Origin of the sequence: Streptomyces caniscabiei, from assembly GCF_014930365.1 — a bacterium.
In the GTDB taxonomy this organism is placed as follows: domain Bacteria; phylum Actinomycetota; class Actinomycetes; order Streptomycetales; family Streptomycetaceae; genus Streptomyces; species Streptomyces caniscabiei.
In genome coordinates, this window is record NZ_JABXWI010000007.1 from 1 (window position 1) to 228234 (window position 228234).

General features: G+C 71.2%; 211 protein-coding genes, 4 tRNA genes, 1 rRNA gene and 4 pseudogenes (1 of these 220 only partly in view). 137 read left to right on the forward strand and 83 right to left on the reverse strand.

Annotated features, from left to right (window positions below; genetic code table 11):
* The 9 genes from rrf to HW837_RS19950 form a co-directional block, all read left to right on the forward strand.
* A 5S ribosomal RNA gene (rrf, locus tag HW837_RS19910) occupies positions 1–97 on the forward strand; the annotation flags it as partial.
* 83 nt (positions 98–180) lie between these two features.
* A complete protein-coding gene (locus HW837_RS19915; RefSeq protein WP_093789537.1) occupies positions 181–825 on the forward strand; it encodes an HAD family hydrolase in 645 nt (214 codons plus the stop codon).
* 77 nt (positions 826–902) lie between these two features.
* On the forward strand, positions 903–2135 hold the full coding sequence (locus HW837_RS19920; protein WP_093789536.1) for an MFS transporter: 1233 nt from the start codon (positions 903–905) through the stop codon (positions 2133–2135).
* Positions 2086–3261, forward strand: coding sequence for an acetoin utilization protein AcuC (locus tag HW837_RS19925; RefSeq protein WP_093789546.1), 1176 nt, complete (start codon positions 2086–2088; stop codon positions 3259–3261). Before HW837_RS19920 ends, HW837_RS19925 begins: the two co-directional genes overlap by 50 nt.
* 202 nt (positions 3262–3463) lie before the next feature.
* Positions 3464–4279, forward strand: a complete 816-nt coding sequence (locus HW837_RS19930; RefSeq protein WP_045559272.1) for a phosphatase — start codon at positions 3464–3466, stop codon at positions 4277–4279.
* Positions 4280–4408: 129 nt separating this feature from the next.
* Positions 4409–4621: a helix-turn-helix domain-containing protein gene (locus HW837_RS19935; RefSeq protein WP_007443703.1), complete on the forward strand. Its 213-nt coding sequence runs from the start codon at positions 4409–4411 to the stop codon at positions 4619–4621.
* A 167-nt stretch (positions 4622–4788) separates the two neighbouring features.
* Positions 4789–4887: a 30S ribosomal protein bS22 gene (locus tag HW837_RS19940; protein WP_003948845.1), complete on the forward strand. Its 99-nt coding sequence runs from the start codon at positions 4789–4791 to the stop codon at positions 4885–4887.
* 283 nt (positions 4888–5170) lie between these two features.
* Positions 5171–6238 carry an NAD-dependent epimerase/dehydratase family protein gene (locus HW837_RS19945; protein WP_045559575.1) on the forward strand — a complete coding sequence of 356 codons (1068 nt, stop codon included), beginning with the start codon at positions 5171–5173 and terminating at the stop codon, positions 6236–6238.
* A 14-nt stretch (positions 6239–6252) separates the two neighbouring features.
* On the forward strand, positions 6253–7332 hold the full coding sequence (locus tag HW837_RS19950) for a lysophospholipid acyltransferase family protein (protein WP_045559273.1): 1080 nt from the start codon (positions 6253–6255) through the stop codon (positions 7330–7332).
* 22 nt (positions 7333–7354) lie between these two features.
* Here the strand turns inward: HW837_RS19950 and HW837_RS19955 are convergent, their stop codons facing one another.
* The 3 genes from HW837_RS19955 to HW837_RS19965 form a co-directional block, all read right to left on the reverse strand.
* Entirely contained in the window at positions 7355–8593 is a 1239-nt protein-coding gene (locus tag HW837_RS19955) for a DUF5667 domain-containing protein (protein ID WP_193381972.1), read from the reverse strand.
* Between the two features lie 296 nt (positions 8594–8889).
* The gene (locus HW837_RS19960) at positions 8890–9666 is read right to left on the reverse strand and encodes an ECF subfamily RNA polymerase sigma factor, BldN family (RefSeq protein ID WP_013001616.1); all 777 of its coding nucleotides are present in this window, start codon (positions 9664–9666) and stop codon (positions 8890–8892) included.
* A gap of 392 nt (positions 9667–10058) precedes the next feature.
* Positions 10059–10994, reverse strand: a complete 936-nt coding sequence (locus tag HW837_RS19965) for an HAD family hydrolase (RefSeq protein WP_078853622.1) — start codon at positions 10992–10994, stop codon at positions 10059–10061.
* A 197-nt stretch (positions 10995–11191) separates the two neighbouring features.
* Here HW837_RS19965 and HW837_RS19970 point away from each other — a divergent pair, with 197 nt between their 5' ends.
* From HW837_RS19970 to hemB, 6 genes are all read left to right on the forward strand, one after another.
* Positions 11192–11479 carry a glutaredoxin family protein gene (locus tag HW837_RS19970; protein WP_045559276.1) on the forward strand — a complete coding sequence of 96 codons (288 nt, stop codon included), beginning with the start codon at positions 11192–11194 and terminating at the stop codon, positions 11477–11479.
* A 317-nt stretch (positions 11480–11796) separates the two neighbouring features.
* Positions 11797–12552, forward strand: coding sequence for a redox-sensing transcriptional repressor Rex (locus HW837_RS19975; protein WP_045559277.1), 756 nt, complete (start codon positions 11797–11799; stop codon positions 12550–12552).
* Complete coding sequence (locus HW837_RS19980) at positions 12549–14300, forward strand: glutamyl-tRNA reductase (protein ID WP_193381973.1); 1752 nt, start codon at positions 12549–12551, stop codon at positions 14298–14300. Before HW837_RS19975 ends, HW837_RS19980 begins: the two co-directional genes overlap by 4 nt.
* Positions 14297–15256: a hydroxymethylbilane synthase gene (hemC, locus tag HW837_RS19985; RefSeq protein WP_086786005.1), complete on the forward strand. Its 960-nt coding sequence runs from the start codon at positions 14297–14299 to the stop codon at positions 15254–15256. The genes HW837_RS19980 and hemC overlap by 4 nt, the downstream gene beginning before the upstream one ends.
* On the forward strand, positions 15253–17016 hold the full coding sequence (locus HW837_RS19990; protein WP_045559280.1) for a bifunctional uroporphyrinogen-III C-methyltransferase/uroporphyrinogen-III synthase: 1764 nt from the start codon (positions 15253–15255) through the stop codon (positions 17014–17016). Before hemC ends, HW837_RS19990 begins: the two co-directional genes overlap by 4 nt.
* 210 nt (positions 17017–17226) lie before the next feature.
* A complete protein-coding gene (hemB, locus tag HW837_RS19995; protein WP_045559281.1) occupies positions 17227–18219 on the forward strand; it encodes a porphobilinogen synthase in 993 nt (330 codons plus the stop codon).
* 24 nt (positions 18220–18243) lie between these two features.
* Here the strand turns inward: hemB and HW837_RS20000 are convergent, their stop codons facing one another.
* The gene (locus HW837_RS20000; protein WP_193381974.1) at positions 18244–18999 is read right to left on the reverse strand and encodes a DUF4232 domain-containing protein; all 756 of its coding nucleotides are present in this window, start codon (positions 18997–18999) and stop codon (positions 18244–18246) included.
* 247 nt (positions 19000–19246) lie between these two features.
* Between HW837_RS20000 and HW837_RS20005 the strand changes: the two genes are divergently transcribed.
* From HW837_RS20005 to HW837_RS20015, 3 genes are all read left to right on the forward strand, one after another.
* Positions 19247–20662 (forward strand): helix-turn-helix domain-containing protein, encoded by a 1416-nt coding sequence (locus tag HW837_RS20005; RefSeq protein WP_313895555.1) that lies wholly within the window; start codon positions 19247–19249, stop codon positions 20660–20662.
* Positions 20663–20746: 84 nt separating this feature from the next.
* Positions 20747–21103 carry a DUF805 domain-containing protein gene (locus HW837_RS20010; protein WP_045559283.1) on the forward strand — a complete coding sequence of 119 codons (357 nt, stop codon included), beginning with the start codon at positions 20747–20749 and terminating at the stop codon, positions 21101–21103.
* Between the two features lie 68 nt (positions 21104–21171).
* Positions 21172–22074 (forward strand): SAM-dependent methyltransferase, encoded by a 903-nt coding sequence (locus HW837_RS20015; RefSeq protein ID WP_045559284.1) that lies wholly within the window; start codon positions 21172–21174, stop codon positions 22072–22074.
* Positions 22075–22115: 41 nt separating this feature from the next.
* Here HW837_RS20015 and HW837_RS20020 read toward each other — a convergent pair whose 3' ends face one another.
* On the reverse strand, positions 22116–23048 hold the full coding sequence (locus tag HW837_RS20020) for a phosphotransferase family protein (protein ID WP_045559285.1): 933 nt from the start codon (positions 23046–23048) through the stop codon (positions 22116–22118).
* Positions 23049–23176: 128 nt separating this feature from the next.
* On the opposite strand from HW837_RS20020, the gene HW837_RS20025 reads away from it, so the two are divergent.
* Entirely contained in the window at positions 23177–24457 is a 1281-nt protein-coding gene (locus HW837_RS20025; RefSeq protein WP_045559286.1) for an aminotransferase-like domain-containing protein, read from the forward strand.
* A gap of 39 nt (positions 24458–24496) precedes the next feature.
* On the opposite strand, the gene HW837_RS20030 is transcribed toward HW837_RS20025, so the two are convergent.
* On the reverse strand, positions 24497–25306 hold the full coding sequence (locus HW837_RS20030; protein WP_045559287.1) for a DUF4253 domain-containing protein: 810 nt from the start codon (positions 25304–25306) through the stop codon (positions 24497–24499).
* Positions 25307–25630: 324 nt separating this feature from the next.
* Between HW837_RS20030 and HW837_RS20035 the strand changes: the two genes are divergently transcribed.
* Positions 25631–26335 (forward strand): hypothetical protein, encoded by a 705-nt coding sequence (locus HW837_RS20035; protein WP_045559288.1) that lies wholly within the window; start codon positions 25631–25633, stop codon positions 26333–26335.
* Positions 26336–26462: 127 nt separating this feature from the next.
* Here the strand turns inward: HW837_RS20035 and argS are convergent, their stop codons facing one another.
* Positions 26463–28244, reverse strand: a complete 1782-nt coding sequence (argS, locus tag HW837_RS20040; RefSeq protein ID WP_193381975.1) for an arginine--tRNA ligase — start codon at positions 28242–28244, stop codon at positions 26463–26465.
* 391 nt (positions 28245–28635) lie between these two features.
* On the opposite strand from argS, the gene lysS reads away from it, so the two are divergent.
* The gene (gene lysS / locus HW837_RS20045; RefSeq protein WP_193381976.1) at positions 28636–30381 is read left to right on the forward strand and encodes a lysine--tRNA ligase; all 1746 of its coding nucleotides are present in this window, start codon (positions 28636–28638) and stop codon (positions 30379–30381) included.
* Positions 30382–30455: 74 nt separating this feature from the next.
* Here lysS and HW837_RS20050 read toward each other — a convergent pair whose 3' ends face one another.
* From HW837_RS20050 to HW837_RS20060, 3 genes are all read right to left on the reverse strand, one after another.
* Positions 30456–31880 carry a DUF2637 domain-containing protein gene (locus tag HW837_RS20050; RefSeq protein WP_177261813.1) on the reverse strand — a complete coding sequence of 475 codons (1425 nt, stop codon included), beginning with the start codon at positions 31878–31880 and terminating at the stop codon, positions 30456–30458.
* Between the two features lie 133 nt (positions 31881–32013).
* Complete coding sequence (locus HW837_RS20055; protein WP_045559292.1) at positions 32014–32955, reverse strand: hypothetical protein; 942 nt, start codon at positions 32953–32955, stop codon at positions 32014–32016.
* Between the two features lie 173 nt (positions 32956–33128).
* Complete coding sequence (locus tag HW837_RS20060) at positions 33129–34046, reverse strand: hypothetical protein (RefSeq protein WP_045559293.1); 918 nt, start codon at positions 34044–34046, stop codon at positions 33129–33131.
* Between the two features lie 204 nt (positions 34047–34250).
* On the opposite strand from HW837_RS20060, the gene HW837_RS20065 reads away from it, so the two are divergent.
* Complete coding sequence (locus HW837_RS20065; RefSeq protein WP_045559294.1) at positions 34251–35444, forward strand: RtcB family protein; 1194 nt, start codon at positions 34251–34253, stop codon at positions 35442–35444.
* Between the two features lie 84 nt (positions 35445–35528).
* A complete protein-coding gene (locus tag HW837_RS20070) occupies positions 35529–35864 on the forward strand; it encodes a YnfA family protein (RefSeq protein ID WP_093789530.1) in 336 nt (111 codons plus the stop codon).
* A gap of 28 nt (positions 35865–35892) precedes the next feature.
* Here the strand turns inward: HW837_RS20070 and HW837_RS20075 are convergent, their stop codons facing one another.
* Positions 35893–36336, reverse strand: a complete 444-nt coding sequence (locus HW837_RS20075; protein ID WP_045559296.1) for an ester cyclase — start codon at positions 36334–36336, stop codon at positions 35893–35895.
* 105 nt (positions 36337–36441) lie between these two features.
* On the opposite strand from HW837_RS20075, the gene HW837_RS20080 reads away from it, so the two are divergent.
* Both HW837_RS20080 and HW837_RS20085 read left to right on the forward strand, forming a co-directional pair.
* Positions 36442–37218: an SDR family NAD(P)-dependent oxidoreductase gene (locus HW837_RS20080; RefSeq protein WP_045559297.1), complete on the forward strand. Its 777-nt coding sequence runs from the start codon at positions 36442–36444 to the stop codon at positions 37216–37218.
* Positions 37218–37388 (forward strand): hypothetical protein, encoded by a 171-nt coding sequence (locus HW837_RS20085; protein WP_177261811.1) that lies wholly within the window; start codon positions 37218–37220, stop codon positions 37386–37388. Before HW837_RS20080 ends, HW837_RS20085 begins: the two co-directional genes overlap by 1 nt.
* Here the strand turns inward: HW837_RS20085 and HW837_RS20090 are convergent.
* On the reverse strand, positions 37372–38205 hold the full coding sequence (locus tag HW837_RS20090) for a helix-turn-helix transcriptional regulator (RefSeq protein ID WP_193381977.1): 834 nt from the start codon (positions 38203–38205) through the stop codon (positions 37372–37374). The genes HW837_RS20085 and HW837_RS20090 overlap by 17 nt on opposite strands.
* A 140-nt stretch (positions 38206–38345) precedes the next feature.
* On the opposite strand from HW837_RS20090, the gene HW837_RS20095 reads away from it, so the two are divergent.
* Together HW837_RS20095 and HW837_RS20100 are read left to right on the forward strand one after the other, a co-directional pair.
* Complete coding sequence (locus HW837_RS20095) at positions 38346–39458, forward strand: LLM class flavin-dependent oxidoreductase (protein ID WP_193381994.1); 1113 nt, start codon at positions 38346–38348, stop codon at positions 39456–39458.
* Positions 39455–40063: an FMN reductase gene (locus HW837_RS20100; RefSeq protein ID WP_093789528.1), complete on the forward strand. Its 609-nt coding sequence runs from the start codon at positions 39455–39457 to the stop codon at positions 40061–40063. The genes HW837_RS20095 and HW837_RS20100 overlap by 4 nt, the downstream gene beginning before the upstream one ends.
* A gap of 27 nt (positions 40064–40090) precedes the next feature.
* Here the strand turns inward: HW837_RS20100 and HW837_RS20105 are convergent, their stop codons facing one another.
* Positions 40091–41395, reverse strand: coding sequence for a glycosyltransferase family 4 protein (locus HW837_RS20105; protein WP_193381995.1), 1305 nt, complete (start codon positions 41393–41395; stop codon positions 40091–40093).
* A gap of 292 nt (positions 41396–41687) precedes the next feature.
* Between HW837_RS20105 and HW837_RS20110 the strand changes: the two genes are divergently transcribed.
* Positions 41688–42443, forward strand: a complete 756-nt coding sequence (locus HW837_RS20110) for a response regulator transcription factor (protein WP_093789526.1) — start codon at positions 41688–41690, stop codon at positions 42441–42443.
* A gap of 12 nt (positions 42444–42455) precedes the next feature.
* Complete coding sequence (locus HW837_RS20115) at positions 42456–44000, forward strand: HAMP domain-containing sensor histidine kinase (protein ID WP_045559302.1); 1545 nt, start codon at positions 42456–42458, stop codon at positions 43998–44000.
* A 105-nt stretch (positions 44001–44105) separates the two neighbouring features.
* On the opposite strand, the gene HW837_RS20120 is transcribed toward HW837_RS20115, so the two are convergent.
* On the reverse strand, positions 44106–44870 hold the full coding sequence (locus HW837_RS20120) for a transglutaminase domain-containing protein (protein ID WP_193381978.1): 765 nt from the start codon (positions 44868–44870) through the stop codon (positions 44106–44108).
* A 375-nt stretch (positions 44871–45245) separates the two neighbouring features.
* On the opposite strand from HW837_RS20120, the gene HW837_RS20125 reads away from it, so the two are divergent.
* Together HW837_RS20125 and HW837_RS20130 are read left to right on the forward strand one after the other, a co-directional pair.
* Positions 45246–45869 carry an ATP-binding protein gene (locus tag HW837_RS20125; protein WP_234442625.1) on the forward strand — a complete coding sequence of 208 codons (624 nt, stop codon included), beginning with the start codon at positions 45246–45248 and terminating at the stop codon, positions 45867–45869.
* 15 nt (positions 45870–45884) lie between these two features.
* A complete protein-coding gene (locus tag HW837_RS20130; protein ID WP_045559304.1) occupies positions 45885–46868 on the forward strand; it encodes a phosphotransferase enzyme family protein in 984 nt (327 codons plus the stop codon).
* A gap of 116 nt (positions 46869–46984) precedes the next feature.
* Here the strand turns inward: HW837_RS20130 and HW837_RS20135 are convergent, their stop codons facing one another.
* The 5 genes from HW837_RS20135 to HW837_RS20155 form a co-directional block, all read right to left on the reverse strand.
* A complete protein-coding gene (locus HW837_RS20135) occupies positions 46985–47380 on the reverse strand; it encodes a TOBE domain-containing protein (protein WP_045559305.1) in 396 nt (131 codons plus the stop codon).
* Positions 47381–47626: 246 nt separating this feature from the next.
* Complete coding sequence (locus HW837_RS50370; protein ID WP_390623567.1) at positions 47627–47896, reverse strand: S8 family serine peptidase; 270 nt, start codon at positions 47894–47896, stop codon at positions 47627–47629.
* Positions 47897–47911: 15 nt separating this feature from the next.
* The gene (locus HW837_RS20145) at positions 47912–49126 is read right to left on the reverse strand and encodes a pyridoxal phosphate-dependent aminotransferase (protein ID WP_177261810.1); all 1215 of its coding nucleotides are present in this window, start codon (positions 49124–49126) and stop codon (positions 47912–47914) included.
* Between the two features lie 223 nt (positions 49127–49349).
* Positions 49350–50243: a class A beta-lactamase gene (bla, locus tag HW837_RS20150; RefSeq protein WP_045559307.1), complete on the reverse strand. Its 894-nt coding sequence runs from the start codon at positions 50241–50243 to the stop codon at positions 49350–49352.
* A gap of 187 nt (positions 50244–50430) precedes the next feature.
* Positions 50431–50634, reverse strand: a complete 204-nt coding sequence (locus HW837_RS20155; protein ID WP_045559308.1) for a hypothetical protein — start codon at positions 50632–50634, stop codon at positions 50431–50433.
* Positions 50635–50853: 219 nt separating this feature from the next.
* Here HW837_RS20155 and HW837_RS20160 point away from each other — a divergent pair, with 219 nt between their 5' ends.
* Positions 50854–51711 carry a helix-turn-helix domain-containing protein gene (locus HW837_RS20160; RefSeq protein ID WP_193381981.1) on the forward strand — a complete coding sequence of 286 codons (858 nt, stop codon included), beginning with the start codon at positions 50854–50856 and terminating at the stop codon, positions 51709–51711.
* A gap of 59 nt (positions 51712–51770) precedes the next feature.
* Here the strand turns inward: HW837_RS20160 and HW837_RS20165 are convergent, their stop codons facing one another.
* Positions 51771–52208, reverse strand: a complete 438-nt coding sequence (locus HW837_RS20165) for a hypothetical protein (protein ID WP_003974483.1) — start codon at positions 52206–52208, stop codon at positions 51771–51773.
* A gap of 213 nt (positions 52209–52421) precedes the next feature.
* On the opposite strand from HW837_RS20165, the gene HW837_RS20170 reads away from it, so the two are divergent.
* The 10 genes from HW837_RS20170 (at position 52422) to HW837_RS20215 (ending at position 63734) form a co-directional block, all read left to right on the forward strand.
* Positions 52422–52823 (forward strand): hypothetical protein, encoded by a 402-nt coding sequence (locus tag HW837_RS20170; protein ID WP_193381982.1) that lies wholly within the window; start codon positions 52422–52424, stop codon positions 52821–52823.
* Between the two features lie 505 nt (positions 52824–53328).
* Positions 53329–54648 (forward strand): glutamate-1-semialdehyde 2,1-aminomutase, encoded by a 1320-nt coding sequence (gene hemL / locus HW837_RS20175; RefSeq protein WP_193381983.1) that lies wholly within the window; start codon positions 53329–53331, stop codon positions 54646–54648.
* The gene (locus HW837_RS20180; protein ID WP_045559311.1) at positions 54645–55319 is read left to right on the forward strand and encodes a histidine phosphatase family protein; all 675 of its coding nucleotides are present in this window, start codon (positions 54645–54647) and stop codon (positions 55317–55319) included. The genes hemL and HW837_RS20180 overlap by 4 nt, the downstream gene beginning before the upstream one ends.
* A 699-nt stretch (positions 55320–56018) precedes the next feature.
* A complete protein-coding gene (locus HW837_RS20185; RefSeq protein ID WP_045559312.1) occupies positions 56019–57287 on the forward strand; it encodes a polysaccharide deacetylase family protein in 1269 nt (422 codons plus the stop codon).
* A 65-nt stretch (positions 57288–57352) separates the two neighbouring features.
* On the forward strand, positions 57353–57952 hold the full coding sequence (locus tag HW837_RS20190; RefSeq protein WP_045559313.1) for a TlpA family protein disulfide reductase: 600 nt from the start codon (positions 57353–57355) through the stop codon (positions 57950–57952).
* Between the two features lie 31 nt (positions 57953–57983).
* The gene (locus HW837_RS20195; protein WP_193381984.1) at positions 57984–58754 is read left to right on the forward strand and encodes a cytochrome c biogenesis CcdA family protein; all 771 of its coding nucleotides are present in this window, start codon (positions 57984–57986) and stop codon (positions 58752–58754) included.
* 4 nt (positions 58755–58758) lie between these two features.
* Positions 58759–60759, forward strand: coding sequence for a cytochrome c biogenesis protein ResB (gene resB, locus HW837_RS20200; protein WP_193381985.1), 2001 nt, complete (start codon positions 58759–58761; stop codon positions 60757–60759).
* Positions 60756–61853 carry a c-type cytochrome biogenesis protein CcsB gene (gene ccsB / locus HW837_RS20205; protein WP_193381986.1) on the forward strand — a complete coding sequence of 366 codons (1098 nt, stop codon included), beginning with the start codon at positions 60756–60758 and terminating at the stop codon, positions 61851–61853. Before resB ends, ccsB begins: the two co-directional genes overlap by 4 nt.
* An 85-nt stretch (positions 61854–61938) precedes the next feature.
* Positions 61939–62640, forward strand: coding sequence for an RNA polymerase sigma factor (locus tag HW837_RS20210; RefSeq protein WP_045559582.1), 702 nt, complete (start codon positions 61939–61941; stop codon positions 62638–62640).
* A complete protein-coding gene (locus tag HW837_RS20215) occupies positions 62637–63734 on the forward strand; it encodes a CU044_5270 family protein (protein WP_193381987.1) in 1098 nt (365 codons plus the stop codon). Before HW837_RS20210 ends, HW837_RS20215 begins: the two co-directional genes overlap by 4 nt.
* A 56-nt stretch (positions 63735–63790) precedes the next feature.
* Here HW837_RS20215 and HW837_RS20220 read toward each other — a convergent pair whose 3' ends face one another.
* The 3 genes from HW837_RS20220 to HW837_RS20225 form a co-directional block, all read right to left on the reverse strand.
* Positions 63791–65680 (reverse strand): hypothetical protein, encoded by a 1890-nt coding sequence (locus HW837_RS20220; RefSeq protein ID WP_193381988.1) that lies wholly within the window; start codon positions 65678–65680, stop codon positions 63791–63793.
* 73 nt (positions 65681–65753) lie between these two features.
* Entirely contained in the window at positions 65754–65876 is a 123-nt protein-coding gene (locus HW837_RS48740; RefSeq protein WP_234442626.1) for a DUF397 domain-containing protein, read from the reverse strand.
* Positions 65824–66780 (reverse strand): helix-turn-helix domain-containing protein, encoded by a 957-nt coding sequence (locus HW837_RS20225; protein ID WP_045559316.1) that lies wholly within the window; start codon positions 66778–66780, stop codon positions 65824–65826. The genes HW837_RS48740 and HW837_RS20225 overlap by 53 nt, the downstream gene beginning before the upstream one ends.
* 350 nt (positions 66781–67130) lie before the next feature.
* Here HW837_RS20225 and HW837_RS48745 point away from each other — a divergent pair, with 350 nt between their 5' ends.
* Complete coding sequence (locus HW837_RS48745) at positions 67131–67526, forward strand: DUF7848 domain-containing protein (RefSeq protein ID WP_234442627.1); 396 nt, start codon at positions 67131–67133, stop codon at positions 67524–67526.
* Positions 67527–67630: 104 nt separating this feature from the next.
* Positions 67631–68176 carry a DUF4232 domain-containing protein gene (locus HW837_RS20235; protein WP_045559318.1) on the forward strand — a complete coding sequence of 182 codons (546 nt, stop codon included), beginning with the start codon at positions 67631–67633 and terminating at the stop codon, positions 68174–68176.
* A 43-nt stretch (positions 68177–68219) separates the two neighbouring features.
* On the opposite strand, the gene HW837_RS20240 is transcribed toward HW837_RS20235, so the two are convergent.
* The 14 genes from HW837_RS20240 to HW837_RS20305 all read right to left on the reverse strand — a co-directional run bounded on the left by HW837_RS20240 (position 68220) and on the right by HW837_RS20305 (position 76994).
* On the reverse strand, positions 68220–68606 hold the full coding sequence (locus tag HW837_RS20240; RefSeq protein ID WP_045559319.1) for a GntR family transcriptional regulator: 387 nt from the start codon (positions 68604–68606) through the stop codon (positions 68220–68222).
* Complete coding sequence (locus tag HW837_RS20245; protein WP_234379461.1) at positions 68599–69408, reverse strand: hypothetical protein; 810 nt, start codon at positions 69406–69408, stop codon at positions 68599–68601. Before HW837_RS20245 ends, HW837_RS20240 begins: the two co-directional genes overlap by 8 nt.
* Positions 69409–69622: 214 nt before the next feature.
* The gene (locus tag HW837_RS20250; RefSeq protein ID WP_045559321.1) at positions 69623–70600 is read right to left on the reverse strand and encodes an isopenicillin N synthase family dioxygenase; all 978 of its coding nucleotides are present in this window, start codon (positions 70598–70600) and stop codon (positions 69623–69625) included.
* Positions 70584–71075, reverse strand: a complete 492-nt coding sequence (locus tag HW837_RS20255) for a nucleoside deaminase (protein WP_045559322.1) — start codon at positions 71073–71075, stop codon at positions 70584–70586. The genes HW837_RS20250 and HW837_RS20255 overlap by 17 nt, the downstream gene beginning before the upstream one ends.
* Positions 71076–71123: 48 nt before the next feature.
* The gene (locus tag HW837_RS20260; protein ID WP_045559323.1) at positions 71124–71546 is read right to left on the reverse strand and encodes a gas vesicle protein K; all 423 of its coding nucleotides are present in this window, start codon (positions 71544–71546) and stop codon (positions 71124–71126) included.
* Complete coding sequence (locus HW837_RS48750; protein ID WP_256254967.1) at positions 71521–71790, reverse strand: gas vesicle protein; 270 nt, start codon at positions 71788–71790, stop codon at positions 71521–71523. The genes HW837_RS20260 and HW837_RS48750 overlap by 26 nt, the downstream gene beginning before the upstream one ends.
* A gap of 102 nt (positions 71791–71892) precedes the next feature.
* Positions 71893–72396: a gas vesicle protein gene (locus HW837_RS20270; protein ID WP_045559324.1), complete on the reverse strand. Its 504-nt coding sequence runs from the start codon at positions 72394–72396 to the stop codon at positions 71893–71895.
* A gap of 3 nt (positions 72397–72399) precedes the next feature.
* Complete coding sequence (locus HW837_RS20275) at positions 72400–73593, reverse strand: SRPBCC family protein (RefSeq protein WP_193382496.1); 1194 nt, start codon at positions 73591–73593, stop codon at positions 72400–72402.
* Entirely contained in the window at positions 73586–74272 is a 687-nt protein-coding gene (locus HW837_RS20280) for an ABC transporter substrate-binding protein (RefSeq protein WP_193381990.1), read from the reverse strand. Before HW837_RS20280 ends, HW837_RS20275 begins: the two co-directional genes overlap by 8 nt.
* Positions 74269–74505, reverse strand: coding sequence for a gas vesicle protein GvpG (locus tag HW837_RS20285; RefSeq protein WP_237269022.1), 237 nt, complete (start codon positions 74503–74505; stop codon positions 74269–74271). Before HW837_RS20285 ends, HW837_RS20280 begins: the two co-directional genes overlap by 4 nt.
* Positions 74506–74559: 54 nt before the next feature.
* A complete protein-coding gene (locus HW837_RS20290; RefSeq protein WP_078853629.1) occupies positions 74560–75285 on the reverse strand; it encodes a GvpL/GvpF family gas vesicle protein in 726 nt (241 codons plus the stop codon).
* Positions 75282–75755 (reverse strand): gas vesicle structural protein GvpA, encoded by a 474-nt coding sequence (locus tag HW837_RS20295; protein WP_045559328.1) that lies wholly within the window; start codon positions 75753–75755, stop codon positions 75282–75284. The genes HW837_RS20290 and HW837_RS20295 overlap by 4 nt, the downstream gene beginning before the upstream one ends.
* A 109-nt stretch (positions 75756–75864) precedes the next feature.
* Positions 75865–76191 (reverse strand): gas vesicle protein GvpO, encoded by a 327-nt coding sequence (locus tag HW837_RS20300; protein ID WP_045559587.1) that lies wholly within the window; start codon positions 76189–76191, stop codon positions 75865–75867.
* Between the two features lie 2 nt (positions 76192–76193).
* Positions 76194–76994, reverse strand: coding sequence for a MerR family transcriptional regulator (locus tag HW837_RS20305; RefSeq protein ID WP_237270272.1), 801 nt, complete (start codon positions 76992–76994; stop codon positions 76194–76196).
* A 111-nt stretch (positions 76995–77105) separates the two neighbouring features.
* Between HW837_RS20305 and HW837_RS20310 the strand changes: the two genes are divergently transcribed.
* On the forward strand, positions 77106–77261 hold the full coding sequence (locus HW837_RS20310; RefSeq protein WP_193381991.1) for a hypothetical protein: 156 nt from the start codon (positions 77106–77108) through the stop codon (positions 77259–77261).
* Positions 77262–77336: 75 nt separating this feature from the next.
* On the opposite strand, the gene HW837_RS20315 is transcribed toward HW837_RS20310, so the two are convergent.
* Complete coding sequence (locus tag HW837_RS20315) at positions 77337–77765, reverse strand: PLD nuclease N-terminal domain-containing protein (RefSeq protein ID WP_045559329.1); 429 nt, start codon at positions 77763–77765, stop codon at positions 77337–77339.
* Positions 77766–77850: 85 nt separating this feature from the next.
* Here HW837_RS20315 and HW837_RS20320 point away from each other — a divergent pair, with 85 nt between their 5' ends.
* A complete protein-coding gene (locus HW837_RS20320; RefSeq protein WP_045559330.1) occupies positions 77851–79308 on the forward strand; it encodes a menaquinone biosynthesis decarboxylase in 1458 nt (485 codons plus the stop codon).
* The gene (gene mqnP, locus HW837_RS20325; RefSeq protein WP_193381992.1) at positions 79305–80210 is read left to right on the forward strand and encodes a menaquinone biosynthesis prenyltransferase MqnP; all 906 of its coding nucleotides are present in this window, start codon (positions 79305–79307) and stop codon (positions 80208–80210) included. The genes HW837_RS20320 and mqnP overlap by 4 nt, the downstream gene beginning before the upstream one ends.
* Positions 80211–80540: 330 nt before the next feature.
* On the opposite strand, the gene HW837_RS20330 is transcribed toward mqnP, so the two are convergent.
* Positions 80541–81173 carry a rhomboid family intramembrane serine protease gene (locus tag HW837_RS20330; protein ID WP_045559332.1) on the reverse strand — a complete coding sequence of 211 codons (633 nt, stop codon included), beginning with the start codon at positions 81171–81173 and terminating at the stop codon, positions 80541–80543.
* Positions 81174–81290: 117 nt separating this feature from the next.
* On the opposite strand from HW837_RS20330, the gene HW837_RS20335 reads away from it, so the two are divergent.
* From HW837_RS20335 to HW837_RS20360, 6 genes and pseudogenes are all read left to right on the forward strand, one after another.
* A complete protein-coding gene (locus HW837_RS20335; protein WP_078853630.1) occupies positions 81291–81998 on the forward strand; it encodes a UbiX family flavin prenyltransferase in 708 nt (235 codons plus the stop codon).
* Between the two features lie 127 nt (positions 81999–82125).
* On the forward strand, positions 82126–82584 hold the full coding sequence (locus HW837_RS20340; protein ID WP_045559334.1) for an Lrp/AsnC family transcriptional regulator: 459 nt from the start codon (positions 82126–82128) through the stop codon (positions 82582–82584).
* Positions 82585–82674: 90 nt separating this feature from the next.
* The gene (gene mqnE / locus HW837_RS20345; RefSeq protein ID WP_045559335.1) at positions 82675–83838 is read left to right on the forward strand and encodes an aminofutalosine synthase MqnE; all 1164 of its coding nucleotides are present in this window, start codon (positions 82675–82677) and stop codon (positions 83836–83838) included.
* Between the two features lie 260 nt (positions 83839–84098).
* On the forward strand, positions 84099–84623 hold the full coding sequence (locus tag HW837_RS20350; protein ID WP_045559336.1) for a GNAT family N-acetyltransferase: 525 nt from the start codon (positions 84099–84101) through the stop codon (positions 84621–84623).
* 105 nt (positions 84624–84728) lie between these two features.
* Positions 84729–85019: pseudogene (locus tag HW837_RS20355) on the forward strand (DUF4229 domain-containing protein); the annotation flags it as partial.
* A 234-nt stretch (positions 85020–85253) separates the two neighbouring features.
* Positions 85254–85901 carry a TetR/AcrR family transcriptional regulator gene (locus tag HW837_RS20360; protein ID WP_045559338.1) on the forward strand — a complete coding sequence of 216 codons (648 nt, stop codon included), beginning with the start codon at positions 85254–85256 and terminating at the stop codon, positions 85899–85901.
* A gap of 171 nt (positions 85902–86072) precedes the next feature.
* Here the strand turns inward: HW837_RS20360 and HW837_RS20365 are convergent, their stop codons facing one another.
* Positions 86073–87101, reverse strand: a complete 1029-nt coding sequence (locus HW837_RS20365; RefSeq protein ID WP_045559339.1) for a MaoC/PaaZ C-terminal domain-containing protein — start codon at positions 87099–87101, stop codon at positions 86073–86075.
* A gap of 293 nt (positions 87102–87394) precedes the next feature.
* On the opposite strand from HW837_RS20365, the gene HW837_RS20370 reads away from it, so the two are divergent.
* A complete protein-coding gene (locus tag HW837_RS20370) occupies positions 87395–89308 on the forward strand; it encodes an AMP-dependent synthetase/ligase (protein WP_045559340.1) in 1914 nt (637 codons plus the stop codon).
* A gap of 17 nt (positions 89309–89325) precedes the next feature.
* On the opposite strand, the gene HW837_RS20375 is transcribed toward HW837_RS20370, so the two are convergent.
* Positions 89326–89817: a hypothetical protein gene (locus HW837_RS20375; protein WP_045559341.1), complete on the reverse strand. Its 492-nt coding sequence runs from the start codon at positions 89815–89817 to the stop codon at positions 89326–89328.
* A 160-nt stretch (positions 89818–89977) separates the two neighbouring features.
* Here HW837_RS20375 and HW837_RS20380 point away from each other — a divergent pair, with 160 nt between their 5' ends.
* Both HW837_RS20380 and HW837_RS20385 read left to right on the forward strand, forming a co-directional pair.
* Positions 89978–90469, forward strand: a complete 492-nt coding sequence (locus tag HW837_RS20380) for a hypothetical protein (protein WP_045559342.1) — start codon at positions 89978–89980, stop codon at positions 90467–90469.
* 323 nt (positions 90470–90792) lie between these two features.
* Positions 90793–91302, forward strand: a complete 510-nt coding sequence (locus HW837_RS20385) for an inclusion body family protein (RefSeq protein WP_045559343.1) — start codon at positions 90793–90795, stop codon at positions 91300–91302.
* Positions 91303–91356: 54 nt separating this feature from the next.
* On the opposite strand, the gene HW837_RS20390 is transcribed toward HW837_RS20385, so the two are convergent.
* Entirely contained in the window at positions 91357–91935 is a 579-nt protein-coding gene (locus HW837_RS20390) for a hypothetical protein (protein WP_193380512.1), read from the reverse strand.
* Positions 91936–91983: 48 nt separating this feature from the next.
* Positions 91984–94734 carry a LuxR family transcriptional regulator gene (locus HW837_RS20395; protein ID WP_234442629.1) on the reverse strand — a complete coding sequence of 917 codons (2751 nt, stop codon included), beginning with the start codon at positions 94732–94734 and terminating at the stop codon, positions 91984–91986.
* Positions 94735–95042: 308 nt separating this feature from the next.
* Here HW837_RS20395 and HW837_RS20400 point away from each other — a divergent pair, with 308 nt between their 5' ends.
* The gene (locus tag HW837_RS20400) at positions 95043–95840 is read left to right on the forward strand and encodes a hypothetical protein (RefSeq protein WP_045559345.1); all 798 of its coding nucleotides are present in this window, start codon (positions 95043–95045) and stop codon (positions 95838–95840) included.
* Positions 95841–95998: 158 nt separating this feature from the next.
* On the opposite strand, the gene HW837_RS20405 is transcribed toward HW837_RS20400, so the two are convergent.
* A complete protein-coding gene (locus HW837_RS20405; protein WP_003992177.1) occupies positions 95999–96202 on the reverse strand; it encodes a cold-shock protein in 204 nt (67 codons plus the stop codon).
* A 379-nt stretch (positions 96203–96581) separates the two neighbouring features.
* Between HW837_RS20405 and HW837_RS20410 the strand changes: the two genes are divergently transcribed.
* The 5 genes from HW837_RS20410 (at position 96582) to HW837_RS20430 (ending at position 102119) form a co-directional block, all read left to right on the forward strand.
* The gene (locus tag HW837_RS20410; protein ID WP_045559346.1) at positions 96582–97427 is read left to right on the forward strand and encodes a menaquinone biosynthetic enzyme MqnA/MqnD family protein; all 846 of its coding nucleotides are present in this window, start codon (positions 96582–96584) and stop codon (positions 97425–97427) included.
* Positions 97428–97577: 150 nt separating this feature from the next.
* Positions 97578–99323, forward strand: coding sequence for a serine/threonine-protein kinase (locus HW837_RS20415; protein ID WP_045559347.1), 1746 nt, complete (start codon positions 97578–97580; stop codon positions 99321–99323).
* Between the two features lie 268 nt (positions 99324–99591).
* The gene (locus tag HW837_RS20420; protein ID WP_196789967.1) at positions 99592–100347 is read left to right on the forward strand and encodes a prepilin peptidase; all 756 of its coding nucleotides are present in this window, start codon (positions 99592–99594) and stop codon (positions 100345–100347) included.
* 112 nt (positions 100348–100459) lie between these two features.
* Positions 100460–101659 carry a cyclic dehypoxanthinyl futalosine synthase gene (gene mqnC / locus HW837_RS20425; protein WP_093789508.1) on the forward strand — a complete coding sequence of 400 codons (1200 nt, stop codon included), beginning with the start codon at positions 100460–100462 and terminating at the stop codon, positions 101657–101659.
* A 7-nt stretch (positions 101660–101666) separates the two neighbouring features.
* Entirely contained in the window at positions 101667–102119 is a 453-nt protein-coding gene (locus HW837_RS20430) for a hypothetical protein (protein ID WP_193380514.1), read from the forward strand.
* A gap of 94 nt (positions 102120–102213) precedes the next feature.
* On the opposite strand, the gene HW837_RS20435 is transcribed toward HW837_RS20430, so the two are convergent.
* Entirely contained in the window at positions 102214–103257 is a 1044-nt protein-coding gene (locus tag HW837_RS20435; RefSeq protein WP_196789953.1) for a chitinase, read from the reverse strand.
* A 126-nt stretch (positions 103258–103383) separates the two neighbouring features.
* Here HW837_RS20435 and HW837_RS20440 point away from each other — a divergent pair, with 126 nt between their 5' ends.
* Together HW837_RS20440 and HW837_RS20445 are read left to right on the forward strand one after the other, a co-directional pair.
* Positions 103384–104082: a demethylmenaquinone methyltransferase gene (locus HW837_RS20440; RefSeq protein WP_045559591.1), complete on the forward strand. Its 699-nt coding sequence runs from the start codon at positions 103384–103386 to the stop codon at positions 104080–104082.
* Positions 104083–104236: 154 nt separating this feature from the next.
* A complete protein-coding gene (locus tag HW837_RS20445) occupies positions 104237–106021 on the forward strand; it encodes a zinc ribbon domain-containing protein (RefSeq protein ID WP_193380515.1) in 1785 nt (594 codons plus the stop codon).
* 197 nt (positions 106022–106218) lie between these two features.
* Here HW837_RS20445 and HW837_RS20450 read toward each other — a convergent pair whose 3' ends face one another.
* Positions 106219–106542 carry a PASTA domain-containing protein gene (locus HW837_RS20450; protein WP_064744255.1) on the reverse strand — a complete coding sequence of 108 codons (324 nt, stop codon included), beginning with the start codon at positions 106540–106542 and terminating at the stop codon, positions 106219–106221.
* 420 nt (positions 106543–106962) lie between these two features.
* On the opposite strand from HW837_RS20450, the pseudogene HW837_RS20455 reads away from it, so the two are divergent.
* A pseudogene (locus HW837_RS20455) lies at positions 106963–108050 on the forward strand (RNA-guided endonuclease InsQ/TnpB family protein).
* Positions 108051–108107: 57 nt separating this feature from the next.
* Here HW837_RS20455 and HW837_RS20460 read toward each other — a convergent pair.
* A complete protein-coding gene (locus tag HW837_RS20460; protein ID WP_045559353.1) occupies positions 108108–108614 on the reverse strand; it encodes a GNAT family N-acetyltransferase in 507 nt (168 codons plus the stop codon).
* A gap of 159 nt (positions 108615–108773) precedes the next feature.
* Here HW837_RS20460 and HW837_RS20465 point away from each other — a divergent pair, with 159 nt between their 5' ends.
* Positions 108774–110066 carry a geranylgeranyl reductase family protein gene (locus HW837_RS20465; RefSeq protein ID WP_045559354.1) on the forward strand — a complete coding sequence of 431 codons (1293 nt, stop codon included), beginning with the start codon at positions 108774–108776 and terminating at the stop codon, positions 110064–110066.
* Positions 110067–110282: 216 nt separating this feature from the next.
* Here HW837_RS20465 and HW837_RS20470 read toward each other — a convergent pair whose 3' ends face one another.
* Positions 110283–111119 (reverse strand): C40 family peptidase, encoded by an 837-nt coding sequence (locus tag HW837_RS20470; RefSeq protein ID WP_045559355.1) that lies wholly within the window; start codon positions 111117–111119, stop codon positions 110283–110285.
* Positions 111120–111835: 716 nt separating this feature from the next.
* Here HW837_RS20470 and HW837_RS20475 point away from each other — a divergent pair.
* The 17 genes and pseudogenes from HW837_RS20475 to HW837_RS20550 form a co-directional block, all read left to right on the forward strand.
* Entirely contained in the window at positions 111836–112195 is a 360-nt protein-coding gene (locus HW837_RS20475) for an NADH-quinone oxidoreductase subunit A (RefSeq protein ID WP_009310323.1), read from the forward strand.
* 14 nt (positions 112196–112209) lie between these two features.
* Positions 112210–112764 carry a NuoB/complex I 20 kDa subunit family protein gene (locus HW837_RS20480; RefSeq protein WP_003998928.1) on the forward strand — a complete coding sequence of 185 codons (555 nt, stop codon included), beginning with the start codon at positions 112210–112212 and terminating at the stop codon, positions 112762–112764.
* Positions 112761–113522: an NADH-quinone oxidoreductase subunit C gene (locus HW837_RS20485; RefSeq protein ID WP_045559356.1), complete on the forward strand. Its 762-nt coding sequence runs from the start codon at positions 112761–112763 to the stop codon at positions 113520–113522. Before HW837_RS20480 ends, HW837_RS20485 begins: the two co-directional genes overlap by 4 nt.
* Positions 113519–114859 carry an NADH-quinone oxidoreductase subunit D gene (locus tag HW837_RS20490; RefSeq protein WP_045559357.1) on the forward strand — a complete coding sequence of 447 codons (1341 nt, stop codon included), beginning with the start codon at positions 113519–113521 and terminating at the stop codon, positions 114857–114859. Before HW837_RS20485 ends, HW837_RS20490 begins: the two co-directional genes overlap by 4 nt.
* 29 nt (positions 114860–114888) lie before the next feature.
* Positions 114889–115719 (forward strand): NADH-quinone oxidoreductase subunit NuoE, encoded by an 831-nt coding sequence (gene nuoE / locus HW837_RS20495; RefSeq protein ID WP_193380588.1) that lies wholly within the window; start codon positions 114889–114891, stop codon positions 115717–115719.
* Positions 115719–117074, forward strand: a complete 1356-nt coding sequence (nuoF, locus tag HW837_RS20500) for an NADH-quinone oxidoreductase subunit NuoF (RefSeq protein WP_045559358.1) — start codon at positions 115719–115721, stop codon at positions 117072–117074. The genes nuoE and nuoF overlap by 1 nt, the downstream gene beginning before the upstream one ends.
* Positions 117071–119575, forward strand: a complete 2505-nt coding sequence (locus tag HW837_RS20505) for an NADH-quinone oxidoreductase subunit G (RefSeq protein WP_045559359.1) — start codon at positions 117071–117073, stop codon at positions 119573–119575. Before nuoF ends, HW837_RS20505 begins: the two co-directional genes overlap by 4 nt.
* Positions 119572–120936 carry an NADH-quinone oxidoreductase subunit NuoH gene (gene nuoH, locus HW837_RS20510; RefSeq protein WP_045559360.1) on the forward strand — a complete coding sequence of 455 codons (1365 nt, stop codon included), beginning with the start codon at positions 119572–119574 and terminating at the stop codon, positions 120934–120936. The genes HW837_RS20505 and nuoH overlap by 4 nt, the downstream gene beginning before the upstream one ends.
* Positions 120929–121531, forward strand: coding sequence for an NADH-quinone oxidoreductase subunit NuoI (gene nuoI, locus HW837_RS20515; RefSeq protein ID WP_045559361.1), 603 nt, complete (start codon positions 120929–120931; stop codon positions 121529–121531). Before nuoH ends, nuoI begins: the two co-directional genes overlap by 8 nt.
* On the forward strand, positions 121528–122367 hold the full coding sequence (locus tag HW837_RS20520; RefSeq protein WP_045559362.1) for an NADH-quinone oxidoreductase subunit J: 840 nt from the start codon (positions 121528–121530) through the stop codon (positions 122365–122367). The genes nuoI and HW837_RS20520 overlap by 4 nt, the downstream gene beginning before the upstream one ends.
* Positions 122364–122663, forward strand: a complete 300-nt coding sequence (gene nuoK / locus HW837_RS20525) for an NADH-quinone oxidoreductase subunit NuoK (RefSeq protein ID WP_009310327.1) — start codon at positions 122364–122366, stop codon at positions 122661–122663. The genes HW837_RS20520 and nuoK (HW837_RS20525) overlap by 4 nt, the downstream gene beginning before the upstream one ends.
* Positions 122664–122678: 15 nt before the next feature.
* Positions 122679–124574 (forward strand): NADH-quinone oxidoreductase subunit L, encoded by a 1896-nt coding sequence (nuoL, locus tag HW837_RS20530; protein WP_045559363.1) that lies wholly within the window; start codon positions 122679–122681, stop codon positions 124572–124574.
* A gap of 5 nt (positions 124575–124579) precedes the next feature.
* Positions 124580–126151, forward strand: coding sequence for an NADH-quinone oxidoreductase subunit M (locus HW837_RS20535; protein WP_045559364.1), 1572 nt, complete (start codon positions 124580–124582; stop codon positions 126149–126151).
* The gene (gene nuoN, locus HW837_RS20540; RefSeq protein WP_045559365.1) at positions 126148–127797 is read left to right on the forward strand and encodes an NADH-quinone oxidoreductase subunit NuoN; all 1650 of its coding nucleotides are present in this window, start codon (positions 126148–126150) and stop codon (positions 127795–127797) included. Before HW837_RS20535 ends, nuoN begins: the two co-directional genes overlap by 4 nt.
* Positions 127798–128050: 253 nt before the next feature.
* The gene (recQ, locus tag HW837_RS20545; RefSeq protein ID WP_045559366.1) at positions 128051–130123 is read left to right on the forward strand and encodes a DNA helicase RecQ; all 2073 of its coding nucleotides are present in this window, start codon (positions 128051–128053) and stop codon (positions 130121–130123) included.
* A gap of 47 nt (positions 130124–130170) precedes the next feature.
* Positions 130171–130300 (forward strand): annotated as a pseudogene (locus HW837_RS48755) (AAA family ATPase); the annotation flags it as partial.
* Positions 130301–130323: 23 nt separating this feature from the next.
* Positions 130324–131016, forward strand: a pseudogene (locus HW837_RS20550) (VWA domain-containing protein); the annotation flags it as partial.
* Between the two features lie 27 nt (positions 131017–131043).
* On the opposite strand, the gene HW837_RS20555 reads toward HW837_RS20550, so the two are convergent.
* The 7 genes from HW837_RS20555 to fahA form a co-directional block, all read right to left on the reverse strand.
* On the reverse strand, positions 131044–133866 hold the full coding sequence (locus tag HW837_RS20555) for a fumarate reductase/succinate dehydrogenase flavoprotein subunit (protein ID WP_193380516.1): 2823 nt from the start codon (positions 133864–133866) through the stop codon (positions 131044–131046).
* Between the two features lie 51 nt (positions 133867–133917).
* Positions 133918–134736 (reverse strand): ABC transporter ATP-binding protein, encoded by an 819-nt coding sequence (locus HW837_RS20560; protein ID WP_107073754.1) that lies wholly within the window; start codon positions 134734–134736, stop codon positions 133918–133920.
* A complete protein-coding gene (locus HW837_RS20565) occupies positions 134720–135646 on the reverse strand; it encodes an ABC transporter permease (protein ID WP_045559368.1) in 927 nt (308 codons plus the stop codon). The genes HW837_RS20560 and HW837_RS20565 overlap by 17 nt, the downstream gene beginning before the upstream one ends.
* Positions 135643–136992, reverse strand: a complete 1350-nt coding sequence (locus HW837_RS20570; RefSeq protein ID WP_193380517.1) for an ABC transporter substrate-binding protein — start codon at positions 136990–136992, stop codon at positions 135643–135645. Before HW837_RS20570 ends, HW837_RS20565 begins: the two co-directional genes overlap by 4 nt.
* Before the next feature lie 24 nt (positions 136993–137016).
* A complete protein-coding gene (locus HW837_RS20575) occupies positions 137017–137244 on the reverse strand; it encodes a 4Fe-4S dicluster domain-containing protein (RefSeq protein ID WP_010986276.1) in 228 nt (75 codons plus the stop codon).
* Positions 137245–137283: 39 nt separating this feature from the next.
* On the reverse strand, positions 137284–138087 hold the full coding sequence (locus HW837_RS20580) for a GntR family transcriptional regulator (protein ID WP_045559370.1): 804 nt from the start codon (positions 138085–138087) through the stop codon (positions 137284–137286).
* Positions 138088–138258: 171 nt separating this feature from the next.
* On the reverse strand, positions 138259–139521 hold the full coding sequence (gene fahA / locus HW837_RS20585; RefSeq protein ID WP_045559371.1) for a fumarylacetoacetase: 1263 nt from the start codon (positions 139519–139521) through the stop codon (positions 138259–138261).
* Between the two features lie 210 nt (positions 139522–139731).
* Here fahA and HW837_RS20590 point away from each other — a divergent pair, with 210 nt between their 5' ends.
* From HW837_RS20590 to HW837_RS20600, 3 genes are all read left to right on the forward strand, one after another.
* Positions 139732–140991 carry a carboxylate--amine ligase gene (locus HW837_RS20590; protein WP_045559372.1) on the forward strand — a complete coding sequence of 420 codons (1260 nt, stop codon included), beginning with the start codon at positions 139732–139734 and terminating at the stop codon, positions 140989–140991.
* Positions 140992–141056: 65 nt separating this feature from the next.
* On the forward strand, positions 141057–142259 hold the full coding sequence (locus HW837_RS20595; RefSeq protein ID WP_193380518.1) for an NAD(P)-binding domain-containing protein: 1203 nt from the start codon (positions 141057–141059) through the stop codon (positions 142257–142259).
* 248 nt (positions 142260–142507) lie between these two features.
* Positions 142508–143314 (forward strand): Cof-type HAD-IIB family hydrolase, encoded by an 807-nt coding sequence (locus HW837_RS20600; RefSeq protein WP_045559374.1) that lies wholly within the window; start codon positions 142508–142510, stop codon positions 143312–143314.
* Between the two features lie 57 nt (positions 143315–143371).
* Here HW837_RS20600 and HW837_RS20605 read toward each other — a convergent pair whose 3' ends face one another.
* Positions 143372–144124, reverse strand: coding sequence for a transglycosylase SLT domain-containing protein (locus HW837_RS20605; RefSeq protein WP_045559375.1), 753 nt, complete (start codon positions 144122–144124; stop codon positions 143372–143374).
* Between the two features lie 732 nt (positions 144125–144856).
* Here HW837_RS20605 and HW837_RS20610 point away from each other — a divergent pair.
* The 4 genes from HW837_RS20610 (at position 144857) to HW837_RS20625 (ending at position 149610) form a co-directional block, all read left to right on the forward strand.
* Positions 144857–145867 carry a polyprenyl synthetase family protein gene (locus HW837_RS20610; protein ID WP_045559376.1) on the forward strand — a complete coding sequence of 337 codons (1011 nt, stop codon included), beginning with the start codon at positions 144857–144859 and terminating at the stop codon, positions 145865–145867.
* Between the two features lie 246 nt (positions 145868–146113).
* The gene (locus tag HW837_RS20615) at positions 146114–147469 is read left to right on the forward strand and encodes a LolA family protein (RefSeq protein WP_193380519.1); all 1356 of its coding nucleotides are present in this window, start codon (positions 146114–146116) and stop codon (positions 147467–147469) included.
* A gap of 241 nt (positions 147470–147710) precedes the next feature.
* Entirely contained in the window at positions 147711–148658 is a 948-nt protein-coding gene (locus tag HW837_RS20620) for an ABC transporter ATP-binding protein (RefSeq protein WP_193380520.1), read from the forward strand.
* Positions 148645–149610 carry an ABC transporter permease gene (locus HW837_RS20625; RefSeq protein WP_045559379.1) on the forward strand — a complete coding sequence of 322 codons (966 nt, stop codon included), beginning with the start codon at positions 148645–148647 and terminating at the stop codon, positions 149608–149610. The genes HW837_RS20620 and HW837_RS20625 overlap by 14 nt, the downstream gene beginning before the upstream one ends.
* A gap of 75 nt (positions 149611–149685) precedes the next feature.
* Here HW837_RS20625 and HW837_RS20630 read toward each other — a convergent pair whose 3' ends face one another.
* From HW837_RS20630 to HW837_RS20690, 13 genes are all read right to left on the reverse strand, one after another.
* Positions 149686–150255: an NUDIX domain-containing protein gene (locus HW837_RS20630; protein ID WP_045559380.1), complete on the reverse strand. Its 570-nt coding sequence runs from the start codon at positions 150253–150255 to the stop codon at positions 149686–149688.
* Positions 150252–151427, reverse strand: a complete 1176-nt coding sequence (locus HW837_RS20635) for an amidase (RefSeq protein ID WP_313895556.1) — start codon at positions 151425–151427, stop codon at positions 150252–150254. Before HW837_RS20635 ends, HW837_RS20630 begins: the two co-directional genes overlap by 4 nt.
* A gap of 182 nt (positions 151428–151609) precedes the next feature.
* On the reverse strand, positions 151610–152905 hold the full coding sequence (locus HW837_RS20640) for a tetrahydrofolate dehydrogenase/cyclohydrolase catalytic domain-containing protein (protein ID WP_052682948.1): 1296 nt from the start codon (positions 152903–152905) through the stop codon (positions 151610–151612).
* 7 nt (positions 152906–152912) lie between these two features.
* A complete protein-coding gene (locus HW837_RS20645; protein ID WP_045559382.1) occupies positions 152913–153371 on the reverse strand; it encodes a hypothetical protein in 459 nt (152 codons plus the stop codon).
* Positions 153372–153510: 139 nt separating this feature from the next.
* Positions 153511–153930, reverse strand: coding sequence for a DUF4913 domain-containing protein (locus tag HW837_RS20650; protein WP_078853632.1), 420 nt, complete (start codon positions 153928–153930; stop codon positions 153511–153513).
* A 52-nt stretch (positions 153931–153982) separates the two neighbouring features.
* On the reverse strand, positions 153983–155734 hold the full coding sequence (locus tag HW837_RS20655; RefSeq protein ID WP_193380522.1) for a type IV secretory system conjugative DNA transfer family protein: 1752 nt from the start codon (positions 155732–155734) through the stop codon (positions 153983–153985).
* 217 nt (positions 155735–155951) lie between these two features.
* The gene (locus HW837_RS20660; RefSeq protein ID WP_234442632.1) at positions 155952–157433 is read right to left on the reverse strand and encodes an ATP/GTP-binding protein; all 1482 of its coding nucleotides are present in this window, start codon (positions 157431–157433) and stop codon (positions 155952–155954) included.
* Positions 157430–158923, reverse strand: a complete 1494-nt coding sequence (locus tag HW837_RS20665) for an SCO6880 family protein (protein WP_045559384.1) — start codon at positions 158921–158923, stop codon at positions 157430–157432. The genes HW837_RS20660 and HW837_RS20665 overlap by 4 nt, the downstream gene beginning before the upstream one ends.
* A 169-nt stretch (positions 158924–159092) precedes the next feature.
* A complete protein-coding gene (locus HW837_RS20670) occupies positions 159093–160286 on the reverse strand; it encodes a TrbL/VirB6 family protein (protein ID WP_093789496.1) in 1194 nt (397 codons plus the stop codon).
* Position 160287: 1 nt separating this feature from the next.
* On the reverse strand, positions 160288–161088 hold the full coding sequence (locus HW837_RS20675; protein WP_093789495.1) for a DUF8175 domain-containg protein: 801 nt from the start codon (positions 161086–161088) through the stop codon (positions 160288–160290).
* A 31-nt stretch (positions 161089–161119) separates the two neighbouring features.
* Positions 161120–161416, reverse strand: a complete 297-nt coding sequence (locus HW837_RS20680; RefSeq protein WP_045559387.1) for a hypothetical protein — start codon at positions 161414–161416, stop codon at positions 161120–161122.
* A gap of 599 nt (positions 161417–162015) precedes the next feature.
* The gene (locus tag HW837_RS20685; RefSeq protein WP_045559388.1) at positions 162016–162276 is read right to left on the reverse strand and encodes a hypothetical protein; all 261 of its coding nucleotides are present in this window, start codon (positions 162274–162276) and stop codon (positions 162016–162018) included.
* Entirely contained in the window at positions 162273–162821 is a 549-nt protein-coding gene (locus HW837_RS20690) for a DUF6668 family protein (protein WP_045559389.1), read from the reverse strand. Before HW837_RS20690 ends, HW837_RS20685 begins: the two co-directional genes overlap by 4 nt.
* A 377-nt stretch (positions 162822–163198) precedes the next feature.
* On the opposite strand from HW837_RS20690, the gene HW837_RS20695 reads away from it, so the two are divergent.
* From HW837_RS20695 to HW837_RS20710, 4 genes are all read left to right on the forward strand, one after another.
* Entirely contained in the window at positions 163199–164233 is a 1035-nt protein-coding gene (locus HW837_RS20695; RefSeq protein ID WP_045559390.1) for a peptidoglycan DD-metalloendopeptidase family protein, read from the forward strand.
* 104 nt (positions 164234–164337) lie between these two features.
* Complete coding sequence (locus HW837_RS20700) at positions 164338–165174, forward strand: hypothetical protein (protein WP_196789496.1); 837 nt, start codon at positions 164338–164340, stop codon at positions 165172–165174.
* A gap of 7 nt (positions 165175–165181) precedes the next feature.
* Complete coding sequence (locus HW837_RS20705) at positions 165182–167674, forward strand: hypothetical protein (protein ID WP_193380523.1); 2493 nt, start codon at positions 165182–165184, stop codon at positions 167672–167674.
* Between the two features lie 268 nt (positions 167675–167942).
* On the forward strand, positions 167943–168308 hold the full coding sequence (locus HW837_RS20710; protein WP_193380524.1) for a hypothetical protein: 366 nt from the start codon (positions 167943–167945) through the stop codon (positions 168306–168308).
* Between the two features lie 156 nt (positions 168309–168464).
* Here the strand turns inward: HW837_RS20710 and HW837_RS20715 are convergent, their stop codons facing one another.
* The 3 genes from HW837_RS20715 to HW837_RS20725 form a co-directional block, all read right to left on the reverse strand.
* Positions 168465–169442 (reverse strand): M28 family metallopeptidase, encoded by a 978-nt coding sequence (locus HW837_RS20715; protein ID WP_045559394.1) that lies wholly within the window; start codon positions 169440–169442, stop codon positions 168465–168467.
* Between the two features lie 119 nt (positions 169443–169561).
* On the reverse strand, positions 169562–170473 hold the full coding sequence (gene rarD, locus HW837_RS20720) for an EamA family transporter RarD (RefSeq protein WP_234442641.1): 912 nt from the start codon (positions 170471–170473) through the stop codon (positions 169562–169564).
* A 274-nt stretch (positions 170474–170747) separates the two neighbouring features.
* Positions 170748–171602 (reverse strand): SDR family oxidoreductase, encoded by an 855-nt coding sequence (locus HW837_RS20725; protein ID WP_193380525.1) that lies wholly within the window; start codon positions 171600–171602, stop codon positions 170748–170750.
* 91 nt (positions 171603–171693) lie between these two features.
* Between HW837_RS20725 and HW837_RS20730 the strand changes: the two genes are divergently transcribed.
* Complete coding sequence (locus HW837_RS20730; RefSeq protein ID WP_086784861.1) at positions 171694–172089, forward strand: winged helix-turn-helix transcriptional regulator; 396 nt, start codon at positions 171694–171696, stop codon at positions 172087–172089.
* 49 nt (positions 172090–172138) lie between these two features.
* Here HW837_RS20730 and HW837_RS20735 read toward each other — a convergent pair whose 3' ends face one another.
* From HW837_RS20735 to HW837_RS20755, 5 genes are all read right to left on the reverse strand, one after another.
* A complete protein-coding gene (locus HW837_RS20735) occupies positions 172139–173200 on the reverse strand; it encodes a 2-oxoacid:ferredoxin oxidoreductase subunit beta (protein WP_045559397.1) in 1062 nt (353 codons plus the stop codon).
* Complete coding sequence (locus tag HW837_RS20740; protein ID WP_045559398.1) at positions 173193–175130, reverse strand: 2-oxoacid:acceptor oxidoreductase subunit alpha; 1938 nt, start codon at positions 175128–175130, stop codon at positions 173193–173195. Before HW837_RS20740 ends, HW837_RS20735 begins: the two co-directional genes overlap by 8 nt.
* 172 nt (positions 175131–175302) lie before the next feature.
* Complete coding sequence (locus tag HW837_RS20745; RefSeq protein ID WP_313895561.1) at positions 175303–175962, reverse strand: LuxR C-terminal-related transcriptional regulator; 660 nt, start codon at positions 175960–175962, stop codon at positions 175303–175305.
* A gap of 398 nt (positions 175963–176360) precedes the next feature.
* Positions 176361–177692 (reverse strand): sensor histidine kinase, encoded by a 1332-nt coding sequence (locus tag HW837_RS20750; protein WP_045559400.1) that lies wholly within the window; start codon positions 177690–177692, stop codon positions 176361–176363.
* Positions 177693–177984: 292 nt separating this feature from the next.
* Positions 177985–179211 carry a sensor histidine kinase gene (locus tag HW837_RS20755; protein WP_107073755.1) on the reverse strand — a complete coding sequence of 409 codons (1227 nt, stop codon included), beginning with the start codon at positions 179209–179211 and terminating at the stop codon, positions 177985–177987.
* Positions 179212–179476: 265 nt separating this feature from the next.
* On the opposite strand from HW837_RS20755, the gene HW837_RS20760 reads away from it, so the two are divergent.
* The 12 genes from HW837_RS20760 (at position 179477) to HW837_RS20815 (ending at position 191238) form a co-directional block, all read left to right on the forward strand.
* The gene (locus HW837_RS20760) at positions 179477–179896 is read left to right on the forward strand and encodes an NADH-quinone oxidoreductase subunit A (RefSeq protein ID WP_045559401.1); all 420 of its coding nucleotides are present in this window, start codon (positions 179477–179479) and stop codon (positions 179894–179896) included.
* The gene (locus HW837_RS20765; RefSeq protein WP_193380526.1) at positions 179887–180525 is read left to right on the forward strand and encodes an NADH-quinone oxidoreductase subunit B; all 639 of its coding nucleotides are present in this window, start codon (positions 179887–179889) and stop codon (positions 180523–180525) included. Before HW837_RS20760 ends, HW837_RS20765 begins: the two co-directional genes overlap by 10 nt.
* Positions 180522–181976 carry an NADH-quinone oxidoreductase subunit C gene (locus tag HW837_RS20770; protein ID WP_193380527.1) on the forward strand — a complete coding sequence of 485 codons (1455 nt, stop codon included), beginning with the start codon at positions 180522–180524 and terminating at the stop codon, positions 181974–181976. The genes HW837_RS20765 and HW837_RS20770 overlap by 4 nt, the downstream gene beginning before the upstream one ends.
* Positions 181973–182941: a complex I subunit 1/NuoH family protein gene (locus HW837_RS20775; protein WP_193380528.1), complete on the forward strand. Its 969-nt coding sequence runs from the start codon at positions 181973–181975 to the stop codon at positions 182939–182941. The genes HW837_RS20770 and HW837_RS20775 overlap by 4 nt, the downstream gene beginning before the upstream one ends.
* 2 nt (positions 182942–182943) lie before the next feature.
* Positions 182944–183513 carry a NuoI/complex I 23 kDa subunit family protein gene (locus HW837_RS20780; RefSeq protein ID WP_045559405.1) on the forward strand — a complete coding sequence of 190 codons (570 nt, stop codon included), beginning with the start codon at positions 182944–182946 and terminating at the stop codon, positions 183511–183513.
* Positions 183510–184157: an NADH-quinone oxidoreductase subunit J family protein gene (locus HW837_RS20785; RefSeq protein WP_193380529.1), complete on the forward strand. Its 648-nt coding sequence runs from the start codon at positions 183510–183512 to the stop codon at positions 184155–184157. The genes HW837_RS20780 and HW837_RS20785 overlap by 4 nt, the downstream gene beginning before the upstream one ends.
* Positions 184157–184561, forward strand: a complete 405-nt coding sequence (gene nuoK, locus HW837_RS20790; protein ID WP_045559407.1) for an NADH-quinone oxidoreductase subunit NuoK — start codon at positions 184157–184159, stop codon at positions 184559–184561. Before HW837_RS20785 ends, nuoK (HW837_RS20790) begins: the two co-directional genes overlap by 1 nt.
* Positions 184558–186564, forward strand: a complete 2007-nt coding sequence (locus HW837_RS20795; protein WP_045559408.1) for an NADH-quinone oxidoreductase subunit 5 family protein — start codon at positions 184558–184560, stop codon at positions 186562–186564. The genes nuoK (HW837_RS20790) and HW837_RS20795 overlap by 4 nt, the downstream gene beginning before the upstream one ends.
* 6 nt (positions 186565–186570) lie before the next feature.
* Entirely contained in the window at positions 186571–188178 is a 1608-nt protein-coding gene (locus HW837_RS20800; RefSeq protein WP_045559409.1) for a complex I subunit 4 family protein, read from the forward strand.
* Entirely contained in the window at positions 188175–189761 is a 1587-nt protein-coding gene (locus HW837_RS20805) for an NADH-quinone oxidoreductase subunit N (protein WP_371271415.1), read from the forward strand. The genes HW837_RS20800 and HW837_RS20805 overlap by 4 nt, the downstream gene beginning before the upstream one ends.
* 215 nt (positions 189762–189976) lie before the next feature.
* The gene (gene htpX / locus HW837_RS20810; RefSeq protein WP_045559411.1) at positions 189977–190840 is read left to right on the forward strand and encodes a zinc metalloprotease HtpX; all 864 of its coding nucleotides are present in this window, start codon (positions 189977–189979) and stop codon (positions 190838–190840) included.
* Entirely contained in the window at positions 190837–191238 is a 402-nt protein-coding gene (locus HW837_RS20815; protein WP_045559412.1) for a YccF domain-containing protein, read from the forward strand. The genes htpX and HW837_RS20815 overlap by 4 nt, the downstream gene beginning before the upstream one ends.
* 58 nt (positions 191239–191296) lie before the next feature.
* Here the strand turns inward: HW837_RS20815 and HW837_RS20820 are convergent, their stop codons facing one another.
* Positions 191297–192577 (reverse strand): APC family permease, encoded by a 1281-nt coding sequence (locus tag HW837_RS20820; RefSeq protein ID WP_193380530.1) that lies wholly within the window; start codon positions 192575–192577, stop codon positions 191297–191299.
* A gap of 175 nt (positions 192578–192752) precedes the next feature.
* Between HW837_RS20820 and HW837_RS20825 the strand changes: the two genes are divergently transcribed.
* The gene (locus tag HW837_RS20825) at positions 192753–193019 is read left to right on the forward strand and encodes a GlsB/YeaQ/YmgE family stress response membrane protein (RefSeq protein ID WP_045559601.1); all 267 of its coding nucleotides are present in this window, start codon (positions 192753–192755) and stop codon (positions 193017–193019) included.
* Between the two features lie 86 nt (positions 193020–193105).
* Here the strand turns inward: HW837_RS20825 and HW837_RS20830 are convergent, their stop codons facing one another.
* Positions 193106–193594 carry a YajQ family cyclic di-GMP-binding protein gene (locus tag HW837_RS20830; RefSeq protein WP_045559414.1) on the reverse strand — a complete coding sequence of 163 codons (489 nt, stop codon included), beginning with the start codon at positions 193592–193594 and terminating at the stop codon, positions 193106–193108.
* 166 nt (positions 193595–193760) lie between these two features.
* Between HW837_RS20830 and HW837_RS20835 the strand changes: the two genes are divergently transcribed.
* Positions 193761–193842: transfer RNA gene (locus tag HW837_RS20835), tRNA-Tyr, on the forward strand.
* A 99-nt stretch (positions 193843–193941) separates the two neighbouring features.
* Positions 193942–194148 carry a hypothetical protein gene (locus HW837_RS20840; protein ID WP_045559605.1) on the forward strand — a complete coding sequence of 69 codons (207 nt, stop codon included), beginning with the start codon at positions 193942–193944 and terminating at the stop codon, positions 194146–194148.
* Positions 194149–194164: 16 nt separating this feature from the next.
* Here HW837_RS20840 and HW837_RS20845 read toward each other — a convergent pair whose 3' ends face one another.
* On the reverse strand, positions 194165–194821 hold the full coding sequence (locus tag HW837_RS20845; protein ID WP_045559430.1) for an SDR family oxidoreductase: 657 nt from the start codon (positions 194819–194821) through the stop codon (positions 194165–194167).
* A gap of 132 nt (positions 194822–194953) precedes the next feature.
* On the opposite strand from HW837_RS20845, the gene HW837_RS20850 reads away from it, so the two are divergent.
* The gene (locus tag HW837_RS20850; protein WP_234442633.1) at positions 194954–196030 is read left to right on the forward strand and encodes a hypothetical protein; all 1077 of its coding nucleotides are present in this window, start codon (positions 194954–194956) and stop codon (positions 196028–196030) included.
* A gap of 237 nt (positions 196031–196267) precedes the next feature.
* On the opposite strand, the gene HW837_RS20855 is transcribed toward HW837_RS20850, so the two are convergent.
* Positions 196268–197536, reverse strand: a complete 1269-nt coding sequence (locus HW837_RS20855; RefSeq protein WP_045559432.1) for an amidohydrolase family protein — start codon at positions 197534–197536, stop codon at positions 196268–196270.
* 349 nt (positions 197537–197885) lie between these two features.
* Here HW837_RS20855 and HW837_RS20860 point away from each other — a divergent pair.
* The 6 genes from HW837_RS20860 to HW837_RS20885 all read left to right on the forward strand — a co-directional run bounded on the left by HW837_RS20860 (position 197886) and on the right by HW837_RS20885 (position 200485).
* Positions 197886–197958 (forward strand) — tRNA-Thr (locus tag HW837_RS20860).
* Positions 197959–198004: 46 nt separating this feature from the next.
* Positions 198005–198077, forward strand: a tRNA-Met gene (locus HW837_RS20865).
* Positions 198078–198168: 91 nt separating this feature from the next.
* A complete protein-coding gene (gene rpmG / locus HW837_RS20870) occupies positions 198169–198333 on the forward strand; it encodes a 50S ribosomal protein L33 (protein ID WP_003948671.1) in 165 nt (54 codons plus the stop codon).
* 133 nt (positions 198334–198466) lie between these two features.
* Complete coding sequence (locus HW837_RS20875) at positions 198467–198919, forward strand: MaoC family dehydratase N-terminal domain-containing protein (protein ID WP_045559433.1); 453 nt, start codon at positions 198467–198469, stop codon at positions 198917–198919.
* 7 nt (positions 198920–198926) lie between these two features.
* Positions 198927–199355 (forward strand): MaoC family dehydratase, encoded by a 429-nt coding sequence (locus tag HW837_RS20880; RefSeq protein WP_045559434.1) that lies wholly within the window; start codon positions 198927–198929, stop codon positions 199353–199355.
* 74 nt (positions 199356–199429) lie between these two features.
* A complete protein-coding gene (locus HW837_RS20885; protein ID WP_045559435.1) occupies positions 199430–200485 on the forward strand; it encodes a UDP-N-acetylmuramate dehydrogenase in 1056 nt (351 codons plus the stop codon).
* An 18-nt stretch (positions 200486–200503) separates the two neighbouring features.
* On the opposite strand, the gene HW837_RS20890 is transcribed toward HW837_RS20885, so the two are convergent.
* Together HW837_RS20890 and HW837_RS20895 are read right to left on the reverse strand one after the other, a co-directional pair.
* Complete coding sequence (locus tag HW837_RS20890; RefSeq protein WP_045559436.1) at positions 200504–201556, reverse strand: adenosine deaminase; 1053 nt, start codon at positions 201554–201556, stop codon at positions 200504–200506.
* 126 nt (positions 201557–201682) lie between these two features.
* Entirely contained in the window at positions 201683–202909 is a 1227-nt protein-coding gene (locus tag HW837_RS20895) for a pyridoxal phosphate-dependent aminotransferase (RefSeq protein ID WP_045559437.1), read from the reverse strand.
* Between the two features lie 251 nt (positions 202910–203160).
* Here HW837_RS20895 and HW837_RS20900 point away from each other — a divergent pair.
* From HW837_RS20900 to HW837_RS20995, 20 genes are all read left to right on the forward strand, one after another.
* Positions 203161–203233, forward strand: a tRNA-Trp gene (locus tag HW837_RS20900).
* 114 nt (positions 203234–203347) lie between these two features.
* Positions 203348–203635, forward strand: a complete 288-nt coding sequence (secE, locus tag HW837_RS20905) for a preprotein translocase subunit SecE (RefSeq protein ID WP_033528314.1) — start codon at positions 203348–203350, stop codon at positions 203633–203635.
* 76 nt (positions 203636–203711) lie between these two features.
* On the forward strand, positions 203712–204575 hold the full coding sequence (nusG, locus tag HW837_RS20910; protein WP_045559438.1) for a transcription termination/antitermination protein NusG: 864 nt from the start codon (positions 203712–203714) through the stop codon (positions 204573–204575).
* 177 nt (positions 204576–204752) lie between these two features.
* Positions 204753–205187: a 50S ribosomal protein L11 gene (gene rplK / locus HW837_RS20915; RefSeq protein ID WP_033528316.1), complete on the forward strand. Its 435-nt coding sequence runs from the start codon at positions 204753–204755 to the stop codon at positions 205185–205187.
* A gap of 99 nt (positions 205188–205286) precedes the next feature.
* The gene (rplA, locus tag HW837_RS20920; RefSeq protein ID WP_033528317.1) at positions 205287–206012 is read left to right on the forward strand and encodes a 50S ribosomal protein L1; all 726 of its coding nucleotides are present in this window, start codon (positions 205287–205289) and stop codon (positions 206010–206012) included.
* Positions 206013–206216: 204 nt separating this feature from the next.
* Positions 206217–207086: an SCO4651 family lipoprotein gene (locus HW837_RS20925; RefSeq protein WP_045559439.1), complete on the forward strand. Its 870-nt coding sequence runs from the start codon at positions 206217–206219 to the stop codon at positions 207084–207086.
* 80 nt (positions 207087–207166) lie between these two features.
* Positions 207167–208102, forward strand: coding sequence for an SCO4651 family lipoprotein (locus tag HW837_RS20930; RefSeq protein WP_052682949.1), 936 nt, complete (start codon positions 207167–207169; stop codon positions 208100–208102).
* Between the two features lie 295 nt (positions 208103–208397).
* Complete coding sequence (rplJ, locus tag HW837_RS20935; protein ID WP_033528319.1) at positions 208398–208928, forward strand: 50S ribosomal protein L10; 531 nt, start codon at positions 208398–208400, stop codon at positions 208926–208928.
* Between the two features lie 114 nt (positions 208929–209042).
* On the forward strand, positions 209043–209426 hold the full coding sequence (gene rplL / locus HW837_RS20940; protein ID WP_045559440.1) for a 50S ribosomal protein L7/L12: 384 nt from the start codon (positions 209043–209045) through the stop codon (positions 209424–209426).
* A gap of 606 nt (positions 209427–210032) precedes the next feature.
* Entirely contained in the window at positions 210033–213518 is a 3486-nt protein-coding gene (rpoB, locus tag HW837_RS20945; RefSeq protein ID WP_045559441.1) for a DNA-directed RNA polymerase subunit beta, read from the forward strand.
* A 103-nt stretch (positions 213519–213621) separates the two neighbouring features.
* Positions 213622–217521 (forward strand): DNA-directed RNA polymerase subunit beta', encoded by a 3900-nt coding sequence (locus tag HW837_RS20950; protein ID WP_045559442.1) that lies wholly within the window; start codon positions 213622–213624, stop codon positions 217519–217521.
* Between the two features lie 350 nt (positions 217522–217871).
* Positions 217872–218426: a DUF1707 and DUF4190 domain-containing protein gene (locus HW837_RS20955; RefSeq protein ID WP_313895557.1), complete on the forward strand. Its 555-nt coding sequence runs from the start codon at positions 217872–217874 to the stop codon at positions 218424–218426.
* A 289-nt stretch (positions 218427–218715) separates the two neighbouring features.
* On the forward strand, positions 218716–219087 hold the full coding sequence (gene rpsL, locus HW837_RS20960; RefSeq protein ID WP_003948652.1) for a 30S ribosomal protein S12: 372 nt from the start codon (positions 218716–218718) through the stop codon (positions 219085–219087).
* A 2-nt stretch (positions 219088–219089) separates the two neighbouring features.
* The gene (gene rpsG / locus HW837_RS20965) at positions 219090–219560 is read left to right on the forward strand and encodes a 30S ribosomal protein S7 (protein WP_005481264.1); all 471 of its coding nucleotides are present in this window, start codon (positions 219090–219092) and stop codon (positions 219558–219560) included.
* Positions 219561–219599: 39 nt separating this feature from the next.
* Positions 219600–221726, forward strand: a complete 2127-nt coding sequence (gene fusA / locus HW837_RS20970; RefSeq protein WP_045559443.1) for an elongation factor G — start codon at positions 219600–219602, stop codon at positions 221724–221726.
* A 169-nt stretch (positions 221727–221895) separates the two neighbouring features.
* Complete coding sequence (gene tuf, locus HW837_RS20975) at positions 221896–223089, forward strand: elongation factor Tu (RefSeq protein WP_045559444.1); 1194 nt, start codon at positions 221896–221898, stop codon at positions 223087–223089.
* Between the two features lie 226 nt (positions 223090–223315).
* The gene (locus HW837_RS20980) at positions 223316–223870 is read left to right on the forward strand and encodes an RNA polymerase sigma factor (protein WP_045559445.1); all 555 of its coding nucleotides are present in this window, start codon (positions 223316–223318) and stop codon (positions 223868–223870) included.
* On the forward strand, positions 223867–224457 hold the full coding sequence (locus tag HW837_RS20985) for a hypothetical protein (RefSeq protein WP_193380532.1): 591 nt from the start codon (positions 223867–223869) through the stop codon (positions 224455–224457). Before HW837_RS20980 ends, HW837_RS20985 begins: the two co-directional genes overlap by 4 nt.
* 166 nt (positions 224458–224623) lie before the next feature.
* A complete protein-coding gene (locus HW837_RS20990; protein ID WP_193380533.1) occupies positions 224624–227824 on the forward strand; it encodes a glycosyl hydrolase 115 family protein in 3201 nt (1066 codons plus the stop codon).
* A gap of 14 nt (positions 227825–227838) precedes the next feature.
* Positions 227839–228234, forward strand: partial view of an endo-1,4-beta-xylanase gene (locus HW837_RS20995; protein WP_193380534.1) — the 5' end (the start) only. The gene runs 690 nt beyond the window's last position; 396 of the gene's 1086 nt are visible here — the first part of the coding sequence; it begins with the start codon at positions 227839–227841; the stop codon falls past the right edge of the window.

Below are 228234 nucleotides of genomic sequence, written 5' to 3' on the forward strand. Positions count from 1 at the left end.
GGAAACGCCCGGTTACATTCCGAACCCGGAAGCTAAGCCTTACAGCGCCGATGGTACTGCAGGGGGGACCCTGTGGGAGAGTAGGACGCCGCCGAACAATATTTGAGAAAGCCCCTGCCGGGTTGCCGGCGGGGGCTTTCTGCATTTCCGGACCTATTTCCGGTCGTTTAGGGTCGAGTCATGCGCTACGACCTCGTGATCTTCGACAATGACGGTGTCCTCGTCGACAGCGAGCCGATCTCCAACCGGATTCTCGCCGAGTACCTGACCGAACTCGGGCACCCGACCTCGTACGAGGAGTCCATCCGGGACTACATGGGGTCCGCCATGCATCGGATTCACGAGCTCGTCCTGGAGCGGACCGGGCGGACGCTGCCGGATGACTTCGACGACGTCTTCCACCGGCGGGTGTTCACCGCGTTCGAGCGGGAGTTGGTGGCCGTGCCGGGGGTCGTCCCGGTGCTGGAGAAGCTGGTCGCGGACGAGGTGCCGTACTGCGTGGCGTCGTCCGGGAGTCATGAGCGGATCCGGGTGGGGCACCGGACGACCGGGCTGGACCGGTGGTTCGGGGACGGGCTCGTGTTCAGTGCGCAGGACGTGGGGCGGGGGAAGCCGGCACCGGATCTCTTCCTGCACGCGGCCGAGCGGATGGGGGTGGCCCCGGAGAGGTGCGCTGTCGTCGAGGACAGCCCCCTCGGCGTGCGGGCGGGGCTCGCGGCCGGGATGGATGTGTACGGCTTCACCGCGATGACGCCGGCCGAGAAGCTGACCGGGGCCAGGGGGTACTTTTCGGACATGGGGGCCCTGCTGGCCCTGCTGGCCTGAAGGCGCTCGTCACGGTTAGTTGAGCAGTATTCAACTTCCTCTACCCACGGGTAGGTCGCGGCCCCTACTGTGCCGCCATGACAGATGTACTGCGGCGCGGTAGGGCCGCGTTGGCGTTCAGCTTCTTCGCTCAGGGTGTCGCCTTCGCGCTGCTCGTGACGCGGATTCCGGCCATTCAGGACCGGTACGGGGTCTCCGACGCGCTGTTGCCCGCCTTCCTCGCCGCCGTGCCGATCCTCGCCGGGGTCGGCAGCGTCTGCACCGAGCAGCTCGTGAAGAAGGTGCCGCCGAGCCTGGTGCTGCGGTGGTCCCAGCCCGTCGTGCTCCTGGCCCTGCTCGGGGTGGGGGCCGGTGAGCAGATGGTCGTCCTCGGTGCCGCGCTGGCCGCCTTCGGGCTGGCGGTCGGGGCGCTCGACGCCTCGATGAACATGCTCGGGGTGAGCCTGCAGCGGTCGTACGGGCGGAGCATCATGCTCGGCTTCCATGCCGTGTACAGCCTGGGCGGGATAGCCGGGGCCTCGCTGGCGTGGGTCGGGGCGCACTGGGACCTGGCGCTGCTGGTGTCGTATCTGCCGGTGGTCGTCGTGCTGTTGCCGGCGGTGCTGGTCGGGAGCCGGTGGTACGTCGACGCCGGGCCGGAGACGGCTGAGAAGGAGGACGCCGTTCCGGCGGAGGCGGTTGGGGCCGGTGGGTCCGTCGCCTTCAAGATGCTGCTGCCGCTCTGTCTGGTGATGTGCTTCGCCTACATCGGGGACTCGACCGTCTCCAACTGGAGCGCCAAGTACTTGCAGGACGTACTGGGCAGCAGTGAGCAGCTCGCGACGGTGCCCTACAACGTCTATATGGTCACCACGCTGCTCGGGCGGTCGATCGGTGACTTCGGGGTGCGCAGGTTCGGGGCCGCGGCCGTGGTGCGGGCCGGGGCACTGATCGCGGCGGTCGGGTTCGCCGTGGTGGCGGGCGCGCCGGGGGCCTGGGTGGGCATGCTCGGGTTCACGCTGCTGGGGCTCGGGCTGTGTGTGCTGGTGCCGCAGACGTTCGCAGCGGCGGGGCGGTTGTTCCCCGGAGCTTCGGACGCGGCCGTCGCGCGGCTGAATATCTTCAACTATGTCGGGTTCTTGATTGGTTCTCCGCTGGTCGGGGCCGTGGGGGATCTCTGGAGCTATCGCGGGGCGATGCTCATTCCGATGGCGTTGGTGCTGGTGACCCTGGTGTACGCCCGCTCGTTCGAGACCGAACCGGACCGATACGGTGGCGGGCATGAGCGGCCGCGCACAGCTGATGTGGGACGAGGCAGTAACGGGCTATGACTTCGGTCCGGACCATCCGATGGATCCGGTCCGGCTGGCGTTGACCCGGAGCCTGGTGACTGCCTTCGGGCTCGACCGGGAGATGGACGTCGTCTCGGCGAGGCCCGCCGGGGAGTCGACGCTGCGGCTCGTGCACCGCGAGGACTACGTGGCGGCGGTCCGGGCCGCGTCCGCCGATCCCGCGGGCGCGGACGGATCGTACGGGCTGGGAACGGTCGACGATCCGGCCTTCGCCGGGATGCATGAGGTCTCCGCGCTCATCGCGGGGCAGTCGGTGGCGGCGGCGGAGGCCGTGTGGCGGGGGAACGCGCTGCACGCCGTGAACTTCGCGGGCGGGCTGCACCACGCGATGCCCGGGGGCGCCTCGGGGTTCTGCATCTACAACGACGCGTCGATCGCCATCGCCCGGCTGCTGGAGCTGGGGGCCGAGCGGGTCGCCTATGTGGATGTCGACGTGCATCACGGGGACGGGGTGCAGGCGGCGTTCTGGGAGGACCCGAGGGTTCTGACGATCTCGCTGCACGAGCACCCGAGGACCCTGTTCCCGCAGACCGGGTGGCCCGAGGAGACGGGGGCCCCGTCGAGTGCGGAGGGGTCGGCGGTGAACGTGGCGCTGCCGGCGGGGACCGGGGACGCGGGGTGGGTGCGGGCGTTCCACGCGGTCGTGCCGGAGCTGATCGCCGACTTCCGGCCGCAGGTGCTGGTGACCCAGCACGGCGCCGATACGCACTTCGAGGATCCGTTGGCGCATCTGGCGGTGTCGCTGGACGCGCAGCGGGCGGTCCAGGTGGCGCTGCACGAGCTGGCGCACGAGTACGCCGACGGGCGGTGGGTCGCGCTCGGTGGGGGCGGGTACGCGGTGGTGGATGTGGTGCCGAGGTCGTGGACGCATCTGGTGGCGATCGCGGCGGGGCGGGAGATCGCGCCGGAGACGGTGGTCCCCGAGGAGTGGCGGCAGCAGGTGTTCGCGCGGACGCGGCAGTTGGCGCCGGCGCGGATGACTGATGGGCGGTGGCCTGTGGAGTGGGCCGGGTGGGAGGCGGGGTACGACCCCGCGGATCGGTTGGATCAGGCGGTGTTGGCTGCGCGGAAGGCTGTGTTTCCGTTGCGGGGGTTGTTGCCGTAGGGGGTTTCTCGCCCCCGCCGCCCCTACCCGTCCCATCCACCAGGGGCTGCGCGCCGCCTTCGACCCCCGGTCAAAGACTCGGGGCTCCGCCCCGGACCCCGTTCGCGCAGTTCCCCGCGCCCCTAACGGGTCTTACGCCAACTGTGTGGTTCGGCAAGGGGTTTCCGTGCGCGGGGGGCGGGGTGTGCGTCAGCATCTGAGAGTGGTGAGCGGTGGGGCGTTGCGGCGGCATCTGGTGGGCTTCGGGTTGGCCGGGCGGGTCGCCACCGCGAGGGAAGCGAGTCTGCGGAGTTATCGGTTGTTCGCGGCTCGGGATCCTCGGTTTCTGATCGGTATCGATCCCGAGATGTCTTGGCGCCAGCGGGATGTGCTCGCTTTGATGGCGGAGAGGTGCGGGGTTTCGGCCGATCCAGGGTGTACATCCGGGCAGGATGTGATCGATCCGGAGCTGACCGTCGGGGCGCTGGACCGCTTCGCGGAACGGCTCGGGGCGGTCGCTCGGAGTGGTGGGGCGGTGCTCTTCGGGACCGGGCACCCGCACCGGCTGATCGGGTTCTACGGCGCGTTGGCGGACGCTTTGTCGGCGGCGGGATGTGAGGTTCTCACCCCTGCGACGGGTAGACGTGTCGACATAACGACCCGGTTCGGTCTACGCACGTACAACCTCGACTACGTACGAGGTGTCGCTCTCGTCCGTGAGGCGCCCGCCCTGCGCTCCGGTTGTGCGACCGGCGTGCACACGCATTCGCCGCTCCCGGTTCGGACGGTCCTGGCGGCCGCCGCGGAGGCCGGCGGGCCCCTCCCGGACCTCGTGGTGGGAGACCATGGATGGGTCTGCGGGGCAGGTCAGCTGGGGTTCGAGGCGATCGGGCTCGCCGATACGGACGATCCGGCGCTCTTCGTGGGGGAGGCGGAGGGGCGGGTGTCCGTCGCCGTTCCACTTGATGACGGTGTGCGGTCTGATTACTACCGACCGCTGACCCGCTACGTACTCAATCGGGCGTGTCTGTCACAGTAGGCCGCCGATGGCATCCCCTCTTCCCCACTCGCATCACGCGCCCCTACATTGGGGAGTGAGCACGCAGCGACGAAGAGTCACCGGAAGGGGAAGCCGGTGGCCGTCGAGTGCGGAAGGTTCAGGTGTGTCATGGCTGCAGCTGGCGAGAGGCCTCTGAACGAGGTTCAGTTCCTGACCGTGGCGGAAGTCGCCGCGGTGATGCGCGTGTCGAAGATGACCGTGTACCGCTTGGTGCACAGCGGTCATCTGCCGGCGATCCGGGTGGGCAGGTCCTTCCGGGTGCCGGAGCAAGCGGTACACGAGTACCTCCGCGAGAGCTATGTGGGGGTGGAGACGGCCTGACGGCCATCGGGGCCGAGGGGCTCCCGGAGGCCCTGCGGGACCTCCGGGATACCCCGGCTCCCCCTCGATTACGACCTCAGCGCTCGGACGGGTAGGCTGGCCCCTCGTAGGTCGTATGGGCCCATGGCGCCCAAACACCGAGTGATGAGAAGTGAGCGAGGGTAGTCGTGGGCTCTGTTATCAAGAAGCGGCGCAAGCGGATGGCTAAGAAGAAGCACCGCAAGCTGCTCAAGCGCACCCGCGTTCAGCGTCGCAACAAGAAGTAAGGCGGTCCGGCCCCGAGATCGGGGTCCTGGCCGGCCCCCCTCGCGTAAGGGGGCCGTACGCCTTGCTCTCTTGCGCGAACGCTGTCGAGAACGCGTTGCCGCGGCCCCCCACCGGAATCGGTGGGGGGCCGCGGTGTTCTCCCGTTCACGGGTTTGCACCGGTCGTGGTTTTTTGCCGGTCGTTGACGGGGTCGCGGTCACCACAGCGCAACATCGACCCGCTAACGTGGCCGCACACGGGGAACCCGGAGAACTCACGGAGAACACGAGGAAGGCGCTGATCTTGGGGAAGGTCGTGCTCGTCACCGGCGTGGCCCGTCAGCTGGGTGGCCGGTTCGTGCGGCGGATCCAGCGTGACCCGCAGGTCGACCGGGTCATCGCGGTGGACGCGGTGCCGCCGGGACACCACCTGGGCGGCGCGGACTTCGTCCAGGCCGACATCCGTCAGCCCGCCATAGCCCGCCTGCTGGCCGAGCACAACGTGGACACCGTGGTGCACATGGACGTCACGGGCACCCCGCTGGGCAGCGGCGGCCGCGCCACGCTCAAGGAGACCAACGTCATCGGCACCATGCAGTTGCTCGGTGCCTGTCAGAAGTCCCCGTTGGTCAAGCGGCTGGTCGTGAAGTCCAGTACGAACGTGTACGGTTCCGCGCCGCGCGATCCGGCCGTGTTCACCGAGACCACCCCGCCCAAGTCGCTGCCCAGCGGCGGCTTCGCCAAGGACACCGTCGAGGTCGAGGGGTACGTCCGCGGGTTCGCCCGGCGGCGGCCCGACGTGGCCGTGTGTGTGCTGCGGTTCGCGAACATCCTCGGGCCGAGCGCCGATTCGCCGCTCGCCTCGTACTTCTCGCTGCCGGTGCTGCCGACCGTGCTCGGCTACGACCCCCGGCTGCAGTTCGTGCACGAGGACGACGTCATCGAGGTGCTGCGGATCGCCTCGCACGAACCGGCGCGCGGCACCCTCAACAGCGGCACGTTCAACATCGCCGGCGACGGTGTGCTGCTGCTCTCGCAGTGCGCGCGGCGTCTCGGCCGGCCGACGGTGCCGCTGCTGATGCCGGCGGTCAGCTGGGTCGGCTCCATGGTCCGCACGCTGGGTGTCACCGACTTCTCGCCGGAGCAGCTGCGGCTGCTGACGCACGGGCGGGTCGTGTCGACCAACCAGATGCGCGAGACGCTCGGCTACCGGGCCCGGTACACGACCGCCGAGACGTTCGCGGACTTCGCGCGCAGCAGGGGGCCCGGCCTCGTGCCCCCCGAGGCCCTCGCAGGGGCCATCGACCGGATCGCCGCCCTGCCCGTGCCCACCGTGGGTGGCGGTCAACCCCCTACGCAGAGCGCCAACTGAGGAGCGCATCAACGATGGCGGATGCCAAGGTCATTCCGTTCGACGACGACCGGACGCGCGGGGGTGCCGCGCAGCGCCCGCCGCGTCGGCGGAGTACGGGAACCCGGCGCAAGGGCGAGAGCGCGGTCGTCCGGGACGTCCGGGAATCCGGCGAGGTCCAGGCCCTCCCCGGACGGGCGGCGGGGACGGATGATGTCCCTGTGACACGGGAGAAGCCGGAGCCGCCCCAGGAGGCCGCCGAGGCACAGGACGGCGGCGGGCTGGAGCGCCGGATCGCGGGCGGTCTCGCGTTCCTGCGCAAGCGGCTCACGGGTGACTACGAGGTCGACGACTTCGGCTACGACGCCGAACTCACCGACCAGGTGCTGATGTCCCTGCTGCGGCCGGTGTACGAGAAGTACTTCCGGGTCGAGGTGAAGGGCATCGAGAACATCCCGACGGACGGCGGCGCCCTGATCGTCTCCAACCACTCGGGGACGCTGCCGCTGGACGGCCTGATGATGCAGGTCGCCGTGCACGACAACCACCCCACGGGGCGGCATCTGCGGCTGCTCGCGGCGGACCTGGTCTTCATGCTGCCGGTGGTCAACGAGCTGGCCCGCAAGCTCGGGCACACCCTCGCGTGCGCGGAGGACGCCTCACGGCTGCTGGAGCAGGGCGAGCTGGTCGGCGTCATGCCGGAGGGCTTCAAGGGGCTCGGCAAGCCCTTCGGGGACCGCTACAAGCTCCAGCGGTTCGGCCGGGGCGGCTTCGTCTCCACGGCCCTGCGGACGGGGACGCCGATCATCCCGTGCTCGATCGTGGGCGCGGAGGAGATCTACCCGATGATCGGGAACTCGAAGACGATCGCCCGGCTGCTCGGTTTCCCGTACTTCCCGATCACGCCGACGTTCCCGTGGCTCGGCCCGCTGGGCGCCGTACCGCTCCCGACGAAGTGGACGATCCAGTTCGGCGAGCCGATCCCGACGGACGGGTATCCGCCGGAGGCCGCCGAGGACCCGATGCTGATGTTCAACCTGACCGACCAGGTGCGGGAGCAGATCCAGCACACGTTGTACAAGCTGCTGGTGCAGCGGCGGTCGGTGTTCTTCTAGCGTCGACCGTCGTACCGCGGAACTATTCGCCGGTGTCGCCGTCGATGCCCAGGCCGGGCAGGAGGCCCGGGAGGAGGGGCGGGAGGGTGACCTCGGGGTCGTCGGGCGGGGTGGACCTGCCGGTGGACGGGGAGGAGCTGGTGGTGTCGTCCTGGGGCGGATCCAGCAGGCCGCCGGTGGTGCCGCCGACGAGGCCCTCGCCGCCGCTGTCCGCGTCGGACGTGGACGGCTTGGGCTTGCCGCCGGTGTCCTCGGCGCTGCCGGCGGAACCGCCGGAGGCGCTCGGGGCCGGGCGGCCGGGGTCCGTGGTGCCGGGGGAACCGGTGCCGGGGGAGCGCTGCTTGCCGTCGCCGCCCCGGGTGGGGGGCTGCGGCAGGAGCGACGAGTGTGGGGCGACCTCGTCGTCTATGGCGTCGAAGACCGACGAGACCTGCTGACTCACGTCCCCGAGCTGCACGGGCAGCCGGTCACGGAGCGCGCCCCAGGCCTCGCGGTGGGACCGGGAGAAGGCCGACAGGGCCCGGATCGGTCCCAGGGAGCCCGGATCTCGCTCGAACGCCTCGTGGAGCAGCCGGTGGCCCTCGGCGGCGTCGTGGCGCATGCCGTTGAGGGCGCGGCGGATCTCGCCGAGCGACTCGTGGTCGAGGTGTCCGCTCCGGCCGCGCTCCATGAGGCGGCGGGCCTCACCGAGCCGGGTGGACGCCTGGTCCAGATAGAGCCGGCCCCGGTCGTCGCTGTCGTCGGCCAGGGTCAGTTTCACGTCCTCGATGCCGCGCTTGAGGCCGTAGAGCGAGTCACCGGGGAGAGCGTCCGAGCTGGCGGCGGCCACACCGCCGAAGGCGCTCGCGGCCACACCGACGCTGAGCCCGCCCGCGGCGAGCCCCTTCGTCAGGCGGGACCTTGGTCGCAACTTGCCCAGCGGGCTCGCCCGGTGAGCGCCTCGCCCCTTGCCGGATCGCTGCTCGGGCACCGAAGGGTCCGACGCCTCGCGCCCCGGCAGCGTGCCGTCCCGCAGCATGGCTTCCATCGCGGCCACCAACTGGGCGCGATGGACGACCTTGACCTCGGGGTCGAGCACTGGCTTGGGCAGCTCGTCGAGACCGGTGGTGAGGGCCAACATGCGGCCCTGCTCGGTCTGTTCCGCTGCCGGGGCCGGTGCCGATCCCTCGGGCTGCTCGGCCGCCGTGCCCCGGTCGGACAGCTCCTCCAGGGCCTGGGCGAAGGCGTTCGCCCGCCGGTGCGCCGATACGTTCGCGATCACTGGCGGCACCTCCTCTCGTCATGACGGTCGACTCCCCAGGGGGTCCTGAGGGTTGCACGACCCTGACCGAGCAACACGATCGAGTGATCGGTGTCGGCCAGGCGCGACCACAGGGAGCCTGTATCCCGCACAACGAGCGGCGCGGCACTTGGGTTACGGACGGCGGATGATCGGACGAGGAAGTCAACGGACTTCGACGCAGGGTGAGTTGGGTGTCGCGGAGCGTATGTGATCGATGCGCCCGGTCGACCCGATGGGCCGGCGGCTCGGCCGTGGTGGTCCCGGTGGGCGGGGCTTCAGCGGGCGTCGTCCGGGAGGAGGCGGGCGAGGGTGCGGACCGCGCGGTACTGGAGGGTCTTGATCGCGCCCTCGTTCTTGCCCATGACCCGGGCCGTCTCGGCGACGGAGAGGCCTTGGAGGAAGCGGAGGGTGACGCACTCCTGCTGCTGGGGGTTGAGCCGGCGTACGGCTTCCAGGAGGGCGGCGTTGGAGAGGGACTCCAGGACGGAGTCCTCGGGGGAGCGCTCGACCTCGTTGGCGTCGAGCATCTCGCCGGTGGTGACCTCCAGCCGGAAACGGCTGGACTTGAAGTGGTCGGCCACCAGGTTGCGGGCGATGGTGACCAGCCAGGCGCCGAAGTCGCGGCCCTGCCAGGTGAACGTGCCGATGCGGCGCAGGGCGCGCAGGAAGGTCTCGCTGGTGAGGTCCTCGGCGGTCGCCTTGCCGCCGACGCGGTAGTAGATGTAGCGGTAGACGGTGTCGCTGTACTGGTCGTACAGCCGGCCGAAGGCGTCGGCCTCGCCGGACTGGGCGCGTTCGACGAGGTCCATCATGCGGGCGCTGTCGCTGTCCGCGGCGGGACGGCGGGTGGTCGTGGCGGTGGATCCCGAACGGCCTCGTCTGCCCACCGTCGCGCTGCCGTCGGCCAGTGCGTAGCACGGGCCGACGGGCGCGGCGGAGGTGGCGAGGGCGGGGACGGCGTACGCGGTGGGGACGAAGCCGCGCAACAGTTGGTTGACCGTCGCGCGCAGCGTAGCCAGGCCCGAGGCGTCAACCCCGACGTGTGGGTACACGGGACTCCCAGAGGCAGAGCTTCCATCACGTGCAGTGCGGAACCTTTCACCCGTCGTAGCGACGGAGGGGTACCGGTTTGCGTTTGAGGAGAATAACGCTTCGTGCAGGCACTGCTACACCCAGTTGCTCAAATCATCGATTACGTCGCTTCTGTTACCGATTGACGGCTGCTCAAGTTCCGTTCCGTGATCGGTTGTTGATCGATTGGGTTCGTGTTCCGTCTGGGTGCGGGGCGTGTTGTGGTCGGGTGCGGACGGCGTGACTGAGGGGGGTGCGGTGGGGGTATGACCGCTGGAATGCCGAGGTGACGGGGGCCGGAGCCCCGGACGCGCGAACGCCGGAGGGGCTGGGAGAACCCAGCCCCTCCGGCGTTCGAGAAACGATCAGCCGTTCAGCGGCGGCGGCGGTGCAGCGCGATCGCGGCCGCCGTGCCGCCGGCCACCGCGCCGACGCCCGCCGCCGCGGGCAGACCGACCTTGGCGGCCTTGCGGGCGGTGCGGTAGTCGCGCAGCCGCCAGTCCATGTCGCGGGCGTGCTTGCGGAGTTTGCTGTCGGGGTTGATGGCGTACGGGTGACCCACGAGCGACAGCATCGGGATGTCGTTGTGGGAGTCGCTGTACGCGGCGCAGCGCGAGAGGTCGAGGCCCTCGGCGGCGGCCAGGGCGCGGACGGCCTCGGCCTTCGCCGGGCCGTGCAGCGGCTCGCCGACCAGCTTGCCGGTGTAGACGCCGTCGACGGACTCCGCGACCGTGCCCAACGCGCCGGTCAGGCCTAGGCGTCGGGCGATCACCTGGGCGATCTCGACGGGGGCGGCCGTGACGAGCCAGACCTTCTGGCCGGCGTCGAGGTGGGCCTGGGCCAGGGCGCGGGTGCCCGGCCAGATGCGCTCGGCCATGTACTCGTCGTAGATCTCCTCGCCGATGATCGTCAGTTCGGCGACGCGGTGGCCCTGGACGATGGAGAGCGCGGAGTTCTGGGCGTCCTGCATGTGTTCGGGGTCCTCGGAGCCCGCCAGCCGGAACCACGCCTGCTGCCAGGCGAATCGGGCGAGGTCGCGGGTCTCGAAGAACTTCCGCTTGTACAGGCCCCGGCCGAAGTGGAAGAGCGAGGCGCCCTGCATGACGGTGTTGTCGAGGTCGAAGAACGCGGCGGCCTTGTCGTCGCCGAGGACCGGGAACTCCGGTTCCTTGACTGCGTCGGGCGCGGGGGAGACGTCCTCCAACTCCTGGGAGGACTTGCGCGCTGCCTCCGCAGAGGCCTCGCCTGCCAAAACGCTCCGCGCCGTGGCGGAGCGCCTACGGGGAGTGAGCCATCCGAGAGCGGCCATGTCGTGAGCATAGCCAGTCTGTTCGGTACTTCCGGAGTCCGGAGGTTTGCGGGCTGTGAACTCTCCGGGGACGTGAGGTTGCGGGGGTCGTCACGGCGGCGTGTCCGCGTGTGGACGAGGGCGTGACGGGTGGGGAAAAGGGCAGGTCGTGTGCTTCGTGGTGAGGAGGAGGTGTGGAAGTCCGGTGCGGAGCGACAATGGCCGGCATGAGTGCGATGTTCCGGCGGGCGCCGAAGAATCCCGGTGAGCGACTCGTCACACTGATCGGCAAACCGGGGTGCCATCTGTGCGACGACGCGGAGGCGGTGATCGGGAAGGTCTGCGGTGAGCTGGGCGTTCCCTGGGAGAAGAAGGACATCACCGAGGACGAGGAACTGCACCGCGAGTACTGGGAGCAGATCCCGGTGGTGCTCGTGGACGGCGCGCAGCACACCTTCTGGCGTGTGAACGAGGAGCGCCTTCGCAAAGCCCTCTCCCAGAGGTGACCCGAGTGTGACCTGACCGACCAGTCCAAGTGGTCCCAAAAGTCGCTTAGGATCGATGGGCTGGTTGGTCTCGGGGGCGGGATTCGTGAGGAGAGTGTGCGGTTTTGCCCCCGTCGTGCAAGGCGTCAGGTGAGGAACGAGGGCACGCCTGTGTCGGTTCCACGCGCGTGCGTCGGGTGTGCGTGACCCCGGTCACGTTGGCCGGGCAAATCGGACACCATCTTTGTGCACGCGTTCACAAAGACATAGCCTGCTGTCGACGGGGCGGTCTGGGGACGCATGACCGCCCGCAGCCCCGCTCTACCCGCAGGAGCACCGTGGCAACTGGCCGAACTCACCGACCGGCGACCCGTAGCCGAGGGATTCCCGAGGCCACCGTCGCCAGGCTTCCGCTGTACCTCCGTGCCCTGACCGCGCTGTCGGAGCGCTCGGTACCCACCGTTTCATCCGAGGAACTGGCGGCCGCCGCCGGGGTCAACTCCGCGAAGCTGCGCAAGGACTTCTCGTACCTCGGCTCGTATGGGACGCGGGGCGTGGGCTACGACGTCGAGTATCTCGTCTACCAGATCTCGCGTGAGCTGGGGCTGACCCAGGACTGGCCGGTCGTGATCGTCGGTATCGGCAACCTCGGCGCCGCGCTCGCCAACTACGGCGGGTTCGCCTCGCGCGGGTTCCGGGTGGCGGCCTTGATAGACGCCGATCCGGCGATGGCGGGCAAGCCGGTCGCGGGGATCCCGGTCCAGCACACGGACGAGCTGGAAAAGATCATCGACGACAACGGGGTGTCCATCGGCGTCATCGCCACCCCCGCCGGTGCCGCCCAGCAGGTGTGCGACCGGCTGGTCGCCGCCGGGGTCACGTCGATCCTGAACTTCGCGCCCACCGTCCTGTCCGTGCCGGACGGTGTCGACGTGCGCAAGGTGGACCTCTCCATCGAGCTCCAGATCCTCGCCTTCCACGAGCAGCGCAAGGCCGGCGAGGAGGCCGCGGCCGAGGCCGACGCCGTACCGCCGGCTCCCAGGGAGTCCGGGAAAGGGCCCGACGGGGATGTCCCCGCCGTGATGCCGGCATGAGTCTCCTGGTCGTCGGGCTGAGTCACCGCAGCGCTCCGGTGAGCGTGCTGGAGCGGGCCGCGCTGTCCCTGGACGCGCAGATCAAGTTGCTTCAGGACACGGTCGCCGCCGAGCCGGCCACGGAGGCCGCCGTCCTCGCCACCTGCAACCGCATCGAGCTCTACGCCGACGTGGACAAGTTCCACGCGGGCGTCGCCGAGCTGTCCACGCTGCTGGCCCAGCACAGCGGGGTGGGGCTCGACGAGATCACCCCGTATCTCTACGTGCACTACGAGGACCGGGCCGTCCACCATCTGTTCTCCGTGGCCTGCGGGCTCGACTCCATGGTCGTCGGCGAGGGGCAGATCCTCGGGCAGATCAAGGACGCGCTGGCCCGCGCGCAGGAGCTGCACACCGCCGGGCGCCTGCTGAACGACCTGTTCCAGCAGAGCCTCAGGGTCGGCAAGCGAGCCCACTCCGAGACCGGGATCGACCGGGCCGGACAGTCGCTCGTGACCTTCGGCCTGGAGCAGTTCACCACCGGTACGGACGTCGCGGACTGGGCCCGGGGCAAGCGGGCCGTCGTGATCGGCGCCGGGTCGATGTCCTCGCTGGCCGCCGCGACCCTCGCGCGAGCCGGCGTCGGCGAGATCGTGATCGCCAACCGGACGCACGACCGGGCCGAGCGGCTCGCGCACCTGCTCGAAGAGCAGTACGGGCACGGCGTGACCGCACCGGGCGAGACGGAGGTGCTGGCCCGCGCGGTCCCGATGGAATCGGTGCCGGACGAGCTGACACGTGCGGACGTCGCCGTCTCCTGCACCGGCGCCACGGGCCTGGTGCTGACCGCCGAGATGGTCGCCGCGGCCGTCGAGGGACGGGTGCCCCAGGGCGCGCTTCCCGCGGAGGCCGGGACGCGCACCGACGTACGGCCGGTCCTGCCGCCGACCTCGCTCGGCAGCGACGACGACTGCCCCCTCGACCTGCCCGCCGTGCAGGGCGGTGGCTTCTCCGTGCACGGGGAGGCCGCGGTGGCCGGAATGGACGCGGCCACCCTGGAGCAGCACGCGGCCTGGGTCGACAACGCGACCGTCGACCGGCGCGCGAGCCGTCGCACGCCGGAGCGTGAGGCCGCGCGTACGCCCGAAGCCGACGCCGAGCTGATCGCCGCGCTCGTCGCGACCGTCGCCGTCACCGGGCGGATCACCGAGCTGCGCCGGCCCGAGCCCGTCGTCGAGGTGCCCCGGCCCGCGCCCGTGCTGGCGCTGCTGGACCTGGCGATGCCCCGGGACATCGACGCCGCGGCGCACCGGCTGGCCGGGGTGCGGCTGGTCGACATCGAGTCGCTCGCCGAGGTCTCCGCCGACGCGCCGATGGCCTCCGACGTCGACATGGTGCGGAGGATCGTTTCGGACGAGGTGGCCGCCTTCGGCGCCGCCCAGCGGGCCGCGCACATCACACCCACCGTCGTGGCGCTGCGTGCCATGGCCGCCGATGTCGTCGCCGGCGAGATCGCCCGCCTGGAGGGCCGGCTGCCGGACCTCGACGACAAGCACCGCGGCGAGATCACCCAGACCGTGCGGCGCGTCGTCGACAAGCTGCTGCACGCCCCGACCGTACGGGTCAAGCAACTCGCGGCCGAGCCGGGCGGCGCCGGGTACGCGGACGCGCTGCGCACCCTGTTCGACCTGGACCAGGAGACGGTCGCGGCCGTGTCCCGGGCCGAGAGCAGTTCCAAGAACGACGCCGAGAACCGAGGGCGATCATGAGTGACCAGGCACTGAGGCTGGGGACCAGGCGGAGCAAACTCGCCATGGCCCAGTCCGGGCAGGTGGCGGAGAGGGTCCGCCGGCTGACCGGGCGGCCCGTCGAACTCGTGGAGATCACGACGTACGGCGACGTCTCCCGGGAGCAGCTGGCGCAGATCGGCGGCACGGGCGTGTTCGTCACCGCGCTGCGCGAGGCGCTGCTGCGCGGCGAGGTCGACTTCGCCGTGCACTCCCTCAAGGACCTGCCGACCACGCACCCGGACGACCTGGCGCTGGCCGCCGTGCCGGTGCGCGAGGACGCGCGCGACGTCCTGGTCGCCCGGGACGGGCTCACCTTCGAGCAGCTGCCCGCCGGCGCCCGCGTCGGTACGGGTTCGCCCCGGCGCATGTCCCAGCTGAACGCGTACGCGCGCAGTCACGGGCTCACCATCGAGACGGTTCCGATCCGCGGGAACGTCGACACGCGGATCGGTTACGTACGGAAGGGCGAGCTGGACGCAGTGGTCCTGGCCGCCGCCGGACTGAACCGGATCGGACGGAGCGACGAAGTGACCGACTTCCTCTCGGTCGACACAGTTTTGCCCGCCCCCGGCCAGGGGGCACTGGCGATCGAATGCACCGCGGACAATGCGGAGCTGATCGCCGCGCTCGGTGGCCTCGACGACCCGCACACCCGGGCCGCCGTGACCGCCGAGCGGTCCCTGCTCGCCGCCCTGGAGGCCGGTTGCAGCGCACCTGTGGGTGCGTTCGCCGACCTTCTGGCCGACGGGCAGATTGTCAAGGAGATGCGCCTGCGCGGCGTCGTCGGCACGACCGACGGCTCGACGCTGGTGCAGCTGTCCACCACCGGTCCCGTGCCCGAGACGTACGACCAAGCAATGGCGCTCGGCCGTGAACTCGCCGCCGAGATGCTCGCTAAGGGCGCGGCCGGTCTGATGGGGGAGCGAGCACATTGAGCCCCACCACCCTTCCCGCCGGTCCGGACCACGGTCACGTCACCTTCCTCGGTGCCGGACCCGGGGATCCGGGACTGTTGACACTGCGCGCCGTCGAGGCGCTGGCGAACGCGGACGTTCTCATCGCCGAGCACGACGTGCTCGACGTGGTGCGTACGCATGCCCGCGCCGGCGTCGCCCTACTGGACACCGACTCGAGCCCGCCGTCGGCCCTGACCGCGGCGTCCTCAGCCACTGCCTCTGCCTCTTCCGCGGCTACTTCAGCGGATACGTTTTCGGGCACAGGCACGCCTCAGCTGACGGTCGTTGACGGCGCGTCAACAACCGTTGGTGCACCCGCTGTGCGGGATGCGGCACATCTTGTCATGGAGGCCGCGCGGGGCGGCAAGCGGGTCGTGCGTGCGGTGTCCGGGGACCCCGGGCTCGACACGTACGCCACCGAGGAGATGCTGGCGTGCGCTGCCGCGGGCGTGCCGTTCGAGGTGGTCCCGGGCGTGGCGGCGGCCGTGGGCGTGCCCGCGTACGCCGGTGTGCCGCTGCGGGACGCGCAGGGCGCGGACGTCCGGTTCGTCGACGCCCGCACGGCGTCCGACCGCTGCTGGGCGGAGGTCGGGGTGTCCGACGGGACGGTCGTGGTCTCGGCGGCGCTGGAGACCGTGGCCGCCGCCGCGGGCGAACTGGTCGCCGCCGGCCGCAAGCCGGACACCCCCATGACGGTGACCGTCGCGGGCACGACGACGCGGCAGCGCACCTGGACCGCGACGCTCGGCACGATCGCGCAGACGCTGAAGCAGGCGAAGGTGCTGCCCTCGCCGGAGGGCGGCCGGCCGGTGATAGCCGTGGTCGGTGAGCGTTCCGCCGCGGCCCAGCGCGACCAGCTGTCGTGGTTCGAGAGCAAGCCGCTCTTCGGGTGGCGTGTCCTCGTACCGCGTACGAAGGAGCAGGCCGCCTCGCTCTCCGACCAACTGCGCTCGTACGGGGCCGTACCGCACGAGGTGCCGACGATCGCGGTCGAACCGCCGCGCACGCCGCAGCAGATGGAGCGGGCCGTGAAGGGCCTCGTGACCGGCCGCTACGAGTGGATCGCGTTCACTTCGGTCAACGCCGTCAAGGCGGTGCGGGAGAAGTTCGAGGAGTACGGGCTCGACGCCCGCGCCTTCGCCGGGATCAAGGTCGCGGCGGTCGGCGAGCAGACCGCCAAGGCGCTCATCGCCTTCGGGGTGAAGCCTGATCTGGTGCCCAGCGGGGAGCAGTCGGCGGCCGGTCTGCTGGAGGACTGGCCCCCGTACGACCCGGTCTTCGACCCGATCGACCGGGTGTTCCTGCCGCGCGCGGACATCGCCACGGAGACGCTGGTCGCCGGGCTGATCGAGCTCGGGTGGGAGGTCGACGACGTCACGGCGTACCGGACCGTGCGCGCGTCGCCGCCGCCGGCGGAGACCCGTGAGGCCATCAAGGGCGGTGGTTTCGACGCCGTGCTGTTCACCTCGTCCTCCACCGTGCGGAACCTGGTGGGCATCGCCGGGAAGCCGCACAACGTGACGGTGATCGCCTGTATCGGGCCCGCGACGGCCAAGACGGCCGAGGAGCACGGGCTGAGGGTGGACGTGATGGCTCCGGAGCCGTCCGTGCACAAGCTGGCCGAGGCGCTGGCGGACTTCGGGCTGCGGCGGCGGGCTGCCGCGGTGGAGGCCGGTGACCCCGTCACCCGGCCCAGCGAGCGGCGGCCGGGGGCGCGGCGACGGCGGTCGACGACGTAAGCGGCGGGCCGACGTGAGGGGCTCTGCCCCTTGACCCCCCGAGTGCCTCTGCGCTCGGGGGGTTCTGTCGTGGGGTGGGTGCGGGTGGGGGGTGGTTGCTCGCGCAGTTCCCCGCGCCCCTGAAAAGAGGCCTGCGGCCCTTTCAGTAGCGCGGTTCGCTCCGACGGATCGTCGGCAAAGGCACGGTTGGGCCGGGCGTAGCGTAGGTGTATGTCGAAGTACGGATCGTTTCCCGGTACGCGGCCCCGCCGGCTTCGTACGACGCCTGTGATGCGCAGGATGGTGGCCGAGACCCGGCTGCATCCCGCCGACTTCATCCTGCCCGCGTTCGTGCGCGAGGGCGTCGGCGAGCCGGTGCCGATCACGGCGATGCCGGGGGTCGTGCAGCACACGCGGGACAGTCTGAAGAAGGCCGCCGTGGAGGCCGTGGAGGCCGGAGTCTCCGGGATCATGCTGTTCGGCGTGCCGGAGGACGGGAAGAAGGACGCGCTCGGGACTCCCGGGACCGATCCCGACGGGATTCTGCAGGTCGCCCTGCGGGACGTACGGGCCGAGGTCGGGGACGAGTTGCTCGTCATGTCCGATCTGTGTCTCGACGAGACCACCGACCACGGGCACTGCGGGGTCCTCGACGACCAGGGCCGCGTCGACAACGACGCGACCCTGGAGCGGTATGCCGAGATGGCCCAGGTGCAGGCCGACGCCGGCGCGCACGTGGTCGGGCCCAGCGGGATGATGGACGGGCAGATCGGGGTCATCAGGGACGCCCTCGACCAGATCGGGCGGGAGGACGTCGCGATCCTCGCCTACACCGCCAAGTACGCCTCCGCGTTCTACGGGCCCTTCCGCGAGGCCGTCGGCTCCTCGCTGCGCGGGGACCGGAAGACCTACCAGCAGGACCCCGCCAACGTCCGGGAGTCGCTGCGCGAACTCGCCCTCGATCTGGAGGAGGGCGCCGACCTGGTGATGGTCAAGCCGGCCGGCCCCTACCTCGACATCGTCGCCCGGGTCGCGGACACCGTGGACGTACCGGTCGTCGCATACCAGATCTCCGGGGAGTACTCGATGGTCGAGGCCGCCGCCGAGAAGGGCTGGATCGACCGGGAGCGGGCCATCCTGGAGACGCTCACGGGGATCAAGCGGGCGGGTGCGCAGAACATCCTCACGTACTGGGCCGTCGAGGCGGCTCGTCTGCTGCGCTGAGTCCCGTACGGCAGGCGTTGCCGTTCAGTACTGGAGGGCGTCCTCCATGGTCGACTGCCAGTAGGTGACGGCCACCGAGTTGTCGACGTGGACGCCCTCGGCCGGGAGGGCGGGGGAGGCGGGGGAGCCGGCGTCGCTTCCGGCCTCGGTGCCCTGGAAGTGGATGACGACCTTCTTCTCCGTCGTGCCCTCGCCGCCGCTGCCGTCGGCGGCGGAGAGAAGGACACCCGCATAGCCCGACTCGCCGGGGGCCAGGGTCACCACGGCCTGCGGCTGCGACTCCTCGAACACGCGCGGCGCCGACTGGGCCTCGCCGAACCGGACCGTGGGGTTGTAGTAGAGATCGCAGTACTTCGAACCGGTGTTCTTGACGGTGATCAGCAGATGGTTGAGCGGGCGGGACACCGGCTGCGCGGTGACGGTGGTGTGGGAGCCGTTGCACGTGACGCGGTTCTCGGGGTCGGAGGGGTCCGAGGTCCCGCCCTTCGAGGCGGCCTTGTCGGCCGAGGTGCCGCCGGTGGAGCCGCCGCCCGTGCTCGTGCCGCCGGTGGAGCCCTCGGTGGTCGAGCCGCCGCTCGTGCCGGTGCCGCCCTCGGACGAACCCGAGGAGCCCGTGCTCCGGGAGGTCGAGGTGGAACCGCCCGCGGCTCCCTCGTCCCTCGTACCCATGCCGTTGTCGCACGCGGTGAGGGCGAGGGCGGCGAGCGCCGCTCCCGTCACGGCGATCAGACGGGCGGGGCGGGCCGTACGAGCGGAGCGAGCGGTGCGGAGCGTACGCATGAGAGGTCCCTTTCGGACAAAGCAAGTGGAGCAGGCTGAGAACACGTGCTCGAAGCCGGGCCGCTCGACCGGTGGGCCGGGAGCGGCGTGCTTGGATGACCACAGCTTGTGGGGTGTTCCGTCCCGGCCGCCACAGTCGACGGACGATCAGGGACGCTGGAACGCTCGCGAGGGCTTTGACCTGCAAGAACGTCCCTGCCCTGGAACGCGGAACGGGACGCGCGGGACGTGAGGGACGGAGGAAGACGTGTCGGGGAGCGGTACCGCGGACGGCCTGGGGGCTGATTTCGCCGAGCTGCTGCGGGAGTTGAAGGAGCGCTCCGGGCTGAGTTACGGGGTGCTCGCCAAGCGGCTCCACATGAGTACGTCGACGCTGCACCGTTACTGCAACGGGGACGCCGTACCGACGGACTACGCCCCCGTCGAGCGGCTGGCACGTCTCTGCAAGGCATCCCCGGAGGAGCTGGTCGAGCTGCACCGGACGTGGGTGCTCGCGGACGCGATGCGCCGGCGCAAGGGGGGTGACTCCGTCGGGGTGGCGGAGGGGGCGCGCGGTTCGGGTTCGGGTTCGGGTGCGACTGCGGGTGCGGGTGCGGGTGTGGTGTCGGCGGCGGGGTCGGGCTCGACGGCCGCCGGGACCGAGGTTTCGGAGACCCTGATCGGCGATGTGGTGTCCGGTGGGGCCGGGGCGCGCGGGCCGGCCCGGCGGCGGACACGGGTCGTTCTGGTCGCCGGGGCCGCCGTGGCCGCCGTGCTCGGGGCGGTGACGCTCGCCATGAGTCTGCCCTCCGGCGGCAAGGAGGACGGGGCCGGGCGTACGGCCGGGGCCGCGTCCGCCGACAGCGGCCGCGCGGAGGCGGACGGCAAGGGCTCCGCGTCGCCGACCGGTGCCTCGCCCTCCGTGTCCGCGAGCGAGTCGGGCGGCACGAAGGGGAAGGGCGCCGGTCAGGGTGCGGGTGCCTCGGCCACCGCGACTCCGACCGGCCGGGGCGGCGCGGGCTCGGGCGGTGCGGACGCGTCCCTCCCGGTGCCGCTGAACGTGAAGGTGGAGCCGTACACATGGGAGGACCCCTGCTCCCAGCGGTACCTGGCCGACCGGACGCCGGCGCGGGTCGCGCCGCCGCCGCTGGAGCAGGACGCGCCGGCCTGGGTGTCGTCGGAGGGCGCCGTGGCGTCGGGTGAGCAGTTCCTGACGCTCACCGTGCAGGGCACCGGCGAGGAGACCGTCGTCGTACGGAGTCTCAAGGTCCGGATGACCGACAAGCGGTCCCCCCTGGCCTGGAACGACTACGCCATGGGCTACCCGGGCGTCGGCTGCGGGGCCGGTGTCCCCACCCGCTCCTTCACGATCGCCCTCGACGCCGCGCGCCCCGATGTGCAGCCCAAGGCGGGCAGCAGGAACTTCCCCTACTCGGTCAGTCGGTCCGATCCGGAGGTCTACTACATCACCGCCGACGCCTCCGCGTACTACGTCAGCTGGTACCTGGAGCTGGAGTGGACCGCCGGCTCCCGCAGCGGCACGCTGCGGCTCGACGACGACGGCCGGCCGTTCCGTACGAGCGGCAACAACGGACGGCCGGCGTACGAGTATCCGCTCGGCGGGCCGAAGTGGGTTCCGGAGGGGACCACGCTGGGGGAGGGGGAAGACGGGAGCGATACGTGATTGACGAGTCCTCGTCAATAGGCATAGGTTCTGCGCCTGCCCCGGCTTTCGGGGCGGTCGTCTGCCGATTCTCGGGGGGAACACATGAACTGGTTCATCGAGGTGCTCAGAAAGTACGCGGTCTTCAGCGGGAGGGCGCGTCGCCAGGAGTACTGGATGTTCACGCTGATCAGCTCGGTCCTCTATCTCGCTCTGTACCTCCTCGGTCTCGCCGTGGACTCGCAGGTGCCCCAGCTCCTCCTCAGCCTGGCCTTCTTCCTGCCGTCGCTGGCGGTCAGCGTGCGGCGGCTGCACGACACCGACCGGAGCGGCTGGTGGGTCCTCATCGGGATCGTCCCGTGTATCGGATTCATCGTCATGATCGTTTTCATGGCGACGGAGGGCCAGCAGGGCACCAACCGGTACGGCCCCGACCCGAAGGCCTATCCGGTGCAATCCTGACGCGCCAACTCCCCTGCGGGGGTTAGGTTGTTGGTCATTCAATGACCCGACCCCCCAGGGAGAGCCCCATGGCCGGCGACGCGCTCAGCCAGGACCCCGCCGAGCTGCGGCGGAGAATCGACACCACCAAGGCGCACCCGGCACGGGTCTACGACGTCTTCCTCGGTGGCAAGGACAACTACCCCGTGGACCGGGACGCGGCGGCCGCGGCGCTGGCCGCCAACCCGCGCGGCTACCTCGACGTCCGGCACAACCGTGACTTCATGCGCCGAGCGGTGACGACGCTGGCCACGGACGAAGGCATCCGCCAGTTCCTCGACATCGGCACCGGGCTGCCGACCGCGGAGAACGTCCACCAGATCGCCCAGGCGATCGTCCCCGACTCCCGGGTCGTGTACGTCGACAACGACCCCGTGGTGCTCGCCCACGCGCGCGCGTTGCTCACGAGCGGGCCCGAGGGGGCCACGGACTACATCGACGCCGACCTCACCTCACCGGCGGGGATCCTCGAACAGGCCGCGAAGACACTCGACTTCGACCAGCCCATCGCGCTGTGCCTGGTGGCGATCCTGCACTTCGTGGAGGACGACGAGGCCTACCCCGTGGTGCGCGAACTGGTGCGGGCGCTCCCCGCCGGCAGCCGGCTGGTCCTCAGCCATCTGACCGAGGACCTCAACCCCGCGAAGATCCGCGCGGTCCAGGAGACCTACACCAAGCGGGGGTTCACCTTCGTGCTGCGGTCCAAGGACCAGGTGGCGCGGTTCTTCGAGGAGAGCGGGCTCGTGATGGACGAGCCCGGGGTGGTGCCGGCGCACCACTGGCGGTTCTCGGCGGGCGCGCCGGTGCCCGAGGCGGTGGAGCCGCATGTGCTGGCCGGGATGGACGACATCGAGCGGGTCCGGTACCGCGACATCAACGACGTGACCGACGCGGACATCAACGTGTACGCGGCGGTGGGGCGCAAGGAGTAGGGCACCGCGGCCCCTCCCTCCGCCCCCCGATCACCCAGGGGTCAGCCCCCGGTCCCGAACCACGTCTCCGCCAACGAGTCCAGTGTCGGCGCGGGCGGGGCCGGGAGGCTGCGCAGATACCAGTTCAGGTCGCTGTAGACGTGCAGGAGGGTGTACGCCATCAGCTCGCGGGGGTCGAACGGGGGGTGACCGTAGGCCTCGTAGAAGAGCTTCAGGAGGGTGGGGTCGGCCCGGGTGAGGAAGAGGCCGACGCTGACGAAGTCGTAGGCGGGGTCGCCGACCATGGCCGGCTCGAAGTCGAAGAGGCCGGTCAGGCGCCAGCCGTCATGGGGGTCGACGGTGAGGTGCTCGCGCATGAACTCGGTGTGCAGCAGCACCGGGCGGCGCGCGGCGGGCAGGGGGACCGAGCGGAGGAAGTCCGGGATCTGTTCGAGCCAGGGGCCCGTGAGACCGCCGCTCTGCTGCTGTTCGACCGCCGCCGCGCGCTGGGCGGCGACGAACCTGCCCCAGTCCGGCGGCCCGGTGATCGGGACGACCGGCGAGGCGTCCAGAGCGTGCAGGGCGGCGAGGCCCTCGGCCGCCTCGACGATCACACGTTCCTGGTCGGCCCGGGGGATCCGGGGCCACACCTCGTTCAGGTCCTCGCCGGGCAGCCGGGACATCAGCACATAGCGCCAGCCGTTCTTGTACTGGTCCGCCGAGTGCAACCTGGGCGTCGGGATGGGGAGTTTGCCCCACAGGATCGACAACAGGCGGGCCTCGCGGACGGCTTCCACGGCTTCGAAACCCGGATACAGCTTGAGGACGAGGGCGTCGCCGACGGCGTACACCGGCAGCGAGCCCTCGGGGAAGCGCACGATCCGCGCGCCTGCGAGACCGAGCGAGCCGCAGAGATCCTGGGCGGCCGGTCGCAGCAGCGCCTCGTCACCGACGACTTCTTCCAATTCGTCGTTCGTGTCCACGCTGGGCAGCATGCGCGCAGCCTAGGGGGTGGCGGGGGCCGTCCGCATCGCGGAAATGGTGAATGTAGGGGGCACGTAGCTGTCTAGGGTGCGGGCAGGGACGGAGCCGTGCCGTTCCGGAGTCGCGAAGGAGCCGTGGGATGGGTGCCGTGGATGCCGAGCGTGCCGCGTATGACGTGGGGTTTGTCGCGAGAACGGGGGCCGGGGGCGGCCCGGGGGACGAGAGCGGGGCGGGCGCCGGGGCGCCCGTGCCCGGTTTGGCGGCGCGGGTCGCGGCCGTCGGGGGTTCCCCCGTTCGGGACATCCTCGCCGTCACCTCGCGTCCCGAAGTCGTCAACTTCGCGGGTGGACTGCCCGCGCCGGAGCTGTTCGACACGGAAGGGATAGCCGCCGCCTACCGCGATGTGCTCGCCGAGTCCGCGGGGCGCGCCCTGCAGTACGCGACGACCGAGGGCGAGCCGGTGCTCCGGACGGCGCTCGCCGCGCGCTACGGGGCGCGCGGGCTGGCGACCGGCGCGGACGACATTCTCGTCACCACCGGCTCGCAACAGGCGCTGTCGCTGCTCGCCACCGCGCTGCTGGAGCCGGGGGACGTCGTCCTGGTCGAGGATCCCTGCTATCTCGCGGCGCTCCAGGCGTTCCGGTTCGCGGGGGCGCGGGTGGTGGCCGTGCCGGGCGACGCGCACGGGGTGGACCCGGCGGCGCTGGAGGAGTCGGTGCTGCGGCACCGGCCCAAGCTCTTCTACACCGTCCCCACCTTCCAGAACCCGACCGGGCGCACGCTCCCCGCCGAGCGGCGGGCGGCCGTCGCCTCCGTGGCCGCCCGGCGCGGGCTGTGGATCGTCGAGGACGACCCGTACGGCGAACTCCGCTTCGAGGGCGACCGGGTGCCGTGGATCGCCTCGTACCCGGGAGCCGAGGACCGCACGGCGCTGCTGGGCTCCTTCTCCAAGGTCATGGCCCCCGGGATGCGGCTGGGCTGGCTGCGCGCGCCCGCGGCGCTGCGGCGGGCGTGCGCGGTCGCCAAGCAGGCGGCCGACCTGCACACGCCGACCGTCAACCAGCTCGCCGCCGCGCGGTATCTGGCCGACCGTGATCTGGACGCCCATGTCGGCCGGGTCGCCGACGCGTACCGGGAGCGGCGCGACACCATGCTCGCGGGCCTCGCCGGGGCGCTCCCGGAGGGCTCCACCTGGGACCGCCCCGAGGGCGGCATGTTCCTCTGGGCCCGCCTCCCGTCCACCCATGACACCGGCGCGCTGCTGCCGCGGGTCGTCGCGCGGGACGTGGCGTACGTGCCCGGGGCGCCCTTCTACGCCGGCGAGCCCGACCGGTCGACGCTGCGGCTGTGCTTCGTGACGCAGACACCGGAGGAGATCCGGGAGGGGCTGCGGCGGTTGGGGGCGGGGCTGCGGGGGTGAGGGCCGCGGGGGCGGGTGCCACGGGTGCGGGGTGCCGCCTCAGTCCCACCAGAAGGACCACAGGGGTGCGCCGAGGAGGGTGCGGGCGTAGGAACCGCGGGTGCCGTCGGTCGTGCCCTGCCAGATGTTGTCGGGGCAGAAGGCGAAGTGTTCGACCGCCAGGGCGTCGGCCTCGGCCTCGGTGGTGGGCGGGGCGGCCACCGACAGGACGAGCTGGTCGAATGTCAGGGCGACGACGCGTATGCCGAAGCGGTCCTCCCAGGAGCGCAGCACCGCGCAGAGCCTCGCCACGTCGTTCTCGTGGTTCAGCGGGCCGGTCCAGCCGATCGCCGCCGGGATGTCGGCGCTGCGGCGGGCGGGGACCAGGGCCAGGCGCGGGTCCGCCAGCCGTGACGGGTCCTTGGTGAGGGCGTCGGCGGTCTCGGCGGCATGGGCGTCCGGGTCGGCCGCCGCGCCCGGGGCGGACGCCGGCGCGTCGGTGAGGCCCGGCCAGTCGGGGTCCTCGGCGGTGGCGCAGGCGTCCCAGAACTCGGCCAGGACCTCGTCGGCGTCGTGGTCGCCGGGGTAGGACATCTCGCCGGGCAGCAGCTCCCACCCCTCCGGACCGCCCTGGCGGCCGCCGACGTCCAGCAGCACCGGGAGGAGCCCCGCCGTGCGGCGGGCGGGCTGGACGGCGGTCCAGGCGCCCGGCGTCGCCGCCTCGTCCGCGCACCACAGCAGGGGCTCGTGCCACGGGCCGTCGTCCGTGGTGTCGATCAACCTCCCCTGCGGAAGCGGGATCTCAAGCCCGAGCACGCGCCCGCTCGGGTCGGCCGCCAGCTGGGGCAGCGGGTTGGGAAGTGTCGCCATGCGGGTGACTGTAGGGGCCGCCACTGACAGCGGCCCGACCGGTGAGGTCGGACCGCCCCCGGCAGGTGCGGCGCCGCAGTGTCCCGAGGGGCACTGCCCGAAGAGACGATTCCGGCCAACTCGCGGGAAAAATAGGTTGGTTGCGCGGCACGGCACGGCGACGGGCACGGGCATCGGCATACGCCTCGTATCCGCCTCGTATCCGCCTCGGTATCTGTCTCGGCACCGGCATCCGCATCCGCTGTACGCATGCGCGTCGGCCGGCACCGGGCCCCGGTGTGCCGCGCACGTCACGATCCCCTCAGCGCCGGAAGGCTCCTCACCATGCGCACTCTCACCACCGCCGCCCGCACCTCGGTCCTCGCCACCGGCGTCGGCGCCCTGCTGTTCACCGGTGTCGCCGCCGGGGGCACCGCAGTGGCCGCCCCGCAGGCCCAGCCGGCCAAGCTCACGGTCAAGGAGTACCGGTCCTGGCTGATGAACAACGACGACCTCGCGGCCTCCCAGAAGGTCCTCAAGGCCTTCGACAAGCTGCCCGGGGCGAAGCAGCGCAAGTTCGTCGGCTATCTCCAGAACAGGGCCGTGACCAAGGCGTTCGTGCTGAGCTTCGCCGGAGGCGTGAAGAAGGGGAACACCAAGGAGGTCAGGTACAACGACGACGTCCGCTTCTCCGGCGTCGTCAAGGGCTCCAACCGGGTCGTCTCCGGCGGCCGGGACATCTCCCTGACCTTCACCGCCACCGAGCGCGTCTACGGCATCCCCGTCGTGACGCAGAAGGTCGACTTCAGCTACACGGTCAAGAACGGCGTCAAGGCGCGCAAGGTCAAGCGTTCCGTGGTCAACATGAACCGCGCCTTCGTCATCAAGCCGGTGAAGAACGCCGTCTCGGGCACTGGCACGATCACCGCCACCGTCACCTGGAACCTGGCCCCGCAGTACGGGTCGGTCGGCAAGGGCCCCCTCGTGAAGAAGCAGGCCATCACCAGCTTCGCCGGCCAGAAGTTCGGCGCACGCCTCTCGAACGCCTGAGCCGACCCGCAGCGACGGGCGTCCGCGACGGGCGCCGTGACGTGTGCCGTGACGTGTGCCGTGACGGAGAAGGGAGAGCGTGCGGCCGGTGTGCGGCCGCACGCTCTCCCTTTGTTCCGGCTACCGCTCAGAGCTTGTCGGGCGTCCTGATGCCCAGCAGGGACATGCCCCGGTGCAGGGTGCGGGCCGTCAGGTCGATCAGGAACAGACGGTTCTCCATCTGGGCCGGGGTGTCGGCCTTCAGGACCAGGCACTGGTCGTAGAACGTGGTCAGCAGGGTCGCCAGCTTGAAGAGGTACGCGGCCAGCTTGTGCGGCTCGTACGACTCCGCGACCTCGGCCAGGGTCTCGCCGAAGTGGTCCAGGTGGAGGCCCAACGCACGCTCCGCCGGGGCCAGTTCGAGCTCCGGGTGGGCGGTCGGACGGGCCTCGCCCGCCTTGCGGAGGATCGACTGGATACGGGCGTACGCGTACTGGAGGTAGACGGACGTGTCGCCGTTCAGCGAGACCATCTGGTCCAGGTCGAACTTGTAGTCCCGGACGGCCGAGGTCGACAGGTCGGCGTACTTGACCGCGCCGACGCCGACGTACCGGCCGTTCTCGACGATCTCCTGCTCCGTCAGGCCCACTTTCTCGGCCTTCTCCCGGACCACCGTCGTGGCACGGTCGATCGCCTCGTCGAGCAGGTCGACCAGGCGGACCGTCTCGCCCTCACGGGTCTTGAACGGCTTGCCGTCCTTGCCGAGGACCGTGCCGAAGGCCAGCTGGAACGCCTTGACGTCCTCGTCGTTCAGCCAGCCCGCCCGGCGCGCGGTCTCGAAGACCATCTTGAAGTGCAGGGACTGCCGGGCGTCGACGACGTACAGGAGGGAGTTCGCCTTGAGGTTGAAGACGCGGTCCCTGATGGCGGACAGGTCGGTGGCCGCGTAGCCGTAGCCGCCGTCCGACTTCTGCACGATCAGCGGGACCGGGTTGCCGTCGGGGCCCTTGACGTCCTCGAAGAAGACACACAGGGCGCCTTCCGAGCGGACGGCCACGCCCTGCTCCTCCAGGAGGCGGCAGGTCTCCGCGAGCATGTCGTTGTAGCCGGACTCGCCGACGATGTCGGCGTCCCGGATCTCCATGTCGAGTTTCTCGAAGACGGAGAAGAAGTAGATCTTCGACTCGTCGACGAACTTCTGCCACGTGGCGAGGGTGTGCGGGTCGCCTGCCTGGAGGTCGACCACCCTGCGGCGGGCCCGCGTCTTGAACTCCTCGTCGGAGTCGAAGAGCTTCCTGGCCGTCTTGTACAGCCGGTCCAGGTTCGACATGGCCTGCTCGCCGGACTTCTGGAGGTCCTCGCCCTCCCTGTGGTCCAGCTCGTGCGGGTGCTCGTCCAGATACTGGATCAGCATGCCGAACTGGGTGCCCCAGTCGCCGATGTGGTGCCTGCGGATCACGTTCTCGCCGGTGAACTCCAGGATCTGGACGACCGCGTCACCGATCACGGCGGACCGGAGGTGGCCGACGTGCATCTCCTTCGCCACGTTCGGCTGGGCGTAGTCGATGACCGTGGTGCCGGGGTGCTCCGCTGTGGGGACGCCGAGACGGCCGGTGTCGTCCGCGTACCGCGCGGCGAGGTTCTCGGTGATCGCGCCGTCGGTGAGCGTGATGTTGAGGAAGCCGGGGCCGGAGACCTCGATGTCGCCGATCAGCTCGCCGGACTCCACCCGGGCGACGACCTGGGTCGCCAGCTCCCTCGGGTTGGCCTTCGCCTTCTTGGCCAGCGCGAGGATCCCGTTCGCCTGGTAGTCCGCCCGGTCGCTGCGTCGCAGCAGCGGGTCGACTCCGTCGGCGTCCGGCAGGGCGGAGGCGAGGGCGGCGGCGAGGCGCGCGTTGACGGAGGCGGTGAGGGACGTGACCGAAGCCATCAGGGGGAGCCGTTTCTCCTTGGGGTACGGGTGGATGTCGTTCAGTATCCCATGGGGGGTAAAGGGGTTTTCTTGCGGCGAGTGGGGGGTGCCTTCCGGGGTGGGGGGGCGGTGCGTCGGTGGGTGCGCGTCCGGTGGGGCTTCTCGCGCAGTTCCCCGCGCCCCTGAAAAGCAGGGGCTGCGCCCTATGCTTTTCAGGCCCTCAGGGGCCTGGTCTTTTAGGGGCGCGGGGAACTGCGCGAGAAGCCCCACCGGGCCGGCAGCCGCCCACGCACCCGCACCCCCCGTTTATTGGGCGCCCGGTTCGACCCACGGAGTGAAAGGCTGGGAGAATGGCGCGGTCGCCCGGGACCGTAACCGGCGGCCATGGAAACTCCAGGAAAAAGAGGACGTGCCGATCGTGGCTCAGAGCACCGAGACCACCGACTGGGTCTCCCGTTTCGCGGATGAGGTCATCGAGGAGTCGGAGCGTCGGGCCCCGGGCAAACCCGTCGTCGTCGCCTCCGGGCTGTCGCCGTCCGGCCCGATCCACCTCGGCAACCTCCGCGAGGTCATGACCCCGCACCTCGTCGCCGACGAGATCCGCCGCCGCGGGCACCAGGTCCGTCACCTCATCTCCTGGGACGACTACGACCGCTACCGCAAGGTCCCGAACGGCGTCGACGGCGTCGACGGCTCCTGGGCCGAGCACATCGGCAAGCCGCTCACCTCCGTGCCCGCCCCCCGCGGCTCCGCCCACCCCAACTGGGCCGAGCACTTCAAGGCGGCCATGGTCGACGCGCTCGCCGAGATGGGCGTCGAGTTCGACGGGATCAGCCAGACCGCGCAGTACACCTCCGGCGTGTACCGCGAGCAGATCCTGCACGCCATGAAGCACCGCGGGGACATTGACGCGATCCTCGACCAGTACCGCACCAAGAAGGCCCCGGCCAAGAAGCAGCAGTCGCAGAAGCCGCTCGACGAGGCCGAGATCGAGGCCGCCGAGGGCTCCGGCGCCGCCGGCGAGGACGACGGCAGCTCCGGCGTGGCCGGGTACTTCCCGTACAAGCCCTACTGCGGCGGCTGCGGCAAGGACCTCACCACCGTCACCGCCTACGACGACGACACCACCGAGCTGACCTACACCTGCACCGCCTGCGGCTTCTCCGAGACCGTCGCGCTGAACGAGTTCGACCGCGGCAAGCTGGTCTGGAAGGTCGACTGGCCGATGCGGTGGGCGTACGAGGGCGTCGTCTTCGAGCCGAGCGGCGTCGACCACTCCTCGCCCGGGTCCAGCTTCCAGGTCGGCGGGCAGATCGTCGGGATCTTCGGCGGGAAGCAGCCCATCGGGCCGATGTACGCCTTCGTCGGCATCTCCGGCATGGCCAAGATGTCGTCGTCCAAGGGCGGTGTGCCCACGCCCGGCGACGCGCTGAAGATCATGGAGCCGCAGCTCCTGCGCTGGCTCTACGCCCGCCGTCGGCCCAACCAGTCGTTCAAGATCGCCTTCGACCAGGAGATCCAGCGGCTCTACGACGAGTGGGACAAGCTCGACGCCAAGGTCGAGGACGGGTCCGCACTGCCTGCCGACATCGCCGCGCACTCCCGCGCGGTGCGCACGGCCGCCGGTGAGCTGCCGCGCACGCCCCGCACGATGCCGTACCGGACCCTCGCGTCCGTCGCCGACATCACCGCGGGCGCCGAGGACCAGACCCTGCGCATCCTCAGCGAACTCGACCCCACCGACCCGCTCTCCGCCCTGGACGAGGTGCGGCCGCGGCTCGACAAGGCCGAGGCCTGGATCAACACCCAGGTCCCCGCCGACCAGCGGACCATCGTGCGCCAGGAGGCCGACGCCGAGCTGCTGAAGTCCCTCGACGAGGCGTCCCAGCAGTCGCTGCGGCTGCTGCTCGACGGGCTCGCCGAGCACTGGTCGCTCGACGGGCTCACGCACCTCGTCTACGGCGTGCCCAAGGTGCAGGCCGGCTTCTCGGCGGACGCCACGCCCAAGGAGCTGCCGGCGGAGATCAAGACGGCCCAGCGGTCGTTCTTCGCCCTGCTGTACCACCTGCTCGTCGGGCGGGACACGGGGCCGCGCCTGCCCACGCTGCTGCTGGCGGTGGGACAGGAGCGGGTGCGCGCCCTGCTCGGGGAGTAGGGCCGTAGGACTTCGTACGGAGAAGGGGGGCGCCTGGTGATCACCGGGCGCCCCCCTTCACGTGTGGGTGCCTGTCACGCGATGTGCTCGTCCGTCAGTTCCGCGTTGAGGCGGTTGGAGAAGCGATTCACCATGCGCTTGGCCTCGGCCTCCTCGAGTGTGACGCTGTACGTCGCCTCTATGTCGGCGATGAGGGCGCGCGGAGTCGGGGCCCCGTTCCCGCCCTTGGTGTTCTCACGGAAGACCTGGTAGTAGTCCTCCTCCGACGGCCCCGGGGTGCCGCCGCCCTCGCCCAGCTCACGCGTACGGTTCGGGCCGGCCGGGATGGGGAAGCTGCCGGTCTCCTCCGGAGAGGGTTCCGGGGACCGGAGGCCGGGCCCCTGCGGCTCGGGGCCCTGGAGCTCGGGGGCCTCGAACTGCTGCTGGAAGCGGGGGTCCCGGGGGTCCGGCTCGAAGCGACGGTACTGCTCGTACGCGCCGTTCTGTTCGTACTGCTCCGGGTCCTGGTCCTCGTACCACTCCCCGTACTGTTCCTCCGGCTCGTACGACGGGTCGTAGCCGCCCTGGTAGGGGACCTCCTGGGGGTGGCGAGCGTGGAGCCAGGGGCTTTCGTCGACCGGGGGCTCCTGCTCGGTGTGGCCCTGCCTCTGGTGCTCGGCGTGTTCCGGTCGCTGCTGGGTGGGGGTGCTCTCCAGCTCGGGGCGCTGCTCGCCGGGAGGTGCCGCCGCGCCCACCCGTGCCACCCCAGCGGCACGACTGCCCGCAGCGGGGGCGACCTCGACCTGCGGAACCGGCGGGAGCAGGGCCGGTTCTATGCCCGCCGCCGCCAGGCCCGCCGGGGCCGTCTCCGCCAGGGGGACGCCGTAGCGGGCCAGCCGCAGGGGCATCAGTGACTCCACCGGGGCCTTGCGGCGCCAGGCGCGGCCGTAGCGGGAGCGCAGGCGGGCCTGGTAGACGAGACGTTCCTGCTCCAGCTTGATCACCTGGTCGTAGGAGCGCAGCTCCCAGAGCTTCATCCGGCGCCAGAGCAGGAAGGTGGGGACGGGGGAGAGCAGCCAGCGGGTGAGGCGGACGCCCTCCATGTGCTTGTCGGCGGTGATGTCGGCGATCCGGCCGACCGCGTGCCGGGCCGCCTCGACCGAGACGACGAACAGGATCGGGATCACCGAGTGCATGCCCACGCCCAGCGGGTCCGGCCAGGCCGCCGCGCCGTTGAACGCGATCGTCGCCGCCGTCAGCAGCCACGCCGTCTGGCGGAGCAGCGGGAAGGGGATGCGGATCCAGGTCAGCAGGAGGTCCAGGGCGAGCAGGACACAGATGCCCGCGTCGATTCCGATCGGGAAGACGTATGAGAAGTTCCCGAAGCCCTTCTGGACCGCCAGTTCGCGTACCGCCGCGTACGAGCCCGCGAAGCCGATCCCGGCGATGATGACGGCGCCGAACACGACCACGCCGATGAGAACGCGGTGCATTCGAGTCAGCTGCATTGGCGCGGCCACCCGTACTCCCCTCCCCTTGCGTGTTGTTGCGCGCAACAGAGTGGCACATGTGTACGGCGAACGGGTTGCGGGATGGCATCGAGCCCGCCCCCCGCGGGGACCGGGCTCGCATGAACCACCAGGTGAGGCGCGGCTACGACTTGGTCTTCCGGCTGCCGGACGTGGACGAACCCGAGTCCGAATCGGAATCCGAGGCCTTGTCCGCGTCGGCGTCCCCGTCGGAACTCACGTCCGCGCCGGAACCGCCCGACGACGACTCCTTGGCCGCCTCCTTCGAGGGCTCCTTCGACGGAGCCTTGGAGGCGCTCTTCGACGGCGAGGGGGACGTCGACGCGTCCGTGCCGTCGTTCGCGTCCTCGATCGCCTCGATGGCGTCCTCGGCGGCGGACTTCGCGGACTTCAGCAGCGCGGCCGCGTCCGGGGTCTTCTCACCGGCCAGACCGGCACCGTTGTAGTCGACCGTGATGACCACGTTCTCCGTGCGCACCACGATCGTCTGCTGCTTGAAGGTGTCCCCGTCCTTCTTCAGGTCGTACTTGACCACCGTCGCCTGATCGCCCAGACCGGTCGCCGGCTCCGTCTTGACGTTCTTCGCGCCGTCCACGGCCTTCGCCGCGGTCACCTTCGACTCCAGCGCCTTGGCCGCGCGGTCCTCGCCCGGACCGTTCGCCGCGTCCGAGGCCAGCAGGTGCAGGGAGACGCTCAGCCAGCGGTACTGCGAGCCGTCCACACCGTTGTTGTCGAGGCTGATCCAGCGGCAGTCGCCGGTCACGTTCGCCTCGGACTTGTTGATCGCCTTGCCCGACTTCACGCCCTCGGGGACCAGCGACTTCAGCGTCTTGGCGGGGAACACCTCGCACGCGTCCGGCAGCGTCGCGTACTTCGCGGCGACGATCTCCGGCGTGGCGCTCTCCTTCACCGACTGCTCCGCGCCCGCCGGCGTCTCGTCACCGGAGGCGCTGTCGGAGCCGGAGTCCGAGGAGCAGCCGACCGCCAGCAGCAGCACCGGCACGACCGCCGCGCCCGCGAGAACCCGGGCCCGGCCCGGACGCCCGCGACGTCCGACACGCGTCACCGGCACCGAAGGCGCGATGCGCGGCGACTGATGCTGATCTGACTCTGCGGCTCGTTGCATGGTTCCTTCACAATCGGATCGGGTCTCCGAGAGGCCACCGTACGCGGTGAAGAAGAAGTGCGGTTCTGGTTCAGGCGGTTCACGTGTGGGCCCGAACCGCCCCCGGGCGGCCCTCAGTCGTCGAACGCCTCGGCCAGCCGCTCCGCCAGATTCCGGGCCCTGTCCTGCATTTCCTCGCTGTCCGGCACCGCCGTCGTGGTGGCCGGCTGCTCCTCGTACTCCACGGTCACGATCACGTTGGACGTGCGGAACACCACAGTCACGGTCCGCTGCCCGCTCGTTCCGAGGGCGTCGTCGAGGAACGCCTCGTCCCCGAGGCCGTCGAGCGTGCGCGGCTGGAGGGAGGCGGGGGTCCCGGAGGCGGAGGGGGCGGAGGAGCCGGCCGCACCAGAGGAACCGGACGAACCGGACGAACTGGCAGTGTTCGAGGTGTTCGAGGTGTTCGATGTCTTCGGGGAGCCGGGGGAAGGCGACGTGCCGGACGTGGTGGCCGAGGGCTTCGCCGACGTGTCGTCGGTGGTGTTCCCCGTCTCCGCCGGCTCGTCCGTCTCCTCGGCGTCCCCCTCCGTGGCGGTCGGTGTCGGCTCCGGCAGGTCGGCCGCCTCGACCTTCCCGCCGTAGACCTCCTGCGCCTTGCTGTCGTCGCTGACCCCGTTGCCCCACGACACGATGCGTTCGAAGTCGACGAAGAGATAGTGGGTGGAGTCCGGGGACTCCACCTTCCAGCGGCAGCCGGCCTTGTGGTCCGTGTCGTACGTCTGCGTCGCGTCGCCCTCGTACGCCTGCTCGCGCTGGGCCGCGCCGGGGAGTTGCCTGATACCGGGCAGGAGGGTGTCGAGGGTGCTCTGGTCGACCGATGCGCAGGGCTCCGGGAGCGTGGCGTAGCGGCCGGGCTGGGCGACGGTGGCCGAGGAGGTGGCCTCGCCCGGGCGGGGGTCGTCGGGGGAGGCGTCGTCGCTCGATCCCGTGCACGCGGCCAGCAGTGCCGCGAGGAGCACGGCGACGCCGGGTACGTACGCCTTCCGCTGCACGGTGGGGCTCCTCTCGACGGGGTCCCTCGGGACGCCTGCGCAGTCCTGCCTGTGGTTATTCACTTGCCGCCCGGGGGTGACCCCCGGGCACCATGTGTATCGCACGCACTGCTGTGAACGCCGGTCCGGTATCCCATTCGTAGACCTTGGCGACGGTTTTGCGTTCTGTGACTTTGATGGGTTTTACAGGGGGATGAGGGCGAAATGTCGTACGTCGAGATACCGGGTGCGAAGGTACCCATCCGTCTGTGGACCGACCCCGCGTCGGTGGAGGAGGGGGCGCTCCAGCAGCTCCGCAACGTCGCCACGCTCCCCTGGATCAAGGGCCTCGCCGTCATGCCGGACGTGCACTACGGCAAGGGCGCGACGGTCGGGTCCGTCATCGCCATGCGGGGGGCGGTGTGTCCGGCGGCGGTGGGCGTCGACATCGGCTGCGGGATGTCGGCGGTGAAGACGTCCCTGACGGCCAATGACCTTCCCGGCGACCTGTCCCGGCTGCGTTCCAAGGTCGAGCAGGCGATCCCGGTGGGCCGGGGGATGCACGCCGACCCGGTCGACCCCGGGCAGCTCCACGGATTCACGACCGGCGGGTGGGACGGGTTCTGGGGGCGGTTCGACGGGGTGGCGGAGGCGGTCAAATTCCGTCAGGACCGGGCGGGGAAGCAGATGGGAACGCTCGGAGGCGGCAACCACTTTGTCGAAATCTGCACGGATACGACTGGTGCCGTCTGGTTGATGCTGCACTCCGGCTCCCGGAACATCGGCAAGGAGCTGGCGGAGCATCACATCGGCATCGCCCAGAAGCTCCCGCACAACCAGGGGCTGGTCGACCGCGACCTCGCCGTCTTCATCGCGGACACCCCGCAGATGGCGGCGTACCGCAACGACCTGTTCTGGGCGCAGGAGTACGCGAAGTACAACCGATCGATCATGATGGCGCTCCTCAAGGACGTCGTCCGCAGGGAGTTCAAGAAGGCGAAGCCGACCTTCGAGCCCGAGATCAGCGCCCACCACAACTACGTGGCCGAGGAGCGCTACGACGGCATGGACCTCCTGGTGACCCGTAAGGGCGCGATCCGCGCGGGCTCCGGTGAGTACGGGATCATCCCGGGCTCGATGGGCACCGGTTCGTACATCGTGAAGGGTCTCGGCAACGAGAAGGCGTTCAACTCGGCCTCGCACGGCGCCGGTCGGCGGATGAGCCGGACGGCGGCGAAGCGCCGCTTCTCGACGAAGGACCTGGAGGAGCAGACGCGGGGCGTGGAGTGCCGCAAGGACTCCGGAGTCGTCGACGAGATTCCGGGCGCCTACAAGCCGATCGAGCAGGTCATCGACCAGCAGCGGGATCTGGTGCAGGTGGTGGCGAAGCTCAAGCAGGTCGTGTGTGTGAAGGGCTGAGCCCGGACCGCGGCGCGGCGCCGGTCGGCGGGCGGGACCGACCGGCGCACCGGCCTGCGCGGAAGGCCGTGGCAGGCTGAGGGCATGGTCGTCGCCCGTTCCGCCGCTCTGTTCCTGCTTGCCGCGTTGTTCGAGATCGGTGGCGCCTGGCTGGTGTGGCAGGGGGTGCGGGAGCACCGGGGGTGGGTGTGGATCGGGGCCGGGGTCGTGGCGCTGGGGGCGTACGGGTTCGTGGCGACGTTCCAGCCGGACGCGCACTTCGGGCGGATCCTCGCCGCGTACGGGGGGATCTTCGTCGTCGGGTCGATCGCCTGGGGGATGGTCGCGGACGGCTACCGGCCCGACCGCTGGGACGTGACGGGCGCGCTGATCTGCCTCGCGGGCATGGCCGTGATCATGTACGCGCCGAGGGGCGGCTGACCGCGCCCGACGGGGCGGGGGCCGTCCGCTATGAGGGCTGTGCCATCTCCTCGGGCAGCAGGCCGAGTTGGTTCAGGAAGTCCAGCTGGTCGAAGTAGAGCCGGTAGCTGACGATCTGGCCGTCACGGACGGTGGCGAAGTCCACGCCGCGCATGCTGATGTCCTTGTGCGTGGCGGGCATGGACGTGCCGTCGGGGAACGCCAGCGGGCCGGTGTTCGTGCCGCTGAAGACGCCCTCGTCGATGGCGGTGTCGCCGACCTCGAAGGACGCCAGCGACTCGTACCGCGCCTCGGGCATGGCGTCCGTCATCTGCTGCCAGTACTCGGCGATGGCGTCCCGGCCGTGGAGTTCTCCGCCGTCGGGGGTGTGGGCGACCGCGTCCTCCGCGAACAGGTTCGCGACGGTCTTGGGGTCCTGGTGTGTGGTGAGCGCCTCGGTGAGCTGGTCCATCAGCTCGCGGGCCTGTCCCATGATCCACCTCCTGTACCGGGGATCACCTCTCTCATTGTCGCACCGCCCGCCTATCCTGGCCGGGCAGAGACCGACGTTCGATCCGTACCGCCCCAGGAGCAGCTCATGGCCACCGCCGTACCGTCCGCCGCGTCCCGCATCGCCGTCGTCACCGGTGCGAGCAGCGGGATCGGCGCCGCCACGGCCCGGCAGCTCGCCGCGGCCGGGTACCGGGTGGTGCTCACCGCGCGGCGCAAGGACCGGATCGAGGCGCTGGCCGAGGAGATCAACAAGGGCGGCGGGCAGGCCACGGCGTACCCGCTGGACGTCACGGACCGCGCGGCGGTGGACGAGTTCGCGTCCGCGTTCAAGACGATCGGCGTGCTGGTCAACAACGCGGGCGGCGCGCTCGGCGCCGACCCGGTGGCCACGGGCGACCCGGCCGACTGGCGCACGATGTACGAGACGAACGTCATCGGCACGCTCCATGTCACCCAGGCCCTGCTGCCCGCGCTGACCGCGAGCGGTGACGGCACGGTGGTCGTGGTCTCGTCGACGGCCGGGCACGGGACGTACGAGGGCGGCGCGGGCTATGTCGCCGCCAAGCACGGCGCGCACGTCCTCGCGGAGACGCTGCGGCTGGAGATCGTCGGGACGCCGGTGCGGGTGATCGAGGTCGCGCCCGGCATGGTGAAGACGGACGAGTTCGCGCTGACCCGCTTCGGCGGCGACACGGCGAAGGCGGCGAGTGTCTACGAGGGCGTCGCGGAGCCGCTGACCGCCGACGACGTCGCCGACACCATCACCTGGGCGGTCACCCGGCCCAGCCATGTGAACGTCGACCTTCTCGTCCTGCGCCCCCGCGCCCAGGCCTCCAACACCAAGGTCCACCGGGAGTCGTGATGGCGGCCGAGGAGGCCCCGGCTCCCGACGGCGAGCTGACGCCCGAGAAGCGCCGGCTCGCCGAGGAGAAGAAGAACGAGCGGTATGTGTGGTGGTACCTCGCGTACTTCCTCTTCGGCATCCACCTCGTGGCGTTCGTGATGATCTACGCGGTCATGCACGCGAAGTAGGTCCGCCGGGGGAGACCGCCTGCGCGTACGCCGTCGGCGGCACCCCCACCGTCGCCGTGAAGTCGCGGACGAGGTGGGCCTGGTCGGCGTAGCCGAGGTCGGCGGCGAGGGCGGCCCAGTCGATCGCCCGGTCGGTCTCGGCGCGTTCCAGGGCCTCGTGGATGCGGTAGCGCAGGATGACCCACTTCGGGCCCACGCCCACGTACGCGGAGAACAGCCGCTGCAGGACGCGTACGGAGACGCCCTCGGCGCGCGCGAAGTCGGTGACGCGGCGGACGGCGCGGTCGGTGCGGATGCGGTCGACGAGGGCCATGGCGAGGTCGGCCTGTGGGTCGGGGCGCGGGCGGAGCCCGGTCAGGAACGTGTCGAGGGCGGTGACGCGGGTGTCCTCGTCGTCGGGGGTGAGGATCGCGGCCGGAGTGACGGCGGTGTCGGGGTACGCCTCGGGCAGGCGTACCCGGCGGCCGGTCCAGTGGGTCGCGGGAAGGGCCGGGGCGAAGGGGCGGAAGCCGCCGGGGCGGAACTGGATGCCGCAGACCCGGCCCCTGCCCTCCAGTTTCCGGGTGAAGAGGGTGTGGCCGATGCCGGAGATCTCCGCGAAGGGTTCCTGTCCCTCGTACCGCTGGAAGACGATGTTCACCGAGGGGTGCGGGACGACCCGGGAGACGTACGGCTCGGGCAGGTCCCAGTCGATCAGCCAGTAGTGCTCCAGGTACGGGCGCAGTGGCTCGGCGGGTTCGCGGCGGCGGAAGCGGACCCGGGCGAAGAGCTCGGGGGCGTCGACGATGCCTCGGGTGTCACGGCGTGGGGCGGCCATGGGGCGATCGTAGGGACCACCACTGACAGCGGGCGCCCGCCGAGTGGGGCCGCCTCCGCGACAGCCGGAATAGAGGGAGCGGTGTCGTCGTTCAGGGGTATAGTTGAATCGTAAACAACCTGGAGAGGGTGGCAGCGATGATGCAGTTCGGGATCTTCAGCGTCGGTGATGTGACGCCGGACCCCACCACGGGCCGGGCGCCGACCGAGCGCGAGCGCATCAAGGCCATGGTCGCGATCGCGCTGAAGGCGGAGGAGGTCGGCCTCGACGTCTTCGCCACCGGTGAGCACCACAACCCGCCGTTCGTGCCGTCCTCGCCGACCACGATGCTCGGCTATGTCGCCGCGCGCACCGAGAAGCTGATCCTCTCCACCTCCACGACGCTCATCACCACCAACGACCCGGTGAAGATCGCCGAGGACTTCGCGATGCTCCAGCACCTGGCCGACGGCCGGGTGGACCTGATGATGGGGCGCGGCAACACCGGCCCGGTCTACCCGTGGTTCGGGCAGGACATCCGGCAGGGCATCAACCTCGCCGTCGAGAACTACGCGCTGCTGCGCCGGCTCTGGCGCGAGGACGTCGTCACCTGGGAGGGCAAGTTCCGCACGCCGCTCCAGGGCTTCACCTCCACGCCGCGCCCGCTGGACGGCGTACCGCCGTTCGTGTGGCACGGCTCCATCCGCTCGCCCGAGATCGCCGAGCAGGCCGCGTACTACGGCGACGGCTTCTTCCACAACAACATCTTCTGGCCGGCCGAGCACACCCAGCGCATGATCGAGCTGTACCGGCAGCGGTACGCCCACTACGGGCACGGCACGCCCGAACAGGCGATCGTGGGCCTCGGCGGCCACATCTTCATGCGGAAGAACTCGCAGGACGCGGTACGGGAGTTCCGGCCGTACTTCGACGTCGCGCCGGTCTACGGCAACGGGCCCTCCCTGGAGGACTTCGCCGACCAGACGCCGCTCACGGTCGGTTCGCCGCAGCAGGTGATCGAGAAGACGCTGGCGTTCCGCGAGTACGCCGGTGACTACCAGCGGCAGCTGTTCCTGGTCGACCACGCGGGGCTGCCGCTGAAGACCGTCCTGGAGCAGCTCGACATGCTCGGCGAGGAGGTCGTTCCGGTGCTGCGGGAGGAGTTCGCGAAGGGGCGGCCGGCGGACGTGCCGGACGCGCCGACCCACGACTCGCTGCTGGACGCGGCGGGGAACAAGGACGCGGACGCGGAGAAGAAGGAGAGCGTGTCGTGAAGCTTGTCGTCGTCTCGGCGGGGTTGAGTGTGCCCTCGTCCACACGGCTGCTGGGCGACCGGCTCGCCGCCGCCGTGGTCGGGCAGGACGCGTCCGTCGAGGTCCAGGTCGTCGAACTGCGGGACCTCGCGGTGGAGATCGCGCACCACTTCACGAACGGGTTCCCGGGTCGGCGGCTCGCCACCGCGCTGGACGCGGTGGCGGGGGCGGACGGGCTCGTGGTGGTGACGCCGGTGTTCTCGGCGTCCTACAGCGGGCTGTTCAAGTCCTTCTTCGACGTGCTGGACCGGGACGCGCTGGCCGGGAAGCCGGTGCTGATCGCCGCGACCGGGGGGTCGGCCCGGCATTCGCTGGTGCTGGAGCACGCGCTGCGGCCGTTGTTCGCGTATCTGCGGGCTGTTGTCGTGCCTACGGGGGTGTACGCCGCGTCGGAGGACTGGGGCGCGGAGGGGCTGGCCGGGCGGATCGAGCGGGCGGGGTCGGAGTTGGCCGGGTTGATGACCGGGCTGTCCCGGCGGGTGACTGTCGAGCCGGTCGAGCCGGTCGAGCCCGATGGGTTCGTCGTCGTTCCCTTCGAGGAGCGGCTGGCGGCGCTTCAGGGCTGAGATTCGCCGTCAGGGGTGCGGATGTGGTCAGGCTGCCGGTTGTTTGTGGTTGCTCGCGCCCGCGCGGCGGAGTCGCATATGTGACAGCCCCGCGCCCCTGAAAAGCGCCGGGGCGGCCCTCTTGTATGAACGCACCCTCCGCCGCAGCCACCCCTTCGCCCTCATCGCCCCCCGTTCCCAGGCGCGCTGGAGCCTGGTCTCCCGTAGCTCCGCGAACAGGTGCTCGTACTTGCTGACGATGGGGGCCGGGTCGTAGCGGTGGGCGCTCGCGAGGGCGGCCCGGCCCATGGCGCGGCGCAGGGAGGGGTCCGCGGTGAGGTCCAGGATGGCGTCGGCCAGGGCGTGCGGGTCGTCGACCGGGACGAGGCGGCCGTCGACGCCGTCGGTGATGATCTCGGCCGGGCCCAGCGGGCAGTCGGTGCTGACGACGGGGACCCCGCAGCGCATGGCCTCGACGAGGGTCATGCCGAAGGACTCGGCGTCGGAGGCGCTGACCACGAGGGAGGCCCGCGCGAACTCCTCCTCGATGGGGGTGTGCGGACCCATCAGATGGGCCCGGTCGGTGAGGCCGAGGTCCTGGACGAGGGTCTCCAGGCGGCCCTGCTGTTTGCCGCCGCCGTAGATCCGCAGCTGCCAGTCGGGTTCCTTCGCGGCGACCTTCGCGAACGCCTCCAGGAGCAGGTCGAAGCGCTTGCCGCGGGCGAGGCGGCCGGCGGCCGCGATGACGGGGGCCGTGCCGTCCGACGGGGCGACCCCGGCCTCCGGGACGATGTTGGGCACCGACATCACCCGTACGCCCGGCAGTTTCATCCGTGCGCGGTACACCGCCGCGTCCGCCGCCGTCGTCGTGACGACCGCGTCCAGGGTGCGGTAGTGGCGGGCGAGGACCTTGCGGAGCTGCTTGGTGTGAGCGTCGTGGCGCAGGTGTTCCTGCGCGATGCGCAGGGCGCGGCGGGGCGCGAAGCGAGCGAGGTAGACGTTGATGCCGGGGCGGGTGCCGATGACGACGTCCGCGTCGCTGCGGGCCAGATAGGCGCGGACCCGGAGGTCGGTGAGCCGGCTGTACTGGCGGTGCCGCTTGTCCTCGGCCGGGAAGTCCGTCGCGGGCTGCGCCTGGGCGGGATCGCGCAGGTCGGGGCTGTAGAGGCGGATGTCCACCAGGGGGACGATCCGGACCCTCGGGTCGACCGTGAAGCGGGGCTCGTCCAGGTGGCGGGCCATCGAGGCGATCTCCACGTCGTGGTGGTCCGCGAGCGCCGACGCCAGGTTCAGCGTCGTACGGACGGTGCCGCCGATGGCGTAGGCGTTGTGCAGGAGGAACACGATCTTCATGCGGCGGCTCAAGGCCCTACCTTCCCGACGGCGTGAGCGGTGCGGTGATGCAGTTGTACGGAGGTGGGACAGTTGTCCGATGTTGTGGATGGTGGTGCTGGTTTGGCTGGTTCGGACCCTTTGTACTCCATCTGCTCGCTCTGCCCGGGTTCCCGTGCGGCGGGGTGTCACACGGACACGCTGCTCCGGAGGAGTAAGCCGGACGCGCGGTCGGGGTGAGAGGCCGGTAAGAAGGGCCGTCCGGCGCTTGTGACGAGGTGGTGGGCGCCCGTGACCTTGGCAGACTGGTGGGGTGCCCCAGAACGTGCTGCTCGCCGAGGACGACCGAGCCATCCGCCATGCCCTGGAACGCGCGCTGACCCTGGAGGGGTACGAGGTCACGGCGGTCGCCGACGGCGTCGAGGCGCTCGCCCAGGCGCACCGCAACCGGCCCGACGTGCTCGTACTCGATGTGATGATGCCCGGCATAGACGGCCTCCAGGTCTGCCGGGTGCTGCGCGCGGAGGGGGACAGGACGCCGATCCTGATGCTCACCGCGCTGGTGGAGACCGCCGACCGGATCGCCGGTCTCGACGCCGGGGCCGACGACTACGTCGTCAAACCGTTCGACGTGGAAGAGGTGTTCGCCCGGCTGCGGGCGCTGCTGCGTCGGACGGGCGGTTCGGACGGCTTCGCGGCTCCGGCCCCGTCGGCCGTGTCCCCGTCCCCCGGCGCCTCCCCGTCCGCCGGCGCGGCTCCGGACACCGGCGGGCTCCTCACGGCCGCGGGGCTGCGGATGGACGTACAGGCGCGGCGGGCGTGGCGGGGGGCGCGCGAACTGGAGCTGACGCGCACCGAGTTCGACCTGCTGGAACTGCTCGTCCGCAACGCCGGCATCGTCCTCGACCACGCGACCATCTACGACCGGATCTGGGGCTACGACTTCGGCCCCGGCTCCAAGAACCTCGCCGTCTACGTCGGTTATCTGCGCCGCAAGCTCGACGAGCCCGGGGCGGCGGCGCTGATCCACACCGTGCGGGGTGTGGGGTACGCGCTGCGGGAAGACTGAGGGCGGCGCGCGATGCCGCCGCCCCGTGGTGTCCGGGTGGTGCCCCGGCTGCTCTCCCGGCTGAAGCCGGTGCCCTCGCTGCGGGCCACGTTCACCGTGTCGTTCGTGGCGGTGGCGTGTGTCGTCACCGTCCTCGTCGGGATCCTCAGCTACAGCGCGGCGGCGCGGCTGGTGCGGGTCGACGAGCAGACGGTGTTCGCCGAGGTCGTACGTGATCTGCGGGAGTTGGTGGAGCAGGACCCGCTGACGCCGCAGGACTTCGCGACGAGCGACACCGGCGGCCCGCGCGACGACCTGATCCGCTCCGGCCGTACGGACGTCCAGGTGCTCGGCCCGCACGGCGAGATCCTCGACAAGGGCGCCCCCGGCCTGCCCGTCCGTGACGCCGACCGCCGTACGGCCGACGCGGCACTGGCCGGGGTGACGGTGGAGCACGGCGAGGTAGAGGTGGGCAACGATCGCTACCGGGTGGTGACCGTCGCGCTCGGCGGCGGCCGGGGCGCGGTGCAGGTCGCGCAGGAGTTCAGCGACACGGAGGACCTGCTGCGCGAGTTGCAGCAGCGGACCCTGCTGTTCGTCTCCGGTGTCGTCATCTCCGCCGGGTTGTTCGGGTGGTGGCTGGCGCGGCGGCAGACCCGGCGGCTGGTGCAGCTGGCGGGGGCGGCGGAGGACGTGGCCCGGACCGGGCATCTGGGCATCCAGGTGCCGGTGGCGGGGCGGGACGAGGTGGGGCGGCTCGGCCGGTCGTTCGACCGGATGCTGGTCCGGCTGGCCCAGTCGGAGGAGGACCAGCGGCGGCTGGTGCAGGACGCGGGCCATGAGCTGCGCACCCCGCTCACCTCCCTCCGCACGAACATCTCCCTGCTGCGGCGCATCGACGAGCTGCCGCCCCGGGTGCGGGAGGAGCTGGTGGACGACCTCTCCCAGGAGGCCCTCGAACTGACCGACCTGGTCAATGAGTTGGTCGACCTCGCGGCCGGGCAGTCGAGCACCGAGCCGGTGCAGCGGGTGCAGTTGGCCGACCTCGCGGAGGACGTCGCCGGGACCGCGCGGCGGCGCACCGGTCGCGAGGTCGTCGTCCGGGTGGCCGGGGACACGACGGTCGAGGGGCGGGCCGGGGCGCTCCAGCGGGCCGTCTCCAACCTGGTCGAGAACGCGGCCAAGTTCGACCGCGGCGGCATGGGGGCGATCGAGGTCGTGGTAGCCCGGGGGTCGGCGGGGGCCCTCGGTGAGCTGGGCGGTCTGGGCGAGCTGGGCGACCACGGCGAAGTCGGCGGACTGGCCGGTCCGGGCGAGCCCGGCGACGACTCCGACGTCGTCCGCGTCGAGGTCCTCGACCGGGGCCCCGGTGTCCCCGACTGCGACCTCGAACGCATCTTCGACCGCTTCTACCGGGCCCCCGACGCCCGCAGCCTCCCCGGCTCGGGCCTCGGCCTCTCGATCGTCAGAGCCGTGGCCTCCGCCCACGGCGGCGCCCCGTTCGCGTTCCGCCGCGAGGGCGGCGGCCTGGTGACCGGATTCACGGTGCGGGGGGTCGCCGGGGGCCGGGACGGCTGACGGGGCGAGGGCGGCCGACCGGGGGCGGCCGGCGGGCCTCTCGTGGGGGCCGGCACCGTGCGAGCCGGGCGAGCCGCGTCGCGCGGCTCGCGTGGCGTGGGTGGCTCAGGCGGTCGGGTGGGTTGCTCCCGCGCTCCAGCGGCCGAGGAGCGGTTCGCCGAGGGTGCGGGCCGTCCAGCACAGGGTCTGGCCGTGGCGGGTGAAGAGTTCGTCGCGGTCGTCGAAGTGGCCGAGGTCGGCGACGACCCGGGCGGAGAGGTCGCAGGCGGTGCCCGGTCCGGAACCGGCCTCGGCGCCGCAGGCGTCCCACCGGACGCCCGTACGGGCCACCGCGTCGAAGAGGGTCTCGCCGCCCTTGTTGGCGAAGCCGTCGCCGCCCGCGGCCGGGGCGTCGAAGAGCTCGCCGATGGGGACCCAGGCGCCGCTGATCCTGAACTCCGGCCAGGCCAGCAGGACCTGCTCCGGCACGAACGGCTTCAGCCGAGGGAACCGCGGATACCAGAAGGTCCCGTCCACCAGCAGCCCGCGCACCCGCGTCCGCACCCGGACCGCCCGCGCGACCGCCTCCAGCGCCGCCATCCGCTGACTGCACGAGCCACGCCCGAGCCGCAGCGTCCGCGACACCCGCCGGCAATCCTCCACCGAGTACACCGGCCGTACGTCCCGCGCGATGATCCGGTGCGCGCTGCGCAGCGCGTCGCGCGGTGTCGCCTCGCTCAGCACCCGGCGCGCGAGCGCCCCGACCAGCGGATCGTCGTGGTCCAGGATCGCGGTGGCCTGGGTGGAGCCGACCACGCCCGAAGGCTCCCGCACCGCCACCGCGGCCCGTTTGACCTGCACGTTGTTGGACATGAGCAACCGACTGGTCATGACAGTTCCGTCCCCGTACCCGTTGTGTCCGCGCTCCCGGGGGAGCGCCGCCCGTCCCCTGCGGGCGCCCTCCCGCCCATCATCACACGATCCGCCGACCGGCTCGCGGGCCACTCTGGGTGAGGGTCGGGCCGGGGGTCCCGGGCCTTCTCCGACGCGCTTTCGTAGTACTTCCACCGACCCCATTGCGGCGGTGTGAACGTGCCGACTACGGTCATTCCTGCGCTCACGGAGAGTGCTCGAACGATGACTGATGATTACTCACGTGTACCGCCAGTTGAAAGCGCACCCCGGGCCGTCGACACCCGAGGAGGAGCCACAGGCGCGGTAGGGACGCCAGCGAATCCCTTCTCGTCGCAACGGAGTTGATCACCCATGACCGAAACCGCCCGCAGTCTCCGCGCCCCGATCCCCAGCGCCGCCCCCTGGCTCTCGTCCGCGGCGACGACGTACACCCTGTTCTGTCCGTCCCTCGACACCTCACCGCTCATCGCCCGCGACTTCGTCGCCACCGTCCTGCGCGCCCTCGGCCTCGACACCCTCGTCGACGCGGCCGCCCTGTGCACGTCCGAGCTGGTCACGAACGCCTGTGTGCACGCCAAAGGTGGAGGATCGGTTCTCTGGCTGGCGGTGGAGGCCTGGCGCGTCCGGGTCATCGTCTTCGACGGCGACGAGAACCCGCCGGTCATGCGGGAGTTGACCCCGGGCGGCTGGGAGGAGGGCGGCCGCGGCCTCTACCTCGTGGACGCCCTCACCGAGGGCCACTGGGGCACCGCCGCCGGCCACTGGGGCACCGCCGTCGCCCTCCCGCCCGACGGCGGCCTCGTCCTCCCCGACGGCAAGGCGGTCTGGTTCGACCTGGCGGCTCCGAACCAGCGCCCGACGGCCCGGGCCGGACGGCCCGCGGAAACCGGCCCAGGTCCGACGGCCCCCACAAACCGTTTGGGTCCGGTGGCTCCCCCGTATTACATGGCGGGGGACAGGAGTTCGACGGGCTGAGCGGGACGGTGGGGCATGCGGAGCAGGGCCGGGTTTGTCGCGGACGTGTACGGGCTCGTGGGCCGGGCCTGGGAGATGGTGCCCGTCGCACGGGGGGCGTTGGGGCGGATCTGGCGGCTCTCGGACGGGAGCGGTGCGGCATGGGCGGTCAAGGAACTGCTCTTCGGGTGCGACGAGGAACAGGTCGCCCGGGAGGCCGCGTTACGGAACGCGGCGCAGGGGCTCGGGATCGCGGCGCCCCGGTTCCACGCCGACCGGGACGGGGCGTACGTGACACGGCTGCCGGAGTCGATGGGCGGGTCGTACGTGAAGCTGTACGACTGGGTCGACGGGAGCGAGGCGGACCCCCGCGACCCGGAGAACCTCGCCTGGTGCGGGCGGACCCTGGCGCTGCTGCACCGCGCGGGCGAGGGGGCGAAGGAGCCCGTGAACGACTGGTACGAGCGGTGTCCCGGGGAAGCGGACTGGGCCGCGGTGTGCGAGGGCGCCCGGCGGGCCGGCGTGCCGTGGGCGGACACGCTGGAGCGGTTCGCGGCCACGGAGGCGGTGGAACTGGCCCGCCACGTCACACCGTCCGGAGGCGCGGACACCGTGATCTCCCACCTCGACATGCGGCCGCAGAACGTGCTGGTGGGCCCCTCCGGCCCCGCCCTGCTCGACTGGGACAACGCCGGACCCGTCCCGGCGGCCCGTGAACTCGCCCGCGCCGTCCACGTATGGGCCGGCGGCAACGACTTCCGTGCCGACTCCGCCCGCCGGTTGGTGCGCGGCTACCTGGACGCCGGAGGGCCCGCGGTCGTCGAGGGCGTGGAGTCCTTCTCCCTGCTCGTCGCGACGGACCTCAACTACGTCCGCGTGCAGGCCGAATCCGCGATCGATCCGCAGGCGACCCCGGAACAGCGGGAGTTCGCGAGCGGTCAGGTCGCCGGCCTGCTGGGGAACCTGCCGGACCCGGCCGCCGTCTCCCGGCTTGCGCGGGTCCTGGCCGCCGAATGGTGAGGGTCCCGGGGGCGGGAAGGCCTCCGCGCCGCTGCCGTCCCGCCGGGCGTCGGTGGGCCGCGTTCAAGTGGGGGCGTCGGGGGCCGCGTTGAGGGCGTGGTCGTCGGGGGCCGCGTTCAGGTGCGGTCGATGTGGACGTTCGTGGACTTCACCCGGGCCGTGGCCTCCATGCCGACCTCCAGGCCCAGTTCCTCCACGGCCTCCCGGGTGAGCAGCGAGACCAGGCGGTGCGGGCCCGCCTGGATCTCGACCTGGGCCGCCACGTCACCGAGCTTCACGGCGGTGACGATGCCGGCGAAGGCGTTGCGCGCCGACGTGTACGGGACCTCCGCCTCGTCGGCGGCGTCCCGCGCCAGCCGCACCGAGAAGGCCGCGAGGTCCTTCCCGTCGATGAGCCGACGCCCGCTCTCGTCGCGCCGCGTCGCCACCCGGCCCGCGTCCGCCCAGCGCCGCGCGGTGTCGGGGCTGACCCCGAGCAGTCGCGCGGCCTGCCCGATCGTGTAGGACTGCATGGGCGCCAAGATATGCGCCCCGGCGCGCCCACGCCTCAGCGCGCCCCGGCGCCGCGCCGCCCCCGATCGCCACCAGGTCCGTCTTCAGCGCGGGGTGCTTGGTCTTCGGGGTGCCGTCCGGCGTGCCGGGGTGCTCCTCGCCCTGGTACGCCACCGGCTCGGTCCGGTCCGCCGACGGCCGCGCGGCGGCCCCGATCGCGGCGGGCACGTCGATGACGCCGTACCCGTCCAGCGGGCGGGAGAGCATCAGCGCGACGACACCGGAGGCCAGGGCCGTCGCGGGCGAGGTCCCGTCGTCGTCGCGCAGCCGCCGGAACTGCTCGCGCTCATGATGTCGACGCCGGGCGCCGCGACCGCGTTGTACGCCCGTACGGTGGAGAAGGCGGCCCGGGTGCCGTCCTGCTGGAGCGCGGCGACCGCGATCACGCCCGGGTAACCCGCCGGGTACTGGGCGTCGTTGAAGCCGCCGACGACAAGGGCGGAGCACCCACCGCACCCACCGCATGAGCCCCGCACCCGCCGTCCTTCGCCTCACCGCAGCGCGGTCATGAACTTCCCCAACCGGGCGATCCCTTCACGCAGTTCGTCCGAGGAGGCCGCGTAGGAGAGGCGGACGTGGGTGTCGGCGGTGTGTGTGCCGAAGTCCCGGCCGGGTGTGAGGGCCACGTGCGCCTCCCGCAGGGCCCGCTCGCAGAACTGCCAGGAGGTGAGGCCGGTCCCGCTGACGTCGAAGTAGACGTAGAACGCCCCGTCGGGCGGGACCGGGACCGGCAGCCCGATCCGTGCCAGCCCCTCCAGGACGAGCGCCCGCCGCTCGCCGAACTCCACCCGGCGCGCCTCGCACACCGCGAGGGACTCGGGGGTGAAGCAGGCGAGGGCGGCGTGCTGGGCCGGGGCGGAGGCGCAGAGGAAGTAGTTCTGGGCGAGGCGCTCCAGGGCCGGTACGAGGGCCTCGGGGACGACGCACCAGCCGAGCCGCCAGCCGGTCATGCCGAAGTACTTCGAGAAGCTGTTGATCACGACGGCACCGGGGTCGTACGACAGCGCGCTGCTCGGCGGCCGGCCCCGTTCGTCGTGGTCGCCGAGGTCGAGGTAGATCTCGTCGACGAGGCGCCACGCGTCCCGCTCGCGGGCCAGGTCGCAGAGAGCGGCGAGCTCGTCGGCCGGGACGGAGGTGCCGGTCGGGTTGGACGGGGTGGCGACCATGAGACCGCGCGTACGGTCCGTCCAGTGCGCCCGTACCGCCGCCGCGTCCAGCTGGAACCGGCTCGCGGCGGTGGTGGGCACGAGGGTGACGTCGGCGCCGAAGCTCTCGACGATCTGCCGGTTGCACGGGTAGGAGGGGTCGCCGATGAGGACCTCGTCGCCGGGGTCGACGAGCGCGGCGGTGGCCAGCACGAGCGCGGCCGAGGCGCCGGCCGTGACGACGACCCGGCCGGGGTCGACCTCGACGCCGTGCCGGTCGCCGTAGAAGCCGGCGATGGCCTCGCGCAGGGCGGGCAGCCCGAGCGCCGCCGTGTACGTCATCGGCCGCCCGTCCATCACCTCCCGCATGGCCTCCACGACGGCCGGGGGCGCGCCGAAGTCCGGTTCCCCGAGGCTGAGTTTGACGACGTCATGGCCCTGGGCGGTCAGCGCGGCGGCCTGCTTGGCGAACTCCATGGCGTAGAAGGGCTCGACGGCACGGGCCCGCCGAGAGACCCGTACCCCGCCCGCGCTGCCCGCACTGCTGCTCGTGTTGCTCATACGGCCCATGCTGCGGCCCGGGGGGTCCCGGAGGCCAGCGAGGACCGAGGTACGGACAGGTGAGCGCCCCATGGGTCGGGGGTGGCGGTCTCGTCGGCGGGTGCGGGTGAGTGGGGGCTGGTCGCGCAGTTCCCCGCGCCCCTGAAAGACCAGGCCCGCGGGGAACTGCGCGAGAAGCCCCACCGGACCCGCGCCCGCCGGCGAACCCCGCCCCCCACATCCGCTACGCCGTGAGGGCCCCGGCCACCAGGCCCGCCGCCCGGGCCACCAGCGGGTTGTCCGTGGGGCCCGCGGGGTCGTGCTTCGTCGACAGGACGGACAGGACCAGGGGCGGGCGGCCGGGCGGCCAGACGACGCCGACATCGTTGGCGACCCCGTACGCCGTCCCGCCGCCGGTCTTGTCCGCGAGCGTCCAGTCGGCGGGCAGGCCGGCCCGGAACCGCTGGACGTTCGTCGAGTTGGCGATCAGCCAGTCGGTCAGCAGTTCACGGTCCGCGTCCCGCAGGGCCCGGCCGAGGAGGAGCCGCGCGTAGGTCCGGCCGATCGCCCGGGGCGTGGTCGTGTCCGTCGTCCGCCAGGGCTCCGCCGTGTTCAGCTGCGGCTCCCAGCGGTCGAGACGGGTCGTCCGGTCGCCGAGCGAGCGGCAGAAGCGGGTGATCGCGCTCGGCCCGCCCAGCTCGCGCAGCAGCAGGTTCCCCGCCCCGTTGTCGCTGTGCGAGACCGTGGCGGAGCACAGCTCCCCGACCGTCATACCGGCCTCGACGTTCGCGTCGGTGGCCGTGATCGGGCTGTAGCCCGCGGCCTCGGCGTACTCCTTCGTGTAATGGATCCGCTTCGCGAGGTACTCACCGTCGCGGTCGAGGTCCCGTAACACCGCCCCGGCGGCGAGCGTCTTGAACACGGAACAGATCGGGAACCGCTCGTCCGCGCGGTGCGCCACCGTGCGCCCGGTCGCCGTGTCATGGGCGTAGACCCCGAGCCGCGCGGAGTACTCCCGCTCCAACTCGCCCAGTTGCCGGGAGAGCCCCGCGTCGCCGATGCCGGTCGAGGCGTACGCCGCCCCGGAACCGAGCACACCGAGCGCGCCCAGCCCCGCCAGCCCACCGAGGCCGAGCACCGCGCGACGGCGAGGGCGGGGATGTGGACGGGTACCTGTGGTTGCCAAGATCTTCTCCATACCGGTCGTCGTGATCGAGTCGTCGTCGCCGAGTCGTCGTGATCTTTCCCCGACTCGAACTCCGACTCGAACTCCGACTCGTGAAGACGCCACCGCCGTCCCACCGGTTTCTCGTCACGGCGCCCGTTCACCCCCGTCGGGGGTGCCGCGGCGGTACGCCGGGCGGCGCCAGTGCGTAGACGCTGAGCAGGCCCGCCGCACCGAGCGCGCAGTCCACGTACAACGCGGCGGCCCCCGACCCGCCGTCGCACACGATGATGAGGACGATGCCGATCACGAGGACGGCAAGAAAGGTCACGTAGTGGCGGCGAAGTGACGCTGCGAAATCCATCGGCACGTTCTCTCCCTTTCCCGGGACTCCGGCTGAGCTGTCCTCCATTCGACCGGCCGGCCGACCGACGGGTCCAGGGAATCCGACGAGCCTCGATACGCCGGGAAGTAGGCCGGAATATTGGCCTTCTTCAGCGGAATTCGGTGAAGTTCAGCGCCGCCGACGGAAGAGGTGCGAGCATCTCGGCCATCCGGTTCGTGTCCGTCACTTGGGGGGATCGTGGATGGCTACCCAGGTGGTGCGCTGCCGCCCGTGCGGCGGTTCGCCGCGGAGTTGCGACGGCTGCGCATCGCGGCGGGCGATCCGCAGCTCAAGACGATCGCCGCACGGGCCCAGTGCAGCCAGGCGACGGTCTCCGAGGCGCTCAACGGCCGCCGCCTGCCCAGCGAGACGGTCACCCGGCGCCTGGTCGTCGCCCTGGGCGGCGACTGGGCGCACTGGAAGGAGCTGTGGCGGCTGGTCCGGACCGAACTGGACGAACTGAAGCACCACATGCCCGAGGCCCCGCCGAGAACCCTGCGGGCCGACATGGTCAGCTATCCGGACGCCCCCTCCTTCTACCGGGCCGCGGCGGCCGCCATCCGCGCTGCTCGCCGCGAGATCCGGCTCACCTACGTACGGGTCCATCCGCCCGGCCAGTGGCTCAACGCGGAGGCGGACGCCTACTACAAGACCGTGCTGGAGTGGGCCAAGGAGCACGCCGACGGGTCCGCCAGCGTTCGGCGCATCATCGGTGTCCCGGAGCGGGACGGCGTACCGGTGCCTTCCTATCTGGCCTGGCTGCGGGAACACCAGGCGGAGGTCAGGGACGTGTACGCCTACGAGGCACGGGTCATGTCCTGGAACAACTCCTGCTCCTGGCACAACACGGGACTCCTGGACGACTCGGTCACCTTTCTCTCCTTCTCCGGCGCCGGCCGCCAGCAACTCGCCGGGCTCAGCGTCGAAAACCCGGTCTTCCTGGCGCACTACGCGTCCATCTTCGACCAGTCCTGGGGCGCGTTGCAGCCACTCGACGAGTACGTGGCGCGACAGGGTCCTGACCCCTCGCCGTCACCGGGCGCGCCCAGCACATGACGAGGGCGGGGTTCCGGGAACCCCGCCCGCAGTTCATGGAGCCTCGGTCTCGGGCCGGGTCAGGGCCAGACCAGGCAGTACGGCTGGTGGCCTGCCTCGTGGAGGCGGTGGCTGAAGTCCTGCCATTCGTGGAGGAGTTGGTAGACGTTGAACGCGTCGCGGGGGCCGCCGCGGTCCGGGACCGTCGACCAGATGAACGCCGCCGCGCCGACCGCCTCCTCGCCGATGCCGCGCAGCGGGTCGACCACGGTCATCGGGAGCTTGACGACCGCGTAGTCGGGGTGCAGGACGACCAGTTCGAGCGGGGGCACCTTGTGGAGGGGGACGCCTTCGATGCCGGTCAGCACCATCGCGGCCATCGTCTCCGGCTTGATCTTGGTGAACATGCCGTTCATGCCCAGCTCGTCGCCGCCGAGTTCCTCGGGGCGCATCGAGATCGGGACGCGGGCCGCGGTCGCGCCGTCGGGCGCGCCGAAGTATTTGTACGTCACCCCCACCCGACCACCATTCCCGCTCCCCGCCCGGAGCCGGCCCACCACGTGGTCCAGGCCGTCCACCCGGTCCGTGCGGTCCGCGCTCTCGATGCGGTCCGTACGGTCCTTGCGGTCCGCGCGGCTCCTGCGTTCCGCACGCGTCCTGCGATCCACCAGGTCAGGCCGGTCCATCCGGTCCGTCTGATCCATTCCGTCCACACGATTGACACGATCCACATGATCGGCGCGATCCATACGGTCCATACCGTCCATACGGCTGCGCCGCCCGATCCGCTCAGCGCCACCGCTCTGGATCCGGTCGGAGCCCCCGGGCGGGGTCCGCTCGGAGCCGCCGGGCGGGGTCCGGTCGGAACCGCCCTCGGACCGGTCGAGGCCGCTCTCGGAACGGTCGGGACCGCCTTCGGACCGGTCACGTCCGGCCTCGGGCCGATCGGTGCCGGTCGCGGAACGGTCGCCGTCGCCCTGCGCACCGCGTCGGCGACGCGAGCGCGGCGGCACCTCCTGGCGCTGCTCCCGCGAACCGCGCGCGTCGCGTACGTCACGCGCGTCGCGTACATCACCTGCGTCGCGTATGTCGCGCGAGTCGTGGGGGCCGAGCGCGTCGTGAGGATCGTGTGAGTCGTGTGTGCCGTGTGCACCCTGCGGACCGTACACGCCCGGCTGTCCCTGCGGTGCGTACGGGGGCTGTGACCCCGGCGACCCCACGGGCGGCGGCGGTACGGAGGGGAGCGGCGGCACGGGCGGCGTCGGCGGGCCCGCCGGACGGACCGGCGGCGCGCCCTGCGGCCCCGGCGGCGACGACGACGGCTGCGGGCCCGGCCCGGCCGCCCCGCTCACCTCGCCGGGCGCGCTGCGGTCGGTCGACCCGCCCCGCTCCTGCCGGGTCTCCGCGGCCTCTTCCGCCTCGCGCCGGTGCCTGCCCCGCCGGGCACGACGAGGACCGAGGTCACCGGTCCCCTCGCCCAGTCCGCCACCGCGATGCATATCTCCACCCGAACGCATTTCTGGGCCGCGTGACCCCCGCCGCGCAACCCGATCATCGTGTCAGTGACCTCCCCCGCGACCGCTCGCCGAAACGTGTGCGCAAACACCAGTCGGCGGGATCTTCGGAGCCTCTGACACCATGGCCTGTGTGAGCTATCCGTACGAAGCCCCAGTTTCGCAGACTCTTTTCGAGCGCGCGGCGGCCGTCACGCCCGGCGGCGTGAACTCTCCCGTGCGCGCCTTCCGTGCCGTGGGCGGTACGCCCCGGTTCATGGTGTCCGGTACCGGTCCGTATCTGACGGACGCCGACGGCCGCGAGTATGTAGATCTTGTGTGTTCGTGGGGTCCCATGATCCTCGGCCACTCCCGGCCCGAGGTCGTCGCCGCCGTCCAGGAGGCCGTCGCGCGCGGCACCTCCTTCGGCACGCCCGGCGAGGGCGAGGTCGCGCTCGCCGAGGAGATGGTGGACCGGGTCGGGCCGCTGGAGCAGGTGCGGCTGGTCTCCAGCGGGACCGAGGCCACCATGTCCGCGATCCGGCTGGCCCGCGGCTTCACCGGCCGTGCGAAGGTCGTGAAGTTCGCCGGGTGCTACCACGGTCACGTCGACTCGCTCCTCGCGGCGGCGGGCAGCGGCGTCGCCACCTTCGCGCTCCCCGACACCCCGGGCGTCACCGGCGCCCAGGCCGGCGACACGATCGTCCTGCCCTACAACGACCTCGACGCCGTGCGCGCCGCCTTCGCCGCCCACCCCGGTGAGATCGCCTGCGTCATCACCGAGGCCTCCCCGGGCAACATGGGCGTCGTGTCGCCGCTGCCGGGCTTCAACCAGGGGCTCAAGGACGTCTGCGCGGAGAACGGCGCGCTGTACGTCTCCGACGAGGTGATGACCGGGTTCCGTACCAGCCGCGCCGGGTGGTTCGGGATCGACGGCGTCGTCCCGGACCTGATGACCTTCGGCAAGGTGATGGGCGGCGGCTTCCCCGCCGCGGCCTTCGGCGGCCGTGCCGACGTGATGGCGCGCCTCGCGCCCGCCGGGCCCGTCTACCAGGCCGGCACGCTCTCCGGGAACCCGGTCGCGACGGCCGCCGGGCTCGCGCAGCTGCGGCTGCTGGACGAGGCGGCGTACGACACGGTGGACGCGGTGTCCGTCCAGATCCAGGGGCTCGTCACCGACGCGCTCAGCAAGGAGGGCGTCGCGCACACGCTGCAGAACGCCTCCAACATGTTCTCCGTGTTCTTCACGGAGACGCCCGTGCGGAACTACGAGGAGGCCAAGGCGCAGGAGTCGTACCGCTTCAACGCCTTCTTCCACTCGATGCTGTCGCAGGGTGTCTACTTGCCGCCGTCGTCGTTCGAGTCGTGGTTCGTGTCGACCGCGCACGACGAGCGGGCGGTTCAGCGGATCGCCGACGCCCTTCCGGCGGCGGCGCGGGCAGCAGCGGAGGCTTCGGCAGCATGAGTGACATCACGGTCGTCCATCTGATGCGGCACGGCGAGGTCGCCAACCCGGACGGGATCCTCTACGGGCGCCTGCACGGGTACCACCTCTCCGACCTCGGGCGGCGCATGGCCGACCGGGTCGCCGAGCACCTGGCGCCCCGCGACATCACGCGCGTCGTCGCCTCGCCGCTGGAGCGGGCGCAGGAGACGGCGACGCCGATCGCCAAGGCGCATGGGCTCGACCTCGCCACCGACGCGCGGCTCATCGAGGCGGACAACGTCTTCCAGGGCAAGACCTTCGGGGTCGGCGACGGCGCGCTGAAGCGGCCGGAGAACTGGAAGCACCTGGTCAACCCGTTCAAGCCGTCGTGGGGTGAGCCGTACGTCGACCAGGTCGTGCGGATGATGGGGGCGCTCGACGCGGCGAAGGACGCGGCGCGGGGGCACGAGGCCGTGCTGGTCTCGCACCAGCTGCCGATCTGGATCGTGCGGTCGTACGTCGAGCGGCGTCGGCTCTGGCACGATCCGCGCCGGCGGCAGTGCACGCTCGCGTCCCTGACCACGTTCACGTACCAGGGCGACAAAATCGTTTCCGTCGGCTACAGCGAGCCGGCGCGGGATCTTGTGCCGCCGCATCTGCTGGCGGGGGCCAAGGCGGTCAAGGGCAAGGACAAGGCCTTCGGTGCGTGAGCGCTCCGCTTGGGGGCCGGTTGTTGGGTGACTGGTCGGCTGGGGTTGTGGGGGAGCTGCGGGTCCGGTGGGGCTTCTCGCGCAGTTCCCCGCGCCCCTAGAAGATGCGCAGTTCCCCGCGCCCCTGAAAGGCGCCCCGGAGCCCGCGCCCCTGAAAGGCGCCCGGAGCCCGTGCCCCTGGGAAGGCGCCCTGGCCCCGCGCCCGCTGGGAAGGTGCCCAGGCCCTGCGCCCCCTGAATGACCTCGTGCAGTTCCCGCGCCCCTGAACGAGCCCGGAGCCCGCGCCCCTGAAGGAGCCCGGAGCCCGCGCCCCTGGGAAGGTGCCCCGGCCCTGCGCCCCCTGAATGACCTCGTGCAGTTCCCGCGCCCCTGGGAAGGCGCCTGGAGCCCGCGCCCCTGGGAAGGCGCCCGGAGCCCGTGCCCCTGAAGGCGCCCGGAGCGCGCGCCCCTGGGAAGGCGCCCCGGAGCCCGCGCCCCTGGGAAGGTGCTCAGGCCCCGTGCCCCCTGAAAGAACGCCCAGAGCACCCGCCCCTGAAAGCCCACCGGACCTCGCGTTTCCTGAAGGGGCTCGCGCACGGCCCGTCCCCTGAAAGGGCGTCAGAGTTCTTCTTTGATCAAAAGGAACCGTCGCTTCCTTGTGGGCCTCTAAAACGGTGTGCTTCACGTGAACTGGTGCGTGAGCTGACCAAGGGGGACGTAATGCGCGAACTGTCGCGAAGGGGAGTACTGGGACTCGGTGCGGGGGCGGCGGCCGGGCTGGGGCTGACCGGGTGCGGTACGGGGCTCGGGGGGACGCCGAGCCCGGCCGACGGGGCCGATGGTGGTGGCAAGGGCTCGGGGAAGAAGAAGCCGGGGAAGACGGCGAAGCCGCTGGGTGACGGGTCGACCTCGTACACGGGGAAGCAGCCGAACCAGCCGGCGAAGCCGCGGGCGCTGGCGCCCGGCGAGACGCCGCCGCAGTTCGTGGTCTTCTCCTGGGACGGAGCCGGAGACGTCGGGAACGGCCTCTTCGAGCGGTTCTTGAAGGCCGGGCGGGACCACGACGCCCATATGACGTTCTTCCTCTCCGGGATCTATCTCCTCCCCGAGTCGAAGAAGCGCGTGTACCTGCCGCCGAACAACGCACCCGGCGCCTCCGACATCGGTTATCTGACGGACGAGCACATCAAGTCGACGCTGGGGCATGTGCGCACGGCGTGGCTCGACGGCCACGAGATAGGCACCCACTTCAACGGTCACTTCTGCGGCGGCACCGGCTCGGTCGGCAACTGGACGCCCAAGCAGTGGCGCAGCGAGATCGACCAGGCGAAGGCGTTCGTGAAGGAGTGGAAGACCAACAGCGGGTGGACGGACGTCGAACCGCTGCCGTTCGACTACGACAAGGAACTCGTCGGCGGGCGGACGCCGTGTCTGCTGGGGCAGGAGAACCTGCTGCCCACCGCCCGCGAGCTGGGCTGGCGCTACGACTCCTCCTCGCCCGGCGGCCTCCAGGTCTGGCCGAAGAAGAAGCAGGGTCTGTGGGACCTGCCCCTTCAGTCCGTGCCGTTCCCCGGGCGGAGCTTCGAGGTGCTCTCCATGGACTACAACATCATGTACAACCAGTCCCAGAACTCCACCCAGGCCCCGCCCGCCAACTACCCGGCCTACCGCACCCAGGCGACCGGCGCGTACGTCGCCGGGTTCCAGCGGGCGTACGAGACGAACCGGGCGCCGCTGTTCATAGGGAACCACTTCGAGGAGTGGAACGGCGGGGTCTACATGGACGCCGTCGAGGAGGCCCTCAAGCACATCGCGCGGGCCAAGGAGAAGGCCAAGGACGGGGAGATACGGATCGTGTCCTTCCGGCAGTTCGTGGACTGGATGGACGCGCAGACACCGGACGTCCTCGCCAAGCTCCAGACCCTCGGTGTGGGGCAGCAGCCGACGGGCGGGTGGAAGGAGTTCCTGGGGGCCGGTTCAGCCGCCTGACCTGCGGGCATGGGGGCTGTCGACCCCGCCGTAAGCCCCCGAAACGGGCATGCGAAACTTTTCACATGAGTGTCCGTACGAGCCGCAGTCGTGCCGCTTTGCTCTCCGCCGGGGCCGCCGCCCTGGCGCTGACGCTGTCCGCCTGTGCGGGCGGCGGCATCGAGGGCGGTGGCGGCCAGACCGGGTTCATCACCGGCTCCGACGGGATCGCCACGGTGAAGAAGGGGGACCGGGACACGGCGCCCGACCTCTCCGGCAAGACCATCGACGGCGAGCAGCTCGACCTCTCCGCCTACCAGGGCAAGATCATCGTCCTGAACGTGTGGGGTTCCTGGTGCGCGCCGTGCCGGGCCGAGGCACCCAACCTGTCGAAGGTCTCCAAGGACCTCGCCGACCAGGGCGTGCAGTTCGTCGGCATCAACACCCGCGACACCAGCACCCGGCCCGCGATCGCCTTCGAGGAGCAGTACAAGGTCGAGTACCCGAGCCTGTACGACCCCACCGGCAAGCTGCTGCTGCGCTTCGAGAAGGGCTCGCTCAACCCGCAGCTGATCCCCTCCACCCTGGTCATCGACCGGGAGGGGAAGCTCGCGGCCCGCACGCAGCAGGCGCTGAGCGAGGAGAAGCTGCGCAAGATGCTCCAGCCGATCCTCGCGGAGAAGTGACGTGATGGTGTCGGGAACGTCCGATCCGGTCATGGCTGCCGCGCTGACCACGACCGCCGCCGAGCTGAACGAGACCGTCTTCAACGGGGCGCTGCTGCTGGCCCTGCCGATCGCCGTCCTCGGCGGGCTCGTCTCCTTCTTCTCGCCCTGTGTCCTGCCGCTGGTGCCCGGCTATCTGTCGTACGTCACCGGAGTCGGCGGCACCGACCTGGTGGACGCCCGCCGGGGCCGGATGGTGGCCGGGGCCGGGCTGTTCGTGCTCGGGTTCACCTTCGTGTTCGTCTCCAGCGGCGCGCTCTTCGGCTACTTCGGCCGGACCCTGCTGGAGCACCAGGACGTCCTCACCAAGGTGCTCGGCGTCCTGATGATCACCATGGGCCTGTTCTTCATGGGGCTGATGCCCTGGTTCACCCAGCGCGAGTTCCGCTTCCACACCAAGCCCACCACCGGTCTGGTGGGCGCCCCGATACTCGGTGCGCTCTTCGGCATCGGCTGGGTGCCCTGCATCGGACCCACCCTCGCCTCGGTCAACGCCCTCGCCCTCGAACAGGCCAGCGCCGGTCGAGGCGCCCTGCTGATGGTGGCGTACTGTCTGGGGCTGGGCCTGCCCTTCGTGCTCGCCGCGGTGGCCTTCCGCAAGGCGCTCGGCGCCTTCGCCTGGGTCAAGCGGCACTACGCGTGGGTGCTGCGCATCGGCGGCGGCATGATGATCACGATCGGACTGCTCATGCTGACCGGCGCCTGGGACCGCATCGTTCAGGAGATGCAGGTCTGGTCCTCCGGCTTCACCCCTGGGATCTGAGCCAATGACGACGACCGACTCCGGCCGCGAGGCCTCCGGCGAGCGAGAGAACACCGCCCGGCGCACCGGCGGTGGCAAGGGCCGCCCGGCCGACGCGGCGCAGTCCACGGAGAAGGGCCGGACGTCCGGGGAAAGCGGATCCACCGCCCCCGACCGGCCTGCCGCTTCGCCCTCCCCCGCCGATCGTGTCTCCGCCTCCGCCTCCGCCGACGACAACGACCTCGGTGCCGCCGGATCGCAGCTCTCCACCGCCCCGCGGGAGGACGCGCCCAACCTGCCGACGCTCGGGGTGATCGGGTGGGCCCGCTGGTTCTGGCGGCAGCTGACCTCGATGCGGGTCGCGCTCATCCTGCTGTTCATGCTGTCGCTCGCGGCGATCCCCGGCTCGCTGATCCCGCAGTCCGGGCAGGACGAGACCCGGGTCGCCGACTTCATGGAGCGGCACGACACCCTGGGGCCGATCTACGAGAAGCTCGGGCTGTTCCACGTCTACAGCTCGGTGTGGTTCTCGGCGATCTACATCCTGCTGTTCATCTCGCTCATCGGCTGCATCGTGCCCCGCACCTGGCAGTTCGTGGGCCAGCTGCGCGGCCGCCCGCCGGGCGCGCCCAAGCGGCTGACCCGGCTGCCCGCCTACGCGACCTGGCGCACGGAGGCCGAGCCGGAGCAGGTGCGCGAGGCGGCGCTGAAGGCGCTGAAGAAGCGCCGGTTCCGCGCGCACGTCGTCGGCGACGCGGTCGCCGCCGAGAAGGGCTATCTGCGGGAGGCCGGCAACCTCGCCTTCCACATCGCCCTGATCGTGATGCTCGTCGCCTTCGCCTGGGGGCAGCTCTACCGCTCCGAGGGCAACAAGCTGATCGTCGAGGGCGGCGGCTTCGCCAACACCCTCACGCAGTACGACGACTTCAAGTCCGGCAACCTCTTCACCGCCGAGGACCTCAACCCCTTCAGCTTCGACCTCAAGAACTTCCGGGGCACCTACGAGGCGAGCGGCCCGAACAAGGGCACGCCCCGGATCTACGAGGCCTCCATCGACTACGCGGTCGGCGCCGACGGCAAGGAGAAGTCGACCAAGATCGAGGTCAACAAGCCGCTGGAGATCGGCGACTCCAAGGTCTACCTGGTCAGCCACGGTTACGCGCCCGTGATCACCGTGCGGGACGGCAAGGGCAAGGTCGTCTTCAGCGATGCCGCGCCGCTGCTGCCGCTGGACTCCAACGTCACCTCCTCCGGCGCGATCAAGGTCACGGACGGCTACACCAACGCCGAGGGGCAGCGGGAGCAGCTCGGTTTCCAGGCGTTCTTCCTGCCGACGTACGGCGGCAAGAACACGGCCGTGCTCTCGCAGTTCCCCGCGCTGCTCAACCCCGTGCTCAACCTGGAGCCGTACCACGGCGATCTCGGGATCGACTCGGGTGTGCCGCAGAGCGTGTACCGCCTGGAGAAGCGGAAGCTGAAGGCGTACGAGGACTCCAAGGGCGCGCAGGTACGGGAGAACCTGAAGCCGGGGGAGACGATGACGCTGCCCGGGGGCAACGGCACGGTCACCTTCGACGGGGTGAAGGAGTGGGCCGGCTTCCAGGTCACCCAGCAGCCCGGCAGCGGGTGGGCGCTCGGCGGAGCCGTCACCGCGATTCTGGGGCTCGCCGCGTCCCTCTTCGTCCAGCGCCGCCGGGTGTGGGTGCGGGCGGTGACCGGGCCGGACGGGGTGACCGTCGTGGAGATGGCGGGCCTTGGGCGCAGCGAGTCGGCGAAGGTGCCGGAAGAGTTGGGTGACCTGGCTGCCATCGTCCACGCCGAAGCGCCCACTGCCGCTGAGCCTGAGCTTGACAGCGAGCCGTCGGCTGCGGTTGAGGCCGAGGGCGGTGACGCTGACCGGCGCTTGCAGGGTGCCGCTGCGCCCACCCGTGCCGCCCCAGCGGCACGATTGCCCGCAGAGAGTGCGGGCACGACATCGCCCTCCCCCCAACCCCCAGTCGTACCCTCCGAAGGGGCTGAGAAGTGACTCTCGCCGCCGCCACCAACGAAAACCTCGCGAACCTCAGCAACACGCTGATCTACTCCGCGATGGCCGTGTACACCCTGGCCTTCTTCGCCTACATCGCCGAATGGCTCTTCGGGAGCCGCAGCAAGGTGGGCCGGACGGCCGCCGCGCTGACCGCCGAGGGTGGTGGCGCCGCGGCGAAGAAGGCGGCCGCGCCCGCGGTGACCGTGAAGACGGCCGGCGGCACCGACGTGCTGGAGCGGCCGAAGGTGGTCGTACGGGCCGTGTCCGGCTCCCGTGACGTGCCGGACGGGCCCGGCGCCCACGGCGGGGACGAGCAGGGCGACCTCTACGGCCGTATCGCCGTGTCCCTCACGGTGCTCGCCTTCCTCGTGGAGTTCGGCGGGGTGCTCACGCGGGCGCTCTCGGTGCAGCGGGCGCCGTGGGGCAACATGTACGAGTTCAACATCACCTTCTCCACCGTGGCCGTCGGGGTGTACCTCGCGCTGCTGGCGTTGAAGAAGAACGTCCGCTGGCTGGGGCTGCCGCTCATCACGACCGTCCTCCTCGATCTCGGTCTCGCCGTCACTGTCTTGTACACCGCCAGCGACCAGTTGGTTCCCGCCCTGCACTCGTACTGGCTCTACATCCACGTCTCGACGGCGATCTTCTGCGGCGCCGTGTTCTACGTCGGCGCGGTCGGCACGATCCTGTACCTGTTCAAGGACTCCTACGAGAGCAAGCTGGCGAGCGGCGGCCGGCCGGGCCGGTTCGCGACCTCGGTGATGGAGCGGCTGCCCGCCTCGGCCTCGCTCGACAAGTTCTCGTACCGCGTCAACGCAGCCGTCTTCCCGTTGTGGACGTTCACGATCATCGCGGGCGCCATCTGGGCGGGCGACGCGTGGGGTCGCTACTGGGGCTGGGACCCCAAGGAGACCTGGTCGTTCATCACCTGGGTCGCCTACGCCTGCTACCTGCACGCCCGTGCCACGGCCGGCTGGAAGGGCCGCAAGGCCGCGTACATCGCCATCGCCGCGTTCGCCTGCTGGCTGTTCAACTACTACGGCGTCAACATCTTCGTCAGCGGCAAGCACTCCTACGCCGACGTCGGCTGAGTCCGCCGAGGAACACACCGAAGGCCGGTTCCCTTGTGACGTGAGTCACGGGAACCGGCCTTCGGCGTACGGACAGGGGGAGGACGTGGAGACGAATGACGGGGACACGGGGGACCGGCGTGCGTGGCGCGCGCGGATCAGGGACGGGGACGCGGGGGCGTTCGGGGAGGTCTTCGACGCCTACGCGCGGTCCGTCTACAACCATGCCTTCCGGCTGACGGGGGACTGGTCGACGGCCGAGGACATCGTGTCGCTGACCTTCCTGGAGGCGTGGCGGCTGCGGGGGCGGCTGGACGCGGAGGGGGGTTCGCCGCGGCCGTGGCTGCTCGGCATCGCCACCAACGTGGCGCGCAACACCCGCCGGGCCGGCCGGCGCCATGCCGCCGCCGTCGCGCGGCTGCCGAGGCCCGAGTCGGTGCGGGACTTCGCCGACGAGGTCGCCGGGAACCTCGACGACCAGGCGTATCTGCGGGCCGTGCGCACGGCGCTGGACCGGCTGCGGCGGCCCGAGCGGGAGGTGCTCGCGCTGTGCGCGTGGGGCGGCCTGGACTATGCGGCCGCCGCGGAGGCGCTCGGCATCCCGGTCGGGACCGTGCGCTCCCGCCTCTCCCGGGCCCGCGCCAAACTCGCCGCGCAGCTCGCGGCCGGAGAGAAGGGCGCCGGGAAGCAGACAGCCGGGAAGCAGGGCGCCGGGGAGCCGGGTGCCCGGGAACCCGATTCCCGCCGCGGACAGACAAGAGACGGCCGCGCCTCCGTGGCCGGGCCCATTCAGGAGGGGAACCCGTGAACGACAACCCGTCCCCCCGGGACGAGGACGAGCCGGCCGACGCCGGCGTCCCCACCGCCGTCGAGCGGGACCTCCCTCCGGGCCGTCACCGCGTCCTGAGGGAGCAGTTGATGCGTGAGATCGAGAACGGCGGCGAGACCCCGGTCGTACGGCCGCGTACCGCGCTCTGGCGGCGGCCCGCCTTCGTGGGGCCCGCCGCGGCGGCCGCGCTGACCGTCGCGATCGTGGTGGGCGCCGCGGTGACACAGCAGGCGGCCGTGCCGCTGACGACCCATGCGGACGGCTCCGGCGACCGGCGCCTGGGCGAGGCGAAGCGCAGCGACCAGCGCGCGGCCGAACTGCTGGAGCGGATCGCGGAGGCGGCCGGGAGCCGGAGCCTGCCCAAGGTGAGGGACGACCAGTTCGTCTACACCGAACGGAACGACTACCACTGGAAGATGGACCCCGAGAAGAACGACATGCCCTGCCCCATGACCCTGGAGGGGTACCCCTACGGCCTGCGCGAGTTCTGGTCGTCGGTGGACGGGCAGCACAACGGGCTGCAACGGGAGCGTGGGGTGGACGGCGAGGTGGCGGAGCTGTCGCTCGGTAAGCAGCTCCCCGTCAAGAACGGTGTCAGCTTCTTCCGGGAGGTGGAGGACGAACTGCCGACCGATGCCGACGGGATGTACCGCTATCTGTACGGGCTGAAGGGCGACGAGCGGGCGTCCGGCGCGAAGTCGGCTGACCGGAAGGCCTTGGAGAAGGCGTCCACACTGCTCGCCGAGCAGCTGCTGCCACCGAAGGTGGAGGTCGCGCTGTACCGGGCCGTCGCGCGGATTCCGGGACTGACCGTGTACGAGGGGTCCGTCGACGCGGCGGGCCGTACGGGAATCTCGGTCGGCCTCACGGGCAACTGGCCCGAAGACCGGGGCCACGGGCCCACCCGGCACGAACTCCTCTTCGACACACGGACGCTGGCCTTCCTCGCCGCGGACACCGTCAAGCTCGACCCTCCGGCCGACGACTGCGACACCCTCGCGGCGGGCGACCTCGTCTCGTCGGTGGCGATCCTGGAACGCACGGTGGTCGACAGCGTCACCGAACGGCCCTAGGGGGAGCCGTGAGCCGGGGGTCGGGCCCCCGGCCCCCGACCCCCGACCCCCGTCGTCTACAGGACTGATGCGGGGACGAGCGATGCCAGGGCTCGGCGGAGGTGTTCGGTGGTTTCGGGGGCCGGTGGGGAGAAGGGGTCCGTCGTCCGGCGGGCCGCGTGGAGGACGCGGCGTACGCGCAGCCGGAGGTCGGGGGTCGTGCCGGTCGCGTCGAGGGCGGTGGGGATGCGGGTGTCGTCGGGGGTGTGGTGCGGGGCCGAGGCGATGAAGGTGAGGGAGGCCAGCCACGCCCGGGGCTCCGCCGAGCCGTACGTGTCGTGGAGGTGGTCCACCGCGAAGTCCGGGTTGCCGAGGGCGAGTTCGTGGTGGGCGCGGTGCAGGGGGCGGGCGCTGCCGTAGTGGGAGGCCAGCGCGCGGTGGGCGTCCCGCCACGTGGGGGCGCGGCTGCCCCGGCGGTCACGGTTCGCGCGCCCGTGCTCGCCGTGGCGCAGGCGCAGCAGGAGCAGGGCCCGCAGGAAGGGGTCGCCCACGAAGTGGTCGGGGGACGGCGCGTGGCCCTCGGCCGCCAGGCGGCTCGACAGGGCCCGTACGCCCGACTCGCCGAAGCCGACCGGGAGTTGGGACTCGGCGAGGACGAGAGCCGAGGCGTGGTCGTGGGCGAGGGACAGGACGGCCAGCTCGTCGAGGTGGTTTTCGTCCGGGAGGAGGCGTTCCAGCACCGCCTCGTAGGCACGGCGGCGTCCGGTGTCCTCCGCCAGCAGCAGGTCGGCCGGAGCGGTGAGCCCCCGGGGCAGGTTCCGGCCGGCCGACGCGGCGAGCAGTGCCGTGCCGAGGGGATTGCCGCCGGTCAACCGGTGCACGGCGTACGGGAGTCGGGGCGGGACCGTCAGCCCGGGGCAGGCCGCTTCCAGGGCGTCCCGGGTGTCGTCGGGGGAGAGCGGCGGCAACGACACCAGCAGCGCGTGCGAGGACGGCGTACCGCCCGGCGCCCAGTCGGCCCCACGGGCAGCCTCCACGAGCGTGCGCCGGGCCGCGTTCCGCAGGGCGGGATGGCCCTGTCCGCGCAGCCCCGCGAAGAACGCCACCTGGTCGCGCCGGCCGTCCGCCCGGGCCCGCAGCACGGACTCCATCAGCCGCCGCCCCGCCACCTCCTGCACGTTGTCCAGCAGCACCACCGGCCGCCCGGCCCGCTGCGGGCGCGGTACGACCCCCGCCATCCCCGCGTACGCGTCGTCGAGGTCCGCCAGCAGTGCCCGTACGAGATGGTGTTCCGCGTGGGTCCGGGCGTCGCCGCCCGCCTGGAAGTGGCGGCAGAGGAGGACCAGGCCCAGCTTGGGGTTCCCGGCCGCGAAGGGGTGGTCGCGGTACCAGACGGCGCCCCTGCGCAGCCGCCGGTGCGAGGACGACATCCCCTCGCTGAACGCCTCCAACGCGGCCTCGACGGTCGCCTCGACCACCGGCCCCTGGTCCGACAGCGACGACACCAGCCGGGCCACGGCCCTGCCCACCCACCGTCCCGCCAGCCAGCCGCCCGTGTCGCTCAGCAGCAGGATCCGCTCCGCCTCCGCGCAGATCCGCGACAGCCCGCGATCCCCCCAGCCACCGGCCGCGACGGCGAGCAGCCCGCACGCCAGCCGGGGGAACGTGATCCGCCCGGCCCCGGCCGGCGACTCCGCCAGTTGCTCGGCGACGACGGTCACCGCCTCGTACGCGGGCGACCAGGACGTGGGGGGCCGGCCCGGGGGAGGCCGGTCGAACCGGCTCTCCTCCCCGTCGATCAACGCGACGGGGCCGCGCCCCCGGTGGGCCGCGCACAGCTCCCGCAGCACGGTGCTCCTGCCGAGCCCGCGCGCCCCCGCCAGCACCACGAACGGGGGTTCGGGCGAGTGCTCGTACGCCCTGGATATGTCGAAGAGGGCGGGGGCCGGTGTCGTTGCCGTTGTCATAGCTGCTGTGGTTATCAACAGCTGTGGAGAGAGGGGCAGTTGTTTCGGAGTACGACGAACCCTGCCCGTTCGCTTACGACTCCGACCGAACGGCGTCGATGAAGGAGAGCCAGGCGGGACGGTTGATGACCAGTACGGGCCCGTCAGGGTTCTTGCTGTCGCGGACGGGGACGACGGCGGGGAAACGGGGGGCCACTTCGACGCAGTCGCCGCCGTTGTCGCCGCTGTGGCTGCTCTTGATCCAGGTCGCCGTGCTCAGCTCGTACCTGTCCATGCTGCTCGTACCCCTTCATCGCGTCGCTGATCAGGGCGGCGGATTCGCGAGCTGACGGGATGTCGGCCCTGAGCACATCATAGGTTCGGCTATAACGGGCGTAAGCAGTCGGTTCGTTGTTGAAGTGGCTGTGGTCCATCGATTCGGAGTACACCCACCGCTCGTCGGGCAGCTCGATCAGGGACATGGACTGCCTGGGACGGAAGATCCCGAACAGGTCCGCCGGAGCCACCTGGATGCGGATATTGGGGCGCCGCCCGACGCTCAGCAGGTGCGCGCACTGGTCGCGCATGATGTCCGGGCACCCCACCGCTGTGCGGAGGCAACTCTCGTCCAGGACGACGACGTACAGCGGGCCGTCGTCGGACAGGAAGCGGGGCTGGCGGCTCATTCGGGCCAGGACGCGCTCCTCCACCTCCTCAGCCGGTACGGCCCGGGAGAAGAGCGCGCGGGCGTAGTCCTCCGTCTGCAACAGGCCTGGGACGACCCGTTCTTGGTACTGCCGCAGCCCGACCGCCACCGCCTCCATCTCGACCCGGCGCTCGAACCAATCCGGATGCTGGACGGCCGGATACCAGTCCACCTTGGCCCACATCCGGGCCAACACCCCACCCGTCCCCAGCACCTCGTCGCACCGCTTCGCGAACTGGTCGCTCGGGACCCTCGTGCCCGCCTCGATCTTCGCCACCTGGGAGCGGTCGCACGGGATCTCTCTCGCCAGGGCCTCCTGCGTCAGCAGTGCCACCTCGCGGTAGTGCCGCAGCACCTCACCGAACAGCACCGAACTGCCGCCCCCGACGGCCCCGTCCGCGTTCCGCCTCGTCATGACGCCCCCTCGTGCCGAGTGTGGCAATGGCCCAGTGCCACACGTCCCGCGTTGATATCGACCGTGCCCGTCGGCGACGCTGGATACACCCAGAGTGACGAACAGGGCTGTGGAGTGCGCGTGGAACCAGAGGGGCAGCTTGTCTACGATCCGCGGACGCGGCGCGTGGGGGAGTACCGGGACCGGGTCGGGCCGTACGCGATGCTGCGTCCGGTGGGCGGCGGTCGGGAGTGGGAGGCGGATCCGGCGACGTTGCGGCCGGCGACTCCGGCGGAGCGGCTCGGGGCACAGGTCAAGGCGGCGAACCGCCGCACGAAGAGGAGGGTGTGACGTTGCGTCAACTTGAGCCCTTGGGTCCGCCCCCCGTTCCGGTGACGGGATGCACGGCGTGCGCCGAGCTGGCCGTACGGCGGGACGAGGCGCGGGCGCGGTACGACCGGAGCGCGGAGACGGACGCGAACGTGCTGCTCCGTCACCATCAGCGACGGGAGCACGGCGGAGGCGCCCGCGCCCGCCGCGTCTTCCGTTACGTGCCGTACGTCATCGCGCAGGACATGACGGCGGAGCCGGAGTACGAGGCGCGGTGCGTGTCGGGCGACGAGACGGAGTGCGGCGCGGAGTCGGGCGTGCACAGTGATCCGGCGGCCGTGGAGGAGTGGCAGCGCAGACACACGCAGGAGACGCGGCACCTGCGCTACCGGCGCAGCTTCGGGGACTACTCGGTGCTGGAGCCGTTGGAAAAATGATCTCCCGGTGGGCCGAACCTCCGTCGCGGATCGCCCCTCTTCCGGTGCGCGGGCGCGCACGGACCTTGCGCGCCGATCCGTATCCGAGGGGAACCAGACACACCATGAAGAGCAAGCTGACCGCCGTGGCCCTGGCGGCCGTCGTCGTCGCCGGTACCGCCGCCACCGCCGTCCCGGCCTCGGCCGCGACCACCGCGAAGGCCAAGCCGACCCGCTGTCACACCGCCGACCTGAAGGCCGCGTTCGCCACGGGGGATGACGCGAAGCCGGAAATGAAGCAGACCAAGAAGCAGACGCAGGCGTACGTCTTGTTCACCAACAAGAGCAAGCGCACCTGCACCCTGTCCGGCTTCGCCGGTGTCGACATGGTCGGCGCGCAGAAGACCGACGGCACGTGGTCGCTGATGCGCTCCTCCAAGAAGCCCGTGAAGATGACCCTGGGGAAGGGTGACACGGTCGAATTCAGCGTCACCCTGCTCCCGGTGGCCAAGTCCACGCCGAAGAAGGAGAAGTTCGTCCCGGCGAAGTTCGTGGTGACCCCGCCGAACGAGAAGAAGTCCTTCACGCTGAAGTGGCCGTTCGGCGGTCAGATCCTCAAGCAGGACGGCGCCACCCGCCCGGCCACCTACGTCAACCCGATCGGCAAGTAGGCGACCGGACGGCCGCAGCCGCTCAAGGCCGTACAGGGCCGTTTCAGGGCCTCTCAGGGCCCAGGGCGTGGCGGACGGCGGTCAGGATGGCCTCCGTGTCGGCGCCCAGGGCGCGGGCGGAGGCGGTGAAGTCGCGAGCCAGGGTGGCGAGTTGGGGCGCGTGCGGCCGGGCCGGGCCCGGCCGGGGCGCCGCCACCCGGGTGCCCGCTCCCCGGCGGGTGCGGATCAGCTCGGTGGCCTCCAGCTCGCGGTAGGCGCGGGCCACGGTGCCCGGCGACAGGCCGAGGTCGGTGGCCAGCTGGCGCACGGTCGGCAGTCGTTCGCCCTCGACCAGCCGGCCGGTGACGATCAGCGCGGCGAGCTGCGCGCGGATCTGCTCGTACGGCGGGACCTGGCTGGTGGTGTCGACGCGGACGGCGGGGTCACTCATCGCCGGGTGCCCCGTCCTCGGCGGGCTCGTCCTCGACGGCGCGGGGCGCGACGACGGTGACCAGGGACCAGACGACGGTGAACAGGTTCAGCAGGGCCAGCGGGTAGAACACCCAGAAGGTGATCGCGCCCAGCGTGCCGGCGCAGCCCGTCTCCGTCAGCGCGACGGAGATCATCAGGACGGCGTACAGCTGCTGGCTCGACACCAGCAGGCCCCAGGCCCCGGTGACCGCCCACGCGCGGTCGCGGCGCTGCTGTTCCTCGCCCGGCCCGTGCGCGATGCGGCGCAGCGCCCAGACGCAGGTGGGCGTGGCTATGGCGAGCGCGCCGAACATCGGGAGGCTGTAGTACAGGCCGGGCCACGGGCCTAGGGTCGCGCGCATCCCGTTGCAGGTGACGTCGACGACCTTCCCGGTGATGAACATCCGGTCGCCGTCGACGGACGCCGTGGCGGCCGTGATCACCAGCAGGACGACGAGGGAGAGCCCCTGGAGGGCGATCAGGGGGCCCATGCGCGGGGGCACATGGTCTCTGACCAGGCGCGGGGCGAGACTCGCCGTGCGCACCGCGTCCTGCGGGCGCAGAGTCAGGGCGTCGGCGAGAAGGACACCGGCCACCGCGCACAGGCCGAAGGCCGTGAGGCAGAACACGACGCGCTGCTCGAACTCGATGTGCCCGAGCGTGGACAGCGCCTGCGCGACCACGAGGCCTATGGCCAGACCGGACCAGCGGGCGTAGTGGTCGGCGTGGTCGAGGAGCCGATGCTGGAGCGGGGCGGTGTCGAGCGGGGTCGTGTCGAGCATGGGAAGATCCCCCCGGATCATCTTGTATCAAGCAGTGGGTACAAGATGCCGCGACCGGGATCTTGTGTCAAACACTCGGTACAAGGTGACGCGGGGGAAGACGGGCTCCGGGGCGCGGCGGTTCCCGCGAACGCGGAGGGCGGGGGAGGGCGGGGGAGGGCGGCGGGACCGCCGAGGACGCGGGAGGGCAGCGCGGGGACCGCTGAGGACGCGGTCAGTCGACCGTGATCGAGTCCAGCTGCGCCCGCAGATACACGTGCGAGTCCACCGGCGGGTAGGCCACCCGCCCGACCGGCGCGGGCACCGACTCCACGACCGTGCCCGGGGTGCACTCGCCGAAGTAGACCAGCGACATCAGCTCCTCGGCGGGCTCGTCGGCCGGCGGCGGCAGCACGCGGTGGCGCCCGGAACGCCAGCGGTCGCCGGTCCAACGGGCCATCAGATCACCGATGTTGATGGTGAAGGCGGCAGGGTCGTACGGGGCGTCCTCCCAGCCGCCCTCGTCCGTGTACACCTGGAGCCCGCCCTTTCCGGCCTGCCGGTCGAGGATGGTCACCGTGCCGAAGTCGGTGTGCGGGCCGATCCGGAACTGCCCCGGCACGGGGTCTCCGATCACGTCCGTGCCCGGGTACCAGTTGATGTTGAAGCCGTAGGTGGGGTGGCTCATGTGCCGGGAGAAGAAGTCCGGTTCGAGGCCGAGGGCCTCCCCGAGGAGCGAGAGCAGCAGGTTCTCCAGCTCGCCCATCCGCGCCAGGTACTCCTCGCAGAGCGCCCGCAGCTCCGGTACCTCCGCCGGCCACACGTTCGGCGCGTACCACTCCGCGTTCACGACCGGGTCGTCGAACGGCTCGTGCGTCGCGAACGTCAGCGACTCCTTGAGGTCCGGCGGGGTCTCCGTCCCCTCGGCGTACCCGTTCGCCTCGGCCCCCGGGCCCAGCCAGCCACGCCCGCCGACCTTCACCTCGTACGCCTGCTTGGCCTCGACGGGCAGCACGAAGAAGGACCGCGCGGCCTCCCGGATGCGGGTGCGCAGGGCCGGATCGACGCCGTGGCCGGTGACCAGCAGGAAACCGGCGCTCTGGAGCGCCTGGTCGACGGTCCGGGCGATCCCGGCGCGGTCCTCCGGGCCGCCGTCGAGCCAGGGGCCCAGATCGATGGTGGGGATACGGGGCGGCCTACTCCCCGGCGTCACTGATGTCCCTGGTGTCACTGGCGTCACCGATGTCCTCGTTCCATAGAGCCGGGTGGTGTGCGACGAAGTCCCGCATCAGGGCCACGCACTCCGGGTCGTCCAGCACCAGGACCTCCACACCGTGCTCGGCGAGCCAGTCGTGGCCGCCGTGGAAGGTGGTGGCCTCCCCGACCACCAGCCGCGAGATCCCGAACTGCCGGACCAGCCCGGAGCAGTACCAGCACGGCGAGAGCGTCGTCACCATCGTCGTACCGCGGTACGTCCGCTGCCGTCCCGCCGCGCGGAACGCGGCCGTCTCGGCGTGCGTGGACGGATCGCCGTCCTGGACACGGCGGTTGCGCCCGCGCCCGAGCAGGCGGCCGTCCGGTCCGTAGAGCGCGGCCCCGATGGGGATGCCGCCCTCCGCGAGCCCCGCCCGCGCCTCCTCGACGGCCGTGACGAGCCATGCGCGTGCCTGGTCCTGGTCCTGGTCCATGACCACACTCTGCCCGCGACGGCGGGCGGTCACGTGCGCGGCGCGGGATCAGGGCGGCGGGAGGAGGGTGCCCAGGGGGCCGAGGTCGAGGTTGAGGTCGTCCAGGGTGAGGTCGTAGCGGTCGCAGAGTTCCGTCATGCGCTCGTGCAGGACCATCAGGGTCATGCCGAGGCGCTCCTCCTGGTCCTCGGTCAGCCCGCCCCGGTCGACGCGGTGCAGGGCCTGGCGCTCCATCAGCTGGCGGAGCAGCTCGACGATGGTGAGGACGAGGCGGACGAGGTCCCGCTCGACCGTGTCGGGGTCCGTGCGCAACCGGCGCGCCACGGCCTCGCCCCGGGCCGGCGGCGGCGGGGGGACCTCCTCCGGCCGGGCGGGCAGCAGGGAGAACGCGCGGTTCGCGGCCGCGGACACCTCACGGAGACGGTCGACGTGGGGGCCGCCGCCGTCAGTCCGGGGGGTCGCCATCGCCATGGTCGTCGCCTCCTTCCGTCCCCGTTCCTTCGGCGTCTTCCGCTTCTTCGAGGGGCGTCCGCTCGGACAGGGGGAGCGCCCACTGTTCGTCCATCTGTTCGCTGACGGCGACGATCACCGCGCGCAGCGACACCCGTACGAGATCGATGTCCGCGATGCTCAGGACGAGGTCCCCGGTGAGGACGACACCGCCGCTCAGCAGCCGGTCGAGCAGATCGATCAGCGCGACCTGGCGTCCGCTGATCGGGCGGTCGCCCTCGTCGTACGCGTCGCGGCCGTCATACGGGTCGTACGTGTCGTACGCGTCGGGGTCGCCGTACGCGCTCATCGTCGGCCGGGACCCTTCTCAGCCACGGGCCTCGTCGTCCTCGTCGTCGGCGTTCACCGGCTTGCGCCGTTTGCGCCGGGGTTCCGCCGGGCGGGGCTCCTTGCGGCGGGCCTCCCGGGGCGGGCGCTCGGCCGACGCGCCCGCGGACAGCTCCGGCAGGGGCTCCTCGACGCGTCGGCGCAGCTCCTTCACCTCGGTGCGCAGCCGCTCGTTCTCCTCGGCGAGGGAGCGGCGGCCGCCGTCGGGACGGGACGCGCGGGAGGAGAGGGCGGGGTCGTGCTCCCACCAGTCGATGCCGATCTCCTTGGCCTTGTCGACCGAGGCCACCAGCAGACGCAGTTTGATCGTGAGCAGCTCGATGTCGAGAAGGTTGATCTTGATGTCGCCGACGATGACGATGCCCTTGTCGAGCACCCGTTCGAGGATGTCGGCGAGGTTCGCGCTGGACCCCTGACCGCCGCCGTACGGATAGGCGCCGCGAGACGGTGAGGGGACGGGGGAGCGGGCGTCGGACTGGGACACGGGTCACCTGGCCTCTCGTCGGGGTTCTTCGTCCTCGTCCTCCACGGGCTCTTCGTCGTCCTCGTACGTGCCCTCGGGTTCCTCGTCCTCGTCCTCCTCGGGTTCCTCGTCGTCCGCGTACTCGTCCGAGTCCTCGTCCGTGTCCTCCTCGTCCTCCCATTCGTCTTCCTCGGGCCGGTCCTCGCGCTCAGCCTCGGGCTCGTCCTCGTCGTACCGGCCCTCGGCGTCCTCGGCGTCCTCGGCGTCCTCGGCGTCCTCGGGCCCTTCCTCGGTCTCCTCCTCCGTCTCCTCGTCGTCCTCCGGCTCCTGGACCTCTCCGTCGCGGATCTCGCCGCGCCAGCCTCCGGTGGCCTCGCCGCGCATCATCACGAAGGTGCGGTAGAGCTTGAGGTCGAGGCGGGCACGGCGGCCCTGCGCCCGGAAGAGCCCGCCGACCTTCTCGACGACGCCCTTCGGGAAGTACTCCAGGACGAGCAGCACCTTGGTGAGGTTGTCGCCGAGCGGGTGGAAGGTGACGACGCCCCGGGTGGTCGCCTTGGCGCCCTCGGACGTCCAGGCGATGCGCTCGTCGGGCACCTGTTCGGTGATGCTCCCGCGCCAGGACCGCGTGGACTTGGCGATCTTGACGTGCCACTGGGTGGTGGTCTCGTCCTGCTGGTCGACGGCGACCACGCCCTTGGCGAACCGGCTGAACTCCTGGAACTGCGTCCACTGGTCGTACGCCTCGCGCACCGGCACACCCACGTCGATGTCCTCGATGATGGTGTGCCCCTTGCCGCTGCCGCCCTCGGTCTTCTTCCCGCCCTTCTTGCCGCCGGCGTCCTTCGCCTTCTCCATGACGCCGCCGGCCTTCTCGCCGACGACGTCCTTCGCCTTGCCCGTGGCGTCCTTGGCCTTTTCGCCGACGACGTCCTTCGCCTTGCCCGTGGCGCCCTTCGCCTTGTCGACCAGCGCGTCCTTGGCGTGGGACGCGGTCCCCTTCAGCGCCCCCGTGCCCATGTCGCCCAGCTTGCGCGCGCCCTCGCCGAGCCCATGGCCCACGCCCTGGAGCATCACGGACAGCCGGGCCTCGATGTAGTCCTCCAGCTCTTCCTTCAGCCGGGCCGTGCCGGTGTTCCGGTCGGACTCCTCCTCGGTCCGGTCGAGGGTGCCGGTGCCACCGGCCGAGCCGCCCTTCGACGTGCCGCGCTCAGCCATCGTCCTGCCTCCTCGACCGTGTGCCGCTGCCGCTGCCGCTGCCGCTCCTGGCACGGCTCGTGGTGCCGGCGGTCTTCTTCTTCGGGCGTGCGGTGGTCCTCGACTGCGGCGCGCTCTTGCGGCCCGCCGCGCCCGCCGCCCGCGATCCGCCGGACTTCCCTGTCCCCGTCCCGGCCTTGGCCCTGGTCCCGCTCCTGCTCGCGCGCTTGCTCCCGCCCTCGGCCTTGCTCCCGCTCTCGGCCTCGCTGTCGTCCTCGTCCTCGTCCTGGCTCTCGTCCTCTGCCTTGCCCTCGTCCTCGTCCTTGCCCTCCTCCTGGGTCTCGTCCTCAGGCTCTTCCTCGGGCTCTTCCTCAGGCTCTGGCTCGTCGTCGTGCGCGCCGCCGTTGCCCTCCGCCCGCTCCCGCAGTCCCGCGGTGCGTTCGTGCAGGGCGCCGGCGAGGTGGTCGGCCTTCGACGACAGCACGGAGGTCGCCGCGGCCTTGCTCGCGCCCGCCAGCTCGGCGCGCACCTGACGGGTGAGGTCGCTGAGGAACGGGGCGTCGAGCGCCTTGCCCAGCTGTCCGGGTCTGACCTGCGACCCGGCCAGCAGCGCACCGAGGCCGAGGGCGAGCTTGGCCTTCTTCGTCCGCCCCAGCAGATAGCCGCCGAGGACGGCCGCGCCCATCGTGGCGTTGTTCATGACTCCGTCTCCCTCTGCTGCTGGAGCCGGTAGGCGCTGATCTCCTCCAGCCGCCGCAGCAACTCCTCCTCGCGCCGCGCGAACTCCTCCTCGTCGATCCGCCCCTCGGTCCGCGCCCGCTCCAGGTTCACCAGCTCCTCCTGGACGGGCCCCGGGTCGTAGTACTCGTCCTCGGCGGCCTGCCGCACCTTGTCGACCACCCACCCGACGCCCCGCACAGGAGCGATCGGCAACGTCAGAATGGTCCCGACCAGTCCCACCACATCGCCTCCCAGGTCATGCGACGGTCATACGAAGCTGTACGGCGGCAGCGGTCCGCGCAGCCGCAGTTCCACTCCCTCTCCCAGGGCCTCGGCCAGCTCCCCGCCGGCCTCGGCGAACTCGTCCTCCCGTTCGCCTTCCACCAGGAAGGAGACGTTCACGAAGTACTGCTGGGAGGCCGGGGCGAGCCGCTCGTCCAGGGCGTACGGCCGCAGCGCCGCGAGGACCTCCTCGCCGAGCGCCTCCTGCCGGCCCTGCACCTCCTGGGCGACGAGTTCACCGAGCGCAAGGCGGTCTTCGTACGTGCCACCGCCCTCACGGATCGCGTCGTTCAGCTCCCGCGCCCGCGCGGACTCCGTCAGGACGGTGCGCAGGAGGGTGTCCTCGTCCTGAACGCCCTTGACGTTGAACTCCGCGCGCCCCGTCAGTTCGTCCAGACGCCGGGAGAACGTCTCGGCCTGCTCCTGGAGCAGCGCCTCCACGGCGCCCTCGTCCGGGGCGACGAAACCGAAGCTCAGCGGCAGGATGGCGCCCTCGGTCCACAGTTGCAGCTGGACCTCCTGGTGCGCCTCCACGTCCCGGCGGCTGACCGACAGATCGTCGGGAGCCTCGCTGACGACGGCGCTCAGCTCGCCGTTGCTGACGGCGTGCAGGGCGGTGGGGCCCTCGCCGACGCCCTTGACGTCGTCCAGGCCCAGCGGGTGCGCCGCCTTGGTGATCGCGTAGACGTAGACCGACATCGGCTCGCTCACTCCTCACGGTCCCTGGAGGAACGGCGGCTCGTGCTGCTCCGCCCGGAGCTCACGCGCTGTTTCTCGCGCGCGGACTCGCGCCCGGATTCGCGCTCCTCGTCGTGGTCGCGCTTCTTCGACAGCGAGTCGGTGACGGCCTCGACCGCCCCGGTGAGCGCGCCCTTGCTCTTGCCCCGGGCGCCCGACTCGGTGGTGTCCCCGACGATGTCCGTCAGCTGGGAGGGGGCCTTGCGTCCCGATTCCAGATCCAGCCGGTTGCACGCCTCGGCGAAGCGCAGATAGGTGTCGACGCTGGCCACGACCACCCGGGCGTCGATCTTCAGGATCTCGATGCCCACCAGGGAGACGCGGACGAACGCGTCGATGACAAGGCCCCGGTCGAGGACGAGTTCCAGCACGTCGTAGAGGTTCCCCGAGCCGCCGCCACCGCCACGGGGGGCGAGGGCGCCGCCCTCGCTCTGCGGCACCACAGTCACGATCTCTTCCCTCCGAGTACGGGAAGCCGTCCGGCGAGGGACGCGGGCCATGGCTCCGACGGCGGCCGCCGGGTTCTTCGGCGGCGGCCGTGGCCTCAGCGGCTCAGCGGGTGCCCCGGTCGATCTGCGCGCGCGTGTACCGGCGTCCGCGCTCGTACGCCAGCAGCTTGCCCGCGGGGTCCAGAGACACCCGGTAGGCGGCCATCACGCTGGTCGTCTGCGGGATGCGCTCCAGCTCCATGACCTCGACCTGGGCCTCCCAGCCCTCGTCGGTCGGCTTCAGCGCGGAAACGGACTCGGGAGCGCGCCCGAGCAACTGGGAGAGCTGCTCGATCGCGCTCCGCATGGCCTCGGGCGCGGAGACCCGCTCCTCGGCGGGCGCCTGCCGCGACGAGGAACGGCTCTTCTCCGACTCCCGGCCGTTCGTAATCATCACCTTCTTACCCTTTGTCCATCATCGACCTTGAGCGGGTCATATGCCACCCCGGGGGAGAGAGGGGGCGCGGTGGGCGGGGTCAGGTAGGCGTGCAGGTGGCCCGCGCCGTCCAGCATGGCCGCCGTGCGCGCGGTCAGGGCGGTGCGGCGGGCGGTGATCGCGGCGCGCAGGGCGTCCGTACCGCCCTCCGCACGGAGGTCCTCGAGGACGGGACGGATGTCGTCGAGGAGGTAGTGGCTGCGGCGGAGGGCGAGGATGAAGCGGGCGTCGCGCACCTCGTCGGGGGCGTAATGGCGATAGCCGGTGCCGCGTTCGCGCCGGGGTGACAGCAGACCGGCGGCCTCCCAGACCCGCAGCGTCGACGTCCGTACGCCGAGCAGGGCCGCGACCTCGCCGATCAGCAGGTCGGCGGCGGGCACGTCGTCCTCGGGCGGCTCCCCGGCCAGCGCCCGCAGCGCCTCCCCGGTCGCGCGCAGCGACACCCGCTCCGTGTGCAGCGCCGCGTGCGCCTCGTCCACCAGCGCCAGCGCCCCCGGTACGTCCCCCTCGTGCACGGTCCGCATGATCCGCGTCGCCACGACCGCCCCGTACCCCTTCGACAGTGCCCGGTACGTCAGCAGTGCCCGCCGGTGCGCGTCCCCGAAGATCCGGTACCCCGAGGCCGTACGCGGCACGGGCGGCAGCACCCCGGCCTCCTCGTAGTTGCGGATCTGCTGCGTGGAGACACCTGAGAGCCGGGCGAGGTCGACGGGGCGCAGGCGGGCGGAGGGACGTGGGGGTGGGCCGGATGCGGGCATCGGGTGGAAGGCTAGAACGCTTCGGAGCGCAGGGGGAGGCGGACTCCTGTGTGACCGGGGACACAGGGACGGCCGGGGGCGGGAGGACAGGGCGAGAAGGCGGAGGACGCGGTGGGCCGTCAGGGGGTCGGCCTGGCCTTCGGCGAGGCCCGTCACCCCGATGTGTGGGTCTTCGACAAGGGCAGCTTCAAGTACCTGGGTACGGACGACGAGGCCCTGCTGGAGGTCGGGGTCGTCGACAAGAAGGGTCAGGAGCCGACCGGCTGACAGGGGGTGCCGGACGGCCGTGTCAGTCGGCGGTCCGACGCCCGACGGCCCGCACGTGGCCGACCGGCGCCGCCGTCACGCCTCCTCGCCGTCCTTCTTCTCCCGCTTCTCGGCCTGTCCGCCCTTCTCGCCGCGCTCCTGCTCCTGCCGCTTCAGCTCCTCCTCGCGGCGGCGCAGGTCGGCCTCCCAGCTCTTCAGGAGCGACTCGTCCTTCTTGTTGTCCTCGGCGAGCGACTTCAGGAACTCGGGGTTGTCGTCGGGGGCGACGTACTCGGTGCGGTGGTTGCGGTGCCACTCCGAGGGCGTGCGGCCACCGGCGGGCACGTTGCGGAGCTTGCCCGCGGCGAGCCAGGCGATCGGGCCCACGATCCAGAAGAGCAGGATGATGAAGACCCAGGCGATCTTCGGCAGGTGCTTCGCCTCGTCCTCGGGGGTGTTGAGGCAGTCGATGAACGCGTAGATGGTCAGCGCCAACGGCACGAGGTACATCAACAGCCTGAGCATGGAACAGCCCCCTGGAAGCGGTGGCGGGGCCGAGCACCGGGCCCCGTGACGGGGTCAGGGTAGCCCCTCGGGGATACTGGACCCCATGGCTTACGACGATCTTCGCTCCCTGCTCCGCGCACTGGAGCGCGAGGGCGATCTCAAGCGCATCAAGGCCGAAGTCGACCCCTGTCTGGAGGTCGGGGAGATCGTCGACCGGGTCAACAAGGCCGGCGGCCCCGCCCTGCTCTTCGAGAACGTGAAGGGCTCCGCGATGCCCCTCGCGATGAACGTCTTCGGCACCGACCGCCGCCTGCTGAAGGCGCTCGGGCTGAAGTCGTACGGCGAGATCAGCGAGAAGATCGGCGGCCTGCTCAAGCCCGAACTGCCCCAGGGCTTCGTGGGCGTGCGGGAGGCGTTCGGGAAGCTCGGCGCGATGGCCCACGTGCCGCCGAAGAAGGTGAAACCGGACAGCGCGCCCGTGCAGGAGGTGGTCCTCCAGGGCGACGACGTCGATCTGGACCTGCTGCCCGCGCTGTTCACCTGGCCCAAGGACGGCGGCTCCTTCTTCAACCTGGGGCTCACCCACACCAAGCACCCCGAGACCGGCGTGCGCAACCTCGGCCTGTACCGCCTCCAGCGCCACGACAAGCGCACCATCGGCATGCACTGGCAGATCCACAAGGACAGCCGCAACCACTACCAGGTGGCAGCCAAGCGCGGCGAACGCCTGCCGGTCGCCATCGCCTTCGGCTGCCCGCCCGCCGTGACGTACGCCTCCACCGCGCCGCTCCCCGGTGACATCGACGAGTACCTGTTCGCCGGGTTCGTCGCGGGCAAGCGGATCGAGATGGTCGACTGCAAGACGGTGCCGTTGCAGGTACCGGCGAACGCCGAGGTCGTGATCGAGGGCTGGCTGGAGCCCGGCGAGATGCTCCCCGAGGGCCCCTTCGGCGACCACACCGGCTTCTACACCCCGCAGGAGCCCTTCCCCGCGCTGAAGATCGACTGCGTGACGATGCGCAAGCGCCCGCTGCTCCAGTCGATCGTCGTCGGCCGCCCGCCGACGGAGGACGGACCCCTGGGCCGCGCGACGGAACGCTTCTTCCTGCCGTTGTTGAAGATCATCGTCCCGGACATCGTGGACTACCACCTCCCCGAGGCGGGCGGCTTCCACAACTGCGCGATCATCTCGATCGACAAGAAGTACCCCAAGCACGCGCAGAAGGTCATGCACGCGATCTGGGGCGCCCACATGATGTCCCTGACCAAGCTGATCGTGGTCGTCGACTCCGACTGCGACGTCCACGACCTGCACGAGGTCGCCTGGCGCGCCCTCGGCAACACGGACTACGCCCGCGACCTCTCGATCGTCGAGGGCCCGGTGGACCACCTCGACCACGCCTCCTACCAGCAGTTCTGGGGCGGCAAGGCCGGCATCGACGCCACGAAGAAGTGGATCGAGGAGGGCTACACGCGGGACGGGGGCTGGCCCGACATGGTCGAGTCGGACCCGGCCACGGCGGCGCTCGTCGACCGCCGCTGGAAGGAGTACGGCCTGTGACCAGCGCGTCGGCGGCCCTCCCGCAACAACCGGGCCGCACCAAGGCCTTCCTCCGCCTGGTGATGATCGAACACTCGATCTTCGCGCTGCCGTTCGCGTACATCGCCGCGCTCACCGCCATGTTCCAGCTGGACGGCAACATCCACTGGGTGCGGCTGCTCCTGGTCACCGTCTGCATGGTGGGCCTGCGCACCTTCGCGATGGCGGTCAACCGGATCATCGACCGCGAGATCGACGCGCGGAACCCGCGTACGGCCCACCGCGAGCTGGTGACCGGCGCGATGTCGGTCAGGCACGCGTGGACCGGCGCGCTCGTCGCGGTCGTGATCTTCCTCGGCTCGGCGGCGCTGCTGAACCCGCTCTGCCTGGCCCTCGCCCCCGTCGCCGTGATCCCGATGGTGGTCTACCCCTACGGCAAACGCTTCACGAACTACCCCCAGGCCATCCTCGGCCTCGCCCAGGCCATGGGCCCGGTCGGCGGCTGGCTCGCCATCACCGGGGAGTGGTCCTGGGAGGCGGTGGTCCTCGGCCTGGCCGTCGGCATCTGGATCGGCGGCTTCGACCTCATCTACGCCTGCCAGGACGTCGACTCCGACCGGGAGTCCGGCGTGCTGTCGGTCCCGGCGCGCTTCGGCATCCCGGCGGCGGTCTGGGCGGCACGGGTCTGCCATGTGCTGACGACCGCGCTGTTCGCCTGGTACGCGGTGGTCACCGACGCGGGCGCGTTCCTGTGGCTGGGGCTTGCGATCGTCGCGGGCGCGTTCGTCTACGAGCACACGATCGTGCGTCCGCACGACCTGTCCCGTCTGAACCGCGCGTTCTTCTCTGTCAACGGCTTCATCGGCATCGCCCTGTTCGTGTGCGCGCTGCTGGATCTGGTGGTGCGGGGGTTGACGTTCTAGGAGCGCGTCAGGGGGTGGGCCGGTGGGTGCGTTCTCGGCTGCCGGCCCGGTGGGGCTTCTCGCGCAGTTCCCCGCGCCCCTGAAAAGCAGGGGCTGCGCCCCGTGCTTTTCACCCCGCAGCCCCGTCGCCTTTCAGGCCCGCAGCCCCGTCGCCTTTCAGGCCCGCAGCCCCGTCGCCTTTCAGGCCCGCAGCCCCGTCGCCTTTCAGGCCCGCGGGGCCGTGGTCTTTCAGGCCCGTAGGGGCCTGGTCTTTCAGGGGCGCGGGGAACTGCGCGAGAAGCCCCACGCACCCGCACCCGCACCCGCAAAAGAACCCGCGGCCCCGAGTTGTCAGGCGACCGAGGAACCAGGGCCCGGGCCCTGGTTGCGGCGGCGGAAGACGAACGCCGCCACCACGCCCGTCACCAGGCCGATCAGATGTCCCTGCCAGCTGATGCCGGTCTCGGTGGGGGCGATGCCGCCGAGGATCGCGCCGCCCCACACGGCCGCGACCAGGACACCCACCGCGACCCCCAGCAGCCGGCGCTCGACGAAGCCGGTGACGACGAGGAACCCGAAGAGCCCGAAGACGACGCCGGAGGCACCGGCGGTGTTGGTGTGGTCGGGGGATATCAGCCAGACCCCCAGCCCGTCCGCGACGATGATCAGCGCGCACACGGCGGCGAAGCGGCGCAGCCCGCCGAGCGCCGCGAGGAACCCCAGCACCAGCAACGGCACGCTGTTCGCCGCGACATGGGCGAAGCCGAAGTGGATGAACGAGGCGGGCACCACGTCGACCAGCTCGGGCACCGAACGCGGAACGATCCCGAAGTCGTCCAGGGCGTGGCCGGTCGCCACGTCCACGACCTCCAGGATCCACAGCAGCGCCACCCAGCCCACCATCAGCTTGGCCGCCGCCTTCGCGCGGTCCCCGCGCGACCACTCCCGCTCGGGGCGCAGCGCTCCCCGCACTCCACCTGCCATGTCGAACCCCCGTCCCGACCTCACACAGACCTCACGCCGACCTCACGCGTCCTTCGTGGAAACGGCCGGGCCCCCTTGACCGGTTCCCGCCGCGCGCCGCCGGATAGGCTCGGTGTCGTGAACCCAGTCAAGCCAGGGAAGACGCCGCGTACGCCTTGGATCGTAGGGGTGTCCGGCGCATCCGGCACCCCATACGCCGCCGCTGTGCTGCGCGCGCTCCTCGCCGCGGGCGAGAGCGTCGACCTCGTGGTGTCCCGGGCCTCGCGGCTGACCCTGCTCGACGAGACGGGAATCTCCTTCCGCGACGCCCACTGGCGCGACGACCTGCGGGAATGGCTGTCCCGCGGCGCGGACGGCAAGCCCGGCACGTTCGCCGTGGACCTCGACGGCGAGGGCGGCGACCGGGTACGGCACTGGACGCCCGGCGACCTGGCCGCCGGACCGTCGTCCGGCTCGTACCCCGTCAAGGGGATGCTGATCGTCCCCGCGTCGACGGCGTGCGTCGCGGGCGTGGCCCTCGGGCTCTCCAAGGATCTGCTGCAACGGGCGGCGAGCGTGACCCTCAAGGAGGGGCGGCGGCTCGTCGTCGCCGTACGCGAGACCCCGTTGAACGGGCAGACCCTGCGGCACCTGGTGACCCTGGACGAGGCGGGCGCGACCGTGCTGCCCGCGTCCCCGGCGTTCTACGCGGGGGCCACGCACATCCAGGACCTGGTGGACTTCGTCGCCGGACGGGCGCTGGACGCGGCGGGCGTCCCGCACACCCTGTACCGGCGCTGGGAGGGCGAGGTGGGCGGGGCGCGCGCCTCCGGTGCGACCGACTGAGCCGCACACGCCCACCCCGGCCGGCACCACGCCCCTCCCCGGCCCGCGTCACGAACCCGTCTCTCGTACCACTGAACAACCAAGCAGCACCCACGACTCAACTCTTCAGCGGAAGGCAACCGATCGCATGGACGCGGTGGACAGGCAGCTCATCCAGGCCCTGAGGGAGAACGGCCGGGCCTCCTACGCGGAGCTGGGACGCCTCGTCGGACTGTCGGGACCCAGTGTCACCGACCGCATCAACCGGCTGGAGGCGGCCGGTGTCATCACCGGCTATCGCGCCACCGTCAACGCGGCCTCCCTCGGCCTCGGCGTGACCGCGCTCATCGGTATCTCGCTCTCCGACGCCGCCGACCACGAGGACGTGGCGAACCGGCTGCGGGAGTTGGCCGAGATCGAGGACTGCTGGTTCATCGCGGGCGACGACTCGTACATGCTCAAGGTGCGCGCCCCGGACGTCGACGGCCTGGAGAAGACCATCCGCCGGCTCTCCGGCACCAAGGGCGTCTCCCGGACCCGTACGACGATCATCCTCTCCACGAAGTGGGAGAACCGGGTGGGTGAGCTGCCGGAGGAGGAGCAGTAGCAGTAGAGGAGGGGACGTAGGGTTGACGACGTCTTCGCAGCAGGCAAGCAAGCGGGCAAGCAGGCAGATCGGTCGGTGAGAGGTGTGGGCATGGACGTCGGGCTCAAGCGCGAGCTGGAGGAGAAGGTTCGCTCCGGTGAGCGGCTGACCCGCGAGGACGGCATCGCGCTGTACGCGTCGGACGACCTGGCCTGGCTGGGTGGTCTGGCGCACGAGGTGCGGACGCGGAAGAACGGCGACGTCGTCCACTTCAACGTCAACCGCCACCTCAACATGACCAACGTGTGCACCGCCTCCTGCGCGTACTGCTCCTTCCAGCGCAAGCCGGGGGAGAAGGACGCGTACACGATGCGCATCGAGGAGGCGGTGAAGCTCGCCAAGGCGATGGAGGGTGAGAACCTCACCGAGCTGCACATCGTCAACGGCCTCCACCCGAACCTCCCGTGGCGCTACTACCCGCGCTCGCTGAAGGAGTTGAAGGCCGCCCTGCCGAACGTCTCGCTGAAGGCGTTCACGGCCACGGAGATCCACCACTTCGAGACGATCAGCGGGCTGTCGGCGTCGGAGATCCTGGACGAGCTGATCGACGCGGGCCTCGAATCCCTCACGGGCGGCGGCGCGGAGATCTTCGACTGGGAGGTCCGCCGGCACATCGTGGACCACCGCACCCACTGGGAGGACTGGTCGCGGATCCACCGCCTGGCGCACGAGAAGGGCCTCAAGACCCCGTGCACCATGCTCTACGGCCACATCGAGGAGCCGCGCCACAGGGTCGACCACGTCCTCCGTCTCCGTGAACTCCAGGACGAGACGAACGGCTTCCAGGTCTTCATTCCCCTGCGCTACCAGCACGACTTCGTGGACGTGCAGGACGGCAAGGTCCGCAACCGCCTCCAGGCCCGCACCCAGATGGCCACGGGGGCCGAGGCCCTGAAGACCTTCGCGGTCTCCCGCCTCCTCTTCGACAACGTCCCCCACGTCAAGGTCTTCTGGGTGATGCACGGCGTCCAGACCGCGCAACTGGCCCTCCAGCACGGCGCCGACGACATGGACGGCTCGGTCGTCGAGTACAAGATCACCCACGACGCGGACAACTACGGCACGCCGAACAAGCTGACCCGCGAGGACCTGCTGGACCTCATCCGTGACGCGGGCTTCCGCCCCGTAGAACGCAACACGAGGTACGAGATCATCCGCGAGTACGAGGGCCCGGACCCGGCCCGTCGCGAGTCCCCGCAGCCGATGCGAGTCTGAAGCGGGCCGGTTGTTCGTCTGCGGGTGCGTGGGGCTTCTCGCGCAGTTCCCCGCGCCCCTTAAGGGCCTACGGCCCTTTCGGGCCGAAAAGCACGGGGCGCAGCCCCTGCTTTTCAGGGGCGCGGGGAACTGCGCGACCAGCCCCCACCGCACGGACGCCTGGGGGTCAAAGGGGCGCAGCCCCTGGGGATGGGACGGGTAGGGGCGGCGGGGGCGAATCCCTCTTGAGACGAGCCACACGTAATGACTACGGTCACCCCATGCCCCTTACGTTCCACCTGGACCCACCCCTCACCCCCACCCTCCACGACGCCATCCTCACCCTCTGGGCGGACGTCTCCAACGCCGACGGAGCGGTGGGCTTCGTCCCCCCGGTCACCCGAGAAACCATCCGCCCGGAACTCCTCAAACACCTCACCGCCATGGCGGAAGGCCGACACCGCCTCCTCCTCGGCCTCGACGACACCGGCACCCCCGCCGCCACCGCCTTCTTCGCCTTCAACACCCACCGCCTGATGACCCACTGGGTCTGGCTCTACACGGTGATGGTCCACCCCTCCCACCAGGGCAAGGGCTACGGCCGCGCCCTCATGCAGGCGGCCGAGACCGCGGCCCGCGACTTCGACGACATAGACGCCATCCGCCTCACCTGCCGAGGCGGCCGCGGCCTCGAACACTTCTACGCCTCCTGCGGCTACAAGGAGGTCGGCCGCGTCCCCGGCGCGATACGTGTCGCCCCCGGCGACCACCGCGACGACATCACGATGCTCCTGCCTCTGAGCTGAGGCCCCGCCCCCCGTGCAAGATCGCCCCCCGACCGTGCTTCACTGGACGATGCCCTGCGAACAACGGTGGCACTGTTCGGAACGGATACGGAAGAGTGGATTGAGATGCTCCGCTACACACTGATGCGCCTCGGTATCTTCGTGGGCTGCTTCGTGGTCGTCTGGGCCCTCGTCTACTCCGGCGTCGCCCCGCGCGGCCTCGGCGCGTCCAACGGCATGTGGGTGGTCGTGCTCGCGCTGCTGGTCTCCGCGCCGGTCAGCTTCGTCGCCCTCCGCAAGGAGCGCGACCGGGCCTCCGCCCAGATCGCCCCCCGCCTCGACCGCTCCATCGGCCGCGTCAAGTCCAACCTCGCGGCCAACCGCAGCCAGGAGGACGAGGCCGACGACGCGGCCCGGACCCCGAGCCCGCGGGCGACCGACGAGGCCACCGGGACCGACGAAGCGACCGCCGGGTCCGACGACGCCGCCAAGGCCACCGAGGCCGACGCGGCGGCCCCGCAGCCGGCGTCCGGCAAGGCTTCGTAGGGCCGTACGCGGACCGTCGGCAGCCGCGCTCGCCGACCCGCTCGACAAGATCACCCGCCCGACGCGCAGGTCCGTCCCCGCCGTCGGAACCGTACGCTTGCCCGCATGGGTGCTGTGAAGAGCAAACGGATGCCTCGTGCGGTACGGGAACAGCACATGCTGGACGCGGCGGTGCGGACGTTCGGGCAGCGTGGGTACCGGGCGGCGTCGATGGACGAGATCGCCGAACTGGCGGGTGTCTCCAAGCCGTTGGTGTACCTGTACCTGAACTCCAAGGAAGACCTCTTCACGGCCTGCATCCGCCGTGAGGCCAAGGCCCTCACCACAGCCGTCCGTGCGGGTGTGAACCCCGAACTGCCCGCCGACCGCCAACTCTGGGAAGGGCTGGGGGCGTTCTTCACGCACACCGCGCGCAACCCGGACGCCTGGGCCGTGCTGCATCTCCAGGCCCGGACGCACGGGGAGCCGTTCGCCGCGGAAGTGGCGGCGATGCGGGAGGAGATGGTCGCGTTCGTGACCGGGCTGATCCTGGTCGCCGCGCGGGAGGCCCGCCGTGACCCGTCCCTGCCCGAGCGGGAGGTCGCCGGTCTCGCCGAGGGCCTCGTCGGCGCCGCCGAGGCGCTCGCCGCCTGGGCCAACGCGACCCCCGGCATCACGGCCCGCCAGGCCGCCACGACCCTGATGAACTTCGCGTGGGCCGGCCTGGGCGACCTGATGGAGGGGCGTCCTTGGACACCGCCGGCTGCGACGTGAGGGGGGCGTTCGTCGCCGGGTGCGGGCCCGGTGGGGGCTGGTCGCGCAGTTCCCCGCGCCCCTGAAAGGCATCCGGCCCTTCGGGCCGAAAAAGCAGGGGCGCAGCCCCGCTTTTTCAGGGGCGCGGGGAACTGCGCGAGAAGCCCCACCCACCCGCACCCGACCCCACCCTCAGGCGACGAGCGGATACACCTGCCCCCGCACATGAACCCGCCCTCCACCCGACCCGCCGGACGTGTCTGACGAGCCCGCCCCGGAGCCCTCGGTCACCCCCGACACCTCGCTGCCGCGCAACTCGAACCCACCCCACGCCCGCCCGTCCGCCAGGTACGTCACCGCCCCCGGCAACGGCACCGGCGCCCGGAACTCCGCGCGGACGAGGGTCGCCGGAGGCGCGCCGTGCTCGGCGAGGCAGCGGGCCACGGTCCACATGCCGTGCGCGATGGCCCGGGGGAAACCGAACAGCCGGGCGCCGAGCGGATGCAGATGGATCGGGTTCCGGTCGCCGGACACGGCCCCGTACCGCCGCCCGACATCCCCGCCCAACCGCCACTGGACGACCACGGGCACCCCTTCCGGCCCACCCCCGACCGCCGCACCCCCACCGCTCCACCCCTCCCGGAGAGCACGCCCCTCCCCGTCACCCGGAGCCGCCGCACCCCGCCGCTCCCGCACGGGCGCGTGCCGGGCCAGGTACGTGCTGCGGGACTCCCACGCGATCCCGGCCCCGGCCCCGCCCTCGGCCTCCTCCCCGTCCCGTACCTCCGTGACGACCGTCGCCTCGGTGCCGCGCCGATGAGGCGTCAACTCGGCGACGTACACGGTGATCTCGTACTCCCCGGTGGCGGGCAGCCGTCGGCGTCGGGTGATCTCGATCGAGGTGTGCACCAGCCCGAGGACCGGCAACGGGAAGTCCCGGCCGGACATGATCCGCATGGCCGACGGAAACCCGAGGACGTGCGGATACGTCAGCGGAACGGCGTCCTCGCCGGTGGGGAACCCGCAGACCCGCTCGTACGCGGCGAGCCGCGCGAGGTCGATGCGCACACCGGGCAGCACGAGCCGGGGCAGCCGGGAGGGGGAGACGAACCCGGAGGCGGCAGCGCGGGGGAGCCTGCGGCTCCTGCCCGGGGAGAGGAGGGCGCCCCTGGCCAGAAGCGGACCGAGGGAGGGCGGTCGGGTGAGGGTGACGGTGGGCATCGGACGGTCTCCCCTTCCTCGCGCGGACTCCGCTCCCCGCGCCGGACTCCGCTTCTTACTCCAAAGTCAGGTTACCCGAGGTAATGGCTGGTAAGCCCTTCCGTGGAGGCCGGTAAATGAACGACCCTCAGGTAACTTGGCACGCCCTTGACCTGCGGAGGAGTCGTGACCGAGCGGTCTGCGACACTGCACATGCCCGGCCCGGTTCCATCTCCGGACCATCGCCACACTCACACGAACCTCACACACCAACCCCGTACGATCCGGACACACCGAACGCCCAGGAGCCGCCCGTGTCCAACCTCGAAAGCACCGAACCCGCCCTGGTGGAACCCGAGTTGAAGCGGCTGGACGGCACCGTGCGGGAGGCGTACGTCCCCGCGCTCGCCGCGCCCGTGACCTACGGCTCGCTCGCGGACATCCCGTTCGACAACGCGGCCCACGCCCCCGACGCGGTCGTCCTCAGCCGCAAGCACGGCGGCACGGACGGGGAGCACGACGGCCGGTGGCGGGACGTCACGGCCGCCGATTTCGCCGCCGAGGTGCTCGCCCTGGCGAAGGGCCTGATCGCCGAGGGTCTCGTGCCGGGCGACCGCATCGCGATCATGGCGCGGACGACGTACGAGTGGACCCTCCTGGACTTCGCGGCCTGGGCGGCGGGCCTGGTCACCGTCCCCGTCTACCCCACCTCCTCCGTCTTCCAGACCCGCTGGATCCTCCAGGACGCGGGCGCGGTGGCCCTCGCCGTCGAGACGGCGGGCCAGGCCGCCGCCCTCGGCCCCGAGCTGGACCGCATCCCCGACCTGCGCCACATGTGGGTCTTCGAGAAGAGCCACCTGGACCGGCTCGCCGAGCGGGGCCGCGACGTCTCGGACCAGGAAGTGGCCGTACGGCGTGGGGTGCTGGGCCCCGACACCCTCGCGACCCTGATCTACACCTCGGGCACGACCGGCCGCCCCAAGGGCTGCGCCCTCACCCACGGCAACTTCTGCGCGGAGGTCGACAACGCGATCGACCTCCTCTACCCCATCTTCCGCGCGAAGACGGACGAGGAGGCCTCCACCCTCCTCTTCCTCCCGCTCGCCCACGTGTTCGGCCGCATGGTCGCGATCGGCTGTATGCGGGCGAGGGTCCGGCTGGGCCACTCGCCGAGCTTCCGCACGGAGGACCTCCTCGCCGACCTCAAGTCCTTCCGCCCGACGTTCCTCCTGGTCATCCCCTATGTGCTGGAGAAGGTCTTCAACACGGCCCGCGCCTCCGCCGAACGCATGGGCCGCGCCGCCTCCTACGACCGTGCCTCCGCCGTCGCCCGCCGCTACGGCGAGGCCCTGGAGGCCGAACAGCACGGCACCGGCCCCGGCCCCTCGGCCTTCCTGAAGACGGCCCGCTCCTTCTACGACCCCCTGGTCTACCGCCGTATCCGCAAGGCGCTGGGCGGCCGGGTCCGTTACGTCATCTGCGGCGGCAGCCCCCTCGGCCGCCGGCTGGCCGCCTTCTACGCGGGCGCGGGCATCGACGTCTTCGAGGGCTACGGCATGACGGAGACGACCGCCGCCGTCACCGTGACCCCACCCGACCGGCCCCGGCTGGGCACGGTCGGCCGACCGCTCCCCGGCACCCGGGTCCGGATAGCCGCCGACGGTGAGATCCTCCTGCACGGCGGCCAGATCTTCCGCGGCTACTGGGACCCCCAGGCCGGCGGTGTCGTCCCCGCAGGACCCGACGGCTGGTTCGCGACCGGAGACATCGGCCAGCTCGACGACGAGGGCTACCTCACGATCACCGGCCGCAAGAAGGAGATCCTCGTCACCGACAGCGGCAAGAACGTGGCGCCGGCGCCGCTGGAGAACTGGCTGCGCTCCCACCCCCTGATCGCCCACGCCATGGTCATCGGCGACCGCCGCCCGTACGTCACCGCGCTGCTGACCCTGGACCCCGAGGGCATCACCCACTGGGCCCAGATGAACGCCAAGCAGGAACACCCCCTCGACCACCTGGCCGAGGACCCGGATCTGCGCGCCGTCCTGCAACGCGCGGTGGACGAGGCCAACCGCCTGGTCTCGCGCCCCGAGTCCATCCGCCGGTTCACCATCGTCCCCGGCGGCTTCACGGAGGAGGCGGGGCACCTGACCCCGTCGATGAAACTGCGCCGGGAGGCCGTGGAGAGGTCCTTCGCGACGGAGATCGAGGGCCTGTACGAGAAGTAGCCCTGCCCGAAGCAGCCCTACCCGTCCTGCTTCCCCGCGGCCGGATCACCCTCCCCCAGCTCGATCCACCAGTGCCCGTCGTCCTTGACCAGCAGCAACTCCTGCTGCTGGTCGGTCCTGTCATAGGTGAGCCGGACGGGGTTGAAGTAGTCGACACCGCCCTCCAGCACGGTGACGTCGACGTGTCCGCGGGCCCCCTCGCCGAACTCCCGCACCTGCTCGTAGGCGGCGCCCCGGGTCCCCTCGTACGCGGGCCCCGCCAGCTCCATCAGCCCTTCCACGTCACCGGCCTTGAGCCGCTGGACGTAGACCCGCACGAGCGTGTCGACGTCCTCGGCGGTCTCCCGCACATCGGGATACCGGGACTTCTCGGCCCGGACGCTCACATCGACCGAAGGGGAGCCGGCGAGCGCGTACGGCGCACGGAACCAGCCCCACCACACGGCGCCCACGGTCCCCAGCACCAGAGCCAACCCGCCGCACCACAGCACGGCACCACGCTTCCCCATCGCCCCCACCTCGCCCCCACGGCCCGGCCCCTCACCGGCCGGCGCACCCCCCAAGACCCGCCCCAGCGGCATCCGGTTGCACCCACCGACGAGAAAACCCAGCTCAACGGCCCGCGACCCCGGCTCAGGCGCACAACCGGGACCACTACCGTACGGACGTATGACCCGAAGACACGTCGTACTTCTGCTGTCCTCCCGCTGGGGCAGGCTCTACACCGCCTGCACCTTCCTGGCCGTCGTGCTGGGAGGCTGGTCCGTCGTCCGCACCCTCACCGCGCCGGGCCCGGACGACGACACCGCCGACCACCTCTTCTCCGCCGGGCTCGCCCTGATCGTCATCGGCTTTCTCTTCCTCGGCCTCCACGAGCGGCACCTGCGGGTGAGCCGTGGCGAGGCGGAACCCCTCGATGTACGGAGGGCGGCGGCGGACCTCCGCTCCCTGGCCACCTCGGCCAACGGGAAGGTCGCCCTGGCCTTCGCCGGCCTCGGGGTGGCCGCGTGGGCGTACGTGTGGGTGTGCGTGCGGTGGCTGGGCTGGGACGTGCCGGGGGTGCCGGACGGTGACGACGGAGGGCTCGTCGTGCGGGCCGGGACGCTCAGCTGTGCGATCGCCGGGATCTTCGTGGCGACGCACTTCAAGGAACGCCGCTGATCCGGCATTTTTTTGGCGTGACGCCGCTCGGGCGATCCGTGTCGAAAAGGCCATCGAGGAAAAGGCCGGACGGAACCGTAGGGAGAGGGTCCTCAGGAGTTCCACATTCCGTGCGTTGATTATCTGTCTCGCCTTCTTCTCCTCTCCCCTCCGTCACTGGTGGAACTCGGGCCTCGGCAAGAAATGGCGAGCAAGTCGAATTTCCGTCAAGAAATGCCACGGGCACTTTCAGGCCTTTGCTTGCGAGGGCGTAAACGAAATCGTTTCTGCATATCTACGATTTCGAACCATGACCGACGCACCGCAAGGGAAAGGAACCGGAGATGGCTGATCTCAACGTCCTGATCGCGTTCGACGCGGCCACGATCGTCGAACGGAACCCCAACGCGTCGAGGAATCCCGACGCCCCGACGTACGCCGACGAGAGCCTCATCTACATGACGACGCGGCACGACCACATCATCGGTACGTCGGGGGCCGAACTGAATCTCCGCGCGGAGCCCGGGGACACCGTCCGGTGGCGGGAGACGACGCTGTCGCTCGGCAGCGACTACAAGGCGTTGCTCTACAAGTACGTGAGCAGCGACCCCGGCCACCAGCTCATCCGCACACCGGAGATCGAGGTGATCGACGGCGTCTATCCGCTGCCGAAGGAGGGCTCCGAGGGCAGGCCGGAATTCGTGACACAGGCCTACCAGGACCATTACTGGCGGACGACCGTCAAAAGGGCCGGCAAGGTCGTCTACCACTTCTCCTTCCAGATCCTGGACCGCCACCGCCAGCTGAAGGGCTACTTCCAGTGGGACCCCTTCATCACCATCGAGAACCCCTGAGGGTCGTCGACCGGCGGGGCGTAGGGAGGTCGGTCCGTCCGGCCGGGGCTGCGGCTACGGCTCCAGCAGGACGTCCGTCACGCTCACGCCCGAGGAGGCGCCGAAGGTCTCGGTCGTCACCCCGAGACCGGTGGCGGTGACCTGGAGGGCGATGTGGTCGCCGCCCACGCGCAGGTCGAGCCGCACCCGGGGCGCTCCCAGGTGGTCCGGGACGCGGTGGATCCGTGCCGCCGGGTAGTTCAGGCTCGTCAGCTTCGTCAGGAGCGCCGCGTGGTCGGCGACAGCCGTGCCGGAGAAGGCCCTGCTCAACCGACGTGCGTGCCGGTCGGCGACGCACTGTTCGGTGGGGTCGAGCCGCACCGGATCGTAGGGGTCCACCGGCACCGGGTCGACGGGGTCGTCGCCGGGCGGGGTCGCCGCCCCGTCGTCGTCACTGACGTCCGGCTGACAGAGCTGCCAGAGGATGTCGTTCAACTCGAAGAACCGTGCCTCCGCGGCGTCGTCGCTCACCGAGGTGACGGCGCTCGCGGAGGCCGGAGCGGCGGCCAGGGCGCTCGGCGAGCCGATACCGGTCAGGAGGGCGCCGCCGAGGACGGCCACCAGCAGGGACTTCCGAAGAAGGTGTGGTCTCATGCCTGAACCATGCCGGGCACCGCCGGGTGCCCACATGAGTATCGGTACTCAATCCACCAGGTCGGCCGCCGTGAGCAACCTCGTCAGGTCCGTTCGGGAACGGACGTGCAGCTTGCGGTAGATACGGGTGAGATGGGCCTCGACCGTCTTCCGGGAGACGAACAACGACGCGGCGGCCTCCGTGTTGTTCAGGCCCCGGGCGATCGCCCGCGAGACCTGGAACTCCTGGGGGGTCAGCTGGTTCAGGGCGCCGCCCATGCCGCCCGCGCCGCCGACGGCGGACCGGGCGCCGCTCAGGACGCCTCCCGCCGCGGCCAGTTCGCCCGCCGCGCGCCGGGCCCAGGGGACCGCGCCCAGGCGTTCGAAGCAGGCCAGGGCGGAGGCCAGCGGGGCCCGCGCGGCCCCCGGACGGCGGTGGCGGCGCAGCACCTCCGCCTCGCACAGCAGCGTCCGCGCCCAGTCGAAGGGGCCCGTCGTCCGCTGGTGGGCGGTGAGCGCCGCGCCGAAGCACGCCTCCGCCTCCTCCGGCGTCCCCGCGAGCAGCCCCCGGACCCGGGCGGCCGCCGCCTCCGCCGACGCCAGGCCCGTCTCCCGGGCCCGTTCCTCCAGCCAGGACACCACCTCGGCGGCCCGCGTCGCGTTCCCCGCCCGTACGTGCGCCTCCGCCAGGTCCGCCGCGAAGGGGACCACCTCGGGGTTCCCGATGCCCTGCTCGATCGCCAGTGACAACGTTTGCTCCAACTGGTCGACGGCCGCGTCGTGGTCGCCGTGGGCCAGCGCCGACAGCCCGAGCACCGCCGTCATGTGGAACTCCTGGCAGCCGATGCCGTACGCCCCGCATTCCCGCCTGGCCCGCGCCACGTGCTCCTCGCACTCGACCCGTTCGCCGCGCAGGGCTTCCAGCCGGGCGAGGCAGTACAGCGTGTAGCTCACGCACGTCAGCTGGCCCAGTTCCTCCGCCCAGCGCAGCGACTCCGTCAAGTCGCCCCGGGCGGACGCCCATTGACCGATACGGGTCTCCAGCTCGCCCCGCACGGCGAGGGTGAAGCCCAGCACGCCCACCGCGCTGTGCCGCCGGGCCGACTCCACGGCAGTGTTGAGCAGCCGGCGCCCCCGCACGAACTCCTCGGCCCGGCTCCACGCCTGCCCGGCGATCGCGTACACCTGCTGGTCACGGACGGGGTCACCGCCGCCGTGCCGGTCGGCGGCCTCCAGCATCGCGCGGCCCCGCGCCGTACGGCCGGACATGATCAGGGCCCCGCCCAGCATCGAGAGGCTGTACCAGCGTTCGGGGCCGGACTCGGAGGCGAGGGCGAGGGACTCCTCGGCGACACGGACCGCCGCCGGGACATGGCCGTCCAGCCGCGCCGCCGCCGTCGCCTCCGCCAGCAGCAGACACGCCCGGGTGCGGTCGGAGTCGCGGACGGCGTCGGCGGCGTTCATGAGCAGGCCGTACGCCTGGGCCGTCTCGCCCTTCCAGGTGTGCATACGGCCCAACAGGCCCTGGATCGCGGCGCGTACGGCCGGGTCGGGGGTGATCCGCAGGGCCTCCTCGCACCACTGCGGGCCCGCGGGTGAGCCGCTGAGCAGGGCGTCGGAGGCGGCGTGGTGGAGGCGGTCGGCGCGGGGCGCGGGGTCGGGGGTGAGCTCGGCGGCGCGCCGCCAGGCCAGGGCCGACTCGCCGAAGGCACTGCGCCGTCGGGCCTCCCGCGCGGCGTCGGCGAGCGCCGCCGCGGCCTCCTCGTCGGGGCCGGGCGTCGCGGACGCCCGGTACCAGGCGTGCAGCGAGCCGGTGCTCACCTCGGCCAGCGCCTGGAACGCCGCGTACCGGTGCGCGAGGGGGGCGCGGCCGAGCACCAGCGCGCGCAGCACCGGGTGGTGGAAGTCCAGCCCGTCCGCCGTGGCCGTGATCAGACCGTCCTGCTCGGCGGGGGAGAGGGCGTCGAGCGAGAGCCCGGCCGCCTCCAGCGCCTTGCGCAGCGGGCCCGCCGCCGTCGAGCGGCCGGCGGCCAGGACGACCAGGGCCCGGCGGGCGGCGTCCGGCAGACCGTCGATCCGGGCCGCCCAGGCGCGCTCCAGATGGCTGCCCAGGGACGGCGGTTCCAGCAACGGCCGCTCGCCGCGCGCCTGTTCGTCGGTCAGCGCGGCCGCGATCTCGCGCAGGGCGAGCGGATTGCCGCCGCTGACGCGTACGAGGTCGGCGAGCACACTGGGAGTCACACGGCCCTCCAGCAGCGCGGCGCACTCCTCCGGAGTCAGCCCGCCCATCTGCACGGTGGCGATGCTGCGCCGCGGCCCCGACTCGCCGTGGTCCTCCCGGGAGCCGAGGGCGAGGGCGACGCGTTCACTGGAGAGCCGGCGGGCGACGAAGAGAAGGACGCGCTGGGAGGAGGGGTCCACCCAGTGCAGGTCGTCGACGAGGACGACCACCGGGCCCTCGTCGCCGAGCGCCGCGAGCACATTGAGGGCGCCCATGCAGGCGGCATACGGATTGCCCGGCGGGTCCGCCGGGTCGCCGCTCAGGGCCAGACAGGACTCCAGGGCCGAGCGCTGGGCGCCGGGGAGTTCCCTGAAAAGGGACGAATGGGGCATCAGTAGGTCGCCGAGGGTGGCGAAGGGGAGCACGGTCTCGGTCTCGATGCCCCGGGCGCGCAGGACCGTGGCCGACCGCGCGCCGGAGCCGCCGGCCGCCGCGCGCTCCGCCGCGTAGTCAAGCAGGGCGGTCTTCCCGATACCGGGTTCGCCCCACAGCAGCAGTGCCGCCCCACCCGCCCCGCCCGCCACGAGCAGGTCGTCCATCAGCCGGCGTTCCCGCTCCCGACCGACGAGTCCCCGTAACAATGCGCCACCCCCTGGTGCCCGCCTGCGCCCGGCCCCGCCGGTCCATCATCCCCCAGGGGGAGTTGTCGGGGGAGATGTAGGGACTTCCCGGAAGCGCGGGGGGCCGCCCCGGGCCTTGAATGGTTCGCGGAACACAGCACCACAGGGGAATCGGCACCACAGGGGAATCGCACGGGGGATCGCAAGGGCACGGGGGATCGCAAGGAACGGAAGGAACCAAGGGAAACAGGGAAATGAACCAGGTCGCGGAACTAGGGGGACGGCCCATGCCGGCATCCGTGGGACGCGGGGATCTCACCTCGGGATCCGACCGGCTCGACTCGGTCGAGATCAAGGTGACGTTCTCGGGTGCGGGCGCGGCCGCCGCGACTTGGGCGCTGGCGCCGGACACCGGGGGAGCCCGGCGCCGCGTCTACTTCTGTGAGGCCCTCGCCCGCTCCACGGCGCCAGGTCACCTGCCGCTTCTGGATGCGGGGCTGATCCTGCGCCTACGGGCGGGGAGCGGGCGGGGCGGGGCCGCGACGGCGGAATTGCGGCCCTGTCGCCGGTCCCGGCTCTCGGAACGTTGGCTGCGCTTCCGAGAGCAGGGACCGGATTCCTTCCACCTGACGGGCGCCTGGTCGGGCGACCGCCGGGTGCTCTCCGCCGCGCTCGTCTCCGACTGCGGGCGTACGGCCGTGGAGGCCGCCGCCACCGGCACCGAGCCGCTGGACCTCGTCTTCTCCGACCACCAGCGCGCCTTCCTCGCCGACTGCGCCGACATCGACGTCGGCCTCGGCGCGCTCGACGTCCTCGGCCCCGTGGACACGGTCCGCCGGTGCGGGGTGCGCCTCGACCATCACGAAGTGACCGTGGAGCACTGCACGGTGGGTACCGACCGGTCCCTGGAGTGGCTGGAGGTCTCCGAGCGGGTCGCCCCCGAGGGGGCGGAGGTCGTCCAGGCCTCCCTGGCCGCGCTCCTGCGGGGGAAGGGGCTCGAACCGGATCTGGGGCGGGGCGTCCGGCTGCGCCGGGTGCTCGAGTCGCTGGCCGCGGAGAGGGCCGAGCGCGGGCCGGGGGAGTGACTGGGGGAAAGGGGCCGGGGGAGCGGCTCGGGGAGAGGGGCCGGGTCGCTTTCCCCGAATGCGGCGGAAAAGGCAGGAGCCCCTGCGCCGAAAGGCTAGGGGCTCCTTGGGTACTGCTCTCAGACGTCGTCAGAGGGGCATCCCTCGGATCGAACGGTTCAGACGGGGGTGACGTTCTCCGCCTGCGGACCCTTCGGGCCCTGCGTCACGTCGAAGGAGACCTGCTGGTTCTCCTCCAGCGAACGGAAGCCGCTCGCGTTGATGGCGGAGTAGTGGACGAAGACGTCCGGGCCGCCACCCTCCTGGGCGATGAAGCCAAAGCCCTTTTCGGCGTTGAACCACTTCACGGTTCCGGTAGCCATAAGCCCTCCTTGGGCCCAAAGGGTTGCCCTGCTCCAGAACCCTGCAAGTGTGAAAACAAGATGCCGCACAACTGCATACGTCTGAAAACGACGAGAGCCCGCGGTCACATGCTCCGCAGGCTCTGTACTGCAAGGGAAACCAAACTGCAACTTGCGGCGAGCCTAGCACGCAGGCAGGGGAATGCAATAGAGGGCTAGATCACGTCACCCGGATGTTTGAACCGCTCGGGTCTCGGTTTGACTGACCGCCTCTACTTCCCCATCCGTCCCACCGGCGACACGCCGTCGAGGGTGTTGACACAGGGTGTACGTCCGGTTTCGGGAGCGCCTCCCGGCCCCCGGGGCCCGCACCGTACCCCATGAGGGCTAGCCTCGCGATGTGGACAATCCTCGCAACCGGCCGCGCGTCGGCCACATCCAGTTCCTGAACTGCCTGCCCCTGTACTGGGGGCTCGCGAGAACGGGCACGCTCCTCGACTTCGAGCTCACCAAGGACACCCCCGAGAAGCTCAGCGAGCAGCTGGTGCGCGGGGACCTCGACATCGGGCCCATCACCCTCGTCGAGTTCCTGCGCAACGCGGACGACCTGGTCGCCTTCCCCGACATCGCCGTCGGCTGCGACGGCCCGGTGATGTCGTGCGTGATCGTCTCCCAGGTGCCGCTCGAACGCCTGGACGGCGCACGCGTCGCCCTGGGTTCCACCTCGCGCACCTCCGTACGCCTCGCGCAGCTGCTGCTGGCGGAGAGCGTCGGCGTACAGCCGTCGTACTACACCTGCCCGCCCGACCTCTCGCTGATGATGCAGGAGGCGGAGGCGGCCGTGCTCATCGGTGACGCGGCGCTGCGCGCGAACCTGCTGGACGGGCCGAACTTCGGCCTGGAGGTGCACGACCTGGGCGCCATGTGGAAGGAGTGGACGGGGCTGCCGTTCGTCTTCGCGGTGTGGGCGGCGCGGCGGGAGTACCTGGAACGGGAGCCCGAGGTCACCCGCAAGGTGCACGAGGCGTTCCTCGCCTCCCGCGACCTGTCGCTGACCGAGGTGGACAAGGTCGCCGAGCAGGCCGCCCGCTGGGAGGCCTTCGACGAGCGGGTCCTGGAGCGGTACTTCACGACCCTCGACTTCCGCTTCGGCGGGCCCCAGCTGACGGCGGTCGCCGAGTTCGCGCGGCGGGTCGGCCCGACCACCGGATTTCCGGCGGACGTGAAGGTCGACCTGCTTTCCTGATTGCTTTCCCGCGAAATCCCGGTGAACTTCGTGGAATTCCGGTTGACGAATTCGACGTTCTGTGGGATTGACTGCGGGAGGGATCGCCGACGCCCGCATTTCCCCTCGCGCGTGCGGCACTACGCTTCGGGGACGGGGGAGGTGTCGTCCATGCAACCGCTCGATGTCGGCGAACCCACGGCCGTGGGGCCCTACCGGCTGCTCGGCCGGCTCGGGTCGGGCGGCATGGGCCGCGTCTACCTGGGACGCAGCGCGGGCGGCCGTACGGTCGCCGTCAAGGTGGTGCACCCGCACTTCGCCCTCGACGAGGAGTTCCGCGCCCGCTTCCGGAGAGAGGTCGACGCCGCCCGTCGCGTGGGCGGTTCCTGGACCGCGCCCGTCCTGGACGCCGACCCGGAGGCCTCGGTCCCCTGGGTGGCGACGGGGTACGCGGCCGGTCCCTCCCTGGCGGCGGCGGTGGCGGACGGCGGCCCGCTGCCTCCCCACTCCGTGCGGGTCCTCGGCGCGGGCCTGGCGGAAGCGCTGTCGGCGGTGCACGCGCTGGACCTGGTCCACCGGGACGTGAAGCCGTCGAACGTCCTGCTCACGGTCGACGGCCCCCTCCTCATCGACTTCGGCATCGCCCGCGCCACGGACGGCACCGCGTCCCTGACCTCGACGGGCGTCTCGATCGGCTCCCCCGGCTACATGTCCCCCGAACAGATCCTCGGCAAGGGCATCACCGGCGCGGCGGACGTCTTCTCCCTGGGCGCGGTCCTCGCGTACGCGGCGACCGGCCGGTCCCCGTTCCCCGGGGACTCCTCCGCCGCCCTTCTCTACAAGGTCGTCCACGAGGAGCCCCGGCTCGACGGTCTGGAGGGCGAACTGCGCGCCCTGGTGGAGCGGTGCCTGGCCAAGGAACCGGACGCCCGCCCGGCCCCCGACGAGATCGCCCGCACCCTGGCCCCGCAGGGCACGGCCCGTCTGGTGGCGGCGGGCTGGCTGCCGGGTCCCCTGGTGGAACAGGTCGGCCGCAGCGCGGTGCAGTTGCTGAACCTGGAGGCGGCGGAGCAGGTCCCGTCCGGCCCGGTGGGGTTCAGCAGTCCCTCGGTGGGCGTCGAGCCGCCCGTCCCCGCGGCTCCCTCCGGCGAGTCGAGGGCCGAAGTCCCGGCCGCGAGCGGGGTCTTCGGCCCGCCTCCGGTGATGTCGCCGCACACCCCACCGCCGCACTCACCGCCGCAGGGGACACCGCCTCCGGTGACCCATGTGCCGGGGCAGCGGGCCGACTCCGCGTCGGCGGACACCGCCCCACCGCCGGGCAAGCTGTCGCTGAGCGTGGCGGCGGCGTCCACGCCCACCGAGAACGGCCGGGGCCGACGGGTGAGTTGCTCGGTGGCCCTGGCGGTCGCGGGCGCGTTCGCGACGGTCGGCCTGGGTGTCGTGTTCGGACTGGGCATGCTGAACGGCGACGACAAGGGCGGCGAGGCGGCGGGCAAGGCCCCGTCGGCGAGCAGCGCCCCGACCGACGGCGGCCAGGACTCGGAACCGCACGACGGGGCGGGCGACCTGCCCGCGAAGTACCTCGGCACCTGGGAGGGCGACGGCTACGCCCTCGGCGGCAACCTCCCCGCCGGCACCTTCACCGTCACCCTCGAAAAGGGGGCCGTGGGCGACCGGTTGGGCACGTTCCGCTCCGTGGACCTGCTGGGCGGGGCCTGCGACGACACGTTCGTCCTCAAGGAGGTCGCCGAGGACCACATCCTCGTCACCAGCATCGCCGACACGAAGAACAACCCCAAGACCTGCACCGGCAACACCCACGAGGTCACGCTGACCCCCGTCGGCGACGAACTCCAGTACACCTCGAACAACGCGGACGCGGGCGACCCGACGGCCCGCCTGGCGAAGGTGAAGTAAGGGGGCCGGTTGTGCGGGTGCGTTGCCGGGTGCGGGCCCGGTGGGGCTTCTCGCGCAGTTCCCCGCGCCCCTGAAAAGCAGGGGCTGCGCCCCGTGCTTTTCGCCCCGAAAGGGCCGCAGGCCTCTTTCAGGGGCGCGGGGAACTGCGCGACCAGCCCCCACCGAAGGGACACTTGGGGGTCGAAGGGGCGCAGCCCCTGGGATGGGACGGGTAGGGGCGGCGGGGGCGAGAGAACGCACCCCCACCCCCTAGGCTGCCCCCGTGGCTCTGGACCCCTGGCTGATCGCACCGACCGTGGCCGCCGCGCTCTGGGGCGCAGCCACCGGCACCCTCCTCCCCCGCCCCGCCTACCGCTTCACGGTCGACGAGGACCACCCCTGGCACCGCACATGCCCCGCCGGCCACCCCCTCACCGGCCCGGCGAACGGCTGGCTGGGCCCCGCCCGCTGCACCGCACGCTCCCCCGAGGCCGCCTGCACCTACGGCCCCAGCACCCCCACCGTCGCCGCCGCCACCGCCCTGATCTGCGTCAGCCTCGCCCTGACCACCGGCAGCCGCCCGGAACTCGCCGTCTGGCTCCTCCTCGCCCCCCTCGGCGTGCTCCTCACCCTCGTCGACCTCGGCGCCCAGCGCCTCCCGGACCCCCTGACCTTCTCCTTCGCGGGCCTGGCCCTCGTACTCCTGGGCGCGGTCGCGTTCGTACCCGAGCACGCCGGACAGTGGCGCACGGCGCTGTACGGCGCCCTGGCCCTCGGCGGCCTGTACTTCCTCTTCTTCCTCGTCCGTCCCATGGCCCTCGGCTTCGGCGACGTGAAACTCGCCCTCGGCCTCGGCGCCGTCCTCGGCTGGTACGGCTGGGGCGCGCTGTACCTCGGCACCTTCGCCGGCGCCCTCATCGGCAGCGTGTACACCGTGGTGACACTGGCCAGGGGCCGCGCCGTCCGCCGGCAACTGGTGGCCCTGGGCCCGTTCATGATCGCGGGAGCGTACGTCGGCCTCCTGCTGGAGGCGTACGCGGCGTGAGGCGGCCCGCCCTGCGGAGTTGTCCACAGGCAGACGGCCTGACGTCGGCCGGTCCGGGCCCCTGGCGTAGGCTGGCCCGGTCAGTTCAACCCTTACGAAAGGGACGCCCCCGGTGACCGAGAAGGCCGATCTCCAGTCCGTTCTCGACCGTGCCGCCGAGGGCGGGAGGATCACGCCGGAGGAGGCGCTCGACCTCTATCGCGACGCCCCGCTGCACGCCCTCGGCGCCGCCGCCGACGCCGTGCGCAAGCGCCGGTACGCGGGCACGGAGCACATCGCGACGTACATCATCGAGCGGAACATCAACTACACGAACGTGTGCGTCACGGCGTGCAAGTTCTGCGCGTTCTACGCCCCGCCGACGGCCAAGGACAAGGGCTGGACGCGCGATCTCGACGACATCCTGCGCCGCTGCGCGGAGACCGTCGAGCTGGGCGGTACGCAGATCATGTTCCAGGGCGGGCACCACCCGGACTACGGCGTGGAGTACTACGAGAAGCACTTCGCCGCGATCAAGAAGGCCTTCCCTCAGCTGGTCATCCACTCCCTCGGCGCGTCCGAGGTGGAGCACATGGCCCGGATCTCCAAGGTGAGCGTCGAGGAGGCCATCCAGCGCATCCACGCCGCCGGACTCGACTCCTTCGCCGGAGCCGGAGCCGAGCTGCTCCCGGCCCGTCCCCGCAAGGCCATCGCGCCGCTCAAGGAGTCCGGCGAGCGCTGGCTGGAGATCATGGAGACCGCGCACAACCTGGGCGTGGAGTCCACGTCCACGATGCTCATGGGCACCGGCGAGACCAACGCCGAGCGCATCGAGCACCTGCGGATGATCCGCGACGTACAGGACCGGACGGGCGGCTTCCGGGCCTTCATCCCGTATCTCTACCAGCCGATGAACAACCACCTGAAGGGCCGCACCCAGGCCACGATCTTCGAGTACCTGCGGATGATCGCGATCTCCCGGCTCTTCATGGACAACATCGCCCACATCCAGGGCTCCTGGCTCACCACCGGCCAGGACGCGGGCCAGCTCACCCTGCACTACGGCGCGGACGACCTCGGCTCGATCATGCTGGAGGAGAACGTCGTCTCGGCGGCCGGCGCCAAGCACCGCTCCAACCTCCAGGAAATGATCGACATGATCCGTACGGCGGGGCGGGTCCCGGCCCAGCGAGCCACGACGTACGAGCACCTGGTGGTCCACGACGACCCGGCGAACGACCCCGTCGACAAGCGCGTCATGTCGCACATCTCGTCCACGGCCATCGAGGGCGGCACGGCCCACCCCGAACTGAAGCTGCTGAACGCCAACTAGGGCCCCCGTGCTGACCATTCACGCCGCCGACGAGGTACGGCGCACCTGGGACGACCCGGAGCCGATCAAGGGCGGCGCCGTCGTGGTGGACGGCACCCGGGTCGTGGGCATGGGCACGCTGGCCGAGGTCCAGGAGCGATTCCACGGGGCCCGGGTGCGTCACTGGCCCGGCGTCCTCGGGCCCGGCCGGGTGCACAAGGGCCCCCTCCCGGAGGCCCCCTCCCCACGCGAACGCGTCCACGCGGTGCTGAAGGCGGGCGGCGTCGCGGTTCTGGAACAGCACGCGCACACCCCGGAACTGCGTGCGGCCGCCGAGCGCAACCATGTGGCGGTACTGCCATCGCCGAGCCCCCCGACGATCGTCGAGCTGGGCCGGGCAGACCTGGCGGTCTTCGACGAGGCCGGGGACATCTGTCTGGCCACGGTGTGCGCCGGGCGCCTGATCCACCGCCGGCGATAAAGGGGCGCGGGGCTGTATCGACGTGCGGCTCCGCCGCGCGGGCGCGATCAACCACGAACGACCGGCACTCCGCATACGGCAGAAGCCCCCGAGCTCATCCCGAGAACGCCTCCCCGAACGCCCCGTCCTCCTGCTCCACCCCACTGCAGTCGACCAGCTCGTCACTCGCCCCGTCTCCACACTCCCGATCCCGGAACGTCGCCCACATCGACACCCACGCCACCCCCTTCTCCTCCGCGAACTCCCGCACCTGAGCCGCGTCCTCCAGCGTGAACGTCTCGTTGTCGACGTCGTTGACCCCCAGCATCGAGGTCATCGCCAGCGCCCCCCACGCCGTCGACCCGCTCGTGCCGAAGACGTCCATCAGCTGCCCGTGCGTCGCCTCGGCCGCCCGCTCCGCGTAGTCGCCCATGTCACCGTCGTACGAACTGGCGTAGTTCATGGTCATGATGTTGACCGTGGTGACGAGGACGGCGTGGTCGTTGGCCGAGTCGAGCAGGGCCACCCCGTCGTCGTCGAGGCCGGACGGCATGACGGGGAGGGTGAAGGAGACGGAGAGGTCGGGGCGGTCCTTCTGGAGGAGCGCGATCGCCTCGGAGCGCAGGCCGACGGAGTCGGAGTCCTTGAGCGCGTCGCCCTCGACGTCGAAGTCCGCCTCGGTCGAGCCGGCCGCGTCGAGCGCCGCGCCGTACGCCTCGGCGAGCTCGTCCGCGCTGTCGCAGGCCTCGGCCAGCTCCGTCCCCGAGGCGCCGCCGAACGAGACCCGCACCGACGCCCCCGTGCCGGTGAGCGCCGCGACACGGGACCTCACCGCCGTGTCGTCGATCGCCTCCGTGCCGTTCCACGTGGGCGTGCACGCGTCACCGTCGGCGATCACGAACGCCAGGTGGTACGTGGTGGCCGACCCGGCGTCGTCGAGGCCGGAGGCCTCGGTGGCGTTCACGTACGGCGCGTAGGTCGTGGAGGTCGTGACCGGGGACGCGGACGCCGGCGCGGTCGGGGGAGCGGGGGACGCCGTGGGCGTCGCGGCGGCCCCCGTCGGGGACCCGTCGGTGTCCGTGGTGCAGCCCGCGCAGGCCAGGACCACCAGACACAGCAGACCGACGGCCGGTTTCAGGCAATTGCTCACGGTGCTCATGACGGCAATGAAGCACAGGCGCCTGTACCGCAGGGGTGTTTCCCGATGAAGAGCGAGGCCGCCGCCGTGACGCGCTACGGGCCGGGCGCCGCACCCGCGTCCGGCCCGTACTGCCACAATGGGCCCGTGACCCGCGCATCCCTGGACAAGCAGCCGCACGAAGTCGCCTCGATGTTCGACCGAGTGGCGAAACGGTACGACCTGACCAACGACGTGCTGTCCCTCGGACAGGACCGGCGCTGGCGCAAGGAGGTCGCGCGCGCCGTCGACGCCCGCCCCGCGCAGAAGATCCTCGACCTCGCCGCCGGTACGGGCACCTCCTCGCTGCCCTTCGCGCAGACCGGCGCGTACGTCGTGCCGTGCGACTTCTCCCTCGGCATGCTCCAGGTCGGCAAGGAGCGCCTGTCCTGGCTGCCGTTCACGGCGGGCGACGCCACGAGGCTGCCGTTCAAGGACGACACCTTCGACGCGGTGACCATCTCCTTCGGCCTGCGCAACGTGCAGGACACCGACACCGCGCTGCGCGAGCTGTACCGGGTGACCAAGCCCGGCGGCCGCGTCGTGATCTGCGAGTTCTCCCACCCGACCTGGACGCCGTTCCGGACGGTGTACACCGAGTACCTGATGCGCGCGCTGCCGCCGGTGGCGCGCGCGGTGTCGTCCAACCCCGACGCGTACGTCTATCTCGCCGAGTCCATCCGCGCCTGGCCCGACCAGGCGGGCCTCGCCGAGCGCCTCCGGAAGGCCGAGTGGGAGAAGGTCGCCTGGCGGAACCTCTCGGGCGGGATCGTCGCGCTGCACCGCGGCTTCAAGGCCCCCGCGTAGGCACCGGCGACGGCCGAAGTCCGGCCTTCGATAACGGAGTTCACCCGCACGAGGGATGTCCGCCGGGGAATCCTGTTGACGGGAACCGGTCAACAGAAACTACCGTCCGTTGATACACCGGCACGCACCGGTGACATCTGACGACGGGGGTTCGATGACGTCCTACTGCCCGCACTGCGGGACACCAGGCCCTGCCGAGGCGCGCTTCTGCGTGAAGTGCGGCGGGGAACGCATGCTGGTCCCCCCGACGACGCCCCCCGTCGGGCCCCCGGCCCCACCACCACCGACGGCGCCGCCGGGCGCGCCCCCCGTCGGGCCGCCGCCACCTCCCGCGTACGTTCCCGCGTACGTTCCCGCCCCCGCGCCCCCCTCGCCCGTCGGCGCCTTCTTCGGCCGGGCTTTCCGCGGCGACTGGGGCGGCTCCGCGGCGGCCGCGCTCTGGCCGGTGGGGCTGCTCCTCGCCGCCGCGCTCGCCCTCGCCGTCCCCTCGTACGGCCAGGGCGCCGCGGACGAGGACGACTTCGTCGGCTTCGGCGACCGTCTGGGCCTCGCGCTCGCCGCCCTCCTCCAGGGCCTCGGCGGCGGCTTCGAGATCTCCGGGAGCGAGGGCGGCGACTTCGCGGGCGACTACCGGTCCGCGGAGGCCGCCTTCACCCTGACCCTCGTCCCGCTCACGGTGACCGTCCTGTTCGTCGGGGCGCTGTTCCTCGCCGTACGGCACCTGCGCACCCGGATGGTGACCCGCGCCGCGTACGCCGGGGCCGGCGGGGGAGTGCCCGGGGCGGGAACCGGCGGCGGCCGCAGCGCCGGGCTCGAAGCGGCCGTGCGGGTCACGCTGCTGGTGACGGCCGCCGTCCTGCTGCTGGGGCTGTTCGCGCAGCCGGAGATCGCGCACGTCGAGGCCTCGACGTCCCCCTGGCGCGCCGCGCTGGGCGCGCTGCTGCTCACCGCCGCCGTCTGCGTCGGCCTGCTGCAACGCGACGACCTGGCCGCCTGGCTCGCCGTCCGCCCCGGGCCCCGGACCCTGTTCCGCGCGACCGGAACGGCCGTACGCGCCATGGTGATCGTCCTCGCCCTCTGCTCGCTCGTCACCTTCGTCGTCCTCGCGGCGAACGACGAGTGGCAGGCCGAGTGGGAGGAGGACCTCAACCCGCTCCTCCTCGTGCTGTTCGTCCTCCCCAACCTCGCCATCACCCTCCTCGGCCTCTCCTGGGGCGCGTCCGTCCAGGGCGAGGCGGGCCGTACCCGGTACGGGGACGACACCTCGTACGACTCCTCCGGCGACTACGGGCTCGTGGAGTCCGGCCCGTACGGCGACTACGAGCGCGAGTCGTTCGGCCTCTCCGAACTCGGCGACGCCGTCAACTCCTGGGCGGTCGTGGGCGCGTTGACGCTCGGCGCGGTGTGCGCCCTGGTCCTCGGGGTCCTCGCGGCCCGCCGTTCCTCGGGGCGCGGCGAACAACTCCTCGCCGCCGGCGTCTTCTTCGGGCTCTTCCTGCTCCTCGCCGGCGTCAGCGGCCTCGGCATGGAGACGTCCGGCTCGGCGACGGCGGAACTCAGCACCGAGTTCGCGGTCGCGGGCCAGGTGGACGTGGGCCTCGACATCGCCGAGGTGCTGCTCTTCTCGCTGCTGTGGATCTTCGCCGCGGCCTTCCTCGCGCCCTATCTGGTGCAGATGGCGGGAGCGCGTACGGCGGTGATCCCACCGCCCGTCCCGGCGATGCCGAGCAGCGGACCGACGCTGGGCCACGGCGTCCCGGGGCAGCCCACCGCCCCGGCCCCCTACGAGCCTCCGCTCGTCGAACTGGGCCACCACCACCTGCCGCCCACCGAGCCGCCCAAGTCCCGCAGCCGCACGCTGACCTGGGTGCTCACCATCGCGGCGGCCTTCGTGATCGGCGGGGGAGGAGCGGCGGCGATCCTGCTCTGGCAGAAGTAGGAACCGGCCCCTGGGGCCTGTCGTTTGGATCACGCCTGGGCCGCGGGGCGTGGCACGCACATCTGCGGCGTTGTCGTCAGTCCCCAACGCTCCGCGTTGGCTGCCTCCTCCGCCTTGCAGCTGCACGCGCCATGCCCCGCTCACCGGCAGCCAACAGGAGCCGTCGCCCGCAGTCGGCATGATCCAAACGGCAGGCCCTAGCGGAGAACCGCGAACGGGTCCCCCGGCTCGTCCAACGCCCTGCGCAGGCCGGGCGGCGGCCCGCCGGGCCGGGGCTCCCGCACGCCCCCGCCGTCGTCGCCCGACTCGAACCACACGGTCACGGCGGCCCCGCGCGGCACCCGCACGCCGGGCGGCGGGTACTGCCGTACGACGTGGTCCACGACGGTGCGTGCGAAGTCGGGCCGGTCGGGCGCGGCGAGGAGCACCCCGCCCGCCTCGGCCGTCTCGCGCGCGTCCACGGCCATCAGCCCGACGAACCGTGGCACACGCACTTCGGATGACTTGGGTGTTATGCGCACAGATGTTCACCCCCAGCGGTACCGGCAGGGTAACCGCCGAGCGCCCCCGCCCGGAAGCACTGCGTGGCAATCTGCGGCAAAGCGCTACGGTGGGTGACGAGTTGCCGAAATCCCGAACAGCCGGATCGCCCAACAGCCGGATCGCCCAACAGCCGGATCGCCCAACGGCCGGATCGCCCAACGGCCGGGCGCCGAACCGCGGGACGCGGAACTGCGGGACGCGGAACCGCCTGGCGGCTACCGGGATTCATTCGCAGTGCTCCGGGGTTCACCCCGGAGGTGAAGCGGATCTCATGCCTGCGACGCGGAGCGTCGCGGTGTCGTTCCGGCGGAGCCGGACTGTGTGCTGCGGCGACGGGTGAAGGTTCGCTCGCATGTTCCCGATGACGGCACTCGTTCGATCTGCCTAGTGTGATCGTCATGCAGCTCCGGTACGCCTTCCGCGTGTACCCGGATGCGGGTCAGCGGATCGCAAACGGACCGTGGAGCGGTCCTGGCTGGATGAGGTGTCCGCGGTGGTCCTGCAGCAGTCGCTGCGCGACGCCGAGGCCGCCTACAAGAACTTCTTCGCCTCCCTCAAGGGCACCCGCAAGGGCCCGAAACTGGGTGCGCCCCGGTTCAAGTCCCGCAAGGACGCCCGGCAGTCGATCCGGTTCACCGCAAACGCCCGGTGGAACATCACCGACAAAGGGCGCCTGAACCTGCCGAAGATCGGGGCGGTGAAGGTGAAGTGGTCCCGCACCCTGCCCGCCACCCCCACCTCCGTCACCGTCATCAAGGACGCGGCCGGCAGGTTCTTCGCCTCCTTCGTCATCGACACCGACCCCGCCGAAGACGCCGCCCGGATGCCCGAGTCGGACCAGAGCATCGACCTCGGCCTCACCCACTTCGCCGTCCTCTCCGACGGCACGAAGATCGACTCACCCCGGTTCCTGCGCCGGGCGGAGAAGAAGCTGAAGAAGGCCCAGAGGGACCTGTCCCGCAGACAGAAGGGATCGAAGAACCGGGAGAAGGCACGCCTGAAGGTCGCCCGCGCCCATGCCAAGGTCACCGACGCCCGCAAAGAGTTCCACCACCAGCTCTCCACCCGGCTGATCTCCGAGAACCAAGGAATTGCCGTGGAGGACCTGTCGGTGACGGGACTGGCGCGTACCAGGCTGGCCAAGTCCGTCCACGACGCGGGCTGGACGGCGTTCGTGACCATGCTGGAATACAAAGCGGAACGGTACGGACGCACCCTCATCAAGATCGGCCGGTACGAGCCGACGAGTCAGGTCTGCTCCACCTGCGGGATCAAGGACGGTCCCAAACCCCTGCACATCCGGGAATGGACATGTACCGCCTGCGGCACGGTCCACGACCGGGATCACAACGCCGCACTCAACGTGAAACAGGCCGCCGGACTGGCGGTATCAGCCTGCGGAGCGCCGGTAAGACCAGAATCCGTTCTGGCGCAGCGCGAAGAAACAGGAAGCCACGGATTCCCCACCGGAAACCGTGCCGCGTAGCGGCACAGCAACCGGTGGGAAAGGCCAGAATCCTCGCCCTTCAGGGCGAGGAGCATGTCAAAGCGTCAGTCGGTAGCAGTGGCCCGGACGGCCCGAGACGGGTGTCGTGAACGTCTCCGCCAGTTCCATCCCCAGCCGCCGCGTGACGGCGATGGACCGCTCGTTGCGCGCGTCGACCATGGCGACGACGCCGCCGACACCGGCCGCCCGCACCCGCTCCAGGGTCTGGGCCGCGGCGGCGGTCACGTACCCCTTGCCCCAGTGGTCGCGGGCGAGCCGCCAGCCGATCTCGATCTCGCCGGTCGGGCCCCACGCGCGGGGCCACGGCTGGGCCCCGGTGAAGCCGATGGCCCGGCCCTCCTCGTCGAGCAGCGTCCACAGGCAGAACCCGTGCTCGGCGTCGTGGCGGCGCTGGCGCGCGGTGAGCTCCTCGTAGACGGACAGCTCGGCCGACCGGCCGCCGTGGAACTCCATGACGTCGGGATCGTCGAAGATCCGGTGCCAGGCGAAGGCGTCCTCGTCGGTGGGGACACGCAGCCGTACGTCGGGCAGAGCTCGGTTCACAGGGCAGCCCTTCAGCCGATGATCGGTACCGCTGAATAGACTGCCCATGTCCGACGACCGTCGGCACATGTTTTCCGGCCGTCCGGTTCCCCGGGCGTCCAGCAGGCCTTGCTCCGATCCCGCTGCATCGATCCTTCTACTTCTTGGGGAGAACCCGTCGTGACCGAGCCCCAGCCCCTTACCGAACACACCGCCGATGTGATCGTCGTCGGGGCCGGGCCAGCCGGTTCCACCACCGCGTACTACCTGGCCAAGGCCGGGCTGGACGTACTGCTCCTGGAGAAGACCAGCTTCCCCAGGGAGAAGGTCTGCGGCGACGGCCTCACCCCGCGCGCCACCAAGCAGCTCGTGGCGATGGGCATCGACATCTCCGAAGAGGCCGGCTGGCTCCGCAACAAGGGCCTGCGGATCATCGGCGGCGGCGTCCGTCTCCAGCTCGACTGGCCGGATCTCGCCGCCTACCCGAACTACGGACTCGTCCGCAAGCGCGACGACTTCGACGAGCAACTCGCCCGCCAGGCGCAGAAGGCGGGCGCCCGGCTGTACGAGCAGTGCAACGTGGGCGCGCCGATCATCGACGACCGCACGGGCCGGATCACCGGTGTGCACGCCAAGCTCGGCGACGAGAAGCGCGAAGTCACCTTCCACGCCCCGCTGGTGGTCGCGGCCGACGGCAACTCCACCCGGCTCTCCCTCGCGATGGGCCTGCACCGCCGCGAGGACCGTCCGATGGGCGTCGCGGTCCGCACGTACTTCACCTCGCCGCGCCACGACGACGACTACCTGGAGTCCTGGCTGGAGCTGTGGGACAAGCGCGGACCCGGCGAGGACCGGCTGCTCCCCGGCTACGGCTGGATCTTCGGCATGGGCGACGGCACGTCCAACGTCGGTCTGGGCGTGCTCAACACGTCCTCCGCCTTCAAGGAGCTGGACTGGCGCGACGTCCTGAAGGCCTGGTGCGCGTCCATGCCCGAGGAGTGGGGCTACACCCCCGAGAACATGACCGGGCCCATCCGCGGCGCCGCCCTCCCGATGGCCTTCAACCGCCAACCGCACTACACCAAGGGCCTGCTGCTGGTCGGCGACGCCGGCGGCATGGTGAACCCCTTCAACGGCGAGGGCATCGCCTACGCGATGGAATCCGGCCAGATCGCCGCCGACGTCATCGTCCAGGCCCACGCCCGCGCCACCCCCGGGCAGCGTGAACTCGCTCTCCAGCGCTACCCGCAGGTCCTCAAGGACACCTTCGGCGGCTACTACACGATGGGCCGCGCCTTCGTGAAGCTCATCGGCAACCCGAAGATCATGAAGCTCGCCACGCAGCGGGGCCTGACCCACCCGCTGCTGATGAAGTTCACCCTGAAGATGCTGGCCAACCTGACCGACCCCACCGGCGGCGACGCGATGGACCGCATCATCAACGGCCTGAGCAAGGTGGCCCCGAAGGCCTGACCCGGGCCCGGCGGGGCGGCCACCGCGCCCCGCCCACGCGGGCCGAACCCCTGTGCGCCCCCTGGGGGTCCGCCGCCGTCCCGGAGCGCGGAACACCTGGGGGGTGGGGTGAAAGGCGCCCTGCGGGGCGCCTGTGGCCTTTCCCGGGCAGCCCGAGGGCCGCTGTCCCCTACGGGGAGAGCGGCCCTTCGAGAATGTCCTGGGCGACCGCGTGGGTCAGAGCACGCGCACCGCGCCCGTCGCCGGGTAGCCGGAGAGGTCCTGGATGACGACGCCCTTGGAGGGGTTCGCCGCGTCCAGGTACTGGCCGTTCCCGACGTAGACACCCACGTGGTACGCCGAACCCTTGGCGCCCCAGTACAGGATGTCGCCGACCTGGAGGTTCGACAGCGAGACCTCGGTGCCCTGCATCGACTGGTCCTGCGAGACCCGGGGAAGGTCCACGCCGACCTGCTTGAACGCGGCCTGCACGAGCGAGGAGCAGTCCCACGCGTTGGGGCCGGTGGCGCCCATGACGTAGGCGTCGCCGAGCTGCGCCTTCAGGAACGAGATGACCGTGCCGACGCTGCCGGAGGCGGGCGCCGTCGCGGTCGAGGTCGCCGTCGACGAGTTGGTCGAGAGGGTGGCCCGCTCACTGTCACGCGAGGCACGCTCGGCGGCGGCCTTGCGCTCGGCCTCCTCGGCGGCCTTCTTCCGGGCCTCTTCCTTCTTCGCCTTGGCGAGGTCCTTGTCGGCCTGCTTGGCCGCCTCTTCGGCGGCCGCGTCACGCTCGGCCTGCAGCTGGTAGTCGGCCGCCATCGCCTGCGTGGCGTCCGCGGACTGCGCGGCCTGCGTGGCCAGGTCGGCCGTGAGGGTGGGCAGTTCGAGCGTCTGCGTCACCGGCTCCGCGGCGAACGCGGCCGTCGACGCGCCGGCCACGGCCACGGTGCTGAGAACGCCACCGGCGACTCCGGCGCGCATCGCGATCGAGGACGCGTTGCGGCGGGGCTTCCGGTGGCTGCGTATGTGAGCGGTGTGGGACATGGGTACAAGCGGTACCAGCGACTCCTCCATACCTTCAAGAAACGTGTGCTGCGCCACAGTTGTTCAACGGAGGCCGCAAATTCCTCCCGCGTCACTCTTTATTGACGCCGTAACGGGCATAGCGGACAGGGTCGAACAGGCCTTTGATCATGCGCTTTCGTGATTACGCCCGAATTGCCCTGCGCTTACCATCGATCGCAGCGAGTGGCCAAGGCCGGTTGATTTGATCTCGGTCCGATGTGGCGCAGGTCACGGAACGGTCACCCGCTCCGGCGGCGTCCCGCGCGGGAGTGGCTCCGCCCGGCGCTCGTGAATGCGTGCACACGTCCACATCCGTCGCGGGACCTCCCCCCGGGGTGTGAACGGGGTGCTCTATCAAGGGGTCCCGTCCAGCACCAATTTGCATGCAGCGGAACTCTCTTGATATGGAGACGACCTGCGTGACCAGCGGTAACGAGCTAAAATGTCACTTCTGGTGATCAGTCTGGCGCTTCGTGTACGAAGATCGTCGCTCATCCGACTTCATGATCCTTCGTCAGGTGGTGGAGATCACAAACTCGGTGCTGCACCCGTGTCGCAGATCACAGACCGGCAGGCATAGGATGCGGGGCAGTTGGGCTTGTGACCTGCTTCACATGTTCGCGATCTTCGTCGAGACAGGCGGGGTTCGTGTGGCCGGTGGGGCGGGAGAGCAGGACCCACGCAATCCGCCAGCAGTCAGTGCCGACTGAGAGGAGCGAGGAGCGGTGAACGCCTATGCGCCCATCCTCGTACTGGGAGCCCTCGGGGCAGGCTTTGCGATCTTCTCCGTGATCATGGCCACGCTGATCGGCCCGAAGCGCTACAACCGGGCCAAGCTCGAGGCTTACGAGTGCGGGATCGAGCCCACCCCCACGCCGGCCGGCGGCGGGCGTTTCCCCATCAAGTACTACCTGACGGCGATGCTCTTCATCGTCTTCGACATCGAGATCGTCTTCCTCTACCCGTGGGCCGTCACCTTCGACGCCCTGGGTGTTTTCGGGCTCGTGGAGATGCTGCTCTTCGTGCTCACCGTCTTCGTCGCCTACGCGTACGTCTGGCGCCGCGGCGGCCTGGAATGGGACTGAGGGGCCTTTAAGCCATGGGACTCGAAGAAAAACTGCCGAGCGGTTTCCTGCTGACCACCGTCGAGCAGGCCGCGGGCTGGGTACGCAAGGCATCCGTCTTCCCCGCCACCTTCGGCCTCGCCTGCTGTGCCATCGAGATGATGACCACGGGCGCGGGGCGCTACGACCTGGCGCGCTTCGGCATGGAGGTCTTCCGCGGCTCGCCGCGCCAGGCCGACCTGATGATCGTGGCCGGCCGGGTCAGCCAGAAGATGGCGCCGGTGCTGCGGCAGGTCTACGACCAGATGCCGAACCCGAAGTGGGTGATCTCCATGGGGGTCTGCGCGTCGTCCGGCGGCATGTTCAACAACTACGCGATCGTCCAGGGCGTCGACCACATCGTCCCGGTCGACATCTATCTCCCGGGCTGCCCGCCACGGCCCGAGATGCTGATGGACGCGATCCTCAAGCTCCACCAGAAGATCCAGACGTCCAAGCTCGGTGTGAACGCGGAGGAAGCGGCCCGCGAGGCCGAGGAGGCCGCGCTCAAGGCACTGCCCACCATCGAGATGAAGGGGCTGCTGCGATGAGCGACGCGAACGGCAAGAACGGCAGCGGCGGCTCGAACGGGGTGAACCCCGAGAAGGACCTCGCCGCCTCCAACCTCCCCGGCCAGCGCGGCGACGGCGGCGAGGAGATCCGCGTCCAGCGCGGCATGTTCGGCGCGAACAACGGCGGCGACACCTCCGGCTACGGCGGCCTGGTCCGCTCCATCCGGCTCCCCGGCGAGGCCGTCCGCCCCTACGGCGGCTGGTTCGACGAGGTCGCCGACGAGCTGGAGGGCGCCCTGGAGGAACAGGGCCTCGTCCCCGAGAACGTGATCGACAAGACCGTCGTCGACCGGGGCGAGCTCACCTTCCACATCGAGCGCGAGCACCTGCTCCGCGTCGCCCGCACCCTCCGCGACGACCCGGCTCTGCGCTTCGAGCTGTGCACCGGCGTCTCCGGCGTCCACTACCCCGGCGACAAGGGCCGCGAGCTGCACGCCGTCTACCACCTGCGCTCGATCACCCACAACCGGCTGATCCGCCTGGAGGTCTCCGCCCCCGACGCCGACCCGCACATCCCGTCGCTCGTCCCCGTCTACCCGACCAACGACTGGCACGAGCGCGAGACGTACGACTTCTTCGGCATCGTCTTCGACGGCCATCCCGCACTGACGCGGATCATGATGCCGGACGACTGGCAGGGCTTCCCGCAGCGCAAGGACTATCCCCTCGGCGGCATCCCCGTCGAGTACAAGGGCGCCCAGATCCCGGCTCCGGACCAGCGGAGGTCGTACTCATGAACACGCAGCACGCATCCGCCGAGTCCGCCGCCTCGGCGCGCGAGACCACCGAGGGCACCGTCTACACGGTCACCGGCGGCGACTGGGACGAGGTCGCCGAGACCGCCGCCCGGTCCGACGACGAACGCATCATCGTCAACATGGGCCCCCAGCACCCGTCCACCCACGGAGTGCTCCGGCTGATCCTGGAGATCGACGGCGAGACCGTCACCGAGGCCCGCTGCGGCATCGGCTACCTCCACACCGGCATCGAGAAGAACCTCGAATACCGCACGTGGACGCAGGGCACCACGTTCGTGACGCGCATGGACTACCTGACGCCGTTCTTCAACGAGACGGCGTACTGCCTCGCCGTGGAGAAGCTCCTCGGCATCGAGGACCAGATCCCCGACCGCGCCACGATCATCCGTGTGCTCCTGATGGAGCTGAACCGGCTCTCCTCCCACCTGGTGTGCATCGCCACCGGCGGCATGGAGCTGGGCGCCACCACGATCATGATCTACGGCTTCCGTGATCGTGAACTCATTCTCGACATCTACGAGCTGATCACCGGCCTGCGCATGAACCACGCGTACATCCGGCCCGGCGGACTCGCCCAGGACCTGCCGCCCGGCGCGGTGGACCAGATCCGCGAGTTCGTGAAGAAGATGGACAAGAACCTGCCCGAGTACGACAAGCTCGCCACCGGCAACCCCATCTTCAAGGCCCGGATGCAGGACGTCGGCCACCTCGACCTGACCGGCTGCATGGCCCTCGGCGCCACCGGCCCGATCCTGCGCTCCGCCGGCCTCCCGCACGACCTGCGCAAGGCCCAGCCGTACTGCGGCTACGAGACGTACGACTTCGACGTCCCGACCGCCGACACCTGCGACTCCTACGGCCGCTTCCTGATCCGCCTGGAAGAGATGCGGCAGTCCCTCAGGATCGTCGAGCAGTGCCTGGACCGGCTGGAGCCCGGCCCGGTCATGGTGGGCGACAAGAAGATCGCCTGGCCCGCGCAGCTCGCCCTCGGACCGGACGGACTCGGCAACTCCCTGGACCACATCAAGAAGATCATGGGCACATCCATGGAGGCCCTGATCCACCACTTCAAGCTGGTGACCGAGGGCTTCCGCGTCCCGCCGGGACAGGCGTACGCGGCGGTCGAGTCGCCCAAGGGCGAACTCGGGGTGCACGCCGTGTCCGACGGAGGCACCCGCCCCTTCCGGGTCCACTTCCGCGACCCGTCCTTCACCAACCTGCAGGCCATGGCGGCGATGTGCGAGGGCGGCCAGGTCGCCGACGTCATCGTCGCCGTCGCGTCCATCGACCCCGTGATGGGAGGCGTCGACCGGTGACCACCACCCCCGAGGGCGTCAGCCTGGGCATGCCCCAACTGCCCGCGCCCGACTACCCGGACGACGTTCGGGCCCGGCTGGAGCGGGACGCGGCCCAGGTCGTCGCCCGCTATCCGGACTCCCGGTCCGCCCTCCTGCCGCTGCTGCACCTCGTGCAGTCGGAGGAGGGCCATGTCACCCGCACCGGCATGCGGTTCTGCGCCGACGTGCTAGGCCTGACCACGGCCGAGGTCACCGCCGTCGCCACCTTCTACTCCATGTACCGCCGGGGGCCCTCCGGCGACTACCAGGTGGGCGTCTGCACCAACACCCTGTGCGCGGTGATGGGCGGCGACGCGATCTTCGAGGCGCTCCAGGACCACCTCGGTGTCGGCAACGGCGGGACCACCGACGACGGCAAGGTCACCCTGGAGCACATCGAGTGCAACGCGGCCTGCGACTTCGCGCCGGTCGTGATGGTCAACTGGGAGTTCTTCGACAACCAGACCGTCGACAGCGCCAAGCGACTCGTCGACGACCTGCGCGAGGGGGCCGAGGTCCGGCCCACGCGCGGGGCGCCGCTGTGCACCTTCAAGGACACCGCGCGGATCCTCGCCGGCTTCCCCGACGAGCGGCCCGGGGCCGTCGAGGCGAGCGGCGGCGCCGGACCCGCTTCGCTGGTCGGCCTCCGCCTGGCCAGGGGAGAGGCCGGACCCGTGCGCGTCGTCCACCCACGCGACGGTGGCCCGCACGACGAGCCGCAGGACCGCGTGCACGAGCCGTCGCCCACCGAGCACCTCAGCTCGCACGACGCGCCGCAGGACACGTCGGCCTCGGACCCGCACCACCCGTCGGGGCCCGCCGCCGAGGAGGGGGAGTGATGACGTTGGCACCCGAGATCAAGGGCAGCAGCCCGGAGAAGCTGCTCGCACCCGTGCTGTCGTCCTTCTGGGACGAGGACAACGCGTGGACGCTCGACGTCTACCGCAGGCACGACGGGTACGAGGGCCTGCGCAAGGCGCTGGCCATGTCACCGGACGACGTCATCGCGTACGTCAAGGAGTCGGGTCTGCGCGGCCGCGGCGGCGCGGGGTTCCCGACCGGAATGAAATGGCAGTTCATTCCGCAGGGCGACGGAAAACCGCACTATCTCGTTGTCAACGCCGACGAGTCGGAGCCCGGAACGTGCAAGGACATCCCGCTCCTCTTCGCGAACCCGCACAGCCTCATCGAGGGCATGATCATCGCGTGCCACGCCATCCGTTCCTCGCACGCCTTCATCTATCTGCGGGGTGAAGTCGTCCCCGTCCTGCGGCGGTTGCACGAGGCCGTCCGTGAGGCCTACGAGGCGGGCTTCCTCGGCGAGAACATCCTGGGCAGCGGACTCGACCTCGACATCACCGTGCACGCCGGCGCCGGGGCGTACATCTGCGGTGAGGAGACCGCACTGCTCGACTCGCTCGAAGGCCGCCGCGGTCAACCGCGACTGCGTCCCCCCTTCCCTGCCGTGGAAGGCCTCTACGCCTGTCCCACTGTCGTGAACAACGTCGAGTCGATCGCGTCGGTTCCCGCCATCATGCACCGGGGCAAGGAATGGTTCCGGTCGATGGGCAGCGAGAAGTCCCCCGGCTTCACGCTCTACTCCCTCAGCGGCCATGTCGCCTCCCCCGGCCAGTACGAGGCCCCCCTCGGCATCACCCTGCGCCAGCTGCTGGAGATGAGCGGCGGCATGCGCCCCGGCCACCGCCTCAAGTTCTGGACGCCGGGCGGCTCCTCTACGCCGATGTTCACCGACGAGCACCTCGACGTCCCCCTCGACTACGAGGGCGTGGGCGCCGCCGGTTCCATGCTCGGCACCAAGGCGCTCCAGTGCTTCGACGAGACCACCTGCGTCGTACGGGCCGTCACCCGCTGGACCGAGTTCTACGCCCACGAGTCCTGCGGCAAGTGCACCCCCTGCCGCGAAGGCACCTACTGGCTGGTGCAGCTGCTGCGCGACATCGAGGCCGGCAAGGGCGTCATGAGCGACCTCGACAAGCTGAACGACATCGCCGACAACATCAACGGCAAGTCCTTCTGCGCCCTCGGCGACGGCGCCGCCTCGCCGATCTTCTCCTCCCTCAAGTACTTCCGCGCGGAGTACGAGGACCACATCACGGGCCGGGGCTGCCCCTTCGACCCGGCCAGGTCGACCGCCTGGGCCGACAAGGACAAGCACGCGGAGGTGAACGCATGACCGTGACCACGAGCGCTCCCTCCGGGGGCGGCGAGGCGGCGGTCCCGCCGGAAGATCTCGTCTCGCTGACCATCGACGGCATCGACATCAGCGTGCCCAAGGGCACCCTGGTCATCCGGGCCGCCGAACAACTCGGCGTCGAGATCCCCCGCTTCTGCGACCACCCCCTCCTCGACCCGGTCGGCGCCTGCCGCCAGTGCATCGTCGAGGTCGAGGGCCAGCGCAAGCCCATGGCGTCCTGCACCATCACCTGCACCGACGGGATGGTCGTCAAGACCCACCTCACCTCCCCGGTCGCGGAGAAGGCCCAGAAGGGTGTGATGGAGCTCCTGCTCATCAACCACCCGCTGGACTGCCCCGTCTGCGACAAGGGCGGCGAGTGCCCGCTGCAGAACCAGGCCATGTCGCACGGCCACTCCGAGTCCCGCTTCGAGGGCCGCAAGCGCACCTACGAGAAGCCGGTCCCGATCTCCACCCAGGTCCTGCTCGACCGCGAGCGGTGCGTGCTGTGCGCCCGCTGCACCCGGTTCTCCAACCAGATCGCCGGCGACCCGATGATCGAGCTGATCGAGCGGGGCGCGCTGCAGCAGGTCGGCACCGGCGAGGGCGACCCCTTCGAGTCGTACTTCTCCGGCAACACCATCCAGATCTGCCCCGTCGGCGCGCTGACCTCGGCGGCGTACCGATTCCGCTCCCGCCCCTTCGACCTGGTCTCCTCGCCGTCGATCTGCGAGCACTGCTCCGGCGGCTGCGCCACCCGCACCGACCACCGGCGCGGCAAGGTCATGCGCCGCCTCGCGGCCGAGGACCCCGAGGTCAACGAGGAGTGGATCTGCGACAAGGGCCGCTTCGGGTTCCGCTACGCGCAGCGCCCCGACCGGCTGACCACCCCGCTCGTCCGCAACGCCGACGGCGTGCTGGAGCCCGCGTCCTGGCCGGAGGCCCTGGAGGCCGCCGCCCGGGGGCTGACGGCGGCGCGCGGCCGGGCCGCCGTCCTGACCGGCGGCCGGCTCACCGTCGAGGACGCCTACGCGTACAGCAAGTTCGCGCGCGTGGCCCTCGACACCAACGACATCGACTTCCGCGCGCGCGTGCACAGCGGCGAGGAGGCCGACTTCCTGGCCGCCCGGGTCGCAGGCCGCGGCCGTGACCTCGACGGTACGGGCGTCACGTACGCCTCCCTGGAGAAGGCGCCGGCCGTCCTGTTGGTCGGGTTCGAGGCGGAGGAGGAGGCGCCCGGCGTCTTCCTGCGGCTGCGCAAGGCCTGGCGGAAGCACAAGCAGCGGGTGTTCTCGCTGGCGACGCACACCACCCGGGGCCTCACGAAGGCCGGCGGCACCCTGCTGCCCGCCGCGCCCGGCACCGAGACGGAGTGGCTGGACGCCCTCGCGAGCGGCTTCGGCCTCGACGACGACGGCACGAAGGCCGCCGAGGCGCTGCGCACCGAGGGCTCCGTGATCGTCGTCGGGGAGCGCCTCGCGGGTGTCGCCGGCGGGCTCACCGCCGCCGTCCGGGCCGCGTCGCTGACCGGCGCGAAGCTGGTGTGGATCCCGCGCCGGGCCGGGGAACGCGCCGCCGTCGAGGCGGGCGCGCTGCCGTCGGCGCTGCCGGGCGGCCGCCCGGCCACCGACCCGCGCGCACGCGCGGAGGTCGCCGCCGCCTGGGGCGTCGCCGAACTCCCCGCGCGCTACGGCCGGGACACCGGGCAGATCGTCGAGGCCGCCGCCACCGGAGAGCTCGGGGCCCTGGTGGTGGCGGGTGTGGAAGTCGGCGATCTGCCCGACCCGGCACGCGCGCGTGAGGCGCTGTCCGCGGTGGGCTTCCTGGTGTCGCTGGAACTGCGGCCCAGCGAGGTCACCGACCGCGCGGACGTCGTCCTCCCGGTCGCCGCCGTCGCCGAGAAGGCGGGCACCTTCGTCAACTGGGAAGGCCGCGTGCGGATGTTCGAGGCCGCGCTGAAGCCCGACCAGATGACCCGCCGCGTGGCTCCCACCGACGGGCGCGTCCTGCAGATGCTGGCCGACGCCATGGACGTCCACCTGGGGCTGCCGGACCTGCGCACCACGCGCGCGGAACTGGACCGCCTCGGCGCGTGGGACGGCGCGCGGGCCAACGAGCCGGTGGAGGTCGGGGCCGCGCTGCCGCGCCCGGCCGCCGGGGAGGCCGTCCTCGCCGGACACCGGCTGCTGCTCGACCAGGGCCGCCTCCAGGACGGCGACGACGCGCTCGCCGGCACCCGGCACGCCGCCCACGCGCGCGTGTCGGCCGCCACCGCCGCAGAGGTGGGCGTCAAGAACGGCGACGTCCTCGCGGTCAGCGGCCCCGCCGGGGTCGTCGAACTGCCGCTGCGGATCACCGAGATGCCCGACCGTGTGGTCTGGCTGCCGCTGAACTCCACCGGCTCGGGTGTCGCCTCCGACACCGGGGCGCTGCCCGGCGCACTCGTCCGTATCGGCCCCGCGACGCTCGCCGCCGAGGCCCCCGAGGAGGTGGAGGCGTGAGCCCCTTGTACCTCGCCGCGGAAGACCTCTCGATGTTCGGCCGCGACCCCTGGTGGCTGGTCGTCGTCAAGGCGGTGTTCTGCTTCGCCTTCCTGATGATCACCGTGCTGTTCTCCATCGTGTGGGAACGCAAGGTCGTCGCCTGGATGCAGCTGCGCATCGGCCCGAACCGGCACGGCCCCTGGGGCATGCTCCAGTCGCTCGCCGACGGCGTCAAACTGATGCTCAAGGAAGACGTCATCGTCAAACGCGCGGACACGGTCGTCTACGTCCTCGCGCCGATCGTCGCGGCCATCCCGGCCTTCATGGCGATCGCGGTGATCCCCTTCGGCCCGGCCGGCAACGAGATCTCGATCTTCGGCCAGCGCACCACGATGCAGCTCACCGACCTGCCGATCGCGATGCTCTACATCCTCGCGGTCGCCTCGGTCGGCATCTACGGCATCGTCCTCGCGGGCTGGAGCTCCGGCTCCACCTACCCCCTGCTCGGCGGCCTCCGCTCCGCGGCGCAGATGATCTCCTACGAGATCGCCATGGGCGCCGCGTTCGCCTCCGTCTTCCTCTACTCCGGGTCGATGTCGACGTCGGCGATCGTCGAGGCGCAGCAGGACCGCTGGTACATCGTGCTGCTGCCGGTCTCGTTCGTCATCTACATCGTGACCATGGTCGGCGAGACCAACCGCGCCCCCTTCGACATGCCGGAGTCCGAGGGCGACCTGGTCGGCGGCTTCAACACCGAGTACTCGTCGATCAAGTTCGCGCTGTTCATGCTCGCCGAGTACGTCAACATGGTGACCGTCTCGGCCGTGTCGGTGACGCTGTTCCTCGGCGGCTGGCGGGCCCCCTACCCCATCAGCACCTTCTGGGAGGGAGCCAACCACGGCTGGTGGCCGATGCTCTGGTTCGTGGTGAAGGTGCAGCTGCTGCTGTTCTTCTTCATCTGGCTGCGCGGCACCCTCCCACGCGTCCGCTACGACCAGCTGATGAAGCTCGGCTGGAAGGTCCTCCTCCCGGTCTCCGTGGTCTGGCTGATGCTCGTCGCGACCGTGCGGACCCTCAGGAACGAGAACTACGACTTCGCCGAGATCGCGCTGTACGTCCTCGGCGCCGTCATCGTCCTCTTCCTGCTCTCCGTCGTCGCCGACATGTTCCGCGACCGCCGAGAGGCACAGGAAACGCCCGCCGAACCGGCCGGCTTCGACCCGATGGCCGGCGGATTCCCCGTACCGCCCCTGCCCGGACAGACCCTCCCGCCGGTGCCCCGCAGGCGCCCGCGCCGGGAGCGGGAGCTGATTGTCAGTGGTGGGTCCGATACTGACAGTGACGGATCTTCGAATGGGAGGGAGGCGTCCGATGGCTGAGGAGCCGAAAGAGAACAAGCAGGGGTTCCAGAACCCCGTCGCCGGCTTCGGCGTGACCTTCAAGGCCATGTTCAAGAAGCGGCTGACCGAGCAGTATCCGGAGCAGCAGAAGACCACGGCCCCGCGGTTCCACGGCAGGCACCAGCTCAACCGCCATCCGGACGGCCTGGAGAAGTGCGTCGGCTGTGAACTGTGCGCCTGGGCCTGCCCCGCCGACGCCATCTACGTGGAGGGCGCCGACAACACGGACGAGGAGCGCTACTCCCCGGGCGAGCGGTACGGCGCCGTCTACCAGATCAACTACGCCCGCTGCATCCTGTGCGGCCTGTGCATCGAGGCCTGCCCGACGCGCGCGCTCACGATGACCAACGAGTTCGAGCTGGCCGACTCCAGCCGCGCCAACCTCATCTACACCAAGGAGCAGCTGCTCGCCGGTCTGGAAGAGGGCATGGTCGACTCGCCGCACGCGATCTACCCCGGCACCGACGAGCAGGACTACTACCGGGGCCTGGTCACCGAGGCCGCGCCCGGTACCAAGCGGCAGGTGGCCACCTCCAAGGGCGAGAAGCCAGAAGAAGAGGGGGCGGAGGCATGAGCGCGTACGACATCGCCGCCTACACCACCTCCACCGGTGAGGCCTTCCAGTTCTGGGTCCTCGGCACCGTCGCCGTGATCGGCGCCCTGTGCACCGTCTTCATGAAGAAGGCCGTGCACAGCGCGCTCTGTCTCGCCGGCACCATGATCGTCCTGGCGGTGTTCTACCTCGCCAACGGCGCCTACTTCCTGGGCATCGTGCAGATCGTCGTCTACACCGGCGCGATCATGATGCTGTTCCTGTTCGTGGTGATGCTCGTCGGCGTCACCGCGGCGGACTCCCTGAAGGAGACCATCAAGGGCCAGCGCTGGCTGGCCCTCCTGTGCGGCCTCGGCTTCGGCATCCTGCTGATCGCGGGCATCGGCAACGCCTCGCTGACGGAGTTCAACGGCCTGGGCACGGCCAACGCCGGCGGCAACGTGGAGGGCCTCGCGGCCCTCATCTTCACCGACTACGTCTTCGCCTTCGAGCTGACCGGCGCCCTCCTCATCACGGCCGCCGTCGGCGCCATGGTCCTCACCCACCGTGAGCGCACCGAGCGCGCCAAGACCCAGCGCGAGCTGGCCGAACAGCGTGTGCGCGAGGGCAAGCACCTCCCGCCGCTGCCGGCCCCCGGCGTCTACGCCCGGCACAACGCGGTCGACATCCCGGGTCTGTTGCCCGACGGCACCACGTCCGATCTGACCGTCAGCAAGACCCTGCGGGACCGGGGCCAGGTCCGCGACGTGTCGACCCAGGCACTGAGCGACCTCAAGGCCCTGGAGCAGCGCGCCGAGGACCGCCTGGAGCGCAGCAACAGCGGGAACGGCCCCAAGCGCGGGGAGGCATCGAAGTGAATCCCGTCAACTACCTGTATCTCGCCGCCCTGCTGTTCACGATCGGCGCCACCGGCGTTCTGATCAGGCGGAACGCGATCGTGGTGTTCATGTGCGTGGAGCTGATGCTCAACGCCTGCAACCTCGCCCTGGTCGCCTTCTCCCGGATGCACGGCAATCTCGACGGCCAGATCATCGCCTTCTTCACGATGGTCGTCGCCGCCGCGGAGGTCGTGGTCGGACTCGCGATCATCGTGTCGCTGTTCCGGTCCCGCCACTCGGCCTCGGTCGACGACGCCAGCCTGATGAAGCTGTAAGGGGTCGGAAGAATCGTGGAGAACCTGATTGCGCTGCTGGTCGCGGCGCCCCTGCTCGGAGCGGCGGTCCTGCTGTGCGGCGGCCGCCGCCTGGACGCCGTCGGCCACTGGATCGGCACGGCCCTCGCCGCCTCCTCCTTCGTCATCGGTGCCGTGCTCTTCGCCGACATGCTCGGCAAGGAAGCCGAACACCGGGCGATGACCCAGTACCTGTACAGCTGGATCCCCGTCGAGGGCTTCCAGGCGGACGTCGCCTTCCAGCTCGACCAGTTGTCGATGACGTTCGTCCTGCTGATCACCGGAGTCGGCTCGCTCATCCACGTGTACTCCATCGGGTACATGGAGCACGACGAGCGCCGCCGCCGCTTCTTCGGCTATCTGAACCTGTTCCTCGCGGCGATGCTGCTGCTGGTCCTCGCCGACAACTACCTCCTGCTGTACGTCGGCTGGGAGGGCGTCGGCCTCGCCTCGTACCTGCTGATCGGCTTCTGGCAGCACAAGCCCAGCGCCGCCACCGCCGCGAAGAAGGCCTTCCTGGTCAACCGCGTCGGCGACGTCGGGCTGTCCATCGCCATCATGCTGATGTTCACCACCTTCGGGACCTTCGCCTTCGGGCCGGTCCTCGGCGCCGTCGGCGAGACGAGCGAGGGCACGCTCACCGCGATCGCCCTGATGCTGCTGCTCGCGGCCTGCGGCAAGTCCGCCCAGGTGCCGCTGCAGTCCTGGCTCGGGGACGCGATGGAGGGCCCGACCCCGGTCTCCGCCCTCATCCACGCCGCGACCATGGTCACCGCCGGCGTCTACCTGATCGTCCGCTCCGCCGCCATCTTCAACGGCGCCCCGGACGCCCAGCTCGTCACCACCGTCGTCGGCGCGGTCACGCTCCTCTTCGGTGCGATCGTCGGTTGCGCGAAGGACGACATCAAGAAGGCCCTCGCCGGATCGACGATGTCGCAGATCGGGTACATGGTGCTGGCCGCCGGCCTCGGCCCCATCGGCTACGTCTTCGCGATCATGCACCTGGTGACGCACGGCTTCTTCAAGGCCGGGCTGTTCCTCGGCGCCGGCTCGGTCATGCACGGCATGAACGACGAGGTCGACATGCGCAAGTACGGCGGCCTGCGGAAGTACATGCCGGTCACCTTCATCACCTTCGGCCTCGGCTACCTCGCCATCATCGGCTTCCCCGGCCTGTCCGGCTTCTTCTCCAAGGACAAGATCATCGAGGCGGCCTTCGCCAAGGGCGGCACCGAGGGCTGGATCCTCGGCGGCGTGGCCCTGCTGGGCGCGGCCATCACCGCGTTCTACATGACGCGCGTGATGCTGATGACGTTCTTCGGCGAGAAGCGCTGGCAGCCCGACGAACACGGCCACGAACCGCACCCGCACGAGTCCCCCAAGGTCATGACGATCCCCATGATCGTCCTGGCCGTCGGATCGGTCTTCGGCGGCGCGTTCTTCAGCATCGGCGACCGCTTCATCCACTGGCTGGAGCCCGTCACCGACCACGCGCACGGCCATCCGCCGATCAGCGCCGCCGCGGTCACCACGGCCACCGTCGCCGTGATGGTCATCGGTGTCGGACTCGCCTGGCTCCAGTACGGGCGCAGGCCCGTTCCCGTCGTCGCCCCGCGCGGATCGCTGCTCACCCGGGCCGCCCGGCGCGACCTCTACCAGGACGACTTCAACCACGTCGTCCTCGTCCGCGGCGGAGAGCACCTCACGCGCTCCCTCGTCTACGTCGACCACACCCTGGTCGACGGCGTCGTCAACGGCACGGCGGCCTCGATGGGCGGCCTCTCCGGGCGGCTGCGCCGGATCCAGAACGGCTATGCCCGGTCGTACGCGGTCTCGATGTTCGGCGGCGCTGCGATCCTCATCGCCGCGACCCTGCTGATGAGGGCGGTCTGATACCGATGTCCTTTCCTCTGCTGACAGCGACGGCGGCGCTCCCGGCCCTCGGGGCGATCGCCACGGCCGCCGTCCCGGCCCAGCGGCGCAACGCCGCGAAACTGCTGGCGCTGATCGTCTCGCTGGGCACGCTCGTGCTCGCCGCGATCATCGCGTTCCGCTTCGACCCGGGCGGCGACCGCTACCAGCTCACCGAGTCCCGCGCCTGGATCGCGGACTTCGGGGTGCGCTACGAACTGGGCGTCGACGGCATCGCGGTGGCGCTGATCGGGCTCACAGCCCTGCTGATCCCGTTCATCATCCTCGCGGGCTGGCACGACGCCGACCCGCTGGAGACCGGCAACAAGAGGTGGCGGCCGACGCAGGGCTTCTTCGCCCTGATCCTGGCCGTCGAGGCGATGGTGATCATCTCCTTCGAGGCCACCGACGTCTTCCTCTTCTACATCTTCTTCGAAGCCATGCTCATCCCGATGTACTTCCTCATCGGCGGCTTCGGCGACCGTGCCCACGAGCACGGCGAGGAGACGGCGGCCACCCAGCGTTCGTACGCGGCCGTCAAGTTCCTCCTCTACAACCTGGTCGGCGGCCTGATCATGCTGGCCGCGGTCATCGGCCTCTACGTGGTCGCGGGGAACTTCTCGCTCCCGGAGATCGCCGAGGCCCGTGCCAACGGCACGCTGGAGATGGCCACCAACACCGAGCGGTGGCTCTTCCTCGGCTTCTTCTTCGCCTTCGCGGTGAAGGCCCCGCTGTGGCCGCTGCACACCTGGCTGCCCAACGCCATGCAGGAGTCCACGGCCCCGGTCGCCGTCCTCATCACGGCGGTCGTCGACAAGGTCGGCACCTTCGCGATGCTCCGCTTCTGCCTCGGACTCTTCCCCGAGGCCAGCAAGTGGGCCACGCCCGCGATCCTCGTCCTGGCGCTGATCAGCATCATCTACGGGGCCCTGCTCGCCGTCGGCCAGCGCGACATCAAGCGGCTGGTGGCGTACGCGTCGATCTCGCACTTCGGCTTCATCATCCTGGGCATCTTCGCGATGACCAGCCAGGGCCAGTCGGGCGCCACGCTCTACATGGTCAACCACGGCATCTCGACGGCCGCCCTGATGCTGGTCGCCGGATTCCTGATCTCCCGGCGCGGGTCCCGGCTCATCGCCGACTACGGCGGAGTGCAGAAGGTCGCGCCGGTCCTCGCCGGCACCTTCCTGATCGGCGGTCTCGCGACGCTGTCGCTGCCCGGACTCGCCCCGTTCGTCAGCGAGTTCCTGGTCCTCGTCGGCACGTTCGCGCGCTACCCGGTGGTCGGGATCATCGCCACCGTCGGCATCGTCCTCGCCGCGCTCTACACCCTCGTCCTCTACCAGCGGACGATGACGGGCCCGGTGAAGGCCGAGGTCGAGGGGATGCCCGACCTCAGGGTGCGCGAGCTCGTGGTGGTCGCCCCGCTCGTCGTGCTGCTGATCTTCCTCGGTGTCTACCCGAAGCCGCTCACCGACATCGTCAACCCGGCGGTCGAGCACACCATGTCCGACGTCCAGAAGAAGGACCCCCAGCCCGAGGTGGAGGCGGCCAAGTGAGCGCATCAGCCGTCCACAGCCTGTGGACAACCGCGGCCGACCCGATCTCCAAGATCGAAGCGCCGAAGATCGAATACGGGCAATTGTCGCCCACCCTGATCGTCATCGGCGCGGCGATCATCGGAGTGCTGGTCGAGGCCTTCGTCCCGCGGAAGTTCCGCTACTACGTCCAGGTCTTCGTCTCCGTCGTCGCCCTCGCGGCCTCCTTCGCCGCGGTCGTCGCCCTCGCGGCGGGCGGCTACGGCACCACCAAGGCCGGCATCGCCGCCATGGGCGCCATCGCGGTCGACGGACCGGCTCTGTTCCTCCAGGGCACGATCCTCCTCGCCGGCATCCTCGGCGTCTTCACCTTCGCCGAACGCCGCCTCGACCCCGAGACCCACGGCAACAAGGTCGACTCCTTCGCCGCACAGGCCGCCTCCGTGCCCGGCAGCGACAGCGAGAAGGCCGCCGTCAAGGCCGGATTCACCACCACCGAGGTCTTCCCGCTGCTGCTCTTCGCGATCGGCGGCATGCTGATCTTCCCGGCGGCCAACGACCTGCTGACCCTCTTCATCGCCCTGGAGGTCTTCTCCCTCCCGCTGTACCTGCTCTGCGCCGTGGCCCGCCGCAAGCGGCTCATGTCGCAGGAGGCCGCCGTCAAGTACTTCCTCCTCGGCGCCTTCGCCTCCGCCTTCACCCTCTTCGGCATCGCCCTGCTGTACGGCTACGCGGGCTCGGTGAAGTACGCGACGATCGCCCAGGTCGTCGACGGCACCATCGGCGACATCAACCCCGCCCTCGCCGACACCATGGGCAACGACGCGCTGCTGCTCATCGGCGCCGCCATGCTCGTCATGGGCCTGCTGTTCAAGGTCGGCGCGGTGCCGTTCCACATGTGGACCCCCGACGTCTACCAGGGCGCGCCCACCCCGGTCACCGGCTTCATGGCCGCCGCGACCAAGGTGGCCGCCTTCGGCGCGCTGCTCCGGCTGCTGTACGTCGTCCTGCCCGGTCTGCGCTGGGACTGGCGGCCGGTCATGTGGGCCGTCGCCATCGTCACCATGCTGGCCGGCGCGATCGTCGCCATCACCCAGACCGACATCAAACGACTGCTCGCCTACTCCTCGATCGCCCACGCCGGCTTCATCCTCGCCGGTGTCATCGCGGCCTCGCCCGACGGCGTCTCCTCGGTGCTGTTCTATCTGGGTGCCTACTCCTTCGTGACGATCGGCGCGTTCGCCGTGGTCACCCTGGTGCGGGACGCGGGCGGCGAGGCCACCCACCTGTCCAAGTGGGCGGGGCTCGGCCGCAGGTCACCGCTGGTGGCGGCCGTCTTCGCGGTCTTCCTGCTGGCCTTCGCGGGCATCCCGCTGACCTCCGGGTTCGCGGGCAAGTTCGCCGTGTTCAAGGCGGCGGCCGAAGGCGGCGCGGGAGCGATCGTCGTGGTCGGTGTGATCTCCTCGGCCATCGCCGCGTTCTTCTACATCCGCGTCATCGTGCTGATGTTCTTCAGCGAGCCGCGCCCCGAGGGGCCGACGGTCGCCGTGCCGTCCCCGCTGACCATGACCGCGATCGCGGTCGGGGTCGCCGTCACCGTGGTGCTCGGCGTCGCCCCGCAGTACTTCCTGGACCTGGCGGGGCAGGCGGGCGTCTTCGTGCGGTAGCGCTCCGCTCGGCCGGCGATCTGCTGCCGCTCGGTCTGCTGCCCGGTCGCTACTCGGTCACCGCTCGGTGTTCGAACATGGCGGGACTCGGCTTCGAAAAGGAGCCGGGTCCCGCCCTTGTTCTCCGGCCCGGAGCCGCCGCATCCGGGTGGAGCCTGTGGATAACTCTGAGGCTGTCGGTGCGGGCGCCTATCGTGGCAAGGGCTGGAGGAACCACGACGGCACTGGACGCAAGGGCGCGGGGGACGGGGCCATGATCGGGACAGGCGGGACGAGTGTGATGGCGGACGAGGACAGGACCACCGGAGCGGACAGCGAGGCGCTGGCCGTGCTCCACCGGGTCTTCGGGTACGACGCCTTCCGGGGCGAGCAGGCAGCGATCATCGAGCACGTGGTCGCGGGCGGCGACGCCGTCGTCCTCATGCCGACCGGCGGCGGAAAGTCCCTCTGCTACCAGATCCCGTCCCTGGTCAGGCCTGGCACCGGAATCGTGGTCTCCCCACTGATCGCGCTGATGCAGGACCAGGTGGACGCCCTGCGGGCCCTGGGCGTGCGCGCCGGCTTCGTCAACTCCACCCAGGACTTCGACGAGCGGCGCGTGGTCGAAGCGGAGTTCCTCGCGGGCGAGCTGGACCTGCTCTACCTCGCACCGGAGCGCCTGCGACTCGACGCCACCCTCGATCTGCTCGGACGCGGCAAGATCTCGGTCTTCGCGATCGACGAGGCCCACTGCGTCTCCCAGTGGGGCCACGACTTCCGGCCCGACTACCTCTCCCTCTCCCTCCTGGGACAGCGCTGGCCCGACGTGCCGCGCATCGCGCTCACCGCCACCGCCACCCGCGCCACCCACCGTGAGATCACCGAGCGGCTGGACATGCCCCGGGCCAGGCACTTCGAAGCCAGCTTCGACCGGCCCAACATCCAGTACCGCATCGTGCCCAAGGCCGACCCGAAGAAGCAGCTCCTGTCCTTCCTGCGCCAGGAACACGCGGGCGACGCAGGCATCGTCTACTGCCTCTCCCGCAACTCCGTGGAGAAGACCGCCGAGTTCCTCAGCAAGAACGGCGTCCAGGCGGTGCCGTACCACGCCGGACTCGACGCGGGCACCCGCGCGGCCCACCAGTCACGCTTCCTGCGCGAGGAAGGGCTCGTCGTCGTCGCCACCATCGCCTTCGGCATGGGCATCGACAAACCCGACGTACGCTTCGTCGCCCACCTCGACCTGCCCAAGTCCGTCGAGGGCTACTACCAGGAGACCGGCCGAGCCGGCCGCGACGGACTGCCGTCCACGGCCTGGATGGCGTACGGCCTGAACGACGTCATACAGCAGCGCAAGATGATCCAGGGCAGCGAGGGCGACGAGGCGTTCCGCCGCCGGGCCGCCGCCCACCTGGACGCGATGCTGGCACTCTGCGAGACCGCGCGCTGCCGCCGGGGCCAGCTCCTGCAGTACTTCGGCCAGGAACCCCGGGACGAGGGCTGCGGCAACTGCGACACCTGCCTCGTCCCGCCGGAGACCTGGGACGGCACCGTCGCCGCGCAGAAGGTGCTCTCCACGGTGGTGCGGCTCCAGCGCGAACGCGGGCAGAAGTTCGGCGCCGTGCAGATCGTCGACATCCTGCTGGGGCGGCGCACCGCGAAGGTCATCCAGTTCGACCACGACCAGCTCTCCGTCTTCGGCATCGGCGAGGACCTGGCCGAGGGCGAATGGCGGGGCGTCGTACGGCAGTTGCTCGCGCAGGGACTCCTCGCGGTCGAGGGCGAGTACGGCACGCTCGTGCTCACCGAGGAGAGCGGGGCGGTGCTGCGGCGGGAGCGGGACGTGCCGCTGCGCAAGGAACCGAAGAAGCCGGCCACGACACGGTCGACGTCCGGCGGCTCCGGCTCGTCGGGCTCCGCCCGGGGCGAGCGCAAGGCCAAGGCGGCGGCCGTCGAACTCTCCGACGACCTGCTCCCCGTCTTCGAGGCCCTGCGCGCCTGGCGCGCCGAACAGGCCCGCGAACAGGGCGTCCCCGCCTACGTCATCTTCCACGACGCCACCCTCCGCGAGATCGCGGCCACGGCGCCCGCCTCCGTCGCCGAACTCGGCACGATCAGCGGCATCGGCGAGAAGAAACTCGCGACGTACGGGGAGGGGGTGCTCGCGGTGCTGGCGTCGACGGGTGCGTCCCGGGACGGCGGCGCTCCGGCCGCAGCCTCCGACAGCGGCTCCAAAGCCGCCGCCCCAGCGGGCGATAAGGCCCCGGCACACGACGCCCCGGCCGACGCGTCCGCCTACGACTGGCCGGCCGACGAGCCGGAACCGGAGCCGGAGGACTGGGCGTAGGGGCGGATCCGGGACACACGGGGGACCGACACACGGGGGGACGACCCGCCGCACTGACCCGGGGCGAGTACCGCCAGGTGTACGAGTGCCCGCGCCACCACCGCGCATGTCGCGTTCATCGACGAGATCTTCAAGTGCTCCACGGCGGCGCTCAACGAGACGCTGGGCTACCTCAACGTCGGGCGATCAAGGATGCGGCGCTCGGCGACGACCTCTCCCGCCTCATCCCCTCCGAACTGGCCAACCTCGGCCTGCCCGGGCTGCGCGCGGTGTTCGCCGCGCGGTATGCCGCCGGGGAGCTGATGCTCTACGACAGCCAGGGGGAGCAGAGCACGGGCCGGGGCGCGGTCATCGCGTGCGTCGACACCTCGCACTCGATGTACGAGGCGGGGCCGGGCGGGGTGACGAGGGAGGCGTGGGCCAAGGCGTGCGCCCTCGCCCTGCTGGACCAGGCCCGCCAGGCCGGACGGGACTTCGTCGGCATCCTGTTCTCCGCCCCCGGCAAGATGCAGGTCTTCCGCTTTCCCGGGGACCGGCCCGCCGACACGGCCCGGGTCATCGACTTCGCGGAGTCGTTCCTGGGAGGCGGCACCAGCTATCAGACACCGCTGTCGGCGGCCGGCGAGCTGTTGCGGGAGGAGTTCGACGACGCCGGCCGCGCCCGCGGCGACATCGTGATGCTCACCGACGACGACTGCGGAGTCACCACGGAGTGGATGCGCTCCTGGAACGAGGCCAAACACGCGCTGGGCTTCCGTGTCTTCGGCGTGGCGATAGGCGCCGCGAGGATCGCCGGGACCGACTCGGTCCTCGACGCCCTCTGCGACAACCTCCGCTCCATAGAAGACCTCACCGACGGCCACGCGGCCGCCGACCTGTTCCGGGTGATCTGACCGGGGCCCGGCCGTGGCGCCGGGCGGTCACAGCGCGCGGGACGCGTACGCCCTGACGTCGGCGTCGGAGTCCTTCGTGGCGGTGGTGAGGGCTGTGCGGGCGGCTTCGGCGGGGGTGTGGTGGGTGAGGGAGAGGACGGCGGCCTTGCGGACGTCGGCGTTGGGGTCCGTGAGCGCTCCGGCGAGGGCGGGGACCGCCACCGTGGTGGACGCGGTGGACAGGGCGGTGGCGGCCCCGGCCCGGACCTGCCAGGCGGGGTCGTCGAGGGCGGTCACGGCCTCGGCGGCGAGCGCGGGAGGGCAGCCGACGGTGCCCAGCGCGCCGTAGGCGGCGGCCCGGACCAGGGCGTCGGGGTCGGTGGTGAGGGTGGTCAGCGCGGTGAGTACCGCGGCGGAGGGAAGGGAGGGGGTACGGGTCGCGGACACCGTGGCCAGGGCCTTGGCGAGGGTGACGCGTACCTCGCGGGACGGGTCGGTGGTGGCCGCGTGCGCCAGTTCGGCGGTCGCGTCGACCGAGACGAGGGCGCGTACGGCCTCGATGCGGACGGTGAGGTCGGCGTCCGTCAGGGAGGCGGCGTACAGGGCGGTCTCGCCGAGGCCCAGGGCGCGCAGGAGGTCCAGGGCGGCGGCGCGGACGACCGGGTCGGGCTCGGTCAGGGCCGCGGCGAGGCCGTCGCGGAGGGCGGGGTCGGGCGGGAGCGTCTCGACGAGCTCGCGGAGCGAGGCCGCGGCGGCGGACCGGACCTCGGGGGCGCTGTCGCGGAGCGCCTCGGCGAGGGCCGCGCCGGTGCCCGGCGGCAGCGTCTCCGTGAGGACGGCGACCGCCTCGCGCCGGACGGCGGGCGCCGGGTCGGCCAAGTAGGGCCGCAGCGCGTCGAGTTCGGGCTGCTCCTCGGCGAGGGCGACGAGTTCGAGGAGGCGGGCGGAGGAGGAGGCGGAGGAGGCGGTGTGGGGGGTGGGGTGGGAGGGGAGGGGGAGGGCCCCCTCCACCGGGTCGTTCCCGGCCTCCGCTCCCACCGCCGCCGTCTCCCGTGCCGCCACCGGCGCCACCTCCCGTGACCCCGCCGTGGCCACGTTCTCCGCGTGGATCTCGCCCAGGTGGCGGGAGGGGCCGCCGACGGGGGTGAACTCCTCGATGGGGACGAGGTAGGGGGCGACGGGGCGGGCGGTGAACTCCATGGCGCCGGAGGGGGACTTGCGCAGGTCGAGGTGGTGGAACCAGGAGGCGTCGTCGCGCTGGGGGTGGTCGAGGCGGTCGTGGTAGAGCCCCCAGCGGGACTCGGTGCGGGCCAGGGAGGCGCGGGCGGCCATCTCGGCGCAGTCGCGGATGAAGGAGACCTCGGCGCAGCGCATCAGCTCGTGCGGGGTGCGGGCGCCCATCTCGGCGATGTCGCCGCGCATCCGCTCGAAGGCGTCGAGGGCGAGGGAGAGGCGGGAGCCGGACTTCGGGGGCGCCACGTAGTCGTTGACGAAGCGGCGCAGCTTGTACTCGACCTGGGGCTGCGGGGGACCGTCGGGGTTGCGCAGCGGACGGTAGATCAGCTCGTGGGCGTCCCGGAGCTGGTCGAGCGGCAGGTCGCCCTCGTAGGGGGTGTACCGGGCGGCGTCGGCGCCCGCGAGGTCGCCGAAGACGAAGGCGCCGATCATGTAGTTGTGCGGGACGCAGGCGAGGTCGCCGGCGGCGTACAGCCGGGGGACGGTCGTGCGGGCGTGGTCGTCCACCCGTACGCCCGAGGCGGAGTGGCCGCCGCACAGGCCGATCTCCGAGATGTGCATCTCGATGTCGTGGGTGCGGTAGTCGTGGCCGCGACCGGCGTGGAAGGTCCCCCGGGTCGGGCGCTCGGTCGTGTGCAGGATCGACTCCAGGGCGGAGACGGACTCCTCCGGGAGGTGGCTCAGCTTGAGGTAGACCGGGGCGCGGTCGGAGGCGATCTCGGCCGCGAACTCGGCCATCATCTGGCCGGACCAGTAGTCGGAGTCGACGAAGCGTTCGCCGTGCCGGTTGACCTGGTAGCCGCCGAAGGGGTTGGCGACGTAGGCGCAGGCGGGGCCGTTGTAGTCCTTGATCAGCGGGTTGATCTGGAAGCACTCGATGCCGGTGAGTTCGGCGCCAGCGTGGTAGGCCATGGCGTAGCCGTCGCCCGCGTTGGTGGGGTTCTCGTAGGTGCCGTAGAGGTAGCCGGAGGCGGGCAGTCCGAGCCGGCCGCAGGCGCCGGTCGCGAGGATGACGGCGCCCGCGCGGACCGTGACGAACTGCCCGGTGCGGGTGTTGAAGCCCGCGGCCCCCACCGCCCGCCGGTCCTCGCCCTCGCCGGCCGTCAGCACGCGCACCGGCATCACCCGGTTCTCGATGCGGATGCGTTCGCGCATCTCCCGGCGCCGCAGCTGCCGGTAGAGGACCTTCTTGACGTCCTTGCCCTCCGGCATCGGCAGCACGTACGACCCCGAGCGGTGCACCTGGCGGACCGCGTACTCGTTGTGCTCGTCCTTCTCGAACTTCACCCCGTACGACTCCAGCCGCCGGACCATGTCGTAGCCGCGGGTGGCGGTCTGGCGGACCGTGGACTGGTCGACGATGCCGTCGTTGGCGCGGGTGATCTCGGCGACGTAGTCGTCGGGTTCGGCGCGGCCGGGGATGACGGCGTTGTTGACGCCGTCCATGCCCATGGCGAGGGCACCGGAGTGGCGGACGTGGGCCTTCTCCAGGAGCAGGACGTCCTTGCCGTGCTCGGCGGCGGTCAGGGCCGCCATGGTGCCGGCGGTGCCGCCGCCGATGACGAGGACGTCGCAGGTCAGCTCCTCGGCGTCGGAGAGCGCCGGGATCGTGAGGGGGGTCTCCACCGTGTCCACCGGGGTGCCTTTCGGGTGCTCTGATGTGCTGATGCGCGGGTGCTCGGTCGCTCAGTCGCCGAGCGAGGTCAGGACGTCGCGGCGCAGGGCCGCGCGGGCCGGGTCGTCGTGGGCGGCGCGGTCGCGGGGGCGTGGGACGTCCCGTACGGCGGTGAGCCGGCCGGAGCCGAGGAGGGCCACGCGGTCGCCGAGGAACAGGGCCTCGTCCACGTCGTGGGTGACGAAGACGACGGTCGCGCCCGTGCCCCGCAACACCCCCACCAGCAGGTCCTGCATCCCGGCGCGGGTCTGTGCGTCCAGTGCGCCGAACGGCTCGTCCATCAGGACGGCGCGGGGGCGCCCGGCCAGGGCGCGGGCCAGTTGTGCGCGCTGGCGCTGTCCGCCGGAGACGCGGTGCGGCAGCTGCCGGGCGTACTCGGCGAGCCCCACCCGGGACAGCCACGCCTCGGCCTGCGTACGGCGTTCGGCGCGGGCCAGACCGCGGATGGCGAGCGGGAGTTCGACGTTGGCGCGCAGGGTGCGCCAGGGCAGGAGGGCGTCCTCCTGGAAGACGAGGGCGCGTTCGGCGGACGGGCCGGTCAGCGGGGCCCCGTCCTGGGTGATCTCTCCGGCGAGCGTCGGCAGCAGGCCCGCCAGGGTGCGCAGCAGGGTCGACTTGCCGCAGCCGGACGGTCCGACGACGGTGAGGATCTCGCCGGGGGCCACGTCCAGGCCGACGTCCGTCAGGGCGACGGCGTCGGGGCGGCCCAGGTCGGCGGAGCGCAGGGTGAGGCGGGTGCCGCGCCCGGGGGCGGGCATCCGGTTCTCCTCATCGGGCTGCGCCTGGGCCTCCGCACGGACGGGCGTCCGCGTCTCAGACGAGGTGCTCATCACGGGCCTCCTCGGCCTCGGCTGTGGCTGTCACGGGGGCGGCCGGTGCCGCCGGGGCCCGGGTGGGCCGGGGCGGCCGGCTCCCGGCGGTGTACGACGTACGCGGCAGCCAGTGGGTCAGCCGGCGGCCGACCAGTTCCACGGCGGTCGACGTCAGCCAGCCCAGCACCCCGATCGTGGCCATCCCGACGAAGACGCCGGGGTAGTTGACGACGGTGTAGTCCTGCCAGGTGCGGTAACCGACGCCGTACTGCCCGGAGATCATCTCGGCGGAGATCACACAGATCCACGAGACCCCGATGCCGACCGACAGCCCGCCGAAGATGCCCGGCAGCGCGCCCGGCAGGACGACCGAGGCGAGGACCCGCCACCGGCCGCCGCCCATGGTGCGGACCGCCTCCTCCCACACCGGGGTGAGGGCGCGGACCGCGTGGCGGGTGGAGACCAGCACCGGGAAGAACGCGGCGGTGAAGGTGATGAAGACGATGCCCTGCTCGTTGGAGGGGAACAGCAGGATCGCCACCGGGACCAGGGCGATCGCCGGGATGGGCCGGACCACCTCCAGGACCGGCCCGAGCAGGTCCTCGGCCGGGCGCGAGCGGGCGACGAGGATCCCGACGGCCACCCCCGCCACCGCCGCCAGCAGGAAGCCGGTCAGGATGCGGGTGAGGCTGTCGGTCAGGTCGGTCCAGTAGTCCGGCCCGGTCACCCGGTCCGCGAAGGCATGTGCCACGTCGGTGACCGTCGGGAACTGCGAGAAGCGCAGCCACAGGTCGACGTCCTGGCTGGTCAGCAGCTGCCAGAGGCCGAGGGCGGCGACCAGGGACAGCGCGCGCAGGGCGTAGCGGGCAGCGGGCTGGGAGCCGGGGCTCCGTACACGCCGGGCGCCGGTTTTCGCGGGGCGGCTCACGACGCCCGGTCCAGGGCGGCGGCGTAGGTGACGACCTCGGCGCCGTCGTGCCCGGCGACGTACGCCTTCGCCGTGGCCGGGGCGACGAAGGGCAGGAGCCGGTCGCCGTCCGCGACCCAGACCGCCTTGTCGGCGAACCACTGGGTGCCGGTCGTGGCGTCCGGCACGTACGCGGCGCGGATCCCGTCCTTGTGCGCGGCGACGTAGGCGAGGAGTTCGGCGGGTGTCTCGAAGTCCACGGTCTTCGTCGCGCCTTTGGGCCAGACCTCTGCGGCGGCCGGCGCGGGGGAGGCGGCGAGCCTCTTGTCGTACGACGCGCCCAGCGCCTTGCGTACGTAGCGGTCGTCGACGAACGCGTCCACGTCCACGTCGCCCGTCAGCTTCGCGGCCTTGAGGATCGGCACGTCCTTCTTCAGGGCGGCGATCAGCGCGGGCTTGAGCGAGGGGTCGAAGGTCGCGATGCCGTGCGCGCCGTTGTAGAGGTAGACGACCTCGGCGGGCAGGCCCGTGGCGTCGGCGACCTTCTCGGCGGCCTCGACGGGGTGCTCGTCGAGGTAGTCCGTGGCCCTGGCCTGGGCCTTGAGGAAGGCCTCCAGGACGACCGGCCGCTGCTTCGCGAAGTCCTCGCGCGCGGTGACGCCGTGGAAGGTGGGCAGATCCAGCTGCGCCCCGTCGTACAGGGCCTTCGCCTTGCCCTGGTACGTCAGCAGTCCGGGCCACGCCACGAACTGCGACAGCGCGTCCGCACTGCCCGCGGTGAGCGAGGAGGCGCCGACCGCCGGCTGCTGGTTGAGTTTCTCGATGTCCTTGTCGGCGTCGAGACCGTCGTCCTTCAGCGCGCGTACGAGGGTGCCGTCGGCCGCCGATCCGACGCTCGTCGAGACCTTCTTGCCCTTCAGGTCGGCCAGTGTGCCCAGCTTTGAGCCGGGCGCCGTGACGATGGTGTTGAGTCCGCCGCGGAGGTTGTAGCCGGTGGCCGCGACCAGCCGGGTGGGCTTGCCGAGCTGCTTGCCGCGGGCGGCGTTGAGCAGCAGCGGGAAGTCGCCCATCGAACCGATGTCTGTCTTCCCGGCGGTCATCTGCGCGGTGATCGGGGCGCCCGTCGCGTAGTCCTGCCAGTCGACCTTGTACGTGGTCTCCCCGCCCAGCGCGTTCAGCTCGTCCTCGAAGTAGCCGAGGGAGCGCAGCAGAGTGCCGGCGGTGACGGTGTTGATGGTCTTCGACTGGTAGCCGACGGTCACGGTGACGGTTCCGCCGTCCGCCGCGCTGCCGCTGCCCGTGCCGCAGCCGGCCAGGGCCAGCGGCAGCAGGAGGGCGGCGGACAGGACGAATCCTCTGTTCTTCATGGGAGTGCGGACCTCTCGGCGATCTCAGCGGAGCAGATAGGGCATGTTGACCGTGACGGCGCCGGTGGGGCACCGGGCCGCGCACGGGCCGCAGTACCAGCACTCGTCGACGTGCATGTAGGCCTTGCCGTTGCTCTCGTCGATGGCCAGGGAGTCCAGCGGGCACATGTCCACACAGAGGGTGCAGCCGTCGATGCACTTCGACTCGTCGATGGTCACGGGCACGTCGGCCCGCTGGGGCGCCAAAGGCATGGCTGTCTCCAGGGAGGGGCGGAACAGGGGATCACGGAGTCACCGTGAGCGGTGCAGCAGGCCGCTCATCGAGATGCGGTCGCCGCGGAAGCGGATGAACTCCAGGTCGACGGGCCGGCCGTCGGCGAGGTGCGTGAGCCGTTCCAGCATCAGAACGGCGGAGCCGCGCGGGGCTTCGAGCACGGCGGCGGAGTGGGTGTCGGCGTTCACCGCCTCCAGGGTGATCTCGGCGTGCCCCAGGGGCAGGCCGGTGATCGCCTCCAGGAGGCGGAAGACGTCGGTGTTCTCCAGGTCGGCGCCGAGGAGCGCCGTGCCGAGGTCGAGGGGGCCGAGGGTGAGCGGGATGTAGGTGAGGTCGAGGGAGAGGGGGAGGCCGTTCAGCCGGCGCAGGCGTTCGATGTAGAGGACGTCGGTGCCGGGCGGGACGTGCAGACGGTCGGCCACGGGGGTGGGGGCCGGGGCGGGGCCCATGGTGCGGACCTCGTTGGTGACCGTGCCGTGCTCGCGGAGGGTTTCCGCGAGGCCCATCAGACGGTCCAGGCCATGGGGGTACTTCCGGGCGACGACGACGGTGCCGACGCCCGGGAACCGTTCCACCAGGCCCTCGGCACGCAGCAGGTCCAGGGCCTCGCGCACGGTGTTGCGGGTGGCGCGGTAGTCGGTCGCGAGGGTGGACTCATGGGGAAGGGTGCCGTCGGCGAAACCGCCGCTGAGGAGCTGACGGCGCAGCAGATCGGCGAGCTGCCGCGCCTGGTCCGCCCGCAGCCGGCGCCGCGCGCGGTGGGCGGCGACGGTGGTCGCGCCCTGCCCGGCGTGGTCCCGGATGCGGTCGGTGGATGGCATGTTTCGAACCATACCGAAACGGTGGGGAAAGGAATGTTGCCGGAGTGTTGCGCCATCTGAGGAGGTGTGGAAGGCGGGTCTGACCTGCGCTTACGCGGGAGCGGGCGCAAGATCTGCCACCGGTTTGTCCAAGGGGTGGGAATCAGGCTCCGGTGGCTGGGACGTGCCGGTCTACTCCCGGGCCGCCACCACCCGCCCGGTGACCTCGCCCAGCCCCACCTTCGTGCCGCCCGGCCCCGGAGCCCACGCCGTGAGCGTCACCTCGTCGCCGTCCTCCAGGAACGTCCGCCTGCCGGTGGGAAGGTCGAGCGGGTCGCGCCCGTTCCAGGTGAGTTCCAGCAGTGAGCCGCGCTGGTCGGGGGCGGCCCCGCTGACCGTGCCGGAGCCGTAGAGATCGCCGGTGCGCAGCGACGCGCCGTTGACCGTCATATGGGCCAACTGCTGCGCGGCCGTCCAGTACATCGTGGCGAAGGGCGGCTCCGAGACGACATGCCCGTCGACCGCGACGCTGATCCGCAGGTCGTACCCCCCGGGGTCGACGTCCGGCGCGGAGTCGTCCAGGTAGGGCAGCAGCGGATGTGTGCGCTCCGGCGGCGACACCCGCGCCTCCTCCAGCGCCTCCAGCGGCGTGACCCAGGCCGAGACCGACGTGGCGAACGACTTCCCGAGGAACGGCCCGAGCGGCACGTACTCCCAGGCCTGGAGATCACGCGCCGACCAGTCGTTGAGGAGGCACACCCCGAAGACGTGGTCCCGGAACTCGCCCAGCCCCACCGGCCGCCCCCGCTCGGACGGCACCCCCACCACGAACCCGACCTCCGCCTCGATGTCGAGCCGCACGGACGGCCCGAACACCGGCGCCGGATCGGTCGGCGCCTTGCGCTGTCCGGCCGGCCGCACCACCTCCGTGCCGGACACCACGACCGTGCCGGACCGGCCGTGGTAACCGATGGGCAGGTGCTTCCAGTTGGGTGTCAGCGGATCCGGGGCGTCGGGGCGGAAGATGCTGCCGACGTTCCGGGCGTGGTTCTCGGAGGCGTAGAAGTCGACGTAGTCGGCCACCTCGAACGGCAGGTGCGGGGTCACCGAGGGCAGCGGGTGGAAGTACGGCGCGATCGTCTCCCGGTGCGAGGGCACCGTCACCCACGCCGTCAGTGCCCGCCTGAGGTCCGACCAGGCCGTGCGGCCCGCCGCGAGCAGGGGGTTCAGCGTGGGGTGCGCCAGCAGCGCGGCGTACGGGGAGCCGAGGGCGTGCGCCGCCGCCGCGGCGTCGAGGACGTGATCGCCGAGCCGGACCCCGACGGTACGAGGGGCTCCGGACGCGCCGAGGGAGAAGACACCGTAGGGGAGGTTGTGCGGACCGAAGGGGTGGCCCTCGGGGACGTCGAAGGGGTGACCCTCGGGGACATCGTCGGTGACATCGAAGGGGGGCATCGGGGGCTGCCTCGCTCTCGTGCGTTCCGTCGTACCTCTGGTCGCGGCACACGTTACGGGGAGGGGCGAAGATCCGGGAGTGTCTAAAGAGTTCGCAATGTCCTGATAGGGGAGGGTCGGAAGGAAAGGTTCCGGCTTAGCGTCCTCTGGGGGACGCGGACGGGGTGGGTCCGGGTCCGGTAGGGGGGACACGTGGGGGGACCCGTGGCCATGGGTACTTGGGGTGCGCCGGTACAGGCGGACCGAGGCGTTCCGGGGCTCGTCGTGAAGCTCGGCGACTATCCGCTGCACCACGGCGGCGTCGGAGCCATCCGCAGCCTGGGCCGGCTCGGCGTGCCGATGTACGCGATCACGGAGGACCGGTTCACACCGGCCGCCGCCTCGCGCTATCTGCGGCGCGCGTTCGTGTGGCCGACCACCGGGACGGAGGAGCCCGAGTGGCTGGTGGACGGACTGCTGCGCATCGGCCGGCGGATAGGACGGCCCGCCGTCCTCATCCCCACCGACGAGGAAGCCGCGGTGCTCATCGCCGAGCACCAGGAGGAACTCGCGACCCGCTTCCTCTTCCCCCGCGTCGACGCGAAGCTCCCGCGCCGCCTCGCCAGCAAACAGGGGCTGCACGAACTCTGCGTGGAGCACGGCATCGCGAGCCCCGTCAGCTCGTTCCCGCAGTCGTACGAGGACGTGGAACGGTTCGCGGCACGGGCCCGCTTCCCCGTGGTGGCCAAGAACCGGGAGGCGTTCGAGCGGCGCCGGCAGCCCGCGGTGAACGGGACGACCCGCATCGCCGACCGGGAGTGCCTGCTGCGGCTGGCCCGCGGCTGGGGCGAACGGCCCGGGGTGATCCTCCAGGAGTACCTGCCCCGGGAGGACGCCGAGGACTGGATCGTGCACGCCTACTTCGACGCGGACTCCACCCCGCTCGCGATGTTCACCGGGGTGAAGGTGCGGTCGTGGCCGCCGCACGCGGGGATGACGGCGAACGCGTACGTCGTCGACAACCCCGAACTCGCCGACATCGCGGCCCGGTTCATCAAGCAGATCGGGTTCACGGGGGTCATCGACCTCGATCTGCGGTTCGACCGGCGGGACGGCCGGTACAAACTGCTGGACTTCAACCCGCGGATGGGCGCGCAGTTCCGGCTGTTCGAGAACGAGGCCGGGATCGACGTCGTACGCGCCATGCACCTCGATCTGACCGGACGCCCGGTGCCGGAGGGGGAACAGCTCGCCGGGCGGCGGTACATCGTGGAGAACATCGATCTGCCGGCGCTGCTCGCCTACCGGCGCAGCGGCTACACCACACCGCACGCGCCGCCGCGCGCGAGCGGTACGGAGCTGGCGTGGCTCGCGGGTGACGACCCGCTGCCGTTCCTCACGATGCTCGCGCGCTTCGTACGGCCGGGTGCGAAGCATCTGTACCAGATGTGGCGGGCCAACCGCCTCGGCAACACCCCCGTGCGCCCCTAGCCCGCGAGGCCGTCGGCGCACGGGACCGCACGAAGTAGACATGCAGCGTCCTGGGGAGGGACTTCGTGATTCAACCGGTAGCAGTCATCGGTGCCGGGCCGTACGGTCTGTCGACCGCCGCGCATCTGCGGGCGCACGGCATTCCGGTCCGTGTCTTCGGCGAACCCATGGTGAGCTGGCGGGACAACATGCCCGCCGGGATGCTGCTGAAGTCCACACCGGCGGCGTCGAGCATCGACGCGCCCCAGCAGGGCCACACCCTCGTCGACCACTGCGACGCGGCGGGCGTCCGGCGCCTCGTGACGGACGAGGACATCATCCCCGTCGAGACCTTCATCTCCTACGGCGAGTGGTTCCAGCAGCAGCTCGTGCCCGACCTGGAACGGGTGCGCGTGGTCTCGGTGGACCGGAGCAAGAGCGGCGGCTTCGAGCTGAAGCTGGACTCGGGGGAGTCGTTCACGGCGCGGGCCGTCGTGGTGGCGAGCGGCCTGTTCGGGCTGGCGCACCTGCCGCCCGAGCTGGCGGGCGCGGCGGCGGACGGTCCGACCCCGATGGGGCCCGTCTCGCACAGCTCCCAGCACGCCGACCTGGGCCGGTTCAAGGACAAGGACCTGATCGTCGTGGGCGCGGGGCAGTCCGCCCTGGAGACGGCGGTGCTGGCGGCCGAGGCCGGCGCGCGGGTGCGGGTCGCCGCGCGCGGGCGGGGGACCGTGGCCTTCGGCGCGCCCCCGTGGCGGCAGCCGAGGCTGCGCCCCGAGTCACCGTTCGGGCGGGCCTGGTCGCTGTGGGCGCTCAGCTACTACCCGCAGCCCTACCGTTATCTGCCGGCCGCCACCCGGCACCACCTGGTCCGCCGGGTGCTCGGGCCGCTGGGCGCGTGGTGGCTGCGGGAGCGGTTCGAGGGACGGGTGGAGGTGCGGGAGGTGGAGCGGGTCGTGCGGGCCGGCGTCGTCGACGGGCGTCCGCTCCTCGTGGTGCGCGAGCACGACGGCCGTACGGCGGAGCTGGGCGCCGATCATGTCATCGCGGCGACGGGGTACCGGGTGGACCTCGGGGCGATGGGGTTCCTCGGGCACGAACTCCGTACGGAGCTGGGGACGAGCCGGGGGACGCCGGTGCTGGGGGCCGGGTTCCGGTCGTCGATCCCGGGGCTGTACTTCACGGGGTTGCCGGCGGCGGCGTCGTACGGGCCGGTGATGCGGTTCGTGTGCGGGACGGAGTTCGCTTCGCCTCGGTTGGCTCGGCATCTGGCCGCGGCTCACGGGTGAGGGTTCCGGGATGAGCTCGGGTGGGGCGGTGCGTCGCGGGTGCGGGTCCGGTGGGGCTTCTCGCGCAGTTCCCCGCGCCCCTTTTGGGCCTTCGGCCCTCAAGCGTCCGGGGCCCTGACCTCCGTCCCCGGCTGAACCCCCGTTCGGGAAAAGCGAGTTGACGTAGAGGGGTGCTGGAGCGGTCGGGATGCCGGACGTCGTCCGGTTCGGGTCGAACCGATGGGGCGTGGCATCCGTATTCTCTGATCATGGCCGCTCCCACCGCATATTCACTCATCGCCACTGACCTGGACGGAACGCTCCTGCGCAGTGACGACACGCTCTCCGACCGGTCCCTCGCCGCGCTGGCGCGGGCCACGGAGGCCGGTGCCCAGCACCTCGTGGTGACGGGACGGCCGGCGCCGAGAGTGCGCCCCCTCTTCGACGACCTCGGCAGCAGGGGGCTCGCGGTGTGCGGGCAGGGCGCGCAGTTGTACGACCCCGGCGCGGACCGGCTGCTCTGGTCGGTCACCCTGGACAGGGAACTCGCCGAGACCGCGCTCGGCAAGATCGAGGCGGAGGTCGGACAGGTGTACGCGGCCGTCGACCAGGACGGCGTCGACGGCCTCACCCTGATCGAGCCCGGCTACCTCATGCCGCACCCCACGCTGCCCGCGGTGCGGGTGCCGCGCCGGGACGACCTGTGGTGCGAGCCGATCAGCAAGGTGCTGCTGCGCCATCCCTATCTGTCGGACGACGAGCTGGCCTCGGCGGCGCGGATGGCGGTCGGCTCGCTGGCGACGGTCACCATGTCGGGGCCCGGCACGGTCGAACTCCAGCCATGCGGCATCACCAAGGCGACGGGGCTCGCGCTGGCCGCCGACCACCTCGGTCTGACGCCGGACGAGACCATCGCCTTCGGCGACATGCCCAACGACATCCCGATGTTCGACTGGGCCGCACACGGCGTGGCCATGGCCAACGCCCACCCGGAACTCAAGGCCGTCGCCGACGAGGTGACCCTCTCCAACGAGGACGACGGGATCGCCGTGGTGCTGGACCGGCTGTTCCGCTGAGACAAGCGTTCCCCTGGGCCCGCCGGCCCAGGGGAACGAGTGCGGAGCCGGTGGGGCTCAGTACGCGCCGAAGACGTTGTCGATCGAGCCGTACCGGTCGGCGGCGTAGTTGCAGGCCGCCGTGATGTTGGCGACCGGGTCGTACGGGTCGTACGGGGTGCCGGAGACGTGGTACGCGGCGAACGTCGGGTCGATGACCTGGAGGAGGCCCTTCGACGGGGTGCCCGCGGCGGCGTTGGAGTCCCAGTTGTTGATCGCCAGCGGGTTGCCCGACGACTCGCGCATGATGTTGCGGTGGATCCCGTTGTACGTCCCGGGAATTCCCTTTTGCGCCATGATGTCCAGCGACTCGCGGATCCAGCCGTCGAGGTTGTCCGGGTAGGTCTTCACCGAGGCCTGCGTGGCCGTGGAGGCCTTCGGCTTCGTCGACGCCTTCTTCGCGGCGGGCGCCTTCGTCCCGGTCACCTTCAGCTTCAGGCCCGGACGGATCAGGGCCGGGTTGTCGCCGACGGCGGCGCGGTTGTCCTTGTAGAGCCGCTGCCAGCCGCCCTTGGTGCCGTGCTCGCGGGCGATGGAGGAGAGCGTGTCGCCGGAGACCACGGTGTAGTTCGCGGACTTGGGCAGCGTCGCGGCCGGCGCGGACTGCGCGGCGGACTGGACGGAGCCGGCGGCCTGGGCCGGGGTGGCGGCGCTCGCGGTCGTGGCGACCGTCAGCGGGAGGGCCAGGGCGGCCCCGCCCGTTCCGGCGGCGAGCATGCCACGGGTGAACGCGTTGCTTCTGGGACGGCGGTGTTTGCCTCGTGCGGGCATGGCGGATTCCTCTCCGTCGCCTGCGAGGTGAGCTGTCGGGTTCGGGCTGGAGATGCCCTGCCGCGCGCGTCCTTCCGGCGGTCGCTGTGCGTGCCGCGTCCGCCGGTCGTACCGCGCGTGGCTTCACCCCTAGCCGGTCCGATGGGGGAAATGCCGGACCGGCGCTTACCTGGGTCCCCCGCTCCTGCCGTGCGTGGATGAGTGTTGATGGGTGGGGAGTCCGGGCGGCGGCAGGATTCGGCGGTCCGTCCGGACGGGGTGTGAACGTATGCGAGAGCACACGATCGGAACAAGTCCCGGTTTGGCCGTTAGGTCTAGTTGACCTTGACTTTGGTGTGATTCGGCGGCAATTTCCGATGCGCGCTCCTGGGTCAACTTGCCTACCGCAAAGGGAAAGTCGGCGCGGTGGCGAAGGTTTGCGCCGCCCGGCCCGGGTGACCCAACTCACGGGAGGAGTCGGGTGAAGTTCTGGTATGCGGCAAATCGGTCAACTCGGGCCGGGTGTGCGCGCTCGTCCCCGGGGGTGCCCGGGGGGCCGACGAGGGGCCTCGCGCGGGTGCCGTACGCGCGTCGACCCGTGGGCGCTCGTGGTGATCGAAAGGTGACCGGATACGCTGACTCGGGTGATGGCAGCGACAGATCGACAAACTGTGTCATCGACCGTGAGAGCGAACCAGACCGACCGTGTGACCGTGTGACCGTCAGTAGACGTCAGCAGACAGGAGAACCCTCGTGACCGTCGTCGAGCCGTTTGGGCTGAGCGCGCGGGACCAGGCTCTCGAAGCCGATGTCCAGGCCGGAATGGCGGCCGTCGAGGAGGGTCTGCTGGAGGCGACCAAGAGCGGGGTCCCCTTCATCCAGGAGGCCGCCCAGCATCTGCTGCGCGCGGGCGGCAAGCGGTTCCGCCCGCTGCTGGTGATGCTCGCGGCACAGTTCGGCGACCCGTACGCGCCGGGTGTCGTGCCCTCGGCGGTCGTGGTCGAGCTGACCCACCTGGCCACGCTGTACCACGACGACGTGATGGACGAGGCCGAGGTGCGCCGGGGCGTGCCGAGCGCCAACGCCCGCTGGGACAACTCCCTCGCCGTCCTCACCGGCGACTTCCTCTTCGCCCGCGCCTCCCACGTCCTCGCCGACCTCGGCCCCGACGCCGTCCGCATCCAGGCCGAGGCCTTCGAGCGGCTGGTCACCGGACAGATCCTGGAGACCGCCGGGCCGCGCGACGGACGCGACCCGATCGAGCACTACCTCGACGTGCTGGGCGGCAAGACCGGCTCGCTGGTCGCGGTCGCCGGACGGCTCGGCGCGCTGATGGCCGGCGCCGACGAGACCGTGGTCGACGTGCTGACCCAGTACGGCGAACGGCTCGGCGTCGCCTTCCAGCTCGCCGACGACGTCCTCGACATCGCCTCCGACTCGCACGAGTCCGGCAAGACCCCCGGCACGGACCTGCGCGAGGGTGTGCCGACCATGCCGGTGCTGCGGCTGCGCGAGCGGGCGGGCCGGCTGGGGCTGGCGGACGACATCGCCCTGTGCGAGCTGCTCGACTCCGACCTCACCGACGACGCCCGGCACGCCGAGGCCCTGGCCCGGCTCCGCGTCCACCCCGCCCTGGAGCAGGCCCGCCGCGACACCATCCGCTACGCGGAGGAGGCCCGCGCCGTCCTGGCCCCCCTCCCGGAGTGCGACGCGAAGGCGGCGCTGGTGGAGCTGTGCGACGCCGTGGTGCACCGCGCCGGATAGCCACCGGAGAGGGCACCGGGGACCGGTCGTCGGCGGCGTCCCCTACGGGTCGTGGGGAGGCGCCGCCTCGTCATGTCATCCCTGACGGCTGCCATGTCATCCCGTAGCAGTACGCGGAGTTGAGCCCGGAGTCTGACGATTCCCTCCGGCCGATTTGGTCAGATGGGTATCACCACTCCTCACCGATTCGGGTGAGAATGGCGGCTCCGACCAGACGCCGCCGCCGACGACGGAGGTAAGGCACACATGGCACCGTACGAAACCGACGACAGCGCCCGGTCCGGTGACGCGGCCGCGCTCGCGGCCGAGGCCGAGGAGGCGCGCTCGGCACGGCGACGCAAGGCCGCGCGGTACGTCGTCCCGGTCACCGTGCTGGGCGTGGCCGCCGCGACCATCGGGCTCGTCCCGGCCTTCGCCGGCTCCGGTGACCCCGATCTGCCGAAGATCAGCGCGCAGGAACTCATCGAGAAGATCGCCGCGTCGGACGTCCAGCAGGTGTCCGGCACGGTGAAGATCACCACGGACCTGGGTCTGCCCGACCTGGGCGGTCTGGCGGACAGCCTGGGAGCGCAGGCCGCGCCCGGCGGCGACGGCGGTTCCACCGCGGACCCCTCCGCCAAGCTGCTCGAACTGGCCACCGGCACCCACACGTTGCGCATCGCCGCCGACGGCCCCGACAAGCAGAAGCTGTCGCTGCTGGACGAGGCGGCCGAGTACAGCGTCATCCACAACGGCGACGACCTGTGGGCGTACGACAGCGCCTCGAACGAGGTCTACCACGCGACCGAAGCCGGCCCGGAGGGCGAGAGCGCGGGCAAGGGCGGCAAGGACGTCCCGGACACCGCCGAGGACGTGCCCGCCACGCCTCAGCAGCTCGCCGAGGAGGCCCTGAAGGCGGTCGACGACACCACGTCCGTGACCGTCGACGGGACCGCGCAGGTCGCCGGGCGGGACGCGTACAAGCTGGTCGTCAAGCCCAAGCAGTCCGGTTCCACGGTCGGGGCGATCTCCATCGCCGTCGACGCCAAGACGGGGCTGCCGCTGAAGTTCACCCTCACCCCGGCGAGCGGCGGCGCGGCCGTCGTCGACGCGGGCTTCACGAAGGTCGACTTCGGCAAGCCGAGCGCCTCGACGTTCGACTTCACCCCGCCGAAGGGCGCGAAGGTCACCGAGGCCGAAGAGGCCGAGAAGGCGGGCGGCCACGAGTCCGGCTCCGGCGACTCGGTCTTCGGGGAGCCCGGCAAGAACGGCGAGTTCAAGGGCGGCGAGAACCGCAAGGACTCCGTGGGCCCCAAGGGCTCCGAGGAGGAGTTCGCGAGCGGGCTCGACGGGCTGAAGATGATCGGCGAGGGCTGGAGCACCATCGCCGTGATCGACGGCGGGTCCGAGGGCGGCCTGCCCACCGGTGGCGGCGAGTCGTCCGGCGACGCCCGGGTCGACGGCTTCCTGAACTCCCTCGGCGACCAGGTCAAGGGCGAGTTCGGCTCGGGTACGGTCTTCAAGACCCGGCTGATCAACGTCCTCTTCACCGACGACGGCACGGTGTACGCGGGCGCCGTCACCAAGGACGCCCTGGTGAAGGCGGCCGACGCGGCGAAGTAGGGCGCCGGTTCGCCGAGCCGGGCGGTGAGACAGCGCCGCCTGGCCGGTGGGCCGGGGCGGTGGAGCGGTGACGCCGGTCTCGGCGGATCGGGCGGCGCGGCAGTTGCCGCCCGGCCGGTGGGTCGGGGCGGTGAAGTAGCGACGTCCGGCTGTGGGCCGGGACATGGAGTTGAGGCGTCCGGCTGTGGGCCGGGACGGCCGGCCCGCCGTCCCGGCCCATCGGCCGTACCCGAGGGGAGCCATGAGCGACGCAGCCATCCACACCCAGGGGCTGACCAAGACCTTCCGCGGCGGACAGGTGGCCGTCGACCACCTGGAACTGACCGTGCCCGGCGGCAGCGTCTTCGGCTTCCTCGGCCCGAACGGCTCGGGCAAGACCACCACCATCCGCATGCTGATGGGCCTGATCGAACCGACCTCGGGCACGGCCGAGGTCCTCGGCCGGCCCATGCCGCGCTCCGCCCGGAGCGTCCTCCCGCACGTCGGCGCGCTCATCGAGGGGCCCGCTCTCTACGGGTTCCTCTCCGGCCGCGACAACCTGCTCCGCTACGACTCCGCCGACCCGACCGCCGACCCGCGCACCCGGCGTACGCGGGTCGCGGCCGCCCTCGACCGGGTGGGGCTCGTGGCCGCCGCCGGCAAGAAGGCGAAGGCGTACTCGCTGGGCATGAAACAGCGGCTGGGCCTCGCGGCGGCCCTGCTCCAGCCGCGCCGGCTCCTCGTCCTCGACGAACCGACGAACGGGCTCGACCCGCAGGGGATGCGTGAGATCCGCACCCTGGTACGGGAGTTGGCGTCCGACGGCACCACCGTCTTCCTCTCCTCCCACCTCCTCGACGAGATCGAGCAGGTGTGCACCCATGCCGCCGTCATGGCCCGCGGCAGGCTCGTCACCCAGGGCCCGGTGGCCGAACTGGCCGCCGGCGCACGCGGTCGCCTGGTCGTCACCACCCCGGACACGGCGGACGCGGTCCGGGTGCTCAAGGAGCAGGGAATCTCCGACGTGATCGTGGACGAGGACGGAGCCCGGGTGACCGCGGAACCGCCCCCGCCCGACCGCGACCTCGCCGAACTGAACACCGCACTGGTCACCGCGGGCGTCCGCGTCCGCGGCTTCGCCCTCGAACGCGCCTCCCTGGAGGACGCGTTCGTGGCACTCACGGGGGAGGGTTTCGATGTCGCGGGCTGACACACCCGGCGCGCAGGCCACGCCGGAGGGAGCCCTGTCGGAGGCTCCCGCGCACCCGGCCGCCCCCACGCCGGCCGCCCCCGTCCGTACGCCGGGCCTCCTGTGGACCTTCGGGCTGTTCCGCAGCGAGTTGGTGACGACCTTCCGGCGGTGGCGGACCCTCGCGCTGCTGGGCGTGCTCGCGGCGGTACCGGTCCTCGTGGGGATCGCGGTGCGGATCGAGACGGGTGACGGATCGTCGATGGGCGGCGGGCCGGACGGAGGGGGCGGCGGCGGTGGCGGGCCCGCGTTCATCGCGCAGATCACCAACAACGGTCTGTTCCTGGTGTTCACGGCGCTGGCGGCGACGCTCCCCTTCTTCCTGCCGATGGCCGTCGGCGTGATCGCCGGGGACGCGATCGCGGGCGAGGCGAACGCCGGCACCCTGCGCTATCTGCTGGTCTCGCCCGCCGGCCGGACCCGGCTGCTGCTCACCAAGTACGCGACGACCATGACGTTCTGCCTGGTCGCGACCCTGGTCGTGGCGGCTTCCGCGTTGGCGGTCGGGGCGCTGCTGTTCCCGCTCGGGGACCTGACGACGATCTCCGGGACGCGGATCAGTTTCGCCGAGGGCCTGCTGCGGGCCCTGCTGATCGCGCTGGCGGTGGCCGCGTCACTGATCGGGGTGGCGGCCCTCGGGCTGTTCGTCTCCACCCTCACCGACAGCGGGATCGCCGCGATGGCCACCACGGTCGGGCTGCTCATCACCGTCCAGATCCTCGACCAGATCCCCCAGCTCGACGCCCTCCACCCGTACTTCTTCTCCCACTACTGGCTCTCCTTCGCCGACCTCATGCGCGAGCCGGTCTACTGGGACGACCTCCAGCGCAACCTCGGCCTCCAGGCCGTGTACGCGGCGGTGTTCGGCTCGGCGGCGTGGGCGAGGTTCACGGCGAAGGACATCACCGCCTGACGCGACTCAGGCGGCGGACTCCTCAGAACTCCGGTGGGGGAGTCACCGGTGGGGGCGCCTTCCGGTGGAGGAGAGTCAGGGAGAGGCCGCGCCAGGGGTGCTGTCACCGGAGGCGGGCGAGGGCGGTTCCAGAAGCAGGGCCATCACCCCGACGAGGGTCGCGCCGCTGACGATCTCCCGGCGGGCGATCATGCCGGGGATCGCGGTGAGCGGGATCCACTCCACCCGGTCGGACTCGTTGAGTTCCGTCGGCGCGCCGATCCGCCGGGCGTCGTCCGTACGGAAGACGAAGTGCTGGGTGTCGGTGATGCCGGCCGCCGGCTGTGCGTACACCAGTTCCCGCAGCGACCCCGGCCGCCACCCCGTCTCCTCCTCCAGCTCCCGCGCCGCCGCCTCCTCGGGCGACTCCCCGTCCTCGACCAGGCCCATGGGCAGCTCCCACGCCCAGGTGTCCGTGACGAAGCGGTGGCGCCACATCATCAGGACCCGGCGCCGGTCGTCGACGGCCGCCGTGACCGCGAGGTCCCGCAGCCGGACGACGTGGTGGTCGCCGCGCGTCCCGTCGGGCCGCTCGACGTCCAGCGACCGCAGCCGCACCCAGGGGGTGTCGTGGATCGTGCGTTCACCGTGGACGGTCCATCTCATGCCGGGTCCTCGCTCTCTGGTTCGCGGTGCGTCCGGGCGGCCTCGGCGGCGCACGCGGTACGCAGGAGCGCCGCCTCCTCGCCGTGCCGGGCCACCAGTTGGAGGCCGACCGGGCAGCCGTCGGCGTCGAAGCCGGCCGGGACGCTCAGGGCCGGGTGGCCACTGAGGTTGAACGCCCAGGTGAGCGCCGTGGAGTAGCGCTCGCCCGGCCCGTCGTGGCCGTGCGGGGCGTTGGGCGTGGTGGGGGTCAGGATCAGGTCGGCCTCGGCGAAGAGCGCGGCGAGCCGCCGGTCGTTCCCGGCGCGGAGTTCCCTGGCCGCCCGCACGGCCGCCGGGTCGGCGTCCGGGGCCCCGCGGAGGGCGAGCCAGGCCGCTGCCGGGTCCTCCAGGCGTACGGGGTCGTCCTGGCGCCGGTGCCGTACGAGCCGTACGAGCCCCGTGTCTTCGAGGCGGAGCGCGGCGGCACGGGCGATCGAGGCGGGCTCGGCGTCGGTGTCGGCGAAACCGAGGTCGGCCGACCAGACAGCGGTGAGGGGAGGGCGTGGGCCCTCGCTCGTCTCGCCTCCCTCGCCCGCCACGCACCGCCAGTACGCCGCCGCGTCCGAGGCGTGGCTGGTGAGGACGCCGGCCGCCGCGAGGCCCGTGCGGTCGGCGGACGGCAGCCGCCCGTTGGTGGTCTTCAGGCCGACGACACCGCACCACGCAGCCGGGATCCGCACCGACCCGGCGCCGTCCGTCCCGGTCGCCATCGGTACGAGGCCCGCCGCCACCGCCGCCGCGGACCCGGCGGAGGAGCCGCCCGGCGTCCGGTCCGCACGCCAGGGGTTGACGGTCCGGCCGTGGGCTCCGAGCCCCCAGGTCTGCCAGGGGGTGCCGCGGCCGGGCACCGAGGTCGCGCCCACGGGGACGCACCCGGCGGCGACCAGCGCGCGTGCCGCCGCCGTACGGAGTCCGGTCCGCCCCTTCACCCCGATCGGCACCCCGGCCAACGGCAACCACTCGCCCGCCGCGACCCGCGCGTCCACGTCCCCGGCCCGCCGCAGGGCCTCCTCCGCCCACACCTCCACGAACGCGCACAGCGTCGGCTCGGCCCGCTCGATACGCACGAGCGCGGCCGCGACGACATCAACGGCCCGCACCTCACCGGCCCGCACCCCGGCGGCGACCCGCACGGCGGAGAGGGAAGGGAGCCCGCCGGGCGGGAGTGGCGTCGCGGGGAGGGGGGTGGGGGGAGTGGGCGTAAGGGCATCCGGGTGCGGTGGTGAATCCGGGTGTCGTGGGGTGCGCGGTTCCATGGTCTTCCGGGGGCGTCGGTGGGCTGACGGGGGCTCTCGGGCGTCCTCGCGGTCCGCTCTCAGCGGCTCGGTCCGCCCGGTCCGCCCGGTCCGCCCGGTGTCGGCGGCAGCTGCGGCTTCGGTGGTGCGGGGGCGTGGGGGCGGGACGGCGCCGGTGTGGGTCCTGTGGTGCCGGGGGTGACCCCGCCGGCCCCGCCGACCCCTCCGCTCATCCCGCCGGTACGGCGCTTCGCCGCGTCCGCGACCGGATTGCCGGTGGCCTGGCCCTGCTGCCCCGGCACCCCAGGTACCCCCGGACCGGTCGACGACCGCTGCCCGGCCGCCGCCTGGAGACTCGCCGGTCCCTGCCCGGGCCCGGGCCCGGGCTGCTGCCCCGCCTCCCGCGCGCGCCCCTCCTCCGCCCCCGGTGGCGTCGACGCGGCCCGCGTCGAGGCCATCGCGGCCCGTGCCCCCTCCGGCGCCTGCTGGGCGGCGAGTTGTTCCTTCGTCAGGTAGGGGCGTGGCTCGACGTGCCAGGACGGCGCGTTCGGGTCCACCTCGCGGCGCACGACGCGCTCCATGAGGGTGGCCATCTCGACCGGGCCGATGCCCCCGGGCACCGGCGTGAGGTGCTGCGGGATGTCGTACGCCGCCTGCTGGACGTCACCCCGCACGGTGCCGTCCGCCTGCGGGACGAACCCGGAGTCGACGACGAGCCGGTGATGGGGCCGCAGGTGGTCGGGGCCGAGGATGCCGGGGCTGCCGGTGACGGAGACGACGATGTCGGCGTCACGTACCCGCCCCAGGTCGTCCCCGGCGTCGAGCTCCATCAGCCGGTGCCCCTGCTCGCGCAGGGTGCCGACGACGCCCTGCCCGACGAACCCCCTGCTGCCGACGACCGCGATCACCGGGTCGTCCTGGGCGAACGGCTCCACGACCCGGCAGATCCCCTCGGCCGTGGCGCACGCGGTGTACGGGGAACGGCCCTTGGTGAGCGCGTCGATGTCCTTGGCGGGATCCATGCGCTGCACCAGCGGCTGGAGTTCGGCAGGCGGCGGGAACTGCACGATGATCGCCCGGGTCGCCGGATCCTGGTTGGCCTGCTCCAGCACCGCCGCGAACTGCGCACGCGTCGTGCCGGGCGGCATCACCACGTGGTTCGCCTCGAAGCCCAGGTGCTCGAAGCTCTTCACCTTCTGCTCGGCGGAGACCTTCGACGCCTCCAGCTTCGCCTTCCACTCGGGCGGATCGTTCTCCGCGGGCTGGAAGCGGATGATCGTCACCCGCTGTCCCGTCGGGGCCACGGCGTCCCGGTAGGGGGCGTACAGGTCCTTGGCCTGCCGCAGTACGTCCCGTCCCGATACCTGCTCGGTCATCGTCGGCTCACCCCCGTGTCGCTTCGTGGTCGATGCGGGCGAGTACCTGGGGGACGGGTTCGAGCCCGTGGCCCAGGAGTTCCTCCACGTCCCGCGCGGTGAACGTCCGGTCGCCCGTGAGGTCGTCGGTGTGCCCGTCGGGGCCCGCCGTGAGGGTGATCAGGGTGAAGGACTCCGGCCCGGTCGGGTCGTGGTACGAGAACGCCCCGAAGTGGGCGATCCAGAAGACCTCCACCGGCTCCGCGCCGAACGCCCGCCGCAGCGCGGGCAGGACGGCGTCCGCGACGCTGCCGAAGTCGTCGGTGATGCCCCGGTCGTCGGGGTTGCTCGCCAGCTCCGACACCACCGCGACGACGCGGCCGGTGACGGTGGAACGCATGGCCCGGACGAGTGTGTGCGCGCGCCCCGCCCGGCGGTGGCGCCAGTCGACGACGTCCTCGAAGTACTGCAGGGTCGAGTTGTCCATGTTGTCTCTCCCGTCGGCCGCGGACGCCGACCGCTCCCGGTCCGTTTCCGCTGGTGGCCGCCTTGTGATCGGCTGCGCGTCGGTTCAGGGTATGAGGGCTCGCCCCGAGGCGGGCCCCCTGCCCGTCCGCCGCCCCCGCTCAGTTCTCCGTCCCGTACGGCTCCACGGCCGGCGGTTGCTTCGCGCGGTGGCCGCCCGCCTTGCAGCCCGCGAACGGGCCGCCGGGGGAGCGCAGTTCGGCCATGACCGGCCCGAGGTGGTCGCGGTGCCACACCGCCGGACCCGTCGGGCCCGCCGTCGGGTCGGTGAGCTCCTGCCAGGCCAGCCACAGGGCGTGCAGCCGGGCCACCGCCTCCAGGTGCTCCCACCAGCGCGGGCACCAGGGCTGCTGCGAGGTGACCTCGCGGCCGTAGACCGGGAGCAGCAGATCCGCGACCCAGACGGCCAGGCCCCCCATCTCCTCGGCGTACTCGGCGCCGTCGAGGTAGAGGATGAACGGCGGCCCCACGGCGGTGAGCGGCTGTTCCGGACTGTGCTGTTCGACGGTGGTGGTGGTCATCGACTGCTCCCTTCACAGAGCTTCTCCGGAACACGCCGCAACGCGTGCGGCCTCATCGGGTGATCCGTTCCGTCGCCCTCGCCGTGATGGCCCTGACCTCGGCCTGGGCCGCCAGCGCGATGCGGTCGGCGCCGGGTTCGGCGTACCAGGGGCGCAGGCGGACCAGGGCGGGCCTGACGCCGGTGGCGAGGAGGAGGGCGGTGCCCTTGGGCAGGGCGCGGATGCGGTCGGCGGGCAGGATGCGTTCCAGGCGGTAGGAGGTGGAGCGGGACCGTCCGCCCTTGCCGCGGGAGTAGCTCACCGTGGACACGTCGTGCTCGCCGACCAGCCGTGAGACCTTCTCGACGAAGTCCGCGTCGTCGAGGCCCGCGCCGAGCAGCTTGATGGTCGCGGCGCCCCACAGCGCGTCCATCCCGGCCCCGCCCCACACCCGGGTGCCCTGGCGGTAACTCTGGAGCAGGGTCACGACGTTGATGCCGCGCGAGCCGAAGTGGGAGTAGAGGTCGGGCAGGTCGGAGATCCGGCAGACGTTGGCGGCCTCGTCCAGCACCGCCGTCATCGGCGGGTCCAGCCGGCCGCCCATCCGCTCGGCGGCCACCACTCCCGCGCGCAGGACGGAGTCGGCGCACGCGGCGATGACACCGGCCGCCGAGCCGCCGCCGTCCTTGGAGAGGAGGTAGAGCGTGTCGGCGGACAGCACATGACGTTCGGGCAGGAACTGCGGCAGCTCCGGGTCCGGGCTCACCCAGGCCGCGATCGTCGGGTCGAGCAGGCACGCCACGCACTGGCGGGCCGTCTCGTAGATGCCGTCGCGGGTCTCCACGGCGCCCTGGACGGTGCCCTGGAGCTGGTCGGCGAGGGCCGTCATGCCCGCGTCGCGGAGCAGGTCGACGGGCGTACGGTCGGCCGGGTCCGCGAGCCAGGACAGCACCTCGCCGACCTGCCGCCCGCCCCGGTTGGCGGCGTGGAGGAGCGCGGTGAGCGTGTTCTGGGCCGCCGAGATCCAGAAGTCCCGCTTGGAGGCGTCGTCGTTGACGGCGCCGACGAAGTGGCCGGCCAGACGGCGGGCGCCCTCGATGGTGGCGGCGTCGGCGAGCATGTCCCACCACAGGCCGCGCGGGGTGTGCGCGATGCCCTGCGGGTCGAACGTCCAGACCGTGCCCACGCGTTCGCGTTCCGCCCGGGTCACGCTGTAGACGTCCGCCTTGTTCGACGTCAGGAGCACGCTGCCGCGGGCGCGCAGCACACGGGGGACGGCGATACCGGTGGACTTGCCGGCCCGCGGTGCCATCAGGTCCAGCTCCACGTCCTCGTGGCTGCTGCGGAGTTCGGGGCCGCCGGGTTCCAGGTTGCCGAGGAGGTTGCCGGTGTCGTCCGGGGGGAGTTTGCCGGACCTGGGGAGGGACGGGCGGAGCTGGCGGGCGCGGGCGGCGGCGCCCTTGGGGAGGAGGGTGGACAGTTCCCGGCGGCCGGCCAGGCCGCCGGGGCTCCTGCCGCGGCGGCGGAGCAGGACGACGGGGGTGATGAGCAGGGCGAGGGCGGCGCCGAGGACTGCGCCCATGCCGGCGCCGAGGGTGCCGGAGGAGGTGCTGGGCCAGATGGCCGCGGGGCCGTCGGTGACGAGGGTCTTGAGGGTGGTGAGGGTGAAAGGCGGTGGGTCCCAGCCGGCACCGGTGAGGGCGGCGGCGAGGGTGCCGCCGAGCCAGGCGGTGAGGAAGAGGATGCCGACGAGCAGGGCGGTGCCGGGGATGACCCAGGGCAGGAGGTCGTCGCTGGTGGTGTGCGGTTGCTTGCGTGTGGCCATCTCTGCTTCCCCCGGTGAGTTGACTGAGCCTTCGTGCGGTGCGTTGTCGGGTGCGGGCCCGGTGGGGCTTCTCGCGCAGTTCCCCGCGCCCCTTAAGGGCCTACGGCCCTTTCGGGCCGAAAAGCACGGGGCGCAGCCCCTGCTTCTCAGGGGCGCGGGGAACTGCGCGGGCAACCACGAACCACCCGCACCCGCCCACGAACCCGCACCCCCGAGCTCATAGGCGCCCGGCCTTCACCAGCGACGGCGTCCACCGCGTGTTCGTGTTGTGCAGCTCCCGCTCCGTGTCCGTGATCGACACCTTGATCGGAATCCCGGGCCGCCCTCCGACCTTGATCAGGAACCGCCCCCGCCCCGGCGGCTCCTCGTTCCCCCCGGTGCTGGCCCAGCCCGGCGGCGACGACCACGACGACACCAGGTCGATCTCCCGCTCCGACAGACCGACGATCTCGCCGAGCTCCCTCATCTCCGTACGGGGAAGGCCCGCGCACACCACCATCCCGGCCCGCTCCACGAACCCGCGCGCCTTCGCCCGGTCCGCCTCGCTGCCCAGCGCCTCCGCGTCCTTCAGCGTGTGCGTGATCTTCGCGTCGCCGAGGCCGAGGGACCGGTTGAGGCGGGTGAGCGCGTCGATGCGCTCGACGATGCCGGAGGCGGCCCGCAGGGGACGCCACAGCTCGTCGAGGACCGTGAAGAACCAGCGCTGCGGCGCGAGCCCCGCGTCGGCGAGCGCGTGGGCCGCCGCGACCGTGCCGAGGCCGTCCGACCACGCCGCCAGCATCGCCGCCGCCGTGAGCTGCGTGTCCGCCTCGCCGATCCGGGAGATGTCGACGCAGACCGCGGGCGAGGCCGGGTCGATCCGGGTGGAGGTCTCGGAGGCGAAGGTGTCGCCGAGCGGGCCGTCCAGCACACCGAGCAGGGAGCGGTGCAGCGGGTCCACCGCCTCCTGGTAGCGCGCCACGTCACCCCGGTCGAGGGTCACCGCGCGCACCCGGTCAGGACCCTCGTCCAGCACCTTCAGCAGGTCGGGCAGGAGCGGCGCCCGCCCCGGCTTCGCGCGTTCCGTCAGGTGGTGCAGGCACGCCGACAGCACCGACTGCTCGTGGTCGTCCATCGGGCGGCCCCGGACGATGGTGATGAGCGCCGCGACCATGTTCAGCACCCGGCCGTGCGCCTCCGCCGCCAGGATCCGGCCCCGCTCGCCGCCGATCCGCAGCGCCGCCTCGCCCATCGCGCCCGGGTCGAGGACGTTGATGCCGCCGACCCCGCGCCCGATGGAGATCACCTGACCGCCGAGCGCCCGGACGGTGTCGGCGTAGTCGGGCTTGAGGTCGCCGAGGACCAGCGGGGTGATGCCGGTGGCCGCCATGCCGATCAGCATGCGGTTGACCAGCGTGGACTTGCCGAGGCCCGGCATGCCCAGCATGAACAGGGACGGGTTGGAGATGTAACGGGCGCGGGTGAACCAGGAGATGGGGTCGCCGCAGACCGTGGCTCCCGTGTGCAGGTGCTGGCCGAGCGGCACGCCCGTCATGGGGGCGCCGGAGCCCGCCGCGAAGGGCCACAGGCCGCATGCCTGGACCGTCGTGGCCCGCCACAGCGCGGGCGGATCGACATGCCCGACCTGCCCCCCGCCGGGGCCGAACCACCCACGAGGGGGTGCGGTCTGCGGACGTACGGCTGTAGCGCGCTTGCTCACAGCGCCTCCCGGATCTGGTACGGAACGAGGGTGTGCTCCCACGGCAGCAGGCCGACGGGGAGCGTGCAGGTGAACGCGGAGGCCTGCATACGGTCGGCGGGCCGCATCAGGATGCGGGAGGACGCCTGGAGGTTGCGTACGGTGATCGCCGCGTCCGGCAGCTGCTCCTCGTCGTCCACGGTGACCGTCACCATCAGCGAGAACTCCACGAGCCCGGCGCCCGCCGCCTCCTCGGCCGCCGTCTGCTCGGCCGCCTGCATCTCGGAACTGGCCCGCGCCTGCACCAGGCCCCGCTTGGAGCCCGCCATGAAGTGCGCGGCACGCCGGTCGGCCTCGACGATGCGGGCGGAGGTCGCCGGGTCGATCGGGCGGTAGACCAGCGAGACCCGCTTGCGGCGGGTGCCCGCCGCGGGCTCCAGCAGGCCCCGCAGCACGCTGGAGCGGACGGTGCCGCGCGGCGCCAGCGTCAGCATCCACGTCCGCGAGACCCCCGAGTCGTGCTTGTACGACTGCACCGACTCCACGGCCGCCGCCGGGCCCGCGTCCGCCCAGTCGAGGCCCGTGGTCGTCTGTTCGGCCCGCGCGCTCAGCACGTCGGGGGCGACGGCGGGGTCGTACGCCACCCGGACGATCTCCGCGAGCCGGTCGGCGGAGAGCGGGTAGGCGGAGCCGCCGCCGGCCGCGACCAGGCCCGACAGCAGGCCCGGCAGGCGCATGGACAGGTCGGTGACGACGTCCTGGACGTCCCGCTTGGGGCCGCCGGTGGGGCCGTAGGTGAGCGCGATGTACGTGTGCATCTCGGAGGAGGCGGACGGGTAGCGCGCGACGACCTCCTCCATCACGGCGCGGGCCGCCGCCGGCGCGTCCGGCGCGATGCGCGGCAGCACCTCGGCCGCCAGCCGCGTCCCGGTGTCCGGCGCGGTCTCCACGACGACCTGGGCGCCGCGCAGCCCCGGCTCGTGCGAGAGCCGGGAGAGCCAGTCGCCCCAGGACGCCACCCAGATGTCGACCTGCTCGGGGTCGACCAGCGAACCGCCGTCCGGCTCGCAGGCCAGGACCACCGTGCACAGGTTGCGGCCCGGGTGGTGGATCACGCCGAAGGCGCGGTTGTAGGCGTCCCGGCCCTCGTACATCTTGGTGCGGGCCAGCAGACCGGGCGGCTGGTAGCGGCCGCCGGGACGCTTGGAGAGGGGGCCGGAGACATACGTCGTGGAGCCGTTCGCCTTGCGCCTGAGCCAACCGATACGCACCGCGACCACCTGGTAGATGTTGCGGCCGTCCACCGTGCGCAGCGCGAGCGGCGCGAGGAAGAGGCCGAGGGGGATGAGGACGAGGACCGCGGCCAGCAGCGAGACCAGCGAGGCGAGCAGGGCGACCAGCAGTCCGCCGAAGGCCACGACGGTGCCGAGGAGGCCGAGGGGGCCGAGGCCGGGGCGGCGGGGGCGGCGCCAGTTTCCGTAGGTGGGACGCGTGAGGGCGTCGGTGGACATGGGGTTCCTTCTTCCGGCTGATGTTCCGGCTGAGTTCGCTGGGTCTTGCGTGCCTACGAGCTCGGGTGGCCTGGGTCGGATCGCGGCTGCGGGTGCGTGGGGCTTCTCGCGCAGTTCCCCGCGCCCCTGGAGAAGAAGGGCCTGCGGCCCTTCTTCTCCAGGGCTGGGCCTACTGGTTGTGGCCCTTCATGCCGTCGTTGTCGTCCAGGGAGCCCGCGATCTCGGAGGCCGCCTGCATACCGGTCTGGACGACGACCGCGGCGGCCTGGACCGCGACGGCCGCGCCCGCCGTGGCCGCTCCCGCGGCGGCGGTACCGGCCGCCGCGCCGGCGCCACCGGCACCGCCCGCGCCGGCGCCCGCCGAGGAGCCCGCGCCGGAGGAGGGCGAGCCCTGGGGGCCCGTGGAACCGCCTCCTCCGCCCCCGCCCGACTGACCGGCCGCGCCGACGGCACTGCCGGCGATGCTGACCGCGCCGGAGGCCATGTTGTTGGCGACGCCCATGGCGACCGTGCCGCCCGAGGTGCCGCCGAGGGCGGCCGTGGCCGGGACGATCAGCTTGAGCAGGGCGGGCAGGGCGAACACCGCCAGGATCAGCATGCCCATGCCCGCGATGACCTGGTCCAGCTTCTGGGTGTCCTTCGTCATCGAGGTGGCCGAGTAGATGATCAGGGCCGCCGCCGGCTTGTAGAGCAGCCAGGCCGCGAGCCAGCCGATGTGCTTCTTCCACCAGCCCTCGCCCCACCCGGTCATCGAGGAGGCGGCGGCCAGCGGCAGCGTGCCGACCAGCATGATCAGCACACCGATGCGGATGTACATCAGCACGATCTGCACGAAACTCGACAGCATCACCAGCAGACCGAAGATCAGCACCAGACCGGGCTGGTTGAGCGTCAGCACGCCCAGCATCTCGGTGGCCTTGTCACCCAGATTCGATCGCGCGTACACGTCCTTGGCGTACGCGTCCGACGCCTTCATCAGAGCGGTGACCACGGGTACGGAGGCCGCGCCGACGAGGATGACCTTCCACATCCCCATGAACGCCTGTCGCATCGACTGGCCCTTGCGGTCCACGGCCATCCGGATCGCGGCCAGCAGCAACGAGGCCACCGCCACATAGGCGACGATCCAGTTGACCTCCGCGGTGATCTGCCCGATGGCGCTGCCCGCGGCCGCCTGGCCGTGGCCGCCGCCGTTCCCCGCCGGGTCCTCCACGTCGATGTTCAGCCAGACGCCGTTGAGCGCCTTGAGCACCTCCGCCGCGCCGTCGCCGATCGCCTTGGCGAAGACGACCACGGCACCCTCGGTGAACTGCTTGCCGCCCTCTTCGATGACACAGTCGTAGAGCTTCCAGGAGCAGGCCATCTCACGCCTCCCAGGTGACGAAGCCGTCGGTGCCGCTGACCTGCGACACTCCGCTGTAGACCGAGCCGTCCGGGTCCGGCGAGAGCTTCCAGTCGCCGCCCCTCCAGCGCACGGTGACCGAGGCGGAGCCGAAGCCGCCGTCCCCCATGCCGCGCACCAGGACCATCACGGTCGCCTGGGTCTCGTCGTACGACAGGACCGTGAACCCGGCGTAGCCACCGGCGTCCGGCGAGCCCGTGGTCGACTTGTCCGCCTCCTGGGAGCGGCTCGCGATCAGCGCGTCACGGCCCGCGCCCGGCACGACCTGCTTGTCGACGACCTCGCGCCAGCCGTCGTAGCTGAGGTGGTCGGTGATGGAGTGGACCGCCATGACGGCGCCCAGCGGGGTGTGGGCGAAGCAGGACCAGACCGGACCGTCGTACGTGCGCGGTCCCGCGCTCTTGGAGACCGGGACCAGGCCGGTGCCGTTGGCCTTCCAGTGGAAGTCGCGCGGCGCCTCGGTCGGCTCGGCCTGGTCGCGGTCGTCGGTGCGGCAGCCGGCGGGCCGCTTGGTCGAACCGCCGTTCCCGCCACCGGCGTCGGAGCCCTCGTCCGAGCCCGTGTCCGAGGTCGAGGTCGGTGCCGGATCCGGGTCGCCGGCCGCGCCGGACGACCCCTCGCCGCCGTTGCCCGTCACCGCGAAGAGCACGGCGAGGACGAGCAGGACCGCCAGGAACCCGGCCGACAGGATCCAGCCCCGCTGCTGCCAGAACGGCTGCTCCCACTCCCCGCTGCCCCCTTGGGCCCGGCCGGAGTTCAGCATCGTCGCTCCCCCTTTCGACGTGCTCGGACGACTAGAAGACGAAGTTCACGAGCGGGCCGGCGGTGGCGACCAGGACACAGCCGCCGAGGACCATGCCGAGCCGGCCCATGTGCTCCGAGCCCTCGCCGCGGCGCATGGAGATCGCCATCATGGCGCCGCAGATCAGGACACCCGCGACGCCGGCGGCGGTGCCGGCCCAGGCGACGATGCCGAGGACGGTGTCGACCTTGCCGGTGAGTTCGGCGGGTGCGTCGCGGTTGGGGTTGGGGACCGTGCCGTCGGCCAGGAGGACGGACTGATGAGCCTTGGCGGCTATCGCGTGCAGCATGTGGTTTCTCCCCGTGGTGCCGGCCGTCCCGCCGTGGGCGGCGGGCCGGCGTCGACCGATGTGAGCGGATGGGACATTGGGTCGCTTTCGGGGCCGGTGTGATGTGCCCGGGTTCCCGGTCGCCCTGTGAGCTTGGCGACTGCTGTGAGCCGAAACCAAGCGATGTAGTGATCCAGCACCTGTCGGTGACGTGCTCGTGACAGACGGGAACTCCTCGTCATGTCCGGGACAGTGACGGAGCGTCAGAAACGACGGGACCTGCGGCTGAGCGGAACGTCTCGCACCGGTGTGCGAGGGGAAGCCGCCCGGGGGCGCTGGGCGGGAGGCGGCCCGGGGGCGCTGGGCGGGAGGCCCCCCGGCGTGCCGGGCGGGAGGCTGGGCCTGCGGACATGACGACGGCCCGCCGGTTCACGAGCCTCTGCGGAGGTGGCGCGGCCCGCCGGTTCACGAGCCTCTGCGGAGGTGGCGCGGCCCGCCGGTTCACGAGCCCCTGCGGAGGTGGCGACGGCCCGCCGGTTCACGAGCCCCGCAGGCACGACGGCGGCCCGCCGGTTCACAAGGAACCGGCGGGCCGCAGGGCCCTTCCGCTCAACGTCTCGCTACAGCACGAACCCCACGATCGGCCCGGCCGTCGCGCCGATGATGCAGGCGCCCATGACCACCGCGAACTGGCTGAGGTGCTCGTCGCCCTCCCCGGACCGCAGTGAGATCGCCATCCGCGTGCCCACGATCATCAGTCCGCACACGCCGGCCGCCGTGACCAGCCAGGCGAGGATGTTCAGCACGTAGTTGAGCTCGTTGGTGACCACGGCCGGAGGTCCGGCCAGCGTCGAGGCGGCGGCGTACAGGGTGCTGCTCATGGGGTCCTCCCGGTCAGACGGGCCAGTGCCGCGCTCTCCCGGGGCGGCGGGCCGGTGAGGTCGCCGGTGCGCCAGGCGGGCACCCAGGGCACGCGGTAGACGTCGATGACGGAACCGATCACCTTCATGCGCTGCACCAGCTGCCGGGGCAGCCGGCCGGGCGCGTCCGCGACCAGCACGATCGCGTCGAGGTCGAGCCCCGGCGGCGCGTCGCCCCGCCGGAAGATGTCCAGGGTGTGCGAGACCGCGTCGAGCCCGGCGGCGTGCGTGCGCCCCACCAGGAGCACCGAGCCCGGCTCGCCCTGGTCGGGACGCGGCCAGTTGCGGCCCGCGTCATGACCGCCGAAGACCGTCGCGAGGGTGGTGGACCCGGCGCCGCCATGCGTGGCGACCCAGGAGAACCGTCGTGTGCTCGCCGCCGCCAGGGGCGCCGGATCCGGCGGTCGTGCCTCGGGCTCCGTCACCGGGCCCCGCACCCAGATCTCCGGCCCGGCCGCCGCCTGTCCCGTCTCCGGCCGCATCACCGCATCACCGCTCTCCACCACTCCCCGTTTCCGCCGCTGATCGCGGATTCCACCGCTGATCGCGGATTCCACGACTGATCGCGGCGGACCGCTCGTCGCGGTCCGCCCGTCGCAGTCTTCCTGAGCCCGTGGCGCCCGTCGCACCCGGCGGGGTGCCCGCCGCCGTTGCGTGCCCGGCGCGACGCCCACCCCCGATCTTCACGGTGCGCGGGCGGCTTGGGAATCGGGACGTGAGTTCCTGCGACGAGCCTGTGACGCACCGGTGACGCGGGGAGCGGGGGTGAGCGGAGAGACTCGTCTGACTGGACCCAAGTGGCAGGAACATGACGGAACGGCGTCTCTGTGTTTCGTCGGTCCGTCGGTCCGTCGTCCCGCCACTTCGACGCTGAGGGGAGCAGATGTCCAACGGGGGAGGGTCCGTCACGACCTGGGTCGTCGGCGGCTGTGTGGCGGCCGTGCTGATGCCGGTGGTCATGATGGTCGCGGTGAGCGGCGGCGGCGATGCCGAGGCCGAGGAGCAGGGCGTCGGAGGAGGCCTCAAGTCGGGCCAGGTACCGGCCGAGTACGTGCCGTGGGTGCTCAAGGCGGGCGCCATGTGCGACGTCATCAAACCGGCGGTGATCGCCGCGCAGATCGAGGCCGAGTCGGGCTGGAACCCGAACGCCAAATCCCCGGTCGGCGCCGAGGGGCTGAGCCAGTTCATGCCCGGCACCTGGCCGAGCTGGGGCAAGGACGACGACGGCAACGGCCGCGTCTCCCCGTACGACCCCGGCGACGCGATCATGGCCCAGGGCCGCTACGACTGCGCCCTCGCCAAGCAGGTCCAGGGCTACAAGGACAGCGGCCAGGCGACCGGTGAGACCCTCGACCTGGCGCTCGCCGCGTACAACGCCGGGCCGGGCGCCGTGCAGCAGTACGGCGGCATCCCGCCCTACACCGAGACGCAGAACTACGTCACCCGCATCAAGTCCCTGATCTCCAAGTACGAGTCGGTCGACGACCCGCCCGGCAAGCTCCCGGCCGGCCGGCAGATGGCGATGCCGCTCTCCGGCAACCCGCCCGTGACCTCCCCGTACGGCTGGCGCATGCACCCCACGCTCGGGGTCCGCAAACTCCACACCGGCACCGACTTCGGCGCGGGCTCCGGCACACCGGTGCTCGCCGCCCGCGACGGCGTGGTCACCTTCGCCGGCTGGAGCAACGGCTACGGCAACCGTGTCGTCATCTCCCACGGAACCATCGACGGCGACACCATCTCCACCACCTACAACCACATGCTGTCCGGCCTCAGCGTCGGCGTCGGCGACCAGGTCAAGGTGGGCCAGCGCGTCGGTCTCGTCGGCTCGACCGGCTACTCGACCGGCGCCCACCTCCACTTCGAGGTGCAGCAGAACGGGGCGTACGTGAATCCGGCGCCGTGGCTGGGGCTGTAGTGACGACAAGGGCGAAGTGGGCGGCAGCAGCGCGTCGTTCGGCGTGGACGACCGGCTCGACGGGGCAGGACACTGAGGTGAGGAGGGGAACGAGGGTGAACACGATGCGCGAGGCGCGCGGCGGGCGCGAGGAGCGTGACGCGCGCGGGGGAGCGCGGGTGCCGGGCGCACCGCACCTGCCCGGCGGGCGGCACGGAGCCGGTGACGAGCCGGTCCGGCGGGCCGGTCCGGTCCGCCGGTCGGGTGTGGTCCGCCGGGCGGGCGCGGCCGTGCTCGTGACGGTGACCGGGGTGGCGGTCCTCACCGCCTGCGGGCTGGAGGACCACCGCGAGACCGCGGGCGGCTCCACGGCCACGTCCGCACCGCCCTTCACCCCCAAGGCCCCCCTCCCCTCCGGGAAGTCGCTCGGTCCGGACGCGCACGTCCCGAAGCCCACCGGCGTCGACGAGACGGACGCGACCGCCGTCGCCGAGGCCTGGACCGAGGTCGCGTACGGCTACGACACCAAGTACGACACCGGTCCGCACGACGCCGTACTGCGCTCCGCGCGCTGGTTCACCGCCGCCAAGGCGAAGGCCGAGCGGTCCTACCGCCCCGCGAGCGGCGCCGGCGAACAGTGGAACTCCTGGGCCGCGCACGACGCGTGGACCACGGTCGAGGTCGAACCGGACGACGACGGGGACGGTCCCGCCGACTCGGCCAGGGACGCCTACCGCGCCCTCTTCGTCGACGGCACGGCACACGGCCGCGACGGCTGGACGGGCACCGGCCCTCAGGCCACGGTGTACGTGAAGCTGGTGCGCCCGGGCAAGGGCGAGCCGTGGCGGGTGGACGAGGTGCGTACGGTGGAGGCAGCGATATCGGCACCGGACCCGTCCACCACGGCCTCGGCCGCCGCAGCGACTCCTGTTTCTCCTTCTCCTTCTGACCGACCCGAGTGAGGGAACGATGACTCGACTCAGCCGCGAACAGAAGCGGGAACTCAAGCGCGCGGGGCGGGTGCCGGCCGGGCTCACCCCGATCGACGTACGGGTCTCGGCCGAGGCCGGCGCGACGGTCGGCGGCATGCCGGTACCGCCCGCCGCCGGGGAGTCCCTCCAGAGCGCCGCCCTGGACTACCTCCACCGCCTGGCCCTGGCGACGGGCCACCCCGTCCTGGCCACCGTCCACGACGAGCGCATCGGTTACGTCGTCCCCCTCCAGATCCACGTCGACGGCTCCAGCCACTACGCCGGCGAGCCGGTGCGGGTGGGCGAGCCGAAGGGGTTCGCGACAGAGCCGACGGCCGCGCGCGAGGGGGAGGGACGAGCGACGCCGAGCACGGCCGCGCAGGGCCACCCCGGCGAGGGCACGGCCGCATGGACCGCCCCGGAACCGCCCACTTCGGCGCCGGCCCCGGCCCCGGCCCCGCGCCGCGACAGGTCGACGCACGTCCTGCGCGCGGTACCGGAGTCGGCGGCCACGGGCCAACTCCCGCAGGAACAGCAGGAACAGCGGGAACAGCGGGAACAGCGGGAACAGGGCGGCTCGCAGGGCGCACACCGGCAGGAGCAGGGCGGTGCGCACGCCGCTCACCCGCAGGCTCACGTCCCGGCACACCCTCACTCTCACCCTCACCAGGACCCGAACTGGCAGTCCCGCCCCGAGCAGCACGCGCAGGCCGAGCCCGGGCGGGAGCCGCAGACGGACGCCGAGCGGCCCGCTCCGGCCGAGTGGCAGCCGCGGGGCGGCGGAGAGCAGCAGCCGCGCGCCGGCTGGCAGCACCAGGGCGAGTCCGGGCAGGAGCCGCAGGTGGACGGTGAGCCGCGGTCCCGGTCGGCCGAGTGGCAGGCGCCGTCGGTCGGACAAGCCCCGGCCCAGATGCCGTCCCGGCCCGAGGCGCGGCCGCAGTGGCAGCCTCAGTCGGGCTCGGAGGGTTCGGCGCCCCCCGAGCACCACCAGCCGCAGCCGCAGCCGCAGCCGCAGGCACACGCGCAGCCGCAGCCGCAGCCGCCCGCCCAGCCCGATGTACGGCCGGACGCGCGGCCGGAGGCCCCGTCGCACCCCCAGGGGCAGGCGAGGCGGGAGCCGAGCACGATGCGGTTGGCGGCGGGCAGCCCGGCGCCCTCGGCGGAGCCGGTCGCCCCCACCCCGGAGCCCGAGCGCCCGAAGCGGGAGCCCAGCACGCTCCCGCTGACGGCGGCGAAGGCCACGTCGGGGCCCTTCGCCGACCCGACGCCCGCACCCGCGCCCACGCACGCACCCGAGCCCGCGTACGACCCGCAGCCCGGGCCCGCGCCCCTGGACGCCGCCACCCCGGCGCACGCCCCCGACTCGGCGGCGCAGCCCGTGAAGCCGGAGCCGCGGACCATGCCCCTCACGGCGGCGAAGGAGCAGCAGGACGCACGCGGCGACCGGGGCGACGCGTCGCAGCCGGCGCCGGGTGGAGTCGCTCCGTCGACCTTCGTGCTGCGCGCGGTGCCGGAACCGAAGGAGGGGCCCCTGGCGCAGCCACCGCGCACCCCGGGGCTCCCCCTCACGATGCCGGGCATCCCGATGGACGCGGACGCCCGACCCCCGGTACCCGAGCCCGTCCAGGACGCCCCGGCCGCAGGCACCGTCTCGCCCCCGACCGGCGAGTTCGGCCCGCTCACGGACGCCGACCTGACCCCGGCCGGGACGGACTCCCCGTCCTGGCACCCGGACCGGGGCGCGACCCCGGCGCAGCCCCCGGCCGGCACCCCGCGCCCCGCCCCGGCCTCTCTGAACCCGCAGCCGTGGCCCCCGGCCCCGACCGACGCCCCCACCCCGGAGCCCGTACCCCCCACCACCCTGGCCCCTCCGGAGGAGTCCGCGTCCGACGCCTACTCCGCCCCCGAGTGGAAGGTGCTGGAGGAGGACGACGCGCCGAAGCCCGCGCCGGTACGGGAGTTCGACGCGGTGGCCGAGGCGGTGCTGGACCCGGCGGAGGACGGCGGCACCCCGTCACCGTTCGCGGAGTCCGTCACCCGCATCAACGAGGCCGTGAAGCTGGGCCGCATCCAGGAAGCCGCGGAGATGGCCGAGCGAACGGTCGCCCAGGCGACGGCGGCGCTGGGCCCCCAGCACGCCGAGGTCCTGAAGCTCCGCGAACTCACCGCCTACATCGCCTACTTGGCCGGTGACGCGCTCCGCTCGTTCCACCTCTCCCTGGACCTCGCCGGTCTGCGCCACCGTATGCGCGACCAGCGTGCCGCGTACGGCAACATCCAGAGCGCGGCGGCCGCCTGGCGCGCGGTCCGCGACCCGTTGCAGGGCCTGCACCTGGGCCGCGACCTGATCGCCGTCTGGACCGATCTCGCCGCGGACGCCGGCCCCGCCGCCGACGACCTGGAGCAACTGGAGAAGGCCCGCACCCGCATGACCCGCCTCACCGACCGGGCCCGCGCCCTCGACTCCGCCCCGTACGCCCATGGCCAGTAACCCCACCCGAGGCCACCGACACCGCCCCGGCGCCCCACCCGACGGCGCCGCCGCACCCGACAGCCCGGGCCGAGCACGCGACGACCCTGGCCAAGCACGGACCGGCCCCGGTCACGCCCCCGACCGCCCCGCCCACGCCCCCGACAGCCCCACCCCCCGCTCCCAGGCGGCCCGCCACCGTTCCCCGTCCGCCTCCCCGTCGTCCCACGAACCGCACCCCCCGCCCCGTCCCCGAGCAGAGGTCACCGTCAACGAGCTGACCGGCACCGTGAGTTGGCGTACCCGTGCCGCCGCCCTGCGCTCCGCCGGCCTCGGCGCCTCGCACGCCCCCGAGGAGGGCGCCGCCCCCATCCCGACGCACCCCGCAGTCGTACGGGCCGCGCTGGGCGTCGACGTCGGGGCGCTCACGCCGGAGCGTCTGGGCGGTCAGCCGGCCCGGCTCGGCGCGCTCCGCTCCGCCGTGGCCGCCGACCTCGGCCGCGGCACCGGCCTGCCCACCTCGGTCGCGGCCCGCCTCAGGTCCACGGCGGCGACCCCGGCGCACACCCACGCCCTCGCGACCCGCCACACCGCGGCCGCGACCCACCGCCCTCCGACCCCCGCCTCCGCCCCCGGCCACCGCCCGTCTCGCTGACCGGACCGCCCCACCCGGCACCACCGAGCCCCCCGCACGCAGCCGGGGGCGCCCGCACGCACCCGGGGCCGACCGCGGCGCTCCCCACCGCCGGCCGACCCCGGAACGACACCCACCCGGCGCGTCACCTACCGGGCGTCACACCTCACCGCGAGCTCACTCCGACAGTTCCCACACCGCGTACGCCAGCGCGTCCCCGTTCCGGTCGAGCGCCGTGTCGTTGATGTTGGCCGTGGTGTCGCAGGACGAGTGGTAGCAGCGGTCGAAGGCCTGGCCGGACGTACCGCCCCACTTGGCGACCTGCGCGGCGGTCTTCGTCCGGCTCGCCCCCGTGAAGAGCCCGCCGACGGGCACACCGGCGCTCTTGAACGGCGCGTGGTCGGAGCGGCCGTCGCCCTCGGTCTCGATCTCGGTCGGGACGCCGATCCCCGTGAAGTAGTCCTTGAAGGTCTGCTCGATGACGGGGTTGTCGTCGTAGACGAAGTAGCCGGGGTTCGGCGAGCCGATCATGTCGAAGTTGAGGTAGCCGCTGATGCGGGCCCGGTTCGCGGAGGAGAGGTTGTTGACGTAGTAGCGGGAGCCGACGAGGCCCAGCTCCTCCGCGCCCCACCAGGCGAACCGCAGATGCTTCGTGGGCTGGTAGTTCGTGCGGGACACGGTCAGCGCGGCCTCCAGCACGGCGGCCGACCCGCTGCCGTTGTCGTTGATGCCCGCGCCCGAGGAGACACTGTCCAGGTGTGAACCGGCCATGACAACCTGATTCGTGTCGCCGCCCGGCCAGTCCGCGATCAGGTTGTAGCCGGTGCGCCCGCCGGACGTGAAGGACTGCACGGTCGTGGTGAACCCGGCCGCGTCGAGCTTGCCCTTCACATAGTTCAGTGACGCCAGGTAGCCGGCCCGGCCGTGGGCTCTGTTGCCGCCGTTGGCGGTGGCGATGGACTGGAACTGGGCCAGGTGCGCCTTGACGTTGGCCACGGGCAGGTCCGGCGCCGCGGCGATCGTCGCGGCGGGAGCGGCGGCCGCCCGGTCGGGAGCGGGGGCCGCCCCCGCTATGGAACCGGTGGTGAAGAGCGTGGCCACCGTGACGGCGGCGGCGACGGCGGCACGTCCCGTGACTGGAACAGAGAGCTTCATAGTGGGGGGCTCCGAATTCCATGGGTCCGCCCCGGACGACACTGTTGATGTGTCCATGGCGAACCCGGTGAATGAGGTGCCTGGATGGTGCTGGCGGGACTGACTCTCCGTCAAGGGTGCTATTTGGCCAGCGGGGTTCGCGCCTCGACGGCCTCCGTGTCGACCGCCTCCGTCACGACGCTCAGCTCATCCAGTCGCTTCCGCGCCACCCGGGCCGTCCGCAGCGCGTCCCACGTCAGCAGGGACAGCGCCAGCCACACCAGCGCGAAGCCCGCCCACCGCTCGGGCGGCATGGCCTCACCGAAGTAGAGGACGCCCAGCAGGAACTGGAACACCGGCGCCAGATACTGCAGCAGCCCCAGCGTGGACAGCGGCACCCGTATCGCGGCCGCCCCGAAGCAGACCAGCGGCAGGGCGGTCACCAGTCCGGTCGCGGCGAGCAGCAGCGCGTGCCCCGTCCCGTGCGCACCGAAGGTGGCGTCCCCGCGCGAGCCCAGCCACAGCAGATAGGCCAGGGCGGGCAGGAACTGGATTGCGGTCTCGGCGGCGAGCGACTCCACGCCGCCCAGGTTGACCTTCTTCTTCACCAGCCCGTACGTGGCGAAGGAGAAGGCGAGACAGAGGGAGATCCACGGCGGCCGCCCGTAGCCGACCGTGAGGACCAGGACGGCCGCGAAGCCGACGCCGACCGCCGTCCACTGGACGGGCCGCAGCCGTTCCTTCAGCAGCAGGACGCCGATGGCGATGGTGACGAGCGGGTTGATGAAGTACCCGAGGGAGGCCTCGACCACCTGGTGGGTGTTGACGGCCCAGATGTAGACGCCCCAGTTGACGGTGATCGTGGCCGCCGCGACCGTGATCAGGGCGAGCCTGCGCGGCTGCCGCAGCAGCTGACCGGCCCAGGACCAGCGCCGCAGCACCAGCAGTACGACGGCGACGACCGCGAGGGACCAGACCATGCGGTGGGCGAGGATCTCCATCGCGCCCGAGGGCTTCAGCAGCGGCCAGAAGAGCGGGACCAGCCCCCACATCCCGTACGCGGCGAAGCCGTTCAGCAGCCCTATCCGGTGTTCGCCCCTCGACTGTTCGCCCCTCGACTGCGCCGCCACGGCCCCTCCTCCTCGCCCGGCCGCACCGCCGCGACCCCGAACCCTCAGCCCTCCCGAAGGTAACGCCGAGCGCCCCCGGCTGTCATGCCCGTATCGCGATACGGTCATGACAGCCGGGGGTGGGCACCCCGAGGGGGAGTCCGGGGCGCCGTCCGGGGCGCGCGGCCCCGGCGTGCGCGGGCTCAGTCCTGGCCGGTCACGCCTTCAGCGCCGCCGTGATCGACTCCTCGATCGGCGTGGTCGGGCGGCCGATGAGGCGGGAGAGGTCGCCGGAGGAGACGACCAGCTCACCCTTGGCCACGGACGCGTCGACGCCCGCGAGGATCTCGGCGAGGAACGGGGGGAGCCCGGCGCCGGTCAGGATGCCGGTGAGCGCCTCGACGGGGACGGGGTTGTTCGCTATCTCCTTGCCGGTCTGCCGGCTCAGCTCGGCCGCGTACTCGGCGAAGCCCCACGCGGTGTCGCCGCCCAGCTCGTAGGTCTGGTTCTCATGGCCCTCACCGGTCAGCACGGCGACGGCGGCGGCCGCGTAGTCCGCGCGGGCCGCGGAGGAGACCCGGCCCTCACCGGCGGCGTGGGTGACGGCGTTGTACTCCAGCACCGGCGCGAGCTGCTCGGTGTAGTTCTCGTTGTACCAGCCGTTGCGCAGCAGGGTGTACGGCAGGCCGGAGGCGAGCAGCGCCTCCTCGGTACCCCGGTGGTCGTCGGCGAGCGCGGCCGTCAGGCTGCCCGGCGCGCTGGTGTACGCGAGGAGCGCCACGCCCGCGGCCTTGGCGGCGTCGATCACGACCTTGTGCTGGCCCACCCGGTCGCCGCCGACCTCGCTGCCGGAGATCAGCAGCACCTTGTCGCCGGCGGCGAGGACGCCGTCGAAGGTCTCGGGGACGCTGTAGTCGGCGACGGCGATCTTCACGCCGCGCGCCGCGAGTCCGGCGGCCTTCTCCGCGCTGCGGACGACGGCCGTGATCTGCTCGGCCGGTACCTTCTCCAGCAGGCCCTCGACGACGAACGTACCGAGGTGTCCGGTGGCTCCGGTGACGACGATGCTCATGGTGAAACTCCTCCAGGGGGCGGGGTGCGTCACTCACCCTAGGGGGTGCACTAACTCTTCGAAAGTACCCACTTTGAAGTAAGGTACTGGCATGGCCGTAAGCAAGGTGTCACCGCAGCCCGCCGCCCCGTACGACACGGGCGCCGAGGGCATGTGCCCGTACCGCCTCGTCCTGGAGCACGTCACCAGCCGCTGGGGCGTCCTCGTCCTGATCGAGCTGCTGGAGCGGCCGTACCGCTTCAGTGAGCTGCGCCGCGCGATCGGCCGGGTCAGCGAGAAGATGCTCACCCAGACCCTCCAGACCCTGGAGCGCGACGGCCTCGTCCACCGCGACGCCAAGCCCGTCATCCCGCCCCGCGTCGACTACTCCCTGACCGACCTCGGCCGCGAGGCCGCCGAGCAGGTGCGCACCCTGGCGGCCTGGACCAGGGACCGCATGGACGACGTGGAGCAGGCCCGGCGGACATACGACGAGGCCCGAGGCTGAAGCACCCCCGGGCCCCGTCGGCCGGTCGTCCGCCCCGGTCGGGCGCGGCTCAGCCGACCACCGTCCAGGTGTCCCCGCCGGCCAGCAGCGCCGAGAGGTCGCCCTTGCCGTGCCGGTCGACGGCGGTGTCGATCTGGTCGGCCATCTGCGTGTCGTAGACGGGCCGTTCGACGGAGCGCAGGACACCGATCGGGGTGTGGTGCAGGGTGTCCGGATCGGCCAGCCGCGACAGCGCGAACGCCGTGGTGGGCGATGTCGCGTGCGCGTCGTGGACCAGGATCCGGGACTCGTTCTCCGCGGTCACGGTGACCACCTGCAGATCGCCGGTCGCCTCGTCCCGTACGACGCCGCGCCCGCCGTCCGTCCCGAACCGGATCGGCTCGCCGTGCTCCAGCCGGATCACGGCCTCCTCGGCCCGCTGCCGGTCCTTGAGGACCTCGAAGGCGCCGTCGTTGAAGATGTTGCAGTTCTGGTAGATCTCCACCAGCGCCGTGCCCGGGTGGGCGGCGGCCTGCCGCAGCACCTCCGTCAGATGCCTGCGGTCGGAGTCCACGGTCCGCGCCACGAACGACGCCTCCGCCCCGAGCGCCAGCGACACCGGGTTGAAGGGCGCGTCCAGCGACCCCATCGGCGTCGACTTGGTGATCTTCCCGACCTCCGACGTGGGGGAGTACTGCCCCTTCGTCAGACCGTAGATCCGGTTGTTGAAGAGCAGGATCTTCAGGTTCACATTGCGCCGCAGGGCGTGGATCAGATGGTTGCCGCCGATGGACAGCGCGTCCCCGTCGCCGGTCACCACCCAGACGGACAGATCCCGCCGCGAGGTGGCGAGCCCGGTCGCGATCGCCGGCGCGCGCCCGTGGATGGAGTGCATCCCGTAGGTGTCCATGTAGTACGGGAAGCGGGACGAGCAGCCGATGCCCGAGACGAAGACGATGTTCTCCCTGGCCAGCCCCAGTTCGGGCATGAAGCCCTGGACGGCGGCGAGGATCGCGTAGTCACCGCAGCCGGGGCACCAGCGCACCTCCTGGTCGGACTTGAAGTCCTTCATGGACTGCCGGGCCGTGGCCTTGGGGACCAGCTGCAGCAGCTCATTGCCGATGTCAGTCATCGATGGCCTCCTTCAGAGCCGTGGCCAGCTGCTCCGCCTTGAACGGCATGCCGTTCACCTGGTTGTACGAGTGGGCGTCGACCAGGTACTTCGACCGGACGAGCAGGGCGAGCTGCCCGAGGTTCATCTCCGGGATCACCACCTTGTCGTAACGCCGCAGCACCGCCCCGAGATTGCGCGGGAAGGGGTTGAGATGACGCAGATGGGCCTGCGCGATGGACTCCCCGGCCGTGCGCAGCCGCCGTACCGCCGCCGTGATCGGCCCGTACGTCGACCCCCAGCCCAGGACGAGCGTGCGCGCCCCGTGCGGGTCGTCGACCTCGACGTCGGGCACGTCGATCCCGTCGATCTTGGCCTGCCGGGTGCGCACCATGAAGTCGTGGTTGGCCGGGTCGTAGGAGATGTTGCCCGTGCCGTCCTGCTTCTCGATGCCGCCGATGCGGTGTTCCAGACCCGGCGTGCCCGGCACGGCCCACGGCCGCGCCAGCGTCTGCGGATCGCGCTTGTACGGCCAGAAGACCTCGGTGCCGTCGTCGAGCGTGTGGTTGGGCCCCTGGGTGAACTGCACGGTCAGATCCGGCAGTTCGTCGAGCTCGGGGATGCGCCAGGGCTCGCTGCCGTTGGCCAGGTAGCCGTCGGAGAGCAGGAAGACGGGCGTCCGGTACGTCAGGGCGATCCGCGCCGCCTCGATGGCCGCGTCGAAGCAGTCAGCCGGGGTGCGCGGCGCGACAACCGGCACCGGGGCCTCGCCGTTGCGCCCGTACATGGCCTGGAGCAGATCCGCCTGCTCGGTCTTGGTCGGCAGCCCCGTGGACGGCCCGCCGCGCTGGATGTCGACGACGAGCAGCGGCAGTTCGAGCGAGACGGCGAGCCCGATGGTCTCCGACTTCAGCGCCACACCCGGCCCGGAGGTCGTCGTGACCGCGAGAGACCCCCCGAAGGCGGCCCCCAGCGCGGCCCCGATACCCGCGATCTCGTCCTCCGCCTGGAAGGTCCGCACCCCGAAGTTCTTGTGCCGGCTCAGCTCGTGCAGGATGTCCGAGGCCGGGGTGATCGGGTACGAGCCCAGGTAGAGCGGCAGATCCGCCTGCCGCGAGGCCGCGATCAGCCCGTACGACAGCGCCAGGTTCCCGGAGATGTTCCGGTACGTCCCCACCGGGAAGGCCTGCGTCGCCGGGGCGATCTCGTAGCTGACCGCGAAGTCCTCGGTGGTCTCCCCGAAGTTCCAGCCCGCCCGGAAGGCGGCCAGGTTGGCGGCCGCGATCTCCGGCTTCTTGGCGAACTTGGCCGCCAGGAACTTCTCCGTGCCCTCGGTCGGCCGGTGGTACATCCACGACAGCAGACCCAGCGCGAACATGTTCTTGCTGCGCTCGGCCTCCTTGCGGCTGAGGTCGAAGTCCTTGAGCGCCTCGACGGTCAGGGTGGTCAGCGGCACCGGATGGAGGCTGTACCCGTCCAGCGACCCGTCCTCCAGCGGGCTGGTCGTGTACCCGACCTTCTGCATCGCCCGCTTGGTGAACTCGTCGGTGTTGACGATGACCTCGGCGCCGCGCGGCACGTCCCCGATGTTCGCCCTGAGCGCGGCCGGGTTCATCGCGACGAGCACGTTGGGCGCGTCACCCGGGGTGAGGATGTCGTGGTCGGCGAAGTGCAGCTGGAAGCTGGAGACGCCCGGCAGGGTGCCTGCGGGGGCGCGGATCTCGGCGGGGAAGTTCGGCAGGGTGGAGAGGTCGTTGCCGAAGGTGGCGGTCTCGGAGGTGAAGCGGTCGCCGGTGAGCTGCATACCGTCACCGGAGTCCCCGGCGAACCGAATGATCACCCGATCGAGTCGGCGGACGCCCTTCGTCCCCGCCGGATTGCGCTGTTCTCTCAGTTCTCCCAGAGCGGCCTCGTCGGCCTGCTCCGCTGGGCTGCTGACCTGGCTGGTCACTGAACTGGACCTCCCTTGAGGCGGCTGTCCGGGAACGGCCGACCCGCCGGCCCTCCCAAGACCAACCCTACGTCGGCAGGACTCCGGAACGGCTCGACTTCTCCACCAGGAGGCCGGACGGAAAGAGGCGCGACGAGGAATCGGGAGCCCGTTCTGACACGGTGTCAGAAAATCATGAATTCAGATAGGTGAGCACTGCCAGCACCCGTCGGTGGTCCCCGTCGCTCGGCGACAGCCCGAGCTTCAGGAAGATGTTGCTGACGTGCTTCTCGACCGCCCCGTCGCTGACGACCAGCTGCCGGGCGATCGCCGAGTTGGTCCGCCCCTCCGCCATCAGCCCCAGCACCTCGCGCTCCCGGGGGGTGAGCCCCGCGACCACGTCCTGCTTCCGGCTGCGCCCGAGCAACTGCGCGACCACCTCCGGGTCCAGCGCCGTACCGCCCCGCGCGACCCGCACCACGGCGTCGACGAACTCCCGTACCTCGGCCACCCGGTCCTTCAGCAGATAGCCCACGCCACGACTGGACCCGGCGAGCAGCTCGGTGGCGTACCGCTCCTCCACGTACTGCGACAGCACGAGCACACCCAGCTCCGGATGCGACTTCCGCAGCTGTACGGCGGCCCGCACGCCCTCGTCGGTGTGGGTCGGCGGCATCCGCACATCGGCGACGACCACGTCCGGAAGGTCGCCCTGCGCCGCGAACTCGGTGATCGTCTTGACCAGGGCGATGCCGTCCCCGACGCCCGCGACGACGTCGTGCCCCCGGTCGGTCAACAGCCGCGTCAGCCCCTCCCGCAACAGCACCGAATCCTCGGCGATGACCACCCGCACCCTGTCCTCCACGCCTGTTCCCCCCACTGCACCCCGTACCGCGACAGCCCCCAGCATTCCAGCATCGGAACGCCAGGACCTGCTCCCGGGAGAAAAACAGGGGAGTGTTCAGGGGGACACACCGGCGCGCCCAGAGGCGGCAACCTCTGGACGCGCTCACCGGGTTCTCACCCCGGCCCCGAAGCAGCGGCCCGAAAAAGCAGGGGCGCAGCCCAGCTTTTTCAGGGGCGCGGGGAACTGCGCGAGAACCCCCACGCACCCGCACCCACCCACGGCGCTGAGCCACCCACGGCGACGGGGGCGCGGGGAACTGCGCGAGAACCCCCACCGGACCCGCACCCACCCACGGCGCCAAGCCACCCACGGCGCCAAGCCGCCCCAGCCCCGCAGGGCCCCGCTCAGACCGCCCGCCAGGGCAGCTCCGCCGTCACCCGGGTCGGCCCGCCCGCCGGCGAGTCGACGACGAGGATCCCGTCGACCGCCCCGATCCGCCCGGCGAGCCCCGCCAGCCCGGACCCACGCCCCGTGTCGGCGCCCCCCACACCGTCGTCGATGACCTGGAGCATCAGCCGGTTCTCGACCTTCCACACATCCACGGTCGCCCGCGTGGCCCTCGCGTGCTTGCTGACGTTCTGCAGCAGCTCGGACACGGTGAAGTACGCGATGCCCTCGATCGCCGGCACCGGTCGCGCCGGCAGGTCCACCTCCACCACCACCGGCACCGCGCACCGCGAGGCGACCGAGGACAGCGCCGCGTCGAGCCCCCGGTCCGTCAGCACCGCCGGATGGATCCCCCGCGCCAGGTCCCGCAGCTCCTGCAGCGCCGTCTTGACCTCCCCGTGGGCCGAGTCGACCATCACCGCCGCCGCCCGGGGGTCCTCCGCCAGCTTCTCCTTCGCCAGCCCCAGATCCATCGCCAGTGCCACCAGCCGGGCCTGCGCCCCGTCGTGCAGATCCCGCTCGATGCGCCGCAGATCGGCCGCCGCCGTGTCGACCACGACCCCGCGGTCCGACTCCAGCTCGACGACCCGCGCCCCCAGCCGCGACGGTCCCAGCAGCGTGACCACCATGCCCCGGTCGACCATGGTCAGACCCCGCACGATCCACGGCGTGGCCATCGTGAAGAGCAGCCCCACCAGCGCGGTCACGGTCACCTCGAACGGGTTGTCCAGATACACGGAGTGCGTCTCGTCCCCGTACAGCTGCAATCCGTCCTGCCCGACCCACACGGGGAACACCCAGAACCACAGCGGATACGTCAGCGCTGCCCACCCGTACGTCCAGAAGGTCACCGCCACCACGAACGAGAACACCGACCACGGGAACTGCACGACCGCGTACAGCAGCTGCCGCCACGACGCCCCGCTGCGCAGCACGGCGCCCATCCACGCCAGCGCCCCGCGCCCCCTCGGCCTCAGCGGCTCCGGCGCGGCCACGTCCACACCGAGCAACGCGCGCGCCCGCGCCCGCTCCAGCGCGCCGAACCCCCGGCAGCCGGCCAGCCCCGCCGCCAGCACCGGCACCCCGAGGAACGTGATCAGCAGCCCGGCACCCACCGACACCATCGTCACGGCGTACGTGAACAACAGGATCCCGATCGGCAGCCCCAGCAGCACGTACCCGAGCTCCCGCCAGCCGCGCGCCTCGAACGGCGCCCGCAACCCGGCCGGCACCCGACGCCGCCGCTCCCCGTCCCCACTCCCGTAGCCGTAGCCGTACTCCGTGGCCATCACCGTCGCCCGCCTCCGCCGATCCCGCAGTGCCGATGTCGTACCCCCACCTTGCTGCCCCCGGCCCACCGGAACCATGGAGCGGGTCGGCGTCTCGGAAGGGGGGTTTTCCCCACCCCCGGGTCCCGAAGCGGCGGGCCGAAAAAGCAGGGGCGCAGCCCCGCTTTTTTCAGGGGCGCGGGGAACTGCGCGAGCAACCACGATGAACCCGCACCCGCACCCGCACCCGCCCACGGCGAAGGGCGCCCACAACGAGTAGGCGCCCCTCCCCACCGCCGCGCGCTGCCGCGCGCTACCGCCCCCGCCAGGGCAACTCCGCAGTCACCGTCGTAGGCCCCCCCACCGGAGACTCGATCACGAACAACCCGTCCACCGCGTCCAACCGCTCCGCCAGCCCGGCGATCCCGCTCCCCCCGTCGAGCCGCGCACCCCCACGCCCGTCGTCCCACACCTGGATCAGCAGCCGGTCGTCGGACCGCCACACCTCCACCGCCGCGGCCTTCGCCCCACTGTGCTTGCTGATGTTCTGCAGCAGCTCGGAGACGGTGAAGTAGGCGATTCCCTCGATCGCCGCGGCGGGCCGCGTCGCCAGATCCACGGTCACCTTCACCGGCGCCGTGCACCGCGAGGCCACCGCCGACAACGCGGCATCCAGCCCCCGGTCCGTCAGCACCGCCGGATGGATGCCCCGCGCCAGGTCCCGCAGCTCCTGCAGCGCCAGCTTCACCTCGCCGTGCGCCTCCGCCACCATGGTGGCGGCCGCGTCGGGATCCTCCAGCAGCTTCTCCTTCGCGAGCCCGAGCCCCATCGCCAGATTCACCAGCCGGGCCTGCGCCCCGTCGTGCAGATCCCGCTCGATGCGCCGCATGTCGGCCGCCGCCGTGTCGACGACGACTCCCCGGTCGGACTCCAGTTCGGCGATCCGCCGCTCCAGCTCGTCGGACGGCGACAACAGCGACCGCACCATCACCCGGTCCACGTTCGTCAGCCCCCGCACGATGTACGGCAGCACCGGCCACGCCACGAACAACCCCGTCAGGGTGACGACGAACGTCGTGACCGCCCACGGCATCCGGATCAGCTCGTACAGCATCGAACGCCAGCCGACCGGATCCTTCACGCTCATCCACACCTGCGTGAAGAAGCCCTCGTCCGCGCGCCGCCCGCTCCCGCGGAACGGCAGCGGACTCGGCTCGTCCACCCGCACCCGCAGCAACGCCCGCGCCCGCATCCGCTCCAGTCGCCCCAGTTGCCGGGCCCCCATCAGCGCGGCGGCGAGCAGCGGAAAACCGATCACCGTCAGCGTCAGCAGAGCGCTGGTGAACAGCACCGTCGTCACATACACGAACCCGAGCAGCGCGAACGGCAGATTGGCCAGCAGATGCGCGATCTCCCGCCAGGTCTGCCCCCCGAACGCGAACGTCGCGGGCGGCAGCGGGTCCGAGGGCGTGCGACTGGACGGCAGCGGACGACCGTACGGCCGCCCGGAGCCGGTCGGAGAAGAGAGGGGTTCGGTCATGCCCACCAGCCTGCCCGCCCCCTCCCGGCCCGCGCCATGAGGCGGACCGCCCCGGCCACCCTGGGGAAAACCCCACCCCGTCCCATACCTCCCCCTCCCGGCCCGATCACGACGGCACTCGGGCATGCCGACCTGTGACGGGCTGCTTACGCTCTCTTTAGCAGGGCCTAGACTCCCGTGCGTACAGATCGTCGAACAGCGACGCACGTACGGCGTCCCGCATCCCGTACGTACGTATCGCCAGGCCAGGGAGCGAGGGACGGACGTGCCGGAACCGACCGTCGCCGTAGCGGCGCAGACGGGCGTCGCCGTAGCGGCGGACTACTTCCAGTCCTACTCGGTGGTCGGACTGCTCGCCGCCGTGGGCGTGCTCTTCGTCGCCGTCGCCTTCGGCGCGGGACGACTGCTGCGCCCCGAGGTCCCCACCCGGGAGAAGCTCCTGACGTACGAGTGCGGCGTCGACCCCGTCGGCGAGGGCTGGGCCCACACCCAGGTCCGCTACTACGTCTACGCCTTCCTCTACGTCATCTTCGCCATCGACTCGATCTTCCTCTTCCCCTGGGCGACCGTCTTCGCCGATCCCGGCTACGGCGCGACCACCCTCGTCGAGATGTTCGTCTTCCTCGGTTTCCTCGCCGTGGGCCTGCTCTACGCATACAAGAAGGGCGTCCTGGCATGGACGTGACGCCAGAAGTGAACCCACCGGAGCCGGATGCCGCACAGCCGGTCCTCCTCCCGGAGCCGAAGCGGCTGGGCGCGCTCGCCCGCCTCGCCCCCGAGCCGATGAAGGTGATCCTGAACTGGGGCCGCCGCTACTCGCTCTGGGTCTTCAACTTCGGCCTCGCCTGCTGCGCGATCGAGTTCATCGCCGCGTCCATGGCCCGCCACGACTTCATCCGCCTCGGCGTCATCCCCTTCGCGCCCGGCCCCCGGCAGGCGGACCTCATGGTCGTCTCGGGCACGGTGACGGACAAGATGGCCCCGGCCGTGAAGCGCCTGTACGAGCAGATGCCCGAGCCGAAGTACGTCATCTCCTTCGGCGCCTGCTCCAACTGCGGCGGCCCCTACTGGGACTCCTACTCCGTCACCAAGGGCGTCGACCAGATCATCCCGGTCGACGTCTACGTCCCCGGCTGCCCGCCCCGCCCCGAGGCCCTCCTCCAGGGCATCCTGAAACTCCAGGAGAAGATCGCCCGCGAATCCCTGGGCGAGCGCTACGGCACCGCGCCCCGCCCGTCGACGGCGGCGCTGCGGAGCGCGCTGGTGAAGCCGCCGACGACCGAGACCGGACCGGCCGAATCGGGGGACAAGTGACCGGCTGGCTGCCCACCCCCGTCGAGGAGCTCTTCGGCCCCGAGGCCACGGCCGAGGAGTCCTACGACGTGCTCACCGTGGACGTCCCCGCCGCCTCCTGGACCGAGGCGCTGCGCACGGCCCGCTCCACCCTGGGCTGCACGTACTTCGACTGGCTGAGCGCGGTGGACGAGCCCGGCACGGGCTTCCGCGTCTCGGCCCACGTGGTGGCCCTGTCCCCGGTCCGCCGCCTCCTCCTCCGCACGACGATCCCCCACACCTCCCCGGTCCTCCCGACCGCCGTCGACATCTACGCGGGCGCCGCCTGGCACGAACGCGAGACCCACGAGATGTTCGGCGTCCGCTTCGAGGGCCACCCCGGCCTGGACCACCTCCTCCTCCCGGAGAACTTCGAGGGCCACCCCCTGCGCAAGGACTTCGTCCTGGCCGCCCGGGTGGCCAAGGCCTGGCCCGGGGCGAAGGAACCGGGGGAGTCCGCGGCCGGCGCCGGACACGGCGGCCCGAGACGCCGCCAGATGCTCCCGCCCGGCGTCCCCGACCCCAACGAGTGGGGCCCCCTCAAGGGCCAACTCCCCCCGGCCCCCGCCCGCCCCACCCGAGGCGCGCCCGCCCGCACCCCGGGCGACCGCCCGGTACGCCGCACCCGCTCGGTTTCAGAAGGCTCGGCCACCCAGACGGCAACCGGCTCGAACCCGGAAACCCAGGACGGCCCCCCGCCCACCTCCACGCCCCCACGCCGCACCCGCTCGGCATCGGAAGGCTCGGCGAGTCAGGCGGCAGCCGGCCCGACCCCGGACGCAGCGGACGGCCCTCCGCCCACGTCCACGCCCTCACGCCGCACCCGCTCGGCATCGGAAGGCTCGGCGAGCCAGACCGCACACACCGAGGCACCGGACAGCCCCACAGCCAGGCCCCCGCGCCGCACCCGCTCGGCATCGGAAGGCTCGGCGAGTCAGGCGGCAGCCGGCCCGACCTCCGACGCACCCGACACCCCCACGCCTCCGCGTCGCGCCCGCACGGCGTCGGGAGGCTCGGCGAGCCAGCGCGCCACACCCGCCCCCTCGACCCAGCCGCGCCGCACCGCAGGCAGCCCGGACGCCCCCTGGCACCACGCCCGCCCGGCCTTCGACACCCCGACGGCCGAGCCGAAGCCGAAGCCCGAGCAGGACGCGGAGCCGAATCCTGAGACGGAGGCGAAGGCGAAGGCGAAGGCAGGGGCGGCGCCGAAGCCCGAGCCCACGCCGACCCCCCGGTCCGCGCCGCAGCCCGAGCCGCCCAGCGCCCCCGACGACGACAACGCGACGTCCGCCGACGACGACAACGCGACGTCCGCCGAGCCCGCCCCCGCCGAGCCCGCCCCCGCCGAGCCCGCCGCTACCGAGCCCGCCGCTACCGAACCCGCCCCCGACGGCACCCCCAACCCCGAACCCCCCACAGGAGGCGCGCAGTGAACGACGCTCTGGACGTCGCCCTGCGACTCCTCATCGTCTTCGTCGTCTTCCTGACCTTCCCCTTGATCATCGGCCAGACCGAGCACAAGGTGATGGCCCACATGCAGGGCCGCCTCGGCCCCATGTACGCCGGCGGCTTCCACGGCTGGGCCCAACTCGTCGCCGACGGCGTCAAGTTCGCCCAGAAGGAAGACATCGTCCCGGCCGGCGCGGACCGCCGGATCTTCCAACTCGCCCCGGCCGTCGCCCTCCTGCCCTACCTCCTCGTCCTCCTCGCCATCCCGATCGGCCCGGGCGAGGGCGCCGTCGGCGAGGTCATCGACGCGGGCGTCTTCTTCGTCCTCGCCGTGATGGGCGTCGGCGTCCTCGGCTCCCTCATGGCCGGCTGGGCCTCCGCCAACAAGTTCTCCCTCCTCGGCGGCCTGCGCACCGCCGCCCAGCTCCTCGCCTACGAACTCCCGATGCTGCTCACGGCCGCCTCCGTGGCGATGGCGGCCGGCACCGTCTCCCTCGTCGGCATCGTCGACGCCTTCGAGTGGTGGTGGCTGCCCTGGCAGATCGTCGGCGCGATCGTCTTCTTCGTCGCCGGCCTCGCCGAGCTCCAGCGCCCGCCCTTCGACATGCCCGTCGCCGACTCGGAGATCATCTTCGGCACCTACACCGAGTACACCGGCCTCCGCTTCGCCCTGTTCCTCCTCGCCGAGTACGCGGGCATCGTCGTCCTGTGCGGCCTGACCACCGTCCTCTTCCTCGGAGGCTGGCACGGCCCCTGGGGCGCCGACGGCCTCGGCTGGGTCTGGACCCTCCTGAAGACCGCCGCCCTCGCCTTCGTCGTCATCTGGCTCCGCGTGACCTACCCCCGTCTGCGCGAGGACCAGCTCCAGAAGTTCTCCTGGACCCTCCTCGTCCCCCTCTCCCTCGCCCAGATCGCCCTCACCGGCATCGTCAAGGTGGTGATCCGGTAACCATGGCCCCCATCCCCGGCAGCGGCCTCGCCAAGGGTCTGGCCGTCACCCTGCGCACGATGACGCGCAAGACCGTCACCGAGCAGTACCCGGACGTCCAGCCGGAGCTGCCGCCCCGCACCCGAGGCGTCATCGGGCTCTTCGAGGAGAACTGCACGGTCTGCATGCTGTGCGCCCGCGAGTGCCCGGACTGGTGCATCTACATCGACTCCCACAAGGAGACCGTCCCGCCCGCCGCCCCCGGCGGCCGTGAGCGCAGCCGCAACGTCCTGGACCGTTTCGCCATCGACTTCTCCCTCTGCATGTACTGCGGTATCTGCATCGAGGTCTGCCCCTTCGACGCCCTCTTCTGGTCCCCGGAGTTCGAGTACGCGGAGACCGACATCCACGAACTCACCCACGAGCGCGACAAGCTCCGCGAGTGGATGTGGACCGTCCCCTCGCCACCGGCCCTCGACCCCGCCGCCGAGGAACCCAAGGAACTGGCCGCCGCCCGCAAGACCGCCGAGAAACTGGCGACCGCCCAGGCCGCCGAGGCAGAGCCGGCCGCCCCCGAGGGAGAAGCCCCATGACCCTCACCCAGGCACCACAGGGCTTCCTCTCCCCGACCGGCGTCGAGATCGCCTTCGTTCTCGTCGGCCTCGTCACCTTCGGCGCCGCGCTCGTCACCGTCACCACCCGGCAGCTGGTGCACGCCGCCCTGTGGCTGGTGGTGGCGCTCGGCGGCCTCGCCGTCGAGTACCTCCTGCTCACCGCCGAGTTCATCGCCTGGGTGCAGGTCCTCATCTACGTCGGTTCCGTCGTCGTCCTCCTCCTCTTCGGACTGATGCTCACCAAGGCCCCCATCGGCCGCTCCCCGGACGCCGACTCCGGCAACCGCTGGGCCGCCCTCACCGTGGCCGTCGCCTCGGCCGCCGCCCTCGTCTGGGTCGTCGTCGACGCCTTCCGCGCCACCTGGATCGACCTGGACGGCCCGGCCGCCGGCTCCACGAAGGCCACCGGCGAGAGCCTCTTCCGGCACTGGGTCCTCCCCTTCGAGGCGCTCTCCGTCCTCCTGCTGGCGGCCCTGGTCGGCGCGATCGTCCTCTCCCGCAAGGCGAAAGCGGACGCGTCCCCCACCGACCCGAAAGCCACCCGCACGTCGAAGGCCCCCCACGCGCCCAAGGCCCCCACCGACCCCACTGGACCCGAGTCAGCGAAGGGAGGCGCAAGCTGATGCACCTCGCCTATCCCGTCGTGCTCTCCGCCCTCCTCTTCTGCACGGGCCTGTACGGCGTCCTCGCCCGCCGCAACGCGATCCTCGTCCTGATGTCCGTCGAGCTGATGCTCAACGCGGTCAACCTCAACCTCGTCGCCTTCGACGTCTGGCTCAGCAGGACCGCCGAGGAGACCCTGCACTCCGGCCAGGCCCTGACCCTGTTCACGATCACCATCGCCGCCGCCGAGATCGGCATCGGCCTGGCGATCGTCCTCGCGGTCCACCGCAACCGAGGCACCGCCGACATCGACAAGCTCCGCGACACCGCCGAGGGCCACGAGACCGACGGCCCCGAAGACCCAGCCGCAGCCGAGGAACCCGGCCGCCCCGAGCGGAGCGAGAAGGCTGAGGCCACCGCGTGACCACGACCACCCTCGCCGTCCTCGTCCCCCTCCTCCCGTTCCTCGGCGCCGCCGCCGGCCTGCTCCTCGGCCGCACCGCCCCCGGCTTCGTCCGCCCCCTCGCCGTACTGCCGACCCTGACGGCCTTCGCGCTGGCCGTCCTGGTCGCCGTACGCCAGGGCGGCGACCGCGCCGTCGAGGCGGCCACCCGGCTCACCCCGACCGGCTCGGTCCCGATCGACCTCGCCCTGTACATCGACGGCTTCGCCGCCCTCGTCGCCGTCCTGGTCGGCCTGGTCGCCACCTGTGTGCAGATCTACTCGACCGGCTACCTCCGCGACGACCCGCGCTATCCCTCCTACGCCGCCCTCGTCTCCCTCTTCACCTCCGCGATGCTCCTCGTCGTCTACTCCGGTGACCTGATGGTGCTCCTGGTCGGCTGGGAGATCATGGGCATCTGCTCGTACTTCCTGGTCGGCCACTACTGGGAGACCCCGGAGGCCCGCGCCGCCTCCCTGAAGGCCTTCCTGGTCACCAAGCTCGGCGACGTCCCCTTCCTGATCGGTCTGTTCGCCCTCGCCACGGACGCCGGGTCGTTCCGCATCACGCGGATCCTCGCCACCGTCGCCGACGGCGGCCTCGACCACCCCACGCTCGTCGCCCTCCTGCTGCTCGCCGGAGTCGCCGGCAAGTCGGCCCAGTTCCCCCTCCACACCTGGCTCCCCGACGCGATGGCGGGCCCCACGCCCGTCTCCGCGCTGATCCACGCCGCGACGATGGTCGCCGCCGGTGTCTACTTCGTCGCCCGTCTCCTCCCGGTCTTCGCCGCCTCCGCGGCGGCCCTGGTCGTCCTCGCCGTCATGGCCGCGCTCACCATGGCCGGCTCGGGCCTCGCCGCCCTCGCCCAGGACGACATCAAGCGCGTCCTCGCCTACTCGACGATCGGCCAGCTCGGCTACATGACCGGCGCCCTCGCCGTCGCCGACCGTGGCGCCGCCGTCTTCCACCTCCTCTCGCACGGCGCCTTCAAGGCGCTGCTGTTCCTCGCGGCCGGCGTGATCATCCACGCGTCCGGCACCAACTCCCTGGCCGCCATGTCCCGCATGAGCCACCTGCGCGCCCGCGTCCCCGACGCCTTCTGGACGATGACCGTGGCGCTGCTCGCCCTCGCCGCGATCCCGCCCTTCAGCGGCTTCTTCTCCAAGGAGTCCGTCCTCGGAGCCGCCGAGCACGCCGCTACGGGCCACACCCTCACCGGCCCCGTAGAGCACGTCCCGGCCGCCGCCGGCTGGACCGTCCTGGTCGCCGGTGTCCTCACGGCCCTGCTCACCGCCGCGTACGCCGCCCGCCTGTGGCTGCTGGCCTTCCGCGGCGAGGGCACCGAGGCCCCCGACCACGGCCGTCAGCCGCTCACCATGACGGTCGTCCTCTGGGTGCTCGCCGTGCCCTCCCTCGCCCTCGGCGGCCTCGCCTACGGCAGGCTCCCCGACTGGTTCGACGGCGACGACCTGGCGCCCACCCTCACCACATCCGTCCTCGGCACGGGCGCCGCCCTGATCGGCGCCCTGGCGACGTACGCCGCCTGGCGGTACACCACGGCCGTCGCCCACCCACCGCTGGGCGCGGTCGCGGCCCACCCCGAGGCGGACGCCGGCACCGTCGAGGCGGAGGCCATCGCCAGCCACACCCCCGCCTACGGCGACGTGGCCTCGGCACCCGACCCGGCGGACCCGGGGCGCCTCCTGCTCGGCCCGCTGCACCGCCACGCCGCCGCCGGCTTCCACCTCGACGCCGTCTACTCGGCCCTCTTCGTCCGCCCGGTCCTGGCCGGCGCACGTCTCGTCCGGTTCCTCGACCGCGAGGTCGTCGACACCTATGTGAGCGGCGCGGGCACCCTGCCCCGCCTGCTGGGCGCGGCCGTACGCAAGGCCCAGACCGGCAACGTCCAGACCTATGTGAGCGCGCTGCTCGCCGGCACCGTCGTCCTGGTGGTCGCCGCCCTCGTCGTCGCCACGGGAGCGTGAGCAGGCGTGATCGATATCAACGAGTCCGTGATGCAGGTCCTTCTGGCGTTGATCGTCGTCGGCCCGCTCCTCGGCGCCGCCGCCGCTCTCCTGCCGGCCCCGCCCGGGCTGAAGGGGAAGTCACCCGAGCAGGCCGTGCTGCGCCACGGGATCACCGTGACCGGTGCGGTGCTCATCGCCGCGATCGTCCTCGCGCTCGGCTTCGACCACGACCAGCCGTCGAAGATGCAGGCCAGCACGGACATCAGCTGGATCCCGGCACTCGACGTGCGCATCCACCTCGGCATCGACGGCATCTCCCTCCCCCTCCTGGTCCTGACCGCGCTGCTGACCTTCCTCTGCGCGCTCTACTCCTACTTCAAGATGCCCGCGGGCCCGTCCCCGAAGGCCTTCGTCGCCCTGCTCCTCGTCCTGGAGTCCGGCACCCTCGCGACCTTCGCCGTCCTCGATCTGCTGCTGTTCTTCCTGGCGTTCGAGACGGTGCTCATCCCGATGTACTTCCTCATCGCCCGCTGGGGCGGTGAGCAACGCACGCGGGCCGCCTGGAAGTTCATCCTCTACACCCTGCTCGGTTCCGTGGTCATGCTGCTGGGCCTGCTCCTGATCGGAATCAAGGCGGGCACATTCGACATGGTGGCACTCGCCACTGACAATCACTCCGCGCTGACCACATCCGTGCAGGTCATCGCCGTTCTGTCGATCGGGATCGGGCTCGCGGTCAAGACCCCGATGTGGCCGCTGCACAGCTGGCTGCCGGACGCCCACACCGCCGCCCCGACCGTCGGCTCGGTCCTGCTGGCCGGCGTCCTGCTGAAGATGGGCACCTACGGGTTCGTCCGCATCCTGCTGCCGATCACCCCGGACGGCTTCCGCACCTTCGCGCCGTACCTCGCCGCCTTCGCGGTCGTCGGCGTCATCTACGGCTCCCTCGCCTGCCTCGCCCTCGCCCAGCAGGGCGCGAAGGGCGACCTCAAGCGCCTGATCGCGTACTCCTCCGTCGGCCACATGGGCTTCGTCCTGCTCGGCATCGCCACGATGACCCCGACCGGCGTGAACGGCGCGCTCTTCGCCAACATCGCCCACGGCCTCATCACCGGCCTGCTGTTCTTCCTGGTCGGCGCGCTGAAGGACCGCACCGGCACCACCGACCTCGACACCCTCGCGCAGGAGACCGGCGCCGCCCTCTACGGCAGGGCGCCCCGCCTCGGCGGCCTCCTCGCCTTCGCCGCCGTGGCCTCCCTCGGGCTGCCCGGACTCGCCGGGTTCTGGGGCGAGATGCTGGCCCTGTTCGGCGCGTTCGAGCCCGCCGAGGGCCTCAGCCGCCCGGCCTTCCTCACCTTCATGACGATCGCCGCGTTCGGCACGCTCCTCACCGCCGCGTACCTGCTCATCGTGGTCCGCCGCGTCTGCATGGGCGCCGTCCCGAAGGGACCGCAGGAGGGGCCGGGCCGCACGGACGAACAGACGTACGCCCTCGCGGACGTGCAGACGTACGAGTTCGCGGCCTGGACCCCGCTCGTCGCCCTCACCGTCCTCGCCGGCCTCTGGCCCGCGGCCCTCCTCGGTCTGACCGACCCGGCCGTGCAGCAGCTCCTCGCAGGAGGCACCCGTTGAGCCCCTTGGCCCAGCCGCCGGTCCCGGCCGAGACCCTGGCCCAGAGCGCGGCCCAGACCCTGGCCGAGTCGGTCGTCCAGTCCGTCGACTGGCTCGCGATCGCGCCGCCGACCGTCGCGGCCGTCGTCGGCCTCGCCGTGCTCGTCGCCGACCTGTTCACCGACGACCGCAGGAAGGCCCTGCTCGGCTGGGTCTCCGTCGCGGGACTCGCCGTCTCCCTGCTCGCCCTGCTGCCGCTCCTGGACGCCGACCGCGCCACCTTCTGCCTGACCGGCGACCCAGGCGTGTGCAGCTACACCGCCGACCGGTTCACCCTCGTCATCCAGTTCCTCGTCCTCGGCGGCGCCCTCCTCGCCGCCCTGCTGTCCATGACGGCCCTCAAGGACGACCGGAAGAACCTCCCCGAAGGGGAGTTCTGGTTCCTGCTGCTGTCGTCCGCGGCGGGAGCCGCGCTCCTGCCCGCGTCCCGCGACCTCGCGACGCTCGTCGTCGCCCTGGAGGTCGCCTCCCTGCCCGCCTTCGCCCTCGTCGGCATCCGCCAGGGCGACCGGCGGTCCTCCGAGGCGGCCCTGAAGTTCTTCCTGTCCTCCGTCACCGCGACCGCCGTCAGCCTCCTGGGCATCAGCTTCGTCTACGCCACGACAGGCACCCTCTACCTCACCGAGATCGCCGACCGCGTCCAGGACGTCGACGCCCAGCTGCACACCCTCACCCAGGCCGGCGTCGTCCTCACCCTCGTCGGCTTCGCCTTCAAGACGGCCGCCGTCCCCTTCCACTTCTGGGTCCCCGACACCTACGTGGGCGCCCCCCTGCCCGTCGCCGCCTACCTCTCCGTGGTCGGCAAGGCGGTCGGCTTCTCCGGGCTGATCCTCGTCACCGTCGTCGCCCTCCCGTCGTACGCCGACGTCTGGGGCCCCGCCCTCGCCGTGCTGGCCGCCCTCACCATGACCGTCGGCAACCTCGGCGCCCTGAGACAGGGCGCCACGCGCGCGTACAGCGCGGTCCGGCTGCTCGCCTGGTCCTCCGTCGGCCAGGCCGGCTACCTCCTCGTCCCGATCGCGGCGGCGGCCTACGCCGACGACACCGCCGACGCCGAGAAGGCCGTCGGCTCCACCGTCGCCTACGCCCTGATGTACGCCGCCGTGAACCTCGGCGCCTTCGCCGTGGCCGCCCTCGTCGGCCGTACGAAGCCCCTGAACCGGCTCGCCGACTACCGGGGCCTCTACGCGTCGAGCCCCCTGTCCGCGCTGCTCCTGGCCTTCTTCCTGCTCTGCCTCGCCGGACTGCCGCCGGGCATCATCGGCTTGTTCGCCAAGGTCACCGTCTTCTCGGCGGCCGTGGACGCGGGCCTCGGCTGGCTCGCCGTCGTGATGGCCGTCAACGTGGTGATCGCCCTCTTCTACTACCTCCAGTGGACGGCCCTGCTGTTCCGCGCCCCCGAGGGCGACACCGCCGGCGCACCCGCACCGCACCGCGTCCCCGCCCCGCTCACCCTGGCCCTCGTCCTCACCGGCATCGTCGCCGTGGCCCTGTCCGGCGCCCCCCAGCTCATCCTGCGCTTCGCCGACCTCGGCCTCTTCTAGCGCACCGCGGCCCCGCCCTCACCCGCCCGGCACCCCGGCCCTCACCCGCCCGGTCCCCCCGCCCTCACCCGCGCGGCCCCCGGCCGGGCCGCGCGCACCAGGGAACTCGCGCTCCCCGCCTGGCGTTGACCCATGCGGGAGGGTCCACTGAGAAGTGGAGTCGACAGCATCAGCGAGCAAAGGGTTCCCCTGCCGCACGACCTGGAGGGCGTACCGTGCACCGCCGGCACAACGGGCTCAGGACCGCCGTACTCCTCGGGGGACTGTCCGCACTCATCATCGTCATCGGAAGCCTCTTCGGCCGTACGGGCCTGATCATCGCGGTCGTCGTCGCCCTCGGCACGAACGCCTACGCGTACTGGAACAGCGACAAGCTGGCTCTACGCGCGATGCGCGCCCGCCCGGTCAGCGAGTTCGAGGCGCCGGCGCTCTACCGCATGGTCCGCGAGCTCTCCATGCAGGCCCGCCAGCCGATGCCGCGCCTGTACATCTCCCCGACGGACGCCCCGAACGCCTTCGCGACCGGCCGCAACCCGCGCAACGCGGCCGTGTGCTGCACCGACGGCATCCTCCGCCTGCTCGACGAGCGCGAGCTGCGCGGTGTCATCGGCCACGAGCTGAGCCATGTCTACAACCGCGACATCCTCATCTCGTCGGTCGCCGGCGCCCTCGCCTCCGTGATCATGTTCCTGGTGAACTTCGCCTGGCTGATCCCCGTCGGCCGCTCGGACGACGACGACGGCCCCGGCCTCCTCGGCATGCTGCTGATCATGATCCTGGGCCCCCTCGCTGCGTCCCTCATCCAGCTCGCGATCAGCCGTTCCCGGGAGTACGAGGCGGACGCCTCCGGCGCCCAGCTCACCGGTGATCCACTTGCCCTCGCCAGCGCCCTTCGCAAACTGGAAACGGGTACGAAGCAGCTTCCGCTGCCCCCCGAGCCCCGGATCGAGACCGCGAGCCACATGATGATCGCGAACCCCTTCCGGCCGGGCCGGGGATTCTCCAAGATGTTCTCGACACACCCGCCGATGGCGGAACGCATCGCCCGACTCGAGAAGATGGCAGGTCCCCCGCAGTGAAGACCGTACTGAACATCATCTGGCTGATCCTCAGCGGCTTCTGGCTCTTCCTCGGCTATCTGTTCGCAGGGTTGCTTCTGTGCATCACGATCATCGGCATCCCGTTCGGGATCGCGTCGTTCCGCATCGGGGTCTACGCCCTGTGGCCCTTCGGGTACAGCGCCGTCGAGCGCCGTGACGCGGGCGCGCCCTCCTGCCTGGGCAACATCCTGTGGCTGGTCCTGGCGGGCTGGTGGCTGGCGCTGACGCACATCTTCACCGGCCTCGTCCTGTGCGTCACGATCATCGGCATCCCCTTCGGCATCGCCAACTTCAAGCTGGTCCCGGTCTCGCTGATGCCCCTGGGCCGCGAGATCGTCCGCTCCGACCAGCCGTTCGCCCCGTCACGCGCCTACTGAGGCCTGCCCGACGGTTTTCGCCGTCAGGCCGCGTGAACACCCCTGCGGGTCAATACACCTAGCGCGGCGCGGTCGGCGCGCGGTCCTTCCCCGCGCGCCGACCGAGCCGCCGTACGCCGTACACGGCCGCCCCCAGGCCCAGTGCGGCCGCCCCCGCGCCCACCGAGGACGCGGGCAGCGAGAACGCCAGGACAGCGCACCCGGCGAGGCCCACCACCGGCACCACCCGGGCGACGGGCGCCGAACTCAGCGTCCAGGCGGACGCGTTGGCGACCGCGTAGTACGCGAGGACACCGAACGACGAGAACCCGATCGCGCCCCGCACGTCGACCGTGGCGGCGAGCACGGCCACCACGGCACCGACGGCCAGCTCCGCCCGGTGCGGCACCTGGAAGCGGGGGTGCACGGCGGCGAGCGCGCCGGGCAGATGCCGGTCCCGGGCCATCGCGAGGGTCGTGCGGGAGACCCCCAGGATCAGCGCCAGCAGCGACCCGAGCGCGGCCACGGCGGCCCCCACCCGCACCACGGGCACCATCCCGGGCACCCCAGCCGCCCGTACGGCGTCGGCCAGCGGCGCCGAGGCCGCCCCCAGCCCACCGGACCCCAGCACGGCGAGCGCGGCGACCGCCACCGCCGCGTACACGACCAGCGCGATGCCCAGCGCGAGGGGGATCGCACGCGGGATGGTGCGCGCCGGATCCCGTACCTCCTCACCCAGGGTCGCGATCCGCGCGTACCCGGCGAACGCGAAGAACAGCAGCCCGGCCGCCTGGAGCACGCCACCCAGGCCGCCGGACGTCCCGATGTCCAGCCGCCCGGCGTCGGCCTCGGCGGACCCGAGGCACACCACCACGACGGCGGCGAGGACGGCCAGTACGACGGCCACGATCGCCCGCGTGAGCCAGGCCGACTTCTGCACACCGCCGTAGTTCACGGCCGTCAGCGCCACCACGGCCGCCACCGCGACGGCGTGCGCCTGCCCCGGCCACACGTACGCCCCCACGGTCAGCGCCATCGCCGCGCACGAGGCCGTCTTGCCGACGACGAACGCCCAGCCGGCCAGATACCCCCAGAACTCCCCGAGCCGCTCGCGGCCGTACACATAGGTGCCGCCCGATGCCGGATACACGGCCGCCAGCCGCGCCGACGACATCGCGTTGCAGTACGCGACCACGGCGGCGATCCCGAGCCCGAGCAGCAGACCCGACCCGGCCGCGCGCGCCGCCGGGCCCAGCGCCGCGAAGATGCCCGCGCCGACCATCGCCCCGAGCCCGACGACGACCGCGTCGCCGACCCCGAGCGTGCGGCGCAGCCCGGCGCCCGATCCGCCTTGTGTCATGCGCCGCACCCTACTGATCAGCGCAACCACCAGGTGTCATGCGGACGTCCTCCCGGACAACAAGGGCAGGACAGACACGACAGGCACGACAGACACGGCCGGGCGCACGGCCGCTGTGGGGGGAAACACAGCACAGGTACCGCACGGGTACGGCACGAAAGGGCAGGTGCACGGCATGAGCATCATCGGCTGGATCGTTCTGGGGCTGTTGGCCGGGGCCATCGCCAAGTTCCTGCTGCCGGGCCGGGACCCGGGCGGCTTCATCGGCACGACCCTCATCGGCGTCACGGGCGCCTTCATCGGCGGCTGGATCTCCGCCCGCTGGCTGGACCACCCGATCTCCGAGAACTTCTACGACGGCGCCACCTGGGCGGCCGCGATCGGCGGTTCCCTGGTCCTGCTGATCGCCTACCGCATCCTGTTCGGCCACTCCCGCCGCTGACCACGCCTCACCCGCACAGAGGGGTGGGCGCCAGGCGACCCCGCCCGGCGCCCACCCCTCGTCGTACGGGCCCTACCTACCGCTCATCACCGGTAGTTGACGAACTGCACCGCGAAGTCGAAGTCCTTGCCCTTGAGCAGGGAGATCACGGTCTGGAGGTCGTCGCGGCTCTTGGAGCTGACGCGGAGCTCGTCGCCCTGGACCTGGGCCTTGACGCCCTTGGGACCCTCGTCACGAATGATCTTCGCCACCTTCTTGGCGTTCTCCTGGGAGATGCCCTCCTCGATCGACGCGAAGATCTTGTACTCCTTGCCGGACAGCTGCGGCTCACCCGCGTCCAGCGACTTCAAAGAGATCCCGCGCTTGATCAGCTTGGACTGGAAGACGTCGAGGATGGCCTTCACCCGGTCCTCGCTGTTCGCCTCCATGAGGATCTTCTCGCCGGACCACGAGATCGAGGCGCCGACGCCCTTGAAGTCGTAGCGCTGCGAGATCTCCTTGGCGGCCTGGTTGAGGGCGTTGTCGACCTCCTGCCGCTCGACCTTCGAGACGATGTCGAAACTGGAGTCGGCCATGTCCTGTGGCTCCTTGTATCGGTGTATCGGGAGGCGACAAGCCTAGCCACCCCGCCCCCGAGAGCACTGATCAATCAGGTGGCGAAGCACCCCTGGGCATCAGGTATCGTTTACGACGTCGCCCCGGAGCACCGCCGAAAAGCGGTTCGAAGGACGACGAATCCCAGGCGGTGTGCCCGAGTGGCCAATGGGAGCGGACTGTAAATCCGTCGGCTTAGCCTACCCAGGTTCGAATCCTGGCGCCGCCACGTGGAGGGAAGCCCCTTCCGGACTGTGAGAGCAGTCGGGAGGGGCTTCTTCGTGTGCGGATTCGGTGGTCGGTGTCGGCGGCCCGGCACACTGACTGCATGTCATCGCGTCGCAGGAACTGCCCCGAGTGTCGTCGTGAGATCGCCGTCGTGGCGGGGCGGTTCGCGCGGCACGATCCACCGGGGGCGAGCGGGGAACTCGTGTCGTGTCCCGGGTCGCGCAGGCCGGCCCTGATCGGGGCGGCACAGCCCGCGCTCGACGGCTTCGTGGTGCCCGAGTTCCCCGGTCAGCTCCCCCTGTTCTGACCGGGGCCCGCACCTGTCAGTTGCCCGCCACCGACTTCACCGCCACCGACACCGGCGTCGAGCCGCTGATCAGTTCCAGGGTCAGGCCGGCCGTGGCGGGGGTGTCGAGGAGTTCGACCAGCGTCGCGGCCACGTCGTCGCGGGGGATCGGACCCCGACCGGTGGACGCCTCCAGACGCACCAGGCCCGTGCCCGCGTCGTCGGTCAGCATGCCGGGCCGCAGGATCGTCCAGTCCAGGGCGTCCAGGCCGCGCACATACGCATCGGCCTGGCCCTTCGCCCGCTGGTACACGTCGAAGACGTCGTCACCCTCGTGCTCCGGGTCCGCCCCCATCGACGAGACGACCAGGTGCCGTCGTACGCCCGTCCGTACCGCGGCGTCCGCGAACAGGACCGCCGCCCCGCGGTCGACCGTGTCCTTGCGGGCCGTTCCGCTGCCCGGACCGGCGCCCGCCGCGAACACGGCGGCGTCCGCGCCCTGCAGATGCGCGGCGACCTCCTCCACCGACGCCGACTCCAGATCGCACAGCACCGGTTCGGCACCGGCCGCGCGCAGATCGTCCGTCTGTTCGGCGCGGCGGATGATCCCCGCGACCTCGTCACCGCGCGCGGCGAGCAACCGCTCCAGCCGCAGCGCGATCTGACCATGACCTCCAGCGATGACAATGCGCATGTTTCCGACCGTACGCCCGACGGGACGCGTTTGCCGCGCAACCATTAGGCCGCCCCGGGTGTCTCAGTCATGTTCGCCGTACCGGCGAGCGTGGATATCACGGGGGGACCCATCACCGTCATGCGTAGAGCCATGCCTACGACCGTCGTACGAACGTCCATGAAGCGCGCCTCCGTCGCGGGTGCGCCCGTGGCCCGCCGGGCCTTCACCGGGGTCGGCTGCGCCGCGGCCGTGCTCGTCACGGTGGCCGCCTGCGGCACCGTGCAGAACCTGACCGCGGGCCAGAAGATCGACAACGCCGTCGAACAGCTGGGCGAGCAGAAGTCGCTGGCCTTCGGCATGCGGCTCGACGCCGACCCGGACGACCTCGTCGCGCTGATGGGCGAGGACAGCGAGGAAGTGCCGCCGGAGATGGCGGAGTTCTTCACCGGACTGCGCGTCGACGTGTCGGTCAGGTCGAAGAAGCCGCTGGCCGAGTCCGGTGAGAAGGACGTCGCCGGTATGGGCGTGAAGATCTCGGGCGAGGACGGTGTGTTCGCCGAGTACCGGATGGTCGGCGACTACACGTACTACCGCGCCGACATGCAGGCCATCGGCGACGCGATGGGCATGCCCTTCCCGACCGCCGACGAACTCGACGAACTCCCCGAGGACAAGCAGCACTTGCGGCCGGTCCTGGAGGGCGACTGGGTCAAGGTCAACACGGCCGACCTCCAGGACGCCGCCGAGGACGCGGGTGCCGGTTCCGGCGCGGACGGCTCCGACGAACTCGACGCCAAGACCCAGAAGAAGATCCTCGACGCCGTCCGCGGAGTCGTCGCCCGCGAGGTCGACTTCAAGACGAAGAACGACGGGGACGGCACCGAGGTCATCACCGCCAAGGCCAACTTCCGCGACCTGCTCACCGGAGTCATCGACAAGCTCCAGCCCCTCAAGGGCGACCTTCCGCCGGGCGCCGAACTCCCCACGGGCGAGGACATGAAGGACGCCCCGAACAAGAAGGTCGCGGTCGACTTCACCCTCAAGAACGGCGACCTCACCCGCATCGAGACCGACCTCGCGGTCCTCGCCGAGGACGCGAAGGGTGCCAAGGCCCCCCTCGTCCTCACCTTCGGCAAGGCCGGCGACATCAGCGCGCCCAAGGGCGCCTCCGAGATCCCGGTCGAGGAGTTCGGCGGCCCGTTCGGCGGCGGGGTGTTCAACGTCTGACCCACGGCGGTCCGTCCCGGGTACGCGCGCGTGCAGCACCAGCACAAACAGACGCACGCGCGCGTGCCCGCCCGGTCCTGCCGACGCGTGCCCGCCCGGCCACCCCGAAGCGAGCCCGCCCACACGCCCCCGTGCACGTCCTCGCGCGCACTCGCGCCTCGCACGCCCCCGCGCCTCTCACCACCACCCGGCTCACCCCACCCACACCCGCCCCCTCAGGCGCCCCTCAGGCCCCCCTCAGGACGGCTCCCCCCGCCCCTGCCGAGGCAGGTCCGGTGTCGCGCCCGTCGCCGAGCCGCAGTACTCGCGTACCGCGCTGGTGCGCGCCACGACGCGCCCCCGGTGCACGACGATCCGGCTGTACGCCAGGGACAGCGCGCCCGCGAGCCGCGCACCCCGCACGGCGAGCAGCTCGGCGGGGAAACCGGCCTCGACGCGGACCTCGGGCAGCCCCAGCGCGGCGCGCGCGGCCCCGCTGACGGTGTCGTACGCCTCCTCGGGCCGCAGCCCGTACCGGGAGGCCAGCAGGTACGCCGCCTCCAGGGGGTCCCCGCGGCCGACCGGGTTCGACATGTCCCGCAACGCCCCGCTGCCCGCCGCGACGCGTACGCCGGCCGCGCGCAGCAGCCGTACGGGCGCGGTGCCCCGGCGGTCCACGGTGCCGCAACCGCCCTGGGGGAGGCAGACGACGGTGACCCCGGCCGCCGCGAGCTGGTCGGCGGCGCGGCCGGCGGCCTGGGAGGGCAGGCGGGCGAGACCGCCGCACGGGCCGAGCGTCACGCCGGGCCGCAGACCGCCAGCCATGGCCGCGAGCCGCGCGAGCCGGGCCGGGTCGTCGCCGTCGGTGTGCAGGTCGACCGGGCAGTCGTGCTCGGAGGCGATCTCCAGGACCGCCTCCACGTAGCCGGTGGGATCGGGGTCCAGGTCCGGGCAGCCACCGACCACCGAGGCGCCCATCTTCACCGCGTCCCGCAGGATCGCGAGCCCGTCCGCCCCGGCCACCCCGGTCAGCACCCGGGGCATCGCCACCGTCGTCACCTCGACGAGGCCGCGCAGCGACCGCCGGGCCCGGAGCACCGCCGCCAGTGCGCCGAGCCCCTGCACGCCGCCCACGTGGACGTGCGAGCGCAACGCCGTGGCGCCGTGCCCGAGTTGCAGCAGCGCGGCCTCGGTGGCCCGGCGTTGGACGTCCGCGTCGTCGTACGGGACGGGTCCCTCGAAGTCGGCCGACAGGGCCGTGTCGCCGTGCGCGTGCGGCTCGACGGGGGCCGGCAGCAGCAGATGGCCGCCGAGGTCCACCCGGGTGGCGGACGCCCCCGACGCGGCGGGCCCGGGGCTCAGACTGCCCGCCGTGCCGACCGCCTCGATCCGCCCGCCGCCCAGCCGGACGTCCACCACCCGGCCGTCGGTCAGTCGCGCCCCGCACAGCAGCAGGGCGCCGGTCTCGTCCGGGCCCGAGGGCGGGCCGGAGGAGGAGGGGGACGGCTGCGGCTGGCTGTCGGGCATCGCGCTCCTGGGGCTACAAGATCACGCAGAGTGAGTCGAGCCTAGGCGGGCCGCCCGCCCTCGTCGCGGAGGAGCGCAATAGTCGTACCGGCGCGGTTCACCTGTCGGGGGACGGCGGGGAGACGGCCGGGACGCGCCGGAGGGACTGCCGGGAGAGCCGGGAACGGTGGTGCGGGTGAGGCCCGTGCGGCCTGCGGAAACGGGACGGACGACGGCTCCCGGGCGGCTCCGGTGAGCGCCGTCGGCGACCCACGGACGCTCCGTGAACGGGCCATGGAGAGGCCATGGATGCGGGCCGGGAAACGGATTTGGGCGATCGGCCGTGGGGCGTGTAATGTCTTCATCGCTCGCCCCAATAGCTCAGTCGGCAGAGCGTCTCCATGGTAAGGAGAAGGTCTACGGTTCGATTCCGTATTGGGGCTCTGGTGTGAAAGGTTCCCGTCGCGAGGCGGGATCCGATCGCATCACAGCGGTGTAGCTCAGTCGGTAGAGCAAGCGGCTCATAATCGCTGTGTCACCGGTTCAAGTCCGGTCACCGCTACTGACAGTAGCCGATTGCGGGGTCGGTCCTTCGATCGGCTACTCTTCTATGCGTTAAACCCTGTCCCATCCGTTCGTCAAGGAGCACTCACGTGGCTGCCACCGACGTCCGCCCGAAGATCACGCTGGCCTGCGTGGAGTGCAAGGAGCGGAACTACATCACCAAGAAGAACCGGCGTAACAACCCGGACCGACTGGAGATGAAGAAGCACTGCCCGCGTTGCAACGCGCACACCGCGCACCGCGAAACGCGATAAATCAGGCTCGTACGCGAGGCCGTCCCCGAGTGATCGGGGGCGGCCTCGTGTCGTTCCATCGACCAGTACCGGCCAGTACCCGCCGGTGCCGGCAGTACCGCCGTATCCGCAGCAACCAGGAGGTGCCGAGCCCATGGCGCTCGACCAGTCCTTCGTGGGGCGTACCTACCCGCCCACCGACCCCTACGAGGTCGGCCGGGAGAAGATCCGCGAGTTCGCGGAGGCCGTGGGGGACGCCAACCCCGTCTACACGGACCCCGAGGCGGCCAAGGCGCTCGGGTACGCCGATGTGATCGCCCCGCCGACCTTCGTGTTCTCGATCACGTTCAAGGCCGCGGGACAGGTCGTCCAGGACCCCCAGCTGGGCCTCGACTACAGCCGGGTGGTGCACGGCGACCAGAAGTTCGCCCACAAGCGCCCCGTGCGCGCCGGTGACCGCCTCACCGTCACCTCGACCATCGAGTCGATCAAGTCCCTGGCGGGCAACGACGTCCTGGACATCCGCGGCGAGGTCCACGACGAGTCCGGCGAACACGTCGTGACCGCCTGGACCAAGCTCGTGGCCCGCGCGGCCGAGGAGGCGTGAGAACCCGATGACCGCGAAGATCTCCTACGACGACGTCGAGGTCGGCACCGAACTGCCCGCCCAGTCCTTCGACGTGACCCGCGCCACCCTCGTCCGGTACGCGGGTGCCTCCGGCGACTTCAACCCGATCCACTGGAACGAGAAGTTCGCCAAGGAGGTCGGCCTCCCGGACGTCATCGCGCACGGCATGTTCACCATGGCCGAGGCGATCCGTGTCGTCACCGACTGGACCGGCGACCCGGGCGCGGTCGTCGAGTACGGCGTCCGCTTCACCAAGCCCGTCGTCGTCCCCAACGACGACGAGGGCGCCACCATCGAGGTCAGCGCCAAGGTCGGCGCCAAGCTCGACGACAACACCGTCCGCGTCGACCTCACGGCCATGAGCGGCGGCCTGAAGGTCCTCGGCATGTCCCGGGCGGTCGTACGACTGGCCTGACGGCCCCCGCGGCCCAGCCGCACCCCACGGTCCCCCGCCCCTCCCGGGTGCGGGGGTCTCGTACTCTTGAGCCCGTGCAGGAACTCCACGACGCCCCCCTCGCCCCGCTGACCACCTTCCGGCTGGGCGGGCCCGCGCGACGGCTGATCACCGCGACCACCGACGACGAGGTCGTCGCCGCCGTCCGCGAGGCCGACGACACCGGTACGCCGCTGCTGCTCATCGGGGGCGGCTCCAACCTGGTGATCGGGGACCAGGGCTTCGCCGGAACCGCGCTGGTCATCGCCACGAAGGGCTTCGCGCTCGACGGGACGCGGCTGGAGCTGGCCGCCGGCGAGGTGTGGACCGACGCCGTCGCCCGGACCGTCGAGGCCGGGCTCGCCGGGGTCGAGTGCCTGGCCGGCATCCCCGGCTCCGCCGGCGCCACTCCGATCCAGAACGTCGGGGCGTACGGCCAGGAGGTCGCCTCCACCATCACCGAGGTCGTCGCCTACGACCGCCGCACCCGCGAGACGGTCACCGTCCCCAACACCGAGTGCGCCTTCTCGTACCGCCACAGCCGCTTCAAGGACGAGCCCGAGCGGTACGTCGTCCTGCGGGTCCGGTTCGAACTGGAGGACGCGGGCGGCCTGTCGGGGCCGATCAAGTACGCCGAGACGGCCCGCACCCTCGGCGTCGAACCCGGCGACCGGGTACCCCTCGCCGACGCCCGCGAGACCGTGCTGAAGCTGCGCGCCGGGAAGGGCATGGTGCTCGACCCCGAGGACCACGACACCTGGTCCGCCGGATCGTTCTTCACCAACCCGATCCTCACCGACGAGCAGTTCGCCGCGTTCCACGCGCGCGTGCGCGAGCAGCTCGGGGACGACGTCGCCCCGCCCGCCTACCCCGCCGGCGACGGCCACACCAAGACCTCCGCCGCCTGGCTGATCGACAAGGCGGGCTTCACCAAGGGCTACGGCGCCGGCCCCGCCCGGATCTCCACCAAGCACACCCTGGCCCTCACCAACCGGGGCGCCGCCACCACCGAGGACCTGCTCACCCTCGCCCGCGAGGTCGTCACCGGGGTGCGCGAGGTCTTCGGCATCACCTTGGTCAACGAGCCGGTGACGGTCGGCGTCAGCCTCTAGGACGCGTCTAGGAGGCGTCTAGGACGCGTCGGCCTCGGCCGGGCGGGCGAGCCAGTCGTCCACGCCGGACAGCAGCTTGTTCCGCTCCAGCTCCGGGGCCGCCGACGCCCGGATCGACTGCCGGGCCAGCTCCGCCAACTCCGCGTCCGTGAAGCCGTGGTGGCGGCGGGCGATCTCGTACTGGGCCGCGAGGCGCGAGCCGAACAGCAGCGGGTCGTCCGCGCCGAGCGCCAGCGGCACACCGGCCTCGAACAGCGTCCGTAGCGGGACGTCCCCGTGTTTCTCGTAGACACCGAGAGCCACGTTCGAGGCCGGGCACACCTCGCAGGTGATCTGGCGGTCCGCGAGCCGCTTCAGCAGCCGCGGATCCTCCGCCGCACGCACCCCGTGCCCGATCCGGGAGGCGTGCAGATCGTCCAGGCAGTCCCGCACCGACGACGGCCCGGTCAGCTCACCACCGTGCGGCGCTGACAGCAGGCCCCCCTCGCGGGCGATCGCGAACGCCCGGTCGAAGTCCCGTGCCATGCCCCGGCGTTCGTCGTTGGAGAGCCCGAACCCGACCACACCCCGGTCCGCGTACCGCACCGCGAGGCGGGCCAGCGTGCGCGCGTCCAGCGGGTGCTTCATCCGGTTCGCCGCCACCAGCACCCGCATCCCGAGCCCGGTCTCCCGCGCCGTCGTGTCGACGGCGTCCAGGATGACCTCCAGCGCCGGGATCAGCCCGCCCAGCCGGGGCGCGTACGACGTCGGGTCCACCTGGATCTCCAGCCAGCCCGAACCGTCCCGCACATCCTCCTCCGCGGCCTCTCGCACCAGCCGCTGGATGTCGTCGGGCTGCCTGACGCAACTGCGCGCCGCGTCGTACAGCCGCTGGAACCGGAACCACCCTCGCTCGTCCGTAGCCCGCAGCCGCGGCGGTTCCCCGCTGGTCAGCGCCTCCGTCAGCGCGTCGGGCAGGCGGACCCCGTACTTGTCGGCGAGCTCCAGCACGGTCGTGGGCCGCATCGACCCGGTGAAGTGCAGATGCAGATGGGCCTTGGGCAGTTCAGAGAGATCACGTACACGCTCCATCGCCCGATCCTGCCGCACGCCCGTGCCGTCCCGGAAGCGGAATCCTCGAACGTGGTCTTGCTCGCACAAATGAAGAGGGGACCACACCGGGAAATCCGTGTGTGGTCCCCTCGCGGGCTCTGGACCTCAGTCCGTGGCCTCCGCCAGCAGCTTCTGGATGCGGGAGACGCCCTCGACGAGATCCTCGTCACCCAGGGCGTACGACAGACGCAGATAGCCGGGGGTGCCGAAGGCCTCGCCGGGGACGACCGCGACCTCGGCCTCCTCCAGGATCAGCGCGGCCAGCTCGACCGTGTCCTGGGGGCGCTTGCCGCGGATCTCCTTGCCGATCAGCTCCTTCACCGACGGGTAGGCGTAGAACGCGCCCTCGGGCTCCGGGCAGAACACACCGTCGATCTCGTTGAGCATCCGCACGATCGTCTTGCGGCGGCGGTCGAAGGCCTCCTTCATCTTCTCGACGGCCGACAGGTCGCCGGAGACGGCGGCCAGCGCGGCCACCTGCGCCACGTTGGAGACGTTCGACGTGGCGTGCGACTGGAGGTTGGTCGCGGCCTTGACGACGTCCTTGGGGCCGATGACCCAGCCCACGCGCCAGCCGGTCATCGCGTACGTCTTCGCGACACCGTTGACCACGATGGTCTTGTCGGCCAGCTCGGGGACGACCACCGGCAGCGAGTGGAACTCGGCGTCCCCGTAGACCAGGTGCTCGTAGATCTCGTCGGTCAGGACCCACAGGCCCTTCTCGGCGGCCCAGCGGCCGATCTCCTCGACCTGCGCGCGCGTGTAGACCGCGCCGGTCGGGTTGGAGGGGGAGACGAAGAGGAGCACCTTCGTGTTCTCGGTGCGGGCCGCCTCCAGCTGCTCGACGGAGACCCGGTAGCCCGTGGTCTCGTCGGCGACGACCTCGACCGGGACACCGCCGGCGAGACGGATCGACTCCGGGTACGTCGTCCAGTACGGCGCCGGGACGATGACCTCGTCGCCCGGGTCGAGGATCGCGGCGAACGCCTCGTAGATGGCCTGCTTGCCGCCGTTGGTGACGAGGACCTGCGACGCGTCGACCTCGTAGCCGGAGTCGCGCAGGGTCTTCGCGGCGATCGCGGCCTTCAGCTCGGGCAGACCACCGGCCGGCGTGTAGCGGTGGTACTTCGGGTTCTTGCAGGCCTCGACGGCCGCCTCGACGATGTAGTCCGGGGTCGGGAAGTCGGGCTCACCGGCGCCGAAGCCGATCACCGGGCGCCCGGCGGCCTTGAGGGCCTTGGCCTTGGCGTCCACGGCGAGGGTGGCGGACTCGGAGATCGCGCCGATGCGCGCGGAGACCCGGCGCTCGGTGGGAGGGGTTGCAGCGCTCATGGACCCCATCGTTTCAGACAGGAAACGCGCCGGGCACGCGGGTTTCACAGACTGAACAGCAAAGGAACAACCGTCCGTATCCGCGGCCGGAAACAGTCGATCTTCGACGAGCAACGCCCCTGCGGACGCTTTCTGTTCGACGACAGGCCTCGGACCACGTATGCTCTCTCCTCGTTGGCCTTCACCGGCCGCGCCCTCCAGGTGCACACCGAGCACTCGGTCGGATGCGGTACGTTGGGGGAGAACCGCAAAGGGTCGTAGCTCAATTGGTAGAGCACTGGTCTCCAAAACCAGCGGTTGGGGGTTCAAGTCCCTCCGGCCCTGCTACACACTCCTCACGCCAGGATGTGTGCGCATGTACGTACAGCAATGTTCCGCCGTGCGGCTCAGACCGGGCGCGGCACGGCCACGACCCGGACCGGAATCAGGTGAGGATGAATGACGGACGCCGTGGGCTCCATCGACACGCCTGATGCCCAGGACGAGGTGCCCGAGGACAAGAAGAAGACCCGCAAGGGCGGCAAGCGTGCCAAGAAGGGCCCGCTGAAGCGCCTCGCGCTCTTCTACCGCCAGATCGTCGCGGAGCTGCGGAAGGTCGTCTGGCCGACCCGCTCCCAGCTGACGACCTACACCACGGTGGTCATCGTCTTCGTCGTCATCATGATCGGTCTCGTCACTGTGATTGACTTCGGCCTCGACAAGGCCGCCAAGTACGTCTTCGGCTGAGCCGAGAGCGAAGGGCGCCGTTACCTGGCGCCCCTTTCGCGTGTTCCACCCCCATGATCCAGGAAGAAGCAGCCACGTGTCTGACCCGAACCTGAAGGACGCCATGGAGCCTCGCGGTGAAGGTGCCGAGTCCGTGGACGACGAACTCGACATCGTCGAGGGCGCGGACTCCGAGGACGACGTCGACGAGTTCGAGGCTGCCGAGGCCGAGGCGGGGGAGCCGGCCGAGGAAGAGGCCCTGCACGTCGAGGACGACTCCGACGAAGCGGACGCCGACGAGGACGAGGCGGCCGACGAGGCCGTCGAGGAGGAGACCGAGCCGGTCGACCCCGTCGAGGCCCTTCGTGAGGAACTGCGCACCCTGCCCGGTGAGTGGTACGTCATCCACACGTACGCCGGTTACGAGAACCGCGTGAAGACCAACCTCGAACAGCGTGCCGTCTCGCTGAACGTCGAGGACTTCATCTTCCAGGCCGAGGTGCCGCAGGAAGAGGTCGCGCAGATCAAGAACGGCGAGCGCAAGACGATCCGCCAGAACAAGCTCCCCGGATACGTTCTTGTCCGCATGGACCTGACGAACGAGTCCTGGGGCGTCGTCCGCAACACCCCCGGCGTCACCGGCTTCGTGGGCAACGCCTACGACCCGTACCCGCTGACCCTGGACGAGATCGTCAAGATGCTCGCGCCGGAGGCCGAGGAGAAGGCCGCCCGCGAGGCCGCCGAGGCCGAGGGCAAGCCGGCTCCCGCCCGCAAGGTCGAGGTCCAGGTGCTGGACTTCGAGGTCGGCGACTCGGTCACCGTCACGGACGGCCCGTTCGCCACGCTCCAGGCGACCATCAACGAGATCAACGCGGACTCGAAGAAGGTCAAGGGCCTCGTGGAGATCTTCGGCCGCGAGACTCCGGTCGAGCTGTCGTTCGACCAGATCCAGAAGAACTGAGTCTCTTCGGAGCTACGCAAACCCACGCTTCCGACCAGGTCGGGCGAGCTGTCCGCAGCTTGTCTGACCTGCTCGGTTTTTAGCCGCGCATCTATACCCGCTATCGTTGTGCGGTATGCCTTCATCTGGCCGCGAACCGGATGAGGGCGCACTCGAATCGAAAGGACCCGGAGAGTAATGCCTCCCAAGAAGAAGAAGGTCACGGGGCTCATCAAGCTCCAGATCCAGGCCGGCGCGGCCAACCCGGCTCCGCCGGTCGGCCCCGCGCTCGGTCAGCACGGCGTCAACATCATGGAGTTCTGCAAGGCCTACAACGCCGCGACCGAGTCGCAGCGCGGGTGGGTCATCCCGGTGGAGATCACGGTCTACGAGGACCGCTCCTTCACCTTCGTCACCAAGACGCCCCCGGCCGCCAAGATGATCCTCAAGGCCGCGGGTATCGAGAAGGGCTCCGGCGAGCCGCACAAGACCAAGGTCGCCAAGATCACCGAGGCGCAGGTCCGCGAGATCGCCACGACGAAGATGCCCGACCTCAACGCCAACGACCTGGACGCCGCCGCGAAGATCATCGCCGGTACCGCGCGTTCCATGGGCGTCACGGTCGAGGGCTGAACCCCACCTTCGTAGAACCATGCGGCTCACGCAGCCGCACGTGGTAGGGCCTGCTCGGCCCGTACACCACGACTCCTTTCAGAACACACAGGAGCAGTTGTGAGCAAGCGCAGCAAGGCTCTCCGCGCTGCGGACGCCAAGGTCGACCGGGACAAGCTCTACGCCCCGCTCGAGGCCGTCCGTCTCGCCAAGGAGACCTCCACCTCCAAGTTCGACGGCACCGTCGAGGTCGCCTTCCGTCTGGGTGTCGACCCGCGCAAGGCCGACCAGATGGTTCGTGGCACCGTGAACCTCCCGCACGGCACCGGTAAGACCGCCCGGGTCCTGGTCTTCGCGACCGGTGACCGTGCCGAGGCCGCGACCGCCGCCGGCGCCGACATCGTCGGCTCCGACGAACTGATCGACGAGGTGGCGAAGGGCCGCCTGGACTTCGACGCCGTCGTCGCCACCCCGGACCTCATGGGCAAGGTCGGCCGCCTCGGCCGCGTGCTCGGTCCCCGTGGTCTCATGCCGAACCCCAAGACCGGCACCGTGACCCCGGATGTCGTGAAGGCCGTCAACGACATCAAGGGCGGCAAGATCGAGTTCCGCGTCGACAAGCACTCGAACCTGCACTTCATCATCGGCAAGACGTCGTTCGACGACACCAAGCTGGTGGAGAACTACGCCGCGGCGCTGGAGGAGATCCTCCGTCTGAAGCCGTCGGCCGCGAAGGGTCGCTACATCAAGAAGGCCGCGATCAGCACCACGATCGGCCCCGGCATTCCGATCGACTCCAACCGCACCCGCAACCTCCTCGTCGAGGAGGACCCGGCCGCCGTCTGAGCCTGACGCTCACCGGCAGCCGCGTCGCGGACGCACAGCCCGAGGACGAGCCCCGCACCTTTCGAGGTGCGGGGCTCGTCCCTTTTCGGCACAGGGACATACGGGCTTCGTGCGGGTCTTTCCGGCGTACGGGTGGGCATACCCGCGCCACTGTGCTGCCCTGGTGTGTGGAGGACGGTGAATCTCCCTGGGGGGTGGGGACGGATGACCAGGACGACCATGTGTCGCCGTACGGCTGTGTCGTTCGCGGTGGTGGCCGCGCTGACGGGGGTGGTGGCCTGCGGCTCCTCGGGCTCGGGCGAGGGCGACGGGGGCGATCCGTTCGCGGCGCTGAAGCTCGCGGACGCGTCGACCCGTGACGCGGACTCGTCGAGGATCGAGTCCACCGGCGACCTGGGCGGGCTGATGTCCATCGAGGCGGACGGCGTGGTCGACTGGGCCGACGGCCTCGACGGCACCATGACCATCACCTACACCGGCGGACAGGCGGCCGAGCAGATGCGCTCCCTCGGCATCACCTCGACCGAGGCCCGCTATCTGCCCGACGCCTACTACGCGGACATGGGCGACCTGTTCGCCGGGCGGTACGGCGGCAAGCGGTGGATCAGGTACGCGTACGAGGACATGGACGAGATGATCGGCGGGGCCTCCGGCGCCTATGTGCAGGAGCACTTCAAGAGCGTCACACCGAACCAGTCCGTCCGGCTCCTGCTGGCCTCCGGCGACGTCGAGAAGGTCGGCGAGGAGGACGTGCGCGGGGAGCGGACCGCGCACTACTCCGGCGCCGTGGACGTCGCCGACCTCCAGGAGCGGAACGCGAACCTCGGCGAGGAGATGCGGGCCCGACTGGAGGAGCAGCTCGCCGCGTCCGGCATCACCACCGTCGACATCGACCTCTGGATCGACGACGACCATCTGCTGGTCAAGAAGGTCGAGAAGGCCGACACCGCGAACGGCACGGTGAACTCCACGGTCCACTACAGCGACTACGGCGTCGACGTCTCCACCGACGAGCCGCCGGCCGCCGAGACGGTCGACTACAAGGACCTGATGAGGAACCTGCCGACGAGCTGAATTCGCAGGACAGCCACACCCGGGCGGCGCTAGTGTCCAGCCGTCCCACAGAGGTGGGTCGTGAGGGACCAGGGGGACATATGAGGTTTGCCGCGTACGGCTCCGTAGGCTCCGTACATCGTCGCGGGGCCGTCGGCGTCGCCGTCGTGGCCGCGCTGCTCGGCGGGGCCACCGCCTGCGGCACGGAGGCGCGGGCCGAGGCGGAGCCGAAGACGCCCGCCGAGGCCGTGGCCCGGGCCGCCGAGCGGACGACGGACGTCACGTCGCTGCGGTACCGGGTGAGGGGCACGCTGCCCGGGCACGGGAAGGTGCGGGCCGAGGCGTCCATGGGTGTGCGGCCGTCCGTGCTGCGCATGGAAGTGACCGGGCTGGGGGCGAGCGAGGAGGGCTCCGTCGAGATCCGCTTCGTGGACAAGGCCATGTACACCGAGCTGGACGAGGCAACTCTCGGCGCCGCCGGGCTCGTGGGGGTGGAGACCGCCGGCAGGCACTGGCTCCGGGCGGCACCGGCCGCGTGGGGCGGCCTCAGCGTGGACAACCAGTCCTATCGGGTCCTGCCCCGGCAGCTGGAGGGCAGCCCGCTGGTGCAGTCCACGATCCTGAACGGCGCCGAGGACCTGCGGGAGGCCGGCACCGAGACGGTGGACGGCACCCGCACCACCCGCTATCGGGGCACGGTCACGGCCAAGGGGCTGAGGACGGCCCAGGGAACCGCCAAGGGCAAGAAGGCATGGGACCTCGCGACCAACAGCTTCGACCAGTTCAGGGCGCTGGGCCTGAAGGTCGGGAGCGCGCTCACCATGGAGCTCTGGGTCGACGAGGACGGCGGGACCAGACAGTTCCGGCTGCGCGGGGAGACCAGCACACTGGACAAGAAGGGGCGCTGGGTCGACACCGGTCCCCTCGACATGACCGTCACCTTCCTGGCCGTCGACCCGTCCGTGTCCGTCGAGCCCCCGGCGGCCGACGACACCGTGGACCTCGACGAGGTGGCGGGCCGGCCCGGATCCGGCTGAGCCGCGGCCTTTGGGGAGCGGATTTGCTTGACACGTCGTGTGTCATCTAATCTTCCGGAGAAGCCAAAGACCGCTGGTCGTTGCCGTGCGCTTGCAAGAGGGTGCGGTGGCCGAAGGATCCGCTGAACCGCGGACGACCCGCGCAGGTGACTGTGGAAGTTGCTCCTGGTCCGGTTCCGTCATCGTACGGAATTCGTCCGGTCGAGCTACGCCCCGTGCGCCTGCGCCGGGGCGTTTCGTTCGTTCACGGCCCCTTCTGAGCGGTCCTCATCACCCGGAAGGAGGCCGACGCTCTATGGCAAGGCCCGACAAGGCTGCCGCGGTGGCCGAGCTCACGGAGCAGTTCCGTAGCTCGAACGCCGCCGTGCTGACCGAGTACCGGGGTCTCACTGTGGCGCAGCTCAAGAACCTGCGCCGTTCGCTCGGTGAAGACGCCCAGTACGCCGTGGTGAAGAACACGCTGACCAAGATCGCGGCCAACGAGGCCGGGATCTCGACGCTCGACGACCTGTTCAACGGTCCGACGGCGGTTGCCTTCATCACCGGTGACCCGGTGACGTCGGCGAAGGGTCTTCGTGACTTCGCCAAGGACAACCCGAACCTCGTCATCAAGGGCGGTGTCCTTGACGGCAAGGCGCTGTCCGCCGACGAGATCAAGAAGCTTGCGGACCTCGAGTCCCGCGAGGTTCTGCTCTCCAAGCTGGCGGGTGCCTTCAAGGGCAAGCAGTCCCAGACTGCTCAGCTCTTCCAGGCGCTTCCCTCGAAGCTCGTCCGCACCGTGGACGCTCTTCGCGCCAAGCAGGACGAGCAGGGCGGTGCCGAGTAACTCGGCTCGCGCATTGATCCGCGTCGCCTGAGGCGCGGGTCGTAGCGGGCCGTAAGTACGCCCGCCGTATCGATACATCCGGCACCTGCCGAATTAGTGGAAGGATCGCCCATCATGGCGAAGCTCAGCCAGGAAGACCTGCTCGCGCAGTTCGAGGAGATGACCCTCATCGAGCTCTCCGAGTTCGTGAAGGCGTTCGAGGAGAAGTTCGACGTCACCGCCGCCGCGGCCGTCGCCGTCGCCGGCCCCGCCGTCCCCGGCACCCCGGCCGAGGCCGCTGAGGAGCAGGACGAGTTCGACGTCATCCTCACCGGTGCCGGCGACAAGAAGATCCAGGTCATCAAGGTCGTGCGTGAGCTGACCTCCCTGGGCCTGAAGGAGGCCAAGGACCTCGTGGACGGCGCCCCGAAGCCCGTTCTCGAGAAGGTCGCCAAGGAGGCCGCGGAGAAGGCCGCCGAGTCCCTCAAGGGCGCCGGCGCCTCCGTCGAGGTCAAGTAAGGCCCACGGGTCCGTACCGGACCCGCTGCTCGCCACACGGCCCCTCACATGGGGCTGTAACGCGGACGCACTGAAAGGCGATCACCCATGTGGGTGGTCGCCTTTCGGCGTTCGGGGACGTCGAGTGACGGCTGCCTTGCACTGTCGGTGGCGGCGAGTATGGTGATCTTCGTCGTGCCTCCGAGCACCCCTGGTGACCGGCCGCGAGTGACGATCGCAGCATCTGGTTCGGGCATGGGGGGCCTTGACGAACTGCACGCAGCGCGCAATTCTCAGGACGCGTCGTCACACGGATCCGAACTCCGAGGCATGGATCGACGGCGAAGAGGGCAGTATCGATGTGCATCGAGGGCGTGGCTTGCCGCAGGCGTTGAGGAACAACGAGGGTTTCCGAGGGTCCGTAAACCCGCACTGGACATCAGTGGGCCAACTGGCTACACTGACCCTTTGCGCTGCCTGTTAGCTGCCTCCTGCCCGTCACCAGGGGCATGCCCTCGCTCGAGCACCGACGATTGAACGTCCCTCACCTGGGGCTTTCCATCTCCGCGCCCGGTCGAGGGGGCCGGTACGCGCGTAGTGAGTCCGAGCCCTCGGAAGGACCCCCTCTTGGCCGCCTCGCGCAACGCCTCGACCGCGAATACGAACCCCGCCGCCAGCACCGCCCCGCTGCGCATCTCTTTTGCAAAGATCAAGGAGCCTCTCGAGGTTCCCAACCTGCTCGCGCTGCAGACCGAGAGCTTTGACTGGCTGCTCGGCAACACCGCCTGGCAGAGTCGGGTCGAGGAGGCTCTGGAGAACGGACAGGACGTCCCCACCAAGTCCGGTCTGGAGGAGATCTTCGAGGAGATCTCCCCGATCGAGGACTTCTCCGGGTCGATGTCGCTGACGTTCCGCGACCACCGTTTCGAGCCGCCGAAGAACAGCATCGACGAGTGCAAGGACCGCGACTTCACGTACGCGGCCCCGCTCTTCGTCACCGCCGAGTTCACCAACAACGAGACCGGCGAGATCAAGTCCCAGACGGTCTTCATGGGCGACTTCCCGCTCATGACCCACAAGGGCACCTTCGTCATCAACGGCACCGAGCGTGTCGTGGTGTCGCAGCTGGTCCGTTCGCCGGGTGTCTACTTCGACTCCTCCATCGACAAGACGTCCGACAAGGACATCTTCTCCGCCAAGATCATCCCGTCCCGGGGTGCCTGGCTGGAGATGGAGATCGACAAGCGCGACATGGTCGGTGTGCGTATCGACCGCAAGCGCAAGCAGTCCGTGACCGTCCTCCTCAAGGCACTCGGCTGGACCACCGAGCAGATCCTGGAGGAGTTCGGCGAGTACGAGTCCATGCGCGCCACCCTGGAGAAGGACCACACCCAGGGGCAGGACGACGCGCTGCTCGACATCTACCGCAAGCTGCGTCCGGGCGAGCCCCCCACGCGTGAGGCCGCGCAGACGCTGCTGGAGAACCTGTACTTCAACCCCAAGCGCTACGACCTCGCGAAGGTCGGCCGCTACAAGGTCAACAAGAAGCTGGGTGCGGAGGCTCCGCTCGACGCGGGCGTCCTGACCGTCGAGGACGTCATCTCGACGATCAAGTACCTGGTGAAGCTGCACGCGGGCGAGACCGAGACGGCCGCCGACAACGGCCAGACGATCGTCGTCGAGACCGACGACATCGACCACTTCGGCAACCGTCGTCTGCGCAGCGTCGGCGAGCTCATCCAGAACCAGGTCCGTACGGGTCTGGCGCGTATGGAGCGTGTCGTCCGCGAGCGCATGACGACCCAGGACGTCGAGGCGATCACGCCCCAGACCCTGATCAACATCCGGCCGGTCGTCGCCTCCATCAAGGAGTTCTTCGGCACCAGCCAGCTGTCGCAGTTCATGGACCAGAACAACCCGCTGTCGGGTCTCACCCACAAGCGCCGTCTGTCGGCTCTTGGTCCGGGTGGTCTGTCCCGTGAGCGGGCCGGCTTCGAGGTCCGTGACGTGCACCCGTCCCACTACGGGCGCATGTGTCCGATCGAGACGCCCGAAGGCCCGAACATCGGTCTGATCGGCTCGCTCGCCTCCTACGGCCGCGTCAACGCGTTCGGTTTCGTGGAGACGCCGTACCGCCGGGTCACCGACGGTGTCGTCACCGACGAGGTCGACTACCTGACGGCCGACGAGGAGGACCGCTTCGTCATCGCGCAGGCCAACGCCACGCTCGACGACGACATGCGCTTCACCGAGAACCGCGTCCTGGTCCGCCGCCGTGGCGGCGAGGTCGACTACGTCCCCGGTGACGACGTCGACTACATGGACGTCTCGCCGCGCCAGATGGTGTCGGTCGCGACCGCCATGATCCCCTTCCTGGAGCACGACGACGCCAACCGTGCCCTCATGGGCGCGAACATGATGCGTCAGGCCGTGCCGCTCATCAAGAGCGAGTCCCCGCTCGTCGGCACCGGCATGGAGTACCGCTCCGCCGTCGACGCCGGCGACGTGGTCAAGGCCGAGAAGGCGGGTGTGGTCCAGGAGGTCTCCGCGGACTACATCACCACCACCAACGACGACGGCACGTACATCACGTACCGCCTGGCCAAGTTCGCCCGCTCCAACCAGGGCACCTCGGTCAACCAGAAGGTCATCGTCAACGAGGGCGACCGGATCATCGAGGGCCAGGTCCTGGCCGACGGTCCGGCCACCGAGAACGGCGAGATGGCCCTCGGCAAGAACCTGCTCGTGGCGTTCATGCCGTGGGAGGGTCACAACTACGAGGACGCGATCATCCTGTCGCAGCGCCTCGTGCAGGACGACGTCCTCTCCTCGATCCACATCGAGGAGCACGAGGTCGACGCCCGTGACACCAAGCTCGGCCCCGAGGAGATCACCCGGGACATCCCGAACGTCTCCGAGGAGGTCCTCGCCGACCTCGACGAGCGCGGCATCATCCGCATCGGTGCCGAGGTCGTCGCCGGCGACATCCTGGTCGGCAAGGTCACGCCCAAGGGTGAGACCGAGCTGACCCCGGAGGAGCGCCTGCTCCGTGCGATCTTCGGTGAGAAGGCCCGTGAGGTCCGTGACACCTCGCTGAAGGTGCCGCACGGCGAGATCGGCAAGGTCATCGGCGTCCGCGTCTTCGACCGCGAGGAGGGCGACGAGCTTCCCCCCGGTGTCAACCAGCTGGTGCGTGTGTACGTGGCGCAGAAGCGGAAGATCACCGACGGTGACAAGCTCGCCGGCCGTCACGGCAACAAGGGCGTCATCTCCAAGATCCTGCCGATCGAGGACATGCCGTTCCTGGAGGACGGCACCCCGGTCGACATCATCCTCAACCCGCTCGGCGTGCCGTCCCGAATGAACCCGGGACAGGTGCTGGAGATCCACCTCGGCTGGCTCGCCAGCCGCGGCTGGGACGTCTCCGGTCTCGCCGACGACTGGGCGAAGCGTCTGCAGGTCATCGGCGCCGACTCCGTCGCCCCCGGCACCAACGTCGCGACCCCGGTCTTCGACGGTGCCCGCGAGGACGAGCTGGCCGGTCTGCTCCAGCACACCATCCCGAACCGCGACGGCGAGCGCATGGTGCAGCCGACCGGTAAGGCGAGGCTGTTCGACGGCCGCTCCGGTGAGCCGTTCCCGGACCCGATCTCCATCGGGTACATGTACATCCTCAAGCTGCACCACCTGGTCGACGACAAGCTGCACGCCCGGTCGACCGGTCCGTACTCGATGATCACCCAGCAGCCGCTGGGTGGTAAGGCCCAGTTCGGTGGCCAGCGCTTCGGTGAGATGGAGGTGTGGGCGCTGGAGGCTTACGGCGCCGCGTACGCCCTCCAGGAGCTGCTGACCATCAAGTCCGACGACGTCACCGGCCGCGTGAAGGTCTACGAGGCCATCGTCAAGGGCGAGAACATCCCCGAGCCCGGCATCCCCGAGTCCTTCAAGGTTCTCATCAAGGAGATGCAGTCCCTGTGCCTCAACGTGGAGGTGCTGTCCTCGGACGGCATGTCCATCGAGATGCGCGACACCGACGAGGACGTCTTCCGCGCTGCGGAGGAGCTTGGCATCGACCTGTCCCGGCGCGAGCCGAGCAGCGTCGAAGAGGTCTGACGGGAGTCCGGCGGCCTTCACCGCGAGAAGCATGAAGGCCGCCGGCCCCAGGACCCCCGTATCAGACCCCATGACTTACAACCCTGAGAGGGATTGACGCATAGTGCTCGACGTCAACTTCTTCGACGAGCTCCGGATCGGTCTGGCCACCGCTGACGACATCCGTCAGTGGAGCCACGGCGAGGTCAAGAAGCCCGAGACGATCAACTACCGCACGCTCAAGCCCGAAAAGGACGGACTCTTCTGCGAGAAGATCTTCGGTCCGACCCGGGACTGGGAGTGCTACTGCGGCAAGTACAAGCGTGTCCGCTTCAAGGGCATCATCTGTGAGCGCTGTGGCGTCGAGGTCACGCGCGCCAAGGTGCGCCGTGAGCGGATGGGCCACATCGAGCTGGCCGCTCCCGTCACCCACATCTGGTACTTCAAGGGCGTTCCGTCGCGGCTGGGCTACCTGCTCGACCTCGCCCCGAAGGACCTGGAGAAGGTCATCTACTTCGCGGCGTACATGATCACGTACGTCGACGAGGAGCGCCGCACGCGTGACCTGCCCTCCCTGGAGGCGCATGTCTCCGTCGAGCGGCAGCAGATCGAGAACCGCCGGGACGCCGACCTGGAGGCCCGCGCCAAGAAGCTCGAGACCGACCTGGCCGAGCTGGAGGCCGAGGGCGCCAAGGCCGACGTGCGCCGCAAGGTGCGCGAGGGCGCCGAGCGTGAGATGAAGCAGCTGCGCGACCGTACGCAGCGCGAGATCGACCGTCTTGACGAGGTGTGGACCCGGTTCAAGAACCTCAAGGTCCAGGACCTGGAGGGCGACGAGCTCCTCTACCGCGAGCTGCGTGACCGCTTCGGCACGTACTTCGACGGTTCGATGGGTGCCGCGGCGCTGCAGAAGCGCCTGGAGTCCTTCGACCTGGACGAGGAGGCCGAGCGCCTCCGCGAGATCATCCGCACCGGCAAGGGCCAGAAGAAGACCCGTGCGCTCAAGCGCCTCAAGGTCGTCTCCGCGTTCCTGCAGACCAGCAACAGCCCCAAGGGCATGGTGCTCGACTGCGTGCCGGTCATCCCGCCGGACCTCCGCCCGATGGTGCAGCTGGACGGTGGCCGCTTCGCGACCTCCGACCTGAACGACCTGTACCGCCGTGTGATCAACCGGAACAACCGACTGAAGCGGCTTCTCGACCTCGGCGCGCCCGAGATCATCGTGAACAACGAGAAGCGCATGCTCCAGGAGGCCGTGGACGCGCTCTTCGACAACGGTCGTCGTGGTCGCCCGGTCACCGGTCCCGGTAACCGCCCGCTGAAGTCCCTGAGCGACATGCTCAAGGGCAAGCAGGGTCGATTCCGTCAGAACCTGCTCGGCAAGCGTGTGGACTACTCCGCGCGTTCCGTGATCGTCGTCGGTCCGCAGCTGAAGCTGCACCAGTGCGGTCTGCCGAAGGCGATGGCGCTGGAGCTCTTCAAGCCGTTCGTGATGAAGCGGCTCGTGGACCTCAACCACGCGCAGAACATCAAGAGCGCCAAGCGCATGGTCGAGCGTGGCCGCACCGTCGTGTACGACGTCCTCGAAGAGGTCATCGCCGAGCACCCGGTGCTGCTGAACCGTGCGCCCACCCTGCACCGCCTCGGCATCCAGGCCTTCGAGCCGCAGCTGGTCGAGGGCAAGGCCATCCAGATCCACCCGCTCGTCTGCACCGCGTTCAACGCGGACTTCGACGGTGACCAGATGGCCGTGCACCTGCCGCTCTCCGCGGAGGCGCAGGCCGAGGCCCGCATCCTGATGCTGTCCTCGAACAACATCCTCAAGCCCGCCGACGGCCGTCCGGTGACGATGCCGACCCAGGACATGGTCCTCGGTCTGTTCTTCCTCACCACCGACGGCGAGCTGCGTGACACCAAGGGCGAGGGGCGTTCGTTCGCCTCCACGGCCGAGGCGATCATGGCGTTCGACGCCGGCGAGCTCGCGCTGCAGTCCCAGGTGGACATCCGCTTCCCGGTGGGCACCATCCCGCCGCGTGGCTGGATGCCGCCGGCGCGCGAGGAGGGCGAGCCGGAGTGGCAGCAGGGTGACAGCTTCCGTCTGAAGACCACGCTCGGCCGTGCCCTCTTCAACGAGCTGCTGCCCGAGGACTACCCGTTCGTCGACTACTCGGTGGGCAAGAAGCAGCTCTCCGAGATCGTCAACGACCTGGCCGAGCGCTACCCCAAGGTCATCGTGGCGGCGACGCTCGACAACCTGAAGGCAGCCGGCTTCTTCTGGGCGACCCGTTCCGGTGTCACCGTGGCCATCTCCGACGTCGTCGTTCCCGAGGCGAAGAAGGAGATCGTCCGCGGGTACGAGGCGCAGGACGAGAAGGTCCAGAAGCAGTACGAGCGCGGTCTGATCACCAAGGAAGAGCGCACGCAGGAGCTCATCGCGATCTGGACCAAGGCGACCAACGAGGTCGCCGAGGCGATGAACGCGAACTTCCCGAAGACGAACCCCATCTTCATGATGGTCGACTCGGGTGCCCGCGGAAACATGATGCAGATGCGTCAGATCGCCGGTATGCGTGGTCTGGTGTCGAACGCCAAGAACGAGACGATCCCGCGTCCCATCAAGGCGTCCTTCCGCGAGGGCCTGTCCGTGCTGGAGTACTTCATCTCCACGCACGGTGCCCGTAAGGGTCTGGCGGACACCGCCCTGCGTACCGCCGACTCGGGTTACCTGACCCGTCGTCTGGTGGACGTCTCGCAGGACGTCATCATCCGCGAGGAGGACTGCGGCACCGAGCGCGGTCTGAAGCTGCGGATCGCCTCGAAGGACGAGACCGGGGTCCTGCGCAAGGCCGAGGACGTCGAGACCAGCGTCTACGCCCGCATGCTCGCCGAGGACGTCGTCATCGACGGCAAGGTGATCGCGCCGGCCAACGTGGACCTGGGCGACGTGCTCATCGACCAGCTCGTGCACCACGGTGTCGAGGAGGTCAAGACCCGCTCGATCCTGACCTGTGAGTCCAAGGTCGGCACGTGTGCCATGTGCTACGGCCGCTCCCTGGCCACCGGCAAGCTGGTCGACATCGGTGAGGCGGTCGGCATCATCGCCGCCCAGTCCATCGGTGAGCCCGGTACCCAGCTGACGATGCGTACCTTCCACACCGGTGGTGTGGCCGGTGACGACATCACGCAGGGTCTGCCGCGTGTCGTCGAGCTCTTCGAGGCCCGTACGCCCAAGGGTGTCGCGCCGATCTCCGAGGCGGCCGGTCGCGTCCGCATCGAGGAGACGGAGAAGACCAAGAAGATCGTCATCACGCCGGACGACGGCAGCGACGAGACGGCGTTCCCGATCTCGAAGCGCGCCCGTCTGCTGGTGAGCGAGGGCGAGCACGTCGAGGTGGGCCAGAAGCTCACCGTGGGTGCCACCAACCCGCACGACGTGCTGCGCATCCTGGGTCAGCGTGCCGTCCAGGTCCACCTGGTCGGCGAGGTCCAGAAGGTCTACAACTCGCAGGGTGTGTCGATCCACGACAAGCACATCGAGATCATCATCCGGCAGATGCTGCGCCGCGTGACGATCATCGAGTCCGGCGACGCCGAGCTGCTGCCCGGTGAGCTGGTCGAGCGCTCGAAGTTCGAGACCGAGAACCGTCGTGTGGTCCAGGAGGGCGGTCACCCGGCCTCCGGTCGTCCGCAGCTGATGGGTATCACCAAGGCCTCGCTGGCGACGGAGTCCTGGCTGTCGGCCGCCTCCTTCCAGGAGACGACCCGAGTGCTGACGGACGCGGCGATCAACGCCAAGTCCGACAGCCTCATCGGCCTCAAGGAGAACGTCATCATCGGTAAGCTCATCCCGGCCGGTACGGGTCTGTCCCGCTACCGCAACATCCGGGTGGAGCCGACCGAGGAAGCCAAGGCCGCGATGTACTCGGCCGTCGGCTACGACGACATCGACTACTCGCCGTTCGGCACGGGCTCCGGCCAGGCCGTCCCGCTGGAGGACTACGACTACGGGCCGTACAACCAGTAAGGCCTGCGTCTGAAGCACTGAAGGGCGGTCGTCCCACACGGGATGACCGCCCTTCGGCGTTGTCCGAAGCCGGAGCGAGAGGTTGCGCCGGCGGGCGAGAGCGCGGCAGGCCTCCAACCGCGGCCGCGGAGCCACCCCGGGCCGTCCGGATGGCCCGGGCGGGCCTTGAGGGCGCTCACGGGGCATGCCGGCGCCCGAGGGGGCGGCCTCGGGCAGGCGTGGTCGAGCCCGTCCGGGGGTGGCAGGGGGCGTCAGTAGCGGAATCGCTACAGAATGGGGACCGGGAACCGATGTCGTGGGTCGGGCGTTGGAGCATCATGGAGGCACAACCAGTCCGGGGGAGTGTTCTCGTGTCGAACCCGTCGTGGCAGCCGATGCCGTGGCAGCAGGCGCAGGGCAGCAGCCCGTCCCTGCTCGCCGCCCATGCCGATCGTGAGCGAGCCGTCGATGTGCTGAAGGCGGGCTTCTCCGAGGGGCGTCTTCCGCAGGACGAGTACGAGAGGCGTGTCGAGAGGGCCTATCAGGCGCGGACGGTGGGGGAGCTGGCTCTCCTGGTCGCCGACCTGCCCCAGGGGCCTTCGGCGATGCAGCCGAGCGCCATGGCACCCATGGCGCCCATGGTCCCGAGAACCTTCATGCCGGCGCCCGTGCTGCCCCCGCCCACCAACAGCAAGGCCGTGGGTGCGATGGTCTGCGGTGTGCTCACGACCATGTCGTTCGGGCTCACCGGCATTCCGGCGGTCATCCTGGGCCACACCGCCCGCGCGGAGATCAAGCGCACAGGTGAGGGCGGTGAGGGCTTTGCCCTCGCCGGCGTCATCCTGGGCTGGCTCTCCGTGGCGGGCTGGGCGTTCTTCCTCCTGCTTTTCATGATCGCGGGAGTCTCGTCGAGCAGCGGGATCTGAGGCTGGGCGGGGGCTCGACCGCGCGGATGCGTCCGTCCCTAAACCCCCGCCCGCCCATTTGTTTTGACCATAGCGAATGAGGTAGGTACGCTCAGACCTTGTGCCTGGGGTGTGCCCTGGCTCCCGTGCGTGCCTTCACACCGCACAGGGGGAGCCGTAAGCGGCCGCCGTACTCTGCGCCCTTTCTGCCTCGCGGCGGGAGTTCAGCAGTTTCGACACACCCGACCGCGTGGGTCGGCGAATGTTCCAGGTTAGCTTCACCATTCGGCACACAGAAACCGGAGAAGTAGTGCCTACGATCCAGCAGCTGGTCCGTAAGGGCCGGCAGGACAAGGTCGAGAAGAACAAGACGCCCGCACTCGAGGGTTCGCCCCAGCGTCGCGGCGTCTGCACGCGTGTGTTCACGACCACCCCGAAGAAGCCGAACTCGGCCCTGCGTAAGGTCGCGCGTGTGCGTCTGACCAGCGGGATCGAGGTCACCGCTTACATTCCGGGTGAGGGACACAACCTGCAGGAGCACTCCATCGTGCTCGTGCGTGGTGGCCGTGTGAAGGACCTGCCCGGTGTTCGCTACAAGATCATCCGCGGCTCGCTCGACACCCAGGGTGTCAAGAACCGCAAGCAGGCCCGCAGCCGCTACGGCGCCAAGAAGGAGAAGTAAGAATGCCTCGTAAGGGCCCCGCCCCGAAGCGCCCGGTCATCATCGACCCGGTCTACGGTTCTCCTCTGGTGACCTCCCTCATCAACAAGGTGCTGCTGAACGGCAAGCGCTCCACCGCCGAGCGCATCGTGTACGGCGCCATGGAGGGCCTGCGCGAGAAGACCAGCAACGACCCGGTCATCACGCTGAAGCGCGCTCTGGAGAACATCAAGCCGACCCTCGAGGTCAAGTCCCGCCGTGTCGGTGGTGCGACGTACCAGGTTCCGATCGAGGTCAAGCCCGGTCGCGCCAACACGCTCGCGCTGCGCTGGCTGGTCGGTTACTCCCGCGCCCGTCGCGAGAAGACCATGACCGAGCGTCTGCTCAACGAGCTTCTCGACGCGTCCAACGGCCTCGGTGCCGCTGTGAAGAAGCGCGAGGACACCCACAAGATGGCCGAGTCCAACAAGGCCTTCGCGCACTACCGCTGGTAGTCGCAACCCACATCGAGACCGAGAGAAGACTGAAGCCTTATGGCTACCACTTCACTTGACCTGGCCAGGGTCCGCAACATCGGGATCATGGCCCACATCGACGCGGGCAAGACGACCACCACCGAGCGGATCCTCTTCTACACCGGCGTCAGCTACAAGATCGGTGAGGTCCACGACGGCGCAGCCACCATGGACTGGATGGAGCAGGAGCAGGAGCGTGGCATCACGATCACCTCTGCTGCCACCACCTGTCACTGGCCGCTCGAGGACAACGACTACACGATCAACATCATCGACACCCCGGGTCACGTCGACTTCACGGTCGAGGTGGAGCGTTCGCTCCGCGTGCTCGACGGTGCCGTCACGGTGTTCGACGGTGTCGCCGGTGTCGAGCCGCAGTCCGAGACCGTGTGGCGTCAGGCCGACCGCTACGGCGTGCCGCGCATCTGCTTCGTGAACAAGCTGGACCGTACGGGCGCTGAGTTCCACCGCTGTGTGGACATGATCTCCAGCCGCCTGGGCGCCGTCCCGCTCGTCATGCAGCTGCCGATCGGCGCCGAGATGGACTTCAAGGGCGTTGTGGACCTGGTCCGCATGAAGGCGCTCGTATGGTCCGCCGAGGCCGCCAAGGGCGAGATGTACGACGTCGTCGACATCCCGGCCACGCACACCGAGGCCGCCGAGGAGTACCGCGGCAAGCTGGTCGAGGCCGTCGCGGAGAACGACGACGAGATCATGGAGCTGTTCCTGGAGGGCCAGGAGCCCACCGAGGAGCAGCTGTACGCCGCGATCCGTCGCATCACCATCGCGTCCGGCAAGTCCGACGGCGTCACCGTCACCCCGGTGTTCTGTGGCACCGCGTTCAAGAACAAGGGCGTCCAGCCCCTGCTCGACGCGGTCGTGCGCTACCTGCCGACCCCGCTCGATGTCGAGGCCATCGAGGGCCACGACGTCAAGGACCCCGAGGTCGTCGTCAAGCGCAAGCCGTCCGACGACGAGCCGCTGTCCGCGCTGGCGTTCAAGATCATGAGCGACCCGCACCTCGGCAAGCTCACCTTCGTCCGGGTCTACTCGGGCCGCCTGGAGTCCGGCACCGCCGTGCTGAACTCCGTCAAGGGCAAGAAGGAGCGCATCGGCAAGATCTACCGCATGCACGCGAACAAGCGTGAGGAGATCGAGTCGGTGGGCGCCGGCGACATCATCGCCGTCATGGGTCTGAAGCAGACCACGACCGGTGAGACGCTGTGCGACGACAAGCAGCCGGTGATCCTGGAGTCCATGGACTTCCCGGCGCCGGTCATCCAGGTCGCCATCGAGCCCAAGTCCAAGGGTGACCAGGAGAAGCTGGGTGTCGCCATCCAGCGTCTCGCGGAGGAGGACCCCTCCTTCCAGGTCCACTCGGACGAGGAGACGGGCCAGACCATCATCGGTGGTATGGGCGAGCTGCACCTCGAGGTGCTGGTCGACCGTATGCGCCGTGAGTTCAAGGTCGAGGCCAACGTCGGCAAGCCGCAGGTCGCCTACCGCGAGACGATCCGCAAGGCCGTCGAGCGCGTCGACTACACGCACAAGAAGCAGACTGGTGGTACCGGCCAGTTCGCCAAGGTGCAGATCGCGATCGAGCCGATCGAGGGCGGCGACGCCTCGTACGAGTTCGTGAACAAGGTGACCGGTGGCCGCATCCCGAAGGAGTACATCCCTTCGGTGGACGCCGGTGCGCAGGAGGCCATGCAGTTCGGCATCCTCGCGGGCTACGAGATGACGGGCGTCCGCGTCACGCTCATCGACGGTGGCTACCACGAGGTCGACTCCTCCGAGCTCGCCTTCAAGATCGCCGGTTCGCAGGCCTTCAAGGAGGCCGCGCGCAAGGCCAGCCCCGTGCTGCTCGAGCCGATGATGGCCGTCGAGGTCACCACGCCCGAGGACTACATGGGTGAGGTCATCGGCGACATCAACTCCCGCCGTGGTCAGATCCAGGCCATGGAGGAGCGGGCCGGTGCCCGCGTCGTGAAGGGCCTCGTGCCCCTCTCGGAGATGTTCGGCTACGTCGGAGACCTCCGCAGCAAGACCTCGGGTCGCGCAAGCTACTCGATGCAGTTCGACTCCTACGCCGAGGTTCCGCGGAACGTCGCCGAGGAGATCATCGCGAAGGCCAAGGGCGAGTAACGCACTGCGTTCCACGCACCGCGTCCACACGCTTTAGGCTTGACTCCGGAGCCTCAGGGGGCAAACACCCGCGAACACGGGTGTTTGCCCAAGGACCCGGATTTTCCAGCAAAGATCACCTGGCGCCGATGAAGCAAGGCGTTCCAGAACCACTCCCAGGAGGACCCCCGTGGCGAAGGCGAAGTTCGAGCGGACTAAGCCGCACGTCAACATCGGCACCATCGGTCACATCGACCACGGTAAGACGACCCTCACGGCCGCCATTACCAAGGTGCTGCACGACGCGTTCCCGGACCTGAACGAGGCCTCGGCGTTCGACCAGATCGACAAGGCTCCCGAGGAGCGCCAGCGCGGTATCACGATCTCGATCGCGCACGTCGAGTACCAGACGGAGACCCGTCACTACGCCCACGTCGACTGCCCCGGTCACGCGGACTACATCAAGAACATGATCACGGGTGCGGCGCAGATGGACGGCGCCATCCTCGTCGTCGCCGCCACCGACGGCCCGATGCCGCAGACCAAGGAGCACGTGCTCCTGGCCCGCCAGGTCGGCGTTCCGTACATCGTCGTCGCCCTGAACAAGGCCGACATGGTGGACGACGAGGAGATCCTGGAGCTCGTCGAGCTCGAGGTCCGTGAGCTGCTCTCCGAGTACGAGTTCCCGGGCGACGACGTTCCGGTCGTCAAGGTCTCCGCGCTCAAGGCGCTCGAGGGCGACAAGGAGTGGGGCCAGTCGGTCCTGGACCTGATGGCCGCCGTCGACACCGCGATCCCGGAGCCGGAGCGCGACGTCGACAAGCCGTTCCTGATGCCGATCGAGGACGTCTTCACGATCACCGGTCGTGGCACCGTCGTCACCGGTCGTATCGAGCGTGGTGTCCTCAAGGTCAACGAGACCGTCGACATCATCGGTATCAAGACCGAGAAGACCACCACCACGGTCACCGGCATCGAGATGTTCCGCAAGCTGCTCGACGAGGGCCAGGCCGGTGAGAACGTCGGTCTGCTCCTCCGTGGCATCAAGCGCGAGGACGTCGAGCGCGGCCAGGTCATCATCAAGCCCGGTTCGGTCACCCCGCACACCGAGTTCGAGGCCCAGGCCTACATCCTGTCCAAGGACGAGGGTGGCCGCCACACGCCGTTCTTCAACAACTACCGCCCGCAGTTCTACTTCCGTACGACGGACGTGACCGGCGTGGTGACCCTCCCCGAGGGCACCGAGATGGTCATGCCCGGCGACAACACGGAGATGAAGGTTGAGCTCATTCAGCCCATCGCCATGGAAGAGGGCCTGAAGTTCGCCATCCGTGAGGGTGGCCGGACCGTGGGCGCCGGCCAGGTCATCAAGATCACGAAGTGATCTTGTCGGTCTGACCTGGTAGCTCCAGCACGGCTGAGCTCCTGAAGGGGCCCGTACGACTTCGGTCGTACGGGCCCTTTCGCTTGCCCGGTGACCTGTGCTCCGTGACGGGGGCCCCGTAACGCTTCTCGCGCGCCGGACCAAGTAGGGGTGACAGCATGACCGACGACGAGAGGTGCACGCCTTGGCACCGCACGCAAGAAGCAGGGGCGGTCCGCCGGGAGAGATGTACGACCCGGCCGCGTTCGAGATCTTCTACCGCCGCCACGTCGACGCCGTCACGCGCTTCATGGCCCGGCGGGTCACCGACCCGCACACCGTCGCCGACCTGACCGCCGAGACCTTCCTCGCGGTGATCGACTCCGCTCGCGCCTACCGGCCCGACCTCGGCAGCGAGACGGCCTGGCTGTACGGCATCGCGCGCAACGTGGTGGCGGCGGAGGCGCGGCGCAGCGCTCGTCAGAGCGCGCTCGGCAGCCGGGTCGCCGGGCGCCGGCTGCTGGAGGCCGACGACATCGGCCGACTGGAGGAGAAGCTCGACGCGGAGGGGGCCGGGCGGCGGGCGCTGGCCGCGCTGGGCGGGCTTCCCGAGGGCGAGCGGGCGGTGGTCGAACTCGTCGCCGTGGACCAGTTGAGCGTGACCGAGGCCGCCGCGGCACTGGGGATACGCAAGGTCACGGCGCGCGTACGGCTGCACCGGGCGCGCCGGGCGCTGCGCTCGGCCGCCGTGGGGAACGGCGAGCACGCGGCGGCACTCACCTACGCAGGGGGAGAGGCATGAGCACGAAGACGACGAGGACCTTCGAGGACCGGCTGCTGGGCGAACTCCAGCGGGAGATCGCGCTGCGGGCGGAGGATCGGCCGGAGCCCGTGCCGCGCCGCACGATCACTGCCCGGCGTGCGCTGGTCGCCCTCGCGGCGTGTGTCGCGGCGGCGGGGGTGGTGGTGGCGCTGCCGTCGTCGACCGGTGGGTCGCAGGCGTACGCGGTGGAGCGGAACGACGACGGCAGCGTCACGGTCAGCATGAAGGAGATCATCCTGAGCGGGGACGACAAGCGGGAGCTTGCCGAGCGTCTGCGAGCCGAGGGTATCCAGGTCAGCGTCGACAGGCCCAGGAGCGGATTCGTCTGCGCGCAGCCCCGCGGTGAGATGTACTCGCCGCGCTGGAGTTTCGAGGGGTCGGGCGACGTGATGGTGGAACATCCGTACGTCCTGCGTCCCGGCGACACCCTGGTCTTCGAGGACCCGGAGCCGGTCAAGGACTCGGTGAGCCCCGCCGGGAGCATGTACGCCGTGAAGGGGAAGGCGGAGCCCTGCCGGGAAGTGCCCTGGGACGGGTTGAAGAGTTTTGAGGAGTCCCTGGACTGAAGCAGGCCGGGGGCCCGGACGCCGCCGACCGTGCGGGCCCCCGGCGGTTCTCTCTTCGAAACTATTCGGCGCGTTCGACCCGTTGTCCCCTCGCCTCACTCCCTTCACCATTTGTCATGTCGCTGAGCAAATTCCGCCTTCGGGATGACCGGTCGAGGGGTGTGGCATGTCCGCGGACGTCAGTCGGAGAATCGTGCTGGGGGCGGGTGCGGGGCTCGCCGTGTCGCCCGCTCTGCCGGGGGTCGCGCGGGCGGAGGGGGCGACCGCGGACGGGGCGGCGGGGGAGGGGCTGCCGGGAGGGCTGCGGGTCACCGACCCCGGGGCGTATCTCTCGTTCGCGCCTGTGTCGGGGGCGTTCTCGCTGGTCGGGGCGCCGGTCGTGGTCAGCCCCGAGGACCACCCCGGAGTCGTACGGGTCGCGGGGGACCTCCGGGACGACATCGAGCGGGTGACGGGGGTGCGCCCGGGGAGCGAGGTCGCGCGGGAGGTGGTCCTGGTGGGGACCATCGGGCGCAGTCCCCTGATCGACGGGCTGATCGACGCCGGGAAGCTGGACGTCGACGGGGTGCGGGGGAAGTGGGAGACCTCGCTGCAGACGGTCGTGGAGCGGCCGATGCCCGGGGTGCGGCGGGCCTTCGTCATCGCGGGCAGCGATCCGCGCGGCACGATCTTCGGGGCGTACGACGTCTCGTACGGGCTCGGGGTCTCGCCCTGGTACTGGTGGGACGACGTGCCGCCGGTCCGGCGGGAGGCGGTGTACGTGCGGCCGGGTCGCTTCAGCCAGGGGACGCCGGCCGTGACGTACCGGGGTGTCTTCATCAACGACGAGAACCCGGCGCTCGGGACGTGGGCGCCGGCGTACTTCGGGCCCGGGAAGGCGCCGGGGTACCCCGGGGGCTTCAACGCGGACTTCTGGGCCAAGGTCTTCGAGGTGCTGCTGCGGCTGAAGGGGAACTACGTCTGGCCGGCGGTGTGGGGGCGGGCCTTCGCCGAGGACGATCCGGAGAACCACGCACGGGCGAAGGCCTATGGGATTGTCATGGGCACGTCTCATGAGGCGCCCATGATGCGGGGCATCGAGGAGTGGAACCGGCATGCGGTGCCAGCCGTGCGCGACGGCGCCGGGAACGTCGTGACCCCCGGGCGGGACCCCTACGGGGGCACCGGGGAGTGGTCGTACCGGCGCAACGCCGAGGCGATCCGCGCGTACTGGCGGGACGGCATCCGGCGCATGGTCGACGAGGACTTCGAGGGCGTCGTCACGCTGGGGATGCGCGGGAACGGGGACACCAGCCTCCCGGACGGCGACGGCATCGAGCTGATGCAGGAGATCATCGCGGCGCAGCGCGGGATCATCGAGGAGGTGACGGGGCGCCCGGCGGCGAGGACCCCGCAGGTGTGGACCCTCTACAAGGAGGTCCAGCGCTACTGGGACCGGGGGCTGCGGGCGCCGGACGACGTGACCGTCGTCCTGACGGACGACAACTGGGGGAACATCCGCAAGCATCCGGACCCCGGGGAGCCCGTGCGGTCCGGGGGGTACGGGCTGTACTACCACTTCGACTACGTCGGGGTCGGGCGCAACTACAAGTGGGTCGACACAGCCAACCTGACGAACCTCTGGGAGCAGCTGCACGAGGCGGACGCGTACGGCAACCACGGGCTGTGGGTGGTGAACGTCGGCGATCTGAAGGGCAACGAGCTGCCGACCGAGTTCTTCCTGAACTACGCCTGGAACCCGCGGCGTTGGGGCGCGGACCGGCTGGAGGAGTGGGAGCGGCGGTTCGCGCGGCAGCACTTCGGGGAGGAGGCGGCGGCCGAGATCGCCGAGGTGCTGAGCGCCTACGGGCAGCTCCAGGCCCGCCGCAAGCCCGAGCTGCTGAACCGCCGCATCACCCTCGACACGACGAAGGACCCCACGAAGGACGAGCGGGCGATCGTCTACGACGACCAGGAGACGCCGTTCCACTTCGGTCACCGCGAGCTGGAGCGCGTCACGCGGGAGTGGCGGGCGCTGGCGAAGCGGGCCGAGCGGGCGGGGCGGCGGCTTCCGGCGGCGCTGCGGGACGCGTGGTTCGAGCTGGTCGGGTACGCGGTGGAGGCCACCGCGAACCTGTACGCGCTGCGGGAGGCGGAGTTCCTGAACCTGCTGTACGCGGGGCAGGGGCGGGCGGCGACGAACCGTATGGCGGCCGAGGCGGAGCTGGGGCTGGAGCGGGACTTCGCGCTCGCCGACCGCTTCAACTCCGAGGTGGCGGGCGGGAAGTGGAGGGGCTTCCAGACGCAGCCGCACATCGGGTACGGGGACGTGGAGCGGTACGGGCCCAACGCCGGATGGCAGCAGCCGGAGAAGGACCATGTGGCGCTGCCGGACGAGATCTTTCCCAAGGTGCGGCGGATCGAGGTGCCGGAGGCGGCCGAGCTGGGGGTGGCGGTCGACGGGGCGGACGACGCGGGGGAGTGGTGGCCCGGTGCCGGTGCCGGTGCCGGTGTCCGTGCAGGTGCCGCTGGTGCGGAGGCGGTGCTTCCGGTGTTCAGCCCGTACCAGACCAGGCCCCAGCAGTATGTGGAGATCTTCAACCGGGGACGTACGCCCTTCTCCTACCGGATCGAGTCGTCGGTGCCGTGGCTGGTGGCCGAGCGGGCGCGGGGGCGCGTCGAGGAGCAGGTGCGGGTGGCCGTGCGGGTGGACTGGGGGCGGGTGCCGGACGGCGGAGGGCGCCTGGAGGGGGCGCTGACGGTGAGCGGGGCGGGCGCCTCGGTCACGGTGAAGGCCGTCGCGGAGAAGCCGTCGGCGCGGGAGGCGCGGGGGCTGCGGGGGTTCGTCGAGGCGGGCGGCTATGTGGCGATCGACGCGGAGCACTACGCGCGGGCGGTGGGGTCGGCCGACGGACGGGTGCGCTGGCGCCGGATCGAGCGGATCGGGCGTACGGGGGCGGGGGTGACGCCGTGGCCCGTGACGGCGGCCCGGCAGGCGCCGGGCGGGGCGGGACCGCGACTGGAGTACGAGGTCGCCCTGCTGTCGGCCGTGGAGGAGGTGACGGTCCGGGCGTACGTCTCGCCGAGGAACCCGACGCTCGCGACGGGCGGTCTGCGGTACGGGGTGTCGTTCGACGGCGGTGCGCCGCAGGTCGTCGACATCAACGCCGTCACCGGGGCCGACGACGGGCTGATGAACAAGCAGTGGGCGCGCAACACGTCGGACAACGTGAACGTGACGGTGACCAGGCACGCGGTCGCCGGGCCCGGGGTGCACCGGCTGACGTTCTGGATGGTCGATCCGACGGTGGTGCTGCAACGCCTGGTGATCGACACGGGTGGGTTGACGCCGACGTATCTGGGGCCGCTGGAGAGCCGCCGGATCTGAGAAGGGATCTGAGGATGACGTACCTGAACCGCTTTCGCCTGCCCGTGCTCGGGATGGTCGCCGGAGCGCTGCTGTCCACGGCGGTGGCCGTGCAGCCGGCCTCGGCGCACGGACCTCACTCCGGCCCGTCGCTGCGGACGCTCGCCGACCGGGCGGGTGTCCGTGTCGGCACGGCCGTCGACATGGCGGCCCTCGCGGACGATCGCACGTACCGCGGAACGACCGCACGCGAGTTCAACTCGGTGACCGCCGAGAACGTCATGAAGTGGGAGTCGGTGGAGCCGCGGCGCGGTGAGTACGACTGGAAGGCCGCCGACGACCTGGTCCGTTTCGCGCGGGCGAACGGGCAGGTGGTGCGCGGGCACACGCTGGTCTGGCACAGCCAGCTGCCGGGGTGGCTGACATCGGGA

Bases quoted from the DNA above. Each gene is read 5' to 3' on its own strand.
- HW837_RS20155 (WP_045559308.1), bottom strand. From the start codon at position 50,634: ATGGATTTCGCAGCGTCACTTCGCCGCCACTACGTGACCTTTCTTGCC.
- HW837_RS20655 (WP_193380522.1), bottom strand. From the start codon at position 155,734: ATGGCCACACGCAAGCAACCGCACACCACCAGCGACGACCTCCTGCCC.
- HW837_RS20570 (WP_193380517.1), bottom strand. From the start codon at position 136,992: ATGAAGAACAGAGGATTCGTCCTGTCCGCCGCCCTCCTGCTGCCGCTG.
- rplK (WP_033528316.1), top strand. From the start codon at position 204,753: ATGCCTCCCAAGAAGAAGAAGGTCACGGGGCTCATCAAGCTCCAGATC.
- HW837_RS20825 (WP_045559601.1), top strand. From the start codon at position 192,753: ATGAGCATCATCGGCTGGATCGTTCTGGGGCTGTTGGCCGGGGCCATC.
- HW837_RS20170 (WP_193381982.1), top strand. From the start codon at position 52,422: ATGATCGGCGCGATCCATACGGTCCATACCGTCCATACGGCTGCGCCG.
- resB (WP_193381985.1), top strand. From the start codon at position 58,759: ATGACGACGACCGACTCCGGCCGCGAGGCCTCCGGCGAGCGAGAGAAC.
- HW837_RS20275 (WP_193382496.1), bottom strand. From the start codon at position 73,593: ATGGCTGAGCGCGGCACGTCGAAGGGCGGCTCGGCCGGTGGCACCGGC.
- HW837_RS20730 (WP_086784861.1), top strand. From the start codon at position 171,694: ATGGCCGTAAGCAAGGTGTCACCGCAGCCCGCCGCCCCGTACGACACG.
- HW837_RS20735 (WP_045559397.1), bottom strand. From the start codon at position 173,200: ATGACTGACATCGGCAATGAGCTGCTGCAGCTGGTCCCCAAGGCCACG.
- HW837_RS20890 (WP_045559436.1), bottom strand. From the start codon at position 201,556: ATGGAGCGTGTACGTGATCTCTCTGAACTGCCCAAGGCCCATCTGCAT.
- HW837_RS20705 (WP_193380523.1), top strand. From the start codon at position 165,182: ATGACTCGACTCAGCCGCGAACAGAAGCGGGAACTCAAGCGCGCGGGG.
- nuoE (WP_193380588.1), top strand. From the start codon at position 114,889: ATGCCCCAACTGCCCGCGCCCGACTACCCGGACGACGTTCGGGCCCGG.
- HW837_RS20785 (WP_193380529.1), top strand. From the start codon at position 183,510: ATGACCCTCACCCAGGCACCACAGGGCTTCCTCTCCCCGACCGGCGTC.
- HW837_RS20415 (WP_045559347.1), top strand. From the start codon at position 97,578: ATGCAACCGCTCGATGTCGGCGAACCCACGGCCGTGGGGCCCTACCGG.
- HW837_RS20630 (WP_045559380.1), bottom strand. From the start codon at position 150,255: ATGAGATGGACCGTCCACGGTGAACGCACGATCCACGACACCCCCTGG.
- HW837_RS20025 (WP_045559286.1), top strand. From the start codon at position 23,177: ATGGGTGCCGTGGATGCCGAGCGTGCCGCGTATGACGTGGGGTTTGTC.
- nuoK (WP_045559407.1), top strand. From the start codon at position 184,157: ATGCACCTCGCCTATCCCGTCGTGCTCTCCGCCCTCCTCTTCTGCACG.
- HW837_RS20105 (WP_193381995.1), bottom strand. From the start codon at position 41,395: ATGAAGATCGTGTTCCTCCTGCACAACGCCTACGCCATCGGCGGCACC.
- HW837_RS20990 (WP_193380533.1), top strand. From the start codon at position 224,624: ATGTCCGCGGACGTCAGTCGGAGAATCGTGCTGGGGGCGGGTGCGGGG.
- HW837_RS20470 (WP_045559355.1), bottom strand. From the start codon at position 111,119: ATGGAGGAGTCGCTGGTACCGCTTGTACCCATGTCCCACACCGCTCAC.
- HW837_RS20305 (WP_237270272.1), bottom strand. From the start codon at position 76,994: ATGCCCGCATCCGGCCCACCCCCACGTCCCTCCGCCCGCCTGCGCCCC.
- HW837_RS20615 (WP_193380519.1), top strand. From the start codon at position 146,114: ATGGCACCGTACGAAACCGACGACAGCGCCCGGTCCGGTGACGCGGCC.
- HW837_RS20665 (WP_045559384.1), bottom strand. From the start codon at position 158,923: ATGTCCACCGACGCCCTCACGCGTCCCACCTACGGAAACTGGCGCCGC.
- HW837_RS20395 (WP_234442629.1), bottom strand. From the start codon at position 94,734: ATGGACGACCTGCTCGTGGCGGGCGGGGCGGGTGGGGCGGCACTGCTG.
- HW837_RS20645 (WP_045559382.1), bottom strand. From the start codon at position 153,371: ATGGACAACTCGACCCTGCAGTACTTCGAGGACGTCGTCGACTGGCGC.
- HW837_RS20535 (WP_045559364.1), top strand. From the start codon at position 124,580: ATGTCCTTTCCTCTGCTGACAGCGACGGCGGCGCTCCCGGCCCTCGGG.
- HW837_RS20350 (WP_045559336.1), top strand. From the start codon at position 84,099: ATGCCCCTTACGTTCCACCTGGACCCACCCCTCACCCCCACCCTCCAC.
- nuoI (WP_045559361.1), top strand. From the start codon at position 120,929: ATGGCTGAGGAGCCGAAAGAGAACAAGCAGGGGTTCCAGAACCCCGTC.
- HW837_RS20125 (WP_234442625.1), top strand. From the start codon at position 45,246: ATGACCGAAACCGCCCGCAGTCTCCGCGCCCCGATCCCCAGCGCCGCC.
- HW837_RS20065 (WP_045559294.1), top strand. From the start codon at position 34,251: ATGTCGTACGTCGAGATACCGGGTGCGAAGGTACCCATCCGTCTGTGG.
- HW837_RS20245 (WP_234379461.1), bottom strand. From the start codon at position 69,408: ATGCTCGACACGACCCCGCTCGACACCGCCCCGCTCCAGCATCGGCTC.
- HW837_RS20695 (WP_045559390.1), top strand. From the start codon at position 163,199: ATGTCCAACGGGGGAGGGTCCGTCACGACCTGGGTCGTCGGCGGCTGT.
- HW837_RS20850 (WP_234442633.1), top strand. From the start codon at position 194,954: ATGCCTACGACCGTCGTACGAACGTCCATGAAGCGCGCCTCCGTCGCG.
- HW837_RS20235 (WP_045559318.1), top strand. From the start codon at position 67,631: ATGAAGAGCAAGCTGACCGCCGTGGCCCTGGCGGCCGTCGTCGTCGCC.
- HW837_RS20685 (WP_045559388.1), bottom strand. From the start codon at position 162,276: ATGAGCAGCACCCTGTACGCCGCCGCCTCGACGCTGGCCGGACCTCCG.
- HW837_RS20625 (WP_045559379.1), top strand. From the start codon at position 148,645: ATGTCGCGGGCTGACACACCCGGCGCGCAGGCCACGCCGGAGGGAGCC.
- HW837_RS19950 (WP_045559273.1), top strand. From the start codon at position 6,253: ATGGCGGATGCCAAGGTCATTCCGTTCGACGACGACCGGACGCGCGGG.
- HW837_RS20360 (WP_045559338.1), top strand. From the start codon at position 85,254: ATGGGTGCTGTGAAGAGCAAACGGATGCCTCGTGCGGTACGGGAACAG.
- HW837_RS20190 (WP_045559313.1), top strand. From the start codon at position 57,353: ATGAGTGTCCGTACGAGCCGCAGTCGTGCCGCTTTGCTCTCCGCCGGG.
- HW837_RS20930 (WP_052682949.1), top strand. From the start codon at position 207,167: ATGAGGTTTGCCGCGTACGGCTCCGTAGGCTCCGTACATCGTCGCGGG.
- HW837_RS20400 (WP_045559345.1), top strand. From the start codon at position 95,043: ATGCCGGCATCCGTGGGACGCGGGGATCTCACCTCGGGATCCGACCGG.
- HW837_RS20605 (WP_045559375.1), bottom strand. From the start codon at position 144,124: ATGCCCGCACGAGGCAAACACCGCCGTCCCAGAAGCAACGCGTTCACC.
- HW837_RS20135 (WP_045559305.1), bottom strand. From the start codon at position 47,380: ATGCAGTCCTACACGATCGGGCAGGCCGCGCGACTGCTCGGGGTCAGC.
- HW837_RS20435 (WP_196789953.1), bottom strand. From the start codon at position 103,257: ATGAGCACCGTGAGCAATTGCCTGAAACCGGCCGTCGGTCTGCTGTGT.
- HW837_RS20650 (WP_078853632.1), bottom strand. From the start codon at position 153,930: ATGACCACCACCACCGTCGAACAGCACAGTCCGGAACAGCCGCTCACC.
- hemL (WP_193381983.1), top strand. From the start codon at position 53,329: ATGGCCTGTGTGAGCTATCCGTACGAAGCCCCAGTTTCGCAGACTCTT.
- HW837_RS20925 (WP_045559439.1), top strand. From the start codon at position 206,217: ATGACCAGGACGACCATGTGTCGCCGTACGGCTGTGTCGTTCGCGGTG.
- HW837_RS20075 (WP_045559296.1), bottom strand. From the start codon at position 36,336: ATGGGACAGGCCCGCGAGCTGATGGACCAGCTCACCGAGGCGCTCACC.
- HW837_RS20680 (WP_045559387.1), bottom strand. From the start codon at position 161,416: ATGCTGCACGCGATAGCCGCCAAGGCTCATCAGTCCGTCCTCCTGGCC.
- HW837_RS20255 (WP_045559322.1), bottom strand. From the start codon at position 71,075: ATGGACCAGGACCAGGACCAGGCACGCGCATGGCTCGTCACGGCCGTC.
- HW837_RS20015 (WP_045559284.1), top strand. From the start codon at position 21,172: ATGGCCGGCGACGCGCTCAGCCAGGACCCCGCCGAGCTGCGGCGGAGA.
- HW837_RS20405 (WP_003992177.1), bottom strand. From the start codon at position 96,202: ATGGCTACCGGAACCGTGAAGTGGTTCAACGCCGAAAAGGGCTTTGGC.
- HW837_RS20445 (WP_193380515.1), top strand. From the start codon at position 104,237: ATGACGTCCTACTGCCCGCACTGCGGGACACCAGGCCCTGCCGAGGCG.
- HW837_RS20010 (WP_045559283.1), top strand. From the start codon at position 20,747: ATGAACTGGTTCATCGAGGTGCTCAGAAAGTACGCGGTCTTCAGCGGG.
- HW837_RS20700 (WP_196789496.1), top strand. From the start codon at position 164,338: ATGCGCGAGGCGCGCGGCGGGCGCGAGGAGCGTGACGCGCGCGGGGGA.
- HW837_RS20085 (WP_177261811.1), top strand. From the start codon at position 37,218: ATGGCGGCCGAGGAGGCCCCGGCTCCCGACGGCGAGCTGACGCCCGAG.
- nuoF (WP_045559358.1), top strand. From the start codon at position 115,719: ATGACGTTGGCACCCGAGATCAAGGGCAGCAGCCCGGAGAAGCTGCTC.
- HW837_RS20130 (WP_045559304.1), top strand. From the start codon at position 45,885: ATGCGGAGCAGGGCCGGGTTTGTCGCGGACGTGTACGGGCTCGTGGGC.
- secE (WP_033528314.1), top strand. From the start codon at position 203,348: ATGACGGACGCCGTGGGCTCCATCGACACGCCTGATGCCCAGGACGAG.
- HW837_RS20195 (WP_193381984.1), top strand. From the start codon at position 57,984: ATGGCTGCCGCGCTGACCACGACCGCCGCCGAGCTGAACGAGACCGTC.
- HW837_RS20095 (WP_193381994.1), top strand. From the start codon at position 38,346: ATGCAGTTCGGGATCTTCAGCGTCGGTGATGTGACGCCGGACCCCACC.
- HW837_RS20220 (WP_193381988.1), bottom strand. From the start codon at position 65,680: ATGACAACGGCAACGACACCGGCCCCCGCCCTCTTCGACATATCCAGG.
- HW837_RS20115 (WP_045559302.1), top strand. From the start codon at position 42,456: ATGCCGCCGCCCCGTGGTGTCCGGGTGGTGCCCCGGCTGCTCTCCCGG.
- HW837_RS20030 (WP_045559287.1), bottom strand. From the start codon at position 25,306: ATGGCGACACTTCCCAACCCGCTGCCCCAGCTGGCGGCCGACCCGAGC.
- HW837_RS20380 (WP_045559342.1), top strand. From the start codon at position 89,978: ATGACCCGAAGACACGTCGTACTTCTGCTGTCCTCCCGCTGGGGCAGG.
- HW837_RS20385 (WP_045559343.1), top strand. From the start codon at position 90,793: ATGGCTGATCTCAACGTCCTGATCGCGTTCGACGCGGCCACGATCGTC.
- HW837_RS20120 (WP_193381978.1), bottom strand. From the start codon at position 44,870: ATGACCAGTCGGTTGCTCATGTCCAACAACGTGCAGGTCAAACGGGCC.
- HW837_RS20840 (WP_045559605.1), top strand. From the start codon at position 193,942: ATGTCATCGCGTCGCAGGAACTGCCCCGAGTGTCGTCGTGAGATCGCC.
- HW837_RS20765 (WP_193380526.1), top strand. From the start codon at position 179,887: ATGGACGTGACGCCAGAAGTGAACCCACCGGAGCCGGATGCCGCACAG.
- HW837_RS20240 (WP_045559319.1), bottom strand. From the start codon at position 68,606: ATGAGTGACCCCGCCGTCCGCGTCGACACCACCAGCCAGGTCCCGCCG.
- HW837_RS20090 (WP_193381977.1), bottom strand. From the start codon at position 38,205: ATGGCCGCCCCACGCCGTGACACCCGAGGCATCGTCGACGCCCCCGAG.
- HW837_RS19925 (WP_093789546.1), top strand. From the start codon at position 2,086: ATGAGCGGCCGCGCACAGCTGATGTGGGACGAGGCAGTAACGGGCTAT.
- HW837_RS20855 (WP_045559432.1), bottom strand. From the start codon at position 197,536: ATGCCCGACAGCCAGCCGCAGCCGTCCCCCTCCTCCTCCGGCCCGCCC.
- HW837_RS20365 (WP_045559339.1), bottom strand. From the start codon at position 87,101: ATGCCCACCGTCACCCTCACCCGACCGCCCTCCCTCGGTCCGCTTCTG.
- HW837_RS20340 (WP_045559334.1), top strand. From the start codon at position 82,126: ATGGACGCGGTGGACAGGCAGCTCATCCAGGCCCTGAGGGAGAACGGC.
- HW837_RS20780 (WP_045559405.1), top strand. From the start codon at position 182,944: ATGGCCCCCATCCCCGGCAGCGGCCTCGCCAAGGGTCTGGCCGTCACC.
- HW837_RS20750 (WP_045559400.1), bottom strand. From the start codon at position 177,692: ATGGCCACGGAGTACGGCTACGGCTACGGGAGTGGGGACGGGGAGCGG.
- HW837_RS20830 (WP_045559414.1), bottom strand. From the start codon at position 193,594: ATGGCCGACTCCAGTTTCGACATCGTCTCGAAGGTCGAGCGGCAGGAG.
- HW837_RS20880 (WP_045559434.1), top strand. From the start codon at position 198,927: ATGACCGCGAAGATCTCCTACGACGACGTCGAGGTCGGCACCGAACTG.
- HW837_RS20520 (WP_045559362.1), top strand. From the start codon at position 121,528: ATGAGCGCGTACGACATCGCCGCCTACACCACCTCCACCGGTGAGGCC.
- rpsG (WP_005481264.1), top strand. From the start codon at position 219,090: ATGCCTCGTAAGGGCCCCGCCCCGAAGCGCCCGGTCATCATCGACCCG.
- HW837_RS20640 (WP_052682948.1), bottom strand. From the start codon at position 152,905: ATGACCGAGCAGGTATCGGGACGGGACGTACTGCGGCAGGCCAAGGAC.
- HW837_RS19920 (WP_093789536.1), top strand. From the start codon at position 903: ATGACAGATGTACTGCGGCGCGGTAGGGCCGCGTTGGCGTTCAGCTTC.
- HW837_RS20980 (WP_045559445.1), top strand. From the start codon at position 223,316: ATGTACGACCCGGCCGCGTTCGAGATCTTCTACCGCCGCCACGTCGAC.
- HW837_RS20895 (WP_045559437.1), bottom strand. From the start codon at position 202,909: ATGAGCGCTGCAACCCCTCCCACCGAGCGCCGGGTCTCCGCGCGCATC.
- HW837_RS20845 (WP_045559430.1), bottom strand. From the start codon at position 194,821: ATGCGCATTGTCATCGCTGGAGGTCATGGTCAGATCGCGCTGCGGCTG.
- HW837_RS20145 (WP_177261810.1), bottom strand. From the start codon at position 49,126: ATGAGCAACACGAGCAGCAGTGCGGGCAGCGCGGGCGGGGTACGGGTC.
- HW837_RS20560 (WP_107073754.1), bottom strand. From the start codon at position 134,736: ATGAGCACCTCGTCTGAGACGCGGACGCCCGTCCGTGCGGAGGCCCAG.
- HW837_RS20180 (WP_045559311.1), top strand. From the start codon at position 54,645: ATGAGTGACATCACGGTCGTCCATCTGATGCGGCACGGCGAGGTCGCC.
- HW837_RS20575 (WP_010986276.1), bottom strand. From the start codon at position 137,244: ATGCCTTTGGCGCCCCAGCGGGCCGACGTGCCCGTGACCATCGACGAG.
- HW837_RS20070 (WP_093789530.1), top strand. From the start codon at position 35,529: ATGGTCGTCGCCCGTTCCGCCGCTCTGTTCCTGCTTGCCGCGTTGTTC.
- recQ (WP_045559366.1), top strand. From the start codon at position 128,051: ATGATCGGGACAGGCGGGACGAGTGTGATGGCGGACGAGGACAGGACC.
- HW837_RS20315 (WP_045559329.1), bottom strand. From the start codon at position 77,765: ATGCTCAGGCTGTTGATGTACCTCGTGCCGTTGGCGCTGACCATCTAC.
- HW837_RS19915 (WP_093789537.1), top strand. From the start codon at position 181: ATGCGCTACGACCTCGTGATCTTCGACAATGACGGTGTCCTCGTCGAC.
- HW837_RS20670 (WP_093789496.1), bottom strand. From the start codon at position 160,286: ATGGCCTGCTCCTGGAAGCTCTACGACTGTGTCATCGAAGAGGGCGGC.
- HW837_RS20485 (WP_045559356.1), top strand. From the start codon at position 112,761: ATGAGCGACGCGAACGGCAAGAACGGCAGCGGCGGCTCGAACGGGGTG.
- HW837_RS20225 (WP_045559316.1), bottom strand. From the start codon at position 66,780: ATGACGAGGCGGAACGCGGACGGGGCCGTCGGGGGCGGCAGTTCGGTG.
- HW837_RS20035 (WP_045559288.1), top strand. From the start codon at position 25,631: ATGCGCACTCTCACCACCGCCGCCCGCACCTCGGTCCTCGCCACCGGC.
- rplJ (WP_033528319.1), top strand. From the start codon at position 208,398: ATGGCAAGGCCCGACAAGGCTGCCGCGGTGGCCGAGCTCACGGAGCAG.
- HW837_RS20000 (WP_193381974.1), bottom strand. From the start codon at position 18,999: ATGCGTACGCTCCGCACCGCTCGCTCCGCTCGTACGGCCCGCCCCGCC.
- fusA (WP_045559443.1), top strand. From the start codon at position 219,600: ATGGCTACCACTTCACTTGACCTGGCCAGGGTCCGCAACATCGGGATC.
- HW837_RS20725 (WP_193380525.1), bottom strand. From the start codon at position 171,602: ATGAGCATCGTCGTCACCGGAGCCACCGGACACCTCGGTACGTTCGTC.
- HW837_RS20320 (WP_045559330.1), top strand. From the start codon at position 77,851: ATGGCTTACGACGATCTTCGCTCCCTGCTCCGCGCACTGGAGCGCGAG.
- mqnE (WP_045559335.1), top strand. From the start codon at position 82,675: ATGGACGTCGGGCTCAAGCGCGAGCTGGAGGAGAAGGTTCGCTCCGGT.
- HW837_RS20390 (WP_193380512.1), bottom strand. From the start codon at position 91,935: ATGAGACCACACCTTCTTCGGAAGTCCCTGCTGGTGGCCGTCCTCGGC.
- HW837_RS20820 (WP_193380530.1), bottom strand. From the start codon at position 192,577: ATGACACAAGGCGGATCGGGCGCCGGGCTGCGCCGCACGCTCGGGGTC.
- hemC (WP_086786005.1), top strand. From the start codon at position 14,297: ATGAGTGACCAGGCACTGAGGCTGGGGACCAGGCGGAGCAAACTCGCC.
- HW837_RS20330 (WP_045559332.1), bottom strand. From the start codon at position 81,173: ATGGCAGGTGGAGTGCGGGGAGCGCTGCGCCCCGAGCGGGAGTGGTCG.
- HW837_RS19970 (WP_045559276.1), top strand. From the start codon at position 11,192: ATGGCCGGCATGAGTGCGATGTTCCGGCGGGCGCCGAAGAATCCCGGT.
- HW837_RS20260 (WP_045559323.1), bottom strand. From the start codon at position 71,546: ATGGCGATGGCGACCCCCCGGACTGACGGCGGCGGCCCCCACGTCGAC.
- HW837_RS20590 (WP_045559372.1), top strand. From the start codon at position 139,732: ATGGGTACTTGGGGTGCGCCGGTACAGGCGGACCGAGGCGTTCCGGGG.
- HW837_RS20580 (WP_045559370.1), bottom strand. From the start codon at position 138,087: ATGCCATCCACCGACCGCATCCGGGACCACGCCGGGCAGGGCGCGACC.
- HW837_RS20600 (WP_045559374.1), top strand. From the start codon at position 142,508: ATGGCCGCTCCCACCGCATATTCACTCATCGCCACTGACCTGGACGGA.
- HW837_RS19935 (WP_007443703.1), top strand. From the start codon at position 4,409: ATGGCTGCAGCTGGCGAGAGGCCTCTGAACGAGGTTCAGTTCCTGACC.
- HW837_RS20985 (WP_193380532.1), top strand. From the start codon at position 223,867: ATGAGCACGAAGACGACGAGGACCTTCGAGGACCGGCTGCTGGGCGAA.
- HW837_RS20505 (WP_045559359.1), top strand. From the start codon at position 117,071: ATGACCGTGACCACGAGCGCTCCCTCCGGGGGCGGCGAGGCGGCGGTC.
- HW837_RS20755 (WP_107073755.1), bottom strand. From the start codon at position 179,211: ATGACCGAACCCCTCTCTTCTCCGACCGGCTCCGGGCGGCCGTACGGT.
- HW837_RS20480 (WP_003998928.1), top strand. From the start codon at position 112,210: ATGGGACTCGAAGAAAAACTGCCGAGCGGTTTCCTGCTGACCACCGTC.
- HW837_RS19965 (WP_078853622.1), bottom strand. From the start codon at position 10,994: ATGGCCGCTCTCGGATGGCTCACTCCCCGTAGGCGCTCCGCCACGGCG.
- HW837_RS20875 (WP_045559433.1), top strand. From the start codon at position 198,467: ATGGCGCTCGACCAGTCCTTCGTGGGGCGTACCTACCCGCCCACCGAC.
- HW837_RS20490 (WP_045559357.1), top strand. From the start codon at position 113,519: ATGAACACGCAGCACGCATCCGCCGAGTCCGCCGCCTCGGCGCGCGAG.
- HW837_RS19980 (WP_193381973.1), top strand. From the start codon at position 12,549: ATGAGTCTCCTGGTCGTCGGGCTGAGTCACCGCAGCGCTCCGGTGAGC.
- HW837_RS20375 (WP_045559341.1), bottom strand. From the start codon at position 89,817: ATGGGGAAGCGTGGTGCCGTGCTGTGGTGCGGCGGGTTGGCTCTGGTG.
- HW837_RS20280 (WP_193381990.1), bottom strand. From the start codon at position 74,272: ATGAACAACGCCACGATGGGCGCGGCCGTCCTCGGCGGCTATCTGCTG.
- HW837_RS20715 (WP_045559394.1), bottom strand. From the start codon at position 169,442: ATGAAGCTCTCTGTTCCAGTCACGGGACGTGCCGCCGTCGCCGCCGCC.
- HW837_RS20620 (WP_193380520.1), top strand. From the start codon at position 147,711: ATGAGCGACGCAGCCATCCACACCCAGGGGCTGACCAAGACCTTCCGC.
- rarD (WP_234442641.1), bottom strand. From the start codon at position 170,473: ATGTGGGGGCTGGTCCCGCTCTTCTGGCCGCTGCTGAAGCCCTCGGGC.
- argS (WP_193381975.1), bottom strand. From the start codon at position 28,244: ATGGCTTCGGTCACGTCCCTCACCGCCTCCGTCAACGCGCGCCTCGCC.
- HW837_RS20675 (WP_093789495.1), bottom strand. From the start codon at position 161,088: ATGCTGAACTCCGGCCGGGCCCAAGGGGGCAGCGGGGAGTGGGAGCAG.
- rplL (WP_045559440.1), top strand. From the start codon at position 209,043: ATGGCGAAGCTCAGCCAGGAAGACCTGCTCGCGCAGTTCGAGGAGATG.
- hemB (WP_045559281.1), top strand. From the start codon at position 17,227: ATGTCGAAGTACGGATCGTTTCCCGGTACGCGGCCCCGCCGGCTTCGT.
- fahA (WP_045559371.1), bottom strand. From the start codon at position 139,521: ATGCCCCCCTTCGATGTCACCGACGATGTCCCCGAGGGTCACCCCTTC.
- HW837_RS20020 (WP_045559285.1), bottom strand. From the start codon at position 23,048: ATGCTGCCCAGCGTGGACACGAACGACGAATTGGAAGAAGTCGTCGGT.
- HW837_RS20185 (WP_045559312.1), top strand. From the start codon at position 56,019: ATGCGCGAACTGTCGCGAAGGGGAGTACTGGGACTCGGTGCGGGGGCG.
- HW837_RS20080 (WP_045559297.1), top strand. From the start codon at position 36,442: ATGGCCACCGCCGTACCGTCCGCCGCGTCCCGCATCGCCGTCGTCACC.